Origin of the sequence: Paenibacillus sp. 1182 (genome assembly GCF_017833915.1) — a bacterium.
GTDB classification, from domain to species: domain Bacteria; phylum Bacillota; class Bacilli; order Paenibacillales; family Paenibacillaceae; genus Paenibacillus; species Paenibacillus polymyxa_D.
This window is the reverse complement of record NZ_JAFICR010000008.1, coordinates 114,431-298,496: the sequence shown is the minus strand read 5'-3', so window position 1 is coordinate 298,496 and position 184,066 is coordinate 114,431. Positions and strand designations below refer to the sequence as shown.

Annotated in this window: 172 protein-coding genes, 1 tRNA gene and 2 riboswitches; of the genes, 59 read left to right on the top strand and 114 right to left on the bottom strand. The window is 47.3% G+C overall.

What is annotated here, in order from left to right; translation table 11 throughout:
- Window positions 1–210: 210 nt before the first annotated feature.
- The 4 genes from JOD82_RS18015 (at window position 211) to JOD82_RS18000 (ending at window position 3,869) form a co-directional block, all read left to right on the top strand.
- A complete protein-coding gene (locus JOD82_RS18015; protein WP_029518385.1) occupies window positions 211–729 on the top strand; it encodes a thioredoxin family protein in 519 nt (172 codons plus the stop codon).
- Between the two features lie 241 nt (window positions 730–970).
- Entirely contained in the window at window positions 971–1,261 is a 291-nt protein-coding gene (locus tag JOD82_RS18010) for an ArsR/SmtB family transcription factor (RefSeq protein WP_049817030.1), read from the top strand.
- Between the two features lie 72 nt (window positions 1,262–1,333).
- On the top strand, window positions 1,334–2,515 hold the full coding sequence (locus JOD82_RS18005; protein ID WP_029518384.1) for an MFS transporter: 1,182 nt from the start codon (window positions 1,334–1,336) through the stop codon (window positions 2,513–2,515).
- Between the two features lie 19 nt (window positions 2,516–2,534).
- Window positions 2,535–3,869: an ISL3 family transposase gene (locus JOD82_RS18000; RefSeq protein ID WP_069011054.1), complete on the top strand. Its 1,335-nt coding sequence runs from the start codon at window positions 2,535–2,537 to the stop codon at window positions 3,867–3,869.
- Between the two features lie 94 nt (window positions 3,870–3,963).
- On the opposite strand, the gene JOD82_RS17995 is transcribed toward JOD82_RS18000, so the two are convergent.
- Complete coding sequence (locus JOD82_RS17995) at window positions 3,964–5,337, bottom strand: sugar phosphate nucleotidyltransferase (RefSeq protein WP_049817031.1); 1,374 nt, start codon at window positions 5,335–5,337, stop codon at window positions 3,964–3,966.
- A gap of 160 nt (window positions 5,338–5,497) precedes the next feature.
- Between JOD82_RS17995 and JOD82_RS17990 the strand changes: the two genes are divergently transcribed.
- Window positions 5,498–6,193, top strand: a complete 696-nt coding sequence (locus JOD82_RS17990) for a response regulator transcription factor (protein WP_069011053.1) — start codon at window positions 5,498–5,500, stop codon at window positions 6,191–6,193.
- A gap of 42 nt (window positions 6,194–6,235) precedes the next feature.
- Here the strand turns inward: JOD82_RS17990 and JOD82_RS17985 are convergent, their stop codons facing one another.
- The 3 genes from JOD82_RS17985 to JOD82_RS17975 are packed head-to-tail and all read right to left on the bottom strand — an operon-like array spanning window position 6,236 to window position 12,896.
- Window positions 6,236–10,663: a polysaccharide biosynthesis protein gene (locus JOD82_RS17985; protein ID WP_069011052.1), complete on the bottom strand. Its 4,428-nt coding sequence runs from the start codon at window positions 10,661–10,663 to the stop codon at window positions 6,236–6,238.
- Window positions 10,664–10,713: 50 nt separating this feature from the next.
- A complete protein-coding gene (locus JOD82_RS17980) occupies window positions 10,714–12,450 on the bottom strand; it encodes an ATP-binding protein (protein ID WP_069011051.1) in 1,737 nt (578 codons plus the stop codon).
- On the bottom strand, window positions 12,447–12,896 hold the full coding sequence (locus JOD82_RS17975; protein WP_069011056.1) for a hypothetical protein: 450 nt from the start codon (window positions 12,894–12,896) through the stop codon (window positions 12,447–12,449). Before JOD82_RS17975 ends, JOD82_RS17980 begins: the two co-directional genes overlap by 4 nt.
- Window positions 12,897–12,941: 45 nt before the next feature.
- On the opposite strand from JOD82_RS17975, the gene JOD82_RS17970 reads away from it, so the two are divergent.
- Window positions 12,942–13,649 carry a response regulator gene (locus JOD82_RS17970; protein WP_069011050.1) on the top strand — a complete coding sequence of 236 codons (708 nt, stop codon included), beginning with the start codon at window positions 12,942–12,944 and terminating at the stop codon, window positions 13,647–13,649.
- Here JOD82_RS17970 and JOD82_RS17965 read toward each other — a convergent pair.
- Genes JOD82_RS17965 through JOD82_RS17950 form a run of 4 tightly spaced genes read right to left on the bottom strand, consistent with a single transcriptional unit; the run spans window position 13,617 to window position 18,089 of the window.
- Window positions 13,617–14,528: a glycosyltransferase family 2 protein gene (locus JOD82_RS17965; RefSeq protein WP_029518376.1), complete on the bottom strand. Its 912-nt coding sequence runs from the start codon at window positions 14,526–14,528 to the stop codon at window positions 13,617–13,619. The genes JOD82_RS17970 and JOD82_RS17965 overlap by 33 nt on opposite strands.
- Window positions 14,488–15,714, bottom strand: coding sequence for a glycosyltransferase family 4 protein (locus tag JOD82_RS17960; protein WP_029518375.1), 1,227 nt, complete (start codon window positions 15,712–15,714; stop codon window positions 14,488–14,490). Before JOD82_RS17960 ends, JOD82_RS17965 begins: the two co-directional genes overlap by 41 nt.
- Window positions 15,698–16,963 (bottom strand): lipopolysaccharide biosynthesis protein, encoded by a 1,266-nt coding sequence (locus tag JOD82_RS17955; protein WP_209949761.1) that lies wholly within the window; start codon window positions 16,961–16,963, stop codon window positions 15,698–15,700. The genes JOD82_RS17960 and JOD82_RS17955 overlap by 17 nt, the downstream gene beginning before the upstream one ends.
- Window positions 16,964–16,967: 4 nt before the next feature.
- On the bottom strand, window positions 16,968–18,089 hold the full coding sequence (locus JOD82_RS17950) for a glycosyltransferase (RefSeq protein ID WP_029518373.1): 1,122 nt from the start codon (window positions 18,087–18,089) through the stop codon (window positions 16,968–16,970).
- Between the two features lie 397 nt (window positions 18,090–18,486).
- Between JOD82_RS17950 and JOD82_RS17945 the strand changes: the two genes are divergently transcribed.
- From JOD82_RS17945 to thiE, 6 genes are all read left to right on the top strand, one after another.
- Entirely contained in the window at window positions 18,487–20,208 is a 1,722-nt protein-coding gene (locus tag JOD82_RS17945; protein WP_209949760.1) for an NAD-dependent malic enzyme, read from the top strand.
- Between the two features lie 73 nt (window positions 20,209–20,281).
- On the top strand, window positions 20,282–21,235 hold the full coding sequence (locus tag JOD82_RS17940; RefSeq protein WP_029518371.1) for an AEC family transporter: 954 nt from the start codon (window positions 20,282–20,284) through the stop codon (window positions 21,233–21,235).
- 178 nt (window positions 21,236–21,413) lie between these two features.
- A riboswitch (TPP riboswitch) is annotated at window positions 21,414–21,516 on the top strand.
- 136 nt (window positions 21,517–21,652) lie between these two features.
- Complete coding sequence (gene tenA / locus JOD82_RS17935; RefSeq protein ID WP_209949759.1) at window positions 21,653–22,342, top strand: thiaminase II; 690 nt, start codon at window positions 21,653–21,655, stop codon at window positions 22,340–22,342.
- Between the two features lie 74 nt (window positions 22,343–22,416).
- Window positions 22,417–23,259: a hydroxyethylthiazole kinase gene (gene thiM, locus JOD82_RS17930; RefSeq protein WP_209949758.1), complete on the top strand. Its 843-nt coding sequence runs from the start codon at window positions 22,417–22,419 to the stop codon at window positions 23,257–23,259.
- Window positions 23,256–24,086 carry a bifunctional hydroxymethylpyrimidine kinase/phosphomethylpyrimidine kinase gene (gene thiD / locus JOD82_RS17925; protein WP_209949757.1) on the top strand — a complete coding sequence of 277 codons (831 nt, stop codon included), beginning with the start codon at window positions 23,256–23,258 and terminating at the stop codon, window positions 24,084–24,086. Before thiM ends, thiD begins: the two co-directional genes overlap by 4 nt.
- Window positions 24,083–24,796: a thiamine phosphate synthase gene (gene thiE, locus JOD82_RS17920; RefSeq protein ID WP_209949767.1), complete on the top strand. Its 714-nt coding sequence runs from the start codon at window positions 24,083–24,085 to the stop codon at window positions 24,794–24,796. The genes thiD and thiE overlap by 4 nt, the downstream gene beginning before the upstream one ends.
- Here thiE and JOD82_RS17915 read toward each other — a convergent pair.
- From JOD82_RS17915 to JOD82_RS17905, 3 genes are all read right to left on the bottom strand, one after another.
- A complete protein-coding gene (locus JOD82_RS17915) occupies window positions 24,741–24,908 on the bottom strand; it encodes an aspartyl-phosphate phosphatase Spo0E family protein (protein WP_080682975.1) in 168 nt (55 codons plus the stop codon). The genes thiE and JOD82_RS17915 overlap by 56 nt on opposite strands.
- 298 nt (window positions 24,909–25,206) lie before the next feature.
- Window positions 25,207–26,625, bottom strand: coding sequence for a helix-turn-helix domain-containing protein (locus JOD82_RS17910; RefSeq protein ID WP_209949756.1), 1,419 nt, complete (start codon window positions 26,623–26,625; stop codon window positions 25,207–25,209).
- Window positions 26,626–26,783: 158 nt separating this feature from the next.
- Window positions 26,784–27,758 carry a LacI family DNA-binding transcriptional regulator gene (locus JOD82_RS17905; RefSeq protein ID WP_209949755.1) on the bottom strand — a complete coding sequence of 325 codons (975 nt, stop codon included), beginning with the start codon at window positions 27,756–27,758 and terminating at the stop codon, window positions 26,784–26,786.
- Window positions 27,759–27,943: 185 nt separating this feature from the next.
- Here JOD82_RS17905 and JOD82_RS17900 point away from each other — a divergent pair, with 185 nt between their 5' ends.
- Window positions 27,944–29,287: a 6-phospho-beta-glucosidase gene (locus tag JOD82_RS17900; RefSeq protein ID WP_209949754.1), complete on the top strand. Its 1,344-nt coding sequence runs from the start codon at window positions 27,944–27,946 to the stop codon at window positions 29,285–29,287.
- A gap of 161 nt (window positions 29,288–29,448) precedes the next feature.
- On the opposite strand, the gene JOD82_RS17895 is transcribed toward JOD82_RS17900, so the two are convergent.
- From JOD82_RS17895 to JOD82_RS17890, 3 genes are all read right to left on the bottom strand, one after another.
- Window positions 29,449–30,351 carry a PhzF family isomerase gene (locus JOD82_RS17895; RefSeq protein ID WP_245249077.1) on the bottom strand — a complete coding sequence of 301 codons (903 nt, stop codon included), beginning with the start codon at window positions 30,349–30,351 and terminating at the stop codon, window positions 29,449–29,451.
- A 711-nt stretch (window positions 30,352–31,062) separates the two neighbouring features.
- Window positions 31,063–31,197 carry a hypothetical protein gene (locus JOD82_RS29535; protein ID WP_280921453.1) on the bottom strand — a complete coding sequence of 45 codons (135 nt, stop codon included), beginning with the start codon at window positions 31,195–31,197 and terminating at the stop codon, window positions 31,063–31,065.
- Window positions 31,198–31,490: 293 nt separating this feature from the next.
- A tRNA-Arg gene (locus JOD82_RS17890) sits at window positions 31,491–31,564 on the bottom strand.
- A 174-nt stretch (window positions 31,565–31,738) separates the two neighbouring features.
- Between JOD82_RS17890 and JOD82_RS17885 the strand changes: the two genes are divergently transcribed.
- Window positions 31,739–32,032, top strand: a complete 294-nt coding sequence (locus JOD82_RS17885; protein ID WP_016324668.1) for a magnetosome magnetite crystal formation protein family — start codon at window positions 31,739–31,741, stop codon at window positions 32,030–32,032.
- A gap of 319 nt (window positions 32,033–32,351) precedes the next feature.
- Here the strand turns inward: JOD82_RS17885 and JOD82_RS17880 are convergent, their stop codons facing one another.
- A complete protein-coding gene (locus tag JOD82_RS17880) occupies window positions 32,352–32,711 on the bottom strand; it encodes a hypothetical protein (protein WP_013311672.1) in 360 nt (119 codons plus the stop codon).
- Window positions 32,712–32,874: 163 nt separating this feature from the next.
- On the opposite strand from JOD82_RS17880, the gene asnB reads away from it, so the two are divergent.
- Window positions 32,875–34,719: an asparagine synthase (glutamine-hydrolyzing) gene (gene asnB / locus JOD82_RS17875; RefSeq protein ID WP_209949753.1), complete on the top strand. Its 1,845-nt coding sequence runs from the start codon at window positions 32,875–32,877 to the stop codon at window positions 34,717–34,719.
- Window positions 34,720–34,889: 170 nt separating this feature from the next.
- On the opposite strand, the gene JOD82_RS17870 is transcribed toward asnB, so the two are convergent.
- From JOD82_RS17870 to JOD82_RS17860, 3 genes are all read right to left on the bottom strand, one after another.
- The gene (locus JOD82_RS17870) at window positions 34,890–35,522 is read right to left on the bottom strand and encodes an XTP/dITP diphosphatase (RefSeq protein ID WP_165148721.1); all 633 of its coding nucleotides are present in this window, start codon (window positions 35,520–35,522) and stop codon (window positions 34,890–34,892) included.
- A complete protein-coding gene (gene rph, locus JOD82_RS17865; protein ID WP_013311675.1) occupies window positions 35,522–36,283 on the bottom strand; it encodes a ribonuclease PH in 762 nt (253 codons plus the stop codon). The genes JOD82_RS17870 and rph overlap by 1 nt, the downstream gene beginning before the upstream one ends.
- 275 nt (window positions 36,284–36,558) lie before the next feature.
- Window positions 36,559–37,617: a GerMN domain-containing protein gene (locus JOD82_RS17860; protein WP_069011038.1), complete on the bottom strand. Its 1,059-nt coding sequence runs from the start codon at window positions 37,615–37,617 to the stop codon at window positions 36,559–36,561.
- 152 nt (window positions 37,618–37,769) lie between these two features.
- On the opposite strand from JOD82_RS17860, the gene JOD82_RS17855 reads away from it, so the two are divergent.
- Together JOD82_RS17855 and JOD82_RS17850 are read left to right on the top strand one after the other, a co-directional pair.
- A complete protein-coding gene (locus JOD82_RS17855; protein ID WP_069011037.1) occupies window positions 37,770–38,327 on the top strand; it encodes a phosphatidylglycerophosphatase A family protein in 558 nt (185 codons plus the stop codon).
- Window positions 38,328–38,396: 69 nt separating this feature from the next.
- Window positions 38,397–38,834, top strand: a complete 438-nt coding sequence (locus JOD82_RS17850) for a GNAT family N-acetyltransferase (protein ID WP_069011036.1) — start codon at window positions 38,397–38,399, stop codon at window positions 38,832–38,834.
- 142 nt (window positions 38,835–38,976) lie between these two features.
- Here the strand turns inward: JOD82_RS17850 and JOD82_RS17845 are convergent, their stop codons facing one another.
- The 5 genes from JOD82_RS17845 to JOD82_RS17825 all read right to left on the bottom strand — a co-directional run bounded on the left by JOD82_RS17845 (window position 38,977) and on the right by JOD82_RS17825 (window position 43,287).
- Window positions 38,977–39,768, bottom strand: coding sequence for an SDR family NAD(P)-dependent oxidoreductase (locus JOD82_RS17845; protein WP_165148718.1), 792 nt, complete (start codon window positions 39,766–39,768; stop codon window positions 38,977–38,979).
- 105 nt (window positions 39,769–39,873) lie between these two features.
- Window positions 39,874–40,512 (bottom strand): TetR/AcrR family transcriptional regulator, encoded by a 639-nt coding sequence (locus JOD82_RS17840; RefSeq protein WP_029518356.1) that lies wholly within the window; start codon window positions 40,510–40,512, stop codon window positions 39,874–39,876.
- A gap of 245 nt (window positions 40,513–40,757) precedes the next feature.
- The gene (locus JOD82_RS17835) at window positions 40,758–41,393 is read right to left on the bottom strand and encodes an NAD(P)-dependent oxidoreductase (protein WP_069011034.1); all 636 of its coding nucleotides are present in this window, start codon (window positions 41,391–41,393) and stop codon (window positions 40,758–40,760) included.
- Window positions 41,394–41,468: 75 nt separating this feature from the next.
- Complete coding sequence (locus JOD82_RS17830) at window positions 41,469–42,479, bottom strand: MBL fold metallo-hydrolase (RefSeq protein WP_069011033.1); 1,011 nt, start codon at window positions 42,477–42,479, stop codon at window positions 41,469–41,471.
- 22 nt (window positions 42,480–42,501) lie between these two features.
- A complete protein-coding gene (locus tag JOD82_RS17825) occupies window positions 42,502–43,287 on the bottom strand; it encodes a class I SAM-dependent methyltransferase (protein ID WP_029518353.1) in 786 nt (261 codons plus the stop codon).
- 254 nt (window positions 43,288–43,541) lie between these two features.
- Between JOD82_RS17825 and JOD82_RS17820 the strand changes: the two genes are divergently transcribed.
- Window positions 43,542–44,420 (top strand): DUF72 domain-containing protein, encoded by an 879-nt coding sequence (locus JOD82_RS17820; RefSeq protein WP_069011032.1) that lies wholly within the window; start codon window positions 43,542–43,544, stop codon window positions 44,418–44,420.
- On the opposite strand, the gene JOD82_RS17815 is transcribed toward JOD82_RS17820, so the two are convergent.
- From JOD82_RS17815 to JOD82_RS17795, 5 genes are read right to left on the bottom strand one after another with little or no spacing between them, the layout of a single operon-like run.
- Complete coding sequence (locus tag JOD82_RS17815) at window positions 44,412–45,527, bottom strand: tetratricopeptide repeat-containing glycosyltransferase family 2 protein (RefSeq protein WP_069011031.1); 1,116 nt, start codon at window positions 45,525–45,527, stop codon at window positions 44,412–44,414. The two genes, JOD82_RS17820 and JOD82_RS17815, sit on opposite strands and share 9 nt — an antisense overlap.
- Complete coding sequence (locus tag JOD82_RS17810; RefSeq protein WP_209949752.1) at window positions 45,524–46,399, bottom strand: class I SAM-dependent methyltransferase; 876 nt, start codon at window positions 46,397–46,399, stop codon at window positions 45,524–45,526. The genes JOD82_RS17815 and JOD82_RS17810 overlap by 4 nt, the downstream gene beginning before the upstream one ends.
- Entirely contained in the window at window positions 46,392–47,741 is a 1,350-nt protein-coding gene (locus JOD82_RS17805; RefSeq protein ID WP_209949751.1) for a nucleotide sugar dehydrogenase, read from the bottom strand. The genes JOD82_RS17810 and JOD82_RS17805 overlap by 8 nt, the downstream gene beginning before the upstream one ends.
- 2 nt (window positions 47,742–47,743) lie before the next feature.
- A complete protein-coding gene (locus JOD82_RS17800; protein ID WP_209949750.1) occupies window positions 47,744–48,724 on the bottom strand; it encodes a polysaccharide biosynthesis protein in 981 nt (326 codons plus the stop codon).
- A gap of 19 nt (window positions 48,725–48,743) precedes the next feature.
- Entirely contained in the window at window positions 48,744–49,451 is a 708-nt protein-coding gene (locus JOD82_RS17795; RefSeq protein ID WP_029518347.1) for a glycosyltransferase family A protein, read from the bottom strand.
- Window positions 49,452–49,666: 215 nt separating this feature from the next.
- On the opposite strand from JOD82_RS17795, the gene JOD82_RS17790 reads away from it, so the two are divergent.
- Both JOD82_RS17790 and JOD82_RS17785 read left to right on the top strand, forming a co-directional pair.
- Window positions 49,667–50,380 (top strand): GT-D fold domain-containing glycosyltransferase, encoded by a 714-nt coding sequence (locus JOD82_RS17790; protein ID WP_069011027.1) that lies wholly within the window; start codon window positions 49,667–49,669, stop codon window positions 50,378–50,380.
- A 253-nt stretch (window positions 50,381–50,633) separates the two neighbouring features.
- Window positions 50,634–51,761: an SGNH/GDSL hydrolase family protein gene (locus tag JOD82_RS17785; protein WP_069011026.1), complete on the top strand. Its 1,128-nt coding sequence runs from the start codon at window positions 50,634–50,636 to the stop codon at window positions 51,759–51,761.
- Window positions 51,762–51,980: 219 nt separating this feature from the next.
- Here JOD82_RS17785 and JOD82_RS17780 read toward each other — a convergent pair whose 3' ends face one another.
- Window positions 51,981–52,397: a hypothetical protein gene (locus JOD82_RS17780; RefSeq protein WP_069011025.1), complete on the bottom strand. Its 417-nt coding sequence runs from the start codon at window positions 52,395–52,397 to the stop codon at window positions 51,981–51,983.
- Between the two features lie 164 nt (window positions 52,398–52,561).
- Here JOD82_RS17780 and JOD82_RS17775 point away from each other — a divergent pair, with 164 nt between their 5' ends.
- From JOD82_RS17775 to JOD82_RS17765, 3 genes are all read left to right on the top strand, one after another.
- Window positions 52,562–54,532: a methyl-accepting chemotaxis protein gene (locus tag JOD82_RS17775; RefSeq protein ID WP_069011024.1), complete on the top strand. Its 1,971-nt coding sequence runs from the start codon at window positions 52,562–52,564 to the stop codon at window positions 54,530–54,532.
- A gap of 56 nt (window positions 54,533–54,588) precedes the next feature.
- Window positions 54,589–54,765: a YjfB family protein gene (locus JOD82_RS17770; protein ID WP_023990044.1), complete on the top strand. Its 177-nt coding sequence runs from the start codon at window positions 54,589–54,591 to the stop codon at window positions 54,763–54,765.
- Window positions 54,766–54,955: 190 nt separating this feature from the next.
- On the top strand, window positions 54,956–56,311 hold the full coding sequence (locus JOD82_RS17765; RefSeq protein WP_209949749.1) for a dipeptidase: 1,356 nt from the start codon (window positions 54,956–54,958) through the stop codon (window positions 56,309–56,311).
- Window positions 56,312–56,385: 74 nt separating this feature from the next.
- On the opposite strand, the gene JOD82_RS17760 is transcribed toward JOD82_RS17765, so the two are convergent.
- The 5 genes from JOD82_RS17760 to JOD82_RS17740 form a co-directional block, all read right to left on the bottom strand.
- Window positions 56,386–56,772: a hypothetical protein gene (locus JOD82_RS17760; protein WP_176715708.1), complete on the bottom strand. Its 387-nt coding sequence runs from the start codon at window positions 56,770–56,772 to the stop codon at window positions 56,386–56,388.
- A 64-nt stretch (window positions 56,773–56,836) separates the two neighbouring features.
- Entirely contained in the window at window positions 56,837–57,100 is a 264-nt protein-coding gene (locus JOD82_RS17755; protein ID WP_029518340.1) for a hypothetical protein, read from the bottom strand.
- A gap of 86 nt (window positions 57,101–57,186) precedes the next feature.
- Window positions 57,187–57,678, bottom strand: coding sequence for a hypothetical protein (locus tag JOD82_RS17750; RefSeq protein ID WP_013311697.1), 492 nt, complete (start codon window positions 57,676–57,678; stop codon window positions 57,187–57,189).
- Window positions 57,679–57,819: 141 nt separating this feature from the next.
- Complete coding sequence (locus JOD82_RS17745) at window positions 57,820–58,302, bottom strand: hypothetical protein (RefSeq protein WP_069011022.1); 483 nt, start codon at window positions 58,300–58,302, stop codon at window positions 57,820–57,822.
- Between the two features lie 429 nt (window positions 58,303–58,731).
- Window positions 58,732–58,959 (bottom strand): helix-turn-helix domain-containing protein, encoded by a 228-nt coding sequence (locus tag JOD82_RS17740; RefSeq protein ID WP_007431813.1) that lies wholly within the window; start codon window positions 58,957–58,959, stop codon window positions 58,732–58,734.
- A gap of 304 nt (window positions 58,960–59,263) precedes the next feature.
- On the opposite strand from JOD82_RS17740, the gene efeO reads away from it, so the two are divergent.
- Genes efeO through JOD82_RS17725 form a run of 3 tightly spaced genes read left to right on the top strand, consistent with a single transcriptional unit; the run spans window position 59,264 to window position 63,365 of the window.
- On the top strand, window positions 59,264–60,142 hold the full coding sequence (gene efeO, locus JOD82_RS17735) for an iron uptake system protein EfeO (RefSeq protein ID WP_025721876.1): 879 nt from the start codon (window positions 59,264–59,266) through the stop codon (window positions 60,140–60,142).
- A 4-nt stretch (window positions 60,143–60,146) separates the two neighbouring features.
- Window positions 60,147–61,511, top strand: a complete 1,365-nt coding sequence (efeB, locus tag JOD82_RS17730) for an iron uptake transporter deferrochelatase/peroxidase subunit (RefSeq protein WP_209949748.1) — start codon at window positions 60,147–60,149, stop codon at window positions 61,509–61,511.
- 24 nt (window positions 61,512–61,535) lie between these two features.
- Complete coding sequence (locus JOD82_RS17725; protein ID WP_209949747.1) at window positions 61,536–63,365, top strand: FTR1 family iron permease; 1,830 nt, start codon at window positions 61,536–61,538, stop codon at window positions 63,363–63,365.
- 214 nt (window positions 63,366–63,579) lie between these two features.
- Here the strand turns inward: JOD82_RS17725 and JOD82_RS17720 are convergent, their stop codons facing one another.
- The 12 genes from JOD82_RS17720 to JOD82_RS17665 all read right to left on the bottom strand — a co-directional run bounded on the left by JOD82_RS17720 (window position 63,580) and on the right by JOD82_RS17665 (window position 75,932).
- The gene (locus JOD82_RS17720) at window positions 63,580–64,992 is read right to left on the bottom strand and encodes a type III PLP-dependent enzyme domain-containing protein (RefSeq protein WP_209949746.1); all 1,413 of its coding nucleotides are present in this window, start codon (window positions 64,990–64,992) and stop codon (window positions 63,580–63,582) included.
- An 83-nt stretch (window positions 64,993–65,075) separates the two neighbouring features.
- A complete protein-coding gene (locus tag JOD82_RS17715) occupies window positions 65,076–66,164 on the bottom strand; it encodes a Gfo/Idh/MocA family protein (RefSeq protein WP_209949745.1) in 1,089 nt (362 codons plus the stop codon).
- Window positions 66,161–67,321 carry a UDP-glucuronosyltransferase gene (locus JOD82_RS17710; RefSeq protein ID WP_209949744.1) on the bottom strand — a complete coding sequence of 387 codons (1,161 nt, stop codon included), beginning with the start codon at window positions 67,319–67,321 and terminating at the stop codon, window positions 66,161–66,163. Before JOD82_RS17710 ends, JOD82_RS17715 begins: the two co-directional genes overlap by 4 nt.
- A 17-nt stretch (window positions 67,322–67,338) precedes the next feature.
- The gene (locus JOD82_RS17705) at window positions 67,339–68,871 is read right to left on the bottom strand and encodes a hypothetical protein (RefSeq protein ID WP_209949743.1); all 1,533 of its coding nucleotides are present in this window, start codon (window positions 68,869–68,871) and stop codon (window positions 67,339–67,341) included.
- Between the two features lie 49 nt (window positions 68,872–68,920).
- Window positions 68,921–69,733 (bottom strand): ABC transporter permease, encoded by an 813-nt coding sequence (locus JOD82_RS17700; RefSeq protein ID WP_209949742.1) that lies wholly within the window; start codon window positions 69,731–69,733, stop codon window positions 68,921–68,923.
- A gap of 1 nt (window position 69,734) precedes the next feature.
- A complete protein-coding gene (locus tag JOD82_RS17695; protein ID WP_029518331.1) occupies window positions 69,735–70,541 on the bottom strand; it encodes an ABC transporter permease in 807 nt (268 codons plus the stop codon).
- The gene (locus JOD82_RS17690; RefSeq protein WP_209949741.1) at window positions 70,531–71,523 is read right to left on the bottom strand and encodes an ABC transporter ATP-binding protein; all 993 of its coding nucleotides are present in this window, start codon (window positions 71,521–71,523) and stop codon (window positions 70,531–70,533) included. The genes JOD82_RS17695 and JOD82_RS17690 overlap by 11 nt, the downstream gene beginning before the upstream one ends.
- A 69-nt stretch (window positions 71,524–71,592) precedes the next feature.
- Complete coding sequence (locus tag JOD82_RS17685; protein WP_209949740.1) at window positions 71,593–72,723, bottom strand: hypothetical protein; 1,131 nt, start codon at window positions 72,721–72,723, stop codon at window positions 71,593–71,595.
- On the bottom strand, window positions 72,716–72,961 hold the full coding sequence (locus JOD82_RS17680) for an acyl carrier protein (protein WP_029518328.1): 246 nt from the start codon (window positions 72,959–72,961) through the stop codon (window positions 72,716–72,718). Before JOD82_RS17680 ends, JOD82_RS17685 begins: the two co-directional genes overlap by 8 nt.
- 17 nt (window positions 72,962–72,978) lie before the next feature.
- On the bottom strand, window positions 72,979–74,355 hold the full coding sequence (locus tag JOD82_RS17675; protein ID WP_029518327.1) for a preATP grasp domain-containing protein: 1,377 nt from the start codon (window positions 74,353–74,355) through the stop codon (window positions 72,979–72,981).
- Window positions 74,356–74,410: 55 nt separating this feature from the next.
- Window positions 74,411–75,604 (bottom strand): radical SAM/SPASM domain-containing protein, encoded by a 1,194-nt coding sequence (locus JOD82_RS17670; protein WP_069011016.1) that lies wholly within the window; start codon window positions 75,602–75,604, stop codon window positions 74,411–74,413.
- Between the two features lie 49 nt (window positions 75,605–75,653).
- Window positions 75,654–75,932 carry an acyl carrier protein gene (locus JOD82_RS17665; RefSeq protein ID WP_013311713.1) on the bottom strand — a complete coding sequence of 93 codons (279 nt, stop codon included), beginning with the start codon at window positions 75,930–75,932 and terminating at the stop codon, window positions 75,654–75,656.
- A gap of 357 nt (window positions 75,933–76,289) precedes the next feature.
- Between JOD82_RS17665 and JOD82_RS17660 the strand changes: the two genes are divergently transcribed.
- Genes JOD82_RS17660 through nagA form a run of 3 tightly spaced genes read left to right on the top strand, consistent with a single transcriptional unit; the run spans window position 76,290 to window position 79,103 of the window.
- Window positions 76,290–77,156, top strand: coding sequence for a MurR/RpiR family transcriptional regulator (locus JOD82_RS17660; protein WP_209949739.1), 867 nt, complete (start codon window positions 76,290–76,292; stop codon window positions 77,154–77,156).
- A gap of 1 nt (window position 77,157) precedes the next feature.
- On the top strand, window positions 77,158–77,886 hold the full coding sequence (nagB, locus tag JOD82_RS17655; protein ID WP_029518324.1) for a glucosamine-6-phosphate deaminase: 729 nt from the start codon (window positions 77,158–77,160) through the stop codon (window positions 77,884–77,886).
- On the top strand, window positions 77,883–79,103 hold the full coding sequence (gene nagA / locus JOD82_RS17650) for an N-acetylglucosamine-6-phosphate deacetylase (RefSeq protein ID WP_209949765.1): 1,221 nt from the start codon (window positions 77,883–77,885) through the stop codon (window positions 79,101–79,103). The genes nagB and nagA overlap by 4 nt, the downstream gene beginning before the upstream one ends.
- A gap of 104 nt (window positions 79,104–79,207) precedes the next feature.
- Here the strand turns inward: nagA and JOD82_RS17645 are convergent, their stop codons facing one another.
- The gene (locus JOD82_RS17645; protein ID WP_209949738.1) at window positions 79,208–80,188 is read right to left on the bottom strand and encodes a YhcN/YlaJ family sporulation lipoprotein; all 981 of its coding nucleotides are present in this window, start codon (window positions 80,186–80,188) and stop codon (window positions 79,208–79,210) included.
- A 195-nt stretch (window positions 80,189–80,383) separates the two neighbouring features.
- Here JOD82_RS17645 and JOD82_RS17640 point away from each other — a divergent pair, with 195 nt between their 5' ends.
- Window positions 80,384–81,961, top strand: a complete 1,578-nt coding sequence (locus JOD82_RS17640; RefSeq protein WP_209949737.1) for an esterase/lipase family protein — start codon at window positions 80,384–80,386, stop codon at window positions 81,959–81,961.
- Window positions 81,962–82,033: 72 nt separating this feature from the next.
- Here the strand turns inward: JOD82_RS17640 and JOD82_RS17635 are convergent, their stop codons facing one another.
- Genes JOD82_RS17635 through JOD82_RS17625 form a run of 3 tightly spaced genes read right to left on the bottom strand, consistent with a single transcriptional unit; the run spans window position 82,034 to window position 83,289 of the window.
- Window positions 82,034–82,693 (bottom strand): hypothetical protein, encoded by a 660-nt coding sequence (locus tag JOD82_RS17635; RefSeq protein WP_209949736.1) that lies wholly within the window; start codon window positions 82,691–82,693, stop codon window positions 82,034–82,036.
- A gap of 54 nt (window positions 82,694–82,747) precedes the next feature.
- Window positions 82,748–82,990, bottom strand: coding sequence for a helix-turn-helix domain-containing protein (locus JOD82_RS29795; protein WP_080658658.1), 243 nt, complete (start codon window positions 82,988–82,990; stop codon window positions 82,748–82,750).
- Complete coding sequence (locus JOD82_RS17625; RefSeq protein WP_029518319.1) at window positions 82,933–83,289, bottom strand: hypothetical protein; 357 nt, start codon at window positions 83,287–83,289, stop codon at window positions 82,933–82,935. The genes JOD82_RS29795 and JOD82_RS17625 overlap by 58 nt, the downstream gene beginning before the upstream one ends.
- A gap of 192 nt (window positions 83,290–83,481) precedes the next feature.
- On the opposite strand from JOD82_RS17625, the gene JOD82_RS17620 reads away from it, so the two are divergent.
- Complete coding sequence (locus JOD82_RS17620; protein WP_230585117.1) at window positions 83,482–83,679, top strand: YvrJ family protein; 198 nt, start codon at window positions 83,482–83,484, stop codon at window positions 83,677–83,679.
- A gap of 75 nt (window positions 83,680–83,754) precedes the next feature.
- Here JOD82_RS17620 and JOD82_RS17615 read toward each other — a convergent pair whose 3' ends face one another.
- From JOD82_RS17615 to JOD82_RS17600, 4 genes are read right to left on the bottom strand one after another with little or no spacing between them, the layout of a single operon-like run.
- Window positions 83,755–84,693, bottom strand: a complete 939-nt coding sequence (locus JOD82_RS17615) for a DUF4340 domain-containing protein (protein WP_069011012.1) — start codon at window positions 84,691–84,693, stop codon at window positions 83,755–83,757.
- Window positions 84,690–86,081: a GldG family protein gene (locus JOD82_RS17610; RefSeq protein ID WP_029518316.1), complete on the bottom strand. Its 1,392-nt coding sequence runs from the start codon at window positions 86,079–86,081 to the stop codon at window positions 84,690–84,692. The genes JOD82_RS17615 and JOD82_RS17610 overlap by 4 nt, the downstream gene beginning before the upstream one ends.
- 5 nt (window positions 86,082–86,086) lie before the next feature.
- Entirely contained in the window at window positions 86,087–86,809 is a 723-nt protein-coding gene (locus JOD82_RS17605; protein WP_209949735.1) for an ABC transporter permease, read from the bottom strand.
- Window positions 86,806–87,921 (bottom strand): ABC transporter ATP-binding protein, encoded by a 1,116-nt coding sequence (locus tag JOD82_RS17600; RefSeq protein ID WP_312887697.1) that lies wholly within the window; start codon window positions 87,919–87,921, stop codon window positions 86,806–86,808. The genes JOD82_RS17605 and JOD82_RS17600 overlap by 4 nt, the downstream gene beginning before the upstream one ends.
- 442 nt (window positions 87,922–88,363) lie before the next feature.
- Between JOD82_RS17600 and JOD82_RS29530 the strand changes: the two genes are divergently transcribed.
- The 4 genes from JOD82_RS29530 to JOD82_RS17580 all read left to right on the top strand — a co-directional run bounded on the left by JOD82_RS29530 (window position 88,364) and on the right by JOD82_RS17580 (window position 93,167).
- Window positions 88,364–89,584 (top strand): NTTRR-F1 domain, encoded by a 1,221-nt coding sequence (locus tag JOD82_RS29530; RefSeq protein WP_208332639.1) that lies wholly within the window; start codon window positions 88,364–88,366, stop codon window positions 89,582–89,584.
- Between the two features lie 192 nt (window positions 89,585–89,776).
- Window positions 89,777–90,868, top strand: coding sequence for a glycosyltransferase (locus JOD82_RS17590; protein WP_165148627.1), 1,092 nt, complete (start codon window positions 89,777–89,779; stop codon window positions 90,866–90,868).
- Between the two features lie 58 nt (window positions 90,869–90,926).
- On the top strand, window positions 90,927–92,021 hold the full coding sequence (locus tag JOD82_RS17585) for a tetratricopeptide repeat-containing glycosyltransferase (RefSeq protein ID WP_069012658.1): 1,095 nt from the start codon (window positions 90,927–90,929) through the stop codon (window positions 92,019–92,021).
- Window positions 92,022–92,072: 51 nt separating this feature from the next.
- The gene (locus tag JOD82_RS17580; protein ID WP_029518310.1) at window positions 92,073–93,167 is read left to right on the top strand and encodes a glycosyltransferase family 4 protein; all 1,095 of its coding nucleotides are present in this window, start codon (window positions 92,073–92,075) and stop codon (window positions 93,165–93,167) included.
- A gap of 91 nt (window positions 93,168–93,258) precedes the next feature.
- Here the strand turns inward: JOD82_RS17580 and JOD82_RS17575 are convergent, their stop codons facing one another.
- Genes JOD82_RS17575 through JOD82_RS17560 form a run of 4 tightly spaced genes read right to left on the bottom strand, consistent with a single transcriptional unit; the run spans window position 93,259 to window position 98,587 of the window.
- A complete protein-coding gene (locus JOD82_RS17575) occupies window positions 93,259–95,112 on the bottom strand; it encodes a beta-glucoside-specific PTS transporter subunit IIABC (RefSeq protein ID WP_209949764.1) in 1,854 nt (617 codons plus the stop codon).
- Window positions 95,113–95,117: 5 nt separating this feature from the next.
- Window positions 95,118–96,227, bottom strand: coding sequence for an ethanolamine utilization protein EutH (eutH, locus tag JOD82_RS17570; protein ID WP_029518308.1), 1,110 nt, complete (start codon window positions 96,225–96,227; stop codon window positions 95,118–95,120).
- Between the two features lie 11 nt (window positions 96,228–96,238).
- Window positions 96,239–97,273: a Gfo/Idh/MocA family protein gene (locus JOD82_RS17565; RefSeq protein WP_029518307.1), complete on the bottom strand. Its 1,035-nt coding sequence runs from the start codon at window positions 97,271–97,273 to the stop codon at window positions 96,239–96,241.
- A gap of 33 nt (window positions 97,274–97,306) precedes the next feature.
- Complete coding sequence (locus tag JOD82_RS17560) at window positions 97,307–98,587, bottom strand: glycoside hydrolase family 140 protein (protein ID WP_165148618.1); 1,281 nt, start codon at window positions 98,585–98,587, stop codon at window positions 97,307–97,309.
- Between the two features lie 244 nt (window positions 98,588–98,831).
- Between JOD82_RS17560 and JOD82_RS17555 the strand changes: the two genes are divergently transcribed.
- On the top strand, window positions 98,832–99,860 hold the full coding sequence (locus JOD82_RS17555) for a LacI family DNA-binding transcriptional regulator (protein WP_069012656.1): 1,029 nt from the start codon (window positions 98,832–98,834) through the stop codon (window positions 99,858–99,860).
- 113 nt (window positions 99,861–99,973) lie between these two features.
- Here the strand turns inward: JOD82_RS17555 and JOD82_RS17550 are convergent, their stop codons facing one another.
- Together JOD82_RS17550 and JOD82_RS17545 are read right to left on the bottom strand one after the other, a co-directional pair.
- On the bottom strand, window positions 99,974–100,879 hold the full coding sequence (locus tag JOD82_RS17550; RefSeq protein ID WP_029518304.1) for an NAD(P)/FAD-dependent oxidoreductase: 906 nt from the start codon (window positions 100,877–100,879) through the stop codon (window positions 99,974–99,976).
- A gap of 114 nt (window positions 100,880–100,993) precedes the next feature.
- A complete protein-coding gene (locus JOD82_RS17545; protein ID WP_209949733.1) occupies window positions 100,994–101,392 on the bottom strand; it encodes an Rrf2 family transcriptional regulator in 399 nt (132 codons plus the stop codon).
- A gap of 159 nt (window positions 101,393–101,551) precedes the next feature.
- Between JOD82_RS17545 and JOD82_RS17540 the strand changes: the two genes are divergently transcribed.
- From JOD82_RS17540 to JOD82_RS17520, 5 genes are all read left to right on the top strand, one after another.
- Window positions 101,552–103,477, top strand: coding sequence for a BglG family transcription antiterminator (locus JOD82_RS17540; protein WP_209949732.1), 1,926 nt, complete (start codon window positions 101,552–101,554; stop codon window positions 103,475–103,477).
- A 123-nt stretch (window positions 103,478–103,600) separates the two neighbouring features.
- Window positions 103,601–103,969 carry a PTS lactose/cellobiose transporter subunit IIA gene (locus tag JOD82_RS17535; RefSeq protein WP_312887696.1) on the top strand — a complete coding sequence of 123 codons (369 nt, stop codon included), beginning with the start codon at window positions 103,601–103,603 and terminating at the stop codon, window positions 103,967–103,969.
- An 18-nt stretch (window positions 103,970–103,987) separates the two neighbouring features.
- Window positions 103,988–105,283 carry a PTS sugar transporter subunit IIC gene (locus JOD82_RS17530; protein WP_209949731.1) on the top strand — a complete coding sequence of 432 codons (1,296 nt, stop codon included), beginning with the start codon at window positions 103,988–103,990 and terminating at the stop codon, window positions 105,281–105,283.
- Window positions 105,284–105,353: 70 nt separating this feature from the next.
- Entirely contained in the window at window positions 105,354–106,790 is a 1,437-nt protein-coding gene (locus JOD82_RS17525; protein ID WP_209949730.1) for a glycoside hydrolase family 1 protein, read from the top strand.
- A gap of 29 nt (window positions 106,791–106,819) precedes the next feature.
- The gene (locus JOD82_RS17520) at window positions 106,820–107,146 is read left to right on the top strand and encodes a PTS sugar transporter subunit IIB (protein WP_039272650.1); all 327 of its coding nucleotides are present in this window, start codon (window positions 106,820–106,822) and stop codon (window positions 107,144–107,146) included.
- A gap of 65 nt (window positions 107,147–107,211) precedes the next feature.
- Here the strand turns inward: JOD82_RS17520 and JOD82_RS17515 are convergent, their stop codons facing one another.
- The 3 genes from JOD82_RS17515 to JOD82_RS17505 form a co-directional block, all read right to left on the bottom strand.
- Window positions 107,212–108,144, bottom strand: coding sequence for an NAD-dependent epimerase/dehydratase family protein (locus tag JOD82_RS17515; RefSeq protein ID WP_209949729.1), 933 nt, complete (start codon window positions 108,142–108,144; stop codon window positions 107,212–107,214).
- Window positions 108,145–108,275: 131 nt separating this feature from the next.
- A complete protein-coding gene (locus tag JOD82_RS17510; protein WP_069012652.1) occupies window positions 108,276–108,902 on the bottom strand; it encodes a DUF1796 family putative cysteine peptidase in 627 nt (208 codons plus the stop codon).
- Window positions 108,895–109,542 (bottom strand): DUF1796 family putative cysteine peptidase, encoded by a 648-nt coding sequence (locus tag JOD82_RS17505; RefSeq protein ID WP_029518295.1) that lies wholly within the window; start codon window positions 109,540–109,542, stop codon window positions 108,895–108,897. Before JOD82_RS17505 ends, JOD82_RS17510 begins: the two co-directional genes overlap by 8 nt.
- A 245-nt stretch (window positions 109,543–109,787) precedes the next feature.
- On the opposite strand from JOD82_RS17505, the gene JOD82_RS17500 reads away from it, so the two are divergent.
- Window positions 109,788–110,135, top strand: coding sequence for a hypothetical protein (locus tag JOD82_RS17500; protein WP_029518294.1), 348 nt, complete (start codon window positions 109,788–109,790; stop codon window positions 110,133–110,135).
- A gap of 25 nt (window positions 110,136–110,160) precedes the next feature.
- Window positions 110,161–110,583 (top strand): hypothetical protein, encoded by a 423-nt coding sequence (locus tag JOD82_RS17495; protein WP_029518293.1) that lies wholly within the window; start codon window positions 110,161–110,163, stop codon window positions 110,581–110,583.
- A gap of 65 nt (window positions 110,584–110,648) precedes the next feature.
- Here the strand turns inward: JOD82_RS17495 and JOD82_RS17490 are convergent, their stop codons facing one another.
- Genes JOD82_RS17490 through JOD82_RS17475 form a run of 4 tightly spaced genes read right to left on the bottom strand, consistent with a single transcriptional unit; the run spans window position 110,649 to window position 114,575 of the window.
- The gene (locus tag JOD82_RS17490) at window positions 110,649–110,822 is read right to left on the bottom strand and encodes a hypothetical protein (RefSeq protein WP_165148594.1); all 174 of its coding nucleotides are present in this window, start codon (window positions 110,820–110,822) and stop codon (window positions 110,649–110,651) included.
- A gap of 31 nt (window positions 110,823–110,853) precedes the next feature.
- Window positions 110,854–112,074 (bottom strand): glycosyltransferase family 4 protein, encoded by a 1,221-nt coding sequence (locus JOD82_RS17485; RefSeq protein WP_069012651.1) that lies wholly within the window; start codon window positions 112,072–112,074, stop codon window positions 110,854–110,856.
- Window positions 112,075–112,107: 33 nt separating this feature from the next.
- Window positions 112,108–113,334: a sialidase family protein gene (locus JOD82_RS17480; RefSeq protein ID WP_209949728.1), complete on the bottom strand. Its 1,227-nt coding sequence runs from the start codon at window positions 113,332–113,334 to the stop codon at window positions 112,108–112,110.
- A complete protein-coding gene (locus JOD82_RS17475) occupies window positions 113,334–114,575 on the bottom strand; it encodes a sialidase family protein (protein ID WP_209949727.1) in 1,242 nt (413 codons plus the stop codon). Before JOD82_RS17475 ends, JOD82_RS17480 begins: the two co-directional genes overlap by 1 nt.
- A gap of 175 nt (window positions 114,576–114,750) precedes the next feature.
- On the opposite strand from JOD82_RS17475, the gene JOD82_RS17470 reads away from it, so the two are divergent.
- Window positions 114,751–115,128, top strand: a complete 378-nt coding sequence (locus JOD82_RS17470; RefSeq protein ID WP_029518289.1) for a hypothetical protein — start codon at window positions 114,751–114,753, stop codon at window positions 115,126–115,128.
- Here JOD82_RS17470 and JOD82_RS17465 read toward each other — a convergent pair.
- The 18 genes from JOD82_RS17465 to JOD82_RS17380 form a co-directional block, all read right to left on the bottom strand.
- Entirely contained in the window at window positions 115,125–116,324 is a 1,200-nt protein-coding gene (locus JOD82_RS17465) for a glycosyltransferase (protein ID WP_069012648.1), read from the bottom strand. The genes JOD82_RS17470 and JOD82_RS17465 overlap by 4 nt on opposite strands.
- 28 nt (window positions 116,325–116,352) lie before the next feature.
- Entirely contained in the window at window positions 116,353–117,069 is a 717-nt protein-coding gene (locus tag JOD82_RS17460; RefSeq protein WP_029518287.1) for a glycosyltransferase, read from the bottom strand.
- Entirely contained in the window at window positions 117,066–118,064 is a 999-nt protein-coding gene (locus JOD82_RS17455; RefSeq protein WP_209949726.1) for an NAD-dependent epimerase/dehydratase family protein, read from the bottom strand. Before JOD82_RS17455 ends, JOD82_RS17460 begins: the two co-directional genes overlap by 4 nt.
- Window positions 118,025–118,879 carry a dTDP-4-dehydrorhamnose reductase family protein gene (locus tag JOD82_RS17450; RefSeq protein WP_209949725.1) on the bottom strand — a complete coding sequence of 285 codons (855 nt, stop codon included), beginning with the start codon at window positions 118,877–118,879 and terminating at the stop codon, window positions 118,025–118,027. The genes JOD82_RS17455 and JOD82_RS17450 overlap by 40 nt, the downstream gene beginning before the upstream one ends.
- Window positions 118,876–119,862 (bottom strand): polysaccharide biosynthesis protein, encoded by a 987-nt coding sequence (locus JOD82_RS17445; protein WP_029518284.1) that lies wholly within the window; start codon window positions 119,860–119,862, stop codon window positions 118,876–118,878. The genes JOD82_RS17450 and JOD82_RS17445 overlap by 4 nt, the downstream gene beginning before the upstream one ends.
- Window positions 119,855–120,946 (bottom strand): non-hydrolyzing UDP-N-acetylglucosamine 2-epimerase, encoded by a 1,092-nt coding sequence (wecB, locus tag JOD82_RS17440; protein WP_209949724.1) that lies wholly within the window; start codon window positions 120,944–120,946, stop codon window positions 119,855–119,857. The genes JOD82_RS17445 and wecB overlap by 8 nt, the downstream gene beginning before the upstream one ends.
- Before the next feature lie 121 nt (window positions 120,947–121,067).
- Window positions 121,068–122,729, bottom strand: a complete 1,662-nt coding sequence (locus JOD82_RS17435; protein WP_029518282.1) for a glycosyltransferase — start codon at window positions 122,727–122,729, stop codon at window positions 121,068–121,070.
- Between the two features lie 60 nt (window positions 122,730–122,789).
- On the bottom strand, window positions 122,790–123,923 hold the full coding sequence (locus JOD82_RS17430) for a CgeB family protein (protein ID WP_029518281.1): 1,134 nt from the start codon (window positions 123,921–123,923) through the stop codon (window positions 122,790–122,792).
- Window positions 123,924–123,956: 33 nt separating this feature from the next.
- Window positions 123,957–125,048 (bottom strand): CgeB family protein, encoded by a 1,092-nt coding sequence (locus JOD82_RS17425; RefSeq protein WP_029518280.1) that lies wholly within the window; start codon window positions 125,046–125,048, stop codon window positions 123,957–123,959.
- Between the two features lie 182 nt (window positions 125,049–125,230).
- Window positions 125,231–125,590: a FliH/SctL family protein gene (locus JOD82_RS17420; protein WP_069012644.1), complete on the bottom strand. Its 360-nt coding sequence runs from the start codon at window positions 125,588–125,590 to the stop codon at window positions 125,231–125,233.
- Window positions 125,538–125,888, bottom strand: a complete 351-nt coding sequence (locus tag JOD82_RS17415) for a hypothetical protein (RefSeq protein WP_039272663.1) — start codon at window positions 125,886–125,888, stop codon at window positions 125,538–125,540. Before JOD82_RS17415 ends, JOD82_RS17420 begins: the two co-directional genes overlap by 53 nt.
- Entirely contained in the window at window positions 125,888–126,220 is a 333-nt protein-coding gene (locus JOD82_RS17410; RefSeq protein ID WP_029518277.1) for an alpha-helical endospore appendage domain-containing protein, read from the bottom strand. The genes JOD82_RS17415 and JOD82_RS17410 overlap by 1 nt, the downstream gene beginning before the upstream one ends.
- Before the next feature lie 29 nt (window positions 126,221–126,249).
- Window positions 126,250–126,537 carry a hypothetical protein gene (locus JOD82_RS17405; RefSeq protein ID WP_013311765.1) on the bottom strand — a complete coding sequence of 96 codons (288 nt, stop codon included), beginning with the start codon at window positions 126,535–126,537 and terminating at the stop codon, window positions 126,250–126,252.
- Between the two features lie 119 nt (window positions 126,538–126,656).
- On the bottom strand, window positions 126,657–128,117 hold the full coding sequence (locus JOD82_RS17400; RefSeq protein WP_069012643.1) for a glycosyltransferase family 2 protein: 1,461 nt from the start codon (window positions 128,115–128,117) through the stop codon (window positions 126,657–126,659).
- 72 nt (window positions 128,118–128,189) lie between these two features.
- Window positions 128,190–128,921: a sugar phosphate nucleotidyltransferase gene (locus JOD82_RS17395; protein WP_029518275.1), complete on the bottom strand. Its 732-nt coding sequence runs from the start codon at window positions 128,919–128,921 to the stop codon at window positions 128,190–128,192.
- A complete protein-coding gene (locus JOD82_RS17390; RefSeq protein WP_069012642.1) occupies window positions 128,918–129,718 on the bottom strand; it encodes a glycosyltransferase family 2 protein in 801 nt (266 codons plus the stop codon). Before JOD82_RS17390 ends, JOD82_RS17395 begins: the two co-directional genes overlap by 4 nt.
- Window positions 129,715–130,650 carry a glycosyltransferase family 2 protein gene (locus tag JOD82_RS17385; protein WP_069012641.1) on the bottom strand — a complete coding sequence of 312 codons (936 nt, stop codon included), beginning with the start codon at window positions 130,648–130,650 and terminating at the stop codon, window positions 129,715–129,717. Before JOD82_RS17385 ends, JOD82_RS17390 begins: the two co-directional genes overlap by 4 nt.
- On the bottom strand, window positions 130,647–131,576 hold the full coding sequence (locus tag JOD82_RS17380) for a glycosyltransferase family 2 protein (protein ID WP_069012640.1): 930 nt from the start codon (window positions 131,574–131,576) through the stop codon (window positions 130,647–130,649). Before JOD82_RS17380 ends, JOD82_RS17385 begins: the two co-directional genes overlap by 4 nt.
- Before the next feature lie 559 nt (window positions 131,577–132,135).
- Here JOD82_RS17380 and JOD82_RS17375 point away from each other — a divergent pair.
- Window positions 132,136–133,914 carry a M4 family metallopeptidase gene (locus JOD82_RS17375; RefSeq protein WP_209949723.1) on the top strand — a complete coding sequence of 593 codons (1,779 nt, stop codon included), beginning with the start codon at window positions 132,136–132,138 and terminating at the stop codon, window positions 133,912–133,914.
- A gap of 468 nt (window positions 133,915–134,382) precedes the next feature.
- Window positions 134,383–136,182 (top strand): M4 family metallopeptidase, encoded by a 1,800-nt coding sequence (locus tag JOD82_RS17370; RefSeq protein ID WP_209949722.1) that lies wholly within the window; start codon window positions 134,383–134,385, stop codon window positions 136,180–136,182.
- 130 nt (window positions 136,183–136,312) lie between these two features.
- Here the strand turns inward: JOD82_RS17370 and JOD82_RS17365 are convergent, their stop codons facing one another.
- Window positions 136,313–137,092 (bottom strand): WIAG-tail domain, encoded by a 780-nt coding sequence (locus JOD82_RS17365; RefSeq protein WP_209949721.1) that lies wholly within the window; start codon window positions 137,090–137,092, stop codon window positions 136,313–136,315.
- Window positions 137,093–137,205: 113 nt separating this feature from the next.
- A complete protein-coding gene (locus JOD82_RS17360; RefSeq protein ID WP_209949720.1) occupies window positions 137,206–138,369 on the bottom strand; it encodes a glycosyltransferase family 4 protein in 1,164 nt (387 codons plus the stop codon).
- A gap of 204 nt (window positions 138,370–138,573) precedes the next feature.
- Here JOD82_RS17360 and JOD82_RS17355 point away from each other — a divergent pair, with 204 nt between their 5' ends.
- On the top strand, window positions 138,574–139,701 hold the full coding sequence (locus JOD82_RS17355; protein ID WP_029518268.1) for a YheC/YheD family endospore coat-associated protein: 1,128 nt from the start codon (window positions 138,574–138,576) through the stop codon (window positions 139,699–139,701).
- Window positions 139,702–139,789: 88 nt separating this feature from the next.
- Window positions 139,790–140,587, top strand: coding sequence for an archaetidylserine decarboxylase (gene asd / locus JOD82_RS17350; RefSeq protein WP_029518267.1), 798 nt, complete (start codon window positions 139,790–139,792; stop codon window positions 140,585–140,587).
- A 187-nt stretch (window positions 140,588–140,774) separates the two neighbouring features.
- Here the strand turns inward: asd and JOD82_RS17345 are convergent, their stop codons facing one another.
- Window positions 140,775–141,560 carry a helix-turn-helix domain-containing protein gene (locus JOD82_RS17345; RefSeq protein ID WP_069012637.1) on the bottom strand — a complete coding sequence of 262 codons (786 nt, stop codon included), beginning with the start codon at window positions 141,558–141,560 and terminating at the stop codon, window positions 140,775–140,777.
- 180 nt (window positions 141,561–141,740) lie between these two features.
- On the opposite strand from JOD82_RS17345, the gene JOD82_RS17340 reads away from it, so the two are divergent.
- Window positions 141,741–143,039, top strand: coding sequence for an aminotransferase class I/II-fold pyridoxal phosphate-dependent enzyme (locus JOD82_RS17340; RefSeq protein WP_069012636.1), 1,299 nt, complete (start codon window positions 141,741–141,743; stop codon window positions 143,037–143,039).
- 101 nt (window positions 143,040–143,140) lie between these two features.
- Here JOD82_RS17340 and JOD82_RS17335 read toward each other — a convergent pair whose 3' ends face one another.
- Window positions 143,141–144,418 carry a sensor histidine kinase gene (locus JOD82_RS17335; protein ID WP_209949762.1) on the bottom strand — a complete coding sequence of 426 codons (1,278 nt, stop codon included), beginning with the start codon at window positions 144,416–144,418 and terminating at the stop codon, window positions 143,141–143,143.
- Window positions 144,419–144,624: 206 nt separating this feature from the next.
- On the opposite strand from JOD82_RS17335, the gene JOD82_RS17330 reads away from it, so the two are divergent.
- Window positions 144,625–144,741 carry a hypothetical protein gene (locus JOD82_RS17330; protein WP_023990126.1) on the top strand — a complete coding sequence of 39 codons (117 nt, stop codon included), beginning with the start codon at window positions 144,625–144,627 and terminating at the stop codon, window positions 144,739–144,741.
- A gap of 111 nt (window positions 144,742–144,852) precedes the next feature.
- Here the strand turns inward: JOD82_RS17330 and JOD82_RS17325 are convergent, their stop codons facing one another.
- The 5 genes from JOD82_RS17325 to JOD82_RS17305 form a co-directional block, all read right to left on the bottom strand.
- A complete protein-coding gene (locus tag JOD82_RS17325) occupies window positions 144,853–146,076 on the bottom strand; it encodes an ABC transporter permease (protein ID WP_039272674.1) in 1,224 nt (407 codons plus the stop codon).
- 2 nt (window positions 146,077–146,078) lie between these two features.
- Window positions 146,079–146,825: an ABC transporter ATP-binding protein gene (locus JOD82_RS17320; RefSeq protein WP_013311782.1), complete on the bottom strand. Its 747-nt coding sequence runs from the start codon at window positions 146,823–146,825 to the stop codon at window positions 146,079–146,081.
- Window positions 146,826–146,843: 18 nt separating this feature from the next.
- Window positions 146,844–148,235 carry a DEAD/DEAH box helicase gene (locus tag JOD82_RS17315; protein WP_029518262.1) on the bottom strand — a complete coding sequence of 464 codons (1,392 nt, stop codon included), beginning with the start codon at window positions 148,233–148,235 and terminating at the stop codon, window positions 146,844–146,846.
- 122 nt (window positions 148,236–148,357) lie between these two features.
- Window positions 148,358–149,137, bottom strand: coding sequence for an SDR family NAD(P)-dependent oxidoreductase (locus JOD82_RS17310; protein WP_028541460.1), 780 nt, complete (start codon window positions 149,135–149,137; stop codon window positions 148,358–148,360).
- Between the two features lie 39 nt (window positions 149,138–149,176).
- Complete coding sequence (locus JOD82_RS17305) at window positions 149,177–149,635, bottom strand: chemotaxis protein CheX (protein WP_061830098.1); 459 nt, start codon at window positions 149,633–149,635, stop codon at window positions 149,177–149,179.
- Window positions 149,636–150,063: 428 nt separating this feature from the next.
- Between JOD82_RS17305 and JOD82_RS17300 the strand changes: the two genes are divergently transcribed.
- The 4 genes from JOD82_RS17300 (at window position 150,064) to JOD82_RS17285 (ending at window position 153,951) form a co-directional block, all read left to right on the top strand.
- Entirely contained in the window at window positions 150,064–150,966 is a 903-nt protein-coding gene (locus JOD82_RS17300; RefSeq protein ID WP_023990132.1) for a LysR family transcriptional regulator, read from the top strand.
- Window positions 150,967–151,026: 60 nt separating this feature from the next.
- The gene (locus JOD82_RS17295) at window positions 151,027–151,836 is read left to right on the top strand and encodes a histidinol-phosphatase (protein WP_209949719.1); all 810 of its coding nucleotides are present in this window, start codon (window positions 151,027–151,029) and stop codon (window positions 151,834–151,836) included.
- Window positions 151,837–151,991: 155 nt separating this feature from the next.
- The gene (locus JOD82_RS17290) at window positions 151,992–152,732 is read left to right on the top strand and encodes a GTP pyrophosphokinase (RefSeq protein WP_209949718.1); all 741 of its coding nucleotides are present in this window, start codon (window positions 151,992–151,994) and stop codon (window positions 152,730–152,732) included.
- A gap of 331 nt (window positions 152,733–153,063) precedes the next feature.
- A complete protein-coding gene (locus tag JOD82_RS17285) occupies window positions 153,064–153,951 on the top strand; it encodes an NAD-dependent epimerase/dehydratase family protein (RefSeq protein ID WP_209949717.1) in 888 nt (295 codons plus the stop codon).
- 342 nt (window positions 153,952–154,293) lie between these two features.
- Here JOD82_RS17285 and JOD82_RS17280 read toward each other — a convergent pair whose 3' ends face one another.
- The 7 genes from JOD82_RS17280 to JOD82_RS17250 form a co-directional block, all read right to left on the bottom strand.
- A complete protein-coding gene (locus JOD82_RS17280) occupies window positions 154,294–154,902 on the bottom strand; it encodes a GNAT family N-acetyltransferase (RefSeq protein WP_209949716.1) in 609 nt (202 codons plus the stop codon).
- Window positions 154,903–154,951: 49 nt separating this feature from the next.
- Window positions 154,952–155,692 (bottom strand): metallophosphoesterase family protein, encoded by a 741-nt coding sequence (locus JOD82_RS17275; protein ID WP_025724028.1) that lies wholly within the window; start codon window positions 155,690–155,692, stop codon window positions 154,952–154,954.
- Window positions 155,693–155,797: 105 nt separating this feature from the next.
- Entirely contained in the window at window positions 155,798–156,742 is a 945-nt protein-coding gene (locus JOD82_RS17270) for a metallophosphoesterase (protein ID WP_209949715.1), read from the bottom strand.
- A 65-nt stretch (window positions 156,743–156,807) separates the two neighbouring features.
- A complete protein-coding gene (locus JOD82_RS17265; RefSeq protein ID WP_209949714.1) occupies window positions 156,808–157,617 on the bottom strand; it encodes an AAC(3) family N-acetyltransferase in 810 nt (269 codons plus the stop codon).
- Between the two features lie 161 nt (window positions 157,618–157,778).
- On the bottom strand, window positions 157,779–158,546 hold the full coding sequence (sdhB, locus tag JOD82_RS17260) for a succinate dehydrogenase iron-sulfur subunit (RefSeq protein WP_013311795.1): 768 nt from the start codon (window positions 158,544–158,546) through the stop codon (window positions 157,779–157,781).
- Window positions 158,547–158,565: 19 nt separating this feature from the next.
- On the bottom strand, window positions 158,566–160,311 hold the full coding sequence (gene sdhA, locus JOD82_RS17255; protein ID WP_061830109.1) for a succinate dehydrogenase flavoprotein subunit: 1,746 nt from the start codon (window positions 160,309–160,311) through the stop codon (window positions 158,566–158,568).
- A 93-nt stretch (window positions 160,312–160,404) separates the two neighbouring features.
- Entirely contained in the window at window positions 160,405–161,079 is a 675-nt protein-coding gene (locus JOD82_RS17250; protein ID WP_061830110.1) for a succinate dehydrogenase cytochrome b558 subunit, read from the bottom strand.
- Window positions 161,080–161,305: 226 nt separating this feature from the next.
- Between JOD82_RS17250 and JOD82_RS17245 the strand changes: the two genes are divergently transcribed.
- The gene (locus JOD82_RS17245; RefSeq protein WP_028541456.1) at window positions 161,306–162,211 is read left to right on the top strand and encodes a LysR family transcriptional regulator; all 906 of its coding nucleotides are present in this window, start codon (window positions 161,306–161,308) and stop codon (window positions 162,209–162,211) included.
- A 5-nt stretch (window positions 162,212–162,216) separates the two neighbouring features.
- Here JOD82_RS17245 and JOD82_RS17240 read toward each other — a convergent pair whose 3' ends face one another.
- Together JOD82_RS17240 and JOD82_RS17235 are read right to left on the bottom strand one after the other, a co-directional pair.
- Complete coding sequence (locus JOD82_RS17240; RefSeq protein ID WP_028541455.1) at window positions 162,217–162,894, bottom strand: potassium channel family protein; 678 nt, start codon at window positions 162,892–162,894, stop codon at window positions 162,217–162,219.
- An 18-nt stretch (window positions 162,895–162,912) separates the two neighbouring features.
- Entirely contained in the window at window positions 162,913–164,253 is a 1,341-nt protein-coding gene (locus tag JOD82_RS17235) for a TrkH family potassium uptake protein (protein WP_209949713.1), read from the bottom strand.
- Window positions 164,254–164,662: 409 nt separating this feature from the next.
- Window positions 164,663–164,815: riboswitch (cyclic di-AMP (ydaO/yuaA leader) on the bottom strand.
- Window positions 164,816–165,076: 261 nt separating this feature from the next.
- Between JOD82_RS17235 and JOD82_RS17230 the strand changes: the two genes are divergently transcribed.
- Window positions 165,077–166,807, top strand: a complete 1,731-nt coding sequence (locus tag JOD82_RS17230; RefSeq protein ID WP_209949712.1) for a CPBP family intramembrane glutamic endopeptidase — start codon at window positions 165,077–165,079, stop codon at window positions 166,805–166,807.
- Here JOD82_RS17230 and uvrC read toward each other — a convergent pair.
- From uvrC to JOD82_RS17210, 4 genes are all read right to left on the bottom strand, one after another.
- Window positions 166,776–168,857, bottom strand: a complete 2,082-nt coding sequence (gene uvrC, locus JOD82_RS17225; RefSeq protein ID WP_209949711.1) for an excinuclease ABC subunit UvrC — start codon at window positions 168,855–168,857, stop codon at window positions 166,776–166,778. The genes JOD82_RS17230 and uvrC overlap by 32 nt on opposite strands.
- Window positions 168,858–169,017: 160 nt before the next feature.
- A complete protein-coding gene (gene trxA / locus JOD82_RS17220) occupies window positions 169,018–169,335 on the bottom strand; it encodes a thioredoxin (RefSeq protein WP_010347861.1) in 318 nt (105 codons plus the stop codon).
- 125 nt (window positions 169,336–169,460) lie between these two features.
- A complete protein-coding gene (gene dnaI, locus JOD82_RS17215) occupies window positions 169,461–170,408 on the bottom strand; it encodes a primosomal protein DnaI (RefSeq protein WP_025724035.1) in 948 nt (315 codons plus the stop codon).
- A gap of 53 nt (window positions 170,409–170,461) precedes the next feature.
- The gene (locus tag JOD82_RS17210) at window positions 170,462–171,979 is read right to left on the bottom strand and encodes a replication initiation and membrane attachment family protein (protein WP_209949710.1); all 1,518 of its coding nucleotides are present in this window, start codon (window positions 171,977–171,979) and stop codon (window positions 170,462–170,464) included.
- A 345-nt stretch (window positions 171,980–172,324) separates the two neighbouring features.
- Here JOD82_RS17210 and hemQ point away from each other — a divergent pair, with 345 nt between their 5' ends.
- Window positions 172,325–173,104 (top strand): hydrogen peroxide-dependent heme synthase, encoded by a 780-nt coding sequence (gene hemQ / locus JOD82_RS17205; RefSeq protein WP_209949709.1) that lies wholly within the window; start codon window positions 172,325–172,327, stop codon window positions 173,102–173,104.
- Between the two features lie 186 nt (window positions 173,105–173,290).
- Here the strand turns inward: hemQ and JOD82_RS17200 are convergent, their stop codons facing one another.
- The 4 genes from JOD82_RS17200 to JOD82_RS17185 all read right to left on the bottom strand — a co-directional run bounded on the left by JOD82_RS17200 (window position 173,291) and on the right by JOD82_RS17185 (window position 177,736).
- On the bottom strand, window positions 173,291–174,457 hold the full coding sequence (locus JOD82_RS17200) for an ABC transporter permease (protein WP_209949708.1): 1,167 nt from the start codon (window positions 174,455–174,457) through the stop codon (window positions 173,291–173,293).
- The gene (locus JOD82_RS17195; protein ID WP_209949707.1) at window positions 174,454–175,791 is read right to left on the bottom strand and encodes an HlyD family secretion protein; all 1,338 of its coding nucleotides are present in this window, start codon (window positions 175,789–175,791) and stop codon (window positions 174,454–174,456) included. The genes JOD82_RS17200 and JOD82_RS17195 overlap by 4 nt, the downstream gene beginning before the upstream one ends.
- Window positions 175,792–175,904: 113 nt before the next feature.
- Entirely contained in the window at window positions 175,905–176,411 is a 507-nt protein-coding gene (locus JOD82_RS17190; protein ID WP_209949706.1) for a MarR family winged helix-turn-helix transcriptional regulator, read from the bottom strand.
- A 134-nt stretch (window positions 176,412–176,545) separates the two neighbouring features.
- The gene (locus JOD82_RS17185; RefSeq protein WP_209949705.1) at window positions 176,546–177,736 is read right to left on the bottom strand and encodes an NAD(P)/FAD-dependent oxidoreductase; all 1,191 of its coding nucleotides are present in this window, start codon (window positions 177,734–177,736) and stop codon (window positions 176,546–176,548) included.
- Window positions 177,737–177,967: 231 nt separating this feature from the next.
- Here JOD82_RS17185 and JOD82_RS17180 point away from each other — a divergent pair, with 231 nt between their 5' ends.
- Entirely contained in the window at window positions 177,968–178,972 is a 1,005-nt protein-coding gene (locus JOD82_RS17180; protein ID WP_165148522.1) for an NAD(P)/FAD-dependent oxidoreductase, read from the top strand.
- Between the two features lie 160 nt (window positions 178,973–179,132).
- On the opposite strand, the gene sda is transcribed toward JOD82_RS17180, so the two are convergent.
- Entirely contained in the window at window positions 179,133–179,276 is a 144-nt protein-coding gene (gene sda, locus JOD82_RS17175) for a sporulation histidine kinase inhibitor Sda (RefSeq protein WP_007431918.1), read from the bottom strand.
- 282 nt (window positions 179,277–179,558) lie between these two features.
- Window positions 179,559–180,215: a YheC/YheD family protein gene (locus tag JOD82_RS17170; protein ID WP_165148519.1), complete on the bottom strand. Its 657-nt coding sequence runs from the start codon at window positions 180,213–180,215 to the stop codon at window positions 179,559–179,561.
- Between the two features lie 216 nt (window positions 180,216–180,431).
- On the opposite strand from JOD82_RS17170, the gene JOD82_RS17165 reads away from it, so the two are divergent.
- Window positions 180,432–181,967: a Ppx/GppA phosphatase family protein gene (locus tag JOD82_RS17165; protein ID WP_029518238.1), complete on the top strand. Its 1,536-nt coding sequence runs from the start codon at window positions 180,432–180,434 to the stop codon at window positions 181,965–181,967.
- On the opposite strand, the gene ppk1 is transcribed toward JOD82_RS17165, so the two are convergent.
- Window positions 181,927–184,035, bottom strand: coding sequence for a polyphosphate kinase 1 (ppk1, locus tag JOD82_RS17160; RefSeq protein ID WP_029518237.1), 2,109 nt, complete (start codon window positions 184,033–184,035; stop codon window positions 181,927–181,929). The two genes, JOD82_RS17165 and ppk1, sit on opposite strands and share 41 nt — an antisense overlap.
- Window positions 184,036–184,066: the final 31 nt, after the last annotated feature.

Sequence of the window (184,066 nt, the reverse complement as noted above, 5' to 3'; positions counted from 1 at the left end):
CTACAATAGTTACCTATATTATACAACATTAACGCGGTGTCGTCTTAAACAAAATTAACATAAAATAGGCTGTCGAGACTTTCTCGACAGCCTGAAGAAGCTTTCCCTACGGGAAAGCTTCTTTTTTATACATAATGAGACAAGTGTTACAGTGAAAAACGAAAAAATCATTTATTGTAAGTTTGAGATTGTAAAAAAAGGAGGGTTTCTGTGAAAAAAGGATATATCGCCGGGTTAAGTGTCATTGTATTGCTTCTCATTGGTATCGCTATTTCAGCTGTAGTTAAATTTCAAGATCTGGAGCAGGTTGTTCAGCAGAAAGATAAAGAGATCCAAGCAAGCAAAAGCAATTATCCCGAAATATATGACCACTTGAATGCGGTTACACTAGATGGTTTTAAGCGTTTGATTCAGCAGGATCAAAGTGTGTTTGTCTATGTCGGCAGACCCAGTTGTGGAGACTGCAACCGGTTTGAGCCTAACTTTAACAAGATGATCGAACAGTATAATCTAGGCTCTAAAATTACTTTTTTGAACGTTCACAAAATCCATAAGGACAAGCCTCAATGGAATAAATTCAAAGAGGATTACAACGTTAAATACACCCCCACTATTGCAGAATTCAGAAACGGCAAGCTGGTTGATAAAATAGAATGGACGCCCAAAAGAGACCTCAGTACGGATGCTGTAAAAGAGTGGCTGACTTCCAAGAAAATTATTATTTTATAAGTCTCTTTTCTATTCAATTCATTACAAACACAGAGAACTGTTTATGCAAAAAAAAGGTATTCATTCGTATAACGCATGAATACCTTTTTAGGAATGCACAGGTCTTCCAAGCTCTAATAAAAAAGGGGCATTCGGATTTTATGGTGGAGACAAAATCAAAACATTTCACTTAAAAATCGGAGAATATGGTGGTATTTTTCTAAAGACTTGATTTGTAGCGATATCTTAGTACAATGGTTTTATGACTACTCAAAACATAATAAATGATGAGCTCAGAGTCAAAATATTTAAGGCGTTAGCTGATGAAACAAGATTGGACATCATACGAGCTCTATACGCCAGCAAGAAGGAAATGAATTGTGGAGAAGTAGGACACATTCGCGATACTACGAAATCGAATACTTCGTATCACTTGCGTGCTTTAAAGGAGGCGAAATTGATCAAGGTACGAAAAGAAGCTCAAACGAAGTATATGAGCATCGATTTGGAGACATTTCAAACTTACTTACCTGGATTTCTGGATACATTGTAGAAAGAAATTCTTTTTTTATTCATTAGTTCAATAATCTTTGAACTATAGAACTAACTAAAAAGGGTGAATAAAATGATCAAATTAACTGCTTTATTTTTCCTCATCATGTTTGTTATCGGTACGGATACGTTTTTGATATCTCCGCTCATCCCCACTCTTCAGAGCTTGTTTCATATCCCAACTGAATATTCCGGTTGGATGGTAGGGTCTTATGCTTTAGGTTATGCCATTTTTGCACTGATTGCTGGACCGCTTTCCGATGGATGGGATCGCAAAAAAGTAATGCTTTCCGGCATGATCTGCTTCTCTGTTTCAACCATGTTATGCGGCTTTGCCACAGGTTTTTGGTCGATGTTCTTCTTCCGTTTTTTAGCCGGAGTCAGCGCAGCATTTACGGCGCCTCAAGTCTGGGCATCGATCCCTACTCTGTTTCCAACGTCAAAAATCGCCAAAGTATCAGGATTCGTCATGGCAGGCTTGGCTGCTTCCCAAGCGTTCGGTATCCCTATTGGAAGTCTGCTTGCCTCAACCCATTGGTATTATCCTTTTTTTACAATCGGTGCATGTGCATTATTGGTAGCAGTATTCATCTTCTATGCTTTGCCCGAAATGAAACCAAATCAAGGCCAAAAAACCAGGACTCCGATTTTCAGTAGATACATCCCACTATTGAATAGCCGAATGGCAAGAAAGGCTTTCCTCGCTCATTTCTTATTTCAATGTGGATTCTTTGCTGCCTTTTCTTTCATTGGAAAATGGGTGACGGATCGCTTTCACCTTTCAATTGATCAAACGGGATACGTAATGTTTTTTCTAGGTCTTGGGAATATAGTCGGGAGCTTTGGCGGTGCCTATGTGATCAAAACGTTAAACCGTTTCAATACGCTGGTTGTAGGCTTTCTTGTCTCTATCATATGTTTTATTGTGTTGCCTCTCTTGCCGTCGGTTGCGGCTTTCGAAAGTGTTTACTTTTTCATATTCGTTAACATGGGGATCTCTTTTCCCCTAATATTGGGAATGCTGAATTCACTAAATCCGACCATCCGCGGCACGATCTCCAGCTTGGCCAATTCAAACATGTACGCTGCGACAACGCTCGGTTCTTGGATCGCAGGCCTGATTTACGCGACTTTTAACGGTTTTTCCGCCGTAGGCATGTTTGCGGCTATATGCTTTGCCGGTTCGTTGTTATCTTTTATATTCAGCGGTATTTTGACCAGTCACGCGAAAACAAAGAAGGAGTTTGCATCATAAATGCATAGAAGAAATTCATATGGATATTTTAAATCTTCCAAACTTCAACATATTAAGTATTAGTGAAAATGAATTTGATTTTCTAATACAAGTGGTGACGAACTCTCCACCTTTGGCTTGCCCTCATTGCGGATGCATAGCCAACCTCTACAAACACGACAGCAGGGAACAAGTTTATATGGACTTGCCCATTCATGGCAAGCGTGCAGGCCTTCTTATAAAGCGTCAGAGGTATCGCTGTAAAGATTGCAATCGAACCTTTTGGGAACACTTAGATCACACCATAGACGAAAAGCGAAACTGTACCAAACGATTATTGTCTTATATAGAGAAGCAAAGCCTTAAACGCACGTTTGTCAGCATATCCGAGGATGTTGGATTGCATGAAAAAACGATACGTAACATCTTTCGTGATTACCTCAATCGTCTTATAGTAACGCTTCGTTTTGAAACTCCTAATTGGCTTGGGATTGACGAAATACACATTATTAAGCCAAGATGCGTTTTAACCAATATTGAGGAACATACGTTGTTAGACGTTTTGCCCAATCGTAACAAGGAAACCGTTATAGACTGCCTCTCACGCCTTCCAAATAGAGGACAAATACGATACGTCACAATGGATATGTGGCAACCATATAAGGACGCCGTGAGGGCTATCTTGCCAAAAGCTCTTATCATCGTCGATAAGTTTCATGTTCTCCGTATGGCAAACCAAGCGTTAGAAACCATTCGTAAGCAGCTCCGAGAAGGATTATCGCCAAAAGAACGCCGCGGGCTGAGGCACGACCGTTTTATCCTCCTAAAACGCCATAAAGCGCTTACAGAGATGGATAAAATTACGCTTGACCTTTGGACAAAGAATCATCCTTCTCTCGGCACTGCTTATGACTTAAAGGAATCATATTTCGATATTTGGGAATGTGATAGCAGACAGACGGCATTCCTTAAATACAACGAATGGAAAGCTAAAATACCAACTGAACTGCAATCCGCTTTTGAACCACTTACAAAGGCTATGAAGAACTGGGAAGAGGAAATATTCGCCTACTTCGACCATCGCATTACAAACGCTTATACGGAGTCTCTAAACAGCCTTATTCGAGTCATTAATCGTTTAAGCAGGGGATACTCTTTTGAAGCCCTACGAGCCAAAATACTCTTTACAGAGGGACTTAAAAAGCAACGTAAGCCTAAGTACCAGAGGCGGTTTGATAGCTACGATCTACGGGAGGAAAACTTCCCGATGTTTAATATGCCACCTATTGAAGTTGTTCGTAAGCCAGAAGAAATAATCTTGCTGGGAATCGATTTTTCCACCTTGATCGAGAAATTGGAGAAGGGCCAGCTATAAACCCTTCTCCGCCATAAAATCCGAATACTCATAAAAAATAGTTCCTACTACTCTTCACTGCCTTCTGATAAACCTCGTTCGTATCTATCAGTCCCTATATTGTAGACACTTCATGAGTATGGTCGTCAATCGAATCAGGAAATTCATAACGGATAATATCCGTTTCGGATACGATATGTCCGATTTGTGACTCAATGAATTCTAAATCTCCTTCTACTGCCCCTATAAAATGCTTTGTACCGGGTTCAATGACGATGACCTCACCGGGGCTGACTGTCTGTATCACGCCATTGATAGAGACACTCCCGGTTCCAGAAACTATAGTCCAAACTTCTTTACGAAACTGATGCTCATGATAGCTGATAAATCTCCCGTTTGAAATGACCACGCGTTTGGTCACTGTCTGCAATCCACTTGCTGCCGCTTGATGGGATAACACCGTTTGCTTTCCCCAGAAGCGCTCCTCAAAACGTGGTCCGATTTCAATTTCCGCCACCATATCCTTAATTCCTGTGGATGACTGCCGATCCGTAACCAGCACGCCATCCGGCCCGGCAACGACGATAATGTCCGGGACATTCCAGATACTGACCGGAATCTCCAGTTCATTGATGATATGCGAGTCATGTGAAGCTTCTGAAATATATCCTGGACCACTCAGCTTCGAGCTTACTTCTCTCACCAACGAATCCCATGTGCCCAAGTCTCTCCACTCTCCATGATATGGAAGCACAGAGAGCTTATGAGTATGCTCTACTACCGCGATATCGAAGCTAGTTTTAGGCAAGTCTGCATAATTTGTCGAAAGAGATTCATAGTCGGCTGGTATACCCATTTGCTTCAGAATATCCAATAAAAAGCCCAGTCTAAAAGCAAACACCCCGCAATTCCATAAGGCCCCTTCACGGATCAACGCTTCTGAACGAATCAGATCCGGCTTTTCTACAAATGAACTAACCCTATAATATGGCTGGTCAAGTGAAGGAGAGGCTGAAGGCACAATATATCCGTATTTATCAGAGGGTTCCGTCGGAGCAGCCCCCATTAATGCGATATGGCTTCCTGATTGCTCTAATATGGAAGGAAGCCTGCGCAGATGCTCAAAAAATTCATCTCCCGTATACCCGTCCACAGGCATGACCCCTACGATCTCGTCGAGTGATGCGCCTGCAACGTCATGCAAGTAGGCCGTAGCCAGGGAAATGGCCGGGAAAGTATCTCGCTGAGTCGGCTCCTCAATCACTACAGCATCTCCGCCAATTTGTCCTCGAATCAGCTCGGCCTGAGTTCCACTCGTCGAAAAATAGGCCTCATCTGCCAAATTCGCCTCATCTAATTGCCTCCATATTCGTTGCAGCATACTTTCGGGCCGTTCGTCGTGACGTAGTATGGAAAGAAACTGCTTGGGACGGTTCACATTGGATAAGGGCCACAGACGTTTACCCGAACCTCCAGATAATAAAATCATTCGCAAAGATGCAACCTTCTTCCTGTAAATTAATATTTTTCTTACATTATAAGACTGTTCATTTTTCGCATTTCTGCCGAATACATAAGTATGTATTATCGTGGCAAATACATGATTATGCAATGCTATTGTATCTTTGTCTGTACAGGAGATGTCAGTCATGCCCATAAAAATACTCATCATTGAAAATCAAAAAGGTTTGGCAGATATGATTGCTCTTCACCTTCAGGAGGAAGGCTATCATACCGAGCTTATTTATGACTCTAAACTTGCAATTCCTACACTCATGCGTTTTAAGCCGGATATTATTGTGACCGCTCTAATGTTTTCCGGTAAAGTCGAATGTGCGCTGATCAGCCAAATCCGTCAATTTACCACAGTCCCTATGCTGGTCATCTCTAATAACACCGTGCTGAATATAAGAATAAAAGCTCTGGATGACGGAGCAGATGACTTCTTATGCAAGCCGTTCAGTCTGATAGAGTTAAATGCCCGCATCAAAGCCCTGCTGCGCCGCTGCGGCCGCAACATGCTCACTGAATCGCAAACGGTAACTCAAAAGAATAAAAAGGTAAGGGTATGGGTGAATGATTACCGTCATTGTCTGTTAGTCGATGACCAAGAAATAGAAGTCACTCAAATCGAATTTTCTATTATAAAAGAAATGTCCTGCAATCCAGGTAAAGTCTTTACCCGCAGTGAGCTGATGGATCGGATCAAAGGCGGAGATGGCGCTTATCTGGATCGCACTATCGACGTACATATTTCCAGCCTCCGCAAAAAAATAGAACGTGACCCTAAAAATCCTCAGCACATCCGTACCGTCTGGGGCAGAGGCTACAAATATGAGATGTAGCCGTATCATGGCTACCCATTTCCCCACTGAGCAGCTTGCTTTTTATGGAAGGTTTCGCTTCTTCCATCGCCGATAAGGAAGAAAACAAGCTGCTCCACCCAGTATCCCTATGAGGAACAGTCCCCATCCGAAACGGTAGGCGGAAGCCAGAATAACGACGACTTTCCCGTTCCCGTTACCATTGGTAATAAATCCGGTAGTTACTCCATTCACAGACAGACGGGCTCGCTGATTTTCGCCACCCAGCCTGAACTCCCATAGTGGATTGGGTGATTCGGTCTCCCGGATCAGCACCTGCTGATGCGTCGGATTATATAGCGTAAAACTGCGTTCCATGGAATTCTCACGAGTAGCCTGAATGCTTTCCGAAGCATGTGGTGCCATAAAAAAGGTATCCATATCCGTTCCCTCAAACAACGTAAATTGATCCACTGTAATCATGGCTTGATAAGGGATAATGGAATATTCCTTCATTTGAAATAAGCCTGACTGCTTCTTGTGCGCATGCGCTAAAATTTGAAACTGCATCATGGCGGTTCCTGCCGGTGCCTTCACAATTTGATCATAATGATTCCATTGTTCCTTATCTCTCTCCTCCACCTCATCAATATAGGAGGTTTGGAGAACCTGGGACGCTTTATTCAAAAATATGACCTTCATGTGCCGACTTCCAACTTGTGCTGATCGCGCATCCAACTGCACGGCATACTCTTGCAGCGGCTCGGCCTTCATTTTCTTGGACGCATATATATTCAAATCACAGGAATAGCTAGGTGCGTAACGGATAGAGAGTCCTTCGTCCATAAATGACAGGTTCGTCTGGCCAGGTCGTATATCCGCTACACATCCGACATCCGTGTCTAATGACTCCTTCGTGTTCTCCCCAGGCATTACCGTCACTTCCTGCCCGCCCATTCGATGAATATCTCCAAAACGGCTCAATGACGGTACTTGGCTGTCCAGCACAAGGGTTAAGTGATACTTTCCCTTGGTTAGGAACAGATTTTTGAATTCTATTCGGCCATAGTCGTTCAGCAGACCGGGAATTTGTATGATTTTCTTGGCAAAACCATCCTGATCGGGCACCGTTTCAATAACCTGCTTTTCAGATAAAGAGGTAGCGGGTAACCGCTTATACGACTCTTCCGTACGAATCGTTCTGGTCAGCACCTCTCCCGTCTCTTCATTCACCCACTTCATCGTTAATGACCCATGGTATCCTGCAGGTAGATTAGCCAAAATAGCTGTGGCATAGGTTCCCGTTTTGGCGACTTCCACATCCCTGCTTAACGTCCCCTTCTGATAGCTGATCCCCCGCCCCATACTAAGTCTTGGTAAAGCACGCTCCGTCTGCACATTCCCTTGGGCGTTAAAATCGTTCTCTGCCTCCAAGGTGAAAAAGAGCTTGCCCCGCTTCAATGCCTGCTCCACTGGAAAAGATAACTGATCTAGCTGATCCACAGGCACAATCGCAAATTGATTGACCGCATTAAAACCTTGCAGGTTATTAACCGTGACTGGAGTATCTCCTTTTGGAAAAACATGTTCGCCCAGATCGACCCATTGAAATTGGTTTAAACCATTATCCTGGGTCTTGATACTAACCACTTTGTCCGGTAGCGTGACTTGTAATTTCCCGCCTGCCTTATTCATAAACACTCTGGCATATACATGCGAGGTTTGAGGTTGATCCAGTTTTTTGTGCATCGTAAACGTGTTAGGCTTACTGTATTGCCCCAAATCACGTAGCTGGATATCATGAATCCACCAGTAATTTTTTTGCTGTGGGCGCTGCAGGGTTAACAAATCCATTCGCATCCAATAGCTGCCGGGCGGCGACACGTATTCCCCGTAAAATTTCACACTGTCAAAATTATATCCCTCCGAAGGCGCCACGACATAGCTAACCCCCAGTTCACGCATTTTCTTATCGTAAAATCTCATTTTCACATGCATTTTGTTCGTCCCACGACCGGAAACGGTAATTTGGAACTGATACGGATTATTTTCCTTGGCTTCCAGCAAACCTGATCGAGCGACCTGCCATATATTACTCGGGTCTCCCTTCATAATTTCACCATGCAGAGTTGGCACATCATTCAATTCCTCACGGGGATTAGCCTGCACACTGAACAACTGCGGGTTATCCGGCTTGAAGAAGGTTTCGGTCCGCAACATGGAATCAAAGTCCACAACCGTCTTCCCTTCGATGCTGCTCATCTGATACGGGGCCACATCCAGCTTCTTACTGGCAAAGGTGACCGCAATCCCTGCATCCATTTCCATATCGAACGGAAAGTTCCGTATATTTTGGGAGGATAAATACCACAACCAATCGTTGGTCGAGGCAAAGGTTTTGGACCATTTTAAAAAGGCATTACCATCCTCAATAGCATCAAAAGGCCGTAAGTAATCCTCTGCTGGAAGCTGTGACAATAGCAAGTCATTAAAGGACGCCGCTTCCACATAATCCCCTTTGTTAATCGTCTGGATGGTTTTTAGCTCAGGCTTTAACGCACTGAACAGCACTCCAAAGCGGCTAAAATCAAAACCAGGCAGATGACTGTAGCTCTCTAGTCGGCTAAAACCGTAAGGTGTTACAATTTTACTCGCAAGGATGTTCATATAGGGCGGTGTCTGGTCGAGATTGAATATGGAAAATAGCCCGTTCTGGTACGTACGTTTCAGCCCGGTCTGACCTTCCAGCTGAGAGAGGTGGAAATCCTGACGCTTCTCCTGTCCCACATATTCATCATGGTAGACCAACTGGTTAACACCAAAGGTAGAGAACAGCCAACCTAATCGGGAGCTTAATCCGTTGTCCATGACATACTGTAGAAAATTCATATAGTATGTAATACCGGGATCATTGCCCTCATGATGAAAGATCGTATTTTTAGGAGAAGAGTATACCTGAAAATCTCCGGTTGCCTTTTCGTTTGCGGTCTTCCCTTTATTCCATTTGGGCGTGGCTACTCCGTTATAGCTCTGAATCATATTGTCAGCAATCGGAAAGTATAATGCCTTGCTATCGAAACGATCCGGATCAGTCAGCTTTTCAGCCATTTGACCATAAGCCTCCGGCACTTGTACTGGCTTGTAGTACCCCTCAATGAACTGAGTGCGCAAGGGAGCAAAATATACCCCCAGACACAGGACGACGATAACGACCGCCAGCTTTTTATATACACGCTGTAGCGGCGATGATCCGAACCATTCCATAAATTGAATGACACCAAAGGTCAGCAACACCCCGAAATTAAGGGCAATCAGTCCAATAAATTTGTTAGGATCACGGAAAACCGAACCAATCACAGGGGTTTTCGTAACCAGAATGACAAACCACTTGGCAATCGATGGGAACGTCGTCCCGGTAGCTGCAACCAGAAACAGCAGCGTAAGTAGCGAGAAGATCAGAATGATCGGATTTTTATGTGAACGTGTCACCATCGCATACCCGATCAATAGCAACAAAAATCCCCCTCCTACATAAAACATGACAGGCAGTGAGGACAAGGAAAACATGGGCCACCAATAGCTCAGTAAATAACCCACATTATTTAAACTGCTGTTGCGGCTGAACAGAGACAACGTATCCACGACATTGATATTATGCTGAGACGCTTGAGCGTCCATCAACATGCTACCGACATATAGAGACAACCAATAAAAACTGAGCAGACCGAAAAACATGCCAAAAATGATCCCTTTACGCAAAAAATTGTCGTATAACGGCTGCAAATAGGTGCGACCAGCCTTACGGTGGGTCCAGGTCAGCTTGATCAATAGCAACATGGTGAACAAGCCCAAATAAATCATGCCGAAGAAAAAATAGTGAATTGCCGCAGCACTAACGGTGAATACCGCAGCCAACAGAAACAGGTCGATCCAGTTCCGCTGATACAACTTGTGGGAATGATAGTTTTTAATTTGTTGAATTTGAAACTTGGGGTCCACCGCACTGAAAAAGAATCGCAGCATTAACGGAAATAAACTATATCCACAGAGCAAATAAATATGCTGAATGCGGAAAATAACCCACGGATTCAACGCATAAAACAACGAGCCGACCATGATGGCAAAAATACGGGTCTTCGTAAAGCTTGGTGAATAATACACGCTAACCAATCGTTTGGCAAAGGCATACATCGAAAATGCCGAAACAAATAACAAGCCTGTAATAAACGACTTGAGCAAGACCGGTCCGCTTTCGTCAAATAAGAGTGACAGTCCATAGAAGGGCAAGATGTACAGGATACGTGGAGCATTGAACAAGGTCGAGGTAGACCATCGCTCGTTCCATACCCCGGTTATTTCCTCCAGATACCGATGAGAGGTGGCTCCAAAAGCAATGTCGCTAAACACAATTTGCCCTGGTCCATAGATGGGTGCAAGATATGCAACAATCGCAATCAGCATCAACATCATTGCCGCCATATCGTAACGATAGCGAAATACCCATTTTTTCATGCTTGTCCCCCTCTCTTGAACTTCTCGTATATCCGTCGGTTATCTTGGGCCTATCTTCTCAAACGAACGATTGCCTGCAAGCCCTGATCGGTATTACGCAGCTTTAAACGGCCGCCTATGGTCTTCAGGTATGCATCCATATGGTACAGGCTGAACGCATGCTCCTGCGAGTTTTGGGAATAGTCTGGCTGGAAATAGCTCCAACGCATTTTATCATCAATCCCGCCGCCTGTGTCCTCAATGATAATAACAATTTCTCCTTCTTCCAACCGTGAACTAACCTTAAGCACTTGAGATTGTCGCTTGGACCGCAGACCTGTTCGGCCCTGTTCCTGATCCTCAGGCAGTTCTCCGCCTTGGCGTCCCATGGCCTGCACTGCATTTTCCAGCAGTCCCTGAATCGTTTTGTACAGCATGGGTGCTTGTGCTGCAATCGATGGAACAGGCTCTTGCCGCAAGATCACTTGAATGTTCTTCATGTTCAATGAACGGTTCGCCCATTTCAGCGACTCAGACAATACTTCATTCATATCTGTAAAGCTAATTCCACTATTATCATGCATCTTCTCTTCCAGCTCATCGCGCAAGCTACGGACTCCCGTCAGTAACTCTCCCAGTGAGGATTCCTGTCTGAGGCGACCCTGGATAAAATTTTCATTCAACTCGCGAAAATACTCTAGTTCCTCATGAGAGGCTCCTTTTCCCTGACTGGAAGCCGCTTCAAAGTGGTTTGCTAGATCATGATAAAATCCCAGCAACTTCAAATCATCACCGCCTGTGAGACGGCTAGTCTGCTCTTGCAGCTCTTGCAGTTGCTGCTCAATCGTCTGCATTAACGGCAAATAATACATGTCCTGCTGCTGTCGCATATCTTCATCTCGCCGTTGATCACGCACCTGGTTGTTCACGATGGCATCCTTTACAATCCTTTTGCGGAACTGTACGAGCATGGCCCACAGAATGAACAATATTAGAACCATGACCATCCACAACTGTTTGCGGAAGGAGCTGATTCGCTGTGCTGTATCCTCGCTGACATCCTTAACCGATATGTAAAGGGCTTCTTCCCCAATGCGGCTAAATCCTATCCCGTATTTTTCACCGTCATCTTCAATGACACCTGTATTGCCCTCCAGCAGCCTACGGGTGACGCCCGTGATGTCCGTTCGGTTAATATCCGGATTACTTCGGGAAGCTACGACCTTAAATTGACCGTTATAAAATAAAGTCTCATACTGGTTAACCGGTTTACTTTTAATAATTCCGCTGAGCATATCAGCGTCAACCTTGCGCACCATAAAACCGCCCATCTGCGCTCCTTGAATCCTGCATGCGATATACTGGGCAGGCTGATGATCCTCTGTCACAAAAGAGCTTACTGCACAACCATTTTGCAGCCACTTAATCTGCTGGACCGCACTTTTCATCTCACGATTATCTCGTCCGACCATCACATGATACTGTTCATCCAGCACATAAAAGGCCCCGCTTTCACGCTTAAACCCCTCAGGATACTGGCGTGTTCCCTGATTCAGCATATCTCTGCCCAGACTGGACGACAGCTCCTTCAATTCAGCCTGCCATGCGGCATAACGCTCGGTTATGCTGCTAGAAAGTTCCTGTACCTCATACTGGAGCTGTTCGTTCTGAATCTCCGCCAAGTGAACACTGAATTGTCGCACGACAAACCATTGAAGCACAGCGGCCAAAAACACGGTCACACCCAGTACGATCAGGTACAGGATCAGCTTTTGCCAACCTGGTTTCAACAAAGCCCATTGTTTCATGCTTCCCTGTCCCCTCCATTTTGTTCACGACGGCTCAAAATAGCCTGCATCAGGCATTCCAGCTCGTAGCTGACCAGCGGTAGCCGTGCGCACAGCAACCGGGGAGTGCGGCGCTGGAGGGCAGCAAACCTCGCAGCGGTTTCCGTTGCCCCGTCCGTCAGTAGGATCAACTCGCATGTTTTTGCGATATATAAGCGATCCAACACTTCCTCGCCGTATTCCCGCAGATCAACAACGTAAATATCATGACGATCGTCCATATGCTGAAGTGCGCTGGAGACAACCAGGGTCACCCCTGTATGCCGTGCAGCATGATACTGATGAAGGAGACGCATACCTTTTTCCCAGAGGGCATGCTCAGCCGAATCAAATCGTTCACAAAAAAGACGCAACGCCCGTTCTGTATTGACATCTTTCAAAAATGCCAAAACGCTGATATTATACATGTAGTTCCTCATTTCTTACTTCCTGATTGGAGTTGCGCAGTTCTTATGACACCCCAAAACATTCTATTTGTTGACGACAGCCCTATGGTTCTGTCCCTGCTTGAACGGACCTTGACGCAAGAAGCATTCACCTTACATACCGCTCACACGCCCAAAGAAGCCCTACAAGTGCTGGAACAGCACCCGATTGATGTGGTCGTTTCCGATCTGCTCATGCCTGGTCTGGATGGGATTACCTTCCTTCGCATGATTAAGAAAGATTATCCACATATCGTACGAATCATTTTGTCTGGTCACCTGCATACGCAGTCCATTTTATCGGCGATTAATCAAGTCGGTGTGTTCCGTTTTTTGACGAAACCGCTGGAGCTGGATGATGATACGCTAAAAAAAATACTGTATGAGGCGCTTGATCAAGCCAAACTCAATCGAAACAGCCTGCATGCAGCAGACCAGAACGTAGCTTCCGACCTGTCAGTATTTATAGACAGCATTTTGAATGCCCCGTACCGACCCTATGTGCTGCTGAATGAACAAGATATCGTAACTGCTGTACACATTGCACTTGCTGAGCTGTATCCTGTTGGCCGCTCACTACGTCATCCTGACGGGGAAGGTATTCAGTTAACCACGCATTCATTATACATACCGTATGAGGAGTCGGAATCTTCCGATCCCGACTTGTACACGCTGGATACGCTGACCCTCGGACATTCATCGTTACGCCTTATCCGCCTTAGCGAGATCGCCTGAGTGACGGGTGCCGCCCTTTAACACGGCGGCTACCCCAATCACAGTTAGGCATACATACATCCACAACATCCCCATCGTCAGCAACGGGTGACGGATATAGTTTTTCAAATTCCCCCACGTATACAGCACCGGACGGAAGAAATACCAACGTTCCAGTGCCTTTCGTAATCCGCCCTCTTCAGATGACATCGTACGATCCATCACTGAAAAGTAGTAGGCTTTTTTACGTAATACATCGTGCAGATAGACCTGTTTTTCATCATGATATACCCGTGTAAATACCGCCCGGCGAATGACTCCACCAGACTCTATATAACGTAAGGTCGGCTGTATTTCTTCAAAAGCAATCTGCTCCGCATTAAACCCGCCCGTCGATTCATAAGCGCTCATTCGCCAGAAGCGTGCCGCTTCAATGGAGCGTTTTCCCAAGGTCTCACCCGCGTTATTAATCACATTTCGCTCAAAAACTTTCACTTTGGAAAAAAAATTGTCCGCTTCCGAATACGCCTCCTCCGGAACGACCAAAGCGCCAATATCCTGATGATCATCAAAAAAGTCGATGCTCTGCTGAATCAGATGTTCAGCTAAAATCATATCGGAATCCAATACAAATATGTATTCGGCACCCAAGCGTTTCGCTTCCTCAACCGCTCTAACCCTAGCGACTCCCCGCTCCCCATGGGGAAGCTCCAATACCGTTACGGGTACTGCGCTCCCTGCCGACAGCATACGAATCGTCTCGACGGTCCGGTCACTGGAGCCATCATCAGCAATTACAATATGCAGATCCTTGTAATTTTGCCCCATACAGCTTCGCAAACAAGGCTCTATCGTCCGTTCATTGTTGTACGTGGAGAAGAGAATGACCACTTTGTCCACTCTGTTCCGCCTCCTCTATCCAATCTTCCATCAACTGCTCAAACGCAGCAGCCGTATGATCAAAATGGAATCTTAACGCATATTGATACGCCCGCTCACGGATGGCCATGTAATCTTCGCCGCCCTTCGCTGCTCTTTCCATTTGTTCAGATAATCCCCGGATGTCGCCGTGAAAGCATAGATATCCGCTCTTCCCAAAATCCGTTGCATCCACCAGACCCGGTGAATTGCTGACAATGCTGGGCGTTCCAACCGCTGCCGCTTCGGTAATTGTCAACCCCCAACCTTCACGCAAGGAAGGAAACACCAGCGCGTGGGCACGACTCATCAGCTCCAGCTTATGCTCTGCTGAAACAAATCCGTAAAAGGTAATATCAGCTTGCGATTGCCCCTGTTCATCCGGTTCTCCGTATGTTAATCCATACCGTTTCATAATCGGCAACAATTGTTCTGCCACATAGGTTTTATCGGTTTTTCCGGCAATCCATAACATAGCCTGAGGGAACTTTTCCTTGAGCTGCCCAAAGGCCTCAACGACCAGATCAATGCCTTTATATTTGACGAAGCGCCCAGCGTACATGAAGGTCGGATTAGGTTCCTTCGTTAAAAATTGTTCGCGCGGCCAATGATCAAACTCAATGCCTTCCGGTAAAAGATGAACACGATCCGGGTGAAAGCCCAGCTTAAGTAGATCATACCGAGTAGACGGAGATACCGTAAGCGTTCGATCCTTACGAGCCAGCTTAAGCATCAAGGGTTCCATATGAAACCCAATAACATTTAGCGGGAATTTGGCGTTCTCAAACCATATTTCCCTTGTTAGCTGATGTATGAAAAAAATCCGCTTGGATGCCTCCACCCAAAATCGGGTAAAGAATTGATGCGTATTCGCCTGGTTAATCACATAGTCGATCTTCCTTCGATGACGACGGTAATAGCGCATCGCATAATAAATAACACTGTATATGTTTCCTTTTCGAATATACGTAATACCGTCGATAATTTCATGCTCAGGCATCCCCTCAAATTGGGGTGAAAAATGAATGAACTGGAAGCGGCCTTGTTGTGAGCGTTTAAGCATTTCGTGGGTGAAAATTTCTGCTCCTCCGCTTTTAGGTGAACGTATGTCACGCCAGGACAGCAATAGAACTACGGTTTTACCGTCCTGTTCATGTATGGTATTCATGGGGTACATCCCCCTTTATCTTTATTTTGAACAAATGCACATAGGCGTCTATCACAAAGTAGAGAGCCATAGCTCCGTAAACCATGAACTCAGATAGCAAGAAATCTACCGGCTCTGTGTGGGCAATATGAAAGGCTACTAATAAAGCCGCGGCTCCTGCCATCAGACTGAACATAAATTTGCGTCTGCCCATCAATACGTGCACATGCACAAAAAACAGCACGATGGAAAATAACCAGTACACCCATCCCCCCCATGGAATATAGGCCTCGGCCGATTGGTAAGAGGCTCCGAATAATATGGGTATAGAGGATGGGAACACAAAGGTCGTGCCCACATATACACAGATCGCAGCTACAGCCATTAATCCGGCATAGACGGCAATCAACTTGCCCAAAGCTTGGCGGTCATGCCCCTGCGCACCGAGCTTTGGAATAAAGGCAGCAATCAGGCTATACGAAACGTAATAGACCAACTGGCTGTACTTCAGCGCAATGGCATAGCTGCTGGCCTGCTCGGGAAAGTAATGCTGTACATACAACATGTCGATAGAGATACAAAACAAAATGAATAAATTCGTCATAAGGCTATCGGTGAAATCCTGACCCAATGACTTCCATAGCCCAGAAGGGATATGTTCTCCACTGGTTGTGAATAAGGACAAGCCACGAGCCGAAACGATCCAGCCGTGGAGTAGCGACAGCAACATTCCCCCACAGCTCGCCAATAGTAGGGCTTCCAGCTTTAACCCCAGTGCAGCCAGAACAAAAAACAAGCTCAGCTTCCCTATTACTTCAATGTAATAGTTCACATTGAGCGCCAACATGCGTTCCCTACCCTGTAAATCTCCACGGCACGAACTCACCAAAATATGTAGGCCGATCAAGCCATACAGCATGAATAGCGGGGCGGAATCGACGCCTAAAAGCGAGCGCAATAACGGATGAATGATGAGTAAAATGATCATGGCAAGCACAGTTAGCACCAAAGGTGCTTTTAGTAATAGAGAACCGAGCGGTAAGCTACGTAGCGCAAGCATCTTGCCACCCTTGGATACCAGCTTGGCGGTCAATAGCTGGATGGATAAGCCCAAAACGGACAACAGTGCAAAGAGGGCCAGCAGCGCATTCGCTTGACCATAAGCTTGTCCGGTAAGATACCAGCTCGCTGCAATGTGGAAGAAAAAATTAAATCCGTTAAGCAGCACATTAAAGAGAGGAAACATCAACGATCGCAATCGGTTGTTCACGTTGTTATCTCACCCTCCGATCCAGTCGCCAAATATCAATGATGGAGCGCAAAAAACGAATAGAATCCTTCCAGACATGGATGTGCGAGCCATCGCGGTCAATACATTTGACGGGTAATTGCAGTACACGGAGTTGGAGCCGCTTGGCAATAAACATCATTTCCAGATCCAGCGCCAATCCGAGCTGTTCCTTTAAATGTGGAAACATCCGCTTCACTGCAACCGAACTCATCACTTTAAGCCCAGTCTGCGAATCCACCACACCTGTGGGTAAAAAAGGACGTGAAATGACCCGTTTACCAAAGCTGACAACAGATCGCAATAAAGATCGATTCTCGGCGGTCATATCCTTGGTTCCGATCACGACATCATAATAGCCCTGCTGAACAACATTAATCATTCTGGCAATATCCTCAATAAAAAAAGAGTCGTCCGCGTCCACAAATACGTAGTAATCCGCACCAATGGTCCGCATCCCTTCCAGATACGTCCCTGCCTTACGTGTATTGCGTCCCAATTCCCTTGTTTGAAGCAGCGGACTAAGATTCTGATTAATCCGGTTTACGGACAAGTCCGTTGCTGCCTCCAGCGCTTTAATCAAGGCATGGGTGCCATCGTGGCTGCCATCATCAATGAGATAAATCGAACCTTCAATAATATGGCTGCGGATAAAGGCTTGCAGTCGTTCAGCAAAGGTTTTGACATGAACAAAACGTTGCTCTTCGTTATATACAGACAAGATAAATGCAATATGTTGGCTTTTGGTCGAATACTCGGGATAGAGCAAGCTTTGTATTTCCGAAAGCATTTCTTCGGTGTCATTGGCTTGCCAAAATAGCAGCCGCAAACGGCCTACTCCGGTGATTTGCACCATATGCTGATCACTGAACGGAAATGTTACATCCGTCACCAGTAACAATGGCATTTGCGGAAATTGGCTGCGGATCTGATTGGCTTTCCGCACCGCCTCCCCCGGCTCCCTATAATCAATCAAGCAGCAACATGCGTTCTCGTAGACTGAAGCTGCCTCCGTGTCCTTGCACTGTATATATTGGTAAAAACAAATTACATTGGGATAATCAATAGCCCTGTCATTATCGCTAAAAATGGCTATAGGTCCCTGCACACAAACCTCTCCTTTTCCTCCGAATAGTTCTATTTTGTTGAAAAAGAATTAAGAATGTTTGTTTATAGGGATTAAATTAATGTCCAAATACTTCATATTTTCTTAACAAAATAGCTGACACTCCATGATATATAAGAGAATAAGAGAAGAAAAACTGATTTTCATATTTGATAAAAACAGAGTATTTAGACCTGATTCATTAGAACCAAAATCCTTAGTATTAGTTAGCGAATCCATATCGAAAGTTGGTCCTTTTAGATCAATAGAAAGAAATGAATATGGTTATTTTGTCATATATAAATAAACGAATAAAACAAATTGGCACGTCCATACTATGGATAACATGTCATCTTTCGTTATGAATAGTTATGTAAATGAACAGAAGGAAGGTCTTTCTATGGAAGCATTTTATGTCAATCGCGATGGGTCATTATCTACTCCTTTACGGGGGAAGGATGTGTTGGCAAATCCCCTTTTGAACAAAGGCGTTGCTTTTACAGAAGAAGAACGCAAAGAACTGGGTTTGGATGGAATCCTTCCTCCCACCGTCCTTTCATTGGAGAAACAGAGCGTACGAGCATATCAGCAATTTCTCGCACAACCTACCATGCTACGTAAAAATGCTTCTCTCAACGACCTCCACAACCGAAATGTCGTCCTCTACTATCGGCTACTAACCGATCATTTAAGTGAAATGCTACCCGTAGTCTATACACCGACCGTCGGAACCGCGATTCAAGAATATAGTCACGAGTACAACCGCCCTGGGGGCGTATATTTGTCGATAGATAACCCGAACGGTATTGGACAAGCGTTTTATAATTCCGGTTTGAGTGGTGAAGATGTGGATCTGATCGTCGTAACGGATTCCGAAAGTATTTTGGGGATTGGGGACTGGGGTGTCGGGGGGATTAACATTGCTATTGGCAAACTTGCAGTGTATACGGCTGCGGCAGGCATTCATCCCGGGCGGGTGCTGCCCATTGTACTGGATGTAGGTACGAATAATGAAAAGTTGCTGAATGATCCACTGTACATCGGAAACCGCCATAAACGGGTTCGCGGAGAAGCCTATAACCAGTTTATTGATACTTTTATCAGCAAAACGTTAGCGCAATTCCCGAAGGCGCTTTTACATTGGGAAGATGTGGGTAGCGTAAATGCACGCCATATTATAGGAAAATACGGTCAAAGTATACTCACCTTCAACGATGATATACAAGGTACAGGAGCGGTGACCTTGGCTGCAATTCTTTCGGCGGTGGGTGTCACCAAGACTCCGCTGCGTGAGCAAAAGGTACTTGTCTTCGGCCCAGGAGCAGCAGGGATCGGTAACGCTGACCAAATTCGGGGCGCTATGATCGAGGACGGCCTTTCCGCGGAAGATTCATTCAAGTCCTTTTGGGCCTTTGATTACCGCGGGCTGTTAACGGACGATATGGAAGATGTCCTGAATTATCAGAAACCGTATGTACGTAAAAAAGAGGAAGTCAGCTCATGGACGCGGTCGGATGACGGCAAAATACCGCTGCTGGAGGTCATCCGTCAGGTGAAGCCTACCATATTAATCGGAACTTCTGGAGTAGCCGGTGCCTTTTCTGAAGAGATCATCAAAGAGATGGCGAAGCATGTAGAACGCCCGATCATTATGCCCATGTCCAATCCTACAAATCTTGCAGAAGCTATACCTGAGGATCTAATACGGTGGACCGATGGCAAGGCATTAATTGCTACCGGAAGCCCCTTTGACCCCGTCACTTATAACGGTACGAAATTTGAAATTGGACAGGCGAACAATGCCTTTGTGTTCCCGGGACTGGGTCTGGGTGCGATTGTGGTTAAAGCCAAAAGGATTACCCCTGCGATGTTTACAGCCGCAGCAGATGCCGTTGCCAATGGCGTAGATTCGAATAAGCCTGGCGGTGCGTTGCTCCCTCATATCCAAAAATTACGTGATGTTTCGTACGTTGTTGCGGTTGCGGTAGCGAAAGCAGCGATTCAGGATCAGGTAGCTCAGGCACACATTTCAAATGTTGAACAAGCTATACGGGATGCAATGTGGAAACCGGAATATGTCAAGGTCAAAGCAGTGGAAAGCGTAATACATCACCCTCACTAATGCTCCATTTAAGAAGGAGATTGCCTTGTTCAGACAGGCAGAATACGTCAGTTCAAGCAAGGAGAATCAATCTATGAGTGTCGGACATATCTTGTATATTTTGGTGCCGATTTTTTTCGTTATTATTTTAGGGTGGTTAGCGGGGCATTACAAAAGCTTTGATGCCTCTTCCTCCAAAACCCTAAATGCGCTCGTTACCAAATTTGCACTACCTGCGCATCTATTCATCGGTATTACGACAACGGACAGGAAAGCGCTCATCGAGCAATGGCCATTCCTGCTGGCCCTGTTCATTGGCATTGTCGGCTTTTTTACCGTTCTCCTTCTACTGTCCCGCTTTGCGGGGAAGCAGTCGGTCAAGGATGCCGCCATGTTTGCTTTGAACTCGGCACAGCCGACCTTTGCTTTTATGGGCATTCCTGTGCTTGGAGCCATCTACGGTTCCGCTGCTGTCGCCATTCCGATTGCGCTTACCGGGATCGTAGTCAATGCCGTCCTTGACCCGGCGGCTACCATTATAGCTACCGTAGCCAGCAGGAATTCAGGCAAAGAACGGAACGGTCACCTCGGAAGGTTAATCTGGGACTCCATTCTTCATGGATTAAAAGAACCGCTGGCGCTGGTTCCACTGATTGGTGTAATTTTGACCTTGTTCGGCTTCCATTCACCGGATTTGTTGAACAAATCGTTGAATCAAATCGGAGACATTACGTCCGGGGCCGCTTTATTCGCTGTCGGAGTGACCATTGGCGTACGCAACATTAGTTTTAGTGTAAGTGCCTTTGCCATCGCACTGTTAAAAACAATTGTACAGCCTTTATTAATGCTGCTGATCGCCTACCTATGCGGTCTGTCGTCTGCAGATACTGTGAAGGCAGTTCTGCTCGTTTCCTTCCCGGGTTCAGCAGTCGCTGCTATGATCGCCACCCGTTTTGAAAGCCTGGAATCAGAAACAGCCTCCTCCTTTGTCATCAGTGCTGTCATATCGCTCGTTACACTCCCAGTACTGATTTCTCTATTGGTATAAATGCTGATTATTTAGACATTGGAGCCTGCCGCGAATTCCTTCGTGTAGACGGAACTGATCTTCTCCAGCGCCTTTTTCCCTCTCGGAAGCGAACTTCAGCTCTGTCGTTTGGCCCTTGACCAGATAGACATGTTTGACATAGCGTATGAACGTATGTACAGTAATAGTCAAAAGAATAGAAGTCCACTAGGGGAGCCGCTATGGCTGAGACAAGAACGTATCTTGGACCCTTTGAACCTGATCTAGTTCGTACTAGCGTAGGAAAGTGGAGCCTTCGTATATAAGGTTTCAAGCGTTTTTTGCGTATTGGGCCTATTGTTGAAGCCGCTCCATTTTTCTGGGGCGGCTTTTTAGCGTTGTTCCGGAATTATATTCTTACAGGACTTCTTGCTCTTCAATTTTATGGAGGTGGCGAAATTGAGTTTTACACAAGAACTCCGTCGGCAGGCGGACGGCATTTTTCAAGCGATTTTTGAGCATCCCTTTGTGAGAGGTATTGCTGAAGGAAGTTTGACAAGGGGACAGCTGATTCACTATGTAAAACAGGACTTTGAATATTTGAACGCCTACATGCGGATATACGGCATCGCAATCTCCAAATGCACCAATCGGGAGGATATGGCTGTATTAAATGAACAAATCTCTTTTATTCTCCACAGCGAGGTTCATCCGCATCAAAATTTCTGTGCTGTCGCAGGGGTGACCTATGAAGAGTTGCAGGGATATCCGCTCGCTCCGTCGGCTCATCACTATATCCGTCACATGCTGACGGTTGCGCATGAGGGTAGCCTGGGCGAGATCTTGGCTGTGCTGCTGCCATGTATGTGGACGTATGCCGAGATTGGTCGCAGGCTGCTGGATGAAGTAAAGCCGGATGAGTCTCATCCGTTCTATGAATGGATTGGCTTCTATGGAGACCAGCTTGATGATACAACACTCAAGTTCCGAGAACGTGTAGATGCTTGGGCGAAAGACGCAACGGCTGCTGAGCGGGAGCGGATGATTGAGCATTTTATACTGAGCTGCCAGCTGGAATATAAGTTCTGGGATATGGCTTATAAGCAGGAAGAATGGCCGGTCCAGATGCAGGCAGCGGTCTTGGAATAGTCAGCCTGGCGATTCGATGCGTGAAGTACGGTTAATGCCCTGTTGAACCACCAACTATAGAGAGGATAATCATTATGAGTACATGGAAAAAAAGTTATTCGGATCTCCTGACGAAGGTACAAAACAGCAAACCCCTCGTTCACAATATGACCAATGTGGTAGTCACCAACTTTACGGCCAACGGTCTGTATGCATTGGGCGCCTCCCCGGTGATGGCCTATGCACCTGAGGAAGTAGCAGATATGGCAAAAATAGCAGGCGCCGTCGTGTTAAACATCGGTACACTGAACCGCGAACTGGTGGATGCCATGATCATTGCTGGACAATCGGCGAATGCACACGGTGTTCCGGTGCTGCTAGATCCGGTCGGTGCGGGAGCAACGAGCTTTAGAACTGAATCGGCACTGCGAATCCTGAGTGAAGTCAAAATCTCATTGGTGCGGGGCAATGCAGCCGAAGTCGCACATCTTGTTGGAGAAGCGCGTGAGATTAAAGGCGTAGATGCCGGTGACAGTGCTGACAGCGACCATGTCGATCTGGCAATTCGGGCTGCTCGAACGCTCAATACGATGGTTGTCATTACTGGAAAAGAGGACGTCATCACCGATGGGGCCGAAGCACGAATGATTAGCGGCGGAGACGCGCTCCTCACGAAGGTAACCGGAGCAGGCTGTCTGCTGACCTCTGTGTTAGGTGCCTTTGCAGCTGTTGAACCCAACCTGCTGCTCGCAGGTACAGCAGGTTTGGCATTTTACGGTGCAGCAGCTTCTCGAGCCGCAGCACGTACCGCAGAGCTGGGGCCCGGCAGCTTCCAGATTGCCTTTCTCGACGAGCTGGCCAAACTGCATACAGGTTCACTAGAGGGGCATGTCTCGATCCATGAAGCCGGAACAACAGCAGCAGGTGGTGCGCGATGACAGACGTTCGTGTACCCAGAGCGCTGACGATTGCTGGTTCGGACAGTGGCGGCGGGGCTGGAATTCAAGCTGATCTCAAAACCTTTCAAGAACTTGGCGTGTACGGCATGTCGGCTATTACAGCCGTTACCGTACAGAATACCTTAGGAGTCCACGGCGTATATCCGCTACCAGAGGAAGCAACAGCAGAACAGATCGAAGCCGTAGGATTAGACCTTGGAGTGGATGCCCTGAAGACTGGTATGCTGTTTAATGCCGGCATCATCCGTCTTGTGAGCGAGCAGATCCGAAAGTTCGGCTGGAAAAAGGTCGTCGTCGATCCCGTGATGATTGCCAAGGGAGGCGCTGAACTGCTGCAACTGGAAGCGGTGCAGGCTTTGAAGGACGACCTGCTCCCCTTGGCACTGGTCGTTACACCGAATATCCCGGAGGCGGAAGCCCTGACAGGGATAAGTATCCATACGATGGAGGATCGCCGCGAGGCTGCGAGACATATTAGCAGTATGGGACCAAAATTCGTTGTGATCAAGGGTGGCCACGCTGACGAGAGCGAGAGCAGCGGACAAATTGTTGACCTGCTTTTTGACGGAACCGCCTTTATAGAGCTGAGCGGCAAGCGAGTACGGACTGTCCATACACACGGAACAGGGTGCACTTTCTCGGCAGCGATTACCGCGGAATTAGGGAAAGGGATGTCTGTACCGGAGGCTATCTCGAATGGTAAAGCCTTCATCCAGGCGGCGATTGAGGATACGTTGTCTCTGGGACAGGGACACGGCCCAACCAATCATTGGGCCTACCGACGTCGTCAGGAGATGCTTCTATGAGCGGCAGAATATTGTCAGAGGTGGTGCGCCGCCATCTACAGATATACCTGGTGCTTGGAAGCGTGAATTGCCTCGCGGAACCAGGCTGGGTCGTGCAGGAGGCTCTGGCTGGCGGGGCAACCATGGTCCAGTTCCGAGAAAAGGGTCTCGGCGCGTTAACGGGCGTTCCTATGTTCGAACTCGCGCGCCAGCTACAGGAACTGTGCCGTCACGCTGGTGTCCCCTTCATCATCAATGACAATGTGGAGTTGGCTCTTGAACTGGACGCCGACGGTGTTCACATCGGTCAGGACGATGAATCCGCCGATTCCGTCCGCGAGCGAATCGGAAATCGAATTTTAGGCGTCTCCGCCCATACCATTGAGGAAGCACGTCGAGCCATCCTGCAAGGTGCTGATTATCTCGGCGTCGGGCCCATCTATCCCACCATCTCGAAAGATGATGCCCATGCCGTACAGGGACCGGCAATTTTATATGAGATGCGTAAAGCGGGAATTGATGTGCCGATTGTTGGAATCGGAGGTATTACAGTGGACCGTGTTAAGGAAGTCGCACGTGCAGGTGCAGATGGTGTAGCGGTGATTTCAGCCGTGACACAGACAGAGCAGGTTAGAGGTGCGGTCAAGGAATTAAAGAAAAATATGGTCTCATTTCTCAATGATCCGATCTACATGTTTGATATTGATTCAACAGATCATCCAGCTTTTTAGATTGTTCTATTACTTTGGGATGTGTTAAAAATCCATACTTTTTCTGGACCTGGTACAGTTTCTTCCTAGCCCTTTCGACACAAAGTAAAGTCACACTTTGATTCATCAGCATGATCCCTCCTATATGTCATATTTTATAACAAAAAGACGTTTTTTGGATTTTCAAATGATGCGCCTAACAAAAAAAGAACATCACAAAAGTTTGCATAAACAGCAAAGCCCCAAAATCCACGTAAAAAAGCCTCCGTCCCCCCGAATAAAGCGGGACCGAGGCTCTTTTTCATAAAAAGATTCAATGAATATTAGAACATACAACCTAACCGTTTTAAGCACCTCCAATTTGTACTTGAGGCGTTATTCTTTGATTTTGGTTATGCGACTGAACAGGCATTGATAAAATAAACAAGAAGCTAGCTGCGCTGACCAGCAGAATCATTTTTTTCAACATTGTCTAACCACACCTTTTCTAATAGTTTGAAATACTCTTCCCTTGTTTCGGGAAGCGCATGTGCTTGGAAATGTGCAAAAAGTCCCGTACAGTTTATAAAATAAGTCTCATTATTTAGTATGTGGGCTTTTACCAATGCATATATTAAGTGTTTAAAGCCATCATTGAACATTCCCCGTCTTAAATAGTAATAAGCCAGTTCATAACCAAACCATGCAAAATAATCCGGCATCACTTGTTGGGTGTACATATCAGTAGATTGTGATAGCAGAGCAAAAGAATTAATCTCCACTTCAAAACGTGAAAGGACATCATTGATATCTATTGCATATCGGTTAGCAGCTATCATAACGTTCAGCAACTTGGATAGCTTTTCATTCTCGGTAGTGATTGATGTGGATGCAATATATTCAACATAATGAGGAAGCACATTCGTATCTCCAGATAGGAGTTTATTTACATAAGTATTACCTTCTGCCCAATGCTTGAACAAGTTGACCCAGTGTTGAGTTTTCTGGTCTGTCTCGATCACCCAATCTAAATCTGCGTAGGCATTTGTAAATTGTAATGCTTGCTGATAATCGCCTTGGGCTTCACAGACACTCGCACACAGTAAATCAGCATAGGTAATGTACACAAACATCGGGCGACTCAGCCTCTTTTCAGACTCCTCCCACTCTCGCTTTTTCTGTTGATGTTTCAAAGAATATTGGATCTCCGCTTTGGCTCTCATTTTTCGAGCAGTTGCATCGAGCTTGTCCCATTCACGCAGAGAACGATACACATTCGCCAAATCTTTTAACGCATCGAGTTGATCTATTTCATTCAGACGTTCGACAAAGGGTTCAAATCGTGTAGCCGCCTTGAGATTTCGGATCTGATTGTTACCCACCTGAATGGTAAACAGACGATACTGACAGATAGCCAAACGTTCAGAATGCTGGTACTTCTCGCCTTCCGCAATCCCTTCGTAGAGCAACAATGCAGCATTGTGCCGACCTTGTGCGAATAATTTTTCTGCTGCATCAAATAACTTTGGGGAATATAGAAGGTTGTCCATAATATGTCCCACTACAAGCTGGATAGCATCCAACTTGTCCAGTTCCGCACAGCGAAACAACAACGGCTCAATTCGCCTCCAATCCGGGGAACGCTCAATGATGTAGTTATCTATGTATAGTTCGTAAAAAAAACCTTCTGGTAGTCCCATAGCCCAAGTGATTCGATCAAGCTGATGTATAGCAACAGGACGATGCTTGGCAATCCAATTATTAAGTGTTCTTTGATGAACACCTGAATGTTCGGCAAATTGTGCCAGCGTCAAATTGTTTTCCCCTAAATAATCCTCTAACTTCGTCAAAATCGTAGGTGTATGTCCCAAGTCATAACCACCCTTCATACAAAAAATCCAAATTTTATACTTTCACCTCAAATTATTCACCATGTTTTAACATGTGTCAACATTTTTCTTCCATTATTCCTACTATATAAACTTGAATATGGAAATTAATAACCACTAACATGAAGTCCCTTTTGGAATCAGGTGGTCGCTCGCTCTACTAATTTGAATTCCAGATGATGTATCGTTTCATCCAGCCCTTCGAGGGCATTTCGAATCATAATGAACGCATTCTCAGCTTGCTTGTCTATCGGGTAATGAATCGTTGTCAAATCAAGCAAATGCGATATTTCGGTGTTATCAAAGCCTACTACTGCAAAATCGCTTGGCACAGAAACACCGAGTCTCCGTGCTTCAGTCAAAAGACCTGCTGCCAAATAATCGGTAGAACAGGCAAAGGCGTCCGGCCTGTCAGTTTGTGCTCGTTCTGCCCACCAATGAGCTATTTGTTCACCAGCTGCTATTGAATTTAAATCATAAAAATGCGGGAAGGCCTCAGCATCCAAATCATATTTTTCACAAAAGTCATGATAAGCTCGAATGCGTTCTTTTGTATTCAATCCCCGCATGCTGCCGAACACATTCACAATTTTCCGATATCCTCGAGCGTACAAATGTTCCAATGCCAGCGTATAGCCCTGATACTGATCCATAAATACAGACGGGATTGCCTCAATGTTTACACGCTGCCAGGTCACAATCGGACCATATTTTGTATAATGCTCAATCACACTCCACTCATTGACGCGAATCATGCAGACCAAGGCGTCCAGTTGCTTTCTCCGCAACATTTCCAGCGCTTCAAGTTCTCTTCCTTTCTCCCCATTCGTAATAAACAGCGCTATATTAAAGCCATGCTCCTGGGCATACATTGTAAATCCACGCACAAATAAACCCAATGAATCATTAAAAGAAAGTGAAATAATCCCTATGAGCTTGGTCATACCCTTTTTTAAAGATACCGCATTTAAATTGGGAACATAATCCAGCCGATCTATGACCTCCTGCACACGCTGCCTTGTGGGTTCACTCACGTACGGATGGTTGTTAATGACACGGGATACCGTAGCCGAGGATACCCCCGCCAGCTTTGCAATTTCATGAATATTCGCCATTTTTCTCACCTCGTTCTTTCTATTTTAGCATGTTCGTGTTTAGCATGTTCGTAGTGTCCGCCCTATAATTGTCACCTCCCAAAATAAGTTTTTTAAAAGCGCTTGACCTGTAATGCATTACAGGGATTACAGTGAATTTGTGCTTAAGAAAGCGGTTTACAAAACATACTTAGGAGGCACTAACTATGAAAAAAGGCATAAAGATTGCAACCATTGGCGGAGGCTCCAGCTATACACCAGAACTAGTAGAAGGCTTCATCAAACGTTATGCAGAGCTTCCCATTCGGGAATTGTGGCTGGTAGATATTGAGGCAGGACGTGAAAAACTGGAGATCGTAGGTGCTATGGCCAAACGGATGGTGAAGGCCGCAGGCATTGATTGTGAGGTACATTTGACGCTGGATCGTCGGGAAGCGTTGAAGGACGCCGATTTTGTAACGACCCAATTTCGGGTAGGCTTGCTGGAAGCCCGGATTAAGGATGAAAGTATTCCGTTAAAACATGGCATGATCGGTCAGGAGACCAATGGGGCCGGAGGAATGTTCAAGGCGTTTCGCACCATACCCGTTATCCTCAGTATCGTCGAAGATATGAAAGAACTATGTCCGAATGCATGGTTGATTAATTTTACCAACCCTGCGGGTATGGTCACCGAAGCCGTGCTTCGTTATGGTCAGTGGGATAAAGTCATCGGATTATGTAATGTTCCAATCGGCGCGATCAAGAGTGCATCAGCTGTGCTGGACAAACCGGAAGAAGAGCTGTTCTTTAAATTTGCAGGAATTAACCACCTTCATTGGCACAAAGTTTATGACAAAACAGGGGCCGAATTAACAGAGCAAGTTATTGAAGGACTGTACGCTCCGGGTGCAAAGCCAGAGAAAGTCGTTGAAAATATTAAGAACATGCGCTTCCTGTATGATCAAGTTCGTCAATTGAAAATGCTGCCTTGTCCTTACCATCGGTATTACTATATGACGGATAATATGCTCAAGGAAGAATTAGAGGAAGCCAAAAACGAAGGAACTCGGGGCCAAGTAGTCAAACGTCTGGAAGAAAGTCTGTTCGAACTGTATAAAGATCCGAATCTGGATTACAAACCAGAGGAACTATCCAAACGCGGTGGTGCGCATTACAGCGATGCAGCCTGCGAAATCATTAATTCCATTTATAACAACAAAGGCACATTGATGGTCGTTAGTACACGCAACAATGGTGCGATTGATGATGTTCCTTATGATAGTGCCATCGAAGTGACTAGTGTCATTCGCGCCCATGGTGCCGAACCTGTCAACTTTGGCAAATTCCCACCTGCACAGCGGGGCTTGCTACAAGTGATGAAGGCAATGGAAGAGCTGACGATTGAAGCGGCGGTCACCGGTGACTATGCAACCGCACTACAAGCCTTCACCCTGAATCCGCTCGTGCCAAGCGGGGATATTGCTCAAACCGTACTGGATGAATTACTAGAAGCACACAAAGAGCATCTGCCGCAGTTCTTTGCTCATAAAGCGAAGACGACGGTATAAAGCTAGCAGCAATCATCCTGCTGGAACACAAAAAAGCTTCCTACATGTAGGAAGCTTTTTGCTATACGTCCCAGGAGTACTTGCTGGGACATTGGTGTTATTGGTTTGTACTTGGCTTGACAATCCGTCATTAAGCTTATTGATAAATTTGTTAGACTTTTTTAAAGTATGATCTCCGTTGAAAAAGCAATAACCGCTTTCCCCGTAATTTGAACTAATACGGGTTTTCCCTGTTCCTTTTTCACATGAACATGCATTGTTCCCTCTCTTTTGATTGCCTCACCTTGTAAAATATCAAAATCAAAAGACTGCTCATTCTCATTTTGCAAAATGTTATAGTGTACCAAATAGGCTCCAAGCGGTCCGTTTGCATTTCCTGTCACCGGGTCTTCAGCTATTCCAATTGCAGGAGCAAACATTCTTCCGTGAACCAATATATCCTCTTGTGGATTTAATGTAAAAACATAATATCCATTACATCCAATATGCTTGCTGATTTCTGTAAGCTTCTGCAAATCAGGTTTTAAACTATGTAGTATTTCATTGTAGTAAATCGGAACCATTACCTTAGAATGACCTGTTGAAGATATTGCAACTGGATATTCCATGCAAATATCTTTACAAGAAATACCTAACGCATTTGCAATCTGACTTCTTATTTCATCATTTAAAGGCTCTGATACAGAAGGTTCTCCCTGTGTCATTACAATAGAATAGTCATCTTCATACTTTATAACATCAACAGGCAATATACCTGCTTTTGTTTTTTGAATAATTCTTCCAGTTTCAGCTTTTCTCTCAATTGCATAAATATAATGCGCTGCTACTGTTGCATGACCACAAATTGGAACCTCTGTTGTTGGAGTAAAAAATCTTACTTCAACATCATAATTTGAAGAATCTGTTTCAAAAATAAATGCAGTTTCCGAATTATTTAATTCTCTTGCAATTCTCTGCATCTGCTCATCTGTAAGTCCATTTGCATTTGGAACAACCCCAGCAGGGTTACCATGAAATCTATTTTTTGTAAATGAGTCTACTTGATATATTCTATATTTTTTCATAATTTCGCCTCTATAAATACTAGTTTGTCTGTCTGTTAAATCTGATATTAACATACTTTTTAGGCAGTTTCACTTAAATTAAAAAATATAATATGGCCCTTTAATGAAAACGAACTGATCCTTATTATAGAATCGCGCTCTTTTATGGAAGATTGTTATTAAACTAAAGCCGCAGTTAGCTGAAATGGTCTTCTCAATCCTTATCTAAAAGTGGAATAAATCTTTTATGATTATAGATACTTTTAGATTCTGCCACGCCTGTTGAATAACCAAAATAAGTAACTCAATTCATGAAACAAGAGGTGCACTGAAGAAGAACGCGCCGAATCTGAATCAGCCATTCAACAGGTAGTTTTGAAGAAGAAATAGAAGAGAAAATCGCGCAAAGGAAAGAACGGCATGTTGGGGTCATGAAGTCTGAGCAGCAACAAATAGCCAATTGAGCAGGACATAGACGATTAGAGCACAGAATAATTGCCCTTAGACCGCATTTTCAGTCGTACCGAACAGCGTTGGAATATTCAAATGTTGCTTGATCCAACGAAAGAAGACTTCAATCTGCCATCAAGCCTTATTGATCTGTTTCGACCCCCTGAAGGGGTTGCCCATTTTCTGCTCGTAAAGCGACATGAAGTTTAATACCTGCACGTTCTCCGTGATAAGGAGCCCAATGGATCGATAGCTACCCCATTGTTCCAACGCAGCCATGCATCAGTATTGGAGTAAATGGTACACCGTAAACTTGCGGGCTTTGTCTTCATAACCTATTAACTTCACAACCCTTTGAACTTCTTCAGGAGTCAGCATGGATTGAAGGATAGATGTAATCGTGATAGAATTTTTCATGAGATCGTCTTCTTTCGGATTCGTTTGGATGGTACCAACGATTCTGCAGAAAAGACGATCTTTTTTCTGCCATTTTGTGGTTATTCAACAGGCGTGCTATTAGGGGTATTAGTTTATATAGCGTGTAAAAATCGTGTGTATAATTTGTGTAAACAGGTGTATTAATCACACCTTTTTCTAACGTTTTCTATCGTAACCCCAATAAAAGAAAAAAAAACGCCCCAAACCCTTATATATCAAGGATTTGAAGCATTTTTAATTTCGTTCAAACTTTACATATCTGAACGCTTCGACGTCCCAGGAGGGATTCGAACCCCCGACCGACGGCTTAGAAGGCCGTTGCTCTATCCAGCTGAGCTACTGGGACAAGATGGTGATCAATAAAACCTTATGTATTCAGCGCATTGATTATTATATCACATTTCGAGCAACTGTCAAAAGCATTTTTTCATGATATAGCGAAGTGGGCTGCAAAAGGAATCATTTGGACGCTAACGGGGTATTATGTACAAAGAACCATGCATAAAGGAGGGGTTAATCCGTGAGAGGTCTTTTGTCGTCACTTTGTTATTTCAGCATTTTCTTCGCACCTTTTTTAGTGCCTGTCATTGTGTGGATTGCAGTACGGGACGAATATGTTCAGGGACATGCAAAAAAAGCTATTTTATCGCACATTTTCCCCATTATTGCGGCAATTCCGCTCGTGTATTTTATTATTACGGCGAATCATGCAGGTTCAGTGATCGGGTTTGTACTGCTATTCGTAGTGGTCTATCTCGGGGTTTTTGTTTATAACATCTACAAAGGGATTATGACGCTGCGTGAAGCGGCTTAGTTCAAAAAGAAGCCTCCTACATACCGCTAATTTGGCGGGATACGGAGGCTTCTTAAGGGTCATTTTTGATGAGTTGCTGCTGCTATTTGGTTCAATGGCTGCTTATTTATTCCCAAAGCGTTTAGGACTTCTCCGTACTTCATGTCTTACGTTTTTCTCCAGCACTTCTTCCGCGAACTCATTGTTATGAATATAACTGCTGCCTTTATTTTTCTTATAATTCGCTTTGCCGTCTATGATTTCCCCCTCCTTTCACGCTGATCCGGCGATGGCGCCGGGGCCCAAATCAACAAAAGCCGAGGCATAGCACACCATATCCTCATGCCCCGAACTCCTTGGCGAACTCTGTGCTGAGCTGCCCATAGGAGAGCAATTCTTTTTTAAACTTCTCTCGCTCCTCACCAGCAGTAATGTGTGTAGAGTCGGTAAAAGCCTTGTCTGTCACTTCCTCAAATGCCGAATGCAGATTATTGTCGTACCAATCCAGCTCCAGATCGGCGTCATTGCGGATGATCCGTACCATGTCATAGTCATGCTGACCATCCGTCTGATCCTTGGCCGTAATATAGACCAGCAGTTCCGGGTCATCTGCAGCACCGGGCCGCACCTCTACCTCAGCGCAGCGCACTCCGTCAAGTTCAGTGAACCGGCGTATTTTAGCATCCTTGATGTAGTACATGGTCTCCCTCCTTCCTTGCGAGTAGACGGGTTGCCCCATCTGTAGTTTTCGGAACGGACAGACATTTTATGCTTCTTTTCGGCATATATACTGATGAACTGGGGATTTAGTTTTTGATTCATTCCAACACTGGATGAACACGACAAAGAGAGGATGAACAGACATGTGCGGAATTACAGGTTTCATACAGTGGAACGGAGACTTAATGCATCAATCTGAGCTGCTGCTGAATATGACACAAACGCTCTCCGATCGCGGACCGGATGCTGCGGGTACCTGGATATCCAACCCGTGTGCCTTCGGACACCGAAGATTGAGTGTTATGGACCCGGAAAATGGCGCTCAGCCCATGATCCGGCAGCTGGAGGATATCACTTATACGATTGTATATAACGGGGAAATATATAACGCGCCTGAGCTGAAAAAAGAGCTGCAACAGCGCGGGCATTTTTTCCGTACACAATGCGACACGGAGGTACTGCTCGAATCCTATATCGAATGGGGCCCTGAATGTGTGGATCGGTTAAACGGCATTTTTGCATTTGCGGTCTGGGATAGCGAGCGGGAGCAGGTATTTCTGGCACGGGATCGGCTGGGAGTGAAGCCGCTATTTTATAGCCAAACCGAAGAAGTATTCGTATTTGGCTCAGAACCCAAAGCACTGCTCCAGCATCCAGCGGTAGAGGCAGCAGTGGACGCCGAGGGATTGGCCGAAATTTTTATCATCGGGCCTGCACGTACCCCCGGACACGGCGTCTATTCGTCTATGAAGGAGCTACGCCCCGGGCATACGTTAACCTACAGCCGCGACGGCGTGCGCATCCATGCCTACTGGACACTGGAAAGCATTGCGCATGAGGATAACACCGAAGAAACGGCACTTAAGGTAAGAGAACTGTTGCTGGATACGGTGGAGCGGCAGCTCATTTCGGATGTTCCAGTGTGCACCTTATTGTCTGGCGGGCTGGATTCAAGCGCTCTATCCGCATTAGCTGTCGATTATTACAAGCGTACCGGGCAGGGACAAGTTCATACGTATTCGGTCGATTATGTGGATAACGACAAGCATTTTAAAGCCCATGCGTTTCAACCCGGAGCCGATGCCCCCTGGATTCAGCGGATGGTGGATGAATTAGGGACAAATCATCACTGGATTGAATTCGATACGCCAGAAGTCGTAGCAGCTCTGAACAACTCCACGCTAACGCGGGATTTACCCGGAATGGCGGACGTGGATTCGTCGCTATATCTCTTTTGCCGGGAGATTAAAAAAGGAGCTACGGTCGCTATTTCCGGCGAGGCTGCGGATGAAGTTTTTGGCGGATATCCTTGGTTCCACCGGGAGGATATGCTGAATTCAGGTACATTCCCGTGGGCAGTTGCACCCGATATGAGAGCCAGTCTGTTGTCTCCCGAGGTACGGGACTGGATCAAGCCGCTGGAGTATTTGAACGATCGCTACTCAGAAGCGGTAGGAGAAGTGCCGAAGCTACCGGGGGAAACAGGAAAAGCTGCGCAAATGCGCGTCATGTCCTATTTGAACATCACCCGCTTTATGCCTACTCTACTGGATCGCAAGGATCGGATGAGTATGGGGGCCGGACTGGAAGTGCGGGTGCCGTATTGCGATCATCGATTGGTACAATATGTATGGAACATTCCGTGGAGTATCAAGATGACAGGCGGACGTGAAAAAGGTATTTTACGCAAGGCGCTGGAGGGTGTATTGCCGGATGATGTGCTGTATCGCAAAAAAAGCCCGTATCCTAAAACGCATAATCCTTCCTATCTTGCCGCTGTGAAAAAGCAGGCGCTGCAGCTGCTGGATGATTCCTCTTCCCCACTGCTCAAGCTGATCGATGCGCAAAAGGTACGTGATATTGCCGCCTCACCGGAGGCATCCACCAATCTGCCTTGGTTTGGTCAGCTGATGTCGGGTCCCCAGTTGTTCGCCTACTTGGCTCAAGTGGATAACTGGTTGCGCACTTACAAGGTTGCGATTCGATAAGCTACGCTGAATGCTGAAGCAATAGAGCTTCTAAGCGGCAGCGGCAATTTTTCGCTGTGTACTATATGGGGAACAGAAAGTACACAAAAAGGCTATCCGCAGCTTATGGCTGACGGATAGCCTTTTTTTCGTTATGTGAATGGGGGATGATTTCGCCCCTGTTACCAATGCTATGCCTGTGGATTACCCAGCTTTGTTGCCAAATTACGCAGAGCTATCCCTCGGTGACTGATAGCCTGCTTTTGTTCCAACGTCAGCTCGGCCATTGTCTTCTCAAACTCTGGCAAATAAAACAGCGGATCATACCCAAACCCACCGCTGCCGGCGGTTTCAGTAGTAATCCAGCCTTCCACGGAACCTGTCGATTCCAGCGTCTCGCCAGTCTGCGGATTATACAGAATCAAGGTACAGACGAATTGAGCCGGGCTAAGCAAAGGCTGTCCCGTATCATCACCCAGCTGCTTCGATTCCAGAACGTCGAGCAGCTTAATATTGTTTTCGTGATCGCTGGCACCTTCTCCAGCATAACGGGCAGAGTATACCCCCGGTGCACCGTCCAGCAAGTCCACGCAGAGGCCTGAATCATCGGCCAGCACGGGCAATCCGAGCACATCTCCAACCGCTTTAGCTTTTTTCAGTGCATTTTCGGCAAAGGTTTTGCCATCTTCAACGACATCAGGAATGTCGGGATAATCGTACATGCTTCTGACTTCCTTGCCAAACGGCGCAAAAGCATGCGCAAATTCCCGCACTTTTCCTTTATTTTTCGTAGCGACAATGACGACCGGGCCATCCAGCTGCATTAGGCGCCAGCTCCTGTACGTCCAGCACCGATCTTATCAGCAATCGGTCCAAGTACTTCTTTTTGGCGCTCAATCATTTGCAGAATCCCTTGTTCGCCCAAGCTAAGCAGTTGATCCAATTCGTTACGGTCAAATGGGCTTTCTTCACCTGTACCTTGCAGCTCGACATATTTTCCACTGCCAGTCATGACAAGATTCATGTCCACTTTGGCCTTGGAATCCTCTTCATAGTTCAGATCCAGCAACGCTTTTTCACCTACAACCCCTACGCTGACGGAAGCCAGAAAATCGGTAATTGGAAAAACAGGCAGCTTGTGCTGGGTAGCAATTTTATTGACCGCAATCGCCAACGCTACGAAAGAACCGGTAATTGAGGTTGTACGTGTTCCGCCGTCCGCCTGAATGACATCACAATCCAACGTAATCGTCCGTTCACCAAGCGCCTGCAAATTGACCACCGAACGCAATGCTCTTCCAATCAGACGCTGAATTTCCATGGTACGGCCTGTCAGCTTGCCACGCGCAGCTTCACGCTGATTACGGCTATGAGTCGCACGCGGAAGCATGGAATACTCTGCGGTTACCCAGCCTTTTCCTTGTCCCTTCATAAAGGGGGGGACGCGTTCTTCTACAGTAGCCGTGCAAATGACTTTCGTCTCGCCAACCTCTATAAAAACAGAGCCCTCCGCGTATTTATTTACTCCTGCTGTCAATTTCATCGGGCGCAGCTCATCACCGTTTCGTCCGTTAGATCTACTCATGCTTTTTCCTCCTACGTCGTATGCAACCTGTTCTTATATGTTTATTTTACCAAAGTGTGCAGGCAAAAGCACCCCAAGGACGATTCCCGCCCTTAAAGAGGTTGTTCAAAAAGTCGTCTTTCCATGACGAAGCTAATCAAGAAGCGGATTCAACGTCGAATCTTGAATTCAGCCGGGCCTTCCGTTGCTCACGTAGATCTGTCTACGCTCCGCTACTCAGTCCCTAGCTTCATCCAATCTTCTCGGTCCTGAAAAGCCGACTTTTGAACACGCCCTTAAAGAGGGATTTCGTTAATATGCTGCGGCTTGGCTACAGGCTCTCCATAATTTTGATTATTTTGTCCAATCACGCTTTTTTCACCATTCAGTTCAATCCGAATTTTTGTTTTGACTGCATCATCTGAATTGTCTGCCGCTGTCAGCACAACCGATTCCAAAAATTCAGCAGGCACGGCTTCTCCCTTAGCAAACATATCATCCGAGAGCGATACCGTAATGACGTTGTCTTTGGAGCGTTCTACTGATTTCAGTGCCGTCTCTCCTGTCATCACTTCTTGTAACCCATCTTTGGTCTGCGGCCCTTGAATCAATTGATGCAGTGCTGACTGGACACGATCTTTTTCAGGGCTGACCAACCGTGTTACAGGTACATAGTATTGAACTCCAGCAGGAGAAGATGAAGAGAAATACACAGTGACTGGACTAGAATCCAGTGGTGTTACGCCATGACCAATCTCCAAGTTAATACCTACTGCACGTGTCAACGGATGATCCAGCGGTGTGCCGCCAACAGGCATTTCGTTCAGCTTTTTGCCCTCCACCCAGATCTGTACGCTCTCAATATCAGGACGGTCGGTCAGGGTCCAGGTCAAGCTCTCCATTAATTTTCGTTCATCCTGTGGCTTATAGTTGGCGAAAGATTTGTTGAATTCGACAACAGCCAGCTTGTTGTTCTTGTCCACTGTCACACTTTTCACTTCCGTGCCTTGGGGAATTACACCTTTAAATCCCTCTGGCAATAATCCGGCATACGGCCCCCCCTCAACCAGGGCTTCCAGCGCCGACTTGGCATCTGCCTGTACATCCCCTGTAGCCATCGGTAAAGATACCGGGGCCAGCAAACCGTTATGATCTTGCAAAAAAACAGCCCTCAGTTGCCCTGTACTGGCAGGTGCTTTTCCGGTTACAGCCTTAATCATGGACTGCTCTGTCGTGGACGGCGGGGGGTCAATGGATGCCGATTCGTTGCCGAAAAGGCTGCAGCCTGACAACAACAGGGGTAGGGATAGCAGTCCAGCTACAGAGGTCATACGCCATGGGTGTTTTATATTCATAAGTGAAGTTCCTCCCTAACAATTTTGTACAGATTGTACTAATATGTATACAAGCCTCGCGTAAAAAATAACTACTTTTTCAGCAGACTGGACACACTGGTCATAATTGCAGTAGAAATCAGGATCTATACGAGGAGGGTAACTTCAATTTTATGGACAAGAAAAAAGTACCTTACAGCCTGAACAGTAAAAAGGTAGCTGATGCCACCCGCGAGTGGCTGCACAAGCGTGGCGTTAACATGACTGAAATCGCAGAACTGGTCATGCTTTTACAGAAAAAATATTACCCAACCCTAACGATGGAAGAATGTATGGAGAATGTGGACAAGGTACTGATGAAGCGCGAGGTTCAAAATGCCGTGCTCACGGGCATCCAACTGGATATCCTTGCAGAACAGGGCGCTCTTCTTCCCCCATTGCAGGATATGATTGAAAATGATGAGGGATTATACGGGGTGGATGAAATTCTGGCCTTTTCCATTGTAAATGTGTACGGCAGCATTGGATTCACCAATTACGGTTATGTCGATAAACTCAAACCAGGTGTGCTGGAACGCCTGAATGATAAAAGCCTCGGGCCGATCCATACGTTCCTGGACGACATTGTGGGCGCTATCGCAGCTTCGGCCAGCAGCCGTATCGCCCATCGCAAACAGGCAGAGCGTGAGCAGGAGCTTGGGGAAGAAAGCGCACCGAATACAACACGTTAAACAACATGCTAAATAACAAACAACGCGTGGGAATATAACAGATATATAAGGGTTAGAGGAGAACTAGACATGGCAAACATTACTGAAGGGTATGCATTCCGTACGATGCAGGCTAATGATTATGATCAAGCCATTGAGCTGTGGAATGGCTTAGACGGATTGGGATTAAGCGAGGCCGACTCACCGGAGCGAATTGCACGCTTTTTACAACGGAACGAAGGACTTAGCTTTGTCTGTGAGTACAACGGAAACATCATAGGCACGATTTTAGCGGGCCACGATAGTCGCAGGGGGTTTCTGTATCATCTGGGTGTAGCTGCAGCACATCGTGGTCAAGGGATCGCGCCCAGATTGGTGGATAAAGCGTTATCTGCTTTGCTGAGAGAAGGCATTGATAAATGTCATCTGTTTGTGATGGAGCATAACGCAGGGGGTCAACGCTTCTGGTCAGCTAATGGCTGGGAGAAACGGGATGGAATTTTACTATATTCCCGAGGACTAGAATAGGATCTAAGCGCTTGATCTATACAAATAGGAACACCGGGTCTGATTCAAGTCGAGCTATAAACGATCAGACCCGGTGCATAATACTCACAGCTTATTCATTGCCATTCTAACATTTCAAGCTCAGATTACCTTCATTCATAAATTACAATCCATTTTGTGGACGCAGTGCACGTTCTACAATTCCCAGCGTGGATTGACGAGAGAAGAACCGGGACACCTGAGCTACCCAATAGTTTTGGCGACCGGAAATGATGTGACTACGTCCCTTTTCAAATGCTCTCAACGCATTCTTCACAACGGTTTGGGGAGTTTCCCTAATTCCAATTGACGCTTCACTTGCGCCAACAATATCAAAAAACGGCGTTTCTGTTGAGCCTGGACAAAGGGCCAGAACTTTAAGCCCCCGTTTCCGATTTTCGGCCCATAACGCTTCAGTAAAAGAAAGCACAAATGCTTTGGTTGCTCCATATACGGCCATATAAGGATCGGGCTGAAATGCGGCTGTGGAAGAAACATTGATGAGTCCCCCATCCCGCTTACGCAATAAATCAGGCATAAATGCATGTGTGATGTCGACTAAAGCAGCCACATTGAGCATCACTTCCTCATGCTGTCGTTCTCCTGAAACCTGCTCAAAGTATCCATAGGTGGCAAAACCCGCGTTGTTAATCAGGAGATCTACCTTTAGCTGTTGTTTTTGAACCTCCTGATGCAATGTCTGGGATGCTCCGGGTGTGGAAAGATCCAGCGCAATCACTGTTGCTTTTACGTTATATTTAGCTATGAGCTCCTTGGCCAGCGCTTCTAATTTGGTTTCATTCCGAGCTACCAAAATGAGGTCACATTTCTTAGCTGCGAGCGAATAGGCAAATGCCTCGCCAATACCGGATGATGCCCCTGTGATCAGAGCTGTTTTGTTTGCGTACATAAACATGATGATAACCTCCATAGTATCGTTGTTTTATTCTAGAAACATTGTTACCACTACTCTATAATGAACTGAAGTCATCTACTATGACGACCTCAGTACACTTCATTTTTACGATGGGGATGAGGATGTTTTAAATGCTACGAGCGTATTCTTCAGTGTAAATGCATACACCCCTTGAGCCATATCTACATCTGAAAAATGACCTGCAAACTGAAGATGTATGACCCCATGTAAAGCAGACCAAAACATCCGGACAACCAGCAACGGATCATGCTCTTTCAATGCTCCCTGCTCCATAGCGTGTATGACGGTTTGCAGAATTCGTGACAGTGCCGTTGTGGTCCCCTCCAAGCTCTGTTCATCCGGCTTGAAATCAGACAATGCCCCGCCAAACATCATTTTATAATAGGCTGAATGGAGCTGTGCAAATTCCCAGTACGCCCAGCATAGAGCTTCCAGATCAGCGAGTACGCTTTCGGTAACAGGTACTTGCTGAAAGGTTTCAGCCAATAGCCGACATCCATCCAGGTACATCTCATTGGCAAGACCATCCTTACTGCCAAAAATATTGTAAATGATCTTGGTGGAACAGCTTAATTTCTGCGCAACTCGCCGTACGGTCACAGCCTCAGGCCCTTCTTCCACAAGAAGGATGCATGCGGCATCGATGACATTTTTACGTAGCAATTGCTGCTGCTGTTGCTTCACTTCCGAATAGGTTTTATAGGGAGGCGATGGCTCGGACATGATTGAATGCACTTCCTTTTGCTTGAGGATTTTGCAAAATCCTGGCTTATTAAAAACTGTTGCTTGTTGCTACTATAATAAATTAAAGAACTACACAAGACTTTCGGGAAACGGTGTTTCCGTTAAGAATCATAGTATTCTAAGCCTGAGTATTTGTCAAATAAAAAAAGAAACACAATAAGTAGATACACTTACCGTGCTCTGGTTGATTGCTTAAAAATGAAGCTATGTTGGGTGTTCCACGATCAATAGGCAATGCCTACCCGTGTACGGATAAATCCGTAACTCTTGCATTGCCGATAGGTAAAATCAGCCGTATCCGCGGTGGTAATTTGTGAGCCACCTTCAGGCAAAAAATCTTTTTCCACGCGATAAATACCTGTCCGCGCTCCATCCGGTAGATAGGTTGGACATACGATTGTCCAGTCTAGTGCCGATTCACGCAGCAATTCGTACACTCGCCGATGTTCCTGGGCCGCACGAGTGCTGCGTCGTCGGGTATCGTAGGACTCGTAACGATACAGGTCCGGTTCGGTCCGGCTTTGCAAAATTCCTGCCGTTCCTACCGTAATGAGCCGAGAAATGGACTGTTCCTGCATGAGCCGGATCAGCAGGGCTATATTAACGGATAAGGTAGTCGTTCCATCCGTATTCAGCGCACTGATCACAGTCGTCGCCCCACCCTTCAGCGCCTGTGCTACGTCCTCTCCATTAGTGGCATCGCCTTGTACGATTTGCAGCTGATTCCCATATCCAGGTATGTAATCCTCCAACTTGTCCGGTGAACGAACAAGGACCGTAACGGTATGACCGTCCGCTAACGCATAATCTAATATATACCGTCCTACGCGTCCGGTAGCTCCCAGCAGCAGCAAATTCATAAAGTCCTCTTTTCCGGCATGCATGCCGCTTGTCATGTTGTTTCGTTATGTCACTTGTTGGTCAACTTTCCGTGACTATTGACGGCAAAAGGGATAGAAGCGCGTGATTGGGTTCGTCTCGCTCATAGAGGCCCGTTCACGGCGCACCAGCTCCACCAGATGAGCCAGCGTCTCGGACATGGCAAACCTTAGCTGGTGAATACCCAGCTTGCCACCGAACATGGCAATGCACAGCTCATAGGCTGTGCTTCCCTCCGGTTGGATCAGCTGCTGAAATTTCTCCAGTCGTTCTTCATGATGTGCCAGCAACGCTTGCGTCCGCTCCCGAAAATAACCAAACGGATTGCGGTGCCCCGGATATGCCCACGCTACCTCCAGCTTACCTAGACGCTGCAAGCCGTCTACATAAGACTTCAACGGCTGGGCATCACTGCCCGGCAGCAGACTGATATTAGGAGAAATCTGCGGCAAAACTGCGTCACCGCAGAGGATAACACCGCTATTCGGGTCATATAAGGACATATGTCCGGGCGCATGCCCTCCCGTCTCGACGGGCAGCCAACTGCGTCCACCCCATTCCAGACGAGCGTCTATGCCGGTAGGAATAACGGTAATCTCAGGCTGTGGATTCACTTGCAAATAAGCCTGCCGCATATGTAATTCCAAGGCCGGCACTTGCTCCAAAGGAAAACCATGCTGGACAAAAAAGCTGGGAAGCCTGTTCTCCATAGCGACCGTCGATTCTGGAGCGTCCCACATCATCATCGCTTCCTTATGGCTTCGGGCTGACATATGTACACGAGCCTGACTTTGCTGCTGCATCCAGCCCGCCAATCCGTAATGATCGGGGTGATGATGAGTGACCACAATGTCCGAAATATCCCCAAAGGACATTCCCAGCTGGTGGAAGACATGCGCCCATTCTGCCTTGGTGTCCATATTGCGCGGCCCCGGGTCTACAATTGTAAAACCGTGCTCTCCCTTGAGCACATAGCTATTCACCCAGCGCAGCGGAAAGGACATGGATATTTTGACCTGAAAGCCTCCGTCTATTCGCTCACACGGTGTAAGCTCTGGCATTTTCATGGCTTCCACCCGCCTTTCTGTTTCAAGCCCGCACGCCGACAAAAATCATTCGAGGCGAAGCATCTTCAATATATTGATCTTCATTATAGCTTCCGTGTACCTGCTCTACAGATAGTCCGGCTTGCTCTAGCAATCCACGAAACTTCTCATATGGATATAGCTTCACTCGTTCATGATACACGCGCGCAGGTTCTCCCTCAGTAGGAGTCGTGCCCAGAGCAGAGGCTGCCTCAGTGCCCGTAACGGATGCAGCTGACCGAATCGCAATTTGCTTTTTCACAAATCCATCTTCAATGACCCGATGCTCCTCAATCCAATTCCCTTCATCCTCCCGCGACGAATGCGGTACCAAATGAGCGGCTACGTAAGCAGGGTTCAAATAATCTATGATAAAGCGTCCTCCCGGCTTCAACAGCCGATATATTTCCTTTAGCACTTTAAGCTGCTCCTCATCCTGTTCAAAATAACCAAAGGAGGTGAACAAATTCATCACCGCGTCATAGCTTTCATCCAGCGGCACCTCTCTCATATCCCCTTGATGCCAACTTACCCGCCCTTCGGAATCAGCTGCACGAGCCTCTCTCAGCAGCACATTGGAAAGGTCCACACCTGTCACCTGATAACCTGCATCTGCGAGCGCAAGCGAATGACGTCCCATCCCACAGCATAAATCTAATACGCTGGAGCCTTGCGGTAATTTGAGCCAGGAGATCATTTTTTGCACTTCCTGATAGGCTCCCTGAAAGTCGCGATGCTTGTATACCAATAAATAATCTTCCCCAAAGCTTTGCTCGTACCATTCTGCCATATCGTTTCTCCTCCATGAACTCATTTCGCTCTATTACATACTATATTAGCTTTTTCAAACTGGAAACTCAAAAGCATTACGAATAAGGGTTTTGCAAAATCCTGAATAAGGAAACATGTTACAATAACCGTATTTGAGCTTAAATATTCATAGGAACTTCATACCAACTTCATGTGATTCACCCCATTTTATCATTAAAATGATTCATGGGAACGCCTTTAGAAGTTTTCATGAAGGAAAGGAGCGGGGAAGTTATGATTCAAATTGGACTTACGGGTTGGGGCGATCACGATGACTTGTATCCGACGGGTACCAAAGCTAACCAAAAACTAAGTATCTATGGAAGCCATTTTCCGGTAGTAGAAATGGATAGCTCTTTCTATGCGGTGCAGCCCACAGATCGTATGGCACGCTGGGCGGCGGAAACCCCTGACTCTTTTTCATTTCTCGTCAAAGCCTACCAAGGCATGACTGGACATACCCGCGGCAAGCAGCCTTACTTCAAAACAATAGATGCCATGTACGAAGCACTGCATGCATCGATACAGCCTCTTCACGAAGCGGGCAAGCTCAAAGCCGTGCTGTTTCAGTACCCACCCTGGTTCGACTGTACACGTGAGAATGTTGCCATACTGCGAGACACAAAAAATAGGATGGGAGAGGTCCCATCCGTACTTGAATTCAGACATCAAAGCTGGTTCACACCCGATTTTCGGAAACAAACGCTGGCATTCATGCGTGAAGAAGGCTGGATACACAGCGTATGCGACGAGCCGCAGGCAGGACCAGGATCGGTTCCCATTGTGCCGTTGGCTACAGACAGCAATCTGACAATCATACGTCTCCACGGACGGAACATTTCCGGTTGGAATCAAAGCTCTGCACCGAATTGGCGGGAGGTTCGTTATCTGTATCGGTACAATGAACAAGAGTTGACCGAATGGAGAGACAGGTTGCTGGAGCTGGAGCAGCAAAGCCGCGAGGTGTGTGTTATTTTCAACAACAACTCAGGTGGAGACGCCGCTGCTAATGCCAAGCAACTCATGACCATGCTTGGCATGGACCCTAAACCTTTTCCCCCTCGCAAGCCAAACGAAGAGGATAACGGGCCGGAACAGCTTGAACTATTTTGAGGAACGGGCTGAGGGTGAGGAGTTGGAGATAGCCTCCTTGAGCTTGCGTGCATTATCCAGTAAATGCGGGTCGTCAGGTAAATAGCGTAAAGCGGTCTGGTTATGCTCATACGAAGCGTCCAGCTGACCTACATGGGCATAGCAATGGCTGAGCCGCACATGAGGTAACCAGGAGTAGCATGGTAGTGGAACAGGTCGCATACCCGGAAGGTGATGCTGTTGCTCCAATGCCTTTTCGTACCAGTACGCGGCAGTGCTCCATTCGTTTCTTGTGAAAAACCAGTCACCGATCATGCAACACAAATCTGATTGCGGCACACCGTATCGAAAGGAACGTAACAGACGATCCAGCTGTTGCTCCGGCTTCCCAAGGTGAAGATAGCATTCCGCCGACCGCGCACAAGCGGTAATCCGATCCTCACGGTAGCCGCTTGGCTCCTCCAACAGATGGTTGAACGCCTCTACCGCCTCGGCATATTCTTTACGGTCAAAACATTCATTGGCGTGCAAATACAGCAGACGCCCCTCCAGCTTGCCGCTTTCGCTGATCCACCGGGCGAGAATACGTTGGTTACGGAGCGTGTGGTCTTGCATTCGGCGGTGAGTTATTGCCACATCTGAATGAACGATTTGCCCCTGAGGTATCACCAGATCCTCATGCAGACGCCCTTCCCAGCGGTATTGTCGCTCACGCTTCACGAGACGGATACGGCGTGAGGTGAACAACAGTTCACCCTGCTCCCCCTCTGCCAAATGAAGTGGCATCACCACTGCGTCGATATCCTTAGACAAACGCTGCTTCAAGGCACGCAGGCGCTCACGATCCGGCTCCAGCAGCACATCGTCCGCATCCAGCCACATGACGTAGGAACACGTCGCCTTGTCAAATGATTCATTACGGGCGGCTGCAAAATCATCCTTCCATTCAAATGTATATAGCCGATCCGTATAGCGGGCCGCTATCGTATTCGTCTGATCCGTCGACCCTGTGTCCACAATAATGATTTCATCCATCAGGTCTGAGACCGAATCCAGACAGCGGGTAAGTGTGTGCTCCTCGTTCTTTACGATCATGGACAAGCTGATGGTCATTGGATGCTCAGTCATGACTTCACGTCATCCCCTTTACCTTTGGCTGATTCTCCCCTCGTTTTTCCGGTAGACTCGCCATCAGTATATGCACCTCTCCTTTCAGCCTGCGTCTTGTCTAGCTGTTCGACACGTGCATACCTTTGCAATGGCAAAAGTTGTTCCTCCATATGCCGGATTCGCTGTACCGCCTTATCGAGTGCGGCCTTTCGCTGATTCATTTTGCGAACATGCTGCTGCTCCACCAGTCGAAATTGCTCCTCGTCCAGTTTCATCCACTCATTCAGATGCTCTACCCCTGGTTTGGCCTCACGCAGTTCTTTCGACTTCTTGCGGCCGGCAAAGCACAAATATTTGTGATGCACCTCCAGCGATTGTTCATCAAAATAAGGATACAACACACGGGAGAGGCTCCCGGCATAGTAAGTCCGCTTGTGATCATGAAACGGATGGTATCCATAAGGTACAGACAAGACGAGCGTTCCCTTTTTATTCAACAAGCGATAAGCATGAGCCAGCAGGGTGTCGGGATGCGCAAAATGTTCCAAAATCTCTCCTAATATAATGGTGTCAAATCCACCGGGAGGACGCTCGAATTGTGAAATGTCCTTTAACTGAAAGTGGACTCTTCCCCGGACGGGTGCGGATTCCTGTCGAAGTTCTTTTTTTGCATAAGAAATGCTACCCTCTTCCAAATCAATGGCCGTTACCTTAAAACCTTCCCGCCCAAGCAAAATAGACGTTATGCCCTGACTGCACCCAACATCCAGCACGGTATGGCCCTGTACATGGCGGCAAATCCAGTGAATTCTATTGCGGGTGGCTTCATGGGACTCTTCCGAATTGATTTGCCCGTAATAACGTTCATTTACCTGATCACGGTTAGCCAACAGCGGCGCCCCCTCCATCACCGGGATGCCCCAAGATCACGACATGTCCACCTGTACAATGTGCAGTCGCATTACGTGTATCGAAGACCAGCGGGGCATGGTCGACCAGCTGTTGGTAATCCACCACAGAATGGTCTGTCGTGATGACTACGATATCTGCACTTTCCCATAACTGGGTATTTGCCGTTCGAGAGGAGATTGCTTCACCGTTCAGCTTAAAGCTCGATACATACGGGTCGGTGAAACTCACCGAAGCTCCCAGTTTTATTAGATGTTCAAACAGAACAAGAGCTGGGGATTCCCGAACATCATCAATGTCCTTTTTGTAGGCCACACCTGCCAGAATAATTTTGGCTTTGTTTATGGCTTTACCTTTCTGAGCGAGCATGGCTTCAATTCGCTCCGCAATATACAGCGGCATACGCCGATTCATGCGATCTGCCAAGTCCACGAATTCCAGTGGAAAACCATGCTGCTCGGATTTCCATGACAAGTATAGCGGATCAACTGGGATACAGTGCCCCCCGATGCCAGGTCCCGGATAAAAAGGCATATAGCCGAATGGCTTGGTTGCCGCTGCATCCAGTACCTCCCATATATTGATGCCAATTTTCTCACAGGCGGCTGTCAGCTCATTGACCATTCCAATGTTGACGCTGCGGAACGTATTCTCGAACAGCTTGGCGGCTTCCGCCACGGTTGTCGAACTGACCGGAACAATCTGATCCAAAAAGGACCCATAAAAACCGGCTCCCGCTGCCAGACAATCCGGCGTGCAACCGCCGATCACCTTGGGTGTGTTGCGAATGTTAAAATGAACGCTGCCCGGATCAACACGTTCCGGTGAAAAGCACACATAAAAATCCTTACCTACTGTCCAGCCCCTGCGCTGCTCTATCACCGGCCGAATCAGTTCCTCGGTCGTTCCGGGATAGGTGGTGCTTTCCAGAATCAACAGTGTTTGGCTACGCAAATGAGGTATGGCCTGATCAATAGCTGTTTCAATATAGGACGTATCCGGCTGATGTCCGTCCGTCAGTGGCGTAGGCACGCAGATCACGACGATATCCGTATGCTCCAGTACCTTGATATCCGTAACCGGATGCAATTGCTGCCCAATCACACCTTCCAATGCATCATCACCAATGTCTATGATGTACGACTTTCCTTGAAGCAGCTTGGCTACTTTGACGGGATCGGAATCCACACCATATACATCATAACCAGCCTTTGCCATTTCCACTGCCATGGGCAGCCCTACATAACCGAGGCCGATGACCGCAACCTTTACAGTTCCTTTAGTTATTTTTTCCATAAGCTGCAAAATACCCACCTCTTTCATCGTTACTCCATGCTTCGCAGTAGCTCAGCAATTCCAGCGCGATCCATTAACTCATCGTCCGAGCGATATTGATCAAAGCTCACTCGTTCCAATCCACCGTATTGGCTCAGTAAGCGCTTGTCTGCTTGCTGGGGAAGAATAACAAAATAGCGATCATCATAGCGATACGTATGCGGCACCTCATAGGGCGAAATCAGCACCTCATGCAGCTTTTCCCCACCACGTATACCAATCTCCTTCACTTTCAACGCAGGCTGACCCGCCTGTTCCTTCATCACTTCTGCCAGATCTGCAATATTGCAGCCCTTCATTTTCATCACAAGTGTCTCTCCCCCAATCGCCGTGACAGAAGCCTTCAGCAGCAAGCCAATCGCTTCTCCGAGCGTGAGGAAAAAGCGTGTCATATCTGGGCTCGTCAGCGTTAAATCCTGCCCATCCGCGATCTGGCGCTTGAACAGGGGCACGACACTTCCACTCGTCCCCAACACGTTGCCGCCGCGTATACACACAAAGCGAGTACGCTCACTTAAAGTGTTGGCGCGGATCATCAGTCTTTCACCTATCGCCTTCGTCATGCCATATACATTCACCGGATCTACTGCCTTGTCTGTAGAGACATCAATTACCTTGGCGACTCCCTGCTCAATGCTGGCCCGGATCACGTTTTCCGTACCGTGTACGTTCGTCTTGAAAGCCTCTTCCGGCTGTCTCTCACACACAGGGACATGCTTTAATGCCGCCAAATGGAATACATAGTCCACTCCGCGACATGCCTCCTGCAATGCCTGAAGATCTCGAATATCTCCAATCATGAAATTCAGGCGAGGATCCGATAGAAATTGCCGCTGCATGGCAATCTGTGCAAATTCACCGCGTGAGAAAATACGAATCTCCGCCGGGTCCTCCTTCAGCAATTCAGCGGTTAGGCGTTGCCCCCAAGATCCCGTTCCTCCGGTCACCAGCAGTTTTTTTCCTTTGAACAATATAATCTCCTCCTGACCGTTACGAATTGGCAATGCCTGTTCCCAGAAATTCTGCCAGCACAGCATTCATTTCATTCTCTGACAGCCGATCCTTCGCCGGCACTTTTTTCACCGAAGTATTGGCAGCATGAATGACGTTCACATAGTTGCGAAGTGGAATGATCTCATGCGGCAGCTCCGTTACATATCCGTGCGTACCCTTTCCAGGAATGACCACACGGTAATCATTCAGAAAATCTTCCACTTGATAGCGAAACACATAAAAAGAAGGCGAACGGTGAAACACCGGTGCCATCTGCCCCTCAACCGCATCCCACAGGTAACCCATCTGGTTCACCAGCGCAACCGTCTCCGATTGAAACTTGTAATCATGCAACTGTTGTACAAAGGACTGGTGATACAAATCGTCGGAATCTATTCGAGCAATGAGCAGTTCGTCCGCACCTTCGATGTACGCATGGATACGACGTTTACTTTCGATGCTCGTACCAAAACGGATGTGGTCGGGAATGGGCTCATGTCGGGCCAGCTCCTCTTCCACGATGTCACTGCATCCGCCCGCCAGCTTGACGACAGATAGGAAATCCGCATTTGTCTGACTGAGTAAACTACGCAGCGTAAAGGTTCTGAATATATCCAGTCGCTCGCTGATCCACTCACGTGTCAGGCGGTTGGGATTCATCCCATAGTTATTAAAATTAATTTCAATTACAACCTTGCGATTCATTGATCTTCCTCCCTTTCAACCGTCTTCTCTCAAGTTATGAAGACGCTCCTGAAACGGCACGTACAGATACAACGAATCTTGTAAAAATAGGTAGAATCCAAAAAGAATAGCCGTTCATACAAAAACCTTTTCGCTTTCGACATATGATAGAATACAAAGTTTTTTACTCCATCTGAAAAGTTGAACAAGCAGGAACGACAGGGAGGAAACATGATATGACGAATCCAAAGTATCTGGAGATGGACGAGGTACTGAAGCGTTTGAAGCTAGCACTCGATCAGCACCAGTCCTTTTCGCTCATTCGTATTGGAGATGGTGAAAATTTGGTGTTGGCGCAGGATACCGTCTGGCCGATGGAAAAGGTGTTACAGGAACGTTGGGCGGTCAAAGCCAATCTCGGTCAAAAGGGACTGTTTCTACCAAATACGGAGCTACGGGACGCGGTGGCTGAGGCAGTGAGCAAAGCCAGCATTACTGGCATTTTGCCATATGATGACGAATCTATTAAAGCACCATCCTATATGAAGCGGGAGCTGACCGATCAGGTCTTTGCTCACTATGCTCTTTCCCCCCCGCTGACCTGCCACGCCTGCCTGAATCGGTATTTGGCTGGGACACCCGCTTTCTGGGACATGCTGAAAAATCGACGCATTCTGCTGGTCACCCGGACGGCCGCTGAAGTAAAGCCTGTTCTTGAGGCTGATCCGTACAAGCTGCATATCGCGCACACGCTGGCATTTCATCAATATGAACAAATGCCTGAAACACTCCAATGGATCGCAGCACACAAAGATGACTTTGACATTGCGCTGTTCTCTTGTGGTGTCAATGCAGTCGTGTTAGCACAAAAAACAGCAGAACTCACTGGCAAAGTAGGTATAGACTTCGGCAAGGCGATTAATATCGTCATGTTCGGCAAAGCTAATTAATAGATAAAATAATATTTGTGAAAAAATATACTTAGCAAAAATCCTTGCTCCGTATATCAAAAAGCACCAGCAAATTTCAATTGGCTGGTGCTTTTTGATACCATATGTAGTTCTAAAGCGTGATCAAAAAGGATAATCCATATAAAGCTTTGAGCCCTTGCTTGTTTAGAAATAGAATTTGAGATTTCCTGTAACTTCTTTTACAATATTACAGAAACTAGCATTCATTAAAAACCATAAGGAGGGTGTTGAAATGTCACATAACAAGAGATTGAAGACATACCCACTTGCAAAAGCAAAGCATATAAAGGTTCATGGTCGAACTACGCAAACACGTACACCGCTTACTCTATTTTGGACAGGAAGTGGCATTGAATTGAATATCAAAGGCTCAGAGCTGTGGATTGAAATTGAGGCCGATTACCAGGTGTATGAGCCCTGGATCAGTATTGTCATCAATGGTGTCCCGATGAGTCGCCTGATGGTGACTGCAGGACGGCATTGGATCTGTCTTTTGAGAGGGTTAAACCCTGATACAGTCAAAAATGTCCGTGTGGTCAAGGATGTCCAGCCTATGAGTTCGGACCCGCACTGCTTGTTGCAAATTCATGCCCTGAAGGTTGACGGAGAATTGCTACCGGTCACTGATAAGCCCCTCAAGGTGGAATTTATCGGTGACAGCATTACCTCGGGAGAAGGAACGATTGGAGCGAAGGACGAGACAGACTGGGTTCCCATGCTGTTCACAGCACTACGCAATTATACAGCCATAACAGCCGAAGCACTAAATGCGGACTACCGAGTGTTTTCACAAAGCGGCTGGGGTGTCCTAACGGGCTGGGATAATAATCCCGATACGAACATACCGGCATATTATGAACAGATATGTGGTGTGCTGACCGGTGAGAGAAATGAAGCATTAGGGGCATTTTCAGATCATGATTTTACCTCATGGCAGCCGGACGTGGTCGTAGTGAATTTGGGGACTAATGACGGGGGAGCCTTTTATTCTCCTGCATGGACGGACCCAGCAAGCGGTAAAGTGTACAAGCAACGCTTGAACGAGGACGGCACATTCAATGAAGAAGATTTACAAGCTTTTGAAAGCGCTATCGAATGTTTTCTTGTCAAGCTTCGGAATTGCAATCCTGCGGCTCATATTGTATGGGCCTATGGGATGCTGGGTACTCCTATGATGCCCTCAATCTACCGAGCAGTAGATGCATACAAGAAAAGAACGAGGGATGGGAATGTGTCTGTATTCCAACTGCCTAACACGACGGAAGAAACGATAGGGTCTCGCAGCCATCCCGGGCTCCCCGCCCATACCAAAGCGGCAGATGAGTTGACAGTGTATTTGCGAGAGATTCTTAAGAAATAGAATCCGAGAAGCACGATCAACTTTGTAGAACACGCTCATAAAGGAAATTACAACAACTAGGTCATTTGTGCTCTGGGTGTTGTTGAGAATTATAGCCACGAGTCTGTAGCAGCTGTCTGTCTATGCTCGTGGCTAGTTAAGCTTCTGCGCAGCGGCCTATCCTAGGAGAACCACGAACAGGCAGCGAGTATTTACTAAAGAAATATTCACCTGATATATTTACAGAAACGGAGTCGAAGCGATGCCCGTGAATACCTCTGGACCATTACGAACAGTGGTCGAAACACCAGAAATATAAGAAGAATATACTGTTTGTATTGCCAATGGAGCGGATAGATCCTGTGCATTAAAAGCTTGCGTTTCATTAGATCCGGTCACGCCCAGTACCCCCTCGGCGCGGTAGACTACCTCGCTCGGATCATAGTCGGCTCCACGCACGATTTCAACTGCATACGTATCGCCAAGCTCACCGATTAGACCAATGGAACCACTAAAAGTCACAATCGGACCTGGCACAAGAAAGGTTCGCAGAGTAATCAAACCGAATCGCTCCGGTATAGGACCCAGTTGAATATCGGGACCTTCACCTGTCTTTGATGAATTGGTGGAGCTTCTCATATCCAGAAAAAAACCCATACCTTATCCCTCCAAATTGCAAGATACTCCATGTTATGCAAGAAATTCTTTGGCGTATTGGACAAATTAGTAATAAATCTATCAATTCAGCTCAAAATAACCGATAGTAAATACATATGATATAAGCTTTAGAAATGAATATATAGATAGAAAGCAGGGGTTAGATGAAACGACTGAAAACATTAACACTACGCAAGAAATTGACCGCAGCATTCCTTCTGGTCATGCTTGTTCCTAGTATTATTGTAAGTTCTTTTTCTTATCAAGCAGCATATAACCAGACGGACCGCCAATTACTTGATAGTGCGACAACTAGCGTTACTGCATCCGATCGTGCAGTTACTCAAACGATTCAAGCCAAAATCGCGGATCTCGAATATTACTCTACAACGATGACGGCTAGTGATAACAGTGCTGAAGCAGATGATGCCATTCTAAAAAGATTACAAGTTTATTTGAAAATGCACGCGGAAGCTGTTGATATGTTTGTAGGAACCCCCGAAGGTAAGCTCATTATTGGCAAAGCCGTAGGCTCCACAAACGATCCTCGTGAGCGCCCGTGGTACAAACAGGCCCTGGAGAAACCCGGTCAAACCGTAATCAGCCCTGTTGGACTCAATACGGCTAAGATCCCCGTTGTGTATATTTCACGTACACTTCCCGACAACAGCGGTGTTCTCGGCCTTTCCCTGAACCTGAAAAATTTGAAAGAAATCACAAATTTAAAAATCGGACAAAATGGCTATATTATGATATTAGATGGTACCAAACGTATCGTTACCCACCCAACAGAAGTCAGCGGAAGTACCAAAATGGGAGAAACAATACCCAAACTGTTTGACTCTAAGGAAGGCAGCTTTAACTACGATCTTAATGGCGTAGATAAACACCTGATTTTCAAAACCAATGCGCTGACAGGCTGGAAAATTGCCGGCACAATGGACAAAGCAGAAACCAGTGCCTCCGCCCAACCGATTCTTATCACGACGATCGTAGTGTTGGTGATTGCAGCCATCATCATTGGCGTGCTCGCAATGTGGCTAATCAGCAGTATACTTAAGCCTATCCAAAGATTGCGTAATTCTATGGATGCCATCAGCCAAGGTAATCTTTCGATTAACGTGGCTACGACCAGTACAGATGAAATTGGTGAATTATCAAGATATTTTCAACAAATGGTAGATAACCTGCGTAACATGATTAGAGAAATTCAAGCGATGACTGGCAATTTGTCGGCATCCTCGCAAGAGCTTGCAGCAGGTGCAGAACAAACGACCCGGGCTATCGAGCATGTGACCATAGCCATTCAAGACGTGGCTGCTGGCAGCGAACGCCAAGTGGGCAGTGCTAAAGCTAATCAGACACGGGTTAGCGGCATGGCAACAGACATCACCGCTATGACCGAAACTATGGCTGAAATGACTACTTACTCCGCACAGGCCATTCAGGCGTCGGATGCAGGCAGTGAGCATATCGGCAACAGCGTCGTTTCCATTGATGGCATTCGCACTACCGTGGAAGAACTGGACACCATTATCGGTGCTTTGAATGATCGATCTGGACGAATTGGAACGATTGTTACTGTCATTACGGAAATCGCCAGCCAGACTAATCTGCTCGCATTGAACGCTTCTATTGAAGCGGCACGTGCAGGGGAGCATGGTAAAGGTTTTGCTGTCGTGGCCACAGAGGTCCGCAAGCTGGCTGAAAACTCAGCTCATTCCGCACAACAAATTCGTGAACAGATTCAAGGGATACAGAGCGGTGTATCTGAAGCCCTGACCGCTATGGAATCCGCCAAGGAACGCGTAAGCGAAGGTATCAATTCCATTGACCTATCCGGTCGCTCCTTCTCACGCATCCGTAGAGCGGTAGCCAAATCAGCGAAGCAGCTGGATAACGTCGCAGCTTCTACCGCTGGAGTCGCAGATGGAACAAGTACAGTCGTCAGCAGCATGGAGGAAATTACACGCATCGCTGAAGAAGCGGCATCCCATACGGAGACCGTGTCCGCAGCCGCTGAGGAGCAGCTCGCCTCCATGGAAGAGATCGGTTCGTCTGCCGCAGATTTGACCCGTCTGGCAGAACAGCTTCAAGATTTACTGACACAATTCCAATTGGATGAAACAAAATAACCGTTCCAACCGATAAATATAGAGAAAGAGTCTTCACAATGAAGGAGGGTTGGAACATGGATATCGCAGCATTATCAACAGGTATGAGTCAGGCTAGCTTGGCCCAAGCCGTAAGTGTGAAGGTATTAAGTATGGCTAAAGATCAGGCTAGTGAACAAGGACAGGCCTTAGTGCAGATGATGGAAAAAAGCGTACAGCCTCATCTTGGCGGTCAACTGGACATTCGCGCGTAAATACATGCATATGCTTGGTTAAGGGCGATTCTACTCAGGTCTGGACAGACCCGGGTAGAATCGTTTTTTTATCTCCCAATTTCTCGTTCAGCACAAAACGTAGTAAACTAGACATATCGTCCACGACCTCGGTTCGGAGGATAGCGCAACATTCACACGATTTACATTGAAAAAGGAGGATACATAGTTTATGAGTTATTCTGAATATTTTAAAAAAGCCAGAGAGCAACAACTGGGCGAGTTACAGGAGTGGTTGTCCATTCCAAGTATCTCAGCATTATCGGAGCACAAAAAGGACATTAACCAAGCAGCTGATTGGCTGGCTGCCAAACTGACTGCTGCTGGTCTGGAAAACGTTGAAATCATTCCGACCAAAGGGCACCCGCTGGTATATGCGGATCATTTGCACGCACCTGGTAAACCAACGATCCTCGTGTATGGACACTATGATGTACAACCCGTAGACCCGCTTCACCTGTGGGAAACGCCGCCGTTTGAGCCATCCATACGTGATGGAAAATTGTATGCGCGCGGAGCGACAGATGATAAAGGACAGGTTTTCCTGCACATTAAAGCAGTTGAGGCCATTTTGAAGCAGGAAGGCAAATTGCCGCTGAACATTAAATTCTGCATTGAAGGCGAAGAAGAAGTATCCAGTCCGAACTTGCTTGAGTTTTTGCAAACTAGAGCTGAACGTCTGGCAGCCGATGCTGTACTGGTGTCCGACACTTCCTTGATCGAAAAAGGAAAGCCTGCCATTTGCACAGGTTTGCGTGGATTATGCTCGCTAGAAGTCGCCATTCACACGGCGAACACAGATCTACATTCCGGTTCTTTCGGTGGCGGCGTGCCGAATGCCCTGCATGCTCTGGTGTCCTTGCTGGCAACCCTGCATAATGACAAAGGCAGTGTAAGCGTCGAAGGATTCTACGACGATGTTGCTCCATTATCGGCAGAGATGAGAGAAGAATTCATGAAGCAAGGCTTCAATGAGAGCAAGCTGCAACAAGATCTTGCACTTGATTCCCTCTTTGGTGAAGAAGGATTCAGCTTCGTTGAGCGTGTGGGGGCTCGTCCGACACTGGAACTGAACGGCGTATACGGCGGCTTCCAAGGGGAAGGTACGAAAACGGTCATTCCGAAAGAAGCTCACGCTAAAATTACGTGCCGCTTGGTGGCTAACCAGAACCCGCAAGACATTCTGGACAAAATCGAGCGCCATTTGCGCGCCCATGTTCAGGCAGGAGCTACCCTGGATATTCAACAGGGCGAAAAAGCGAACGCCTTTAACATCGACCCGTCACACGCGTTTCTGCAAGCGGCGGCCGATGCTTTTGAGAAGGTATACGGTGTGCGTGCCCTCTTTACCAAGGATGGAGGCTCCATCCCAATCGTGGAGACTTTCTCCCGTGTGCTGACTGCCCCAGTCGTGCTGATGGGTTTCGGCTTGCCAGATGAGAACCTGCACGCGCCCAACGAGCATTTCAACTTGGACAATTTTGACAAGGGTCTGCTGACGATTGTGGAGTTTTTGAAATCGGTGTAAGTAAACTAAAAAGCATTCACAGCATGGAACCATCCTTGCTTCGTGAATGCTTTTTTTTTCGTTAGTTCTGTCGCTTAAGAAAAACGGGTATAGCGCAACAGATGAGCCAGCCGATTGAGCCGTTCTATCTCCCGATCGAACTCATGCAGCGGCTGTCCAGCCAAAGCAGCGTTTGCTCTCAGATCCCGTAGCGGGTTCATTTTCCGACCCATGAGTTTCAGCACCGTGGCCTTCCCCATGTTATTCACCACCACATATTGTGTTAGCGGGTCAAGCTCAATCCACAATACATGATGCTGTTGGAAAAACGACAATAGTTGCTTTTTTAACGCCTCCAGCTCTTCAAGGTCACCTGTGATTTGCGGATGATGATGAAAAGCCACATAGCCCATCACCCGCAGGTCACTTATGATTTGTTCCAAATGAAGCGTTTCGTGTATGTACACATTGTTCGTGCTCATGCGGTTTCTTGCACCATTCGTATGATCTTCCCGGATGACGTTCACCACCTGACTATCATTTATATCAAGCTTTATCTTTCCCCTTTTCCAATAGCTGCACAAGCCAGCAACCTCCAAACCACAATGCACCTACAGCAAAAAAAACGGTATACACCGTATATAACGTGGTCAGTTCAAACAAGCTATTGTACCGATTAAGCAAGATCCCCCACAAGCATAGCAGAAAATTGCTACCATTTTGCTGATGAAAGCGATGCTTATAGATCCGTTGAATCAAAACAGCCAGGAATCCTATCAACAAAACGTGATTCAGCAAAATACTCCACATTTCCATAAGCCCCCTTTTTCACTATAGCGCAATGGCTTTGAAAAGTCAGGACGTACACAAACCTTGCGAACAAAAAAACAACCGGCTTATACGCCAGTTGTTTCCCGTTCCACAAAATACTTATTGGTCATATAATGGGCCTTGCCTCTGGAAGTATCCACCATTCCCTTTTTGTTGTCGAGAAAAACAATCTCCCGGCATTTGGTGCAGTACCACTTGGTCCGCTTAAAGGGAGATTCTGTAACATACGATGTACCACATTTGCAATCTACTTTAATTAAAGTTTCTGTTGATTTGTAAGCCTGGGACAACTCTTTTAGGCCAGTATCCGGTTGTTGAATGGGGATAATAACCTCCTGATAGCTTGAATACTGATTATGCACTTTAAAATCAGCCACCAGTTCCGCATGCAGTCCAAAGTACTCTTTGCCAATCTCGGTTACAAATTTCTTACCGATTCTGTAACACTCAAGCCATTCCTGTATCTGTTGATTAGACAAAGGCACTGTGCCCTTGATACCACTATTTAATGTGTAAGTCATGATGTATAAAGTATCATCTTGTCTATGTCCGTACATGAGAAGCCTCCTTATAATACACTTGATAATGTACTACAAAGCGCAAAAAACATCAATTTTATTATTTGCCAAAAGACTTATATCATTTGGGTAGGCACACAACAATTGTGAGTATATGGTTAGAAAGCAACTGACAATCTGTCAGTTGCTTTGTCTTTCCACATAGTATTTGTTGGTCATGTACCACGCCTTGCCTTTATCCGTATCCACCATGCCCTTTTTACGATCCAGGAACACAATGTTATTACACTCCTTGCATGACCACTTGGTTCTTTTATGCGGTGACTCTTCTATATAGGAAGCACCACATTTACATTCTACCTGAATTAATGTTTTATACTGGCTGTACGCCTCTACCAGTGGGTCCAGCTCTACAGCTTTGTGTTCCATTACAGGCTGTATTATGAATATGTGTTCTCTCTGCTCCGAGTATTCATTATGTACCTTGAAATCTGCTACCAACTCAGGGTTTAAACCAAAATACTGTTTTCCCACAACCGTTACAAACTTGCTGCCAATTCGATATGCTTTGATCCATTCCTGCACCTGCTTACTGGTTAGGTCGACAGTTCCCTTTATACCGCTGTTCAGCGTATAAGTCATCAAGTGTTGGTTGGGTGTCATATGTCTTAACATTCACCTCCGATCAAGAATATACCACAGGTAGCTCTAGGCAAAAGCTACTTCCGGCTACCTGAAGCAATGAGCTTTTTCTGCCTTGTGATTCTTCTTCAATCCATCTTCCATCCTGTCGTCATGCTGAATACTGCTTTTGTACGGATTTATATTCTTAGACTATCACCGAATGCATTTCTAGCCTTGTATAACTTTGTGGTAATTCTTCTGATTTGATCACTTCTGCTAGTTTACCATGATCTCCAATGGTAGTTTCTTCCTTCTATATATAGTACATCATTTACACGCAATTTCCCACATATTTCAGCGGTTTAATCGTTTTACTTTTTTATATACCACAAAACAAAAGCCTTCCCGACCACCCTTCATTGTCGAAGGATCATCGAGAAGACTTTGTACCCCGCAAGGAACGAGAGGTCAGATTTTTAATTCGCCAAGCCTGATTAATTCCACGACCGCCTGTGAACGACCTTTTACGTTCAGTTTCTGCATTACATTGGAAATATGGTTTCGGACCGTTTTTTCGCTAATAAATAGCTGTCCGGCGATGTCACGTGTTGTTTTGTCCTGCACGAGCAGTTCAAATACTTCACGTTCACGGTGAGTTAACAAAAACTTGTTTTTATGGTCGTTACCCTTCGTCAATTTCACCCCTCCTTGCTCGGGTTTTGTGTGGTGTAACAAGGTTAAGGGATACAGTCAACACATTTTATGTCATGCGCTTAGGTATGGTTCAATATGCGGATAAAAATGGGCATAGGCACCCTACTAACTCCCTTCGATGGAGGGTTGGACTCTGCGTCTAATTTATGTATTGACAGGCATATGGGCCAGCCTTATGATAAGAAAAACCGCGACTGATAATCATTATCAAAATGATAATTTGATATAGATATCGCAACAGACTATGGTTCAAGGCCAGTTTGGCCAGAAAGGGTGTTCATTGATTATGAAACTACGTTATGCCGTACCGGCCGGAGTGCTGGTCTCTTCTATTCTGTTCGCAGGTTGCGGACAAACCGGAACTGCTACTCAGCAGCCTGCTGCAACGACCAAAGATGCAGGAGCCACAACACAGACAACGACTCCTGCCGCTTCTGCTCCCAATTTTGATCAAGCGGTAGCAGCTTACCGCACCTATGCCATCGAGCAATGCGATACGTTTGTGAAGAAGACAGAAGAATTCACGAACGCGGTCAAAGCTGGCGAGCTGGATAAAGCCAAGGCGCTGTATGCTCCTGCACGCATGTACTATGAACGGATTGAACCAATTGCAGAAGCGCTGGGTGATCTTGACCCAAATATTGATGCACGTGACGGTGATGTGGATGCAGCGGATTGGCGCGGCTTTCACCGGATTGAAAAAACATTATGGGAAGAAAACACAACCAAAGGAATGGACGAGTTCTCCGACCGACTACTGAGTGATGCCAAGCTGCTGCGCGCCAAAGTAGAAACAGTTAATATTGACGCCAGCCTGATGGTAACGGGTGCAGTCGAGTTGTTGAATGAAGTCTCTACCTCGAAGGTGACGGGTGAAGAGGAACGATATTCCCATACGGATTTGTACGACTTTGCAGCCAATGTAGAGGGCGCACAAAAGATATATGACATTTTGAAAACAGATCTGAACCAAAAAGATGCCGCGTTGGAAAAACAAATCGGTGAGCGCTTTACGGCCTTACAGCAGGAGTTGGCTCCTTTCAAGGACGGAGAAGGCTATGTATCGTATACAAAACTGAAACCGGAAGAAGTTAAAAAGCTGAGCCAAAACCTCGATGCCTTGGCAGAACCGTTGTCCCAAATGGGGAAATTGTTAGGAGTGTAATGATATGAAAGGCTTTAAGCGGCAAAAAGGGCAAGAAAAGCCGCAGTATGCGGAATCCCATAATGAACAGGGCGATCTGGTAAAAAAGGATGCGAAGCTAGTGAAAGATGATCCGTCAGGAAAAAGCAAATCCGTATCACGCCGAGACCTATTGAAGCTGGCCGGGGTAGGTGGACTAGGCCTCCTGCTTGGCGGCGGGGGCGTGGGAGCCGTGCTGTCAGCCGGTCAACGTCTCGAAAGCATGATGACGGATGCGGACACCAAAGATGTTATCCCTTTTTACGGTAAGCATCAGGCAGGTATTGTGACTCCGGCACAGGATTTCATCTGCTTCGCCGCTTTCGATCTAACAACCAGCGACAAGGAACAGGTGCGTAGCCTCTTCAAAGCCTGGACGGAAGCAAGCGCTACAATGACTTCTGGCGTGCTCCTTGGCAACGATAATGAAAACCTCAACCTCCCTCCGTCCGATACGGGCGAGGCGGCAGGATTGTCGCCATCCCGCACGACGATCACCTTTGGTGTGGGCCCATCCTTTTTTGATGGACGATATGGCCTGGCAGGGCTTAAACCTGCCGGGTTCCGTGAGCTGCCCCGTTTTCAAGGGGATGCCCTGGAGGAGCAATGGTGCGGTGGCGATATCGGAGTGCAGGTATGTGCCAATGACTTGCAGGTCGCTTTCCATGCCCTGCGTAATTTGGCGCGTATCGCCAGAGGAACGGCGGTGCTTCGCTGGACGCAGGAAGGCTTTCAGCGGACTGCACAAGCTGATCCTGCGGGAAGCACACCACGCAATTTGCTGGGCTTCAAGGACGGTACGGGGAACCCGGACACCTCCAAGGCAGACGAGATGAATCGGCTGGTGTGGACACAGACCAGTGACGGACCAGCATGGATGGGCGACGGCAGCTATATGGCTGTACGCCGCGTACGCATGCGGGTAGAGGTGTGGGATCGCTCAACATTGGGCGACCAGGAGGATACTTTTGGACGTCATCGCAGCAGCGGGGCCCCACTCGGTAAGGTCAAGGAGTTCGACAAGCTTGATCTGGCGGCCAAAAATCCAGAAGGCAAGCCAGTTACGCCTCCTACCTCTCATGTGGCTTTGGCTCATGGGGACGGAAGCATTAACATTTTGCGGAGGTCTTATTCGTATTCAAGCGGATTGGACAAGCAAACTGGACAGCTGGATGCCGGGCTGCTGTTCATCAGCTACCAGCGTGATCTGTTCAAGCAGTTCGTTCATATTCAGGAGAAGCTTGCACGCAATGACAAACTGAACGAATACATTGTACACAAAGGCAGTGCGGTGTTCGCCTGCTTCCCGGGTGTATCGCAAGGCGGCTACATCGGGGATACGTTATTTTAGCAGCAGGCAAGGAAGGGGATTTATATGAATCGGCGTAATAAAAGCTTGGGATGGGTGTTGGGGTTGGTGGCTGCTCTGCTGCTGACCGTAACTCCGTTCATTTCCGGTTCCGGGTCGGTCGCTTTTGCACAAACAGATGCCAAAGCTGTCACCAATGATCAGCTAATGCCTGTAGTGGGCGGAGCGCTGGTGGAGGCGGGACAAGCCCAATGGACGGAAGCCTCCAAGGATCTGAAAGAATTCCGCACGCTGTGGGAGGCCGCCAAGACAAATGGTGGAGATTCAGCTCACATCGCGACTGTAGATCAAGCACTCACCGATGCGGAGCAGACACTCGCCAGTGGCGGCGGGGAATCAGCGAAAGCTGCCTTATCCGTGCTAGCGCGCTCGGTCAATGAGTACGTCACTGCTGCCGAAGGGGACAAACCAGCCCCGGCTGGAGCCAAAGCAGCGGAAAAACTGCTTCCCATGGCGAAGGGCAGTCTGGCCGCCATGCAAAAAGGCGATTGGGCTGCCGCCCGGGTGGATTACGACCGAATCGTCAAAGCCTGGTATCAGGTAGAAACACCGATTCGTTTGGACAATTTTCCGGTATACAGTTCGCTCGAAACTAAAATCAGTCTCATTCGCATCTCCATGCAAGCTGAGCCCATTCGCCAAGAACAGGCTCTCAGGGAAATGCAGGAATTAACGACTCTGTTGTCTGATTATAGTCAGGGCAAATCTGTGAACACAGGTCAAGGAACGAATACAGGCAATACGGCTACCGGAACGACGAATGGTTCGACAGCTTCCTTGGGCGATGCAGTCACCTTGCTCAAATCCGCACGCCAAGGTGCTGTAGCTAATCAATCAGAGCAAGCGGCTGACAAGGTAGTGCAGTTTATCGCTCTGTGGCCTTCTGTCGAAGGACATGTACAAATTGCCGATCCGACGTCTTACACTGCGATTGAAAATGAAATGACCGAGGCTTCCGGATATCTGCTGTCTTCTCCACCGAATACAGACAAAGCCATACAGACTCTTGATCAGATGCTGGACAGGCTCCGTCCGTTGACGGAAGAACGTTCTTACACTGCGTGGGATGCCGCACTGATTTTGCTGCGTGAGGGTCTGGAGGCCATCCTCGTGCTCGCAGCTCTGCTGGCGTATGCCAAAAAAAGCGGCGAAGCCGTGGCTGGACGATGGATATGGGCAGGAGCTGGAACGGGGCTGGTGCTGAGCGGAATTCTGGCGGTGCTGTTCACCACGCTGGTGGCAGCTGCCGCATCGGGCAGCATGCGTGAGCTGCTGGAAGGTGTCACCGGGCTGGTGGCGGTCGTGCTGATGCTGACCGTTGGTAGCTGGCTGCATAGCAAATCCAATGCTGCCGCGTGGAACCGCTTTGTGGAAAACAGCGTGGGCAACGCGTTAGCACGGGGAAGCCTGTGGTCGCTATTTGCGGTTTCTGCGCTCGCAATTCTGCGTGAAGGAGCCGAGACAGCTATCTTTTATGTCGGTATGGCTCCAGCCATCGAAACCTCGCAATTGCTGATCGGCATTAGCTCGGCGATGTTTATTCTGGTCATTCTGGCGTTTGCGATCATTAAATTTAGTGTACGGTTGCCGATTCGCGCCTTTTTCCTGACTGCCACTGCACTGATTTACTATCTCGTATTCCGATTTCTGGGCGAAAGTATTCATTCGCTTCAGGTGGCTGGCAAGCTTTCGGGGCACACTGCCTCCTCGCTTCCGTCCATTAGCTGGCTGGGAATGTATCCAACTTGGGAAACATTTGTCCCACAAATCGCTGTACTGATCTTTATGGTATGGCAGCTTGTGCGTCAGGAAATGCGCAGCTCCAAGCAACATTAAGTCGATACTACCCTACTCATCATGTAAAAAAACGCCAAATCACAGGTCCGATTTGTATCGGTTCCCATGGGTTTGGCGTTTTTTTTACATACTTCAGCATTTTGCATCATTCGATTCCCAACGCTCTTAAGTACAATATATAGACGAACTAAAGCGTTTCGATCTATATATTGCTGATTTAAAAACGCTCTTGGGATTTATGCAAAATGCTCACTTATACCACATCCTCAGGCAACGGAATCATGCGCTGATGACGCAGCAGGTCCGTGCGGTCACCGTGTTCACGAATGACATGTACCTCCCCACGAAAATCGAGCAGCTCCGCCGGGGTAGCATGTCCCAGAAATTGTAGTGGACTATAGCTTAGTCCATAGGCTCCTGCATTCGGAAAAGCAATATAATCGCCCTCGTAAATCGGAGGAAGCTGCGCTTTTTTCACAATACAATCCTCGGGCGTACAAAGTGGACCGACAATGCTTACCGTCTCCAGCTCCATGGATGCTTCTTCCAAAGGCCCTCCTGTTCGGTTTGCAACCTCTTCTAATGATTGTTCGACAGCAACAGCCGTTTGAGCAGAAACGTCTCTCTGCCCCATCCGTAGGGTTGCTTCCAACTCTCGTTCTTTGGGTTCTTTCGATTCTCCCACTTGCCTGCGCATAATTCGTACCGGGTAGTTGTCCCTAATGCGGCGTCCTCGAAAAGTAGCTGCGGCGTAGTGATTCATGCCACCATCAGCCACGACAAACTTCTCTCCCTTGGATTCCTTTGTATACAATGCTCGGCAGACATACATGCCCGATTGAGCAACCAGATACCTGCCGCTTTCGATGATTAGCTTAACCCCGGGCATGCGGATTCGGGTCTGTTCCGCGAGTGCGTTCAGTCCGTCAATGACGTGATCCATATCGAGAGGTTGCTCATGAGCAAAGTAAGGTACACCAAACCCGCCGCCCAAATTGACCGTATGCATTGCCACACCATACTGAGCCTGTACCCGTTCTGCCAACTGCAGCGTATTCGCAAATGAAGCTAAAATCTGATCCGATTTCAGCATTTGCGTACCTGTATATACTTGAATACCTTGAAAATGGACGTGTGGGCAACCTTCCAGTACCTTAAAAAAGTGATCCAGCTGCCCTTCATCCACTCCAAAGGGGCGCGGAACGCCGCCCATTTTAATCGTTGCTCCAGACAGATCGTTATCGGGATTGATGCGAACCGCCGCCCTGACAAGCTGGCCCGCTTGGGCCGCAATGTCCTCCAGCAGACGCAGCTCCCTCACCGATTCGACATGAATACAGCCGATTCCATAGGCTATCGCCTCGTTCAGCTCGGCTACTGTTTTTCCCGGTCCGGCGTACAGCACGTCTTCCGCAGCATACCCGGCCTCCATAGCGACGAACATTTCTCCGGCCGAAGCAATCTCAACACCACAACCTAACGAGCGTAGCAACCCAGCCAAGGCTACGTTACCATTAGCCTTGAGCGCGTAATGTACACGCACAGCCGGGTGCAATCGGGACAGCAACGAGCTGACATGAGCATGCAGCGCGTCCCCGTCATAATAGTAAAATGGCGTCGGATGCTCGCCGAATCGTTCCAGTAAGGCTTCGTCCTTTTTATCCATCTACTGAATTCCCCTCCTCTCTTTGCCTTGATACTCCGTATTTTGCATCATTCGCTTCCCACCGCTCGAAAACACAATCATGCTCATACTGCATAGATCGTCTCGCCCGAGCGTGCTGCTTCATGAATGGCTGCCAGCAGTCTGACGCGTTCCGCAGCCTCGCGAAATGGTATGGGCTCCGCTTCTCCCCGGATGATACTGCAAAAGGTATTCAACTGATTGACATAATAGTTCATAGGCTCGAAAACCGTTTTGATATACGAAGATGTCTGTGATAACACAGGCAGTGCGTCCGCATCCGCTATATTTGACGCGATATTCTTTTTGATCTCCGTCTTGAGTGTCATTTTATAAAAGCCTAAATTTGCTCGAAAGCAGTCCTTTAAAGTGACTACTGCCGAATCAAAGGTCAGTACATGAGCACAGCGATAAGGGCGCTCGAATGAAAAGAGGGCAGATGCCTCCAATCCACTCGGATAACGGGCTTGCGCACGAAATGTCCAGTCACAGCCATGAGGACCATTGAAATCCGATTGACTGTGGAATTCCGCCTGATCTAATCCAACGACGGCCTGGAGCAATTGGAGCCAGTACACGCCTAAATCCCAAAAACATCCCCCACCCTGCTCCGGACGGGATCTGTAATTGTCCGCATGCCCTTCTTTTGCCGGAATACATAAACTCGTCTCTATGGAGCATAAACGACCATAACGCCCCGATTCTACGATCCTCCGCAGCTCACGCTGCCACGGATGGTGCTGCACCATGACACCCTCCAGCAGGTGAACGTTACTCTGCTCGACTATAGCTGCCAAGGGTGCCAGATCAGCCGTATTCAGGCATAACGGCTTTTCCACCAGCACATGCTTATGGGCCCGTAGTGCTTTGCCAATCCACTCGGCATGCAAGTCGTTGCTGAGTGCAATATATACAGCGTCGATCTCCGGGTCCTTTAGCATATCCTCAGCATGCCGATAAACGACACTGACGCCAAAACGATCTGCCATTTCTCCTGCCTTGGCAACCGTCCGGTTCGCAAGCGCGGTCACGCGTGCCCCTGCAACATGTCGGATCGGTTCCAGCAACGCACGGGGAGCAATGGCAGAACAGCCAATGATCCCAAAGCGAATATCTCGCATCGCAGGCTCTCGCGCAGCCGCCGCAGCGTTCATGACCCCTGCTCCATTCCCGGTGAGCCTGCTAACATTTGGATGCTATTCACATAGGACTCTATATAACGCGGCGTTCGACTGCGCAGCTCTACGATCCTGCGATGCATATCCTCCAGTATCTGAGCACTACCGTCATAGGTTTGTATCCACGTATCGTACCGCATACCGAGCCCCAGTCGTTCCCATAGATCGGCATTATGCTTTTCATGTACACCAAATGGCTCCAGCATAATGAGTGGAGTGGCTGTAGCGAACGAATCGGTTAGGCTGCCACCACCTGGTTTGCTGACAATGGCCTGGACATGACAGGCTTGGTCCAGCATGCTATGGTAATCCGGTCCGACCTGATACACGGTCTTCTCGCCCTTTTTCACCTCTCCGAAAGGTGGAAATGTATGCTCCCCGGCTTCATTTCGCTGCCATGTCCTCCACTGCGGATCCATCTGAAAATAGCGTATACTGTCCCGCTGTTCATCCGGTTGATCCTGATCATACAACAGCAGATCCAGCTCCCAGCCCGCTTCTTCTAACCGTCCAACCTTGTCACGGTAGGTGCCCATCCCCCAACCGCCGCCATGTACGAATAAGCGGGATTGCCGTTCTTCAAACGGAACATACTCCACAGCCGGAATATCAATATAGTAGCTGACTCTATTGTTATCATTTTCAAAAAAGGTCGTTTCTCCACAGCCATCTGCAAAATGCGGATTATGCTTGGCTAGATTCTTCCAAGATGGGGAAGGCGTCGAATCCATGTACACGATGTCCACATGCACCGACTCAGGTTCTCTGCGCTTGCGATACTCCTCCAACACATACATCCAATGACCGGATAAGCATATAAAATACCGCCGATCCTCCTCCATCCATTGGTTCAACAGCACTTCCATCGCAGCGAGATCCAGTGAATTACGCATATCCTGCGGAACCTTCTGCGACATTAAGGCCACCGCAAAATTGTCATGGTAAGCTTTGCGGCTTTTGTCGACCTTAAGACGAGCCGATTCCGGCAGTACATTTTCAAATACATGAATCGCCGTATCCACGCCCAGTCTGCGAAGACCCGCTTGCAACAACAAGCCAGGGGTATAAAAGCCCAATCCGAAACCGGAACATAAAATCGTTACCTTCATAAGCTTATCGGTACTCCTACGCATGCTCATACGCCTCCCGTTTAATTCAGCACTGTAAAATGATGCTCTGCCAAAAAACGCTCCAGCTTTGTAGTCAATCGCATTTTTTCATCATCGCTCGCGGCAACCAGTTCCAAATAAAGGCGCCCCTTGCCTCGTGCCCTTTCGCTTCCACCCGTTTCTTTTTTACCATTCAAGTCCGGCTTAGCCATGCCGTTCCCTTCTGATCCGCCATCGCTGGCCCCAATCCCACTCACACGGACCTGCTTGGCAGGCGATCTGCCTCCGCGCCCGGTTGCATTTCTGCTTGGCGTGCTTGTATGGCCCACAATCTTGTTCTCGCCATCTCGTCCACCTGTGTTCACATATAACGTATTGGCACCCAGAGGCATGACACCTTCTTCACGTTCACCTGTGAACAGCAATCCTTCACCTTTCAGCCCCTCCAGCAGTTCTTCATAGGATAGACTGCCATCATGGGACAGTGAATAATTCGTCAGCGTGCCACGCATATTTTTTCCGGCCAGAAAAGTATCAAGCTGATGCTTGATCAAGCTCATCGACTTTCTGGCATTAATTTCGATAATAGGCTCCAGCTTCCCACCACGAAGTGTCATGGAATCAATGCAAACATCGCCGTAATAACCATCCTGATACAATTGCCGCCCCACGTCCTGCATTAAGCTAAAATAGCCCTCGCGCTCCAGTCGCTCCAAAAAAGCCCCGTCCGGCGACAAGGATTCCCGATAGGAGAATTGTGTGTTAGCCAGCCATTGTACAGATATGATATCGACACTTCCATTATCACCAATCGTAAATTGGCATGAAAAATCCTGCTCTTTCTCCTGGAAAGGCTCCAAAAGGAAAAGCACCTGTTTGCCTTTGCGCTCCTGTCCACGTAAATACGACACGATCCGGTCCAGCATTTGTGTCGAGGTAATGTGCAGGTTTCCTTTGCCCGATACGCCAAAATCATCCTTGATTAAAAAGCTTCCATCCCGCAGCAGCTTACGCCCCGCCTCAGCGACATCTGCAAACGAAGTCACAATATAGCCCGGGTTGCGCAGACCAAGGCTGCGTTTCAGATCAGAGGAATACGTTTTGGCATTTACCTTGCGAATCGTTTCCAGCGGTGGCTGATGTAGTGTTATTCCCCAAGCACGTGCAGCCTCCTCCACATGCGGTAAACCCGCAAACGGGCTAAGCACACAGCCTTCCAGTTGAGGAAATCCCTCTCCGGCATCGGCCTTGCGACTGCCCAGCAGTTCAAATACGGAAGCGGTCGATACATTGCCTGCACGCTCCATGCCATCGGTCAAATCCCGTTCGTTGACAGCCGGATGAAAGCCCAACTGCGCGATATACTGACGATGTACGGGCGAAATGGCATAACGGGTCAATAACGCATCTCCCGGCTGGCAAAAGCTGAACAGCAGTTCATCCATGGCTGCTACAATCGCTGAAGAAGCCCGGTCAGGCAGGGCTGGCAGGGAAGCTAACTGGGCATCCCGCCAGTAAGCCTCCGCTTCGAATGTTCCCATATACAAATGACGCTGATTCGGTATCGCATTCATATGATTCGCTTCCTTTCCTGCTTCATTATTGGCCCACTACACGGTAGCGCTACTGACTCGCGCTCGTATAATCACGTAGAGCAAACTGCCATATCAGGCGGATGATCGCCAGCAGCCAGAGAGGTGCGAGAAATGCCCATACCACCAACCCGGGTTCCATTTTGCCGAGAATGAACATGGGCGGAAAATTACAAATGACAAACACCGGAAGCACGAACAAACCGATACGCTGAATCAGATTACTGTACACGGCCATCGGCACATAGTTTGTCTCGAAAATGCTGTTGGACAGCTCCGTAACGCCGTTCGTGCGGATAATCCAGAAGGCCAGCAGTTGGGGGAGCAAAAATACGGAGTATGCCGTAAGCACTCCGCATCCGAGCAGCACAGAGAACCCTCCCGCGGTTTCAAAATTAAACGGCAATCCGAGTCGATACCAGCCAATCCCTGTCATAATTCCGCCGCCAATTACATTCGGCACGGTATAGCCTAGTTCAAATTGACGCAGTGTCACCATAAATTGCAACGATACGGGTCTGGTCATGAGCACATCCAGTGAGCCGGTACGAATTTTGTCAGGCAGGCTTGTAAAATTACTATAGAACAATCCACTATAAAATCCGCTCATCATCGTAAACACGCCGATATATAACAATATGGCGTCGGGAGACCAGCCGTTAATGTCCGTCCCGGCGCGGTATGGAACCGATGCATACAGCAGCTTGATGAGTAAATAAGCCGTTTCAACCAGAAATGCAGTTATAAAATTAATGCGGTATTCCATCTGCGACATGACGGAAAACTGGACAAACTTCCAGTACAGTCTGATGTAGCGCCTAACGTTTCGGAAAACATTTTTCATGTTACCCCCCCACCGAGACAAAGCGTTTGACCCCGGCTTGCCACACCCAGCGTGATAGGGCCGCCAGCGCTACAATCCAGAGCCATTGTACGCCAATGCCTTTAGCGGCTTCCAGCACAGTCAGCTTGCCCGTTAACGCATTCACCGGAAAAAATACGGTGTAGCTGAACGGTAGCAGACTGAACAGACGGGCCAAAACATCTCCAAAAATCGTCAGCGGAAACACGGTACCGCTAGCTACGTAAATGACAAGCGACAGCGTATAAAATAGTCCCGCCGATTCCGTCACCCAAAAGGCTATGCCGCTCAGCGCATAATAGACCACAAAATTAAGCACAAGCGCTCCCGGCAACGCCAATATGTAAAGCAAGATGTACGATAGCCCGAAGCTGATTTGTCCTTCCAGGCTAAGACATAACAGCAAAATAGCAGCCGCCAGCAGCACGACCGCGGACTGTATGACTTTGCCTCCGATAAACCGGCAAAAACGGTAAGCGAAATAATGCACAGGCTGTACCATGAATTTTGCCAGTCCACCTTCTTTGATATCTGTAGCAATTTCGTATTCAAAGCCCGTAGCAATCAGTTTTCCAGTGACTCCCGCCATGACCACATACACTAGCATTTCAGGCAGAGAATAACCCAGCACTCTTGCTTGTCCCGAAGAACCAAATACAGCTAGCCAGAGAAAAATTTGCGTCATGATCGGCAGCATAAATCCCGCCATTTGGAGCCAATAATTAGCCCGATACTCCATTTCGTTTTGCATGCCAAGCTGGAGTACCTTCACATATTTGTTATTTCGCATCGGCCAGCCTGCCCCCATCGTACAAATTGGCTATCCCCTCTTCCAGCGGGACGTCCTCAATCGTAAAATCAACGACAGGCAGTGCGTCCAAAATCTTTTTGGACCAAGCCAAGGTATCTTCTGCATCCAGCTCAAATACCGCCTCCAGCTCCGAGTTGGAGCGAAGTTTGCCGAGGCTCGCCAACGTTAGGTTGGATACAAGGGTCTCCAGTCGAACCTTGAGCAATTTACGGGCACCGATGACCTCGTTCACCTTGTGTAAGTCTCCGTCATAGACCAATCTGCCCCCGCTGATAATGATGGATCTATTGCACAAATCCTCAATATCCTTCATATAATGGCTTGTCAGCAGGATGGTCGTCCGGTGGGTGCGGTTATAGGCTTTGAAAAACTCTCGAATCCGCCGCTGAGAAACAAGGTCCAGTCCGATGGTCGGCTCATCCAGTAAAATGACCCGTGGACGATGCAGCAGCGCGGCGATCAGTTCCATTTTCATACGCTCGCCGAGAGACAGCCGCCGAACCTGCACATGAAGCTGCTCCTCCACCCCAAGCAGAGTGACCAGTTCATCCAGTGCCTCTTTATAACGGTTTTCATCGATTTCATAGATAAGCTTGTTCAGCTCGAATGACTCGCTTGCAGGCAAATCCCACCAGAGCTGGTTTTTCTGTCCCATTACAATGGAAAATTGACGTTTAAACTCTTTTTGTCGTTTCCACGGGGTAAAGCCGAGTACCGATGCCTCCCCGTCCGTGGGATGGAGAATGCCAGACAGCATTTTGAGCGTCGTTGTTTTGCCTGCCCCGTTTGGACCGAGAAATCCGACAATTTCCCCCTCCTCAATGCTAAAGCTGACATTTTGCACAGCCTCTTTGGTCAGCTGCTCACGCCTGAACAAGTTTTGCAACGATTTGCGCACGCCCGGCTCCTTTTTGTAGTACGTAAATGTTTTCGACAATTGGTTTAATGTAATGGACGGCAATTAATCCCCCTCCTCTTTCCTCTGTGCAGGACACCTGGATGAACGGTCTGATACGACCGAATGCTTGGACTACTCGGCTGCTTGCTCTGCTAAAATCATCAGTTCCTCCAGCATATGCCGCTGTCTTTCAATTAAATGCAAAGCTCGTTCCGTAATCTCAGGCATCCGATGCTTGCGCAGTTGAAGCCCTGTTTTGTAAATATGCAGATTAAGCTTGTGCCAATCCGCGTACAGCCCCTGTGCCAATTCAATTACATGCTGTGTTTGTGGCCCCAGCGTGGCTTGGTGCAGCAGGCAATAATCAGCTGTATAATCCGTCAAATGAAGAGCACTGCCCAATCGCAGATTGTAATAGATTTCATGACAGTACGTCCGAAAATCCTGATCCTCCATGTCTGCCAACAGACGGAAGTCATCAACAAATGCCCGGTACCCCTCATCTCCCCGCTTGACCTGCTTGCCTGTTACAGCTTTCCCCGTTTGACTGACCGACTCATTAGACGTAGGTACGCCTCTCCAGATGGCTTCGTGTCCAGTCAAATACTGTCGTATATGATGAGCACACGCAGCATGCATCTCACTTGGCGAAAGCGGGGCAGGCTGCTCCACCAGCCATGCATACTCAATAATGCCCTGCATCAGATCGTCGAGCCGGGCTGAGCCCACATAAGTCATGGCATGTCCCGAGGAATCGAGCAGGAAGCTATCATTCACCTGTGCTGTCCGTTCTTGCAAGTCCAACCCGCACAACTCAATCACGTGGCCCCTTGGGTAATTTTTCACATATACATCGTGATAGGTTAAAGCGGTGCTTGACGTATGCAGCATGGTACCGTAGCCCGATGTAAGTACCCGCAACAAGTCGGTTTCATCACTGACACCAGCGACCCACGGTTCCACCCGAATAACAGGTCCACCACTGGCTGCCATTTCTTGAAGCTGCTCCGGATATTTCTCAGGCCCGAAGCGCTTCAAATCTCCACCATACTCTGCGCACATACTCCCACACAGCATGAATAGCTCGGATTCGGCCATGGTCACCCCGTACCTCCGCAATGAGGTACGCAGGGAAGAATATACACAATGCTTCCCTGGAAGAGCGTTTGCCACTTCTTCTGTACCATAGTCCACAACGGAATTTTGACGAGTCTCCATATCGGATCCCTGCATCAACCTTGTCTTTTCGGCGCCCTTATGCATATTTGCTCAGCAGACGCTCAATGCCTTGCAGTGTAGATAGATGCTCCAGCACTAGATCGTCGTCCTCCATCGTAATATCAAGCTCATTTTCCAACTCTACAATTAATTCCACAGCGGATAAGGAATTCAGCCCCAAGGTTCGCAAATCTTGATCCGGAGTCAACTGTTCCAGCTCGCCCGGAGCCAGCTTCAAAATCTTTTCCAGCAAGGGTACTACATGGTATACATCTGTTTTCATTCTTGATTCCCTCCCATTTATGAGCATCCTAATCCAGCAATGATACCTTCCAATTTGTGCGCATACGCATCAGCTTCCTGCCAGCTGTCTGCCAAAATAAGTGTGAAAATCCGGTTCACATAGCCCCGCTTCACAGGGATACCAGACAATGTACCCGCTGTATACACAAACACCCCTTCTGGACGTTCGGGCGTATAGAGCAAGCCTTCCTCCGCGAGCAGCCCGCACAAGCGGCTGTAGGTGAGAGGTGTGGCGGTAACGTTGCGATAATAACGGGATAATGTTTTGTGCTGCTCTCCCAGGACGGATGACAAAAACGAAATATAGGTAGACAACGTAAACCTACCGTTAATCTCAATGACTGGAACCAGCAAACCTTCTTCGTCAACAAAACCGTCAATAGAGGCCATTCCTGTGTATCCAATGGAATAGAGATACGTACCCAGCTGATAGGCGCAGCGTCTCACTTCTTCCTCCAGCGCATCGCCAATCTCAGCCGGCACTTGAGATCCGATATACACGGTGCCATCCACGTTTTGCCTTTTTAGCGAAAACATCGTCACACCACCGCCCTCGTCAATACAGAGCTGGTAGTTCAGATCCATCTGCTTATTGTGCCAGCGCTCCACCAGCCAGCCGCCGGATGATGGCGACGAGCCGCCAAAACGCCTCATCACACTCAGCAGCGTGTCCAGCTTGGACAGCTCGTCCAGCATATACATGCCTTGTCCCGAGGCACCGTGCGGCTGCTTGATAATCAGCTTCACAGGTCCATCCGATAAGTCAGCCAGTCTGGCACACTCCCTGCGGATCGCCGATTCGTCTGTACATACAGCGCCTTCGCTGACAGCAAAACCAAGCTTTTGCGCGGTCAGGCGGCTGAATATTTTATCATTCACCTGAGCACTGACCGCGGATGGAGCGCCGATCAACTCCAGCCCGCAAAGCTCCGCAATCGCTTCCTCCTGCGGTGTGACCGCATAGGGGACGAGCCACGCTTTGGCTCCACTGCTGCTGTGGCCTGCATCTGCAACCGTACGCAGTCGTGCCAAAAGCGCCTCATCCGCCAGCACCAGCTCTGAAATCGGCGTTAGCGGATCAGAAGGCTCTGGCACCTCAATACGCGGCAGGCTAAAGCCCAACCGTTGAAGCATGTCCAGAAACGCCTCATCCGGATATTCCCGAAGTACAATGACATCCTGACTTCGACATAGCAGAAGGTTCATTTCCTCCATCCGGTTTACGACCTGCTGTTCATCCCGGTCTACCATGCCCCCCTTGCGGGGGGATGGATGCCATACTTGCTCTGCACCGATATTAAACAGCCAAATCAGGACTCCATGGTCCCGTTCATGCGCAAGCGCTTCCACAAGGTTAATTGTTTTAGTCGTCACGACTTATCATCATCCCTCTCTCTTCCATCCAGTAACAAACAACATTCATAGAAAGCTAAATGTATTTCAGAGAGCCTGCCCCGTGCAGATACAATACGCTGCATTTGGAGCACACCGGAGTCAATCCTTCATGATTAATCTTTTGACGGGTTTTCTCATACGCTTCCGAGTTCCATATCTCCTTCAGACTGTGCTCACGCATGCTTCCAATCGTGAACTCACTGAAAAATTTGCAAGGCATGACCTTCCCGTCTGGTAAAATATCTGTTCTGGAGGTGAGCGCCAAACAATGATTGGAACAACGGCTGACCATTTCCTCACCATGTATAAATTTATCAATTTCCTCATAATCCAAACCGGGCTGATAGCGCACGCGAATGTTCCATACTCGCTCATTGATCCGCTGTAGTTCCTGCATCAGAGGATCGATGTTATCCGGGTTGATTTTATATTTGAAAGCATGCCAGCTACTAATATTTTTTTCTTCGAGTTGTCGGAGCCAAGAAAAATTACGTGTAAAATATTCATCCATTTTGAGGGAGGTCTCTTTGGAAATGTACCAGGGGAACGTCAGCAGCACCAGATCCAGCCTTTTGTCCTCCAGCATTTGCAGAAATTCGTACATCCGTCCGATCATGTTATCGTTAATGACCGCATGGACAGTTACCCGTCCCTTGTACAATCCCTGGTCGCGCAGTTCAATCAGCTTATCCATCTGCCGCATTGTTTTTTGAAAGGTGCCTTTACCGCGAATTAGGTCGTGTTCTCTTTCAAAACCTTCAATCGCTATTAATAACTCCAGATTTTCGGACAAATCCAAAATCCGGTCCAAATATTTATCAATAAGTAATCCATTTGTACAAAAGGTCATTTCGCGCCGATCTTCCGCCAGCACGTCCAAAATTTCATCAAAACGCCGATGAAACATTGGTTCGCCGCCCCACATGTACAGTCTGGACTTGGCTTCCTTGGTTTCGCTCAAAATTTGCCGGAGCATGTCTGGAGCAAGATCCATGTTTTGTTCTTCTTTATCCATTTGGTGATGGTAGCCTTCCTCGTTCCATTCAAAGCAGTGCGTACATCTCAGGTTGCAGCGGTTAGTCAGCTTAATGCCGATCGTCTGGGGCATGTCCGTTTTGAAAGCAGGGTCCTGTGTGGCGTTACGGTAAGATACAGAAGCGTTTTTCAGGTTACGCTTGATGAGCTTGAACGCTTTCTCATCAATCAGCACATTGCTTTTGGGCTGCATGCTAACACCTCGTTTAATGGATTTTCAGGCACATGTACCTAGCTGTACGTCAGACCGTCTCCATTCCCTCCAGATGCGGCGCTTGTTCCGCATCGCTGATCCCCTGAATGTAGCTGCAAAACGCATCTACCGAGCTCAAATGCTCCAGTTCAAAGGAATCAAAATCAATCTCCACATCAAATGCATCCTCCACTTGCAGCATGAAATGAACCAACTGCAACGAATCCAGTCCCGCATCATGAATAATGTCCGAATGTCCATCCAGCTTTGCGACCAGTTCAGGATCTTCCTTGACTGCGCTGATCATTTCAATCACTTGGCTTTGCATAGCAAACTCCTCCTTGTGAATGAGATTCTGTTCGTTCCACCCAACGATGCCCTCTGCAAAGAAAGCTCCTAGAAAAATTCCTTCACTGGAACTTTATTCAATTATACTCCTCCAATGAAGAGACAAGTCAATAGGTTGTTTTGTAAGTAAAACTCGCAATATGTAAATTAATGTATGATAACTTCTACAATTTTCGCTGGCTATTTTTTCGCAAAATTTAATAAAAATTCTTCTCACATCTCTTGCATGAGCGACAGAATTACTTTACAATACACGTGAAAATGTTTTTCTTAATATCATTCTTATAAACGATATTTATTTTCACGCAAATACTCTACAGCCAAAGGAGCATAGCTCATGTCCCCCATTCTTCATACATTAGCCCAAAGACTGGAGCTGCTTCCCGTACAGGAGCGCAAGCTGACGGAATCCATCCTGCAATCCCCGGAAGATGTGTTACATCTGGGTATTCGGGAGCTGTCAGAGCGTTGTGGTGTAAGTGCGGCGACCGTTACGCGGTTTTGCAAATCACTACATTTTAAAGGCTATCCCGATTTCAAAATGAAGCTGGCCGCCGAGTTGTCCCATTCCAACCGTAATGGTGAAGAATCCTATCAGGATATTGTCGCCGGAAATTCACTTTCCCGAATCGTGCAAGCTATTCAGGCGAACCACACCGCATCCATTGCGGACACGACCCGACTGCTGGATTACGACAAGCTGGAGCAGGCTATTGCATGGCTGTCAGCCACGAGCCGCATTGATCTCTATGGGATGGCGACATCGTCGATTGTGGCGCAGGATTTTTACCAGAAGCTCATCCGTATTGGCAAGAACAGCACTGCCTTTGCAGATTCCCATATGCAGATTACCTCTGCCTCCTCGCTCGGAGCGGGAGATGTAGCCTTTGCCGTCTCTTATTCAGGAGAAACCCAGGAGACCATTGCGGCTCTACGCTGCGCCAAGGAACAAGGGGCCAAGACACTATCCCTGACCTCCTTCGGAAACAACACGCTGGCAGGCCTTTCGGATATTGCGCTATTTTCCTCCTCATTGGAGGAAGGAATGCGACGTGGGGATATGGCCTCCCGCATCGCCCAGCTTCATATCATAGATATTCTGTTTACAGGTATGGTGAGCGCGGATTTTGACAAATATATTCCGAGATTGGAAGGTTCATATCAACAAGTGAGCAAGCTCAAAAAACAACCGGGAGGTCACTAAGATGAACATACGCATTTTGAACAGCCGTGAAGACCTGAACGCTACTGCCGCCGCTGTGATCGCTAGCTTGCTGCAATCCAAACCACAGGCCATGCTTGGCCTGGCCACCGGTAGTACGCCGATTGGCATTTACCGACATCTTGCAGATATGTACCGCAAGGGACAGGTCAGTTTTGCACGCGCCTATTCCGTGAATCTTGATGAGTATGTTGGTCTTCCCCCAGAACATCCGCAGAGCTATCGAAGCTTTATGAATGAGCACTTGTTCCAACATATCGATATTCCGATACCCCACACACGTGTCCCTGACGGGAATGCACTGGATCTGGCAGCAGAATGTGCAGCGCACGAGCAGGCTATTCTGGATCATGGCCCCGTGGATCTGCAATTGCTTGGCATTGGTCATAATGGACATATCGGCTTTAACGAACCTGGTCACAGCTTGGCTGGAGCTACACATGTTGTAGATTTAAAAGAAAGTACGCGTTCGGCGAATGCTCGATTTTTTGGCGAAATAGATGCTGTACCCAGGCAAGCAGTTACGATGGGAGTAGGCACGATTCTTAAGGCGAAGCAAATTATACTGGTGGCTTTTGGTGCGGATAAGGCTGACATTATAAAGCAGGCTTTAACTGGACCCGTCACGACAGCGTGTCCGGCTTCCCTGCTGCAATGCCATCCCAACGTACTTATTTTATTAGATCAGGAGGCAGGAGAATGGTTCAATTGAAGTCAGATGAAATGAGTGGTACCGTACCCCAGCTACTGTATGGGCAAGTTGTCGTTGGGAATGACATCATTGAAAAAGGGGTTGTCGTCATTGAGGGGCAATCCATTGTATACGCTGGTTCAGAAGCGAATTTGCCCGCCGATTGGACAGCGTTAGTCTTCGCAAATCAGGAAGAAAGCGCAGCGAAAACCGCCAAAATTGTGCGTTTGGAAGGAGGCTATCTGCTGCCAGGCTTTATTGATATTCATGTTCACGGCGGGAACGGTGAGGACTTTATGGACTCCGATCCGAGGGTGCTGGATACGATCACCTCCTTTCACGGTTCACAAGGTACGACAGCTATGTTGGCTACCACGATGACCGCGCCCAAGGAACAGATTGATCGGGTATTGAGTGAAGTTCACGCATACATGGCACTACCTATGCCCTATGCTCAGTTGGAGGGCGTACATTTGGAAGGACCGTTCATCAGTCCGAAGTGGCCGGGAGCGCAAAACCCGGAACATATCGTGCCACCGAATCTCTCATGGGTAGCAGAATGGGAGCAGCGCTACCCGGGCCTTGTTCGCCAGCTCACGCTTGCGCCCGAACGGGAAGGAGCGCTGGAACTGATTGCATGGCTGCGCAGCCATGGCATTACCGCAGCTCTCGGTCATACGGATGCTACGTATGAAGAGGTTGAACAGGCAGCGACGGCAGGGCTGAACCATGCGGTGCATGCGTTTAATGCTATGACTCCGTTGCATCATCGCAAGCCGGGAGCCGCCGGAGCCGTACTCGCTGATCCGCGCATTGAAGCAGAAATCATCGCGGACGGCATTCATGTGCATCCCGCCGCCATTTCCCTGCTCGCTAGGTTAAAGCAGGATCATAATCTCATTCTCATCACCGATGCCATGTCTGCTACTGGTCTCGAAGACGGGAAATACACACTCGGCGATTTGCCAGTGATTGTGCAGGGCGATGTAGCACGACTGGAGGATGGCGTCACATTGGCCGGAAGCACACTAACGATGATTGAAGGCTTCCGCTATTTGGTTCAACACGTGGGTATGGGTATTCCCGCAGCATCACAAATGGCCAGCCTGAATCCGGCTCGATCCTTGCACATTGCTGATCGGACAGGTTCGCTTGAAGCAGGTAAACAAGCAGACATCCTGTTACTGGATAGAGACTTAAAGTTGCAAGGCGTATGGATTAAAGGATTGCGCAAATAATTCAGTTATAGTTATCATTCCCCCAAAACTAAAGAGCTATCCACCAGCGTATTCGCTGAGATGGATAGCTCTTTCTTTGGCATTGCACAATTATAGGGTTTGAATTAGCGATGATTCATCGGGGCAGGGGTATGATTTTGTGGACGTGTCGGTGTTGTATTATCCATTGGGCGGTTTGTATCAGCCGCCGAAGTTGGGAATACACGTTCAATTACATCCGCCATACCATTGCTCAAGCCTCTAATCGGATGACCATTTTGCACACTGTGTGTAAAGTCAGTGGCTTGTTTGACAAAGTCCGGGTTAGCGGATACATGTACCTGTTCAATCGAAGGTGCAAATTGCTTAACTTTATTCGCGATACGGCTCTTGACTGCATCACTTGGTTCATATGCAGTTCTTGCTCCCTCGATTGTGGTGTTTCCGTTATCTGTGCGATTGTTGTTGTCCGTTAAGCCACGCAACATACCGTACGAGCCTGTACCCATCGTACCGAACAAACCATCATCACGACGAGCAGGTGTTCCATTCCCGGTAAGTCCATTCCCGGTAACTCCATTGTCTGTCATTCCAGGCGTTGTAGTATCCGTAGTACGGTTTCCTCTAGTGCCATTAACGCCATTCACACTCGGTACATTCCCGTTACGTCCAGTACTGTTAGCACTTGGAGTACCGTCAATACTTGGAGCACCGACACCTGTTCCGTTGGCTTGGTCTTTCAAGGAAACGGCTACATAGGCATGTCGTTCACCGACCAGCACTGTCGCAGACTTTACATCCGGCATCTCGGATATACGTTTGGACAAATTGCGATCGACTTGCAGATTACGGACTGGATGTCCGGTTCGGTTGCCATTTTCATTCAATGACATCCCGTCCATACCATTCGACTTAACCCCATAACGATTCACACCATCCATACCATTACGGTTCACACCATCCATATGATGTGTGCTTTGCGCGTTATAGCGTGTACTGTTCGTACGAACGTTATGATCGGCATTTCCGCACCCGGTCAAAGCAGCCATACTGGCGAGTAAAGCAGCAGAAATCGTAAAACTGATGACCTTCTTAGTTCCTGGCATGAACTCATCCTCCATACATTATAAAATGTGTGACGAGATTATCATGCGCTATGAATCATAGGGATATCCTGACTAAAAAATGACTAAAAAAATAAAATTTTAATGTAAATATGAAATACAATTGATGATTTACCACAAGATGGCATGTATAATAAGCTTGAAAAATACTTTATTTTACAAAGGAGGATTTTCAGTTTGAAAAAGATCACTGTTTTAATGCTCATTTTTTTGTTATCAATAACTCTTGTCCCCGTCGGCGCTTTTGCAGGTTCCACTACCCCCCAACCCCCGAAAGATCCCGCTGGAAGCTGGGTAGAAGGCCCACCACCTAATCGCGTTGATCCTACCAAGCCAGCACTTTTGTTCGTACATGGTTTGAACAGTAGTGCTGAAGTCTGGACCAAGAATAATAACGATATGCTTCAGCGTGCACGTGACGCCGGATACCAGACAGCCACCATTAATCTGTACGATACAAATGGCACCTCCCAAGATATGTGGGACAATGGTAAGCTTCTGGCCGACAAAATTAAGGTCATCAGTAATCACTTTGGAAAAAAACTTATCGTTATCGCCCACAGCAAAGGTGGAGTGGATACTCAAACCGCTCTCGTATATAACGGAGCCGCTCCCTATGTACAACGTGTCATCACCCTCAGCAGTCCTCATCATGGCTCACAACTTGCAGATCTCGCCTACAGTAGCTGGGCCGGATGGCTGGCAGATATCGTCGGCTCACAAAATCCTGGTACCTCCACTTTACAAACATCTTATATGAAGTATTTCCGATCCAAGACCGATGCACTCAGTAATGCGACTACAATTCCATTCTTCACGTTTGCTGGTGATAACTGGTCTGGCGGCACTGCTTCCTACATAATGGGCGGACTTTACCTCTCATCCTTTGGTAAGAATGATGGAGTGGTCACAGTCGACAACGCTAAGCTTCCCGGCGGACGTGTAGTTAAAGTCGGATCTTGGGATCATGCCAAGGTTCGTACTGGCTCCTACGTTTTCTCCCTGATCCAACCCTACCTCCAAGCAAACACTCCAGCATTGAATCAGGAAACTGAAGCACTTTCAGCATCTTCCCTGACTGCTTCTGCTGTACAAGCCACCTATAGCGAGATCGACAATTCATACTTTATTCGAGGCGGCGATTATAATGGACATGCCTCAGAAACCCTCACTGTTGAAAATGGTGTCAAATCCATTGATCTGGACTGGATCAGCGATAAACGTGTGAGTAAGCTGGAACTAACCAAGCCTGACGGTACTAGTGAAATTATTAATCTGAAAGCAGGCTATGATGACGATATTTTTGCTGGTGCCTGGCATCATAACGCCGTCATTCAAAATCCAAAACCGGGCACCTATAAACTGAACGTCACAGTTCCTGATCAAGGAGCGTATCTCCTGATTGCACGTTACCAGGCTGTTCAAGTTCCTGAACTGAAATACAATCTGAATGCAGTGGGTCCGAAGCTAAACCTGAAAACACAGGATTCCCCGGACAGCGTGACACAAGTCACCTACCAAGTTCAATATTATGGTGATCCGCAGCAAGGAGTCACTTCTGCACCTAAAGGTTTGACGGCACAGCAAAAAACGGTTAAACCTAATGGGCAAATTGAGCTATCCAAAGCGGACAAGCCCGGCATCTATTCTGTAACCTATGAAATTAGCGGCACCACAGAGGCAGGTTATCCGTACCGCCGTACAGCTGTTCAATCCATTTATATTGATGCAGACGGCAACAAGTATGTCGACTAAATAAATCTACAGCCTAAAAAGCCTGCGAATCCCTATTAAGTTGGGGCATTTGCAGGCTTTTTTTCATTGTGTTCAATCTGTTGTCTGATTCCTCAGCTTATGAAGCCAATAGTAGCGGTGTAAATCCATAATAAAATGAAAAAGAACAAATGCCAGCATGGAGTATACACTGATCAATACTGTGGCAACTAATTGTTGTGTAGCAAATCCGAGGAAAACATTCGCTATCAGATAACCAGCCCCAGTAAATGTGGTGATCGTCACTACAGGCGCTCTCTTGTTTTTTTTCTTAACTTTTGGTTTCTTCTTATGTTTTGAAGGATCTTTGAATTTCGCCAAATTATATTTTATAAAGTAATACAAAGCGACTCCATAAAGGGCAAAAGAACCTATAAAATACCATGAAGTATCCAGACCCAACATGCCATAAGCAAACTTTTGTGTCATGATCATGAAGCCCATAGAACAAATCAAACCAAATACACCACGGAATAAAATGTAATTCAATTGCAATTTGCGTGGCATGATGACCAGTACTAGAGCCCAAATGTTTATCAAAACAATCGGTGGCAACAGTACATACACGTAAACTGCAATGTATGGATTTCCCACTAAGGGGATAACCAGAAACAGATCTAACAGTAATAAAACAAGAATGATGACATTGGAACGAATACTGTTGACTGGGTACATCTTCATACTTTTCTCAAAAGAAGCCCTGTTATCAATCATAAACTTATAAGCCCTCCGTTAAATAAGTAAACCTACGGATAAGGATAGCCAAGGCTATATCCATTGTCCACTTTTCACTGTCTTTAACTCTTGTCGCAGTTCTTCTATAAAATCAGTCACAATGCTTTGGACAGCATCTTCACGGGACATACGAATATATCGACTGGTCTTTTGAATGTCTTCCTCGAACAATTGAAGTATCCTATACATGGCCTCCTGATCTCCACTTTGTACTAATTTTAGCAATTGGACGAACTCAGCATCCGAAATAACTCTTTCAGCATTTTCTTTTTCCATTTATTCACCGCCTGTTGGGATAGCTTTAACTCTTTTGCAATCTGTGCTTCGGTTTTATCTAGTATGTAAAGGTCAAAGATGATCATTTTTCCGATCTCAGAAGATAGAGAGTTGATAAGCTGTAATGTGTACATATGAGAGTTTGAAGATTCTGTAAAAGATGGGGCACTGACGGATTCGTTCTTTTCCATTACAAATTCATGATTGGTTTGTACCCGAGCACGATACTGGATTCTCCAGGCAATGCGGTACAGCTTCTTTCGATATTGTTCTACCAATGTTAGCTGAGACTGATCCATTGTAAATCACCCTTTCTCTTTGGATTTGACTTTTTCTAATCCTCATACTATAGGGTAATTTCCAAACCTATTTTACAACCAAAAACAGAACATTTGTTCTTATTTATTATACTATTTTTACAATCGGTTGTATATGGTTCGTTTAATTTACCTTCCTTTATATATGGCTAAAAAGGAGGGAATACATTGCAAATGGATGATGCTCTTTCTCTGGTTACCAACGTAGGCTTTCCGGCTGGACTTTGTTTTATTTTGTTGCGGCACATCCTGCACACGATGGAGGAAAAGCTGGATAAGCTGGACGTCTCACTTCATGAGCTGATTCAAGTAATCCAAGATTTAAACGACACTAACAACTCTTCTTCCAAAAGCAGCAAACCTGACGAATAACAAACACAAAGAAGCTCCAGACGACGATCATCCGCCGTTGGAGCCTCTTTGTGCAGCTAATTTAATTACTAATGGTTATTTTCCAGCCTGAGCTTGGTCGTGGGCATTCTGTTCAGTACGGTTCACGTCAGATACTGACAGACCATAAGCCCAGTTACTTTGTGGCGGTACAACCCATACGGTATCTGGATCATCTTTAAGCGTCCAGCCCTGATAGACCAGCTGGGAATCATCCTTACCCAGCGATACACTTAGCGTAAAGCGGTGGACAGGCTTGCTCAGCTCAGAGGCTTTGCGCAAGGCCTGACTGCTGGCCAGGTTTTTGATCTGCTGCGAGAGGGAAGTCGCCGTGTCGCTGGCTACTGACTTTCCGTTCAGCGTCCAAGATGTGGAGGCACTGTCTCCGGTCCCGCTGTTACCGGAGGATTTGAGCATCCATGAAGCATTTTGGCCTTCCCACTCTATTCCGCTCAGCTTGGTATCGTCCCAATCGAACGGCGTTGTATCTATAAAATCTTCAGCACCCAGCAATAACCCTGAAAGAGTATCTATAGGTACAGAAGCTATCTCTTTTTTGTCTGATAATACATAAACAGCATCTCCGGAAGGCAACGTTTCACCGAAAGCAAAGGTACGAACGTCACCCTGCTTGGTCTTAATCTCAATCTGATCATGGGTAGCGGAGATCCCATATTTGGCTACGTCTGTAGGGGAAGATTCCACCACTTCACCCAACTTTACATTTTGAATCGCCGCTAGCCAATGGTCTATTGTATATTGGTTTAGCGGGTAAGTCCGTGGCTTGCTCATACTCCATTGGCCATCATGTTGTTCTAGTTCCACCGACTTGCCGTCCTTTCCAGTGATTGCGAAAGACGTAATATTCTCTTGCGTAAGCTGAATCAGCTGACGAGCAGCCGGCGCTTGTTCATAAAAAAAGTTTTGGCTCTTTGCATAGATTATACCCGCTCCCAATACAACTAACAGCAGCACTGTGGGTATCCATTTTCTCATGCTCTTCTTCGCCTCCACCATAATAAGATTCCGATGACCGCGAACAGCAACGGCAATCCGATGACAGATATGGTCAATATCGTTTTCGCTTGTGCAGGAGTCAAGTAAGCTACCTTATAATCCTGCTCCTGACGAGGACGAATAGTGAGCCCATCAGAATGCTCCTGCACATAATTCAGACTGTTCAGCACAAAGTCTCGATTGCCTCCTGTGCCGATCTCAGTGTCGCTTAAGAGGGCAGACGTTCCGAGAATAACGGCTTTGGGCTTGCCGTCTTTCCCTTCTACCGCATAACCGAGATCCAGCGGCCCCTGCGGGTCCTTGTCATCCTTCTGTGTTTCGTTGTTCAGCAGACCTTGGATATTCGTTTCACCATAGCTAGCTCCAGAAGATTTCATCAAAAGCGTCGTCTTCCAATCCTTCTGCTCTCCTGCCTGCAAAGCAATAGACAATGAAAGAACAGGGTACAGATTGGAAGCCGCCAACTTATCGGTGATCGCATGACTGCCGAAGGTAGGAACCGTCCATAGCGGTCCAAGTGTATTCGTCTGTTCTTGATCCACCACGATGGCATGAGTGTCCTTCACTCCATAATCAGCCGCTAATGCATCAAGGTTTTTCCAATCGGACCCCATGTTCGGGTGAAAGCCTAGTGCCATAAAAAGCTTTCCGCCACCATTCAGATACGTACGAATACTCTTCAGTTCTGTTGCACTGATATCACGTTCTGGTCCAACAATAGCCAATACAGACGCATCTTTGGGTACACTACCCGCCTGATTGAGCTGAACTTCCTCTGTTTTCACATTATCTTGTGACAGTGAGCTACTTAATTCAGTCATTTGGGACAATGGGATTTCCTCATGTCCAGTTAGAAAGGCCACTTTTCCTTGACGGGTAGATGATAATCCCAACAATCCACTCGTCAGCTTTTCTTCCCCCGTAAATTGGTATGCCCCTTCACCACTCCCCTGAGCTTGCGTAAATAGACTCCCAATATCTATAACCCGTTTCTTCTCCCCCTGCACCAACACAATAGACGCTGCAGTAACACCATATTGCTTGGCCAGTATCGGTTCCTGATTCAGATCGTATTGCTCGACCTTGAGCTTGCTGTTACGCTTGGCGTATTCATTCAGCATATCCGTAACATCCCGGTTCAGCTTCTGATTTTGCGAGGTGGATACGGTAAAGGCAATCAATCGTACGTCTTCCTTTACATCCTGGATGGTCGTCAACGTTTGGTCAGACAGCGTATACTGCTTCCCTGCCGTCAGATCCAGTTGAAAGCCACCCAGCGAACGCAGAAATAACGTCAATAAAATAAAAATCCCTACAGCAGCAATCGATAGTACCACACTATTGGTATGACCCAGCCATTTTTTCATATTCATTACCTCCACCGTTTCCGTTCAACCACTTGGATGCTGAATAGCAAAAAGAGTACCGCCACCATCACGTAGTACATCACATCGGCTCCATTCAGCAATCCTTTGGTGAAACTGTCAAACCGTGCGGTTAGTGAAAAAGGTTCCAGCCATTGCTGTACCGCCGCAGATGCACCCGTCTGTCCACCAAACGAATCCAGCATCCAGAACACAAGTAAAATAATAAAACTGACGACCGCTGACATCATCTGATGCTGTGAAAGCGTCGAAGCGAATAAGCCGATCGCCATCATGGCTGCGCCAAGCATAAACAGACCGATCACAGATGTTAATACCAGCGTCCAATCCAGCGACCCATAAAAGGACATCACGACCGGATACGCTAGACTGCACAGCACTAATATGAGCAACATGCCCAACGACGCTAAAAATTTACCCACGATCATTTCCGTCACACTCACAGGTGAGGTAAGCAGCAGTTCATCCGTACCTTGCCTGAATTCCTCCGCAACCAGCCTCATCGTGAGCAATGGGACGACGAACACCAGCATGGACAAGGTGTCACCGAGTACCAGCCGATAGTCCAGAATGCTTGGCTGATACATCACAAAATTGGTATAAAAAAGTAACCCCGTCAGCAGCATGTACACTGCAAGCGCAAAATACGTTGTTGGTGTCCACAGATAGGCTTGCAGCTCTTTTTGACAGACCGCGAACAAACGCCTCATGACCGATTACCTCCTGTATCCTTATCTTCTTCAGTCTTATCATTGCTGGACGCAGCTTCTCCATGCTCCACCGTGATGGCCGTAGGTGCTGTAGTTTCCGAGGAATGTAGGTCTTGTACTGCTGGATCGCCGACCTGACCTTCTTCCGTCTCGCGTGTCGTTAACTGCTGGAAGATATTTTCCAAGCTAAGGCTTTCTTTTTTCATCTCCAAAATCGGAAGCTTCGCATCAGACAGCACATAAAATAGTTCTTCGCGAAAATCCTCACCGGAGGCTCCTGTGAGTAGCAATCCAGTCATATCTGACTCTGCGGCACTTAGCTCCGTGTTCGCTGAAGGCAGCGTGGTCGCCATAGATTCAACCTCTACTTTTCCCCAAGTACGAAGGACATCCATCACCTGCTCACGCTTGCCTTTAACCTCTACCTTCACCTTGAATCCATCTTCCATCGAACCGCCGAGCGTGTCAGGGCGCCCATCCATGACCAGTTTGCCTTCATGGATGATGAGAACACGATTGCATAACGCATCCACCTCAGGCAATATATGTGTGCTAAGCAATACCGTATGATTTTCGCCAATCTCCTGAATGAGCTGACGAATCTCCAAAATCTGATTGGGGTCCAAACCCGAGGTCGGTTCATCGAGCACCAGTAAATCCGGGTTATGAATAATCGCACCTGCCAGTCCCAAGCGCTGTTTATACCCTTTGGACAAACTGCGGACTAATTGTTTTTCCCGCCCATTCAGTCCTAGCCTGGAAATCATCTCCGAAATACGCAGCTTCTGCTCTCTCGCAGGCACGTCACGAATACTAGCTACAAACTTTAAATAGGATCTTACGGACATATCCTCATACAAAGGGGGCGTCTCCGGCAGATAACCGATTTTGGAACGAGCTTGTCTGCCCTTATCCTGAATCGGGATACCATCAATCGTAATCACTCCCTCGTTGGGTTGAAGATACCCTGTAATCATGCGCATGGTTGTCGTTTTACCCGCACCATTCGGCCCCAGGAAACCAACAATTTCACCGCGCTGCATTTCAAAATCCAGCTTATGTACACCCCGGTTGCCCTCATACCACTTGCTCACCTGCTGTACTTTGAGCACATGTTCCACCCTTTCCTTTATCGTATTGACAAATCATATCGAACTACACACACATATCAAAAAAACTCCATAGCGATAGATTTGGACGACCAAATCAATCTTTGGGCGAGCGCTCTCATCCTACTACTCTCCCACCTAAAATGTTGCATGAGTAGCGGGTAGCAGTGGAGCGGAGGGTTTGGAGCTGGAGAAGCACCAGCGATCGGAAGCCCAAAGCCTTCGCGAAACGGTCTCTCCTCGCCTCATGCTACACTTTTAAACTCTAATGATACCCCCCCACATATAACTCCAGCTTAACGTCACTTAAATAGAAGCTTAAAATAATGTGTCTAAAATGTGAACATGGAAATGCGCATCTGCCCTCGTAAACTTGTACGGTTCGCCACGGCGTGGATTCGCATCTACTATCATTACAACGTGTGAAGGGAGTGTATAAAAAACGATGACCGTACTATTTACCAATCTAGTTAATAACGGCGACTTCGAGACTGGATCTACCCTTTTTTGGAACGCTGCAAATGTGACCGTCACTAACTTATCCGTAAAAAAGACAAACTTTTATAGTGCGATCCTGACAGGAGGCGCAGTAGATGCATCTCTTTCCCAGGTCGTTTTTGCTGCACCAGGCGAAAGCTATACATTAAGCCTCTCAGCTGCAAAAATAGGAAGCCTGTCCAGTCCTCAAGTTAACATTTTTCTGTATTACTATGACGCAACCTTTAGCTTCCTTAGCACGGGGCTGACTACCTATTTGAGCGCAGGCACATTGCCAGACGCTGTGAACGGAACATGGCAAAGCCTGTATGAAGTAACAGCTCCTGTTCCAGCCAACGCAGCCTTTGCCTTTTTGGTTATTAGTAAAAATGCCTTGGCTAACACTGCTGATGTAGCCATTGATTCTATTGCTCTTGTTAAAGCAAGTGCAGCTGGAGCTGTGGGCCCAGCCGGACCTGCCGGGCCTACGGGTGCTACAGGGCCTGCGGGTGCCACAGGCGCTACAGGCGTTAGCGGACCTGTCGGACCTACGGGTGCCACGGGTGACACTGGTGTTACCGGACCTGTTGGGCCTACGGGTGCCACGGGTGACACTGGTGTTACCGGACCTGTTGGGCCTACGGGCGCCACGGGCGACACCGGTGTTACCGGACCTGTTGGGCCTACGGGCGCCACGGGCGACACCGGTGTTACCGGACCTGTTGGGCCTACGGGTGCCACGGGCGATACAGGTGCTACTGGACCTGTCGGACCTACAGGCGCCACGGGTGATACAGGTGCTACTGGACCTGTCGGACCTACAGGGGCCACGGGTGACACTGGTGTTACCGGACCTGTCGGGCCTACGGGTGCCACGGGTGATACAGGTGCTACTGGACCTGTCGGACCTACAGGCGCCACGGGTGACACAGGTGTTACCGGACCTGTCGGGTCTACGGGTGCCACCGGCTTTACCGGACCTGCTGGACCTATCGGGCCTGTCGGACCTATTGGCGACACAGGCGCTACGGGACCCGCTGGACCAACAGGGCCGACTGGACCTACCGGACCGTTTGGCCTTGGATTTACTGGCCCGATTGGACCAACAGGAGACACTGGTCCACAAGGACCGATTGGACCTACCGGACCTACGGGGCCGACTGGACCTACAGGGCCTACCGGACTCTAACGTTCTTTTTTCTACCACATTATATTTAAGCGACGTACCATACCTTATCGACAAAGCCGCACAGCCCGTTTAGGCTTTGTCATCCTTGCCCTGCCGCGATTGCGGCAGGGCTTCTATAATCAGACCTCTTGATAAATAAAGCTTTATGTTCGACCTGAATCCTTAGAAGGTTCCCAAAGGAGTGGTACTCAATTGATCAGTATCAGCCTGTGCATGATCGTCAAAAATGACCAAAATACTATTGGCAGTTGCCTGGAATCGATCCATCCTATTGTGGATGAAATCAACATCGTGGACACGGGTTCACAGGATCAGACCATTGACATATGTCGCAACTTTACAGATCGAATTTTTCCATTTGAATGGGTAGATCATTTTGCCCTTGCACGTAACTATTCGTTTGAACAAGCTACGCAGGAATACATTCTCTGGCTGGATGCCGATGATATTTTGAAGGAACAGGACGCCGTCAAGCTGCTTGAGCTGAAGCAAACCCTTGATTCCTCAGCCACACCAATCGTGGATTCCGTGTCTATGAATTATCATTATGCCTTTGATGATCATGGCAATGTCACCCTACATTTTCGTCGAAACCGCTTAGTTAGAAGGTCAGCCGGGTTCCGTTGGCACGGAGCCGTGCATGAGTACCTCGCCGTAAACGGGAATATTCAACATGCCGATATCGCCATAACTCACACTAGAACACACACGGTCTCTCCAGGACGAAACCTGCGAATCTATGAGAAATTGCTCGCCCAAGGTCATGCCTTCTCTCCTCGTGACCTCTACTATTACGCTAACGAGTTAAGAGACAATAAAAGATATGAGCAGGCTGTGCAGGTTTACCAGGATTTTCTGGATACTGGACAATGCTGGGCAGAGGACGCGATTAGTGCATGTAGCAAAATGGCTGATTGTCTACAACAGCTTGGCAAGCTGGAGCAAAGCATTACAGCGGCTCTCCATAGTTTGACCTTCGATACGCCCAGGGCTGATCTGTGCTGTCGGATGGGTCATTATTTTTTGCATAAAAATGAGATCTCCAAAGCTATTTACTGGTACGACATGGCTACCACTCTGAATCCTCCCGACACGATGGGCCCGGTACAAGACGCGTACCAAACGTGGTTTCCTCATATCCAGCTATGCATTTGCCATTTTCGGATGAAGGATTACACACGTGCGAATTGGCACAACGAGCAAGCTGCCATTTACATTCCCAACGACCCGTACGTCCTGCATAATCGACAGTTCTTCAGCTCAATCCTGAATCCTCCCCAATAAAAATGTCCCCCACACTCACCCCTTAATCTTTGAGTAAGTCAAAGGAGGAGCAAGCGGAATGCAACAATCGAATCGGTACAAAATAGCTGTCTATGCCATTAGCAAAAATGAAGCCCGATTCGCCAAACGCTGGATGCACACCATGCGTGAAGCCGATGTTGTCATTGTAGCGGACACCGGCTCTACAGACGATACTGTTTCCCTGCTACACGAAGCGGGTGCAGAGGTGCATCGTATAGAGGTAACTCCTTGGCGTTTTGACAAAGCTCGCAATGAGTCCCTACGGCTGGTCCCTGATGATATAGATATTTGTGTCTGTACGGATCTGGACGAAGTCTGGGAGGAGGGTTGGCGGTCGCGGCTGGAACGCAACTGGAAGGAAGGAACTACCCGGATGCTATATGCCTTTACACATGGACAGCCTGGGCAAGATACCGTTTATACATGGTTCTGGAAAGAAAAAATACACACTCGTCACGGGTACCGCTGGGTACGCCCAGTTCACGAGGTGCTTGAATATATCGGAGAGGGTAAAGAACGCAACATCCGATCAGACCAGCTCCGCTTGTATCATGATCCCGATCCGCACAAGTCCCGCAGCCAATACCTTCCACTGCTGGAGCAGTCTGTGCGCGAGTTTCCCGAGGATGACCGCAACATGCATTACTTGGGGCGGGAATATATGTATCATGGCCGTTGGGACGAGTGCATTGCTACGCTGCAACAACATCTTGCCATGCCGCAGGCACGCTGGGCAGATGAACGCAGTGCTTCGATGCGCTTTATTTCTAGAGCCTATAAAGCAAGTGAACAATGGCAAGAGGCAACACGTTGGTTATACCGGGCTATTGCGGAAGCACCGTATTTACGTGAACCTTACACGGAAATGGCTCAGCTGGCCTATCATACGCGGAACTGGCCCGCCGTCTATCATATGGTTGAAGAAGCGCTGCAAATTTCTACACGACCGGATACGTACATGCAAGAGGATTTTTGCTGGGACGCCACGCTGTATGATCTTGGTGCCCTCGCTTGCTACGAGTTAGGCCTTTTACACAAAGCATGTGAATTTGCGAAAGAAGCAACAGAACGCTCCCCGGAAGATTCTCGCCTCAGTCATAATTATGCGCTAATTCAATCCAGGCTTCCATAGAAACCCACACCCCGTCCTGTTGGTTGAATAACTTGGTATTAGAGCTTGTGGTTGGCAAAGGAGGTTATTGAGATCAAAGTTCTATTTACTTTTTATATACCCAGCGGCGGCGTAGAAACCTTGAACCGCCAGCGTTGTAAAGCGCTCATTCAGGACGGGATCGAATGTCATCTTCTCTATTATCAGCAGGGTACAGGGATGCAAAACCTGCACGGCGATATTCCAGTGTTCACGACTTCCTCTGAAGAAGAAATTCGAAAGCTGGTGGAGACTCATCGCTACGATGCAATTATCGTCTCTTCGGACTACCCTATGCTCCCCAGATTGCGAATGTTGGGCTATCAGGGGATATTGATCTATGAATCGCAGGGCTTTGGCCCTCACGAAGAAGCGGCTTGGGTTGTTGCAGATGCAGTTCCGTATCTTCAAAATTACGCCGATGCAGTGCTCCTACCAGATACGACTCATTTAGTGAATCTTTTCTCCACCATGTGTCCATGGCTTAATCGCTATGTGTTTCCAAACGTGCTGGATACCAGCGTATTTAATTATGTACCTAACACTCCTCCAACTAATCCGGTTATTGCCTGGGTTGGACGGCTAGAGCCCAACAAGAACTGGAGGCATTTTGTCGATATTTCTTACTGGATGCTGCAAAACCGTGCGGATCTTCGAATCTGGATGTTTTATGATGAAACATTGTCACAGCCGGAGGATAAAATACAATTCGAAAAAATGCTTACTCAGCTTGGCATGTCCTCCATTATCGAGCGTTTTAAAAGCGTACCTCATGCCAATATGCCCCTGTATTACTCCATGATTGGCGACTCAGGCGGCTACTTGCTATCGACCTCATTGGTGGAGGGATTCGGCTATGCAGTTGCTGAGGCGATGGCCTGTCGTTGCCCGGTATTAAGCTCTGATTCAGACGGAGTACGAGCATTCATTGACCACAACGAAACCGGTAAATTTTATCAGCAGGGGGACATCTTGCAGGCGATACTGCAAGGACTAGACCTGATGAACAACGTACCTCAACGCGAATCTATCCGCAAGAAAGGACTGGCGCGAATCGTTAACCTGTTGGCACCGGATAAATATGTGCGTTCCTTCAGACAGATGATGAACACGCTAGGTGTGAGGTAATTAAAAAAAAAGCTGACGACAACCCTTTTTATATACGGGGCATCGTCAGCTTTATCTTGCCTTTTTTATTATTGAATATTGGAATTGGAATCTATCTAATCTTTAGTAAGCGGTCTCCTGCATGAATATCCTTGGAATCTTCAACTAAAATATCCGTGTACACGGCTGTATTGGTTACAATGACGGATGTGGTAATATCATATCCGTCATCCTCTATAGCTTTGGGATCGAATTCAACCAGCTTGTCCCCTTTTTGAATCGTATCTCCTTCAGACACAAAGGAAGTGAAATGTTTTCCCTTCAAGCTGACCGTATTAATTCCAATGTGAATGAGCAGTTCAACTCCATCCTCAGAGATCAGTCCAATCGCATGTTTTGTTTTGAAAACGGTAACAACAGTTCCGTTAAAAGGTGCGTAAGCTACTCCTTCTCGGGGGATAATTGCGGCTCCCTGACCCATCGCACCACTGGAGAAAGCTTCATCTTTCACTGTGGTTAAAGGAATCAATTGACCATGTAGAGGACTGAATATCGTTTTTTCTTCTTCTTTGTTTTCATCTGCAACCTTAATTTCAGACGCAGATTGTGCATTTTTATAACCGAAAAGATAGGTCAGAATAAATGCGACTACAAAAGCTACAACCAAAGATATAATAAAGCCGATGAAGCCTGCATCCATGCCTTTTGGATTAATGAATAGAGGTATACCAAAAATACCGCCTGAGGCAAATCCATATGCCGTTGAGCCGAGTAAGCCTGCTGCAGCTCCTCCTATACCTCCAGCAATCGAGGCTAAAATAAACGGTTTTTTGGTGGGGAGCGTAACCCCGTAAATAGCTGGTTCAGTAACCCCCATCAAACCCGCAATTGTGGCAGAAGTGGCGATGGGTTTTAATTTAGGGTCCCGTGATTTCAAAGCAATGGCAAAAGCTGCACCTGTTTGGGCAAACGTAGTACAGAACAACATACCGTTAATCGGATCAAACCCGTTCGTAACTACATTATTCAAGAGAATTGGAATAAACGCCCAATGGAGACCAAAGATAATAATAGCCTGCCAGAATCCGGCCAGAACGAGACCAGCTACAGCCGGACTTAACTGGTAAATCCACATAGAGCCTTTGGCTAACCCATCGCTGATAATAGTTGCGATCGGTCCGACAACCAGAAAAACAATCGGTGATATGATGACCAAGGTCAGAAAAGGAACAATGAACATTTTAATGGAAGCAGGTGCAAACTTGCTTATCATTTTTTCGACCTTAGCTGCCAAGAACGCCCCAATAATGATAGGTATAACAGAAGAAGTATAATTAATTAGAACGACAGGTATCGTCAAAAAGGACAGCGCCGTTTTATCCGTAAAGGCCGAAGTAATGGTCGGATACACCAAGGCGGCCCCCAAAACAGCGGACAGGTACGGGTTTCCTCCAAACTTTTTACCTGCTGAAAACCCTAGAATAACCGGAAAGAAATAAAACATAGCGTCCGCTGTCGCATATAAAATTTTATACGTGCCCATCTGATCCGTCATCCAGCCCAGGGATGTGCATAAGGCCAATAGTCCTTTTAGAATCCCCACAGCAGCGAGCACACCCACAACGGGCATGAACACACCTGAAATGACATCGACAAATCGACTGAATAGGCTCGCTTTTTCATTTTTTTGATCGTCTTCAACCATCTGATCTCCATGCTTTACTCCCATGGTATCCAAAAGAGCTTCGTATACTTTGGGAACCTCATTCCCGATGACCACCTGAAATTGGCCACCACTTTCTACAACGGTAATGACACCGTCAATCTGCTTGATCTTTTCTTTATCTGGCAATTGATTATCCTTCAGTTTGAATCTCAATCGAGTGACACAGTGAATGACACTGTTCACATTTTCATTTCCGCCCACGGCTCTCAACACTTCTTTGGCTGTTTTTTTATGATCCATCATGTTCACTCCTTCTTGGATGCGCTTTCTATTTTTCTATTCGTAGTAGCTGGATGTGCAATAACTGCGACAATTACGGCACTGATCCCGCCTGTAAGTTTTCCCACGATCATGGCAATCACCATATTCTTGTCCATTCCAGCTACAAAGCCAAGATGTCCTCCGAGAACGAAAGATCCACTGACAGCAAAGGCAATACTGATCACTTTTCCTCTGGGCTCCATCTCTTTAACTAAAGTGAAGGTAGGAATATTATGAGCAAGACTAGCCACAAGACCCGCAGTAGCCGATGGATCTATGTTTAGCAAACGTCCTGCCCGTTGAAGCGGATTTTTAAATATTTTTGTAATCCAAGCAACCAACGGAAACGCACCAGCCAATACAATAGCAATCGTTCCAACCGTTTGCACACCGACAGACAACGGAGCCATATTGGGAATAATCACAAATCCAGTTAAGGTTTCGACCCCAATCGCTGCCAAACCGACAAGGGATAGAAGCCTAATGCCGTTACCAAACCACTTGAACCATCGGATCGTATACTCCGTAAATAGACGTAAACCCAGCATAATGATTATTGAAAGAAGCATGGGAATGATCAGATTTTTTAAAATCATAATCACGTCAAATCCGGCGATCATTCCCCCTATGAAACAGCCAACGGGAATGGTACTAATACCGATCAAGATACCTTTTGCAAAATATGGATGATCCCCTTTTTCCAAAATGCCGAGGGCAACCGGAATCGTAAATACGAGCGTTGGGCCAAACATGGTCCCTAGAAAAACCCATGAAAACACGCCCGCTTGCTGGCTGTGCGCCATTTCTGCCGCAAGTGCGTATCCCCCCATATCTACCGCCAATATCGTATTAGCAAAGGATGCCGGATCGGCACCCATTGCCACATATAACGGTGAAACAATGGGGATCAACCACGCGGCCAGTACAGGGGCCAAGGAAACAATCCCTATCATGACCAGAGCAAGAGAGCCCATGGTCATAAACCCATTGTTGAAGGCTTGTCCCAAACCCCAGCGATTTCCCAAACATTGATCCAATGCACCCAACACTAAAAAAAGAGCGATAACATACATCACAATATCGTTAATGGACATCCTGTTGCCTCTTAATACACATGAACTTTATGATTTTCTGCGCTGTCATAGGTGTCGAATACAAGCTGAAGGGTCTTGATATTGTCGTGACCACTCGTTTGAAATTCTTTTCCCGTGTTGAGGCAATCTATAAAATGAGCCTGTAGCTTTTTATGGCTTTCCTCATAGTTTAATTCAGTCTTTTCAACCAATACTTTTTCGACTCCCTGATTATTAATGAGACATAATTTACCTGTGTTGTACAGTTTTAGGGTAGCCTCATCGCCTTCAATCACCAGTTGTTCTTTATGATCGGGAAGAACCTGTTCCGACAGCTGCCCATCCAGTTCCCTGCGAGTCGCCCAGCTCATGTCCATAAGACCGAAATAATGTTCATAACCTAACATGATAATGCCCGTGTCTTCTCCTTGTGTGTATGGACTGACCCGCTTGGTTTCCGCATACAAACGCCGAGGTTCACCGAATAAGAAACGCCAAGTATCCAGCCAATGAACTCCCATTTCATAAAACAAAAGCTTGGGCATATCTCTGAAAAATGGCTGCGGCAGTTCTTTTTCCGGAGCAAACCTCGGTGAATAAAAATCGGTATGCGTATAACGTATAACATTCATATTTCCAACGATATTCTCTGCCAGCAATTTTTTTATAATTTGAAAAGGTTCAAGCCAACGCCAATTTTCTGTCACCATAAGTCTGACTCCTGCTGCTTCAGCAATACTTACTATCTGCTCAGCTTCCTCAACAGAACGGGCAAAAGGTTTTTGGCACATAATATGTTTTCCGGCTGCGGCCGCCAGTCGAACCAGTTCCAGATGTGTCTCAGGAGGTGTAATGATGTCCACGACATCAATATCCGCTTCGCTTAGCATCTCCTCCAGGCTGGTATAACAATATTCAGTAGGGACATGGAATTGATCTGCTTTTTCAAAAAGTAAGCCTTTATTTCGATCACAAAATCCTTTGATTTCTGCATCCGAGATAAACTGCCATGCTTTGATATGTTTCTCCGACCAATATCCCGTTCCAATAACGCCGATTTTCCACATGTTGCTTCACTCCATCCACATTCTTCTCTGTTTTTATTTCGTTCCGATGATTACAACATCACTTTCAAAGCTGTGCATGTCTAGCACCGATTGATCCTTTTGGACGGACACGTCGGTTTGAGCAAACCGCTTCCCGGCTAAATCAATCGTTGTAAACTTGTATTCCTGCACGTTGATACTTAGTCGTACCTTTGTGTTAACCGGGACATACAACACAATGGTATTCTCGTTCCCCGCAGCTCTGATTTCCTCTGTCTTGTTTAAAACAATATCCAACGGCTTTACGCCAATCAGGTTGTACATTTCAAACAGATATTTAATAAAGGAATAATCCCATGCGCCCTCAAATTGCAATGCAGTTCTCCAATCATAGGGACTATCGAATCCTTCCCCTTCTACAATGCCGAATTTCTTTCCTTTCTTGTGCCAGCTCCAAATGCCATGCGCTCCGTAGGTAATGCCCGCACCCCCGCCTGCAAGGAGGCTTTGCCATGCCGCTTTTCTGGCATCCAGTGCTGTGTATCTGCCATACACATTGCGGCTGTAACTAATTTGTTCATAACATGGCTCTCCATTAATGACAGGCCGTATATCCGGCTTATAATAGAAATGTTGAGCAATCTCATGGGCTACATGTTGGAACTCGGAATTATGTCCTGATTGATACATATAGAATCCAAGACCCTGGTGTTTCTCAAAGGCTGGAGGAATTTCTCTCAATCTTCCTTGAATATGCAGCGTAGTTAAGCTTGCAGGGCTTAATTGTTGTACAATATCCAGTGCTTTTAAATAATAGGAATTGGCACGTTCGGTCGGAAAATCACTATCCCCGCTAATCAGAAAAATAGGATCAAATGGAGAAAAACGGTTTACCACGTACGTTACATAGGGTTCAACGCATTCAAACGGCATTTTATTACCTTTTTGGAACATCTCAGCCCATGTATCCGGCACATAGTTACACCACAACAGAACCAGTGCTGGAACAAATCCACGCTCTGTAGCCATCTTCAACATGATTTCTGCCCGGTCAAAATAAGCTTCGTTTAATATATGGTAGTCGAAATCCCCATTTTCCATTAATGCAAACGGCTGTAGATTCAGATCCGATTCACTTGCGTCCCATTGTCGGAGCATGTTGATTTGCAACACATTGAAACCTTGCATCTTCCGATAGTCAAGATAATCGCTCCACTCCTCTATCGTCGCGTTGGTAAATACACTCCACACCGTATCTGCCAAATAAAAAAAAGGTTTTTCCTCTTTGGTAAAACTTCTTTGATTTTCAGCCATGTTTAAACTCAAATGAATCACCGTTCCTCTCTTGCTGTATGCGCAAAATTCTCTAAACAAAACTAAATAAGAAACTAAACTTATGTGTTTTTTACGTGAAATAAACTAAATTAGAGCGCTTTACACTTGAATATTAACATTATAAATTATAAAAGGTCAACGAATTTTTACTTTTAGTTATTTAGTTTAGTTTAGTTTATGAGCTAAACTTTCTTGCTGAGTAATGATATAATTTATGTAGTTTAGTTCAATAGGGGGTTCCACATTGAAAATTGATGATATTGCAAGGCTTGCAGGTGTTTCTAAATCTGCTGTTTCTCTTGCTTTTAATAACAAACCCGGAGTCAGTGAAGAAACCAAGGAGCACATTCTAAAAATAGCCCAAGAGCATGGATATAAACCACGCACCATGAAGACAAACAAGGAAGCCATTAAAAATCATCATGTGATTCGTTTTGTGGCCTGTAAAAATACAGACATCGTAACAGAGCACTATGATTCACTTCCATTTTTTAACGAATTAATTCATCATATTACCAATCAGGTGAGAGAACATGGAAACACCTTGATTTTTTCGTCTTTTGATAGCCATAGCCTCGAAGAAGAATTATCTGCTTTGGAAAAAGATCAGCCCTCTTCAGGCATACTTCTACTTGGCACCAATTTAACTTCCGAGATTATTCATTCCATACAATCCATTCATTCCAATATTGTTATTTTGGATACTTGCTTTGAACACGTCGATGCCAGTTTCGTATCTATTAATAACTATCTCGGTGGGTATCAGGCAGGCCAATATTTAATTCAGTCAGGACACAGAAAGATAGGATACGTACAATCCAGTACCAGAATTCTGAACTTTAAAAAACGAAAGGAAGGGTTTATGGCGGCTTTAGAGGAGCACAATCTTTCCATAGAAAATGGGCTTACATTTGATATGCATCCCATGCTTGTGATGTCACAGGACGCATTTAGAACAGCTATTCATGAATTGGACGAGCTACCTTCGGCCCTATTTTGCGAAAATGATTATATGGCGATCAGTGCCATTAAAACGTTTCAGGAAATGAACATTCGAGTGCCTGAACAAATTTCCATCATGGGCTTTGATAATATACATGAAGCGAAGGTCATTAGCCCGGAACTCACAACCATTCATGTGAAAAAGGATATTTTGGCCCGAACGGCTGTAAACTTGCTTATGGAGAGGCTTAACCATCATCAGGGGCATCATACTCAGGTTCTTGTGAATACAGAGGTTATTGAAAGAAGGTCTTGTTTAGTCACAGAATGACCTATGATCATTGGTTCATTATTGCTTACTCTCTCTATGATTTTAGAATAAAGCCGCCATATTGGCGGCCTTTTCTATTATCGGATTCCATATTGGACATTTCCAATTTCTCGTCATTCGTTGAAATCTTCCTCTGTCAAATCCATATTTACGCTCGCAGCAGTTCGACTGCCGTCGGCCGCGGCAAAAATCAACTGAGAAGGCATGAAGTACGATGAATCCCCAGCAGCATATACACCAGGTATGGAGGTTCTCCCCGCTTCATCCGTCTTGATCCCGCCCGACTCCGTTCTTTCACAGCCCAAATGTTCTCCAAACGGTGCACTTTGTACAAACTGGGGAGTCACGAAGCCGCCGATCCTCGGGACTTGAGTGCCATCCGTAAAGCGCACGTGCTCAAGCTTTCCATTGTGGCCGATGAACGCCGCAACAGGTTGCTCTATTACTACTATCCCCTTGGATTGAAGCCGTTCTTTTTGCTCGTCCGACAGGGATGCATGACCGTTCGTACAGACGATCAAATCCTTGCTCCAATTAAGGAGTAGTTTGGCTGTATGAAATATAGCCGCCGATTCAGAGACAAGGACAAGCGGTTGATCCCGCAGCTCCCAACCGTCGCAATAAGGGCAATTAAACAAACTTTTCCCGTATAACGGATAAAAACCTTCGATCTTGGGGAATATCTCCTTCACGCCCGTCGCTAATATCAATTTTCGCGCTTGAACGCGAAGGCCTGACGAATCAAACCCCTCAAATCCGGATACGTTTTTCATAATCGAAACAACCTCGGTTTGCAAATGATGAACAGACGGATAACGCAGCACTTCCTCATAAGCTACACGGCGGAACTCAGATGGCGTTACGCCATCTCTTGTAATAAAACCGTGCGACGCATGCGTAACCGCATTTCTGGGCCGATTATTATCAATCAAGGCCACACTTCTCCTTGCCCTGCCCAGCACGAGGGCTGCATTCAACCCAGCAGGCCCTCCGCCAATAATAGCGCAATCGTATAGCATAACACCCAACTCCTTTTAAAAGATATTAAAGACTCTTTATGTCTGCGATATAACCAAAAAAACACCGTTTTACATAACTGGCAACCACCCTCTTTCTATATAAAATCGCTCACTTTACACTTGTGCTTGCTTTTGCGCCAAATCGACCAATTTCGTATTTTTCAGATGTCGTTCCATTTTCTCCTCTGCTTCCCTCATTACAGCTTGAATCAGGCACTCGGAGCCGTGGACAAAATCACATTCAAACAAAGAATTGGTTCCTTCAATGGCATGGATAATATCCAAAAAGGTAATGTCATCTTTATGACGGGATAGGCGATAGCCTCCATTGGCTCCAGAAACGGATTCGACCATTCCAGCCTTCACAAGCCTCGTCAAAATTTTTGAAAGATAAGTTGGTGAAACATTTTGGGATTCGGCCAGTTGCTGAACACCTACCGGCTTAACCGACGAATCAGTAACGAGCATGAGCATAGTGTGCAGAGCATAATTCGTTGCTTTTGTAAATTTCATAACTACACCTCAATCAAAGACTTATTGTATCCACTATATCCCCGATTCTGCGAGTGTGTCAAGATCATCTAGGAATCACGCTGTTGTCAACCCTTCTTTTGGTTACGCTCTAACCGTTGTATACTGTTCATCAGAAACAGCTAAGAAAGGGGGCTAGTCGTGCGTATTTTTGATATTCTTCGTATATTGGTTGCTGAACAGATCGTTAAAGGAGAACACTTGGCAAATGCATTGAAGGTATCTTCTCGAACGATACGAACGGATTTAAAGGAATTGGGTGCACTGTTGTCAAAGCATGGAGCAGCAGTTAAACCCCTTAAAGGAACAGGCTACAAGTTAGAGATTCGGGACGAACAAGCATTTCATCATCTGCTAAAGCAATTAAAGGATGATGAAAATAATGTGCCCTATCCATTAGCGAGTTCTTCTGAAGCCAGAAATCGTTTTTTAATGAAAAAGCTGTTACTTACCAATGCATATATCAAACTTGATGATTTAGCTGAGACTCTGTATGTTAGTCGGTCTACTTTACAGAATGACCTCAAAGAACTGCGCAAGCTACTGACAACTTACGGACTATCCCTGGAAAACAAACCTTATCATGGGATTCGAGTCAAAGGGAACGAGGCCAAGCTGCGTTATTGCATTTCCGACTATATATTCAGTAGGACAGATGAAATAGGCGAGCAGCAGATGTCCCACCCTCCTCTGATCTCTAACGAAGAGATGGAATTCATAAGAGAAGTGATTCTGGATCGTATTGAGATCCATGATATTCAGTTATCGGACATTGCCCTGAACAATCTGGTCATTCATATTGCTATAGCATGTAAGCGCATTCGCGAAGAAAGGTATGTGTCGTATTATCCGCAAGAGATGAAAAAAATTGAAGCACAAAAAGAGTTTAGGGTGGCGACTGAGATCGTATCTGCTTTGGAACAAAACATGAAGCACTCCTTTCCACTTGTTGAAGTTGCGTACATTGCTGTGCACCTGCTGGGTGTAAGGACAGTCGTTAGTGCGCATATGGATGAAGTGGAGATTAAAAAGATCATTGATAAAGATATCTACGAACTGACTATCGAAATACTAGACCAAATTGATCAGCAGTTGAAGATGAACATTCATAACGATCAAGAATTACTGATTGCATTTTGCCTTCACCTCAAACCAGTGATTAACCGTTATCAATACGGAATGAATTTGCGCAATCCTATGCTGGATGAAATCAAAGCCAATTACCCGCTTGCCTTTGAAGCAGGTATCATTGCTGCGGAGGTCATCAAGCAGCGGCTTCATATACACATTGAGGAAAATGAAATTGGTTATTTAGCCATTCATATCGGAGTCGCGATGGAAAGAAAGAAAATGGAGGGCGCACCCAAAAGATGTATGATCGTATGTGCTTCTGGACTCGGCAGTGCTAAGCTGCTGTATTATAAGCTTCAATCGGTCTTCGGTTCCAGGTTGGATATCGTGGGAACCACTGAACTTTATAAGCTGAAACAAATGCCGTTGGATACACTGGACTTTGTCATTAGCACGATCCCCATTTCAGAACCGCTTTCTATCCCCATGATCCATGTGAATACATTTTTGGGCAGTTCCGATATTACGAAAATTGAGCAAGCCATTTCTGAAGCCAGACTTCCTGCTGTGCAGTATGTACGAAAAAAATTGGTCTTCCTTCAGCAGAAGTTTGAGAACAAACTCCAAGTGCTTAAATTTATAGCCGAAAAAATACACGAAGCAAATCTTATAAAAGGCCCCCTGCTGCAATCGGTGATAGAGCGTGAAGCCGTTTCCCCCACTTCATTTGGTAACTTGGTCGCGATCCCGCATCCGATGGAACCTTTCGCAGATTCTACGTTCTGGGCCATCTGTACATTACAAAAAGCAATCGATTGGGATGGCAAGCCGGTACAGTTTATTTGTATGCTCTGTATACAGCGCACCAAATCAGAAGATTTACAGACTATGTATCATATTTTGCTTGAAATTTTAAATAATGAACAGCTCGTCCAGCAGCTTATTCGCTGCAAAACGTATACAGAATTCATAGAAGTGTTGCATAAAAATAGTTGAACATAAGGAGTATGAAGAACGATTGATTTCCGTTAAGAAGAGGAAATAATGTGTGTTATGTTGAAAGCGATTCCAAATTATAATAGCCATACGAACGAGATGATTGAAAGGAGAGAGGATCACGTGAATCATGATGAATCTACAGAGCACGACGTGAACATGGAGGACATGGATGATACAGAGATTGTATTCCAAATTATATTATACGCAGGGAATGCACGCAGCTCCGCCATGGAGGCGATTGAGCTTGCAAAGGCGGGGAAATTTCGTGAAGCCAAAGAAGAATTAGCCTCAGCAAAAAAAGAACTGGTGTCCTCCCACAAGATTCAAACCAGAATCATCCGTAAGGAAGCAGCGGGTGAAAAAACAGAGATGTCTGTCATGATGGTACATGCTCAAGATCATTTGATGAATGCCATCACCATTCGCGATATGGCCTCAGAGTTTGTAGACCTGTATGAACGCATGGATCAATTCGTACCGAAATCGTAGAGGGAGGGACGCTATCCCATGGCATTCAAAGACAAACTGGTTGACGGCCTCACATCGGTAGCAAATGCAATCAACAATTTTAAATATATTATAGCGATCAAATCAGCTTTTATCACATTGATGCCCGTTATTATTGTCGGGGCCTTTGCTGTACTGATTTCCAATATGGTCATGGACCCAGTCAATGGTTTGGCCCATTTTAGGCCATTCTCATTCCTGGCTGAGTACAAACCGATTTTCTCAGGCATTAACTATGCCAGCTTGAATATCCTTACCATTCTGGCTGTTTTCATGATTGGTCTGGAGCTAGGAAAAATTAATGGTGAGAAAAATCTTTTCCCCGGTTTGCTTGCTTTAATCTGTTTTATCTCTGTGACACCAACCACGATAGAGTTGATGGTTAACGGTGACATGCAACAAGTAACAGACGTCATAGCCCGTCAATTTACGGATACCAAGAGCTTGTTTTTAGGGATTTTCATAAGCATCCTGTCCGTTGAGCTATACAGCAAACTGGGTAAGTCCGACAAGCTAAAAATCAAAATGCCTGAAAGTGTTCCCAGCAATGTGGCCGTTTCTTTCTCCGCACTCATTCCTACCATTATTACGGTGACTGTCTTCTCCATGCTCGGATTTTTCTTTCATAAGTTTACAGGTCTCTACCTGTACGATGCCGTCTATAATGTGGTGCAAAAACCTCTGGAGACCGTAGTACAGGGACTGCCAGGTATACTGGTGCTGATGCTGGTTGCGCAAATCTTCTGGGTGATCGGTATTCACGGGAACCAAATGGTAAAGCCCATTCGTGAACCCCTGCTGCTTGGCGCGATTACCGTCAACATGACTGCTTATGAGCAAGGACTGCCCATTCCGAACATTATTACGATGCCTTTCTGGGACGTATATATGAGTATCGGTGGTTCAGGGATTACGCTAGCCCTCTTGATTTGTATTATGATCGCTTCCAAGCGTGAAGATATGAAGGAAATAACAAAGCTTTCGCTCGGCCCAGGTCTGTTTAATATTAATGAGCCTGTCATTTTCGGACTTCCGATTATGTTGAATCCATTGATGGCTATCCCTTTCATTATTACTCCGCTCATCACAGGAACGATTGGTTACTTCTCGACGTTGCTTGGATTTGCAGGTAAAGCCGTCGTCATGGTTCCATGGACTACTCCGCCTATTATTAATGCCTACCTGTCTACAGGTGGAAGCATTGGCGCTGTCGTCACTCAGATCATTTGCATTGTGGTAGCGATTATCATTTATTTCCCGTTCGTCAAAATTGCCAACAAGCGAACGACTGAATAATGCGCTACTATAGAAATACACTAATTAATTGAAAACGCATTCTTTATACAATGAAAAGGAGAAACATGTCATGGCTAAACATACGATACAAATTCCGTCGAATTTCATCATGGGTGCAGCAGCTTCCGCCTGGCAGACAGAGGGATGGAGCGGTAAAAAAGAAGGTCAGGACTCATTCCTGGACCAATGGTACAAAAATGACCGCTATGTCTGGCACAATGGATATGGGCCCGCGGTTGCAACCGACTTTTATAATCGCTATACCGAAGATATTGCGCTGATGAAGCAGATCGGCTTAACCCATTATCGTACTTCTATTAATTGGTCCCGCTTCTTAACGGATTATGAGAATGTAGTGGTGGATGAAACGTATGCGGATTATATGGGCCGGGTCATTGATGAGCTGATTGCAAGCGGAGTCGAGCCGATGATTTGTCTGGAACACTATGAGGTCCCTGCCTACCTGCTGGATAAATATGAAGGCTGGTCTTCCAAGCATGTAGTGGAGTTATTTGTAAAATATGCGGAAAAAGTGTTTGAACGGTACGGCGATCGGGTCAAGCACTGGTTTACGTTTAATGAGCCCATTGTTGTACAGACTCGTGTCTATCTAGATGCCCTTCGCTATCCCTATGAACAAAATACGCGGAAGTGGATGCAATGGAACTATAACAAAACGCTGGCTACCGCAAAGTGCGTACAGCTTTTCAAAGCAAAAAACTATAGTCAGCACGGGGCTAAAATAGGCGTTATTCTGAATCCTGAAGTCACTTATGCCCGATCAAGCGCCCCTCATGACCAGTATGCGGCACATGTGTATGATTTATTTTACAATCGAGTATTTCTGGACCCGCTTATTAAAGGCGAATACCCGCAAGAATTGTTCGATCTCATGGGCAAGCATGATATTGCATTTGAAGCTACAACGGAAGAACTGACCGTAATTAAGGAAAATACCGTTGACTACGTCGGAATCAATCTCTATTATCCCCATCGGGTCAAAGTGCAGAGTAAAGCGTGGAACGAAAACACCCCCTTCCACCCCTCTTACTACTATGAGCATTTTGATCTTCCGGGTAAAAGAATGAACAAGTCACGGGGCTGGGAGATTTATCCTAAAATCATTTACGATATGGGAATGCGCATTAAGAACGAATATCACAATATCGAGTGGTTTGTCGCAGAAAATGGTATGGGTATTGAGAATGAAGCTGCTTTCAAAAATGAGGAACACATCATTCAGGACGACTATCGTATTGACTTTATAACAGAGCATTTGTACTACACATTACAAGCTGTAGAAGCGGGCTCCAACTGTACAGGTTATATGCTGTGGGCCTTTACAGACAACGTTTCTCCCATGAATGCTTTTAAAAATCGCTATGGACTGGTAGAAATTAACCTGGACAATGATCGAAGTCGGCATTTGAAGAAATCCGGCTACTGGTATCAGGCCGCGATCAAAGAACGCTCATTTATTGCTGATCTGGATGAAGAGTACAAGTAGTTAAAAATGAATTCTGGAGGCGCTCAAATATGAAAAAAATTATTTTGGCATGTGCTGCGGGTATGTCCACATCCATTTTGGTTTCTAAAATGAAAAAAGAAGCAGCAGCAAGATCCATAGAGCTGAACATCGAAGCCATCCCCGAAAGCACCATCAAGGAAGAGCTGGAAGGCATTACAGATTCCGTGATTGCTATTTTGCTCGGACCTCAAGTGCGGATGCGTAAAAAGGCAGTCACCGAAATTGCAGCTCCCTATGGTATCCCAGTAGATGTCATTGACACGTTGGCTTATGGTAGAGGGAACGGTGCAGCTGTCCTAGATCAAGCCTTTAAGCTGGCTGGCGAGAACATCTAATTGCTATTCAAATGAAAAAGAGGCTGAGAATTCCCTCAGTCTCTTCTTGAGTTGCGCGCTCTTTATCACGACATATCTTCTTTGCCTGAGCCCATACTACTCACATACGTTTCCTGTAAACCGGCAGAAATGCCGTATAGCGGTTCCCAACGAAGCCAATGTCTGGCGACTGCGTTACTAAGACAGCTATGGTGAATGTCTCCAGCTCGCGCTGGTGAATACACAGGGCGGACAGACGAACCATGCAGCTTCAGTAAATCGTAGGCCAGTCGATTGATGGACGTCGTTCGTCCCGTACTTACATGTACTGTGCGTTGATCCGCTGCATGAATAGCCGCCATATTCGCTCGAACTACATCCTTGACGTACACAAAGTCACGAGTTTGCGTCCCATCGCCGTGAATGAGCAAGGGGCTTCCTTTTTTCAGCCGCTCCATAAAAAGAGCGACAACACCACCCTCTCCCTTCGCGGCCTGACCGGGACCGTACACATTTCCATAACGCAAAATCGTGTAGTTCATACCGTGCAGCCGATAAAAAAGTCGAATATACGATTCTGCGGTCAGCTTGGACAGTCCGTAGCCTGAAATGGGCTCCACGGGATCGTCTTCCTGTATACATTGCTTTTGCAGCTCTCCGTATACGCCAGATGTGGAAGCAAATATGAATTTTGACACACCGGCTTCATGACAAGCCTGCAATAAATGAATCGTCCCCAGCACGTTCACATCCGCGTCCTCATCGGGTTGATGGATGGATTGCTGCACATCAGCCTGTGCGGCCAAGTGAAACACAATATCCGGGCTTTCCCGAATCAGCAACGTCCTAGCTTCAGAGCTGCGAATATCCGCAATATGCATGACCGCGCGCGGGTCCACATTTGCCATATTTCCGGTCGTCAGATTATCCAGCACATGTACTCTGATGTCCGAATCAGCAAGCGCACGTACCAGCTGAGAACCAATAAATCCAGCTCCCCCGGTGACCAAAGCCTTCACTAGCTCACCCTCCTTTTGAACCGAAGCATATGACTTCCCTTCGCATCATGTTATGCGACTCCCTATAGCTTGGCGCAGGCACACGCACAGTCCGAAGACAATCTATAATGTGTCTCTAGAATCTCAGCATCTCAGACATGCAGTCTCACGTTTTCCAGCATATAACGCCACATCTCATCCTGACCGTTCCATATATCCTCAGGCGGTAGCTCCACTGAAACCAGCCGCTCCAAACCCCAATCCAGCTCCGTCACACCATCTGTCCCTGTATAATCCACGTATAACAAGCGAAAATCATGTGTAATCCTCTGTAATAACACATCATGTAGTTCCACCGCTTGCTCCCGATTGCCTCCAAGACGAACTAGTAGCAGACGGGACGCAAGCGTGAATTGATCCAGTAGACGTGCGATGCGGCGATCAAGCGTCGTTTTGAATGCAGGGTAGGAAGTCAGCTGCTCCGATGTATTTTGGCTAACCGGAAAATGGTGTGCCGCTATAATCTCATAGTTTGCATCCTCGACCATGAAGTTATGTTCGCCGTAATCATGTCCCGTGACACGTAGACTGTCAACATCCATAAAATCGGCAAAACGGGCGTCCAGCAAGCGACTGATCTGTGACAAGTTACCGGAAATCATCCAGTCCAGCGGACCCGCATAGGGACGCAGTCCGTTTTTATCCAGCTGAATGGAAGGCAAGCAATGTCCACCCAGACTGAATACAGCATCATAATCCCCCTGCAACCGCTCAAGCACGACGCCCTCCCCTTTCCGAAGACAAGGTCATCCCTTTAAAAAGAGTACGCCAATGCGGATCACTCTTGTAATTCCATACATCGGCAAAAGGCATTTCCACCGCGCATACATGCGGAAGCTGCCAATCCACCTCCGTCAACTCCGTTACGCCGGAACAATTCACTACCAACAAACAAAATTCATTCGCTACCATGCCTGACAAAATACGTTCCAGTTCCTCTACTTCTTCATAGGTTCCCAGCATACGGACGAACAAGCTGCGCTTCGCCATCTGTGTTTTTGCAAAAAAACGTTCAATACGACGGTCTATCTTTTCCTTGAACTCGGGATAGGTCACCAGATCTGAGGACGTATTGCGCTCCTGCGGAAAATCATGTACCGAGATCACATTATAAGCGATATCTCTGACCATATAATTCAGTTGGCTCGTACCAACGACACTCAAATTGGGCAATTCCATAAATCCGGCAAACCGATTTTCAAGCAAGCGGTTCACATCGGACAGCGTGTCAGACATCATCCAATCCAGTACCCCGGCAAACGGCCGCAAACGGTTCTTTTCCAATTGAATGGCAGGTGTACAGTTTTGCCCCAGACTGAAGACCGCTTCATATTCCCCTGCCAGCTGTGCGAGTCTCATAGCCGTGCCTCCTTTTTTAATACGACCCTTCTCTCAGTTCCTACTCTATCCTTCTTCTGTAGTCGAAAAAGGGACTTCAGGCCGTAGTTTGTTTCACTCTACATTACATGCACAGCACGGCGAAAAGGGTTGGACACCGATGCGCTTTTTGTCAAAGAGGCGTACAACTATCCAGTCCAATCCCGGTTATTTTTCATATCATATTAAGGCTGGTAACCTAACGGAATTCAAGGAGGCATCATCATATGTCCGTGTTTCTTTTAACCATCGATCACCATCTCGCTTACCACAGCGCCCATATACAAAGCTGCCATGTGACCTTTTTCAATCGTGAAAAGAGGGCCGTCGATGTGTTGCTGGAAATGGGGAATGACAGTGGCGTTTTTAGGCGGCAACTTCTTCGACTGGGCCCTTCTCCCGAAGCTGACTCCGTGCTAGAACTCAAGGATATGGAGGCAGCCCAAAATCCGTTTTATCTGCGAGTGATCACGAATATTTACAATCCAGAAACGCTGTTTATCCTGGCTGAATTTTTGGAAAACGGGAACGTTGTCGCTAAGCGTACAGCCAGTCATTTTACCGTGACACCCTAATGAACGGGCAGAGGAGGAAGAAGGTATGTTGAAATATTCAGTTCAAAACAAAGCTGAGCCAGGCACATATGCACTGCCTTTTCAGGTTACCGATCAGGAGAGCGTGCTCTCTACATTGATCATTCCTGCAAGTGAAGCTGAAGGACGTATTGTCATTGAAGTCTCTTTGGCATGGGAAAATCCGCTGCTCAACTGGGATATCGGGGAGCTGGATATTCGATTGCGTCGCAACGATGAGCGGGGACCTATGCTGGACTGGTTGCAGGATTCCTGTTATCAGGAGGGATTTGCCGAGTTAATCTATGAGGAAACGGGAACACAGGGAGAGCCTTATGTATACTGCCTGACCGTACAATCAGCCGACCGCCGTGCTGTTGTTACAGGACCACTCATGGTTCGAGGCTCTGTGTATGTAGATTCGATGGACGAAAACCCGGATGGACAATGAGCTGAAATAACTAAAGGCAGGTGGGAGTTTTAAGCCCAACCTGCCTTTTTATAGGGTCTGTATTCTCATGGCGCGGATTGCTTCAGACATTCTAAAATGTCAGCGTCCGGCAGCGTATAATCTTCTGGCAACGAAGTGTTAATTCGGTTCCATATTGCGTAATCGACCTTCAAATCCGGGTGTGACTGCTGGATTTCAAAAATACGGTTGTACAAGTCTCCAACGACAGGAAAAGTCATGCTCTCCCTCCTAACTATTGAATCAACGTATTCAACGTACTTGATTCAGCGCTTGCCCATAAATATTCACGAGTCGTTCAATCATAACATCCAGAGACCAATGCGCGATCCCCCATGCCTTGGCACGATTTCCCATGACTATCCGCACTTCATCCTGTGCCAGCAAATGCTGCAAATGAGCTGCCAGTGCCTCCACATCGCCAACCGGGGAGACTAGTCCGGTGTGTTCATGCTTCACCATTTCCGGCAGTCCACCCGCATCCGATACCACTGCCGGAAGCCCCATAATCTGCGCCTCCATGACCGAAAACGGCTGATTGTCCTGTATGCTTGGATGAACAAAAAGGTCCGCCAGTTGTAAAAGAGCAGGTACATCTTCACGATGCCCCAGAAAAACCACGTCTTCTTCCAGCCCTAGCTCCTTCGCCTGTGTTTGAAGCTCTTCCCTTTTATCTCCCTCCCCGACAATCCAGCAAACCCAATCCGTACGACTTGCTTTCAGCAGGCCAAGAGCGCTCATTAAATAATGCAGCCCTTTGATATAGACCAGCCGTGAAGGACAAATGATAACTTTTTTCCCCTCAGGTCGTATCATGTCCGTTCCCCGGGCGTGGACTTCCCAGAAGTGCTCGGTATCCAAACCGTATTGGAAAGTAGCAATCTGCTGCTCAGGCACTTCGAACTCACGCACAAGCGTCTGTTTCATCCATTCTGTAGACGTAATGGTAATATCCGCGGATAGAGCGCCATAGTGCTCTAGCGCCCAATAATACTTCCACATCAGCGTCTCACGGTAACCCTCCTCATGATCCCGCTCCAAAGCCATCATAACTTCACGAGCCAGCGAGCCATGAATATTCGCTACCAACGCGCTATCTTTGCGTTTGACCCGACTTAGCGCACGCGTCGCAATGACATCTTGCGTGTGAATCACATCATACTGCTCGACCCCGAAATACGCCGCTGCCAGCTCCATACAGTATCGATCCTTTTCCACCGTCTGCACCCATGAATCCAAATGTAATACAGGGACAGCCGATTCATTCAGCTTCGTATCCAGCAGGGGCAGCAGTTGATCCTTCAGTAGCTCCCTATCTTCAAAAACAATATGGTATTTAGGTGTATCCGGTCCGTTTCCCATCAAGTCTACCGTGTGGCCCAGTAGCTCCAGTCTCCGTTTAATTTGCATCATAAAGGGCCATACGCCACCCAAATGAGGAATCGGCCAGTACGTAGCCAACAAAATTTTCAAAACAGCCTCACCTCCTCTGTCTCGTACGCTGAGCTACACCCCATTACTTCCGTAAATTTGCTGGAAACCCGATAACGCATCTGTCCAGACCGCAAAAAACCCATTATTCGGCACGATCGTTACATCAATAAAATTACCGATTGTAACGACTGGAACCGGACTAATCCCGTTAGGATTAAAGGAGCTGTCTGTTATTCTGAGGTTCGTAAATGTACTTCCTCCGTCCGTTGATTCGGCCACAAATACGTCTAATAAAGAGGTCGTTATTTGATTGGTATAATATACGATCTTGATCACGCCGGTCACAGGCGAAACATCAATAGCCGGGAAAAAATGCTGTGCCCCTGCACTGGCCCCTGTCACCGATTGCGGCGCAGTCCAGCTTAATCCACCATTCACCGACCTGGCAAGCAGCACATCCGCATACCCTGCCCGATTATCCTGCCAGACCGCATAAAGTGTTCCCTGATTCGGGCTCGTAGAGCGATCCACGGCAATGTTAGCTGCCGGCAGCACATTGAAACCAAAGCCGGCCACGGGCAACGGACTCGGAACCGGGACCACAGAAGATACAGGTAGCGAGGAACTAAATGCTGTCCCTCCATTGAAGGACACAATGACCTGATATTGGTTAACCGGATTCGTGACAATGTACCCGACATAAATCACCCCTGTAATGCTCACAGTGATTTCCCCCCGCGTAATCTGATTGGAGCCAGCGGTGAGCACCACGGGTGTCCCCCATGTGATCCCTCCATCCTGCGAACGTTGGAAGAACATGACTGATCCGCCGAAAAAGTCAGGATTGTACTGATGCGTATAACATAAATAAATGTTTCCGGTATAGGAGCTGACCTGAGAAGTATCAAATTTCACGCCGACCTCAACATTATTGACAAATGTCCCATACCCCCGCTGGGCAATCACTGGCGGATCAAATGTATTACCGTTGTCTCTGGATACATAGGTAGCGATAGTACCGCTCAAGCCGTCTGCGGTAAATACGTGACAGGCTATGACAAACAAGTTGGGAAAACCGTAGCTGACGCTATGGGATTCCGCCCCTACATAGCCGGCTGGCAGCGGTAGAATTTGCTGTGTGAAGGATACACCGCCGTTGCCTGAACGGTAGACTGCCGTCAACGGCGGTCCCGTGGTAAAATCGATAGCCGCAGACACAATAGTACCGTCAAGCAGGTTAAAAGCTACACTCGGCTCCTGCGCCAGCCTTCCGTTAGGCGTAAGCTGTACGTTCGGCATCAGTCCCCACCTCCCGGTACACCTGCAAAAATTGTCAAACTGCCTGTGCGCGTATCCGTCCAGACGGAAATGTAGCTATTCGGCGGTACAATGGCGACATCAATATAGTCGCCGATCAGCTCTGATTCGCCTCCACCGACATTCGGATTAAAGGAGGTCGTCGTGAGACGGCTGTTCGTAAAGGTGTTGCCTCCATCTGACGATTGGGCGGCGAACACATCCAGATTAAAGCCGTCCAAGCGATTGGTATAGTACACGACAACGACCAGTCCCGTCTTAGGCGACACCGAAATCGCAGGAAAGAAATTTTGCGAGCCAGGCGGGCTGTCCGTCACGATGATCGGAGCACTCCAAGTACCGCCAAAATCGCTTGATTTGGACAACAAAATATTGCTGTATCCCTGACCAAAGTCCTGCCAAACGGCATATAACGTATTTGTTGTGGACGGCACAGCCGAGCAGTCAGCAGCCAAGCTGGGAATATTCAGTATCCTAAAGCTGTAACCGGGGACGGGCAAAGGATTGGGCACCAGCGTTATGTTGGATACGAGAATATCCCCGCTAAAGGTAGCGCCTCCATCGAAGGATCGCCGGATAAAATAAGCCGGTGTTTGCGGACCCGTACGAATCCAACTGACATAGACACTTCCATATTTGTCGACCGCAGGCTCAGGTCGTTCTGTGGAAGATTGGATATTCGAAAGCAATAACGGTCGATCCCAAGTTAGTCCTCCATCGGTGGAACGCTGGTAGAACGCCGCAGATTGAGCATTAAAATCTACATTATATTGGCGGTTATACGTGACATAGACGTGCCCGAGATAGGGACTTGCCCCCGCATTATCCGTCGTAATATTAGTCCAGTCATTATTAATGTAATCTCCAAAACCCGGATTAATGACCACCGGGGGGGAAAAGGTGGCCCCATCGTCCGTAGAGCGATAGATCACGACAGCCCCGTTCTCATTTCCCGGAAACACATGTGCGGATATGATAAAAATATTCGGGAACAGATAGGCTACCATTCCTGCCTCGGCTCCTGTATATCCCGGTGGAATTGGCAGTAAAGTATCCGTCCAGTTCGCTCCGGCATCCAATGAGCGATACAGTCCAATCAAGGGAGGCCCACTGCTAAAATCAACAGCTACAGCTATAACAATATTCGGATTCAGTAAATTAACAGCAACACTAGGCTCAAATTTGGGCAGGCCGCTGGGTGTCACCTGAAAATTCAAAGGCATCGCGAGCATTCCCTTCATTATATAAATAGATACGCCTGAAGTATTTCTATCAAAATGTACTTTTTTCAGCACAGCCTAGAGACAACCATACAAGCTTTCTTTTCAATAGATTCATAGTATAAAAGCATCCCTTCAAGGGTTATCCAATATTCTGTTTTTTGAGAGGATGATTCGATTGGCTTTTACAACCGGTTATATGACGAACACTAGAGATTTTGGTACTGCCTGCTCCAATGTTGTTGTGAACTTGGTCAATGAGGACACAGTAAATGCGGCAACCGTGACCATCCAAATTTTTTTCTCGCTGGTACCGGATACCAAGACACCACTGTATGTGACATCGGTTAACTTGCCTGCAAACTCCATTGCCCGCCGTACCTTCTTTATACAAGGGGTTCTTGCCTATGAGGTACAATACAACGTGGCCTCCGCTGCTCCAGCGAATGTCGTGCTCTCCAACTTTGGACTGGATCAGTTTGGTAATGTTGTACAGGAGCACCGTGTTCTCCAGTCCGAGCTGACCACAATCCCTGCACTGTCCCCTGTTATTTAAAAGCCACCCTGTTCCAGTGCCTGATGCAATCTGTGGGTGTAATACACGTAATTCCATTCTGGCGGTACGGACTGAACCCCTCGTCCGCTGCCGATGGTGGAATGGTCATCTGTATAGTAGGAAAAGGCATGTGTATCCTGTAATGGGCGCAACAAATCCGTGAGATACAGTAGATCCGTCACGGCAATATAAGGTTTGACACCGAAGCATACAACAAAGCGAGTCGTGGTTTCACCAATAGCCTGAACCAGTGCTTCCTGGATCGAATAATGCTGCCGTGATGTTACGATTAACCGAGGGTCGAGCATCATCGACAGGAAAGCGCTAGCTTCCTGTTCTGGCGTTAAATCCAGCAGCCGTACCACGCAATTGCTGTAGTGCTGCTCCAGCAGATTATCCAGCAATGATTCAGCTTGAGCCATATCCGTGACAGGCATTAAAATCGTCATTTCAAGTGGGATGCCCCGGCGTGCTCTCGCCTCATACTTGGCGATTTGGAATGCGCGCCGCCAGCGTCGGTGCTCCTTTTGGCTGTGTAGGCCGGCCGATACACTAAATGTGGAATTCACCCGGTAATCCATCAGGATCTCCGGGATGAATTTCATATTGCACGTCTCGGTCAGCCGCAGCCAGTAATCATAATCCTCAACGGGTTGCAGCCGATAGCCGCCAATCTGGAGGGCATATTTGCTTTTGTACATAAATGAAACCCCAACAATGCTGGCGTTCAGCAATTCGTGATGTGGCTGACTTTGGTACCGGATCAACGCCTGTTGATGCTGCTCGTCATACAACGGGTTCCCATATGCGTCAACCTGGCGGAAGGTAGAAAACACAAGACCGAGTGAGTCTGGCCCCTGCTTCAGCTCTTGCCGCAATCGTTCAATAAAGGAAGCATTATAAACATTGTCGCTGGAGACCCAGGTCACATACTTGATCCCAGGATCTTTAAACAACTCATCGAATCCCCGGTTTAGGGCGTGGGATACTCCTTGGTTCTGAGGGAGTGTAACCAACTGAACGCGCGGGTCTCCCATTGCTGCATAGAGCGCTGGCCCCACCATTTCCGGCGCTCCGTCAATAACAATGATGAAGCGAAATCCCCTGTAGCTCTGGGCTAGTACGGATGAGATTGCAGCTTGCAGATAGCCGATATCCTGTTTGTACAGTGGCATAACAATCCCCGTATCTACCATATCAATCCCCCCTGACAGACTTTCGGCTTCATGAGGATAAACCACTCAATACCTGACTGAAGCGATCTCGATAACGTGCTTGGGTGATGTTGTACTCCCGCTCCACAGCGGGCCAATATTTTTTGGTTCCCATTTCATCATGCCAACGGTAGTTAACCAAGGACTCGTTCAGAAAAGGAAATGGATATCCCGCCAGCATCACGCGGTACCACATATCCAGATCATGTGTGTACGGCAGCAATTCATCAAACAAACCGATATGTGCAAACAGCTCCTTTTTAAACATAACCGTGCATCCATTGACCGGATTTCCTTGTTGAAAAAAACGGTAAAACTCCGTCATAGACGGAAACACGGCGGCTGCCTGGTAGCTTGTGACTTGGCTGTATTGATTGATGAAATTGAAGTTGGTATGGGAGATGTACGCACCGTTTTCCACCATAAAAGAAACCTGATTGTTAATTTTATCCCTATGATAGGTATCGTCGGAACTGAGCCACGCAATATAATCGCCACTGGCATGTCGGATACCATGATTCAGAGCGCTGGCTGTTCCACCATTGGATTTACCTAAATAATGTATATAAGGAAGATAGGCCTGAAGCATATCAACATGTTCCGTGGAGCCGTCATCGACGACAATAATCTCGAGTGGGCCATAAGTTTGCTCTAGTGCACTTTGCAAAGCCTGATCCACATATGCACAGTTATAAAAGGGAATGACAATCGTTACTTTCGGTCTCATATCGTTCCTTCCTTTCCAGCTCGGCGGTATTGAATCATATCCTCCAGAGATTGCCTCAGCTGTATGGTCGGCTTCCAGCCCATGTCCTCCAGCTCTTTCGCACGGTATGCCTCCGTGGATGCTGACTCTGCCACATCCCCCCATTGTATGGGAATAGATGTTTTGGCCAGCGCAACCATACGTTCTACGATATTGCCCAGTTCCACAATGCGGCCTGTGCAGACCGAGTACACTCGGCCTGGCACACCCTGTTCCAATAGCACACCGTATGCGCGAACGGCATCACGAACGTCGAGAAAATCACGTTGCGCATGTCGGGAAGATACCCGGAACGGGACAGTTTCAGTTGCGGACTGCCCCTCCCTACGTTCCGTCTGAACGATATACCCCGCGAGTAATGCACAAAATCCGGTAGATGGACCCGGACCGATCAAGTTGCAAGGCTCTGCCAGCATGACGGATTGTTCGAACAGCGCGCCCCACGAGAGCGCGACTGCCTCTTGAAGGCTTTTGCTAAGGCTGTATGGATGTGTTGGGTGATACGGAGCCTGCAAAGCCGTCTTTAGCCGAGAACCCGCCACGACAATTCTGGCTTTGGGGAAAGGTCGCAGTACATCGAGCAGATACAGGGTGGACAGTACATTGGATTCCATGTATAGCAGGGGACTCTGCCAAGATTCAGGTACGGAATTTTTACCACCCAGGTGAAGCACATAATCCGGAGCAATCTGTCTAATTACTTCGCCCAGACGTTTCTTGTCGAGCAAGTCACACACATAAGGCGTAATACAGTTGCGAGTCTCCGCCTCTGGGCTGTTATTTTCATCATCGCGAGCCAGTAAGATCAGTTCTGAGACGGAAGCGGCAGTGCGAGTCAGCGCCGCTACCTCCCAGCCGAGCTTTGCAAAATGGCGGCAGGCATGCATCCCGGTATAGCCCGCCGCTCCGGTAATGACTATGACAGGCCGACGTTGTTCCGCTGTGCTTCCGTCCATTCCAGCAGCTCCTTCAGCATGATGCTGTAGTGAGGAACATCGTAGAGCAGATCGGCCCGGGTAGAACGAAGCGTCCGGTCCTGCACCGGCTCATCTTTCGGCACGATCCGAATATCCTCCCTATTCCAGATGTCTTTGAACAGCAGCAGCAAATCATGCTTGCTGATCGGTTCAGGGTGAACCAGATGAATGAGTCCGTCCAGCGGCTCATTCATCTGCACCTGTATCGCCTTCGCTAATTCCAGCGTCGTAACCCCGTTCCAAAAGACCCGGCGATACCCGTCAACGTCTCCGCTCTGCTGCAAGAACCAGTGCAGCAGACCAATGCCTCCCGGCCGTACTTCCGGCCCGATAATGGAGGTACGAATGGTCAGATGCCCTGCGGCCTTTACTTCTCCGAGTATTTTGGTCAAAGCATAGGCACTTGTCCCATCGGGTTGATCCATCTCCTTATATAAACCAGGTACCCGATTTCCTTCAAATACGCAATCCGTGCTGATATGAATCAATCGGGCACCGATACTGTCCGCTGTCCGCCGGAGAAGATGTGGCAGCAATCCATTGATTTGGTATGCTGCAATTTGATCCTCCCCGGCATGCTGATTCAGTACACCTACCGCGTTAATAATAACGTCTGGCCGTACACTCCGTACCAGCTGCTCCACCATAAAGCTGTCCTTTACATCCAGCAGCAGACCACCTTTATTTTCGGGATCACGGGTGGTGTAGAACACGTTATACCCGCTCTGGTTTTGGAAATACTTCACCAGAACATGGCCCGCCATGCCGTTACCACCCAAAATAAGCAGCTTCATTTGATGAACCCCCCGCTTTGGAGAATGCTGCGAATCTCCTCTTTCGACATCAAATTAAACTCCGAACTAAAGCTGCTGAATGACACGGGAGGGCACTGATTATAGCGGTCCTTTAATTGAGGAATATTCAGCGTTGGGAGAATGACTAAATATTGCTCGTCATAGACTACCGTCGTCAGGCTTTCAAAATCGCTCATCAAAATCTCATGAATTTTCTCACCGGGACGCACACCTTTTTCTACAATTTCTACGTTTTCCACACCTGAATCCTCAATGAGCACCTCAGCCAAGTCCAAAATACGGCAGGTTGGCATGGTCATGATAAAAATTTCCCCGCCTACACTTTCCACCGAGGCTTTGAACAGGAGACTGATCGCATCACGCAAGGTTAGGAAGAAGCGCGTCATGTTCATATCTGTGATCGAAACCTTGCCCTTTTGGCGAATCTGGCTTTGGAACAGATGCACCACGCTTCCGTTTGTGCCCAAAACATTACCGCCGCGCACCGTCACGAAACGCGTATCGCTATTCAGCAGATTGGCGTAAACAATCAGTTTTTCTCCTATTGCCTTCGTCATGCCGTAAAAATTGGACGGATTCGCGGCCTTGTCGGTCGATATATAAATGACTTTCTTGACCTGATTAACGACAGCGGCCTCGATTACGTTTTGAGTGCCTACGACATTGGTTTTGAGTGCCTCGTAGGGCTGATCCTCACAGACGGGTACGTGCTTGAGCGCTGCCAAATGAAATACATAGTCCACTCCTTGACAAGCGGTAGTCAGCGCATCCTTATCCCGAATATCTCCAATACAGAAGCTGAGTCGTTCATCCTCAAACTGCCTGTTCATGGCAACCTGACTGGATTCTCCGCGTGAAAAGATAATGACCTCTTTGGGGTTACGCGGCAGTAACTGGGCAACCAGCTCATGCCCCCAGGAGCCGGTACCGCCGGTAACCAAGATACGTTGGTTTTCAAACATGCCGTTTCCCTCCAAGCAGAAATTTAACTACCTTATCCGACACATCTTCCACCAGATAGCCTGCGGGACATTGCCACTTATGGGTCATCCCGGTCATTATGGCTACCGCGTTTGCTATAACCTCGCCATCAAGGCCGGACACGATATTGCTGCCGCAATCTACCGTTTCCGGCCGTTCAGTCGTCCGGCGCATCGTAACCGTCGGCACCCCCATGACACAGCATTCTTCCTGTACGGTACCACTGTCTGTCAAAGCGCAGCGGGCATGCCGCTCCAGCAGAACGAAGTCAAAAAAACCGAACGGTTCGTGAAATTCCACTAGCGGATCAAGCTGGATCGGCGGATGGCTTGCGATCCGGGCGGCAGTCCGGGGATGAATACTGCAAATGACCCGCTGCCCGAACTGCTGGGCTACCCGGTTAAGACCATCTAAAATAGCCAGCAAATGCGGTGGATGGTCGACATTTTCGGCTCTGTGGGCAGTGACCAGGAAATATTCTCCCGGCGACAGTCCCAACTTTTTCAAAATCCCACTACCGGTTACCTCTTTCTCATAGTGCTGCATTACTTCGTAGATCGGATTTCCAGTCAGTATGATTCGTTGGCTTGGGAAGCCTTCGCGTAGTAGGTGCTGCTTGCTTTGCTCCGTATAAGGCATATTAATGGTAGATATCGCATCAATGACACGCCGGTTCTTCTCCTCCGGCACATCCAGATCATAACAGCGGTTCCCCGCCTCCATATGCACGACCGGATAACCCATACGTTCCGCAAGTAAGGCACATAAAGCGCTGTTCGTATCACCGAGCAATAGCACATGATCGGGGCGTTCCTTGTTTAAAATATCCTCCATCTGCGAGTACATGGCGGACAACTGTTTGCCCAGTGTCCCCGCTTTCTCCTGAAGTACATAATCCGGGGCACGCAGTCCCAGTTCGCGAAAGAACTGCCCGCTCAGGCTTTCGGTGTAATTTTGGCCCGTATGCACAAGCACATGTTCATCTGCATGGCGGTCTAGCTTCGGAATGATCAGGCTGAGCCGTATAATCTCCGGTCTTGTGCCGAGCACGGTCAATATTTTCATGGTTTTGGAACCCACCTTTGCTGTCGTTGTTTCATTGAATTGTGGCGTTCAATGAAGGATAGCCATCCAGCAGACTGGCTGTGCTCCAGCTTAACGTTCATCTCAAAGGTCCGGCGTAGGTTCACCCGGACCGTTGTTTTGTATGCTGTCCAGCCTTGAGTGTGACTCGCTTCGGTTTGTGCGCGTTGTGTCGCCGTGACCGGTGCTTGATTTTCCGCTTGAGCTTCTGTCTGGACTTGGTTTTCGGATAAAGTCCCTTCGACAACGGGAACCCGTGAATTTTCTTAAGGCGACTCTTGCCGCCGCTTCTCTTATACCTGCGATTCCGAAGTCTGGTACGCTTGCGGCCCTTTGGCCATCTCGCCCGAATACTACGCTTGCCGCGGGGCAATTCGGGTGGTGACTCAGGTAAAGGGGGTGCTGGTTGTGGCAAGCCCTGAATGGCTGCATATTCGATTGGCGGCAGACCCAGCACAGGCAGCTGACACACCACCGATTCAGGAAATTCTCGAATCGTGCTGGTATAACCCTCCGGTATAGCGGTGACCTGACGCAGCCCTTCGCCTTCCCTCGTCCATACAGGTCCACCCGGCTGCTGAATCAACGGGAACCAATGCGGATGATGACATACCCATTGACTGACCATGAGGTGCATACTGCTTCGGTAGGAATCAGGTCCGTATACACGTGTAGCTGCACTGTTGTTACGGACACCAATCCGTTCCACTTCCTCGGGATGATCGAGCAGATAGCCCACTTTTTGCGCCAGCATGTCGCTGTTGCCCGGCTCTACCAAAAAATCTGTATTTCCGGTAGCCTCCATCAATTCCACAAGTCCACCCTGCGCAAAGGCTACCACGGGCTTACCGTAAACTAGCCCTTCCAGGGCGGTCAGACCAAAGCCTTCTTCCACCATACTTGGGATCACAACAATATCCATTGCGCTATAGGCCGTTGACACGGATTCCTCGAATGAATTGAACTGGAAGCGGCGGCTATAACGAGATTGGCGGATTAAAGAGACACATTTTACGTAATATTCCGAGTCCACCGAGCTGCCGATGATCCAGAAACGACACCGCGAATTGGTTTCGCACAGCTTTAGAGCCATTTGGACAAAAGGTAACAGCCCTTTGGCTTCGTAGATAAAGGAAGAAATATAACCAATGCAAATATGAAAATCCCGCAGCCCCAGTTTTTCACGTTTCCTTTTCCGTTCCAGCACATGCTCTCTGGGAGACGGCATATCCATATCCCGGCAGGGAGACAACACCGTATGCGGACGTGTCAGTCCCCCACCATGCAAAGGACGCATTACAGCTTGAGAAATGCCGATGACCCATTGGCTATAGCGCTCAATGATAGAAACAGAAACTGGCGTATGCGCATTCTGGTTAATGACTTCGGTAATTTTCCAGATCACCGGAATATTAAGCTCATGGGCAGCCATTGCAGGCATGACGTTCACACAGGTATTGACCAGCACCACATCAGGTCGAGCATGCCGAAGCATCTGGAACAACGGTGCATACGCCACATGGGTCCGCAAATTCTCCGCATCCTGCGCCAATCCCTCATATGGGGTATACATGCCATGCAGCATGAACAGATTCTGTGTCAGAACGGTGATTCCGCGCTTGCGGGCCATTGAGGTCAGCCGCCCTTCACCAGGCGTTACGAGAATACAATCGAAGTACGTACGCATATCTAGACAAAATTGCAATAGCAGCTTCTCGGCCCCCGTAATACTGCGGACGTTGCTAACATGGCTGAATAACATCATTTTCGGCTTGATCGGAGTTCACCTCCTTTAAAATAGCAACCACCGGACGTGTGAATCACCTTATGGAAATATGACCGACAACAGTTGGTCAATCCGGTGACCATACGTGTGCTCCCGCAGGGTTCGTTCCAGAGCACGCAGAGCAATCTCACGACGCTCCTTTTCATGCGTCAAATAAAACTCAACCTTCTCCAGCAGTTCCTGCTGAGAGCTGTAGGTCTCTATCTCTTCCCCTGGCTTGTAAAAACGAGCCAGATCATCTCTTGTATCTGTCAGTTGCAACGTGCCACTGGCAGAAATTTCAAACGTACGCGGATTGGGCGAAGCCCCCGGAATTTTCAGTGAGTTGTTGTTCACCGAATCATCCTGATGGGAACGATGAAGATTAATTACGATTTTGCTGCCGTTGTACGAATCATTGGTCTCGCCCGGAGACATCCAGCGACCCAGCTCAATTTTGTCGCCATACGACTGATAATCTGGGAGACGATCCCACCAGATTCCGTTGATTTTAATGTTACGAGCCATGAGCTGCGGCATAATCGGATTAAAGAAATAGATGCGGTTCCAGTAGGCTGAGCCTGTAAACCCAATCTCACGTCGTACCGAAGCGGGCGAGCTGAGGGGGAAATAGTGAGTCAGAAATGCTCCAAAGGGCAAATAGTGCACAGACGTGCAACCCAACTGACGGTACAGCTCCATGCAGTTCATTTCTAACGTGAACACATAATCATAATTCGTAACGATTTTGGTCGTCGTGTCGGTGTAATATGGATCGTCCGTTAGCCAGATGGCGGTGGGGATGCCCAACTGGCGTACCGCAGTAACCTGCTCCAACGGAAGATCCATTCCATCCAGTGCCAGCATCAGATTCGGACGGAGCTGAGCGGCAATATCTCCTACCGGCTGACGTGGGTCTGTTACGGTAACCTGAGCCGTCATGCTCTGCAATGTGGTAATGACCGCCTCATCCAGCGGAGAATACGGAAGGCCTTTGCCTGAGACGACATACAGTACATGGATTTGTCGAAAAGGGAAAACTGCTTTCATCCGCGCAACAATTGCGTTAGCACGGCCGCGCAGATATCCTTCGTCGTATCCGTCATGCAATCCCGCAGTTCTCCCCTTTTCCCAGGAGGCTGCCGCCGTCTGGTGAACAGCCGGGTCATACGGTCCTGTCGTAGATATCGTCATCACTTTCACTCCTCACTGTTTATGGTGTTTACTTTAGGCCATCGCCTTGTCCAGCAGTTCTTCCATGCGATTGGAGTACATATGCTTTTGCATAGTCGTGTACAATGCGCGCCAGGCCATGCGTTCGCGTTCCCAATCATGCTTGAGATAGTAGTCCAGCTTCACTTTCAATTCATCTGCTCCAGAGAAAGTTTCAATGTCATAGCCTGGTCGGTAATAACGGCTCAAATCCTTCCGAACATCCGTCATTTGAAGCGTGCCGCAAGCAGAAATTTCATATGTCCGAGGATTGATGGACTCCGCTGAAAGCTGGTGTGTATTCCGATTATCCAGTCCGGGGTCTGTCGGGCGGTGCATATTGATGACAATTTTAGAGCCGTTATAATATTGAGCGGTCTCTTCCGGTTCCATAAAACCCGGACGGATAAAGCGTTCCAGCACATCCCGCCGGGTCAGCCGATCCCAGTGCCCACCTACGATCAGCACTCTTTTGTCCGCCAAGAAGGGAGCTAGGTGGTCGAATAGCTTCACACGGTTCCAGAAGGCATTTCCAATGAAACAAATATCATGCTGATGCTCCCGCTCTACCCGCCGAGGATAAAAGATACGAGCTGACGCAGCCAGCGGCAAATAGTGAACCCTCGTTACTCCCTGATCGCGATAAAACGGCAGGCAAGAAATTTCGTGCGTAAATACGACATCGTAGGATTGACAGATCAACGCCGTATCCTCCGTAAAGTAAGGATCATCTACAAACCATATGGCCGTCCGAATGCCTAGGGCTCGTATTTGCTGTACCTGCTCCAGATGATCCGCCGGAAAAACATGCAGCCCGTTCATGACCAGCACGAGGTCTGGACGTTGAGCCTCGGCGTCAGCTAGCATCGTAGCAGGCGTACCGATGGCGCATGAGCTGCATATTTGGCCTAATGCTTCTTGCACACCTGTGTCTATAGCTGCGAAACCTTGCGGAATATACAACACTTTCAAATGACGAACAGCAGGCTGTATGGCCACGACCTGTGACAGAGCAGCCGTGCAACCGCCCATTCTGCGTCCTTCCCGATAGCCGCATCGGTACGCTTCGCGTTCATTTCCGCTTTGTTGATCGTTCACATCCTTCACCCTGTCCTGTTGTAGGATAAACTTCTGTCACTCCTAAACTATATGCGGAGGGGTCAAACGCATCATGGACGACTGCCACTGCCCGGACAAAATTGGCGTTTGCCCGTCCAACTGCCGAACCGCAAATAACCCCGAAGCTGTGTAGCTTCGGGGGGTTAGCTGTCATGGATGTTCTGCATAGTTTACTGAGCCTGGTAAGCGACCTGGTGTCCATCTTCATAACCTTTGGCAAAGCCTGAATTGAAACCCTCGTTGTAAGCTGCATCATACCCCTGCTGAAATGCCTGCGGATCATGCTCCAATGCAACAGTCCCGGGCTGTGGATTCTCCGCAGAAGGGACTGCCACCGGGTTAGCTTGAGGTTTTTTTCGCCGCCGCAAAAGAGGATGTCTTCTACGTGCAGAATGATGTCCTCTTTTACGGCGTCTTAGAGCAAGCAGACGTCTTCTTCTCCGTTTTAATCTGCGAATGCTGGAACGCCGGGCATCTTTACGTCTTTTGCGGGCTTTTTCCCGAGTGGCGCGTTCCCACCTTGTGCTCATTTTCATTCCTCCTTTGCTTTCTCGTGGTGGTTTCATTTTTCTGAACAGGCACATGGAGCCACGGTTTCGTCGGTTTTCCATATACCTGTCGTCTTAATGGAATACCCGCCAACATTTGCGTGATTTCGCCCTGGTAGTTGCTGAGTATACGAATGGTTTCTTCCAGACGGGTAGCCGACATATCCGCATGGGGCGTCAAGTCCGCAAGACTGGTCAGCATCCGGGCAACGGCGTGCTGGCTGGCAGCAATAGACTCCATTATATCCAGCTTGATCTCACGTTCACGCCTCATGCTCATTAGTTCATATCCCCCGAGCCCATGCCTCCCATCATCCCTTCCATGCCGCCACCCTGCTGCTCATCCTGATCCAGCAATGCTTTGAGATTGCTGCAAAGACCAGTCTGAAGCCGCGTTAATCCCTCCAGCATTTCCACCATTTGCTCGTGAATCTCCAAAGGTCGCCCCAGCTGTTCTTCATCGGTGTCAAAGGCGTGGGGCGCCAGATGGTTCAGCGCCCAATTACGCACTTTTTCTGCTTCGACCGCCTTGGCCTCCAGGATCATAGACACATTCCGCTGCATTTTGGAGGCTGCGTCCAGCATGTGAATCATTGCTTGTTCCCTACTCATGTGTTCACTCCCTGCCCTCGGTTGTTACGTTACTCCTCTTCCGGGTATGCCGTTTCCTTCACGACACGAACGAGCATTTCAGCCATTGCTTCCTGAAGATCGGCAATGCCGTTCAGATAGGCCACAATGCTTTTGTTTACTTGTCCCGAGCTGTCGAGAATGCCCGGAATTCCGTCAAAACGCGGCTCCTCATCTGGCAGTTCATGTATGATCTGCGCCATGCGCACAACCACCTGCCGTTCCGCATCCAACAACCTTGACATCTGCTGCTGCGAGTGCGAAATGTGGATCAGCAAATCATCTAACTCGTTATGCATAAGCCCCTCCTTTATGTGCTCCGCCGTGCGGAACGCACGAATTACCTACGGGCTTTCCGCTACTACAGCGTATGCCGCAGCGAGTAGTCGGTTCCGCCTAAAAGCGCCTATTCAGATCATTACAGATGCCCGTGCAGCACCGGTGGAGCAATAATAGGCTGCTTCTCCGGCAATGCCGACAATTCTTCAGAGGACAAAAATTGAATTGGATAGTCCTCAGCCCGCCAACTCATCACAGCGTAGAGGGTAAGGAATGGTCTTTTCCAACCGTTGCCGATTTGGTACAGTTGCCCACCTTCAGCATACAGTAACTCGATCCATCGCCTACGTTGGGCCGGGATATGAAGTGTGGGAAGCATGGACATGTTCCCCAGCTCAGGAGCCGCCAGCACAGGCAAGGGTTCCTCTGGCGACTCAGCTACAGGTGCATCAGTGCTGCCGGAAACTGTGACCTCCGGCTTCCCTACCAAGGGAAGTGCCAACAAGTCCAGCTGAGACAATCTGACAGGGCGCACGTTTTCACCTCCCGCAGCACTGACTCCATGCAAATACCGCCTTCTTCCCGATTCTAACCGAAATACTACACCGGACGGTCCCTGAACAACCGCTCCGATGGGGTAAAAGCTTGCCGCTGATACGTGTGTTTCCTTACCTGTTGAGATCTGGTCGTCCGTCTCCGCTGTACTGAATTTCAGGTTGTGGAACAGCTTATCCGCGTCCCCCCACTTTTGTACAAAAAAGGATCGGTTCCGGCTGCTTTCCTCCATTGAACCGCTTGTTTCGGTCGTTAGAGGAAAACCATACACCGTATCCCGATCTCTTTCTTCATAATGGATAAAAGCATCTCCGGCAATTGCCATACGTATCCCCAACAAACGCACACGCAGTAGCCAATCTGCATGGGCCTCCTCAATACTGTGGCAGCCTTCGTCCCAGTAGCCCGTTTTTTTCAGTGTCTCTCTGCGCAGCAATAAACAAAATCCAGCCAAGCTTTCGGTCTCTCGCCATGCATCCGGTTTGGGAACATTGAAGGTCATGGCAAATTGACGTGCTCCATTTTCGTTCATATCAGGAACCTCGATCTGCTGTTCTTTGAATGGACCATTCGTTACAGGCCCAACAACACCCATACGCGGATCGCTGTGTAAACACCCTAACAACCGATCCAACCAGCCGGGGGTCACCATGGAGTTTTGATCCAGTACCACAATAGTTGTTCCTTTTGCCATCATCAGCCCCTGATTCAGGCTACCTATCATTTGCACATCCTTTTTTAACAGCGCATAACGCACAGCGATGCTTTTACGGAGCAAATAGGTGGATGTCCCGTCCGTCGAGCCGCAGTCCACTACAATAATTTCGTGAGGATGGCTCGTATTCTCCTCAATACGGTGAATGCATGCACGGAGCTGTTGAAGCTGATTGCAGGACGGAATGATAATACTGACGCCTTCAAAAACCTTGCCGAACGAAGCCTGACCCAACCTGTTACCTTGCTCCTGGCCCCTTTTATATCCTGACCAGTAGCCTTTCTTTCCGAGCCGCTTGCTGTGTTTCCTTTGCATATTCAGGCGTTTCATGCCGTTCACTCCTCCGGGTGGCATTATGCCTATACTATATGCCTGGCCCGGTAGGATGGTGTTTCATTGAGATCAAGGTAGAAGTCCTTTCATTTTCAATCCAGCTTCCTGAAGGGAATCGAAGGTTCCTGCGTCGCTCCAATAACGCCGTAAAATATCATATTCCAGCTTGCCTTCAGCGGCATAACAGTTGTTAACATCCGTGATCTCAAGCTCACCACGTGCCGAAGGTGTAATTTGCCGGATCTTATCGAACACGGCAGTATCGTACATATAGATACCCGTAACGCAGTATTTGGATTGGGGATGCTGTGGCTTTTCTTCAATCCGCGTAATGCTCTCCGGACGCTCAGGATCAAACACGGGTACCCCGTAACGACGAGCATCTGCCACCTTTTTCAACAACACTCTGGCGCTCCCCGGGGGCTGTTGCTTGAATCGTTCGATCACAGGTCCCAAGTCTTCCTTGAACAAATTATCACCTAACAAAACAGTGAATTTCTCTTCTGCCTGCATATAGCTTCTTGCCAGTTCGAGTGCTTCTGCAATGCCGCCCGCCTTTTCTTGAATCCGGTAGGTCAGTTGGACACCATAATCACTGCCACTGCCCAAAAAATCGGTATACAGCCCGGCCGATTGTTTACCAATAATAATAAGCATATCGGTGATTCCAGCCTGTCGCAGCCTCTCGATACCATATACGATCATGGGATACTTGCCGACCGGAAGCAGATGCTTGTTGAGTAATGTAGTCAACGGATGAAGGCGCGATCCGGTTCCTCCTGCGAGAATAACCCCTTTCATATCTTCCTTCCTCCTTCGACAGCATGTTCAGTGCATACAACCCCAGCGTTTCCAGTTTCGATGAACATTCTGGGATCTATGCTCCATTTCTCTATAAATAAACGATAGTTCCGCTCGATCAGCTCTTCGATCCAGGAAGTTTCCGAGCGTGAGAAGCTCGCATTCCCCTCGTGATAGACAAAACAGTCGTTGCACATGAGCAGCTTGTAGCCATGCACACGTGCGCGCAGACAATAATCGTCATCCTCATAATGTCCGGGACTGAACCGTTCATCCAGCAATCCGATCCGTTCCATCAGATCACGCCGGAATAACAAACAAAATCCGACCAACCGCTTAACCTCCTGCCACCTGGAGGGATTACTTACATTATTCTGCTCCGCATATCTCAGACAGCTGGCCAAATCTCCTTCCAAGCCGTGTATCTGCTGAATACCGCTGACGCAATTCGTCACCGGTCCCACCAATCCCACGATGCTTTCGCTCTGCAATGCGGCCAACATATTCGATAGCCATCCCCGCGTAACCGTCACATCATTGTTTAAAATAACGAACTGATCACCCGAAGCCAGCCGGAGCCCCATATTACATGCTGCTGGAAAGCCCCTGTTTTCAGGAAGACGTATGCTGATCAGCCGCTCGGATGCGCAAAAATCATCCGTTCCGTCATTCGAAGCGTTGTCCACAACAATGATTTCATACGGTACATCTATCGTATGTGTCCGAATCGCCTCAATACACGGCTTTAACAGATGCAGGCCGTTATAAGTCGGAATAATGATGCTCGTCAGACTCATTGTGCATTCCTCCCTTTGGCAACGTCTACCCGTGTTGGAACAGGCCCGAGCGGGGAATACCCGGCTACCTGAAACACAGCCGTCAGTGCCTCTGCATGATCACCGACGATCAACTGTTCCATAGCGTTCCCTTTGCCAACATTGAAGGTCCGCTTACGGTTTGTTTTAATGACATCGACAGCATGTACTGCCGCCACGATCATGCCATACAGAATTGCCATGGCGTGGGCTTTTGGCGGTACGGCAAGCACGGCTGAGCCAAGCTGATCCAGTAAACGCCGAGATAATGCATGCGGTACGGCGGTCAATGAGCTTGCTCCCAGATCCGGCCTGCGCAGTACGCGATTCAGGAATGCTTTGCACCGTGTCACGCTGTCTTGCTGGGCATAGGGGGGCAAATGTCTGCCCAGATCATTAAGCGCGACATCCGTTCCCTGATCCACCGCGTGGAGAAAAGGCAGCAAATCAGATCCCGAAATCGGCAAATCTCCGTCCACGAACAGCACAATATCAGCCTGCGTCATACGCGCGCCTACTGCACGGCCAACATCATGCCCCAGTCGATCGGGCACGTTGACGAGAGTCACATTAGGATGATGTTTGGCTACGGTGGAGCGCGTGCCGTCCGTGCAGCCGTTCAATACGACAATGATATCCGTAAGCGGAAGTTTTTCCAGCTCGCTCAGCACCCGGTCAATCGTTGACTCTTCATTACAGGCGCTGACCACGGCCGCTGCGGTTCCCTGTAATACAATATCTCCCGGAACTTCGCGTTCCACAGGCGGAGTCACTTTGGTCATTCCTGTTGCCCGAGGTGTGGGCTTTCTCACCCTACGGCTATGCATTGAAGTCGTCGTTCCTCGTTTTCGCTGAACACGTCTGACCCCCCAGCTCGGTTCTTCACGCTTCCCTCTGCGATACGGTCTACTCACAGTTTCACCTCGTCTCTGATCCGTTTGCGCTCCAAATCCGTAAAGCCCGCACGCGTTCCCAGATGCGATGTAAGCCAGGCAATGGCATCCAGATGATCCTGAACAATTACACCTGCCAGCGGGTCCTTGCCGTTCTGTTTTTTACGTGTCGCATTTATTTTACCGACAGCTATTCCATATACAGTCACCACTCGTAACCCGGAAGCGATGGACATAGCTTGAAATAAAGGAGGTTTCTCCAAGGGCTTTGGACCTATTTTGTTTAGAGCCTTTTGACTAATGGCGTGTGGAATGCCAGTCATAGATGCCCCCCCTAAATCAGCACGATTCGACAAGATATTCAATACATGCTTTGCCTCCACTACAGGATGTACGGGCGTATGATTCACAGGTCCATGGTAATCATTCAGCACCACATCCGCTCCTGCACATATGGCGTGTATAAACGGCCGGAGTCTAACGCAGGGAATGACGATATCCCCATCCAGGAAAAGCAGGATCTGTCCGGATGCCGCCTCCGCTCCAACACGACGGCCAACATCATGTCCGAGCGGTTCCGGGAAAGAAAGTACACGAGCTCCCGCCGCTGCTGCCACCTTCGCCGTTCTATCGTGTGATCCGTTCTCAACGACGATAACCTCTGTATGTGGATGGACACGGCGCGCCTCGCGAATCACAGCTCCGATTGTTTTTTGCTCATTCATGGCCGGAATAATGACAGATACGAAAAACTTTCCCACTGATGACGGTCCAGATGGTCGCTCTTCGCCGATCTGTGCCCCTCTCTCCGTGTCGAGTACCTCCCTCATGGCAGGGGTCTTATGCATGTTCGGCATTCGTAACGGCAGCCACATCTTAGAATGATAGTATGCGCCGGAATGCCGCCTCCGTTTGATCTTGTATCCAGCTCTTCCCTGCTTCTTCATGCTCCCGTCTCACCTCCCTTCCTGCTGTATAGATGGACAGCATGATTAGGACAGTTCAACATAACCTATGCGGTCCAAAAGCCGTGTGTAACGGCAAGCGTGGAGTCTTTTCGACATAGCAATTTTCGACTTTATTTTACATAACTTATTAATCCTATTAAATAAGTGAGTTATTAGGGTCTAAAGATTCATTTTGGATAAATTTGTGACATAGATCTTCTCGTCTGTCATTCTCTGTGCTAATATCAGAGCCAGATGATGGGAGTTCAAAAAATCAACATTAGTTTTTTTTGCATAAGTCATTCTTTTCCATTATCCACCATTATTCTATTTTCTTTATATACGACAGGAAAGGAGGAGTTTGTCACCTTTTTAGGCCACATGCTTCATACTGCAGTACCCTCTTTTCACGTACGCTTCATGAAAAACACTTCGGTATTTCTCTTCATGTTCCATTTTCTTCTATTCCAGACGACAACACGACCTACATAAATGGCGCAATGCCTTATTCAAGACAGGATGATTCATCCTGACATTAATCGAGGAGAGTGAATTTTTAATGAAAAAAGTATGGGTTTCGCTTCTTGGAGGAGCTATGTTGTTAGGGTCTGTCGCGTCTGGTGCATCAGCGGAGAGTTCCGTTTCGGGGCCGACTCAGCTTACACCGACCTTTCACGCCGAGCAATGGAAAGCCCCTTCCTCGGTATCGGGTGACGACATTGTATGGAGCTATTTGAATCGGCAAAAGAAATCGTTATTGGGTGCGGACGACTCTAGTGTACGTGAACAATTCCGAATCGTTGATCGCACAAGCGACAAGTCCGGTGTGAGCCATTATCGGCTGAAACAGTATGTAAACGGGATTCCCGTATATGGAGCTGAACAGACTATTCATGTGGGCAAATCTGGTGAGGTCACCTCTTACTTAGGAGCGGTGGTTACTGAGGATCAGCAAGCTGAAGCTACGCAAGGTACAACTCCAAAAATCAGCGCTTCTGAAGCGGTTTACACTGCATATAAAGAAGCATCTGCACGGATTGAAGCCCTCCCTACCTCCGACGATACGATTTCTAAAGATGCTGAGGAACAAAGCAGTGTAAGCAAAGACACTTACGCCGAAGCAGCTAACAACGGAAAAACGCTATCCATTGATAAAGACGAGCTGAGTCTTGATAAAGCGTCTGCCTTGAAAGATAGCAAAATTGAAGCGGTGGAGACAGAAAAAAGTTCCATTGCCAAAATCGCTAATCTGCAGCCAGAAGTAGATCCTAAAGCCGATCTGTACTTCTATCCTAAAGGGGATGACCTGCAGCTGGTTTATGTAACAGAAGTCAATGTTTTAGAACCTGCCCCACTGCGTACTCGCTACATTATTGATGCCAATGATGGCAGCATCGTATTCCAGTATGACATCATTAATGAAGCGACAGGCACAGGTAAAGGTGTGCTTGGTGATAGCAAATCATTCAACACGACGGCTTCCGGTAGTAGCTACCAGTTAAAAGATACAACACGCGGTAATGGTATCGTGACTTACACGGCCTCCAACCGCCAAAGCATCCCAGGTACCCTTCTGACCGATGCCGATAATGTATGGAATGATCCAGCCGGCGTGGATGCCCATGCATATGCTGCCAAAACATATGATTACTATAAGTCTAAATTTGGACGCAACAGCATTGACGGACGCGGGCTGCAACTCCGTTCGACAGTCCATTACGGTAGCCGCTACAACAACGCCTTCTGGAATGGCTCCCAAATGACTTATGGAGACGGGGATGGTAGCACATTTATCGCCTTCAGCGGGGACCCCGATGTAGTGGGACATGAACTTACGCACGGTGTCACAGAGTATACTTCGAATTTGGAATATTACGGAGAGTCCGGTGCATTAAATGAAGCTTTCTCGGACGTTATCGGCAATGACATTCAGCGTAAAAACTGGCTTGTAGGCGATGATATTTATACGCCAAACATTGCAGGCGATGCTCTTCGCTCTATGTCAAATCCTACGCTGTATGATCAACCAGATCACTATTCCGACTTGTATAAAGGCAGCTCCGATAACGGTGGCGTTCATACGAACAGCGGCATTATTAATAAAGCCTACTATTTATTGGCACAAGGTGGTACTTTCCATGGGGTAGCTGTAAATGGAATTGGCCGCGATGCAGCGGTCCAAATTTACTATAGTGCCTTTACGAACTACCTGACTTCTTCTTCTGACTTCTCCAACGCACGCGCTGCTGTGATCCAAGCGGCAAAAGATCTGTACGGTGCGAACTCGGCACAAGCAACTGCAGCTGCCAAATCTTTTGATGCTGTAGGTGTAAACTAAATCATATACGCTATAATCCTCATATTCTCGTCCATAGACCGTTGCCGTTGTGCAACTGTCATGTGGCCCTACTCATACAATGGACGAAAAAATAGGGGTGCAGTGTACAAGTCTGCGCCCCTTCCCCCCTTATTTATGGCGTCCCCTCAAAGGGGCGCCCTTTTCATATTCATAGAGTCCCTCCGATCATTTTCGACTAAATAAGACAAATAAACCGTAAATCAGGGACTAAAGATTCATTTTGGGGTATTTTGTAAAATTAATCTTCTCGTTCGACAACCTCTGTGCTAATATCAGAGCCGAGACGATGAAATTGCAAAAAAAATAAACCTTAATATTTTACATAAGGTCATTTTTATCCAGCCTCTTCACGTTTCAAAGGAGCAACAAGACTTACATATATGACGCTAGGCTTCTGCAAACAGGGTGTTTTTTACCCCAACATTAATTAAGGAGAGTGAGTATGAATTGAAAAAAGTATGGGTTTCACTTCTAGGAGGAGCTATGTTATTAGGAGCCATTGCGCCTGGAGCCTCCGCAGCTGAAAATTCTGTTCCCGATCCGACTCAGTTTACGCCAACATTCCAAACGGTGAACTGGAAGTCTCCTTCAACGGTAACAGGCGACAATCTGGTCTGGAGCTTTTTAAATCGACAACAAAAAACATTATTGAGTCTGGACGATACCCACATCGGTTCCCATGTGCGCGAGCAATTTCGTATCGTGGATCGCACCAGTGACAAATTTGGTACAAAGCATTATCGGTTAAAACAATATGTAGACGGAATTCCCGTATTTGGAGCCGAACAGACCATCCATGTGAACAAGTCTGGTCAAATCACCTCTTATTTGGGAGCTGTCATTTCAGAAAATCAACAAGCCGATGCTAAAGAAAATACAACTCCAAAAATCAGTGCTACTGAGGCTGTATATACCGCTTATAAAGATGCAGCTATACGGGTTCAGTCTCTCCCTTCCTCCGCCCCAATCGTTCCTGAACCTTACGAGGGTACAAGTAGTGTAAGTAAAGACACTTACGGAACAGCATCTAACAATGAATTTTCAATCTCTGTTGATAAGGACTCCTTGGATTTGGATAAAGCAGCTGAACTGGAGAACAGTACATTGGAAGTGGTAGAGCCTGCATCCTCTATTCCCAAGATTGCCAATCTGGAACCAAGCGTGGACCCTACAGCAGAACTGTACATCTATCCCGATGGAGACTCCACACGTCTCGTCTATGTAACCGAAGTTAATACTCTACAGCCCACTCTGCTGCGCACACGTTACTTTATTGACGCTAATGACGGAAAAATCGTATTCAAGTATGACATTCTTAACGAAGTAATCGGCACAGGGCGCGGTGTATTCGGCGATACCAAAACATTTGAAACCACAGCCTCGGGCAAGAAGTATCAACTAAAGGATACGACTCGTGGTAAAGGAATCCTAACTTATAACGTCCACAACACCGAGACGCTCCCCGGCACCCTGTATACAGATTCCGATAACGTATGGGAAGATCCTGCTGCGGTGGATGCCCACGCTTACGCTATTCGCACTTACGATTATTACAAGGATAGATTTGGACGCGACAGCATTGACGGGCATGGCATGGCCATCGCTTCGGCAGTCCATTACGGCGCAAAGAACTACAATAATGCCCACTGGGGTGGCACTCACATGCTTTACGGAGACGGAGACGGCACGTTATTTGCCCCTTTTAGCAGCGACCTTGAAATTGTTGCCCATGAGCTGACACACGGTGTGACCGAGCATTCATCAGGGCTCGTGTATTTCGCTGAATCTGGTGCATTAAGTGAAGCCATCTCAGATATTATAGGCAACGACATTGAGCGTACCAATTGGGATTTCGGCAAAGTCGCTTATACCCCTAATATTAAGGGCGATGCCATTCGCTCCCTTTCCGATCCTGTCAAATACGGTCAAGTCGATCACTACAGCAATCTCTATCCTGATCCTAACAACGAGGATTATGGTGGAGCCCATATTAATAGCGGTATTATTAATAAAGCCTACTATCTACTGGCACAAGGTGGCACTTTTCATGGTGTCAAGGTAGATGGAATCGGACGTGATGCAGCCGTATATATTTATTATAATGCCTTCACCAATTATCTGACTTCCACGTCTAACTTCTCCACCGCACGTGCTGCTGTTATCCAAACAGCCAAAGACAGTTATGGTGAAAATTCAATAGCCGTAACCTCTGCTATTAAGTCTTTTGATGCCGTAGGTGTGAAATAAGTGTAATAATATAAACTTCCCCGATATTACAAGTCTACCCCCTTCTCTCTTATGTATACGGCGTCCCACTAGGGGACGCCTTTTTTCTACTATAAAGTTGATTATGGACACTTATATTCCTGGCTTCTTATTATTGCCCCATCGCAATCCAAAGGACCAACCCTTCACATAGCGGACCTGAGTGTATGCGTTCCACAGTAAGTACTGCTGAATACCTCTGACGTTGTGTGACGGATACCATCACTCCCGGTATACTGGCATTGGCTGTGATTACATACTGTGTATCTACAAAAGGTTTCTCAAATACAACGCTCACTTCACCCCTATCCGCTTGTGCGGGGAGGTGAAAAGAAATGCTCCCATATTGAGGTGAAGCTATATGATCGTCAGAAGCCTCGTCACTGGTCGCTGATCCGTCGCGAATGGCATTCAAGTCTAATTCTTTCTCCGTATCGAAAGCTAGATCGATATCTTGCTCAGGCAAGACCACGCGCTGCTTTGGGCGGTGTCTTCCTTCCGCAATGTGAATACTGGTTATGGAACAATCCAGTAATGAATCTTGCTCTGCCTGATCTTCCATCGTAATAGACGGTTTATCGTTATCCATCCTGCATTCCGTATCTGACTCAGGCACAGACAACAGCAGTACAGATGCTCGATTCATCTGCATCGCTTCCTCTAGCGTTTTGGGAAGCTTATGCTTCTTCCATGCCGCTTCCTCTACAGCTTGAACCGAGGTATCCTTCTCTACAGGGGCAGGGACCGTTGCCGTCCCGCGCTGGCTCGGTCTATGACTGCCGGAAGTCGAAGCCGCTTTCTCCTTGTTAACACGGGGGGAGGGAACCGCATGGGAAAGGTTACGCCGTGCTGTTCTTTTATCCTTAGGGCTATGGTTCGTACGATGGTTCATGGTGACCGCTCCTTTGGCACAGGAGTGAACCAGCGGTCGCTCCGCTTCATTCACCCGGCTGGGAATCATGGCTAATGCCTATAAGATAGCCTATGCGCGTAACAGCGCCTACGTCACTCCGTTACGCAGTCCGTTATGATTTGTGCCCAGCGTTGTGCTGAGTGCTGCCACAAAAATCGTCTCCGTACCTCGCCAAGTCCGGCTTCTCCCATCCGTCGTCGCAAGTCAGGTTGCTGGAGCAGCCTGATGATGGCATCGGCCATTTCCTGCTCACCGTGAGACGGATACACAAGCCAGCCTGTCTCGCCGTGTTGTACTACCTCTGGAATACCGCCGATTCGTGAAGCGACCACCGGCACTCCTGCTGCCATAGCTTCCAGATTGACCAGCCCGAAGGCCTCATCCTTCACTGAAGGAACAACAGTCACATCGGCTAGCTGATATAGCGAGGCCAATGCTGGATGCGGAACATAGTCTAGGAATTGCACATGCTTCCCCAACCTTAGTTTACGCACCTGCCGATGCAACGACGCCGTATACGGCGTGAGGCGGTCATGCCCGTAATAGGCACTACCTGCAATGAGCAGCAGTACGCCCGGGCAGGCGCGGACGACATGCCGCAGGGCCTTGAGCAGCCGGTGAACGCCCTTCCCTGGCATCAGTCTGCCCGCAAATAATACGATTTGGCGGCCTGACCAGCCGAAATCGTCCAATCGCGCCGACCTGGCCGCTTCTGCTGCTGGAGTCCACCGTGGCAGGAAATCGCCAGGATGGATACCCAGCTTGTTTACGACGATGCGTTTCCTGACTGCTTCGGAACAGTCAGAAGCTACGATTGCTCCCAAATACGCACTGTTCACAATAATGCGATCCATTGATGCCAGTAGCCTACCCATGTCCTTCCGTTCAAGGTGAGGCTCCCGGATGAACGTGGTCGAATGCAAAGTCAGCACAACTCGGCTATTGGGCAAAGCCTCGCGAATGGCATACGCAACTGCCGGGCGGTTGTGTACATCTACTACCGCTGGTGACCATCTCTTTAAATCAGCAATCACCTCAGAAATATAACCTGCTCCCCGCGTATAACGCATGCAGGGAATTCCGTCGACATCGCCATGATCCGATGCCTCTGCTCCCTTTATGCCATAGATCTGCGCCTGAAGCTCATGACTAGCCAGCGGTACCATGCGGGCAATTACCCGCTCCACAGAACTGCTGCGGGGCGAAGGTATAACAAAGGAGCCCGGTGTAACAACTGCTACCTTCGGCCTCTGCATCACCACACCTACTTTCTGACCTTATTCCAACACTCTGCAACACTCATCTTGTATCATATCGTCTGCCTCCCTGAAAGGTGCCTCGCTTCTAACTTTGGGCTTACCGCAAGGCTAGCGTCCATGCCTGGCCGATCTTTGATACATATGATGGACTACAATCACAGTATGATCAGTTGGAGTGCTACAAGGAGGGCGGACATACTCATGTTGCATGTCGGCGTCATGCTCAACCCGGCAACCTACCGGGGCATTCCCGCCATGAGGACGCGATATGAATCCATCGCCAATTACGAGGACGCCGGGTTAAGCTACGAGCTCATCCCCTGCTTTCTTCGTCTGGAGGATATTCATATAGCGACCGGAACATGCCGGGCTTTTGTTAAACACGGCAACGAGTATCGGCAAATGACTCTTCCGTTGCCGCCGGTCATCCACAATCGGACTCTCTATCGGCAAAATGAAAATGCTAGAGATATCAACAAGCTTGTACAAAAGGGATACTATATTTTTAATGAACAAAACCGTTTCCCCAAAGACCATATACATGCAATTCTGCAGGAAGACCCTCTGCTACGCATCCACCTCCCCAAAACCTTGCAAGGCAACCTTTCCTCCATCCATACCTTAATGGAGGAAACCGGAGATGTTGTCATTAAACCCAGTAGCGGTAGCGTGGGTAGAGGAATTATGCGTCTGCGGCATTCCCGCGGAGGCTGGACTTTGCAATGTGCACATCCTTCTATACCTGAGCGTTGGTCCACACTACGTTTGCATGTCGGAGAACTCCCATTATTTCTGCACAAGCGACTGCTGCATGTGCCTCATATCGTACAGGAAACCATACCGCTTGCTTTGTACAACAATCGTCCGTTTGATATCCGTGTGACGGTTCAGCGCGGATATGGCGGTATCTGGGGTGTGACAGGCATGTTCGCTAAAATTGCTCCTTCCCACACCTTTGTCTCCAATGTGGCACAGGGGGGTACGGCCCGTTCCTTACTGGAGGTGTTATCACAAACAGAGACGGTTCAGACTTCGAACGCAGTCCGGCTGATGAATGAACTGGAGCGGCTCTCGTTACAAATCGTGCACCGACTGGCACAAACCCTTCCCCGTCTCGCCGATGTCGGTCTGGATCTGGGAATTACCCGTGAAGGCAAGATTGTTTTTATCGAATGCAACGGTCGTGACCAGCGCTATGGCTTCAGCCAGGCTGGCATGCACAATGTCTGGAAAGAAACATACACTCAGCCGATGGCTTACGCTCGTTGGCTTCTCGAACGGATGCCTTCGTCAGATACCGAACGTTCACCAGGCCGTCCACTGTATTGATTTACGTCACATTCTGTGTCAATATAGTTCAGAGCGGCCGGACAGGTTCCGGCCAAGACGGCTCGGAAATGAACAAGGGGGATCTGTAATGGCAAAACAGTGGCTGCGGCTCATGACGGAGCTATCATCGCGCAAGTGGGTGTGCCGGATTGTGGGCTCCTTCGCGCAAAGCGGTGCAAGCCGACTTTTTATCCCCACCTTTATACGTACGTACCAGATCCAGACGCATGAGGCTGAACAGGAATGGAAGGAATACCGTTCTCTGAACGCCTATTTTACACGCAAATTAAAAGCGGGCATGCGCCCGATTGATACGAACGCCGAGGTGATGACCAGTCCGGTGGATGCACGGATTACTTTCACTGGCCCAATTACGTCCGGCACTCTTTTGAATGTCAAAGGGCAGGACTATACGCTGGAAGAGCTTCTTAACCGCTCTCCGCGTCTTGAAAAATACACACACGGCTATGCTTTTGTACTCTATCTCAGCCCGACGGATTATCATCGCATTCATGCACCAGTATCCGGTACGCTGGTAGAAAAAGAGCATCTGCGCGGCAAGGTATACCCAGTGAATGACTTCGGCTTGCAGCATATGCGAGCAGTTCTTAGCCGCAATGAACGACAGATTACGTACATCGCCCACGAATACGGTGAGGTGGCGGTCGTTAAGGTTGGCGCAATGAATGTGAGTAGCATCAAATATACGGATGATAAAGCCGTCTCATGGACAAAAGGAGACGATCTCGCCTATTTCGAATTTGGGTCAACCGTCGTTTTGCTAACTGAGAACGGTACGTTTGAGCCAGACCCCGCATTGAAGCTGGGGGATGTGGTGAAAATGGGACAACGTCTGGGTTGCTTTCGACATGATCCCAAAGCATAAGTGAATATATCATAACAGGATTATAGCTACACATATGAGCATTGGGATCGAATGATATAAATTGCTCATATAAAAAAGGACCCGGCGTAATGGCTCGGGTCCTTTTTTTGGAATTTATCCTTTATATTTGTCATGCGTTACTCCCATTATGCCTAAATCCGAAACAGCTTGTCCACCGTCTATAACATTACCGGATCTCAGACGGACTTTTCCCCGTGTATTGCTTGAATTGGCGGCTGAAAAAAAAGATGTCACGATACCCCAAAGCCTCTGCCACCTCGGTCACATTCATTCCCGCATGCAGCAGTAGATGCTGTGCACGCTCAATCCGCATGCTGATAATATGAGATTGCGCGGAAACACCTAGCAGCTCCTTGAATTTAATCGAAAAATAACGCGGTGACAGCCCTGCCCGTGCAGCTAAATCCTCGACGCGATGAGGAAGTCCCGGATGCTGACGCACGTAGTTGGCCGTTTCCCGAATGACCTCGGTGAGCTGGTTACTGGCCTGTTGCTCCTGCGGCTCCTTACGGTCCGCACGCAGCAGATGAATCATCAGTTGTTTTAGAATCAGCTTGCCTTCCTCGTCAGCTCCGTAAGCACGCTCCAGGCGCAGTCGAACGTACCTGGCAAGCATATGCTCTACCTCGAACGTTTCCTCCAGCATACGGTAGCTTGCAGGGACTAGCTCTGGTTGTTCGATGAGATCAAAATGAATATAGGTAAGTATGAGCGGCTTTTGCGGGTTATGTGTGGCACGGGTATCATCCCCCGGCTTGAACAGGAAGCAACTCCCCTTGCTCACCGGATACGATGTTCCGTTTAAGACCACTGTTCCTTCTCCGCTCCATACATAGAATAAATCATAGTTTGGCATCGGCTTCTCGCGTACCTGCCATTTCCAGCCCGGCTCGCACACAATTTTGGCGAAGGCCGACAACAGGATAAACGATGACGCAGATGTATCCAGCAAAATCTGCACCTCCTCTTGTTAATCTTTGGTTGTCCTCTATCCCGTTAATTTATAATATAAGCTCAGCGCCTTCATTAAGCAAAAAAATGCGTTTTTATGCTCCCAGATGCTTTTGCGTGACGCTTACCGTGTGTGATGCTATAATATGTAATCAAAATGACTTGGAAGGATGAAACGGGAATGAATCCACTGGCAGCGCAGTTAAACCAAAACATTCAGACAGGCAACGAGCATGTATATCAAATGCTTTCTCTTTTAGGGAAAGAAATTTATTTCCCAAAAGAGGGGATTTTGAGTCAATCCGCAGAAGCCGGGAAGCTTGCTAAAAAGTACAACGCCACGATTGGTATTGCTACGGAAGGTAACGGTCCTATGCATTTGGAGGTCATTCAGGAGAAGCTGTCCGCTTACAATCCCAAGGATTTATACCCTTACGCACCCCCTGCGGGCAAACCTGAACTTCGTAGTGTATGGCGTGACAAAATGCTGAAGGAAAACCCTTCATTGGCTGGAAAAGGTTATGGCCTTCCCGTAGTTACGAACGCGCTGACCCATGGTTTGAGCATCGTTGCCGACCTGTTCACGGATGAAGGGGACGCTGTCATTTACCCAGACAAAAACTGGGAAAACTATGAGCTGACTTTCGGTATTCGCCGTCATGGACGTTTGGTGAATTTCCCGTTGTTCACAGAGGATCAACGTTTTAATAGTGAAGGATTACGCGAGGCGCTACTGGCACAGAAAGAATACGGCAAAGCAATCGTTGTGCTGAACTTCCCGAATAACCCGACGGGCTACACACCGGGAGTCGAAGAGGGTAAAGCGATTGTTGCTGCCATTCAGGAAGCCGCAGAAGCAGGCATCAATGTCGTAGTTGTGACGGATGACGCTTATTTTGGTCTGTTCTTCGAGGACTCCCTGCATGAATCACTATTCGGTCAGTTAGCTGGACTTCATCCGAGAATTCTACCCGTCAAAATTGACGGAGCTACCAAAGAAGAATTCGTTTGGGGCTTCCGTGTCGGATTTATTACCTTTGCTTCGGAACATCAGGATGTACTGAGCGCACTGGAACAAAAAACATTAGGGATTATTCGGGCAACGATTTCGAGCGGTCCTCACCCATCTCAAACCTTCGTCCTGGATGCCCTCAAATCACCCGATTTTGCACAACAGAAAAATGAAAAGTTCCAAATTATGAAGGGGCGGGCTAATAAAGTCAAAGCGTTGCTCGATAGTGGAAAATACGGAGATGTATGGAGCTACTATCCTTTCAATTCGGGTTATTTTATGTGCCTTAAGCTGAACGGCTTGTCCGCTGAACGACTGCGCACACATTTGCTGGAACAATATGGGGTAGGAACAATTGCGCTGGGTGAATATGATCTCCGAATCGCATTCTCATGTATCGAGGAAGAGTATCTGGAAGACCTGTATGACATTGTTTACCGTGGCGCACAAGATTTGTTGAACGCATAATATGTAACAGATTCAATATAGCATCATTAGCGGTATGCCGGATGTTGTGGCATACCGCTTTTTAATGGGCTGAACCATTGTAAGTCACACTTCGAAACAAACTATCCTTCAGCAGCGAGCATTGATTCTTGTGCGAGTGGCAGCAGGATGACTACCTCCGTTCCGACTCCGGGCTCACTCTCATAGTGTATACTTCCGTTCATGGCTTCAATGATTCGAAAGGAGACGACCGTTCCCAGTCCCGTTCCTACCTCTTTGGTTGAAAAAAACAAAGTACCCACTCGCTCCAGATGCTCCTGACTCATGCCTTTTCCTGTATCCCTAATATGCAGACATGCCTTCTCTTCCTGAATCGCCAGCTTTATGTATACCCTGCCTCCATCATCCGCAGCTTCGATCGCATTTTTCGTCACATGTATTAACGCCTGTAACAGCTGATTACGATCCATATGTACGTATATTTCATTCCTTAGCTCAGTATACAGTCTTACGCCTTGCTTGGTCGCCATCGGTTTCAAAAGCAAAACAATCTGTTGAACCATGCCAGACAGATCCATCAGCTCTGTGTTCCCAATCTGCGGTCTGGATAAGTTCAGATAGTCGCTAATAATTCTTTCAGCCCGATCGACCTCTGCTAGTGCCAAAGCAATATATCTGCGATTTTTCCCTTCTAGCCCTGACTGAACCATTTGCAAGAACCCTTTAATAACGGTCAATGGATTCCGTACTTCATGAGCCATAGAGGCAGCCAGTTCACCTAACGTATTCAGATGCTCAGCATATTTAATCTTTCTTCTCATTTCTTCCCGTTCCAAACTAAACTCCATCCAGAAAGAGGAGGCTCCAATGCTTAGGAATTGAATCATACCGAACCAGAGTATTGCCCGGATCAGCTCGATCTCATCCTTATCCAGCCTTCCATTGACCCAGGAATGCATTAACAGAAATATAAACATGGCAATACTGGTCCATATACTCATTAGCATATTCATGCCCACCCGAAGCAATATACTATTGAGCTGCATAAACTTTTTTCTCACCAAGAGAGGCCCCAAATAACACAACATCATGCTGGGAAAACTCACCACTATAGACTCAGGATCTATATACATACGAGCCATCACCATCAACGTTATATTCAGAAGCCCTGCCTTAGGACCAAAATATAAAACAGAAAGGATCAGAGGAACATATCGAAGATCCCAAAATAGTCCATACCAAATATACGAAAACATAAGGCAAAGCACAGAAGACACACCCAGCACCCCTCCCATAAGCAACGGGGTATGTTTCATATGCCGATGATCTGACAAAGCGCTATATACCAATAACGGTACAAACACAAGAAATATGTTCACGAGCAGCTTATCTATCAGCATCTCGTCTTTCCCACTTTCCAAGTGATAATGATTACGTACTTCTTCTATTCTCGACAATACGTGTCTTTTCCTCTCTCCTCCCCTACATCTGATGAAAAATATAAGGCGATTCAGCAACATACCTGAGCAATGGCCCACGCAATCTGAAAATCCACTTCATAAGATACGATGTATCCTTTATCACAATGACCGAGAGGAGAATGAGCATGGGAGCAGAAGAAACAAGAGGCGGTTACGGTGGTTACGGCGCATTCACAAGCACAGGAACAATTCTGGTACTGTTCATTTTATTAGTTATCATCAGCAAAACGATCTTTATATAAGCTGACGGATATCTGCACCCACGGCTATGATAGCAGTACAAAAAAAGGCTAATTCGCAAGCAGCAAGTGCTGCCTGCGAATTAGCCTTTACTTTATTCACATAGATACAAATCACACTTCTTCTTCATCCTGACCGTCCAAACGCCATTTTTTGGCTTGAGCGCCTCGTAGCAGGAACACTACTGCAACTCCCCCAAGCAACGTGAGCAGTGTAGACAGTAGATCTTCCGTTCCCTTTGCCAGAAAAGGAAGCCACAGAACCACAGCAGCCGGCAACGTCAACCGAACAACAAAGTCGAGAAAAGACGCACGACGACTATGCGCAGGAATCGGATACAACTGAAGCCATAACGAATCCTTGTGATACTGCCTTAGTGAAGTGACCTGTACACCAATGAGGAATATGAAAAATAAATATACTGCAATACCAATCCAACTAGCATGGGTGATATATATAATTAACAACCCCAGAATCCCGAGCCGAATGACAATACCTGCTGGCTCTGTGCGCAGGAACGTCTTAAACAGCAGATAACGATACGCTCCCCTTCTGTTCCAAGGTATGTTACCTCCCAACCAGGATAGCCAACGGCGCGGCGTCACTCTCTGCGTAAGGGCGGGCACATCGACAAACCAGCCCAAAGTGCGCATCACCCGAGCAGCCTGCATACCCTCTGTACGAATCAGCTTTTCCCAAGCCACTAGCAGCTTGACCGGAAAACGCAGAACAAGCACGTACACCACACCGACCAATATGATAAATGGTACGCTGTGTAGTGGAGGCTGCCATAGCCATGCGGCTACCATCAGCACAGCCAACACCCACCGAAGCAGACGATAGCCTATACTCCCGCCAATCGATACCATACGAAGCTCTTGCCAGCCGCCGTAGCTGAATAGCAGCTTTAATAGCACGAACAGTAGCAGGGTCAGTAGCAACGGCTTAGGCGCGGAATCACTGCGAATATACAGCGGCCACACTATAATAGACAGCAATAGCAAACCGAATATTTTATACACCACACCCCGAATCCGGCTGGCCTTAAAATAATAGTGCATTGCGTGCTCCTGTGGACGGAGAAAAACAATATCCGCTGCGTTTAAATACGTACGAAAGCTCGCATGAGCAATCGGAATAGCCACAATAAGCATGATCCAGCGGATGGGCAAATCCGGTGGAGTATGCATTAGTAGCGACGTGTACCATGCGGCAAAGGCAATCAGTGCAAAGCCGAACACCACCGCCAGACCGCTCTGAATGACATAGCCCAGATAAGGCAACACCTGTCCCCAGAACGCTACACGTCTTTCTTTATGCAGACGTTGCAAATCCATGCTCATTCCCTGCCCTGTACCAGCTCATAAAATGCATCTTCCAGCGGCATGCCCGGCTTACCCGCCTGTGCTGTCACTTCGTCCAGCGTACCCTGCGCAATGATGGCACCCTGATGAAGTACAATGAAACGATCGCAATAATTTTCAATCGTGGACAAAATATGAGAACTGAGCAGAATAGACGAACCCGAACGCTTCATCTCTAACATAAAGTCAAGCAGGGAACGAATACCAAGCGGGTCCAAACCCAAAAAAGGTTCATCTATGACATACAACGGCGGTCCCGCTAAAAATGCACACATAATCATCACTTTCTGGCGCATCCCTTTAGACAGGTGCATCGACATACTTCCACTTTTATCCCGCATACGGAACAAGTCCAGCATTTGATCACTGCGTGTGCGGAAATCTGCTTCGCTAACTCCGTACGCTCTGGCCGTGAATTCCATATGCTCCATCACCGTCATTTCAGGATACAGCTCTGGAGATTCAGGTACAAAAGCAATGGCTCCCTGATATTCCTCGGGATTTTCATCCTGCTTATGCCCCTGCACACGAATTTCTCCGGCCTGCGGTGTCATCAGGCCCAAAATATGCTTCATGGTCGTACTTTTCCCGGCCCCGTTCAGACCAATCAGTCCTACCATTTCGCCCGGTTTCACATCCAGCGAAATCTGATGCAACACCGGGCGCTTGGCGCTATATCCGCCGGTCAGTCCGTTAATTTGCAACACAGGCTGTTGTTCCATGACTCCCCCTCTTCTCCCTTACTCGTTCGGTTTTGATCCTTTTTCCTTCAGCCATCTTGGTGCACCCTTGTTTTTGCGATCACGCTCGCGCTGTGCTTTTCCTGCTTTGGACAAGGCTGCACCTTTGCTCTTGCCTGGAGCTGAACCGTTCGCGGAATTCCTGCCAGGACGTCCGTTTTCGGCACGAACAGGTGCCTTTCGGTCCTCCGCCGATGCTCCGTTAGATAAGGATCTAGCCTCGGAGGGTCTTACAGGTGCACGCTTGGCATCCGCCGGACGCGGCACAACTACTCGACCTCCATGCAACGCACGCTCTGCGATGTCAATGCCCAGTTCACGGGAGAACTTACGCATGATGAACGTTTCACGGTCAGTGACAACCGATGCCACCAATCCTTTGCGTCCCATCCGTCCTGTCCGTCCTGCACGGTGAACATAAGCTTGACTATCCGTAGCCGGATCAAAATGAATAACCATTTCAAGGCCCTCAATATCCAGACCACGGGCTGCCACATCCGAAGCGACCAGCACTTTGAGCTTGTCCTCACGGAATCGGGCCAACACGTTGCTACGCGTAACTTTATCCGCATCTCCATACAAGGACGCCGTAGTCAGCCCCATATGCTTGAGCTTGGCTTCAATTTCCCCGATGGCATTGGTTGTATTCACGAACACCAGCGCTTTTCTCGGATTAAAATGACGCACCAGACGGCGCAGCATATCCACCTTATCCCGTTCTTCAGATACAAAGTAATAGTGTTCCAGTCCACTGGCCGTCTTCTGGTCGGGATCAATCCCAATTTCTACGTATTCACGCATCTCCCGTTTCGCCAGCGACTGAATCTCATCGTTCAGCGTTGCGGACAGGAATACCAATTGACGATCACGTTGGGCGGTGCCCAATATGTTGGTTACATCGCCTGCTCCGCCGAGCTGGAACATCTGATCCACCTCATCGATGACAATGGCTGTAATATTGTGCATTTTCAACTTTTTCGAAGCGATGAGTTCCCGTACACGTCCTGGTGTGCCCACGACAAGCTGTGGATGATCCTTGAGCTTTTCGATTTGACGTTTAATAGCCGCCCCACCAATCAGACCGAGTACACGGATTCCACGATGCTCTCCGTAGCGCTGACCCTCACGTACAATTTGCATGGCCAGTTCCTGGCTTGGAGCTAGTATCAGCTTTTGCGTAGCCTTTTTCTGTGGATCAATCGCTTGCAACAGCGGCAACAAATAAGCCAGTGTCTTGCCTGTGCCAGTTTGTGAGCGCGCCAATACATGCTTTCCCTTCATTATTTCCGGTATAGCCTCTGCCTGAACTGGCGAAGGCTGTGTAATTTCATGCTCAGTCAGTTTGTCCAACAGATCTTGTTCAACGCCGAGCGATTCAAAATTCAATGTCATGAAAAGGTCCAACCCCTATACGTAAATTCGTTACTCTCCATTATATGCGAAAATAGCCCTGTTACCAAATCACAAAAATAAAAGATGTCCCTCACCATAGCTAATGGCTTACGGGACATCTTTTATTTCTTATTCATCACACCATGCCCCAGCCTGTCGGTCAGTCTGGGAGCTAACTGATACAGCTTGAGAAAAGGAGATACCCACCGTGGCAGATTAACCTCCTCCTTGCCAAGCTCCATCGCTCTTACGATATGCCGTGCTACCTTATCTGGTTGTAGCATAAACCAGCTTACATTTCGAACATATCCTCCTGAAGGATCTGCCAGTTCAAAAAACGGTGTGTCGATCGGCCCGGGGTTAATCGTCGTTACAGTCACTCCACTCCCGCGCAGCTCTTGCCGGAGCGCATTGCTGAAACCGAGCAACGCATGCTTCGTCGCCGTGTAAGAAGACGATTTGGCTGTCCCGATTTTCCCAGCCATTGATGCTACATTGACAATCTGTCCATGGCCCCGCTCTGTCATTTGCGGCAGAAACGCCTTGATGCAGCGAACAACACCCATGTAGTTCACGTCCATCATTTGTTCAAATTCCGTCAGGTCGGTTTCATTAAAATACTCAAACTTTCCGTAGCCCGCATTGTTAAGCAATATATCGACCCGTCCGTACTGTTCCAATACTCGGGCAGCAACAGCCTCTACCTGCTCCTGGCGGGTGACGTCCAGTTGGATAAGCTCATGTCTGCCGCTGATTCCCGCAGATACTTGCTTCAGTCGCTCCTGTGAGCGTGCTGTTAAAATAGGAATCGCGCCCTTTTCGCTTAACAACTGAGCGCAAAGGGCGCCAATCCCACTAGATGCACCTGTAATCACAACTATCTTGTCCTGTAGTATACTCACGGTCATCCCTCCGCATTAAAGAAACTTGCTCCTTTAATATTAAGAGATCATCACCTGAATATCCAGCTCACCAATTCCTTCCACCGTAAGCGGAATATAAAGGGCACGCTGAGGCACAAAAGTGGTCAAGTTTTCTGATTTCATGACCTGCGGAGGCGTAATATCCACGACAATTCCCTGACTGGACAAAATCGTACTGGCATTACCACTAATCATATTGCCCAATTCTGAAATTGCGCTTTTTCCCATCTCATCAATTTCAGTCAACACAAATCCGCCCATCATCGCTGATACCATACGTAGCGCCACCTGTTCATTCAGGCCGAACACAATATTTCCGCTAAGCTGTCCGGTCATCCCGATCATAATCCAGATGTGGTCGTCCACCAGCTCGACATTTTTCACACCAAGATTTCCGGGTGAAGGAGATACTTGGATCAATTGTTCAATGACCCGTCGCGCCGACTCCAAAAAAGGATTTATCACTTCTGCCTTCACGATCAAAGCGCCCCTTTACGATGGGCTTTTAGACACACAACAAAAGTCCCATTTAAATTAGAATTTTTTAATTAAATATTACTGTAAAACGAATCGATCCTCAATAAAATGCTCTCTATATCACTTATCGACAGCTACCCGGTAATTTTTTATAGCTAAACCACAAAAAATGTGAATAATGTCCTATATCTTTCTTCTTACCGGTTTTAGATTGATTATTTTTGAAGGATATCAGGACTTTAGTCTTTATTTCCCAATATACCACACTTTAAGGTGCTCTGCTTCGATTCATTGCCCTTCCTGCTCGAATAACCTATAATTTAATGAAATAAAGCATAACGACGGTTTTACATATGAACCTATGGATTGGCTAAAAATATTCATTCTATACAGCTGCGACAAGATTAAGAAAAGAGAGGAGGAACTTCATGAACATCAGTCAACTTGAAACACTTATCATGATTTCCAAAACGATGAGCTTCCGCAAAGCCGGAGAACTTCTCAATTTGACGCAGCCGGCGGTGTCCGCCCAAATTAAAAGTCTAGAGGATGAGTTCAAAACCATTCTGATTGACCGCAACCAGCCTGTCACCCTGACCGACCGGGGAGCTGTTTTTTTGGAACACGCCGAGCGCATATTGGAGGTTGTTGAGGAATTAAGACAAAAATTGTACGATCTAAACGAAACACCACAGGGTCACATTGCGCTGGGTACCACAACATCCATCGCTATTCAAATTTTACCGCGCGTGCTTTCCTACTTTCAGGATCAGTTCCCTCTTATCAAAACCTCCATTCAATCCATGGCTTCCTCCATGATTTATCAGCAGGTGGAGAACGGACTTATTGATGTTGGCATCGGCTATCTGATCGAACGTAATCCTAATTTAAGCACTTCGGTTCTGTATTACGATTCCTTTGAGCTAGTCGTGTCTCCTACTCATCCGCTGGCTTCACAACCCCATGCTACCATTGAAGCCCTTCGGGAAATTCCGCTGATTCTGCTCTCTCCCGATACGGTGGGACGAAAATTCGTGGATGATGTATTTAAAAAGCACCAAATCGTGCCTCATGTCGTGATCGAGTTGTCCAGCAGTGAGGAAGTCAAACGGATGGTCGAAATTAATCTCGGTGCTGCCATTATTTCCAGACTATCGGTCACTTCTGAACTGCGTGCAGGCACATTAAAAATGATCCATATTCCCGAGCTGGAAGTTAGTCATCCTGTAGGAGTGATTTATAAATCCGGCCGATATCTAAACTCAGCCATGCAGCAATTTTTAAGTGATCTGAAGGGGATGCCGGAGACGAATTTTACCAGTTCTGAATAACGTAATTCACTATGAACACCATACGAAATATAAACCCTGATTACGAAAGGAAGACAGGCTATGAAATTTGATCTGCACACCCATCATTTCCGCTGCGGTCATGCAGACGGAAACATTCGAGATTACATTGAAGCAGGCATTCAGTCGGGCTTACAAGCGATTGGTATTTCGGACCATTCCCCTTTCTTGGGCAGCGAACAAGATCAGGCTTTTCCTAAAATTTATATGGCTAAGTCACAGCTTGCTGAATACGTAGAAGAGGTACAACAGCTTAAAAAGGAATACGAAGGCCGTATTGACGTGCTCCTCGGTTTGGAAACGGATTATTTTCCTGATTTTGCTGAATTATATCGTTCCACTCTGGCTCCTTATCCATTTGATTACCTCATTGGGTCGATTCACAATGTCGAAGGGGACAGCATTTTTAACCGTAACCGTTGGAACAAATTAAGCGATGCTCGTAAAATCGAGGTCAAACAAGCCTACTATGCGCTCATTCAGGAATCTGCGCGAAGCGGCATGTTTCAGATTTTAGGCCATATTGACGCAATGAAGGGGAACTTCCCTGCCTTTTCAGACATTCCTGCTGATGCAGCCATTGATGAAACCTTGCGGGTAATTGCGGAATCCAATGTGGCGATTGAAATTAACACTTCGGGTAAAACCAAGCTAAGTGGCGGATGGTACCCGTCTGCTTCTATTTTAGAGAGAGCGCACCATTTTGGTGTGGAGGTTACTTTTGGTTCGGATGCTCATAAGCCTTCGCGTGTAGGCGATGACTGGGAAGAGGTAAAGGCAATGCTGAAGGATATCGGCTTCCGGGAATGGGTCTATTTTAAAGAAAAACGTAAAATTCCTGTGGCGCTTTAAAATTCAAGGTGGGAATTGCCGCTCCGCAAATCATTTGATCTTACGAACGCTGCTGCAATGGGATTGTTGGGGATTGTAATTTATAAGGTGATAATTCCATTGCAAAGGCGAACGCTTAGCAAGATTATGACATCTATGTGTGAGGAGAATTACATATGCACTTGGAAGATCCTATGGACAAGCTTAAAAAGCTAAAGCATGACATCACGCGATTTATGCTCATTTATAAATTTGCGCTCGACGAAATGGAAACCAAGATTGAAATATTAAAGCAGGAATTTCAAGCATTGCACGATTACAGCCCTATTGAGCATACCAAATCACGCCTTAAATCTCCTGAGAGCATCATGAATAAAATGATTCGTAAAAATAGCGAGTTATCGCTGGATGCTATCAAAGATCATATTAAGGATATCGCAGGTTTGCGAATTACTTGCTCTTTTATTTCTGACATTTATGATGTCAATAACATGCTTCAGAGACAAAGTGACTTGAAGGTACTGGAAATTAAGGATTACATCAAGAATCCCAAGCCGAATGGTTACCAGAGCCTGCATTTGCTGGTTCAAGTTCCTGTATTCATGTCGGATTGTGAGGAGCTAGTCTGCGTAGAAGTGCAAATTCGAACCATTGCGATGGATTTCTGGGCCAGCCTGGAGCATAAAATCTTTTATAAATACAACCAGTCTGTGCCCGAAAACCTGACACGTGAATTAAAGAACGCAGCAGATTCCGCTAATGCTCTCGATCTTCAAATGGAGCGACTGCATCGTGAGATCAAGGAGATTAAAGACGCTAGAGGTGAAGAGGACTCCATAGAGGAGCTTCGGAAGATTATGATTAATAATCAGCAAATTACGGTGCCGGCCAATTTCTTGAAGCTTCTAGGAGAGTAAGATTAGGCGGTGCTCAACGCTATGCGAATGATTTGATCTTATGATCGCTGTTGCAACGGGATTCACTGGATATTATAAGCCCTTTAAAGGGTAGAATCCCATTGCAAAGGCGAGCGCCTGCGCTTCTTCAGATTCAAATTCTCCACTCCTGTTCAAATTCATCTGCCCCCTCAGGACATGCGACTCCACTACAGCCTATGATCCTCCTCTTTTTACTTAATTGTTAGATAAACTATGTAACTAAGAGCACTTCATCAAACTCTTTTCATTCGCTCTGTATCCTTAACAGTCATTATTTCGTCTACCTTAATATATAAGGAGTGATGTAAGTATGAAAAAGATACTTGTTTTGGGTGGAACGCGCTTTTTTGGCAAGAGACTGGTGGAACGTCTGCTGGAGAGCTCCCAGAACTCCGTTACCATCCTCACACGAGGCCAAACGAGCGATTCGTTTGGTGACCGCGTTCAGCGGATCTGTGCAGACCGTACCGACCGGCAAGCGCTCGCTGAGGCGGTAGGTGAGCAAGTGTGGGACGTTGTTTATGATAATATTTGCTTTTCTCCAGATGAAGCCAGCGAAGCCTGCCGCATTTTTGATGCTAAAGCCAAGAGGTATATTGTTACCTCCAGCCTATCCGTCTATGATTCGAGCCCGGAAGTGCTGACAGAGAGCATCTTTGACCCTCAATCTTACCCGGTTCGCAAGGGCGGGAAAGACGATTTTACATATCAGGAAGCTAAACGGCAGGCAGAAGCAGTTTTTATGCAGCAAGCTACATTCCCTGTAGTCGCTGTTCGCTTTCCGATTGTATTGGGGACAGATGATTATACGAAAAGGCTTCATTTTCATCTCGAACATGTTCGTGAAGGAACAGAAATCGGAGTCCCTAATTCCGAAGCACAAATCTCATTTATTCGATCCGATGAAGCCGCAGATTTTCTGCTTTGGCTCGGTCACACTCATTTATCAGGTCCTGTAAATGCTTGCTCCGACGGTACAGTGAGGATTGGGGAGATCATTTCGATCATTGAGCAGACAACAGGAAAACAAGCTGTGGTGAAAGAAAAAACAGCAGACGAGCACATGTCTCCATTCGGTATTACACAATCGTGGTACATGGATACGTCCAAAGCCCAGTCAGAGGGGTACTCATTTCTCTCCCTGAATGAATGGCTTCCAGAGCTGATAACCAGCCTGAACCGTTCTTATAAATCATAAAAAAAGAGGACCCGAAACTTCGGGTCCCAGCAATATATATATGATTTAAAGGGGGTCATGTCTATGTTGTACCCACTGTATGTTAAAGTAACTTTGCAGTTATGTTTCATTTTTGTAACAAAATGAAATACAAATGAGCGCAGCCAAGGCAAGAAGACCACTCGCCGTCACAGCGATAGAGAATGCCCTACTACAGAATAACAAAAAAAGAGGACCCGAATCATCGGGTCCCAGCAACATATATTATTCAAAAGGGGGTCATGTCTGTATTGTACCCGTCCTGTGTTAGAGTTGTTTTGCAGTTATATTTCATCTTTGTAACAAAATATTCCACTGCCATTTCTACGCATAATCCCCTTGGGTCATTGAAAATACCAATACACTCGGCACCTCGCCTGAGGGATCATAAGCACCAATTGTACGCAGCAGGCGCATCTTATTTTTAATAAGTACGCGCATGGAAGCCTGATTATCCTCTTGGCAACGACTTTCGATCCGCTTAAGCTTCAAAGATCCGAAACCAAAATTTAGCATTTCTCCCACCACTTCTGTAGCCAGCCCCTGTCCCCAAAAAGGACGATCCAGAATATAGCCCAGCTGTGCCTCACCCGTTCTTTCATTCCATTGCTGAAAAGAGACGATACCGAGCAACGGTGAGGAGGTAAGCTCATTGGATTCACCAAGTAGATTGCTTTCTCCTGTATTTCTCTGATGCCACTCCACCGCAAAATGCAGGGAATCTAGTGAATCAGCAGATATTTTAATTTGCGCAACCAGACGCCGCATTCGTGTATAAACTGGTTTGCGAATTCGATTCACATATTGGATCACCAATGGATCGGATAGAATCCGTTCCAGCGCGGGATAATCCTCCGTTCTTAGCTGGCGCAATCGGACTCGGCGGGTGTAAAGCTCCGGTAGCCCAAGACGAAGCATTTCTCTGGTCAGCACAATGTTCCCCCCTGCGGATGGATTGGCTTTTAGAAATGAATGTTTCATATTAATCCAGGTCCTGAATCCCGCGGTAAATTCCTGTGCGCAGCTCTCGAATATAATACGGCAAAGAAGGCACAGCAGCTTCCTCCGCTTGTTTTACCGCCAGTTCTATATCATAAGGTACACGTACAAAATGAATGGAGAAGGACGTAGGCTGCTCCTCTCCCATCTCACCCTCTAAAATGCAGTAGGAAGCCTGCGTAACATCCAACGGATTCCCGACACTGCCGACGTTAAAAAGGGTTTTTCCCTGAAAATGCTGGATAAAAGCATTGTGCACATCACCATATCCCACGACATCTGGGGCAAAAGCAACTTTTCCATTTTCTTCTGCTAACGGATCGAACATGGCAAGCCGTTTTTCCGGCTCATCCCATGGCTGCACACGGTGATATACACTTTGCGGCGAGGCATGCACCAGACGGATACGGCGTCCGCTCATTCTGAAATCATAATGAAACGGTAACTGTGCCAAATACTGCACTCGTTCTGCACCCAAGCGCTCGGCTTGCCAGCTAAAATTGAGATCATCCGTAATACTAACCAGCTCATCCCAATTCCCCCGCACGACCACTTCACAACGTTGACGGACAGCATCCAGAACCTCGCACGGGCTAGGCCCTTTGCCGATCAGATCCCCCAAACAAAACACACGGCTAATGCCTCGGGAAGCAATATCCTCCAGCACCGCCTCACAGGCAGGCCAATTGCCATGAATATCTGAAATGACAGCAATACGATCCATCTGAACCTCACTCCTTTGTCCGAAACGACTACATCTCTACACTACATTCAAGCCATCTTTATGTAGTTCCAACATATATGATAAAGATGAAAAAAAGATCATGGCCTATTGGCCGGATTTTAGCGTAATGACACTAAGCTCCGGTCTGCACAGCACGCGAATCGGCAAATGTGTCATGCCAATGCCTCGGCTGACATACAGCGGCATTCTCTCTGTTCCCACATGAAATAACCCCTGGATGTACTTGCGTCCACCCGGAGGCGGCATTGGTGCTCCAATGACCGGCAAGCGTACCTGTCCTCCATGCGTATGCCCCGACAGTTGAAGATCAAAGGACATTTGCGCCGCTACATCTGCATAGTCCGGCTCATGCATCAGCAGCAGCTTGCACATCTCATCAGGTAGCCCGTGAATGGCACGCTGCGGATTGGGCTTGCCCATAATGTTATCCTCTAAACCGACCATGGCTACATGCTGTCCCGCAAGCTCTACAATCGCATGCTCGTTTCTCAGCAGCGTAAACCCGGTTTTCGGATACAATTCCTGAACTCCGGCTGGTAAGCCTCTATAATCATGATTGCCCAAAATAGCATATTTGCCAAGTGTGGCGTGCATCGAAGCCATAACTGGAACAGCAGCCTTCATGGATACTGCATAGTCATCTACAATATCGCCTGTAAAACAGAGCAAATCTGGCTTCAGACCTGCTATACGGTCCGCAAGCTCGCGCAGATCCTGCTCATCCATATGAAAACCCAAGTGCACATCACTGAAATGTACGACCCTGATTCCGTCAAAAGCAGACGGAAGACGAGGGAGAGTCAAGTTGAAGCGTGTAATTTCCAAATGATTAGGCTCCCATAAGGAAGCATATCCTCCAGCCAGAAGCGCTGTTCCGGCTGTGGCTAAAGCCGCCTTTTTCAAAAAATGACGGCGCGAAGGATTGGCTGGTTCATTTGAAATGGAACGCCGCGAAGAACCGGGAGGGATAGCGGCCCCCTGATGCGGGCCATCCTGACTCTCGCGGCGGGTGTGCGGCGTCTTCTCCATATGCGTTCCCCCTTGCGATCTATTCCTTGATCTCACTTTTTAGAAACTCTTACTGTCCAGAAGCTTTAGCGATGGGTGGACAACCACTGCTCCGCATAGTCTACCAAATCACGTTGCCTCGCGAAAAAACATGAAGCCTCTCCAATGTTCACTCGCGTAAAAGCTGAGGGACAGTCCCGTTCAAAATCAAGTCCCAGCTTCTCAAAGTCATCTGAGGTAATATTAAAATCCTGAAAAGATACCCACGCTTTTGCTCCATCCACCATCATAGGAGCTTGATGCATGATCACTTCTCGTCCATTATAGGCTGTTCGATATTCCGCCAAATGCAAGGACGTGTTGCTGTCATGTCCGCACCCCAACAGCAGCACATAGGCATCTGCCTCATACAGCTTTGCCAAGGGCGAATGCTCACCCAGCCCATAGTCGAGCTGATGATCTGTCAGTAATCCCAAAGCAGCAGGTCCACGTGCCGCCAGAGAAACATGCGGATGCCCGCTGCGCTTGGTTCCCGGCAGGCCACGGAACGTTTCTACAATGATGCCCATCCCCCCGGTCAGCGTCCAGGCCGGATCATAAGCGGGCATTTCCTCGCGTACCAATTCCCACCATGACTCGTCCAGAGGTGGGTTCATCCAAGTCGAGGGATCAGTCAAGTCATGAGACTGTGTCGGCATCACCAGCGTCCCTTCCGGGCCAACCGCTTCGGTTAGCGCGGCAAGAATGGCCGAGGCCCCGCCTGGAATAAAGCATCCAAAGCTGCGCATCGACGAGTGAACAAGCAATGTCATGCCGCTCCGAACTCCCAGCTCCTTTAATCCCTTCATGACATCCGACCTAGTGACAGGTCGATTCGTTATCGGTTGCACAGTCACCTGTCCAGCCTCCTTTTCTCCAAAAACGATACACAATACCATAATTATACCATAACTGCTATCCGCGCTCCTTCCTCCATGTTACCCTCCATCTTTTCTGAGCGCAAAAAAACAGGCTTTCTCCAGTTTGAGAAAAAGCCTGTTTGGGCATAACCTATTTGCTATACAGTCAGCCAGCGCTTGAACATATGCTTGGTCGTTTCCTTATTCATTTCGGCAATAGAAGTTGTCAACGGAATGCCTTTCGGGCAAGAGCGTACGCAGTTTTGCGAGTTCCCGCATCCTTCCAGCCCATCGTCCGTCATCAACGCCTCCAGCCGCTCTTCCTGATTCATTTCCCCTGTCGGATGGCTGTTAAACAGGCGAACCTGAGATATCGCCGCTGGTCCGATGAACGTCGTCTTCTCGTTGACGTTCGGGCAAGCTTCCAGACAGACACCGCAGGTCATGCACTTGGACAGCTCATACGCCCACTGACGCTTCTTCTCTGCCATTCTAGGACCAGGGCCCAGATCGTAGGTACCGTCAATCGGAATCCACGCTTTGACCTTCTTGAGCGCATTAAACATCCGGCTGCGGTCGATGACCAAATCCCGAACTACCGGGAATGTGCTCATCGGCGCGATCGTAATCGGCTGCTCCAGCTTATCGACGAGTGCTGCACAGGCCTGACGTGGCTTGCCGTTAATCACCATGGAGCATGCTCCGCATACTTCCTCCAGGCAATTCGACTCCCAGCATACCGGAGCCGTCTCTTTACCGTGGCTGTCCACCGGGTTACGCTGAATTTCCATCAGCGCGCTAATCACATTCATCCCCGGACGATAAGCTAATTCGAATTCTTCCGTATAGGGACTGGCTTTAGGATCAGCTTGACGGGTCACAACGAACTTCACTGTTTTATTCGACTTCACTGCTTGCTCCGACATCTAAATACACTCCCTTCCGTTATTTGTTCTTGGAATAATCCCGAATACGCGGCTTGATCAGCGAAACATCCACCGCTTCATACGAGATTTGTGGTCCTTCCGGTGTCCAGTCCGCAATCGTTGTTTTCAGGAAATCCTCATCGTTGCGATCCGGGAAGTCTGGTTTGTAATGGGCCCCGCGGCTTTCGTTGCGCAGTAGCGCACCTTTGGTCATCGCTTCAGCCAGCTCCATCATATTCCACAGTTGCCGTGTAAACGCCGCACCCGCATTGTTCCAACGCGAAGCGTCATTGATGTTAATGTTAGAGTAACGCTCCTTCAGCTCCTTGATCTTGTGGATCGTAGCTTCCAGCTTGTCATTATAACGAACCACAGTCATGTTGTTCGTCATCCACTCACCCAGCTCTTTATGAAGAACATAAGCATTTTCTTTTCCGTCCATATGCAAAATACGCTCATACTTCTCCGTCTGCTGATGAACTGCCGCATCAAATACGGAGGTAGCTATATCCTGTGCAGATTTTTTCAAGCCTTTAATGTATTCCACAGCCTTAGGTCCAGCCACCATCCCGCCGTAAATGGCTGACAGCAACGAGTTCGCACCCAAACGGTTCGCACCGTGATATTGGAATTCACACTCACCAGCCGCGAACAAGCCCGGTATATTCGTCATCTGATTGTAATCGACCCACATACCGCCCATTGAATAATGAACAGCCGGGAATATTTTCATCGGGATTTTGCGCGGATCGTCACCGACGAATTTTTCATAAATTTCAATAATGCCGCCCAGCTTTACATCCAGCTCTTTCGGGTCCTTGTGGGACAGATCGAGGTAGACCATGTTCTCGCCATTAATACCCAGTCCATCATCAACGCATACACTGAATATTTCACGTGTCGCAATATCACGAGGGACCAGATTTCCATAAGCCGGATACTTTTCTTCGAGGAAATACCATGGCTTACCGTCCTTATACGTCCAAATACGACCGCCTTCTCCCCTTGCCGACTCGGACATGAGACGCAGCTTGTCATCACCTGGTATAGCCGTCGGATGAATCTGGATAAACTCACCGTTCGCATAGCGTACGCCTTGCTGATACACTGCACCGGCAGCCGTGCCCGTATTAATGACGGAATTCGTGGTTTTACCGAAAATAATCCCGGGGCCACCAGACGCCAAAATAACTGCATCCGCCGCAAAAGTCTTCACTTCCATCGTACGCAAATCCTGCCCGCAAATCCCTCGACAGATGCCTTCATCATCCAGTACAGCCTGTAAAAACTCCCAGTTCTCGTACTTGGTCACCAAACCCGCAGATTCCCAGCGCCGTACCTGCTCATCGAGAGCGTACAGAAGCTGCTGTCCTGTCGTCGCACCGGCAAAGGCGGTCCGATGATGCTGGGTACCGCCGAAGCGGCGGAAGTCCAGCAGTCCTTCCGGTGTCCGGTTAAACATGACGCCCATGCGGTCCATGAGATGAATGATCCCCGGAGCCGCTTCGCACATCGCTTTTACCGGAGGCTGGTTGGCCAGAAAGTCCCCGCCATAGACTGAATCATCAAAGTGAATCCAGGGTGAGTCCCCCTCACCCTTGGTATTAACCGCACCGTTGATGCCGCCTTGAGCACAAACGGAGTGGGACCTTTTGACCGGAACCAAAGAAAATAAATGAACGTGAACTCCCGCCTCTGCCGCCTTGATCGTAGCCATTAGACCTGCCAGACCGCCGCCCACGACAATAATGTTGGATGCTGCCATTTCTGCTCACTCCTTTTTTTCAGGATTTTAACCAAATCCCCTTTTACGTTTGAAAATAGAATCTCAACACGATGTATAATTGATATGAGTCGTTTATAGTAGCTGTTTAAAAGCGCCGCATTGCACCAAGGCAGTTGCCGTTTCCTGAAATTCCGCACTGCGGAATGCAAGCAGGGAAGCGATGAAGCCGATAGACACCACCACGAACAGGGTCATACAGATATAAGAAGATACTTTTTGCGCACGTGGTCCCACGGTAATCCCCCAACTAACCATAAATGCCCACAGTCCGTTAGCAAAGTGAAAGGATGCCGAAACGACACTGATTAAATACAAAATGAAATAAACCGGGTTCGTCACGATGCCATGCATGACTCCGCCTAGCTCCTCATGGGTTACATTACCCAGAGCCACCTGAAAGCGCGTGTCGTATACGTGCCAGATAATAAATACAAATGTAATGACGCCGGAAATACGCTGGAACAGAAAGCGCCAGTTACGTGAATAGCCGAATCTTTTGACATTCGGGTCAGCCTGATAAGCAATATACAAGCCATAAATTCCGTGGAACAGTAATGGCAAGTAGATGAATAACGTTTCTAGCACAATAACCAGTGGCAAACCATTCAGGAAGGCCACGCTGCGATTAAATCCTTCCTTGCCGCCCTCCACCGCTGTGAAGTTCGTCACCAAATGCTCAACAAAAAATAGAGCCAGCGGAATGACGCCAAGAAGCGAATGCAGCTTTCTGGAATAAAATCCTCTCATCTAGGTCATGCTCCCTTCTCCCGATAATAGCGTTTTCAATAGTAATATAACATATAAATTGACAGTTTCCGACAGGAAATGTCCAACAAGGTGTCCCTTATAAGGAAAAACAAAAGTGTGAACATCTTGTGTCGCTTTCATGTTACTCCTTTTCGGCTTATAATGGAATTGCAATATACGTATTAATTATTATGTCTTTTTTGCATATAGAGAGGAAGTGGATGATTTGTTTGAGGATTTGAACGCTTTTGCCGTCATTGTCGAGCAGTCCAGCCTGAATAAAGCCTCCAAACTGCTGAATCTGTCCCAACCTGCCCTGTCTCGCAAAATTGCCAAGCTGGAGGAAGAGCTGGGTGTGAATCTCTTTGATCGTCGGGGCAAACGGCTCGAAATTACGTCCACTGGCCGATTTGTTTATACATTCGCGCTAGAGCAACGGCAACGACAGCTTCGCTTTTTACAAAAGCTGTCCCAGCACAAAAATGAAGCCCAGAGTATGCTTACACTCGGCGCAAGCCTCACGACGCTCCAAACGACGCTGCCTACCCTCGTCGAAGCTTTCATGAGCAAGCATCCTCAAACCGAGCTGAAGCTGCTCACCGGTAAAACCCATGAAATCGTCGCCTTTGTACGTGACAAAAAAGCAGACGCCGGTATTGTCGGGTCTGCCATTCATGAAGCTGGACTGCGTTGCATTCCGCTATTTGATGATCATTTGGAGCTCGTCGTTCCCATCGGACATGAATTAACGGTCAAGACAGGAACAGCCTCGATGAAAGATCTGCAAGGATTGCCGATGATTATTTTCTCCAAAGGGACCTGGTACCGCAGTCTGACGGATGACTTGTTCCAGCGCAGCGGCATCATGCCGGATATCCGTATGGAAATCGACTCTTTCGAGGCGATTGTACGCCTGCTTCCAACCTGTAAGGCTTCAGCCTTGCTGCCCAAATCCTATTTGCGTAGCGAACTATTGCGGGATAATGGACTCACTGCATTGTACTTGCCCGATTTGAAGGAGACACGCCGAACGACCTCCCTCATTTACTCGGAGACGACCGATCTCGGTCCGACAGCACGACGCTGGATTAGCGAGACACGGGCTTCGTTTGCAGGCTACCGTATGGTGTAGAGGGTTTAATCCTCTTCATTAACATTAACAACCTCATCCTCAAAGCGACCGATATTGTCATTCGAACCGATGATGACCATAATATCGTCTGCTTTTAGCCGATCCATAGCCGTCGGTGCGATCAGGATACCGTTCGCTGTATGAAGCGCCACGACGCTACAACCAAAGCGAGTACGGGCATTTAGCTCTGCTAGCGTTTTGCCATTCAGACATGCAGGTACATTGAGTTCCACAATACTGTATTCCTTAGACAACTCCAAATAATCGAGCAAATTAGGCGTGACTAGCTGGTGAGCCACCCGGATACCCATATCCCGTTCTGGATAAATAATCCGGTCCACACCGAGCTTTTCTAACGCACGCCCGTGCAGCACAGATATGGCTTTGGCTACAACTTTTTTCACACCCAGCTCCTTCAGCAAAATGGCGGTGAGGATGCTTACCTGAATGTCATCACCAATAGCAACAATGCCACAATCGAAATTACGGATGCCCAGTGATCGCAACGAGTCTTCATCGGTAGCGTCCGCCACGACAGTATGTGTCAACATCTCACTCATACTGTCCACAACATCCTCATTCCGGTCAATGCCTAGCACCTCGCACCCCATATCCACCAATTGCAAAGCCAGGCTTGAGCCAAACCGCCCCAAGCCAATAACTACAAACTGCTGCGTTTTCATATCTACTCGAAAACTCCCTTATCCTATAATCATTTTACCTTCCGGATGACGATATAATTCTTTACCCTTTTTCGGCCCCAGTGCATAAGCTAGCGTGAGTGGCCCCAGTCTACCTGCAAACATCGTCAGGGTAATCACCAGCTTACCTATGACTGTTAAATCAGGTGTAAGCCCCATCGACAGCCCCACCGTACCAAACGCAGACACCGTCTCAAACAAGATCATCAGAAAATGATGATCTTCGGTTGCCGACAAAATCATGGTCACCCCGATCACGAACAGCAACCCCAGCAGTGTAATGGTCAAAGCCTTGTAAATTCGTCCCTGCGCAAGTCGGTACTTGAACAGTACAATATCTTCCCGCCCCCGCAGCATCGAAATCACTGCTCCAATGAGCAGGGCGAATGTTGTGGTCTTAATCCCGCCTCCAGTGGAGCCAGGGGAAGCCCCAATAAACATGAGTATGATGATAAAAAACTGCGTAGCCTGCCGCAAGCCTGCGATGTCCAGCGTATTGGCACCTGCGGTACGGGGAGTAACGGACTGGAATAAAGATCCCAGTAGCTTACCACCCCAATCAAGCGAGCCAAGAGTCTTTGGATTCGTAAACTCAAATACAAAAATCACGAGCGTGCCGACTACAATCATAGCGCCCGTCATGCTGAGTACCACCTTGGTATGCAAGGACAGTCTCTTGCGCTTGCGATATTCTGCCAGGTCTGACATCACTACAAAACCAATGCCGCCAGAAATAATTAGAAACATTGCGGTAAAATTAACAATCGGATCATATACATAACCTGTCAAGCTGCGAAATTCACCGAATAAATCAAAACCAGCATTGTTAAACATGGAGATGGCATGCCAGATTCCAAAATAAATCGCCCTGCCTACAGGCATATCAAAGGACCAGCGAACCGAGAATATCGTAGCGCATACGCCTTCAATAACCAGTGAGTACAGTAATACCTTACGGATTAACCCGACAATTCCCTCTACAGAAGTCTGATTCATCGCTTCCTGCAAAATGAGACGCTCCCGCAAGGAAATCCGACGCTTGAACACCAGTGCAATCAAGGTAGCCATGGTCATAAAGCCAAGACCGCCGATCTGGATCAGCGCAACGACGACAACTTGACCAAAAGTGGTAAAAAAGAGCCCGGTATCCTTTACGACAAGCCCGGTTACACAGGTCGCAGAGGCGGCAGTAAACAAAGCGTCTATAAACGCAAGTGGCTTTCCTGTTGTATTGGAGATCGGCAGCATTAACAATAAACTACCTATAAGAATGATAATGGCAAAGCCCGCAACGAATATCTGCGGTGGAGAAAGCCGAAGCCAGCTTGCATTGGGATTCATCTATTCATCACTTCTCTCCTAATCCTTAAAACTATAAAAACAGTGATTTAATACGGTGTAAGCTCGCTACGCGTTCCATTTGATCTTCCGATCGTCGTTGCCCCTGAATTTTTTGATTTTTCCAAACCTTAAGTAACTATAATTAGCATTCCCTGAATACAGGAAGAATGCATGTCAAGCACTACTCGGCCCCCTGTGCTATTGGCGGGCAGTAGCGAAAGGGGCAGAATTGTTCTGAAGAAGCGAAGCGTTTGCCTTTATCTCCGGATTTTAACCATTAAAGGGGGTATACAATCAAAAAATCCGGGGATAACAGCAATCGGAAGAATAATCTGCACCCGCAGCGGTCTAACCAATCCAAACACTTTTATACGCACAAAAAAAGACACCGGAAAACCGAGTGCCTGACTTGGTTCCTGCTCATAGCCTACGAGGTTAGCTGACGGATTCGGGCAGCACAGTATGCCCTATTTACACTTCCGATCCAGCAGGATCGGTTGTAAAATTCACCCCAGTAACATGGTTCCCCCGTTTTCCCATAGAAATTCGGCTCAACTGTATATCATTACCTATGTATTTCATAGGCATTGCCTCAAGATTATAATCCTTCTATATCCAGATCACAAAACCAATTTCGCCGAAAAAACGTGAAATTGGCTTTATTTTGCGAATGGGCATCGTTTAATCGCAGCTTATCTAATTTTATTGGAACTTTAAAGTGCTTTCACTCTATTTTCATGAATATCGCTGGTCTGTTGGCGGGAACCTGTGCAGTATGATATCTTTAATGGATGTTCTTATTTACAGATTAAGGAGGAAACTCATGAATCCTATCGGGAAACCGGTCGTGCTCACGGCCAACTTCAAAAAATTAGGCTTGCTGGGCGGGATTGGCCTGATTTGCTTTTTTATCTTTCAATTGCTTATTCCCTCGCTTAGCAATCCGAGTCCAGAATCAGTAATGAACGCAAAGGTCATCAGCAAACAAGAAGCGGTCATACACGCATTGGACTTCGCCCGCTCCGAGCTGGGCTATACTGAATCACAGCCTGAGGAGCCTGTCGTGACCTATCAGGCCGAAACAGATTTGTACGGTTATTTATCTAGAGAAAAACTGCTTCAACAGTACGACCGTACATGGAAAAAACGTTACCCTTACGAAACCTTTCGGGTCGATCTGCCTGAATCCTCAGCGAAGAGTAAACTGCAAATTCATGTGGATTTATCCACTGGGAAGGTCGTTAGCTTTAAACGGATCACCTCCAATACCAATTACACACAGGCTGATATTTCTACGGATGAACAAGCACGTAACAGGCTTGTACGTGTGGCTGAGGACGGCATGACGCTCGAAGCCAAGGAGCAGGCGGCCGGAGTATGGGTCAAGCGCTTTGGCTTTAAGCCGTCGGATTTGAAGCTCTCGACCACTGAACAAGAAGGCGGATTAAAGTATACCGTAGACGATAAAAAAATCGGCGCCTCGGTACTTACACTGGCTTTTACTTTTGAAGACGGTGATGTTCGCTCCTTCACCCAAAGCTTTTCGGCCCCGTCGTCCTATACCGATTATATCGAAAAGCAAACATTTTGGGCGAATTTGATGACCTATGCGGGTTATGCCCTATTTAGCTTTGTACTGGGTGTACTTGCCATTGTGTATGCGTCACTCACCCGACGACATACTTCATTTGTACGCGGCATTGTTCTATCCGTTGTATACTTTATTGCTAGTATAGCTGGGACCATGAACATGCTGCCTTTATTGCAAGCAGAAGCAGGCGGTAAGGGCATGCTTATATTTCTTATGGTTTTCCAGATTGGTGTTACCTTCGTCATGGCTGTAGCGCTCTACTTCTCCTTGGTCGGCGGTGACGGGCTTATGCGTCAGGTTGGACTGAATGCATGGCCGCGTGCGAAAGAGCCGGGCTACGGGCTGTATGTGCTTCGCAGTATGTATGTTGGCTACTTGTGGGCCTTTATTTTGCTCGGGGTACAATCCATTTTGTTCTTTATACTGGAGCGCACATTTAATACATTCTCCACCACAGATGCCACGCAATCCCCTTATAATATGGCTTATCCATGGCTACTGCCGATTATGGCCTGGATGGCAGGTATTGGAGAAGAGACTGTCTACCGTCTGTTTGGTATTCCGATGGTCAAAAAAATAGTAAAAAATACTTTTGTTGCGTGTCTGATCACCACGCTGATTTGGGCACTGGGACATACACTTTATCCAATCTATCCGGTGATTTCCAGACCTATTGAGCTGACTTTTCTTGGTTTGCTGTTCAGTTTTGTGTTCCTGCGTTACGGCTTTATTGCCGCCATGTTCAGCCACGTTATTTTTGACAGCATTTTAATGGGACTTAGTGTGATGAGCCTGGGAGACACTGTGAATGTGAGCGCTGGTCTATTCTGGATCTTACTTCCAGCCATCGTGGGTTACATCATTTATTGGTTTAGTCCTAAAAAGCCAAATCGAATTATGTTTGAACCTATAAAAAAAGAGGAGCCGTATTCTACGACTCCTCCTCCCGAAGGGCAGCTATAATCTGACGCGCAAGCTTATCCCCAATAGAGAGAGGCCGGAAGTCTTCGACACTGGCCTCTCTTATTTTTTTGAGCGATCCAAAATGCTTAAGCAGTAACTTACGCCGTTTCTCGCCGATGCCTGGAATAGAGTCCAGCCGGGAAGTTACCATAGATTTGCCGCGTTGCTCGCGGTGGAACGTGATGGCAAAACGGTGAACCTCGTCCTGAATCCGTTGCAGCAGATAAAATTCTTCGCTATTGCGTGCAAGTGTCACGGCCTCAGAGGACTCTCCCACTAATAGTTGGGAAGTTCTATGTTTGGCATCCTTCACCAGACCACACACAGGAATGAACAAACCCAGCTCATTTTGCAATACATCGGTCGCCGCCTTAATTTGTCCACGTCCACCATCGACAACGATCAAGTCGGGACGTTCCAAATTTTCCTTAAGCACACGTTCATATCTACGTCGGATAACCTCACGCATCGTTTCATAATCATCGGGTCCCTGCACAGAACGGATCTTATATTTTCGATACTCCTTCTTGGCAGGCTTGCCATCAATAAACACGATCATGGCTGAGACTGGATCGGAACCCTGGATGTTGGAGTTATCAAACGCCTCCACCCGGTGCAAGCTATCCAGCCCAATGGCACGTCCGAGATTGCTTGCAGCTTTGGATGTCCGTTCCTCATCCCGCTCAATCAGCTTAAACTTCTCGTCCAAAGCAACACGTGCATTTTCCGTCGCCATGCCTGTCATTTGCTTTTTCAGTCCACGCTGCGGTACAAGTACCTTTACATCCAACCATTCAGCCAGAGCGAGAGCCGCCGTACTCGGGTCCTCCAGTCCACCGGATAGTTGGGTTTCTGTTTCCTTTACTCCGGTATCTTGGTCACCAACTTGGTCTTGATTTGTTGCTGCATAAGTCGCTCGTTCTTCAGCCACCAGCAATGAGTCAGCAGAAGGCTCTGTCTCCGTTTGTATCGCTTTCTCATCTGTCTGTCCGGTAGCATCGGTTGTAGCTGCACTGTGGAGTACAGTTTCTGCCGCAACCGGTTGATCGACATTGACCTGTTCTGCCTGCATCAGCCTAGGAGAATCTGGCAGCAATATTTCTTGCGGCACTGCCGGGTTGTCACTATAATATTGCGTCACATAGGACATAAAATCACTGTAAGCTTCACCGTAGAAAGGAAAAGTCGACATATGGCGCTCGATCATTTTACCTTTGCGGACATATAGGATTTGTACACACATCCAGCCCTTATCTACTGAAAAACCGAATACATCTCGATCCTTCGCATCCGATGTGGTGATTTTCTGCTTTTCCATCATCGCGTCGATGCTGATAATCTGATCTCGCAGCTCCTTGGCCCGCTCAAAGTACAATTCCTCTGCGGCCTCCTGCATTTTACGCTGAAGATCCTTTTTAATTTCCTCATGTCCCCCGCTTAAAAAGGAACCAATCTCCTGACCAATCTGGTCATACGTTTCCTTCTCGACCTCTTTCACACAAGGCCCCAAACATTGATGCATGTGATAATACAGGCATACTTCCTTGGGCATTACACCACACTTGCGTAACGGATACATACGATCAAGCAGCTTCTTCGTCTGATGTGCCGCGTAGGAATTGGGGTACGGTCCAAAATATTTTGCTTTATCTTTCAGAACGCGACGGGTCACCTCCAGCTTGGGGTGTGCCTCGTTCGTAATTTTCAAATACGGAAAGGTTTTATCATCCTTCAATAGCACGTTATAACGCGGCTGGTACTTTTTAATGAGGTTGCACTCCAAAATGAGCGCCTCCATATTACTGCCTGTAACGATATATTCAAAATCACGGATATCGGAAACCAATCGCTGCGTCTTGCCGTTATGGCTACCTGTAAAATAGGAACGGACCCGGTTTTTCAACACTTTGGCCTTGCCGACATAAATAATGGTGCCTTCGCTATTCTTCATCAGATAACAGCCTGATGCATCCGGCAGTAACGCTAATTTGTGCCGTATGTTCTCCAGCGCCTTCTCCTGATTCTGCAAGTCCTCCGCATAAGGTTTCATTCGCCCGGTTCCTCCTTCCATTCTTAATGATTACTCAACTAACTACTCATAATATATAGGAATAATACACAAAAACGCCCCCGGTATTTACAACCGGAGGCATTGACCTTTCATGGCCGCTCCACCAAGCCCCCGCGGGAGCATGGGTCACATGCGATGATTATTGGTGTTTAGTAAGCATGCTTTTCAGTGCTTCTTTGGAGTTCAGACCTACCACTTTATCGACAGGCTGTCCGTCTTTGAAGACGATCAGGGTAGGAATACTCATCACGCCGAAACGGGAAGCAGACTCTGGATTTTCATCCACGTTCACCTTCGCGATTTTGACGCTGTCGCCAACTTCTGTGGACAGATCCTCCAGAATAGGAGCGATCATTTTGCAAGGACCGCACCATGGCGCCCAAAAATCAACCAAAACGGTTCCTGTGCCTTCGACTTCTGCGTTGAAGGATTGATCGGACACGTTAACAATTGCCATTGTATGTTCCTCCTTTATAGAAAAGTCAAGATTATTATAACCTGTAATGTCTGTTTCGACACCTTTTAATTATATCACAATAGTCTTTTAATTGTAAGATATCAAAATAGCAGACGGAAAAACGCTTACCCCCGCTGATTTTTTCCCTTTACGGTAATGACATCTACAAAAGGTCGAATCCGGTCCATCAAGCGTTGTCCTTTGTACATTTCCTCTCCGTCCTTGCTCGTAAAGCTGAGATGCTTCTCCAGCCCCTGCAACGAATAATTGGAAGTATAAAAAGTAGGTTTGCGGTTCATTCGGTAATTCAAAATAGAACCCATCACATGATCCCGTACCCACGGGCTTAAATTTTCGGCACCAATATCGTCAAATACGAGCAGATCACAATTTTTGAGCATTTCGGTCGTTTCCTTCAGCTTCTGTCCATCCTGAATCATGGACTTTAAGTCCTCCACAAAATCAGGCATATACACGATCACACCGTTCAGACCCGACAGAGCCAGCTCGTGCAATAGATAGCCCATCAAAAAAGTTTTACCCGTACCAAACGTACCTTCCAGATACAGTCCTTTTTTGGATAGACCCTGACTTTTCGTTTCTTCAATGTAACGGAATAGCTGTGTGACGGCAGGCATACGTTGTGAATCCTTACGCGCAATCTCAAGAGCGTTATATCCCTCCAGAAGTGCCCGTTCATCCACATAAAAGCTTTTAATTCGCTGACGCACCCGTTGTTCATGTTGGGAAGCAACCAACTTCGCACATGGGGTCCGAATGTCCACGATTTCGGCTGTTCCATTCGGATATTCCACGCCCAGCTTGCAAAAGTGGCCCTGAAAATCGTTAGGACATCGTTCCAGCCCCGGACAATTGTCGCAATTTCGACGATCCCGGGCATACTGAAAGAGCATGCTCATGTTGAGTCGCAATTGTGTTTCGTCGACATCAGGATGTGCAGCACAAAACTCCTGTACGAGCGGATCATTTAGAACTTGATCGGCTACATTGCGAGTGCGCTGGCGAAACGAAGGGTTCTGCATCTGCTGTAGCAAATCGCCCAGTGATTCCAAGAACGCTCCTCCTTTCTTAAAATGTGCAGAGTTATGGACACCTTAAAATCTATCTACACCTTTTTCTGTTTTCCGGATTGCATTCGTTCGGCCAGACGCAGCAATTCATCCAATTCTTCCTCAGATACAGACTCCTCGGAAGGTTGATCTTGAACGATTGGAATGGATGGCTTGGCTGGCCCGTTATTTTTGGCATACGCGCGGGATCGGCCGCCGGAAGGAGAAGCAGAGGACTGTTTTCCTTTTACTTTGGCTTGATCCCTTATATATTGAACGGCTTTTTCATAAGTGTTTACCTGCTTAAGCAGCATGTTGGAAGCAACGGCCTCGACAAAGTTGCGGTTAATCCGCTGATCGCTCCCAGATACGAGCAGTGACATTAAATAATGGATCAGCACGTTGATGACTTCACCGGGCAGCTTATAGCTGATATCAATTTTCTCGAATATATCCAGCAGGTTACCGGGAACCGTGCCGGGGAAAAAGGTTTGCAACAAGCGACGATAAGGCTCGTTGCGCAACATCATATTATACTGGTGAATGTCACATTTGGCTGTGAATTGTGGTGGAACCTCCACATAAAATTCCATTTCCACAGCCTGTTCTGCAGGCGGCTCTTCAGATGTGGAAGTTTCCCTCTGGCGCAAGGCGACCACTTTGGCGGCTTGTACCTGCTGCTCCTCCTGCCGCTTCCGATCCTGTCTGGAGTGTTGGCTAGCCCGAAGTTGAAGCTCGTCAAGCAACAAGTCGCCTGCTTCGGTAAAAATACCGTCCTCATCCAGCAATCGGCTAATATCCTGTACAGAAAGATCAAATTTGCGAACAACGTAATTGACCATGCCTAACTGCTCGTGCTCAAACCGAAGACGCTCCACGTGCTTACGATTGGCAGATTCACGCGGAAAACGGAGAATAATATCTGCATAATTCAATGCTTCCTCCGATTCTGACGCAATTGGTCCAGTCTGACGGCTAGTGGACACCTCGGACAGCGCCTGCTCCAGTTCATAATCTATAACATGGGTATTCAGTTCAAATAACTCATAAAATGGAATCGAAATATTCTCTTTATTATAGGAAGATTGCGACCATTCGCTAGATTCTCTGCTCCACAATGATTCTCTCAGAGAAAGCACTGCAAACTTACCGATTTTGTCTCTCAACAAAAGGGTGAGATGCTGCGTTCTGAAAAATTCAGCAGGTGCGAGCGGCGGCTGCATCTCATATTCATACATATAGTCGTCCGTTTCGGGTGCATACAGCCTGGACGTCTGTAACAGACCGACGGCCTCCAGTTTGGAGGTCTGTTCAATCAAATACTTGCGTCCCTTTTCACTCGGCTCCAGTCCCAGTGTCAGAAAAAGGCGACGCTGCTGTTCCAACGGCGAATAACCAATTTGTCCAACTGGCACATGCTGGAACAACAGTCGATACAGACTGACCGCAAATGCGCCTACCATCGGCTGATAGACGCTTCCCAGCATCAATTCATCCAGTGCGCTCAAGCCAAATTCCCGATAAACGCAATAGCGGTGGTTCTCAGTATAGTGCAGCAGGTTTTTCATCCGCATTCCAACATTCTTCCTTTCCTGACATAACGGTCTCCAAGATGTTTTTCTATTCTATCATACTTGCCTTCTGGTGGGGCCAACAAAATAAGGGCAATTGTTCTCCTTTTTGGCAGCCATATTCGTCTGAGTTCTACTTTTTTCGAGAATACTAACTATTTTATGACTTTGTGACCTGCATCATGGTAAAAATAAAATTCTTCACACTTCTTTCATTGGTGAAAAGCTTTACTTTGAGCTACAATATAATGGTTAAGCATCACGTATTGGATACAGGAAAGATATAAGGAAGTACACATAGTTCGGCTAAGCCGATTATCATTTACAGATCGTAAAGGAGTGTAGATCGTGAGTCAACATCAACCACAACAAACCCCAGCAACACCTAACGAAGTAGCCTCCACACTGGAAGGCTGGTATGCGCTTCACGATTTCCGGTCCATCAACTGGACAGCATGGAAAACCGCAGATGATGAGGAACGTGCTGGAGCACTGGATGAGCTTCAAGAGTTTATGAAGGAATGGAGCACTACCGAGGAAGCGGGTCTGGGCAGCTCAGCTGTCTATACTATAGTCGGACAAAAGGCTGATTTTGTCATGATGCACCTGCGCGAAACGCTGGAGGACCTCAATAAACTGGAAAATGACTTTAACAAAACAACCTTCGCCAAATATACAACCAAAACCTACTCTTATGTGAGTGTGGTGGAACTAAGTAATTATTTGAGCAAGGATGAAGATCCTATGCAAAATCCACAAATTGTCGCACGCTTGAAGCCTGTATTAAACAAGGCCCGTTATATTTGTTTCTATCCAATGAACAAAAAACGTGATCTGGATGACAACTGGTACATGCTTTCGATGGACGAGCGTCGCACCTTGATGCGTAGCCACGGTTTAATTGGACGCAGCTATGCTGGCAAAGTAAAGCAAATCATTTCCGGTTCCGTCGGCTTTGACGATTGGGAATGGGGTGTAACACTGTTCTCCGATGACGCACTTCAGTTCAAGAAGCTAATCTACGAAATGCGTTTTGATGAAGTCAGTGCCCGTTACGGTGAATTCGGCTCCTTCTATGTCGGCAGTGTGTTGAATGAAGAGACATTTGAAGACATGTTGAAGCTGTAAAGCACAACCGTCAGTACCATTCGCAGCATACAATTAAGGATTCCGCGAACTCCCACTTTCGGGACGACGGAATCCTTTTTTTATAAGACCTAAAGCTATAATAGAAGAGAAAAGGCCCCTCACGGGTGCCTGATTAAATCGTATTCTTTATGAATGCCAGTCATAGCCAAGGAATGATATCTCCGATTATTGCAGCACAGGCTCGACCCCTACGGATGTATCCTCACTTTTCGCCAGCTTTCTTTTCTCCAAAGCGATCAGGATAAAGATAATAAGCAGCAAACCACTTAGTAAGACCAAAAAGCCTCCCAACTCGGGAATAAAATATTTTAAGCTCCCACCTTTGAAGCCCATACCTCTCAAAAACTTAAAATGCCAAGTTAATGGTAGGATATTACTTACATATTGCAGCGATGGAGGCAGCATAGCCACTGGCAATTGAGCACCGCTCAGTAAAAACGAAGGCAGTATAATTAGCATGAGACGTGGGGAAGCTTTTCCAGGATTCGCAGCATTCCACCCTAAAGCCATCGCAAACAAACTCAGCGTAATCGTGTACAGGAGAAATGGAATACTGAGCTGCCATACATTCGCTTCAAAGCGTAGTCCGCCAATTTGCTTAAGTAAACCAATGGACAGGTAAAAGGAGACACATCCTACTAACGCATACGGTAACACCCTAAGAATCAATCCATACGAATGTTGGAGTTCTTCTTTTAATCTACCTTGCTCCCGCAATCGCGGGACAATTGTCAGTACAGTAGCACCAATCAGTGAAATCATGACCGTATTAATGAATCCCATAACCGAAGTCATCAAAGTAGCATTGGTAGGATTATATAACAGACGCTGCTGAAGCAACATATTAGAAGTAAGCCCTGTAACCTGGCTGTCACTCATTCCCATGCCCTTTAGTCCACCACCAGCCAGCATCGCATTTTCCGTCGCCATAATCTCTGTGACTGCCGAGCGTAGATTTCCCGTAGCCTGACCTACCGTATTATCCACATAAAAACCGATGTTGCTCTGAACTCCTTTGATCCTATTTTCCTCCAACCCAGCTGGAAGGTAAATCACCGCAAAAAACTTTTCATTATATAAAAGTAAATTCGGATCAGCTTCATTCTCTTGCACATGGCGTACATCAATATACTGCGATGCATCTAATTTATTAATAAGCTGTCGGCTATAACTGCTATGATCTAAATCGACTACAGCTACAGAGGCATCGTTAAGCTGATTATTTTTAAAAACAAATCCAAAGGCTACAGCTACTACGATAGGAACGAGCAGCATAACAAAAACCATCTTACCGCTGATCAACAGCTTCCATTCTTCTATAAAAGCCTTCATTTCGTCACAACCTCTACCGTCATTCCAGGTAATAATTCAGATGTGCGCTGAACATCCACCCGTACTTGGAAGGAGCTTATATCCGACAGACCTTTGTCCCGACTCATTCTCATGTTGGTATACTGAGGAGCAGAAGTGATGTACCTCACCTTGCCTTGGACATCTTTATCTAAAGCTATAACGTGCGAAGTCACATTTCCCCCAGCTTTAAACTGTGACATGGAATCCTCACCCACATAAATATCGTAGTATAGCTGACTGGTTTCGATAACGGCGCCCGTTGCCCCCGTAGAAACAATCTCTCCCATTTTAGGTACAATACGCGACACCTTACCATCTGTAGATGCCTTCAGCACCATACGTCCCCGCTGCAATTCCAAAGTTTTGAGTTGAACACTTAATGCCCGCTTTTGTTGAGCCAGAAGATCCACATTGTATTCGCTATTCTTAACATCTTTTCGTGTTTGCGAGGTTTGAGTCAAGGCTTCCTTGGCCTTTTCTGTTTTGATACGAGCCTGCTGGCGTTCCTCAGTAGTTGCACCAGCCTCCATTTTATCCAAAGCGGTTTGCTGCTGAGCGATCCCATTTTTAGCAATGTCCGATTGTTTGCTAGCCGCTGTAATCTGGTTATTGGCAATTTCAACCTGATCCTTAGCTGTATCTAACGCGATTTGGGCATTATCCAGTTGGTTTTTAGCGTTATCCAGTTCTGCTTTGGTTCCAGCTCCGGCATCATATAACGCTTTGATACGGTTGTAATTCACTTTAGCCAAGTCCAGAGCCTGTTGTCTGGATGATACTGTTTTTTGTGCAATTTCCGCATTTCTTTTGGCTGTCTCTACTCCTGTCAGAGCTGCGTCCAACGATTGCTGTGCTGCTTCAATAGCCAGCTTTTGTCTTACAATATCCTCCGCACGTGTGCCTTGGTTTAATAAGGACTCTCCCGCTTGCGCGGCTTGAATATCCAATTGCCCCTGTTTTTCTGAATTCGAAATTTTCTCCGACTGATTTTGCAACCCGTCTTTAGCCTGTTTTATTTTCACATCAGCCTGTGCGATATCCGTTTTTAATTTCTCAATTTGCAAATCAAGGTCTACAGGATCGAGGGTCATGAGCACATCCCCTTTTTTCACCTGTTGTTCTTCCTTCACCTCAATCGTGTTTACTCTTCCCCCTACGCCCTGAAAAGCAACATTCACGGTATCTGCCGTAAGCAGTGTATTTTTTTGTTGGGCTGCCATACTCACAGCATCCTTGCCGCTCATTGCCATTAGCGTACCCCCGGTACCTAACGCGACAACAAGTAAAACGTACACGATGATCTTTTTGTTCATTACAATAAACTCTCCTTCATGATGATTTAGCCAATGATAGTTAAAAATAATAGTCAAAAACAAATAAGGAGCCTGATAGTACGACGTCTAACTATTTAAGCCGGGAAATTTGATTATTCCTGTTTTATCCGTTCAACACCTGAGGAAAGCTTCTGTAAGAGTGTTGCAAAAAGATCATGATCCTCCTGCGTAAATTCATTCATCAAATCCGAAAAAAGCTGAATGAACAGTGGAATTCTTTCCGTCATTAACTGTTTTCCTTCATCAGTCAAAGAAATCGCGGTCATACGTCGATCCGACAACGTACTTCTTCGGATGATCCCGTCCCGTTCCAGCTTGTCAATTACGCTGGTTACTGTTGAACGTGTAACTCCGGAATACTCAGCCAACTCGGACGGAGTTAATGAACGGTCATACAAATACAAAGGCATTAGAATTTTAAGATTTCCAATAGATACCCCATACTCAGACAGTCTGGAAGACACCCCATTGTACACCTCGTGAGCTGTCTGCACGAAAAGTACTAACGTATTCAACGATCGGGAATCCACATTTGGAAACTTTTCAGTCAATAAATGTATTCTACTGGGATCGGCATTGATTTTAAAATCAGAATTCAATGTGAAGCTCCCCCTCTGTAATTAGTAATCATACTATACGACGTCGAATAGTTATGAGTCAATATCTTTTTTTGTTCATTGAAATAAAAAAGGTCTCCAAGCTCCTTTTTAGGAGTCATGGAAACCTTTTTGCCTTAGAAAAACCGTCCTTTTTTCAGTACCAGTGGAATTCCGCCAATGATGAACAGATAGCGGAGATCCACAATTTTTTTCAATTGTGCGGCCACCCAACCTTTTATTTTGCGCTTACCCACCACAGCGACGGCTTCGCCTTTTCCAAGAGAAGCAACCGTCCCTTTGTTGGAAAATACGAACTTGTGCAGTTCCTTTTTGCGAAGAGTAGCGGCCAGATTCTTGGCACAAAGGACCCCTTGCTGCATCGCAATTTGGGCCGTCGGTGGATAAGGGCGTCCTTCGGGATTAAACATCAAGGAGCTGTCCCCGATAATAAAAATGTCATCATGTTCCGGTGCACGCAGAAAATCGTCGATTTTCACCCTTCCGCGCATCACTTCGAATCCAGCTTTCTCGATTAATCCGTTCCCACGGATTCCTCCCGTCCAGACCACGGTGCAGGCTTCGATTTTCTCACCCTCACCAACGATTACACCATCCTGTAAGCATTCCTTAATCGGAATTCCAATGCGGAAGGTGACCCCTTTTCGCTTAAGGACATCCATCGCATACTCCACCAGCTCAGGATCGAACCCTGGCAGTGCCGTTGGAGCCGCCTCGACGTTAATGATTTGAATTCGGTTAAAATCGATGTCATACGCTCTAGCCAGCTGTGGCAAACGATCCGCTAACTCCGCTACAAACTCAATACCGCTAAAACCAGCGCCCCCTACGACGAAATTGAGGCGACCTGGTTTACCGTCGTTTTTATACAAGGCCAGCTGGTATTCAATATGCTCCCGAATCAGGCGAACCGAGTTAATACTGCGAATCGTCAGCGCGAACTTATCCATTCCCGGAATACCGAATGTTTCTGGCTCCCCGCCTAGTCCAATGACCAAATAATCATAGGAGAGCGAGCCATCCTCCAGCACGATTTTTTTCTCCTTTGGTATGATTTCCTTAACCGTTCCTTTGACTAAATCCACCTTGAACTCATCGATTAGCTGCGCAATCGGAATCCTTGAATGCTCAATCGTATCCGTACCTGCCGCAGGCATATGAAGATGTGTCGTAATATAGTGGTAATCATGACGGTTGATCAGCGTGACATCCGCCTCATTGTGCTTGAGCTCCTTTTGCAATTGCTGAGCCGTCAATATACCGCCATATCCGGCGCCCACAATGACAATTTTGGGAATACTGCTCATGCTTTTACCCCTTCCGATATACATAATTATTCGAAGCTGTTCTCTCAAAACGGTTAATTTACACTCACAAAAAAGTCTTCATCAAATATTAATAGCTTTAACTTTGCAAGCGGAACCTGGCAGTTTATAATGATAAACAGTGAATCATGCGTTCGGCGGCTATCTGAACCTCTATGCGGCTGATTCAATAATTACAAATTCCATACTATCCCTTTCGGAGGTGTTTTTAGAGTGACAACTCAATCCACAGGCGCGGAGATCCGCGATCTGATCATTATTGGAGGCGGTCCAGCCGGTATTTTCGCCGCTTTTTACGGAGGAATGCGTCAGGCATCCGTCACCTTAATTGAAAGTATGCCCCAACTGGGCGGCCAGCTTGCAGCCCTTTATCCTGAAAAATATATTTATGACGTTGCTGGCTTTCCTAAAGTAACTGCACAGGAACTGGTCAACAATTTGGTTCAACAAATGAACCACTTTAATCCAGAAGTGCAGCTAGAAGAGAAAGTCGTATCGTTAGAGAAAAAAGAAGAACGCCACTTCATTGTAAAAACAGACAAAGGTGGCGAGTATCATGGTAAGGCGGTTATTATTACCGCTGGTGTTGGTGCTTTCGAGCCGCGCAGACTGGAGCTTCCAGGTGCCGAACATTTTGAAAAAACGAACCTGCATTACTTTGTTAGCGACCTGAGCAAATTTGCAGGCCGAAAAGTGCTAATCAGTGGTGGCGGTGACTCTGCCGTAGACTGGGCACTCATGCTGGAACCAATTGCAGAACAGGTTACATTGATTCACCGCCGCGACAAATTCCGTGCGCATGAACACAGTGTCGAAAACCTCCTCGCATCCAAAGTAAATGTTATTACACCAACGGAAATTACAGAATTGCATGGAGAAGACACGATTACGAAAGTCACTCTTGCTCATGTAAAAACCAAAGAAACACAGGAAATCGAAGTGGACGATGTGATCGTTAACTTTGGATTTGTATCCACACTTGGCCCGATTGCTGAATGGGGAATTGAAATCGAAAGTAATTCCATCGTGGTCGATTCTCGCCAGGAAACCAATATTCCCGGCATTTTCGCCGCAGGGGATATTACAACCTATCCAGGCAAGCTCAAGCTGATTGCGGTCGGCTTTGGTGAAGCCCCTACGGCAGTCAACAACGCCAAGGTCTATGTAGATCCAGATGCCAAGTTGTCTCCTGGTCACAGCAGTAACATGAAAATGTAGTTTAGTTTAGACTATGACAAAAAAGGGTATTTTACTCCAAATTTGAATGTTTGGAGTGAAATACCCTTTTTTACGGTGTGCCTATTCGTTGCAGTGATTGTCCGTAAAGCCATTCGAACCCTGAATGACTTTACAGTCGCAGTACGAGAGCTTGTCCGGTCTAATGAAGGACTACGGCTGTATTCATCTCTAGATTTCTTTTGTGAATTTCAGCCAGCAACAGTGCAATGAAGTCACATTCAAGTTTAAGCTCGATTGCCATCTGATAGGAATCCAAAAGCATCTCATCCGTCAGCATAGCCATCCTCGACACAACCTTTCCTTTTATTTCAAAATCTATTCTATCAAAATACCAAAAACGGAACAAGCGTTCTGTTATCCACAGCCAATTGTGGAAATCCTGTGTATAAATTGTTGGTAAGTGTCGTTAACCCTTATATGTGACAGGGGATAATGTGGACAATATTTATACACAGAATTTTGAAGCTTGAACACAAAAAAAATATTTTTATTATTTATACAAATATATTATATTTAGCGTCTTGTTAATAGATTAAATTGGGATTTTATTGAAGAAAACAGAAATTTATTGAGGTCTTGTATTAACCTCTAAAATCCATACCCTTCCATTCTGATCAAGCCCGTAATCAAATCCTAGTTGTCCAATCCCAGGAAACCTTTTTTCCAGCACAGGAATACAGCGCTGTGTAAGTTCAATGATCTCTCGCCGCTTTCGCGTAGCAAGCCGCCGGGGATATATCATTCGAAGCGCATCTGTTCCCTTCAGCAAAGTTCCCCCTCTGCACAGATTCGTAATGACCAGTCCGGGACGAGCATGACGTGCAACTACCGCACGAAAATCCCATCTCTGCCCTTCCTTCACAACTTTGACTCGATAGTCGACAGGTCTACCTTGAATACTTGCCAGTTGGATCCCTTGTTGAATGAGATATGGGCGTTGGATTCGGAGCTTATGGATTCCGATTACAAGTGCTCTAAAATGACTGAACCGGTGCGTGTGCTCCATACGCGTGCAGGTGTATCCCCTACGCTCCTTTGCCACACGCATGACTCCGATTCCTCCGCCTCCTTTTACAGGTTTTATAAACACAAAAGCATGCCGCCGCAGCATCATGCGCAATTGATCTTCACTATATAGACAGGTTTCCGGTATATAAACGGCGGTATGTGGATGGTGGAGCAGCGCCTTCGTCTTTAGCCATTTGCTTGCAAGTTGTCTCATCTAACCCTCTCCTTTCGCCGTCAGGTATACTTATACATACTCAACAGGAATGTTCTATTCTTGGATGATTGTCCGCGGCATGTGTCTATTTCGACAAGATCATGGCGAACGGTAGCATGCACCGAATATCACTGGTACAATGACAATAATCTACTACCATTTGCACGGAACAGCGGAATTTACCGCCAAATCGTTTTTCAACAAGGAGGTCAACTCATGAATAGCAAAATTGGCATCATGGACATTGGCTCAAACTCCATACGTCTGGTGATCTATGAAATGACAGAGACAGGAGCCTATCGCATTGTGCAGGAATGCAAAGAAGCTGCCCGACTGAGCGAAAAGGTTGGGGCCAACGGCCGTATGGAACGGGAGGCGATTCGAAGCATCGCTCCATTGCTGCGCCAATTTATGGCGGTATGCCATATGCACGGGGTTGTCCGTATGCGTGCAGCAGCAACAGCAGCCATCCGCAATGCCACGAATTCGGACGAAATCGTCCAATGGATTGCGGAGGAGACAAATTTAACACTGGAAATACTGAGCGGAGAGCAAGAAGGCTATGCCGGTTTTCTGGGTGTAGTGAACACTATGAATGTGAGTGATGGAATCATCATTGACATCGGGGGTGGCAGTACCGAAATTACGCTGTTCCGCGATCGAAAGCGACTGCATACGGTGTCATTTCCCTTTGGCGCCGTCAATATGAACTGGCGCTTTGGACGTGAGGTCAAGAATGGCGAATGGTCTCCTCAGCAGATTGAGGAAATGGAGAGCTTTGTCCGTTCTTCACTGCAAAATCATGATTGGATCTTCTCCAATCCGGATCTGCCATTCATCGGGCTAGGTGGGACCCTGCGTACTTTGGCTAAAATCAATCAGAAGCGGCAGGATTACTCACTTCCTGTGACGCACCATTACGAAATGACGATAGAAGATGTCGATTACTTCTATGGCAGTCTGCCCCATCTTCCCTATGAAAAACGCAAAAAAACAGCCGGCCTGTCCAAGGACAGAGCCGACATCATTGTACCGGGTCTTATTATATTGAAAACGATATTTGAAGCTGCTCAAGGCTCCGCGTATCTGGTCAGTGGAGCGGGTCTGCGAGACGGCCTATTTCATGAGCTGGTCAACGCTGAACAGCCCGTGGTAGCTAATCCGCTTATCACATCCATTCGCAATATCCTTTCGTTTGCTGTCCCGGTTAGCGAAGCGCATGTCAAGCGGGTTAACGAGTACGCCGTCCGGCTCTATGACACATTAGCTAGCGGAACCTCAGCTGCTATGGACAAACGTTTGTTACTGACCGCAGCAACTCTTTACAAAACGGGAGCTGCCTTGAATTACTATCATTTTCGCCAGAATTCCGTGTTCTGGATCTTACATGCAGGCATTGGCGGTCTATCCCATAGGGAAACGGTACTAGCCGCGTTGATCGCGGATTACCATCCCAAGAACCGGACCCCCCGTTTGCTACGCACACATGCGGATATTTTGGAGCCTTCCGACGAGGAACGTGTACATCGGCTCGGCTCGCTGCTCCAGCTCGCGATTGGCATGGATCGGAGTGAGTCCGGAATGATTACCAGCATCAATCCTACTACAGGGGATGACGCAATGCATCTTCGTTTGGAAAGCAAGAGTGAACCCATATTAGAACAACGAGAACTAGAATCCGTTGCGAAAGATTTCCAAAAGGCGTGGAACCTCACATTGTCGTGGTCCATTCTACCTTCTTCCAATTTCTAACCTTCATCGCTTCAGATTGGCTCCTGATGGGAGCCTCTTTGTCGTTTCTGGACACAAATTGATAGCTGCCATTAGGCAAAAGCTGGCGCGCCTTCACATTATCCCTTAACGATAAATGCAGAATATCTGCCAGCATTTCTTTGATCCCGTCATCATAAATCGGGCACATCAGTTCAATTCGGCGGGTCAAATTGCGCGTCATCCAATCCGCACTGGACAGAAATAACTCGGATTTCCCTCCATTTTCAAAATAAAACAATCTGGAATGCTCCAGGAAGCGGTCTACAATACTGATGACACGTATGTTCTCGCTGAATCCTTCCACACCGGGACGCAAACAACAAACCCCTCTAATGATAAGATCAATCTTCACACCTGCTTGGGAAGCCGCATATAGTTCATCGATCATCTCCTGATTGGATAAGGAGTTGATCTTGGCAATAATCCGGGCGGGCTTACCTGCCAATGCTTGCTCTGCTTCCCTACGGATGAGTTCAAACAGCTTGTTCTTCATTCCCGTTGGAGCCACCGTAAAAGCTTGCAAAGTCTTGAGCGCAGAGAATCCCGTGATTTCATTAAACAGTTCGGAGGCATCCTCACCAAGTACTGGATCCGACGTAAACAATCCGATATCCGTATACACACGCGCCGTGCTTTCATTATAATTGCCTGTACCTACATGCACATATCGTTTGAGTGCGTTGCGCTCATGGCGTATGACAAGAATGATTTTGGCGTGCGTCTTCAAGCCAACCAACCCATACACTACGTGACAGCCTGCTTTTTCAAGCGTACGCGCCCAGGCAATATTACGTTCCTCGTCAAAACGGGCTTTCAGCTCCACCACCACTGTTACCTGCTTGCCCGATTCGGCCGCACGTGCCAATGCCGGAATCAGCTTCGATTCCCCGTTGACACGGTACAGGGTCATTTTGATTGCCATCACATCCGGGTCCTCTGATGCCTCAATGATAAAATCAGTTACCGCATCGAATGATTCATACGGATGATACACGAGCACGTCCCGTTTGCGAAGTACGTTGAAAATATCCTCCTGCGGGGGCAATTCTTCCGGATACAGTGGTTTGATTGCCGGGAATTTCAAATGCGAATACCCTTCCAAATGATCGGCAAAAGACGATAAAAATGTCAGATCCAACGGCCCGTCCACCTCAAAAACATGGTCGAACAGCTTGAATTCGCGTTGAAGCTCCATCAGGGCATAGGGATGAATCCCTTTTTCTACTTCCAATCTTACTGGCGCGCCCCGTCGTCTTCGACGCAGCTCTTTTTCAATCTCTTCGAGCAAATCTTCTATTTCTTCTTCATTAATGGATAAATCGGAGTTACGTGTCACACGAAAAGCATGAACGGCCTCTGGGATATACCCAGTGAACAGCGTTTGGATATGATGCTTGATCAGTTCCTCAATTAAAATAAATGATTTCTTCTTGCTATTGGAACGTAACGGCACTGTAACCACACGTGGAATATTCGAAGGCACCTGCACAATGGCAAAAAGCGGTTTATCCTCCTCCGTATCCCCCGGACGTCTCAAAACGACCGCTAAATATACGTATTTATTGTGAACGAGTGGAAAAGGACGGCTCTGATCGACCGCCATCGGCGTGAGCACCGGAAATATAATTTCATGAAAATATGCATCCAGCGACTTGCGCTGTGTCGTATTTAAGTCTTCATATTCGAGCAGTAAAAGACCTTTTTTCGTCAAGAGGCGAGAAATATCACGATAGGTCCGGTATTGTTCCGATACCATCGAGACAGTACGCTTGATCAGGCGTTTGTACAAACCGGAGGGGGTATATCCCGTAAAATCCTTTTGCATAAAACCCGCCTTGATTTTCTCGCGCGTCTCTGCAACACGAACAGCCATAAACTCATCCAAATTGCTAGATACAATCGCCAAAAATTTGGCTCTCTCCAGCAACGGTGTATCTGCATCCTGAGCTTCCTGAAGCACACGGCGATTAAATTCAATCCAGCTTAAATCTCGGTTAAAGTAACGTTCTGACCCGGCTTTATCCTTATTCTGACTCTCTATCAACATATGGCCTCCATCAATTCATGCAGTATAGTTA

What these genes read in the sequence shown, in the direction of transcription:
- JOD82_RS18010 (WP_049817030.1), top strand. Translation starts at nt 971, where the DNA reads ATGACTACTCAAAACATAATAAATGATGAGCTCAGAGTCAAAATATTT.
- JOD82_RS18005 (WP_029518384.1), top strand. Translation starts at nt 1,334, where the DNA reads ATGATCAAATTAACTGCTTTATTTTTCCTCATCATGTTTGTTATCGGT.
- JOD82_RS18000 (WP_069011054.1), top strand. Translation starts at nt 2,535, where the DNA reads ATGGATATTTTAAATCTTCCAAACTTCAACATATTAAGTATTAGTGAA.
- JOD82_RS17995 (WP_049817031.1), bottom strand. Translation starts at nt 5,337, where the DNA reads ATGATTTTATTATCTGGAGGTTCGGGTAAACGTCTGTGGCCCTTATCC.
- JOD82_RS17990 (WP_069011053.1), top strand. Translation starts at nt 5,498, where the DNA reads ATGCCCATAAAAATACTCATCATTGAAAATCAAAAAGGTTTGGCAGAT.
- JOD82_RS17985 (WP_069011052.1), bottom strand. Translation starts at nt 10,663, where the DNA reads ATGAAAAAATGGGTATTTCGCTATCGTTACGATATGGCGGCAATGATG.
- JOD82_RS17980 (WP_069011051.1), bottom strand. Translation starts at nt 12,450, where the DNA reads ATGAAACAATGGGCTTTGTTGAAACCAGGTTGGCAAAAGCTGATCCTG.
- JOD82_RS17975 (WP_069011056.1), bottom strand. Translation starts at nt 12,896, where the DNA reads ATGTATAATATCAGCGTTTTGGCATTTTTGAAAGATGTCAATACAGAA.
- JOD82_RS17970 (WP_069011050.1), top strand. Translation starts at nt 12,942, where the DNA reads ATGACACCCCAAAACATTCTATTTGTTGACGACAGCCCTATGGTTCTG.
- JOD82_RS17960 (WP_029518375.1), bottom strand. Translation starts at nt 15,714, where the DNA reads ATGAATACCATACATGAACAGGACGGTAAAACCGTAGTTCTATTGCTG.
- JOD82_RS17945 (WP_209949760.1), top strand. Translation starts at nt 18,487, where the DNA reads ATGGAAGCATTTTATGTCAATCGCGATGGGTCATTATCTACTCCTTTA.
- JOD82_RS17940 (WP_029518371.1), top strand. Translation starts at nt 20,282, where the DNA reads ATGAGTGTCGGACATATCTTGTATATTTTGGTGCCGATTTTTTTCGTT.
- thiM (WP_209949758.1), top strand. Translation starts at nt 22,417, where the DNA reads ATGAGTACATGGAAAAAAAGTTATTCGGATCTCCTGACGAAGGTACAA.
- thiD (WP_209949757.1), top strand. Translation starts at nt 23,256, where the DNA reads ATGACAGACGTTCGTGTACCCAGAGCGCTGACGATTGCTGGTTCGGAC.
- thiE (WP_209949767.1), top strand. Translation starts at nt 24,083, where the DNA reads ATGAGCGGCAGAATATTGTCAGAGGTGGTGCGCCGCCATCTACAGATA.
- JOD82_RS17915 (WP_080682975.1), bottom strand. Translation starts at nt 24,908, where the DNA reads ATGCTGATGAATCAAAGTGTGACTTTACTTTGTGTCGAAAGGGCTAGG.
- JOD82_RS17905 (WP_209949755.1), bottom strand. Translation starts at nt 27,758, where the DNA reads ATGGCGAATATTCATGAAATTGCAAAGCTGGCGGGGGTATCCTCGGCT.
- JOD82_RS17900 (WP_209949754.1), top strand. Translation starts at nt 27,944, where the DNA reads ATGAAAAAAGGCATAAAGATTGCAACCATTGGCGGAGGCTCCAGCTAT.
- JOD82_RS17895 (WP_245249077.1), bottom strand. Translation starts at nt 30,351, where the DNA reads ATGAAAAAATATAGAATATATCAAGTAGACTCATTTACAAAAAATAGA.
- JOD82_RS29535 (WP_280921453.1), bottom strand. Translation starts at nt 31,197, where the DNA reads ATGAAAAATTCTATCACGATTACATCTATCCTTCAATCCATGCTGACT.
- JOD82_RS17880 (WP_013311672.1), bottom strand. Translation starts at nt 32,711, where the DNA reads ATGTACTACATCAAGGATGCTAAAATACGCCGGTTCACTGAACTTGAC.
- asnB (WP_209949753.1), top strand. Translation starts at nt 32,875, where the DNA reads ATGTGCGGAATTACAGGTTTCATACAGTGGAACGGAGACTTAATGCAT.
- JOD82_RS17870 (WP_165148721.1), bottom strand. Translation starts at nt 35,522, where the DNA reads ATGCAGCTGGATGGCCCGGTCGTCATTGTCGCTACGAAAAATAAAGGA.
- rph (WP_013311675.1), bottom strand. Translation starts at nt 36,283, where the DNA reads ATGAGTAGATCTAACGGACGAAACGGTGATGAGCTGCGCCCGATGAAA.
- JOD82_RS17860 (WP_069011038.1), bottom strand. Translation starts at nt 37,617, where the DNA reads ATGAATATAAAACACCCATGGCGTATGACCTCTGTAGCTGGACTGCTA.
- JOD82_RS17855 (WP_069011037.1), top strand. Translation starts at nt 37,770, where the DNA reads ATGGACAAGAAAAAAGTACCTTACAGCCTGAACAGTAAAAAGGTAGCT.
- JOD82_RS17850 (WP_069011036.1), top strand. Translation starts at nt 38,397, where the DNA reads ATGGCAAACATTACTGAAGGGTATGCATTCCGTACGATGCAGGCTAAT.
- JOD82_RS17845 (WP_165148718.1), bottom strand. Translation starts at nt 39,768, where the DNA reads ATGTTTATGTACGCAAACAAAACAGCTCTGATCACAGGGGCATCATCC.
- JOD82_RS17840 (WP_029518356.1), bottom strand. Translation starts at nt 40,512, where the DNA reads ATGTCCGAGCCATCGCCTCCCTATAAAACCTATTCGGAAGTGAAGCAA.
- JOD82_RS17835 (WP_069011034.1), bottom strand. Translation starts at nt 41,393, where the DNA reads ATGAATTTGCTGCTGCTGGGAGCTACCGGACGCGTAGGACGGTATATA.
- JOD82_RS17830 (WP_069011033.1), bottom strand. Translation starts at nt 42,479, where the DNA reads ATGAAAATGCCAGAGCTTACACCGTGTGAGCGAATAGACGGAGGCTTT.
- JOD82_RS17825 (WP_029518353.1), bottom strand. Translation starts at nt 43,287, where the DNA reads ATGGCAGAATGGTACGAGCAAAGCTTTGGGGAAGATTATTTATTGGTA.
- JOD82_RS17820 (WP_069011032.1), top strand. Translation starts at nt 43,542, where the DNA reads ATGATTCAAATTGGACTTACGGGTTGGGGCGATCACGATGACTTGTAT.
- JOD82_RS17815 (WP_069011031.1), bottom strand. Translation starts at nt 45,527, where the DNA reads ATGACTGAGCATCCAATGACCATCAGCTTGTCCATGATCGTAAAGAAC.
- JOD82_RS17805 (WP_209949751.1), bottom strand. Translation starts at nt 47,741, where the DNA reads ATGAAAGAGGTGGGTATTTTGCAGCTTATGGAAAAAATAACTAAAGGA.
- JOD82_RS17795 (WP_029518347.1), bottom strand. Translation starts at nt 49,451, where the DNA reads ATGAATCGCAAGGTTGTAATTGAAATTAATTTTAATAACTATGGGATG.
- JOD82_RS17790 (WP_069011027.1), top strand. Translation starts at nt 49,667, where the DNA reads ATGACGAATCCAAAGTATCTGGAGATGGACGAGGTACTGAAGCGTTTG.
- JOD82_RS17785 (WP_069011026.1), top strand. Translation starts at nt 50,634, where the DNA reads ATGTCACATAACAAGAGATTGAAGACATACCCACTTGCAAAAGCAAAG.
- JOD82_RS17780 (WP_069011025.1), bottom strand. Translation starts at nt 52,397, where the DNA reads ATGGGTTTTTTTCTGGATATGAGAAGCTCCACCAATTCATCAAAGACA.
- JOD82_RS17775 (WP_069011024.1), top strand. Translation starts at nt 52,562, where the DNA reads ATGAAACGACTGAAAACATTAACACTACGCAAGAAATTGACCGCAGCA.
- JOD82_RS17770 (WP_023990044.1), top strand. Translation starts at nt 54,589, where the DNA reads ATGGATATCGCAGCATTATCAACAGGTATGAGTCAGGCTAGCTTGGCC.
- JOD82_RS17765 (WP_209949749.1), top strand. Translation starts at nt 54,956, where the DNA reads ATGAGTTATTCTGAATATTTTAAAAAAGCCAGAGAGCAACAACTGGGC.
- JOD82_RS17760 (WP_176715708.1), bottom strand. Translation starts at nt 56,772, where the DNA reads ATGAGCACGAACAATGTGTACATACACGAAACGCTTCATTTGGAACAA.
- JOD82_RS17755 (WP_029518340.1), bottom strand. Translation starts at nt 57,100, where the DNA reads ATGTGGAGTATTTTGCTGAATCACGTTTTGTTGATAGGATTCCTGGCT.
- JOD82_RS17750 (WP_013311697.1), bottom strand. Translation starts at nt 57,678, where the DNA reads ATGTACGGACATAGACAAGATGATACTTTATACATCATGACTTACACA.
- JOD82_RS17745 (WP_069011022.1), bottom strand. Translation starts at nt 58,302, where the DNA reads ATGACACCCAACCAACACTTGATGACTTATACGCTGAACAGCGGTATA.
- efeO (WP_025721876.1), top strand. Translation starts at nt 59,264, where the DNA reads ATGAAACTACGTTATGCCGTACCGGCCGGAGTGCTGGTCTCTTCTATT.
- efeB (WP_209949748.1), top strand. Translation starts at nt 60,147, where the DNA reads ATGAAAGGCTTTAAGCGGCAAAAAGGGCAAGAAAAGCCGCAGTATGCG.
- JOD82_RS17725 (WP_209949747.1), top strand. Translation starts at nt 61,536, where the DNA reads ATGAATCGGCGTAATAAAAGCTTGGGATGGGTGTTGGGGTTGGTGGCT.
- JOD82_RS17720 (WP_209949746.1), bottom strand. Translation starts at nt 64,992, where the DNA reads ATGGATAAAAAGGACGAAGCCTTACTGGAACGATTCGGCGAGCATCCG.
- JOD82_RS17715 (WP_209949745.1), bottom strand. Translation starts at nt 66,164, where the DNA reads ATGAACGCTGCGGCGGCTGCGCGAGAGCCTGCGATGCGAGATATTCGC.
- JOD82_RS17710 (WP_209949744.1), bottom strand. Translation starts at nt 67,321, where the DNA reads ATGCGTAGGAGTACCGATAAGCTTATGAAGGTAACGATTTTATGTTCC.
- JOD82_RS17705 (WP_209949743.1), bottom strand. Translation starts at nt 68,871, where the DNA reads ATGAATGCGATACCGAATCAGCGTCATTTGTATATGGGAACATTCGAA.
- JOD82_RS17700 (WP_209949742.1), bottom strand. Translation starts at nt 69,733, where the DNA reads ATGAAAAATGTTTTCCGAAACGTTAGGCGCTACATCAGACTGTACTGG.
- JOD82_RS17695 (WP_029518331.1), bottom strand. Translation starts at nt 70,541, where the DNA reads ATGCGAAATAACAAATATGTGAAGGTACTCCAGCTTGGCATGCAAAAC.
- JOD82_RS17685 (WP_209949740.1), bottom strand. Translation starts at nt 72,723, where the DNA reads ATGCATAAGGGCGCCGAAAAGACAAGGTTGATGCAGGGATCCGATATG.
- JOD82_RS17680 (WP_029518328.1), bottom strand. Translation starts at nt 72,961, where the DNA reads ATGAAAACAGATGTATACCATGTAGTACCCTTGCTGGAAAAGATTTTG.
- JOD82_RS17670 (WP_069011016.1), bottom strand. Translation starts at nt 75,604, where the DNA reads ATGCAGCCCAAAAGCAATGTGCTGATTGATGAGAAAGCGTTCAAGCTC.
- JOD82_RS17665 (WP_013311713.1), bottom strand. Translation starts at nt 75,932, where the DNA reads ATGCAAAGCCAAGTGATTGAAATGATCAGCGCAGTCAAGGAAGATCCT.
- JOD82_RS17660 (WP_209949739.1), top strand. Translation starts at nt 76,290, where the DNA reads ATGTCCCCCATTCTTCATACATTAGCCCAAAGACTGGAGCTGCTTCCC.
- nagB (WP_029518324.1), top strand. Translation starts at nt 77,158, where the DNA reads ATGAACATACGCATTTTGAACAGCCGTGAAGACCTGAACGCTACTGCC.
- JOD82_RS17645 (WP_209949738.1), bottom strand. Translation starts at nt 80,188, where the DNA reads ATGCCAGGAACTAAGAAGGTCATCAGTTTTACGATTTCTGCTGCTTTA.
- JOD82_RS17635 (WP_209949736.1), bottom strand. Translation starts at nt 82,693, where the DNA reads ATGATTGATAACAGGGCTTCTTTTGAGAAAAGTATGAAGATGTACCCA.
- JOD82_RS29795 (WP_080658658.1), bottom strand. Translation starts at nt 82,990, where the DNA reads ATGGAAAAAGAAAATGCTGAAAGAGTTATTTCGGATGCTGAGTTCGTC.
- JOD82_RS17625 (WP_029518319.1), bottom strand. Translation starts at nt 83,289, where the DNA reads ATGGATCAGTCTCAGCTAACATTGGTAGAACAATATCGAAAGAAGCTG.
- JOD82_RS17620 (WP_230585117.1), top strand. Translation starts at nt 83,482, where the DNA reads ATGGATGATGCTCTTTCTCTGGTTACCAACGTAGGCTTTCCGGCTGGA.
- JOD82_RS17615 (WP_069011012.1), bottom strand. Translation starts at nt 84,693, where the DNA reads ATGAGAAAATGGATACCCACAGTGCTGCTGTTAGTTGTATTGGGAGCG.
- JOD82_RS17610 (WP_029518316.1), bottom strand. Translation starts at nt 86,081, where the DNA reads ATGAAAAAATGGCTGGGTCATACCAATAGTGTGGTACTATCGATTGCT.
- JOD82_RS17605 (WP_209949735.1), bottom strand. Translation starts at nt 86,809, where the DNA reads ATGAGGCGTTTGTTCGCGGTCTGTCAAAAAGAGCTGCAAGCCTATCTG.
- JOD82_RS29530 (WP_208332639.1), top strand. Translation starts at nt 88,364, where the DNA reads ATGACCGTACTATTTACCAATCTAGTTAATAACGGCGACTTCGAGACT.
- JOD82_RS17585 (WP_069012658.1), top strand. Translation starts at nt 90,927, where the DNA reads ATGCAACAATCGAATCGGTACAAAATAGCTGTCTATGCCATTAGCAAA.
- JOD82_RS17575 (WP_209949764.1), bottom strand. Translation starts at nt 95,112, where the DNA reads ATGGATCATAAAAAAACAGCCAAAGAAGTGTTGAGAGCCGTGGGCGGA.
- eutH (WP_029518308.1), bottom strand. Translation starts at nt 96,227, where the DNA reads ATGTCCATTAACGATATTGTGATGTATGTTATCGCTCTTTTTTTAGTG.
- JOD82_RS17565 (WP_029518307.1), bottom strand. Translation starts at nt 97,273, where the DNA reads ATGTGGAAAATCGGCGTTATTGGAACGGGATATTGGTCGGAGAAACAT.
- JOD82_RS17550 (WP_029518304.1), bottom strand. Translation starts at nt 100,879, where the DNA reads ATGCTATACGATTGCGCTATTATTGGCGGAGGGCCTGCTGGGTTGAAT.
- JOD82_RS17545 (WP_209949733.1), bottom strand. Translation starts at nt 101,392, where the DNA reads ATGAAATTTACAAAAGCAACGAATTATGCTCTGCACACTATGCTCATG.
- JOD82_RS17530 (WP_209949731.1), top strand. Translation starts at nt 103,988, where the DNA reads ATGGCATTCAAAGACAAACTGGTTGACGGCCTCACATCGGTAGCAAAT.
- JOD82_RS17525 (WP_209949730.1), top strand. Translation starts at nt 105,354, where the DNA reads ATGGCTAAACATACGATACAAATTCCGTCGAATTTCATCATGGGTGCA.
- JOD82_RS17520 (WP_039272650.1), top strand. Translation starts at nt 106,820, where the DNA reads ATGAAAAAAATTATTTTGGCATGTGCTGCGGGTATGTCCACATCCATT.
- JOD82_RS17505 (WP_029518295.1), bottom strand. Translation starts at nt 109,542, where the DNA reads ATGAGACTCGCACAGCTGGCAGGGGAATATGAAGCGGTCTTCAGTCTG.
- JOD82_RS17500 (WP_029518294.1), top strand. Translation starts at nt 109,788, where the DNA reads ATGTCCGTGTTTCTTTTAACCATCGATCACCATCTCGCTTACCACAGC.
- JOD82_RS17495 (WP_029518293.1), top strand. Translation starts at nt 110,161, where the DNA reads ATGTTGAAATATTCAGTTCAAAACAAAGCTGAGCCAGGCACATATGCA.
- JOD82_RS17490 (WP_165148594.1), bottom strand. Translation starts at nt 110,822, where the DNA reads ATGACTTTTCCTGTCGTTGGAGACTTGTACAACCGTATTTTTGAAATC.
- JOD82_RS17480 (WP_209949728.1), bottom strand. Translation starts at nt 113,334, where the DNA reads ATGCCGAACGTACAGCTTACGCCTAACGGAAGGCTGGCGCAGGAGCCG.
- JOD82_RS17475 (WP_209949727.1), bottom strand. Translation starts at nt 114,575, where the DNA reads ATGCCTTTGAATTTTCAGGTGACACCCAGCGGCCTGCCCAAATTTGAG.
- JOD82_RS17465 (WP_069012648.1), bottom strand. Translation starts at nt 116,324, where the DNA reads ATGGTAGATACGGGGATTGTTATGCCACTGTACAAACAGGATATCGGC.
- JOD82_RS17460 (WP_029518287.1), bottom strand. Translation starts at nt 117,069, where the DNA reads ATGAGACCGAAAGTAACGATTGTCATTCCCTTTTATAACTGTGCATAT.
- JOD82_RS17455 (WP_209949726.1), bottom strand. Translation starts at nt 118,064, where the DNA reads ATGGACGGAAGCACAGCGGAACAACGTCGGCCTGTCATAGTCATTACC.
- JOD82_RS17450 (WP_209949725.1), bottom strand. Translation starts at nt 118,879, where the DNA reads ATGAAGCTGCTTATTTTGGGTGGTAACGGCATGGCGGGCCATGTTCTG.
- JOD82_RS17445 (WP_029518284.1), bottom strand. Translation starts at nt 119,862, where the DNA reads ATGTTTGAAAACCAACGTATCTTGGTTACCGGCGGTACCGGCTCCTGG.
- wecB (WP_209949724.1), bottom strand. Translation starts at nt 120,946, where the DNA reads ATGAAAATATTGACCGTGCTCGGCACAAGACCGGAGATTATACGGCTC.
- JOD82_RS17435 (WP_029518282.1), bottom strand. Translation starts at nt 122,729, where the DNA reads ATGATGTTATTCAGCCATGTTAGCAACGTCCGCAGTATTACGGGGGCC.
- JOD82_RS17430 (WP_029518281.1), bottom strand. Translation starts at nt 123,923, where the DNA reads ATGACGATATCTACGACAGGACCGTATGACCCGGCTGTTCACCAGACG.
- JOD82_RS17420 (WP_069012644.1), bottom strand. Translation starts at nt 125,590, where the DNA reads ATGAGCACAAGGTGGGAACGCGCCACTCGGGAAAAAGCCCGCAAAAGA.
- JOD82_RS17415 (WP_039272663.1), bottom strand. Translation starts at nt 125,888, where the DNA reads ATGAGCATGAGGCGTGAACGTGAGATCAAGCTGGATATAATGGAGTCT.
- JOD82_RS17410 (WP_029518277.1), bottom strand. Translation starts at nt 126,220, where the DNA reads ATGAGTAGGGAACAAGCAATGATTCACATGCTGGACGCAGCCTCCAAA.
- JOD82_RS17405 (WP_013311765.1), bottom strand. Translation starts at nt 126,537, where the DNA reads ATGCATAACGAGTTAGATGATTTGCTGATCCACATTTCGCACTCGCAG.
- JOD82_RS17400 (WP_069012643.1), bottom strand. Translation starts at nt 128,117, where the DNA reads ATGAAACGCCTGAATATGCAAAGGAAACACAGCAAGCGGCTCGGAAAG.
- JOD82_RS17395 (WP_029518275.1), bottom strand. Translation starts at nt 128,921, where the DNA reads ATGAAAGGGGTTATTCTCGCAGGAGGAACCGGATCGCGCCTTCATCCG.
- JOD82_RS17390 (WP_069012642.1), bottom strand. Translation starts at nt 129,718, where the DNA reads ATGAGTCTGACGAGCATCATTATTCCGACTTATAACGGCCTGCATCTG.
- JOD82_RS17380 (WP_069012640.1), bottom strand. Translation starts at nt 131,576, where the DNA reads ATGAAGAAGCAGGGAAGAGCTGGATACAAGATCAAACGGAGGCGGCAT.
- JOD82_RS17375 (WP_209949723.1), top strand. Translation starts at nt 132,136, where the DNA reads ATGAAAAAAGTATGGGTTTCGCTTCTTGGAGGAGCTATGTTGTTAGGG.
- JOD82_RS17365 (WP_209949721.1), bottom strand. Translation starts at nt 137,092, where the DNA reads ATGAACCATCGTACGAACCATAGCCCTAAGGATAAAAGAACAGCACGG.
- JOD82_RS17360 (WP_209949720.1), bottom strand. Translation starts at nt 138,369, where the DNA reads ATGCAGAGGCCGAAGGTAGCAGTTGTTACACCGGGCTCCTTTGTTATA.
- JOD82_RS17355 (WP_029518268.1), top strand. Translation starts at nt 138,574, where the DNA reads ATGTTGCATGTCGGCGTCATGCTCAACCCGGCAACCTACCGGGGCATT.
- asd (WP_029518267.1), top strand. Translation starts at nt 139,790, where the DNA reads ATGGCAAAACAGTGGCTGCGGCTCATGACGGAGCTATCATCGCGCAAG.
- JOD82_RS17340 (WP_069012636.1), top strand. Translation starts at nt 141,741, where the DNA reads ATGAATCCACTGGCAGCGCAGTTAAACCAAAACATTCAGACAGGCAAC.
- JOD82_RS17335 (WP_209949762.1), bottom strand. Translation starts at nt 144,418, where the DNA reads ATGCTGATAGATAAGCTGCTCGTGAACATATTTCTTGTGTTTGTACCG.
- JOD82_RS17330 (WP_023990126.1), top strand. Translation starts at nt 144,625, where the DNA reads ATGGGAGCAGAAGAAACAAGAGGCGGTTACGGTGGTTACGGCGCATTC.
- JOD82_RS17325 (WP_039272674.1), bottom strand. Translation starts at nt 146,076, where the DNA reads ATGGATTTGCAACGTCTGCATAAAGAAAGACGTGTAGCGTTCTGGGGA.
- JOD82_RS17320 (WP_013311782.1), bottom strand. Translation starts at nt 146,825, where the DNA reads ATGGAACAACAGCCTGTGTTGCAAATTAACGGACTGACCGGCGGATAT.
- JOD82_RS17315 (WP_029518262.1), bottom strand. Translation starts at nt 148,235, where the DNA reads ATGACATTGAATTTTGAATCGCTCGGCGTTGAACAAGATCTGTTGGAC.
- JOD82_RS17300 (WP_023990132.1), top strand. Translation starts at nt 150,064, where the DNA reads ATGAACATCAGTCAACTTGAAACACTTATCATGATTTCCAAAACGATG.
- JOD82_RS17295 (WP_209949719.1), top strand. Translation starts at nt 151,027, where the DNA reads ATGAAATTTGATCTGCACACCCATCATTTCCGCTGCGGTCATGCAGAC.
- JOD82_RS17290 (WP_209949718.1), top strand. Translation starts at nt 151,992, where the DNA reads ATGCACTTGGAAGATCCTATGGACAAGCTTAAAAAGCTAAAGCATGAC.
- JOD82_RS17285 (WP_209949717.1), top strand. Translation starts at nt 153,064, where the DNA reads ATGAAAAAGATACTTGTTTTGGGTGGAACGCGCTTTTTTGGCAAGAGA.
- JOD82_RS17275 (WP_025724028.1), bottom strand. Translation starts at nt 155,692, where the DNA reads ATGGATCGTATTGCTGTCATTTCAGATATTCATGGCAATTGGCCTGCC.
- JOD82_RS17270 (WP_209949715.1), bottom strand. Translation starts at nt 156,742, where the DNA reads ATGGAGAAGACGCCGCACACCCGCCGCGAGAGTCAGGATGGCCCGCAT.
- sdhB (WP_013311795.1), bottom strand. Translation starts at nt 158,546, where the DNA reads ATGTCGGAGCAAGCAGTGAAGTCGAATAAAACAGTGAAGTTCGTTGTG.
- sdhA (WP_061830109.1), bottom strand. Translation starts at nt 160,311, where the DNA reads ATGGCAGCATCCAACATTATTGTCGTGGGCGGCGGTCTGGCAGGTCTA.
- JOD82_RS17250 (WP_061830110.1), bottom strand. Translation starts at nt 161,079, where the DNA reads ATGAGAGGATTTTATTCCAGAAAGCTGCATTCGCTTCTTGGCGTCATT.
- JOD82_RS17240 (WP_028541455.1), bottom strand. Translation starts at nt 162,894, where the DNA reads ATGAAAACGCAGCAGTTTGTAGTTATTGGCTTGGGGCGGTTTGGCTCA.
- JOD82_RS17235 (WP_209949713.1), bottom strand. Translation starts at nt 164,253, where the DNA reads ATGAATCCCAATGCAAGCTGGCTTCGGCTTTCTCCACCGCAGATATTC.
- JOD82_RS17230 (WP_209949712.1), top strand. Translation starts at nt 165,077, where the DNA reads ATGAATCCTATCGGGAAACCGGTCGTGCTCACGGCCAACTTCAAAAAA.
- uvrC (WP_209949711.1), bottom strand. Translation starts at nt 168,857, where the DNA reads ATGAAACCTTATGCGGAGGACTTGCAGAATCAGGAGAAGGCGCTGGAG.
- trxA (WP_010347861.1), bottom strand. Translation starts at nt 169,335, where the DNA reads ATGGCAATTGTTAACGTGTCCGATCAATCCTTCAACGCAGAAGTCGAA.
- JOD82_RS17210 (WP_209949710.1), bottom strand. Translation starts at nt 171,979, where the DNA reads ATGCGGATGAAAAACCTGCTGCACTATACTGAGAACCACCGCTATTGC.
- JOD82_RS17200 (WP_209949708.1), bottom strand. Translation starts at nt 174,457, where the DNA reads ATGAAGGCTTTTATAGAAGAATGGAAGCTGTTGATCAGCGGTAAGATG.
- JOD82_RS17195 (WP_209949707.1), bottom strand. Translation starts at nt 175,791, where the DNA reads ATGAACAAAAAGATCATCGTGTACGTTTTACTTGTTGTCGCGTTAGGT.
- JOD82_RS17185 (WP_209949705.1), bottom strand. Translation starts at nt 177,736, where the DNA reads ATGAGCAGTATTCCCAAAATTGTCATTGTGGGCGCCGGATATGGCGGT.
- sda (WP_007431918.1), bottom strand. Translation starts at nt 179,276, where the DNA reads ATGGCTATGCTGACGGATGAGATGCTTTTGGATTCCTATCAGATGGCA.
- JOD82_RS17170 (WP_165148519.1), bottom strand. Translation starts at nt 180,215, where the DNA reads ATGAGACAACTTGCAAGCAAATGGCTAAAGACGAAGGCGCTGCTCCAC.
- JOD82_RS17165 (WP_029518238.1), top strand. Translation starts at nt 180,432, where the DNA reads ATGAATAGCAAAATTGGCATCATGGACATTGGCTCAAACTCCATACGT.
- ppk1 (WP_029518237.1), bottom strand. Translation starts at nt 184,035, where the DNA reads ATGTTGATAGAGAGTCAGAATAAGGATAAAGCCGGGTCAGAACGTTAC.